Below are 230,686 nucleotides of genomic sequence, written 5' to 3'. Positions count from 1 at the left end.
CGCGCTGCTGGCGGAACCGGCGGCAAAGCTGGCGGAGGCGTTTAAAGCGGTAACGATTGTTCGCCCGCGTCGCGCCTGGCTGAGCAGCAGCAGCGGCCGCGTGCTCTGGCAGCCGGCGCAGATAGCGGATGACCTCGCGTATAATATGTCGCGCACGGTGCGCTGGCATGAGGCGATGATAGCGGCCAACGAGCGCGACGTCCGGCTGGCGATTGAGGTGCCGCCCGGCGCGGTGCTGACCGGCCTGACCCGGCAGGCCTTCAGCGAAGGCGAAGCGCTTTCCCTGGAGCAGGGCGGCTACGAGCTGGCGTTAACGCTGGCGAAGCGTTTGCAGGCCGGCGGCTGAACGATCGCGCCCGGGGCAGGATGACCAGCTCTTACCGCCCGGTAAGCAACGATAAAGGCTGCGCATCAGGATAAATGGCACTGACTACCCGGTAAACAGCGACAAAGGCTGCGCGACAGGATGAGCGGTACTGATCATCCGGCAAACAGCGGTAAAGGCTGCGCCACAGGCCCGTGCGGTCGTGTCCGCAGCGTGATAATGCCGCCGCGATATTTTTCGTTCTGCGTAACCACGTAACCAGGTGTTGCGCTCTTCTCCTCCCTCTTAATAAAAATAATTTATGACGAAACGGTCAGGGCGGACGTTGCTGCTGGCAAAAACGTTTAACAAAGCTGTAACGTCATGATTATGTTATCGCGTAGACCAAATTTTATAAATTTATCTGAACTACTAACAAAATTATTTGATGTGTTATTGCTTACATTTCAGCATTTTTAAGCTTTTCCCCGGTTAGGTTATGTTGATTTTTGTGTAGTTAAGCTTAAGTTCGCGTCCGCTATGCAGCGTGGCGCGTCTTAACCACTCGACACAAGGAAGCAGACATGAATCCTATTACTCGTCGCAGCTTTATGACCTTTGCCGCCGGCAGCACCGTTGCGTTGGCGGCTGGCTCCGTTCATGCTCACGATCGCACCGTGGCCGCGCAACCCTGGACAGGCCAGATGGGCGGCAGCGATCCCGGCCCGCACGATCCGCTGCGTCAGGGAGAAAATCCCGATATCGTCAATCCGCCCGCTACCGACAGTGGCACGCTGCCCAACCTGCGTTTTTCCTATAGCGATTCGCACGTGCGTAAAGGCAGCGGCGGCTGGACGCGACAGATCACCGAGCGCGAGCTGGGCGTTTCCAAAAGCATTGCCGGCGTTAATATGCGCCTTAACAGCGGCGGCATCCGCGAGCTGCACTGGCATAAAGAGGGCGAGTGGGCCTATATGCTGTACGGCAAGGCGCGCATCACCGCGCTGGACGTCGACGGCCACTGGTTTGTGGACGACGTCGGCGTGGGCGATCTCTGGTATTTCCCCTCCGGCGTGCCGCACTCGATACAGGGGCTTGGCCCGGACGGCTGCGAGTTCCTGCTGGCGTTTGATAACGGCGGCTTTGACGAAGACAGCACTTTTCTGCTCAGCGACTGGTTTAAGCACGTGCCGCCGGAAGTGCTGGCGAAAAACTTTGGCGTGCCGGTGGAAACCTTCAGCAAGCCTCCTTCACCGGCCGATGAGTATATCTTCGCCGCCACACCGCCGGGCGATCTGCAAAAGGACGCCATTGCGGGCGCGACCCGTTCCACCACCGCTTTCAGTCACCGGATGCTGGCGCAGCAGCCCATCACGCTAAAGGGCGGCACGGTGCGGATTACCGATTCCTCCCTTTTTAAGGTGTCAAAAACCATCGCGGCGGCGCTGGTAGAGCTGCAGCCGGGCGCGATGCGCGAGCTACACTGGCATCCCAATACCGACGAGTGGCAATACTACCTGGAAGGCGAAGGACGGATGGGCGTGTTTGCTTCTTCGGGCCAGGCACGCACCTTCGATTTTCGCGCGGGCGATGTCGGCTACGTGCCTTTTGCGATGGGCCACTATGTGGAAAACACCGGCGACAGGCCGCTGCGTTTTCTGGAGCTGTTTAAAAGCAGCTACTACGCGGATATCTCGCTGAATCAGTGGCTGGCCTCGACGCCGCCGCAGCTGGTACGCCAGCATCTGCATCTCGACGACGCTTTTATGCAGGCGCTGGATAAAAGCAAAAAGCCGGTGGTCGGCGGCTAAAGAACCCGGCAGGCCGCAGGGAGGCGGCCCGATCGCTGTGCCAATTCGTTTCAAAATATAAGTTGTCACTTTCCTGTCATCAACCTCTTCCAGCATAAAAGCCGATAAAGCTAACCGACGTAAATTAAGGAACTTTTATGCGCTTTCGTTATTCTCTGCTGGCCAGCGCGCTGCTGCTGGCGCAGGCTGCTCAGGCAAAAACCACGCCCGTTGACTTCGATAGCATCCAGAGGATTGTTGAAACCACCACGCCCGCCAGCAGCGATGCCCGGTTCGCGGCCTTTGACGCTCAAATCCAGCAAGATCTGATCGGCGCGTTGCAGGGCGATGCCGCGAAGCTGACGCGCGCGCAGCTGGAGAAAACCGCGCAGAGCGATAAGCTGGCGGATCGCGGCTGGCTGAAGGCGAGCGGCTACGACTTTGCTAAAAAAGCCAATCAGCAGGCGGGCATCGCGCTACTAAGCGCTTTCACCACGCTGCCGAAAAGCGAGCTGGACGCCAGCATGCAGCGCGTGGCGCAGGTTAACCTCGATGCGACCGACGGCCAGCGTCGCCAGGCGATTATTGATGCGGAAGGGCAAAACCATCTGTTTTTTCTGGCCGACGCGCTGGGGCCGAAGCTGGGTCAGGCCTTTCTGAACGCCTACACCAAAGGCGAGATGGGTAAGGCGGCGGCGCTGATCAAGGCCAGCGAAGTCAGCACCGGCGCGGCCAAAGCGCACTTTAACTATCCACGTCCTTTCCTGATGCCGGGCAACACTATCCATGCGGTGCCGGATACGGCAGTGGTGAAAGATAACCAGCCCTATCAGGCGAGCGAAGGATCTTTCCCCAGCGGCCACACCAATACGGCATGGACCGATGCGCTGCTGCTGGGCGAAATGGTGCCGGAACGCTTTGTACCACTGATGGATCGCGCCGCGCGCTACGGCTATTCGCGCATGGTGCTGGGCGTGCACTATCCGATCGATCTGATTGGCTCCCGTATGGTGGCGCAGCGTAACGTGGCGCACTATCTCAACGATGCAAAGTATCGCCCGCTGTTTGCTGAAGCGAAGCAGCAGCTGCGCGACGCGCTGGAGAAAGAGTGCGGCACCTCGCTCGCCGAGTGCGCCAGACCATCCGGGGCAGCCGATCCTTACGCCGCGCCGCAGATGCAGCAGTTTGCACGTTTTGCCATGACCTGGGATCTGCCGCAGGAGAAAGTGAAGCAGGAAGCGGTTGTGGTGCCGGAAGGCGCTGAGGTGCTGCTGGAAGCGGCGCTGCCGCAGCTGAGCGCGCAGCAGCGTCGGCAAAGGATGGTGGCGACCGCTATCGCCGCAGGCTATCCGCTTTCCGGCACCACGCCGGAGCAGAACTTCTGGCAGCGGCTGGATCTCTCAGCGGCGGCTGATATGCATAAAGGATAAAAAAGGGGCGGCCATCGCCCCGGTTCCTCTGTAATGCGGCGCTATTTTTGCGTACTGGCTTCTGCCGCCGTTGGCTCCTCGCTTTTAACGCCGATTTTTGGCAGCGCGCCGAAATCGAGGGTTTTCCCTTTCAGCTCTTTCGCCAGCGCTTCGCTGATATCCGCTTCCGGCGCAAAGGCCAGTGCGGCCTGCGCAGGCAGGATCGCCAGCAGCTGGTGCTGCTCGCGGTACTTTCCGGCCGCCTCCGCTATCGCTTTCAGCGCGACGCCGTTAGCCTGGCGCTGCTCATGCTGCCACTCCAGATCCAGCAGCTGCCGATCGGCCAGCAGCGCGCTGCGTCGTTTCTCCTCCGGCAGCCTGGCGCCGTTTTCCTGCGCCATCTTCAGACCCTGTCGGAGCTGTTGATCGACCGTCTGCAGCCGCGTTTTCAGCTGATCCGCCAGCCCTGAATCCTGCATAACTTTATCAGGATTGATAAATTTCACCGGCCGCGTCTCTTGCCGATCGCAGCCCGCGAGCAGCGTGATAATTGCAAGACTCAGAGCCAGCACACTGATTTTTGGCTTCATTTCCTCTCCTTGTAGCCGGTTTCGGCATTTCCCTGCATGGGTTCCTTCAGGCGCTCAGACTATAAACGATAGCGCGTCCGGCGGCCGATATTTCCACCTTGTCCGTTGATTCACATCAACTTTATGCCCGTTGTTCCATTGGGATCAGGTCGGCATTGTCGGCCATACGCCGGGACCGATAGGCAGGCCGAGCGCGTACCATGCCAGCAGCAGCAGGAGCCAGACGCAAAAAAACAGCAGCGGGTAGGGCGCAATCAGGACGTAATAGGTGCCCAGCTGCGCATCCTTGCGGTAGCGCTGCAAAAAGCCCAAAAACAGCGGCAGAAAAGGCGACATCGGCGCCAGCGGCAGCACGGCCGAATCCGCAATACGGAAAATCATCTGCGCAAAAGCGGGATGAAAGCCCAGCAGCATAAACATCGGCACGAAAATAGGCGCCAGAATCGACCAGATTGCCGAACCGCTGGCGATAAACATGCAGAGCAGCGCAGAGAGGAACATCAGGCCGATAAAGGCGGGCGCGCCGGTCATCTCTGCTTTTTCAAGCAGATCGGTCAGCCCCACGGCCATAAACTTGCCCATGTTGCTCCAGTTAAAAAAGGCTACAAACTGCGCCAGCGGAAAGACCATCACGATAAAACCGGCCATGCTTTTCATCGGCTCAATCAACAGCTGCGGGATGTCGTTGGGTCGCTGGATCTGCCTGGTCGCCACGCCGTAGGCTATCCCGGCCACAAAAAAGAACAGGATAATCAGCGGCACGATGCCCTGAATAAAAGGCGAGGGGATCACGCTGCCCGTCTGCGGATGACGCAGCGGTGCACCTTCCGGCACCACCAGCAGCGCCACCAGCGCGATAAACACCAGCGAAGCGATGCCGCTGATGCGCAGACCGCGATTTTGCAGCGGCGTCAGCTTCGCCAGTCCGTCCTGCGATTCGCCGCGCCAGGCGGGCAGGCGCGGCTCGATAAACTTGTCAGTCAGCAGACCGCCCGCCAGGGTTAAAGCCACCACCGAGCTGGCCATAAAAAACCAGTTATCCAGCACGCTGACGTGCACGGTATCGCTGACCGCCTTCGCCGCCTCGGTACTGATGCCGGAAAGCAGCACGTCGGTAGTCACGATCAGCAAATTGGCGGTAAAACCGGAACCGACGCCCGCAATAGCCGCCATCAGCCCGGCGACCGGATGACGGCCCACGGCGATAAACATCAGCGCCCCCAGCGGCGGCATCACCACCAGCGCGGCATCGGATGAGATATGGCTGAAAAAGGCGATAAACAGCACCATATAGCTGGCGTAGCGGGCGCTGACAAATGACGCCATCTTATGCATCAGCGCCTGAAGCAGCCCCACTTTTTCCGCCAGGCCCGCGCCGATCATCAGCGCCAGGATCGATCCCAGCGGTGTAAATCCGCTGAAATTTTTAATGATCCCCGGCAGGATCCATTGCAAACCCGCCACGCTCAGCAGGTTTTTAACACGAATGACCTCGCCGTTGGCGGGATTGATCACCGAAACGTCCAGCCACGACAGCACGGCGGTTGCCGCCATCAGCACGATAATCAGATAAACGAACAGTAAGAACGGGTTGGGCACCTTGTTGCCGATGCGCTCAACCCAGCTGAAGACTCTGCCGGGACTTTTTCCCGGCGCGGTTGTATCACTCATGTTTTACCCTCTGTTGTGTTGGCTTTTTTATTGTCGGGCTGGGATCGGGCCCAGCCTCGGGCAGCGTCTGCAACGCCTTGCTGCAAAAGCACGTGCAAAAACCGTGCCTTACTGCCGGTGCGGTGCTATCTCCGCACGCGGCTTGTTACGTCATTAGTGCACCTGGCGATTAAAGCGGTGCGGTGCTGTCTCCGCGCGCGGCTTGTTACGCCGTTGGTGCGCCTGGCGATGAAAGCGGTGCGGTGCTGTCGCCATACGCGGTCGTTACTCGTTGGTAAAGCTGTCGATATGAAAGGCGAGGGCGGCCAACGTTTTGACCGCCGTCGCCATCACCGCCTCGTCAAAGTCGAATTTCTCATTGTGATGACCGGTGCTTAGCTGCGTGCCGAAAATGATGTAGGAAGCCTGGCCGCCGCGCGCCTTGACCCGCTCCATCATATAGGTGGCGTCTTCAGAACCGGCGGGCTGGCCCCGACTGTCGACCAGCGAGGTCAGCTCCGGAATGCGCGCGGCCTGCTGGCGGATATAGTTCACCCAGGGCCGGGTCGGCTGGCAGCTGCGCGCCGCGCCCATCAGCTTTACCTCGTGCTGCACGTCATACATCGCCGCCGCGCCCGCCACCACTCGCAGCGCCTGCTGATAGATAAAATCATTGATGTCGTTGGTGGCGCCGCGCGTTTCCACCTTCAGCAGCGCGCGATCGGCCACGACGTTGCGCCCGGTTCCCGCCTGCAGCACGCCTACGTTAATACGCGAGCTGCCGCCGCTGTGCTGCGGCAGGTTATGCAGCGCCAGCGTGGCCTGCGCCGCCGCCAGCAGCGCGTTTTTGCCTTCTTCCGGCCGCGCGCCCGCGTGCGAGGCTACGCCGCGAAAAGCGATATCCATTTTGGTGGTCGCCAGAAAGGTATCGCTACCGCACACCAGCTCTCCGGCCGGCACGCCGGTGCCGATATGAATGGCGGTAAAAAAATCCACGTCATCCAGCACGCCCGCTTCCACCATCGATTTTGCGCCGCGCGTACCTTCTTCGGCCGGCTGGAAAATCAGTTTGACGGTGCCGCACAGCCGCGAGGAAAACTGCTTCAGCACCTGCGCCACGCCCAGCCCGATAGCGGTATGACCGTCATGGCCGCAGGCGTGCATCATGCCTTCGTTGCAGGAGGCGAAGCCTTCGGCGAAAGGTCGATGCGCCTGCGCCTGCATTTCCACCACGTCCAGCGCGTCCATATCAACGCGAAAGGCCATCACCGGGCCGGGACGCCCGGTCGCCAGCGTCGCGACGATGCCGCAAAAACCGCCGGAAAAGTGCGGCAGCCACTGCGGCAGCGCGCCCTGGGCCAATGCCCGCTGCTCCTGCTGCACCAGCACCTCCGCAGCAGGCACCCCCATGCGCGCCTCCGCTTTAATCACCTCTTTGCCCAGCTGTAGCGACCAGCCCAGGCGGTGCAGCTCTTCGGCCACCAGCGTGGCGGTGCGGAATTCAAGCCAGCCGGACTCGGCGAACTTATGCAAATCGCGACGCCAGTGTTGCAGGCGGGGAGAGATCTCTTTTACAAAATCGGTTACGGCTTGCTCCATTTCTGGTTCCTTTAATAGCAGTACAAAAAATGCTGGTTTATCGACTCTACACAGTGGTTTCGGCGCGCAGAAGATGACAATATCTTTTGACTGATAAACAACGGTTATCACCCACAAGGAGGTTTTATGCCCGCATCGATCAAGCTGCACCAGCTTCGTGCATTTGTGGAAGTGACGCGTCAGGGCAGTATCCGGGCGGCAAGCCGGGTGGCGAAGCTTTCGCAGCCCGCGCTCTCTAAATCGGTGCAGGAACTGGAAGAAGCGCTGGGTGCGCCGCTGTTTATCCGGCAGCGGCAGGGCGTTCAGCTTACGGCGACAGGCAAAGATTTTTTTCGTCACGCCAGCCTGATCCTGGAGGAGCTGCGGGTCGCGCAGGAAGAGGTCCAGCAGCGGCTGGGCCAGGCGGGCGGCTCGGTCAATATCGGCGTGGGCGGCAGCATCGCCCGCACGCTGATGCCAAAGGTGATAACTCAGTTTCATCACCTCTTTCCCGAAGTCAGCGTGCGCATCCTGGAGGGCCAGCTGGTGACCTTGCTGCCGGAGCTGCGTCAGGGCGAACTGGATTTCACCATCAATACCTGGTCTCCCGGCCATCAGGACAACGAGCTGAGCTACGAAACGCTGATGGAGCGCGACTACTGCGTGGTGGTACGCAAAGGCCATCCGCTGGCGAACGCCACCTCGCTGGAAGCGCTGCGCCACTGTAGCTGGACCATGCCTTCGCCCAACGGCAGCTACTATCAGCTGTTGCAGGATCTCTTCGCCGACAGCGGCCCGCCGCCCGCTATCACCATCACCTGCGAAACTTTTATGGCCTGCGCCAGCCTGCTGGCCCAGAGCGATTTCGTCAGCATCCTGTCGCAGGATTTTTTTACCGATCCGCTGGTCGGCCATCGGCTGGTGGCGCTAAAGCTGCGGGAAAAAATGCCCAGGGCGACCTTCTGCCTGATCCGACGTAAAGATACCGCGCTGACGCCGATGGGCGCGCAGCTGGCCAGGCTGTTTCGCCAGCAGAGCCAGGCGCTGGTGCTGGCTTAGCTCTGACGGTCAACGGGAAAGAGCAGCAACATGCTAAAGTTAAATTTTTACGCTAAGAGGTTTCTACTATGTCGCACTCGTCCTATACCAGCCGCATCATTACCGCCACGCCAGAACAAATCTGGCCGCTGATTGCCGATTTTAACGGCCTGCCGAAAATCCATCCGGCTATCTCCTCCAGCGAGCTGGAAGATGGCGCTACCGAAAGCAAGGTCGGCGTGGTCAGAAAGCTGACGCTGCCCGATGGCATAGTGCGCGAGCGCCTGGTAAAGCTGGATAAAGCCAATTGGGAGCTGCACTACGCGATTCTGGACGGCATCATGCCGGTCACGGATTACGTGGCGGTGGTGAAGCTGACGCCGAAAAACGACGGCACCACGCTGGCGGAATGGTGGGCGGATTTCAAGGTTGAGGCGGGCCATGATGAACAGGAAGTAGCGCAGAGCATCAGTGAAGGCGTCTTCGCCACCTGTCTGCAAAACGTCGCGCAACAGGCTGGCTGAGTAAGGATCTTCGCCATGACGACGCGATTTATCGTGCAGCGCTACCATCCTCGCTACCAGGCGGGGGTAAAAGATCTGATCCTGCCGATCCAGAATCACGAGTTCGGTATTGCGATTTCGGCAGAGCAGCAGCCGGATCTCAGCGATATCCCGACCTTTTATCAGCAGGGTGCGGGCGATTTCTGGCTGGCGACGGTCGACGATCGGGTTGTTGGCTGTATCGGCCTGAAGGATATCGGCGAGCAGCAGGCCGCGCTGCGGAAAATGTTCGTGGCGGAAGACTGGCGAGGCAGGGAGCACGGCGTGGCCAATAGCCTGCTGCAAACGCTGCTCGCGCACGCTCGCGAGCGGCAGCTCCGTGACGTCTGGCTGGGCACCACCGCGAAATTTCTGGCGGCGCATCGTTTTTACGAGAAGCACGGCTTTAGCGAAGTGGCGCAAGCCGCGCTACCGGCCGCTTTCCCCGTGATGAAGGTGGACACAAAGTTCTACCGGCTGGCGCTGTAGCAGAAAAGCAGCCGGTTTTTGCCGCCAGTCACCAGCTTGACTGCGCCCTGCTGACCGGGCACGGTTTTGTCAACATCCTCAGGGGCGAACGCTTCGCCCCTTTTACTCAGGCCTGCTCGCCTGAGGTGCTCATCTGCATCAGATCTTTATCAACAAAGAACAGCCCTTTACCGCTGGTGCCGACCAGTGCCAGCTTATCCAGCACGGATTTGAACAGCTTCTCTTCTTCATGCTGTTCGGCCACGTACCACTGCAGGAAGTTAAAGGTAGAGTAATCCTGCGACGTCATTGCCGCATGCGCCAGCTCGTTGATTTTTGCGGTAATCAGCTGCTCGTGCTCGTAGGCCTGTTCCAGCACGTTGTTCAGCGAGTCAAAGGTCACCGGCGGCGCGGCGATGCTGCCCAGCACCGGCATGGCGCCGGTATCGCTCAGGTAGTTGAACAGGCGCTGCATATGCTGCATCTCTTCGCGGGAGTGCTCGCGCAGAAAGGCGGCGGCCCCCTCAAACCCTTTGTCGGCGCACCAGGCGCTCATCTGCAAATAGAGGTTGGCGGAAAAGAATTCCAGGTTTAACTGATCGTTCAGGCGAGCGGTCATTTCGGCAGTCAGCATAGCGGCTCCAGATATTAACAGGCAAAATAATTATTTGCCGCATTATGCACGGGAAGCAGAGAAATAAAAACCGCAGAAAAATATATTTTATATTTATCTGCGGCGAAAAATAAGGAGTGATAATTATTATCATCCTTTCTCATGTTGGGGCATGCTGTAATGGTTTTGATAATTATTCTTGTTAGCTATTCGTTTTAAAAAAGGCGTCCTTTTAAGAGTATGCATAAGCTATACGAATTACTTGTTTACTTAATGATTTGAAAGGGTTTTCCATTGGTTAAATTCGTTTTTTTGGCGGAATAAATATTTAAAAACGCGCTTTTTAGCTGTATAACAGGGAAAGAATAAACGCCGCTTTTTGCAAAAATATAATAGTGGCGGTTGCGTGCGTTATCGCTGCTGTCTGGCGCCCTGCCGACGTGGCTGGACATCGTCAACGGCCGATAACGACGTGAAGCAGATAAATGATATGACGGGCGGCTCAGCCGCGGACAACGGTTTAACTCATAAAAGGGATGCATAATGGAGCTAAAGGACTGGCATACCGCAGACATTATCGCTGCGTTAAAAAAAAGAGGCACAAACTTATCCGCGCTTTCACGGCAGGCGGGACTGGCGTCCTCGACGCTGGCTAACGCGCTGCGCCGTCCGTGGCCGAAAGGCGAGCGGCTGATTGCTGAAGCGCTGGACATCGCTCCCGAGAAAATATGGCCGACACGCTATCAGCATCCGGTGCGGCCACATAAGTATCACAATCAGAACGGCCGGTAAGCCGTCGGCGACGCTCGCTTAAAACGTTTCCCAGTTTCCTTCACCGGCTGCCGGCTGCGTTTTTTTCAGGGCTTTTTCGGCAGGTTTTGCGGCTGGCGCGCGCGCGTGGCCGGTCTGAAACACGGCAACGGCCTGAGCCAGACGGGTCGCCTGGTCCTCCAGCGACGCGGCGGCGGCGGCCGATTGCTGTACCAGCGAAGCGTTCTGCTGCGTGACCCGATCCATCTCCGTGACCGCCTGGCCAATTTGATCGATGCCGCGACTCTGTTCGTCAGAGGCGGAAGCGATCTCTGCCATAATGGCGGTGACGCGTCCCACGGCATCGACGATATCGTGCATGGTTTCTCCGGCGGTGGTGACCTGAAGCGAACCGGCGTCGACGCGGCTGACGGATGCTTCAATCAGCGTCTTGATCTCTTTCGCCGCCTGGGCGCTGCGCTGGGCCAGATTGCGCACTTCGCCCGCGACCACGGCAAAGCCACGGCCCTGTTCGCCCGCGCGGGCAGCTTCCACGGCGGCGTTAAGCGCCAGGATATTGGTCTGGAAAGCGATGCCGTCAATCACGCTGATGATATCGGCGATTTTCTTCGAGCTGCCGGCGATATCGCTCATGGTTTGCACCACGCCGTCCACCACCTTGCCGCCTTTGATTGCGGTTTGCGACGCGCTCGACGCCAGCTGTGAGGCCTGACGCGCGTTTTCTGCGTTCAGCTTCACCGTGGCGGTCAGCTCTTCCATGCTGGCTGCGGTCTGCTCCAGCGAGGCGGCCTGCTGCTCGGTACGGGCGGAGAGATCGTTGTTGCCCATCGAAATTTCGCTCGCGCCGGTGTAGATGGCGTCAGAGCTTTCCCGCACGTGGCTGACGGTAACGGTCAGCGCCTGCTGCATGGCGGAAAGATGGGCGGCCAGCCTGGCTATTTCGCTGCGGCCTTCCACCGTCAGCGTGCGGGTCAGCTCGCCTTCGGCAATATGCTGAATATGCTCCTCAACCTGCTTCAGCGGCCGCAGCAGCACTTCCTTAATCACTTTCCAGATGACCAGCACCAGCACCAGCAGCAGCAGGATCACTGCCGCCAGCGTCCACATCATATTCGTAAAGCCCTGCTGATTGACCTCAATGCCCGTCGCCAGCAGCTTCGCGTTCTGTTCGCGCCACTGGTTATAGCTGGCTTTCAGGCCGTCCTGCGCCTGCTGCGCATCCAGATTGCCGTAAGCCTCGTAGTTATTCGCGCCGAGAAACTGGACAGACTGCTGCATGGTGTCATGCAGCTGCTGATAGCTGCTGGCCACGCTGGCCGTTATCTCGCTGCTTTGTCCGGGCTGCGCAGGCGCACGCTGATAACGTTCAAAGTGCGCCTGCGCCTCGTTAAGCAGGGCAGTGGCGTTGGTCAGCAGCTTGTCGATGGCCGCCAGCGTGGCCGGATCGGTTTGCTTTTTCAGAATACGGATAGCGGCACGGTTAATGGTGACGCGCGTTTCAAGCAGCGTCTGCCAGGTGTCGCTGAGCTGGTTCTGCTGCTGCGTCAGCACGCTGGCGTGGTTGAAATTCTCTTTGTCCTGGCTAATAGCGTTAAATGAGAGCGCGCTGGAAACCAGCAGCAGCCCGCTGAAAATAACCAACATGATAACGATGCTGGTCACAACTTTAATATTTTTTAGCATACTGCGTACTCGGAAAGGGGAGTCGATAAAGGCTTATCGGTAGTCACGCAGGGAAACTTTATGGCGCGCGGGCGTCAGACGGTGAATAAAATATAAGCTGAATCGATTAGCGTGAGCGCCTGGCAAAAAATTTGCTTTAGGCGCTGTTGCTCAGCCGCCACCAGCGGGCGCAACTGGCGGTCAGCTGTCGATAAGCCTGACGTAGCCGATCGGGCGAGGGCCGGGCAAAACTGAACGGCAGGTTAAGCTGCTGATAGAGCCAGTGAGCGGTAATGTGCTCGCGGTTTTTCGGCACGCTTTCGGGCAGGGAAGGCAGCAATGACAGCCAGCTGGCGGCAAGCGTTTCGGTGGTCTGGCTATCTACCGTTGCCGCCATATCGGCGATAAACCGATCGATATGCCCGAACAGTTCTGCCGTGCTTAAAGCAGGTGATTGCAGCGCAAACAGCAGGCCGGCCTGTCCGGCGGTCTGATGAAAACGGCAGCTGACTACGTAGCCGACGTTGGCCTCGACCCGCAGCCGTTGAAAAAAGCGCGGCTCAAACAGCGTGGCGAGCAGCTGCCAGCTGGCAAAGCAGACCGCGCTGGCCTCGGCGAGCGGGCAGAACACCAGCACCGCCGCATCACGGCTTGCCGTCGGGCAGGAATAGTGCGGCTGCGTGGGGAAAACGTGCGGCGGTGACTGCGCCGGTTCGACCGCGCCCGGCAGCCTGGTCAGCCGCCGCGCCAGGTCTGCTGCGCTGTTGGCCGCGCCGCCGTAAAGCGTGGCCTGCCAGCGTAGCGCCGACAGCGCATCCGCTGACGTGCTGTTCAGCAAATCGGGCAGGTGCGCCAGCAGACAGCGGATGGCGATATCGTCAGCCTGCTGCGCCTGATAAAAAAGCCGTTCGCCAAAAGCCTGGGTGGCGGCTGGCGGATCCGTCAGCGCCTGTATTGCCCGATCCAGCGTAGCGGCCAGTAATGCATCTTGACCGCTGAGCCGCAGCTGCCACAGACCGTGCTGGCGGGAAAAGGCCAGCTCGCCGCCGCCGTGCAGCGCATCGCCCATCGCGGGCTGAAGCGCGGCCTCGATCAGCGCGGCGCTACGTCGATCTGGCAGAAGGCCAGGCTGGACGCTAAGCAGCAGCGTTGGTTCGACCGGCGCGGCAACCAACGCCAGCGTGCTTTTCGCTACCGGTAACGCGGGCGTGACGGGCGTGGAGGCTGGCGAATAGAAATGCAGGGCGGGCGGCGTTTCCGGCTCCGGCTCCGCCTGCGGCCAGTCGATAGCCGCCAGCCGTAGCGTAAAGCCCTGCGCGCGGACGGACGGCGCGCTGACCGCAGGCGATACCCACAGCCGGCTGAGGTTTTGCGGCAGGGGTAGCGGCGTGGTCGACTGCGCAGGCGGAAAACCCAGCGCCAGATCGCGTAGCTGGTCGAGAGGAGAAAGCTGGCTGAAACGCCGCTGCGTGAGGCTGGCATAGTGCGCCCGCTGCTGCTGCGTCAGGCCAGAAAGCTGCGCCAGCCAGCGGCGGAACAGCGCTTCTATACGGGCGCACTGCGCCAGCTGAAGGCCGCTCAGCTGAAAGCGCACGCTGGCTACCGACTGCCGCGCGCTGCGGTAAGGCTCCAGCAGCGAAATATCGTCGCACAGCCCCTGTTCGCGCAGCGTCGCCAGCAAACTACCTGACGCTTTGTCGGTCAGCAGCTCGCGCAGCAGCGTCAGGCTGGCGGGCTGCGGGTCGTTGAGGAGAAAACTCAGCTGGAGATGCTGCGCTGCGGCGCTTTGCAGCGCAAAAGCCCGCTGTGGGGCCAGCTGTAACAGCGGCGGCGCAGTAGGCAAGGTTTCTGCGCGAGCAAAAGCCGCCGCAGCCTCTTCGGCCATGGCTTCCAGCTCCTGTAGCGGCTGCGGGCCGCTCAGCCAGAGTTCCAGATTGCCGGTATGGAACCAGCATTGATGCCAGTCCCGTAGCGCCTGCTGGAGCGCGACCGCGTCGTCGCCGAAATGGCGCTGGCTGCCGACGTGAAAATCGTGCAGGGGATGGGGCGCGGCGAAGGCCTGGCTCAGCGCCGCCTCGCACAGCGTCGGGCCGTGGCTTTGCAGCATCCGATACTCCGCCTCGATCGCGGCCGCTTCTGCGGTAATCGCCTCGGTAGCCAGCAGCGGGCGCGCCAGCATATCAGACAGCCTGCACAGCGCCTGCCCCAGCCGCTCGGGAGCGATCTCCACAAACCAGGCGGTGAAATGTGCCTGAGTGGTGGCGTTAAGCCGCGCGCCGTGGGCGGGCGCCCACGCCATCAGCCGCTGCTCCTGCTGATAACCGGCGCTGCCGGCGAACAGCACATGCTCCAGCAGATGCGCCAGGCCCGGCCAGCGTGCGGGTTCGTCAAGGCTACCGGCGGAAAGCCGGAGCAGCGCCGCCGCCCGCGCGGCTTCCGGCTCGTGGATCAGCGTGATCCGCAGGCCGTTTGCTACGCGGGAAGAGGAATGACCGTTCACGCTTCGGTTTTAAAGATCAGCTGTGAATTGGTGCGGTTGCGGAACTGCAGCTGGCTGATTTGAATATTGCTGCAGTTGGCCTGCTCACGCGCCTCAAGGATCTGGCCATGATGCGGCGATTTGGCGCAGACGGGATCGGCATTGTCCGCGTTTCCGGTCAGCATAAAGGCCTGGCAGCGGCAGCCGCCGAAATCCTTCTCTTTTTCAGAGCACGAGCGGCAGGGTTCCGGCATCCAGTCGAAGCCGCGATATTTGTTAAAGCCGAACGAGTCGTACCAGATTTCCTGGAGCGTATGCTCCAGCACCGACGGGAAGGCGATCGGCAGCTGGCGCGCGCTGTGGCACGGCAGCGCCATGCCTTCCGGCGTCACGCTCAGGAAAATCGCGCCCCAGCCGCCCATACAGCCTTTCGGCCGCTCTTCATAGTAGTCGGGCGTCACGAACAGCAGGTTAGCGAAGTTGCTGTTGTCCTTCATTTTTTCGCGGTAGCGCTGCACCACGGCTTCGGCGCTGGCGATCTGCTCGCGGGTAGGCAGCAGGCCCTCGCGGTTCAGCTGCGCCCAGCCGTAAAACTGGCAGGTCGCCAGCTCGACGTCGTCGGCCTCCAGCTCGATCGCCAGTTCAATAATGCGATCGATCTGGTCGATGTTATGGCGATGCAGCACAAAGTTCAGCACCATCGGGTAGCCGTGCGCCTTGACCGCTTTCGCCATCGCCAGCTTTTGCTGGAAGGCTTTTTGCGATCCCGCCAGCGCCGCGTTCAGCGTCTCGTCGCTTGCCTGGAAGCTGATCTGGATATGATCGAGACCCGCTTCGGCAAAGGCGTCGATCTTTTTCTCGGTCAGGCCAATGCCGGAGGTGATCAGGTTGGTGTAAAAACCCAGATCCCGCGCGGCACGGATCAGCTCGGGCAGATCTTTACGCACCAGCGGCTCGCCGCCGGAAAAGCCCAGCTGGACGGCGCCCATCTGGCGGGCCTGTTTAAAAACTTCTATCCATTGCGCCGTGGTCAGCTCCTGCTCCTGCCTGGCGAAATCCAGCGGGTTTGAGCAGTAGGGGCACTGCAACGGACAGCGATAGGTCAGCTCCGCCAGCAGCCAGAGCGGCGGATTAGGCTTAAGCGAGTTCACGGAAAATTATCCACTTCTGTTCGACGGCCTGCATAAAGAACGCTTTGACGTCCTCATCCACGCCGCCCGCATCGGGAAAACGAGCGTTCAGTTCGGCAATCAGCGCGGCAAGCGGGCGTTTACCGTCCACCAGCTGCAAAATCGCGGTGGCGCTCTCGTTCAGCTTCGCCATGCCTTCCGGGTACAGGATCACGTGGCAATCCTGCGTCGGCTCCCACTGCAGGCGGTAGCCACGGCGAAACGCAGGTATCTGCTGGTCGTTAAGGGTCATTACAGCAATCTCTCTTTATGCCAGACGGGCTGGTCGGTCACGGTATGGTAAGGCGGACGATGCAGCGCGTAGGCCAGGGTCATAGCGTCCAGCATACTCCACAGAATATCCAGCTTGAACTGCAAAATAGACAGCATACGCTGCTGCTGTTCGGCCGTGGTGAAGTAGTCCAGCGCCAGCGCCAGCCCGTGCTCGACGTCGCGGTTAGCCTGGCTCAGGCGGCCGCGAAAATAGCCGTAGCCTTCGGCTTCGATCCACTTATAGTGCTGTGGCCAGCTGTCCAGGCGCGACTGGTGGATTTCCGGCGCAAACAGCTCGGTCAGCGAGCTACAGGCCGCTTCCTGCCATACCGCGCGGCGGGCGAAGTTAACGTAAGCATCCACGGCGAAACGCACGCCGGGCAGCACCATCTCTTCCGACAGCAGCGTCTCGCGCTTGAGGCCGACCGCTTCGCCCAGGCGCAGCCAGGCTTCAATCCCGCCTTCGCTGCCCTGATGACCGTCGTGATCCAGAATACGCTGTACCCACTTGCGGCGCGTCTGCGGATCCGGGCAGTTCGCCATAATGGCGGCGTCCTTCAGCGGAATACTGGTCTGGTAGTAAAAACGGTTCGCCACCCAACCCTGGATCTGCTCACGCGTCGCCTGGCCGTTGTGCATGGCGATATGGTAAGGATGATGGATATGGTAATAAGCGCCTTTGGCGCGTAGCGCCTGCTCGAACGCTTCGCGCGTCATGGGAGTCTGTTGCATGATTTTCTCACAGGTCGATACGCATACCGTCCCAGCTGACTTCGATGCCGTGCTGCGTCAGCGCCTGACGTTCAGCCGACTCTTCATCCAGGATCGGGTTGGTATTGTTGATATGAATAAGGATTTTGCGCTCGGCGGGCAGCGAAGCCAGCAGCGCTATCAGGCCCTGCTCTTCGGCTAGCGCCAGATGACCCATATCCTTACCGGTATTGCGGCCCACGCCGGTTGTCGCCAGCTCGTTATCCTGCCACAGCGTGCCGTCGATCAGCAGGCAGTCGGCTTTTTGCAACCAGCCCAATAGCTCGCTGTCCGGCTCGCCCAGACCGGGCGCATACATCAGCGTTTTTCCGCTGCGGGTATCTTCAATAAACAGCGCGACATTGTGGCCGGGCAGCGGTCTGCCGCGATACTGCGAATAGGGCGGCGCGTTGCTGAGCAGCGGGATGGCGGTAAACCGCAGCGCCGGACAGACCGCCACGGAGAAAGGTTCGCCGGGCTGAATCGCGTGATGCACCAGGCCGCCGTTCCAGTGCGAAAGCATGGTAAAAATGGGGAAACCGGTGGTGAGATCGTCGTGTACTTCCGGCGTGCACCAGACCTGATGCGGACAGCCCTCGCGCAGGCTCAGCAGGCCGGTGGTGTGATCGATCTGACTGTCGGTCAGGATAATCGAGCCGATAGCGGTGCCGCGCAGGACGTCTTTCTTATTCAGCGCGGGCGTGGCGGCGATCTGATGAGCGATATCCGGCGAGGCGTTGCACAGCACAAAATCGACGCCGTCGTCGCTGATGGCGATGGAAGATTGCGTACGCGCCGAGGTTTTCAGCGTGCCGTTACGCACGCCCTGACAGTTTCGGCAGTTGCAGTTCCACTGGGGAAAACCGCCGCCGGCCGCAGAGCCAAGAACGTTAATTTGCATGTGTAGACCAGAAAAAAAGAGAGGAAATGCCCACCTGAGTGGGCATAAGGGCTTAGCGGTTGGAGATGTACAGCGTCACTTCCAGGCCTAAGCGTAAATCAACAAACGTTGGTTTAGTCCACATAGCGGAGCTCCTCATGGTGTTAAGGGAAAAATCTGCCCGTTAAGTTCGGCAGGTAAACAGCTTATTGTCAAATATCGCCCTGCGGCGGCGCAAATGTTGCACCTGTGTCACAGTGATATCAACCCTGTAAGCCGCAGGGATTAACGGGGGAGCGTTATTCTCCCCAGGTTTTCTTCAGCACGCGTAACCAGTTACGCCAGCAAATCTTATCGATCAGTTCGGGCGAATAGCCCGCCTGCTGCATTAAATCGACCAGTTTCGGCAGTCCGGCCGCATCGCCCAGTTCGTCCGGCACGCTGATGCCGTCAAAGTCAGAACCGAAGCCGACGCGATCTTCGCCCAGCTTTTCCAACAGCGCATCAAGATGCTGCACAATCTGCGCCAGCGGCGTATCGCTGTCGCGCTTGCCGTCGGCGCGCAGAAACGCATTGCCAAAGTTGACGCCGACAAAGCCGTCGCTCTGCGCAATTGCGGCCAGCTGAGCGTCGGTTAAATTACGCGGCTGCGGGCAAAGCGCATGAACGTTGGAATGGGTGGCGACCAGTGGCGCATCGCTGACCTCCGCCACCTGCCAGAAAGATTTCTCATTCATATGCGACAAATCGATCAGCAGCTTTTTCTGATTAAGCACGCGCAGCAGATTGATCCCGACAGGCGTCAGCCCGTCGCCGCTGTCCGGCGAGCCGGGAAAACCGCCGGTCACGCCGGTGCCGAAGCGATTTTGCAGATTCCACAGCGGGCCGACGCTGCGCAACCCGGCGGCAACCCAGCGGTCAAGCTGGCTGCACTCGTCATCCAGCGCCTCTGCGCCCTCGATATGCAGCACCATCGCCAGCACGCCCTGCGCGATACAGCGCTCAATATCCTCCGCGCTGCGGCAGATACGGGCCTGACCGGCGGAGCGATCGGCAATCTGATGCAGCAGGGCGATCTGCGCTTCGGTAATCGCCAGCGGATCGTAATCCTCTTCCTGCCAGCCCGTCTTGCTTTGCTTCACGTACTGCGCCGGCGGCACAAACACCGCAAACAGGCCGCCGGCAAAGCCGCCCTGGCGCATTCGCGGCATATCCAGGTGACCGTGCATCGTGCCGTGCAGGAAATCCGCCACGGCATCGCCTGTTTCCTGCATCCACAGGCGCAGCAGAAGATCGTTATGGCCGTCAAAAACGGGTTGAGCAGAGGTCGATAGCGTCATTGTTATGAATCAGAAGGTACATTGTTAAATAAATGATACCTCAAAGCGCCGTGCCGGGCCTGCTGAAAAGTGCGGTTATGGCAAGTCTGAACATTTTCTTGTCAGGGGTATTGACCTGGTAAGTTAATCTGGTTCAAATCATTAATGAATCTACTATGAAGAATTCTTGTCAGGAGAAAAAGGTGAAAAGTAAAACACTGCTTTTTCATGCAATTCAACTTAATGATTTTCGCAGTTATACGTCTGAGGGCGGCATCTTATCAAGGAAAAAGCTGGCATCGGTAAATAGCCATTATACTCGCTTCTTTACTGATGCGAAGGATTTTGAAATGGAATGCTGGGCCCGAACCTTTGGTAACTTTAAAGATTTTTCACTTTCGTTTTACCATTCGGGTAAATGGTGTCCTAATGCCTATGGCCCTATTACGTTAGTGATGAAAGGCGACGTATTGGATACCCTGCAGGATGTCCAGCTTACCCGGCGTACGATCACAAATATCTCATCTTCGAACGAGCAATTGAAATTTAGCGATTACGCCCACTTTTTTGATACCGAGGATGATAAAAGAAAACGCTACTATCCTTTACAGGAATACGGCGCAATGGAGTTCTCATGTGCTGATGAGTGTATTTCATGGGATAATGTTATTTATATTTTAGTCGATCCCATTAAGTATGCAGAAAAGTCGCTTAAGGGGATTGTCGAAAAATTGTTATCGGATAAAAATATTAGTAAGAAAGTAATTGAGAGAGAATTCAAAAAAAAAGAAGATGAAATAATCCTGTCCAGATTAATTGATTGGGCGGATCGTTTAAAGGGAAGTCTCCTTCATAGAAGTGAAGTACTGCAAAATGTCGCGCCATCAAATTTAGACAGCTGGTTTAGTTGTCTAAATGAAACAGGGCAAAGGGTGCTGGCATCGTGGCTGACTTATACCTATAACGGCACTTTACTCCATATGAGATGATTCCATATAGCCCAATAAGTGTAAAAAATACTGCGTTTTTAATATTCAGTAAGCGGCATTACAGGTTATAACTTGCTATTTTGTCTGTGGTAGATTTTAGCGCGCCCGGCGTGGTACCGGTGGTGCGCTTAAACGCCCGGCTGAAAGCGGCCAGCGAGCCGTAGCCCAGCCGCCAGGCAACGCTCTCTATCGCTTCGCCGTCGCGGCCAATCCACTGCGCCGCCAGCTGCATACGCAAATTGGTCAGATAGCGTACCGGCGTCATGCCGGTGACCGCCAGAAAGCGCTCGGCAAAGACCGAGCGCGAGCTGCCCATCTCCGCCGCCAGCTGCGCCACCGTCCAGTTTTTGCCGGGATCGCGGTGCAGCGCCACCAGCGCTTTGCCTAACTTAGGATCGCGCAGCGCCTCCAGCCAGCCGCCCGCCGCGCCACAGCCCGATTCCACCCAGCCGCGTACGATAAACGCCGCGACCACATCCGCCAGCCGCGCCAGGATGCCCGCATAGCCCGCTCTTTTGCCCAGCGATTCCCGCTCCATCGCTTCCAGCATCGGCTGCACTTCCGGATATTTATGGATCAGCGTATCCGCCAGCAGCACTTCCGGCATCGAGCCGATCAGCATCTGCATACCGCCCAGGTCGAACTCCATACAGCCGCTGAATATCAGCGTGGTTTCTTCGGTGGACGCGCAGTCTTTAATACAGCAGACGTTGCCGCAAACCGGCGTGGTATTGAAGGCGCGAATGTCCTTGCAGGCCACATCGGGCGAGGAGAGCAGCACATGATCGCTGCCGTGCGGCAGCAGCAGCGCATCGCCCGTATTCAGGGTGCGCAGCTGGCCGTTCTGCGTCCGCAGCAGCACCGGGCCGCGGCTGACGAAGTGGAACTGCGCGCGGCCCGGCGCCTTAACAAAGCCGACGCCAAACGGCGCGGCGAGTTCGATACGCCGATACTGTAGCCCCAGCAGGCGCATCCCGTAGAGCAGCTCGCTGGTGAGATCGTGGCCTTCTGTGGTCATGGCAGCGCTTCCCGGACGATTAATCAATAATGACGGATTTTACATCATAGACCATCCGACACCAGCGCTTTAATCTTGCTGCCATCGAACGATTAAAGAGATTTTCTATGACAACACCAATAAAGCCTCAGTGGGGAGCCGTGTTCTCTATGGCGCTGGGCGTATTTGGCCTGGTAACCGCCGAGTTCCTGCCCGCCAGCCTGTTAACGCCGATGGCGGCCAGCCTGGGCGTGACGGAAGGCATGACCGGCCAGGCGGTGACCGTGACGGCCATTTTCGCGTTGGTAACCAGTTTCTTCAGCGCTTCCCTGACCAGCAAGCTGGATCGCCGTGGCGTGATGTTGCTGTTTTCCGTAATGCTGATCGTTTCTAACCTGCTGGTCGCCTTCGCGCCGAACCTGACCTTTATTCTGGCGGGACGAGTGATTTTAGGTATTGCCATCGGCGGCTTCTGGACGCTGGCGGCGGCAACCGCTATGCGGCTGGTGCCGGAAGCGATGATCCCGCGCGCGCTCTCCATTGTTTTTAGCGGCGTGTCGGTTGCTACCATCGTTGCGGCGCCGATGGGCAGCTATTTCGGTCATCTGATCGGCTGGCGTAACGTGTTTGTCGCTGCGGCGGCCATCGGCGTGCTGGCGCTGGGCTGGCAGCTGGCGGCATTGCCAAAAATGCCGCCTAATCCGCTGGCTAAAAACAGCTCGATCCTGTCGTTGATTAAGCGTCCGGGCATGCAGACCGCGCTGCTGGCGATTATTCTGGTTTTCTCCGGCCATTTCGCCTTCTTTACCTATCTGCGACCTTTCCTGGAGAGCGTAACCGGCGTGGACGTCAACGGGCTTTCCGCTATTCTGCTGGGCTTTGGCGTGGCGAACTTCGCCGGTACGCTGCTGGCGGGCCTGCTGCTGGAGCGTAATCTGCATCTGACGCTGATCGGCATGCCGCTGGCGATGGGGCTGATGGGCGTGGCGCTGGTGGGATTAGGTTCCGCGCCGGTGATGGACGCGCTGCTGGTCGCGCTGTGGGGCATGGCGTTTGGCGCCGTGCCGGTTGCCTGGTCAACGTGGATCACCCGCACCATGCCGGAAGAGGCGGAAAGCGGCGGCGGTCTGCTGGTGGCGGCTATTCAGCTGGCTATCACTATCGGCGCAGCGGCCGGCGGTATGATCTTTAACGTTACCGGCGCTAAAGGCGTGTTTATGGGTAGCGCGCTGCTGTTATTGCTGGCGACCATGACCATCTTTATGGCGCTGCGCGTGAAAGCACCCGTGCAGGACAGCGTATAAAACAAGCTGGTGCGGTAGCTGATGCCGATCGGTTAATGATGCTGTAGTGGTGCAGAAATCCGGAAACGTCCTGTTTCCGGATTTTTTTACGTCGTGCTCAGGATTGTTGCCGCTAATCAGGCGGTGGTATTGATGTTGCGACCGACTGCGGGGTTGGCAGGTAACTGAGGGATGGAATCAATGATCCCGGCCGCCACAGACTGCTGATTATCCAGGGCTTTCTTTAGTACGAGCGTGCTTACTTTGTTACCGAGTTCCATGTTATCAAGGCCGGTAGCCAGTGATGCAATTTGTGATACATCCATCTTGCTCTCCTGATTAATATGACTGCCCAAAGGGTAAAAAAGGCTTTCAGAAGCCTGAAAAAGCTATCGGCATTTGAGCGCAAATCTTTAGCGATACCCTGGCGGAGCAGGCATGGCGGCGTGGTGCGGGCGCGTCTTGTTTATAGCGGCCTGAAAGCGTTGCATGGTGAGGTTTTGCTGGTTGTTAAGCCGCAGGCAGCCAGCTGGGTAAATGCCTGGTCGTGCTGTCGAAGCTGGCGTTTGAGGCGTATTGCCGTTCGGCGGCCCCAACCGCCGGGTGCTCAAATGCTGGTATCAGAGCTGAACCAATCGTCCTGGCCACGCAACGGAAAGCCTTTTTTGAAAAGCTGGTGGCGAAATGTGAGATCAAAGAAAGCTATGCTGACACACAGTTCAGAAATGTGACGCGTTAATGGTAAAAAGCCCCTGCGCCAATACACAGGGGCAATAATCAAAACTCGCGCTTGACAATAATATAACCATTAAAATTGACAGAGCACTCGTCATCATTAATTAATAGCGAAGCTAAAGTGACAATGTGTTTATTTTTGTGGTTAATATAATCATACTTTACAATTATATTTTTAGCATTACTTTCCATAAACATTTGTTTTCCTTTATCGAGCGAAAAAAAATGTGTTGATTCTGTACTATAGTTCTTTCTTGCCAGAGTTTCAGCAAGCTCAGGCGTTACATTGTTAGTACTCAGGAGTGACAACTTTGTTTTATCAACTAAAATGTCACTTTCTTTGATATCTAAATCTGCAACAAGAGCATCGGTCATACTTACCCCGACGCTTCTGTTAATATCAAGGCATGATTCAGGTGTTACGCCCGCAGATGCATTAGCACAGATAATAAAGGTAAAAAGAGCGGAGTTTTTTATCATTTCACAATTAACTCCTGATCATGACTTTCAGCAATCTTTTTCCTGTCATATAACCTGGTAACAATACAACCGTTAGATGCTGTCCCTTTACCATTATCACCATGAATAAGGAAACCATCCCGGTCACACATGCTATTCCCTGGATGAGGAGTTAAACGTATGACATGTTTCCCCGTTTTTGGATGCGTGGCTTGCATTCGCCCAATATGGTATTTTCCTCGAGGCAGAGGGCCTTTAAATTTAACGCATTCAAATGCTACATCATCTTTATACCCCCGCGCACCAGCGTACATAGCCTTAAACTGGAACTTACCATTCAGGTAAAAAGATTTAGTCATCACTTCATAAACCCATGCCATTGTTACTCTCCTTGTTTACACCAACTGTTGATTTACTCCTGCAACATGCATTTTAAACAGAATTCATTTACTGGTTTCCATAGCAGATAAAGGAAATTGAAGGATCTTATAACAATAATCAAAAGAGGGATTGATTTTGTCCGAAATTGGCATAGTATCTCTCCAAAGTAGGATTTCTGTGCATACGCCACTTATGAATTGCAAACCTCGCCACGGCGGGGTTTTTTGCTGTTAGCCCTGTGGCAAACGCGGCATACAATTATCACTGTGATGCTTCAGCCCACTTTTAATATTACTCTTTTAATTTGTGATGGTGTTCAACCTTTTTTGTTTTTTATTTAATTGCCGCTCCAAAAAGTTCTTAATTTATTTTTATTAAATATATAACTGCCTGTATATATTGTTTTTTATTGTAGTTTTAGGCAAATGGTTACATAGATTGACGAATCCCTGACAAAAGAGTAAACCTGTTTATGCCTTATCAAGAAGCAAATGGTGGGGCATATATTTAGGTTGATAATTGGAGGAATGATAGCCGGATCATTGGGCGGTTTGGCTGGTATAGCCGTAGGGCTGGCTGGTGGCGTTATCTCTGGTGGATGTTTCAAGAATAGCGGCAACGGCGGAGGCGGTGGTTCCGGTTCAAACAATTCAAATTGTTCTGGCGACTCTTGTTCCTTTTAAGGACGCTTAAAGTGAAAGAGAAATTGATTTACTGCCTCGCTATTTTTTTTGGGGTGCTTCTGGCATCATCGCTATTGAGTGGTGCAAAGGTAATGTTTACTAATTGGTATGCATTCCCTGAAGAAATATCACGCTTCAGTATAATGATGATTTGCTATATTGGTGTGGTTAAATTTATTCATTTTATTTTTTCGATCTTGATTAAGAAATAAACGTAATTTATATAAAAAATTTCACTTTAAATATTATATTATATGGCCGCCAGGTGCGGCCTTTTTAATGCTTGTTAGAATGGCTATTTTTTTATAAAAGGAAAGCTTTCCACGTATATATTGCAGGCTTACTTCGGTGGGCCTTTTTTATTTAAGGTTTTTATATGACAGAACAGTTAAGCACCGGTGCAACCTCCGGATCAGTCGCTGGCTGGGGGCTCATTACTTCCGCGCTGGCAGGTTTTATAACGTCAGTAGATTATTCAATCACATTCGGAGCACTTGCGGACGCGATCTGTTTTGTCGTCACCGGGCTAATCCTTTTTTATGGCAATTTTGCGCTGCTTTGGCTTTTCGGGCATTACAAGGTGTCGGCATGGCAGGCCACAGTCGTGAACCTAAGGAAATGGCGACGCAGTAAATATAAATACTCAATAGATTTACAGCGGCTTTTGCATATTTTGCCCATGAAAGGCCGGGCGCAAAATACGTTGGTAGCGTCAAATATGAAAAACCACACGCTTGCCTGAAAGCAGCTCTACGTCCAGGGCGGTTTTGTGATAAAAGAGGGCGCCTTTTGTAACCGCTTATACGGGGTTATGGTGACAGGCAGTAATATGAGCCGATCCCGGCTGTATTTACTGCTTCCAGGCTAGTCGGGGGAAGCTGCGCCAGGATAAGAATTGCTGTCCTGAGCGCATATTTTAGTGATGTCCGTTGGGAGCCAGAAGCGTTCCTTCGCCATGATTCCGTATATCCTGTCGAACAGCTGTCTGGTATTAACACATGCAGTGAACGTCTGTTTGCGACCACGCAGGTGCGAGCATTGAACGGCACGCTTAGAGTAAAGATGCCGCCCGTTCTGCGGCACCACCAACAATGACGCCTCCGTGCCTTTCAGCGATATGTTGAACAAGGCCCGTGCCTGGTCGAAGGACAGTCGCCCACTGAACAACCTGTTTACTTACCTGCCGACATCGACATCTGTTGGGCGGACTTCAGGTGCTGCTCAACGACCGGCGTATGCGCGTCGGCCAGGGCCTTCACATCCGCATCCTTAATCTGCATGGCGTCACTTTTCAGCTTCGCCAGCACCATCTTGTGGTCTTTAGTGCCGGCGTTTTCCATATACATCTTGTCAAATGCGTTGCCGCTCTGCTTTTCCAGTTTAGCGGCTATGGCCTTGTGGCTGGCGTCCGGCTCAGTCGGCAGCGTCACGCCTTTTTGCTGGGCGACGGCCTGTACTTTGGTCAAGGCGGCGCCGTGATCTTCGACCATCTGCTGAGCGAATGCTTTGACATCGCTGCTTTGGGCCTTGCTCAGCGCGAGCTTGGCAGCGGCGATTTCATTGATATTGGCCTGCGCCATGTCTTTCACCGCTTTTTCGTCGCCGGCACTGAGTTTGGCGCTCGATCCTGCCTGGCCCGCGGCGACATTCTGCGCGGCGCTCGTTGGCGTCTGGGCCTGCACGCCGACAGTGTTGAACATAGCGGCCGCTGCCGATACGGCCAGCAGCATTTTCAGGGTTTTACTCTTTTGCATGTTGTTCTCCTGATGGTCGTGGGTAGGGTGGGTATTTGGGAACTAACCGTGCTCAGATTCGTAGGTAAATTACACCAGCAATGGTCAGTATAGTGGATCATCGGGGCGAGTCAGGGTCTGCAACGAGAACGGCAGCAAATGATGGAGGCAAAAAAGCGGGAATGGCACCTGTGTCACGCGCCAGAAGTTGATAGGGGCGTAGGCGGCAGGCCGGAAAATTCTGTGCTGTAAACGTGTACAGAGAGAAACGTTTCTGTGGCCCTGCGCCTGTTCATCATTGTTTGACTCATTCTGTTATATAGATCACTTTTTAATAACAGCGTTCGGGCACGGCGCCGTTTTCCGGCAGCGGTAAACCCTTTGTATGCTGCTGCCGGGTACCGGCAGGGCCAGAGGCCGAGAGCATAATAAATTTTTGATAAAAATCAGGGTCGTTTTTCGGAAGAGAAGAGCTGTATCGCCCGATTTTTTGCAGAAAAGCTGTCGGCTTTTGGCCTGAATGATGCGTCCGGGACGAGGAAAAGACGATCCGCTCAATTTTCTGCCCGGGCCTGCTGCGCCCGAAAAACGCAGCTACATTTTGTTATCTGAAACCAAGCGGAGAACTGTATGAATAACAAGCACGTATTGCTGGTCGGTGCAAGCGGCGTAGTTGGCTTTGCCGCTCATGATTCCTTCCATAAAGCGGGCTGGCAAATCACGACTCTTGGGCGTTCGCCGCACAGCCCTCATTCTTCTCCTCATATCAGCGCCGACCTGACCTCTTCAGAGGATCTTAAACAACACCGCGAAGCGTTTGAAACGGTGACGCATATCTTTTACGCGGCGTTGCGCCAGGATCCTAATCCGGGCGTGGAAGCGGATATTAATGCGCTGATGTTTGAAAACCTGATCGGCGCAGTGCGCTCGTCAGGCAATGCGTTGCAGCATATTATCTTTATTCAGGGCGGCAAGGTTTATGGCGCTCATCTGGGCGTTTACCGCACCCCGGCACGGGAAGAGGACAGCCGGCATTTTCCGCCTAACCTCTATTTCCGGCATGAAGACTATGCGAAGAAGATTGGCGAGGAAGGTATCGGCTGGACTGCGCTGCGCCCGGATATTGTTATCGGCCACTCATTCGGATCGCCCATGAACCTGGGAAATCTGATCGGCGTGTACGGGACGATTTGCCGCGAAACGGGAACCGCTCTGCATTTCCCCGGCCCGGATGACGCTTATCGCAATACGCTGGTGAATATCACCGACAGCCGCATTCTGGGGCAAAGCGCTATCTGGGCTGCCGAAAACGCCAAATTCGGCGCGTTCAATATCACCAATGGCGACGTGTTTCGCTGGTGTCATGTCTGGCCAAAACTGGCTGACTGGTTCGGTGTGCCGGTCGGCGAGGCGCAGCCTGTCTCGCTTAGCGAACGTCTCAGCGGGCTTAAGCCTCTCTGGTCATCCATCGCCGATAAGGCGCAGCTGAAGGAGAAGAATATCGATAAGCTGGCGCTGGGCGGATTTGGTGATTTCATCTTCCATGTGCAGAAAGATGCCATATTTGACGTCACCAAAGCGCGCCGGGAAGGATTTGACGCCATGATCAGGCGCTCCGATGACGTGTTGATCGAGCATCTGGAAGCCATGCGCAGCAGTAAACTTATTCCCTGATATGCAAGGCAGCCCGCCATCTGGCAGGCTGCCGATCTACTCTTGCGGCTGGCTTTGCAACGGCTGAGTTAATGCCCTGATAATCGCTCAGGAAACGATGCTTACAGAAATGCTGAGGTGTCTGAAAAAGTTGTCAGGCATCGCTTTCTCCAGAATCTGCGCCCAATCCATCAACCAGATAATATCAGCCATATCGCGCCACTTTATCGTGACATCTTCCTGCGCCAGACCGCGCATAACGTTGAGCACCTGTCCGACTATCTCCGGAACAAGCGCTGTGGTCTGGTCATCAAACCGCCTTACCGGTAGCTGCATCGCCACGCATTACTGCTGTCCGGCTGATATCTGCGCCAGATAAGCGTCTAATCTCTGCCAGAAGCGGACTCCAGGGACATTTATTCTCTTACCTTCGCCAGGATTGCTCTGTACTGTTCGATAGCCCTCCAGATGTCATCCTGTGTATCTCCATCCCAATCAGGAACTGTAGCCAACTCAGCTTTGAGTTGCTTTATGAGGATATGCGCATCTGCAACTTCATCCTTTCGGCATTTTAATGCGATACGAGATATCGACTCCGGAGAAAGGCTTGAGTAGGGCGAAAAGGTGGTACGCTCAGCGGCAATTAGTCTTTGTGATTTACTCATATAATCTATGTATCCGGAACAGTTAGAGGGTAATGCATGGTAATTTTTGCTGACCACAGAAGCCAGGAAATAGCCGAATTTGAAACGTCCGCTTCTCGCTCATAGCGGAATGTGCCCCGCAAGCATGTCTGCTTTATGCCAGAAGCGGACATAGACATGATCATATTGCGCAAATCAATTCCATTAGGTTATTACTCGACAATTCAGTGCAGTAGTGCCTCCCGAAAAATAAATTCATAATTAAAAAAAATAAATAAGATAATAACTCTTGGTTATCACTTTGGGTTTTCACTTAAGCTTTTGATTTATAATCATTAATTTACTTTTATTTTGATTTAATGCCGTTTAACGGCTTTTTTTAAACCATATATCGTATAGAAAGACTTGAAAAAATCAGATGGGAATTGTAGAAGGATATACATTCGTAAAAATTTTCATTTAATGTGATGTGCAATTGGTGGTGTGAAGCAATTTTTGCCTATTCGGTATACATCTATAAATAACTTAGGATAGCAACATAATGGCAACGTTTCAGCAAGAACTCACAGTTCGTGGCGAACAAGTTGAAAGAGTTTTTATCAACTATCAAGACAAAAAATACGTTGTGAATCGACAGTATCAACGTAAGTTGATTTGGACTATTGAGGAAAAACAAAATTTTATTGACTCAATAATCAAGGGGTTCCCAATACCTATTATTTTGTTAGCAGAACCTCTTGGGCGAAAAGATGGCACTCTCGAGATTATTGATGGGATGCAACGTATGAATGCCATCATGTCTTTTATTACAAACGATTTTTCTTTTAATGGCTTTTACTTTGATTTAAATACATTCGCGACGACGAAAGACCTACTTGATCGCGGAGTCATTGTGCAGAAGATGCCGCTTCTTGATCGAAGCAAGTGCCTATCAATTGCATCTTATCCTGTCCCACTTTCAATTTATGAAGCAGCAGAGAGAGAGTCAGTCGAAGAGGTATTTCGGCGAATTAACTCAGGTGGCCGTCAGCTCTCACGACAGGAGTTACGGGCTGCAGGTGCTACGAATTTATTTGCTGAATGTGTTCGGAAAATATCCGCAAGAGTTCGCGGTGATACATCCAATACTGATCTTTTGCTTTTAAGCGAGATGAAAAAAATCAGCATCACGAACAGGGAGCTAGATTATGGTATCAGCGCCGACAGTGTCTTCTGGATTGTTAACGGAATTTTGACGAAGGAGCAACTTCGACAGAGCCGGGACGAAGAAATAGTAGCGGACATAGTTGCTTATATGGTCTCTGACAAACCTGTCGCCTCGCGCACAGAACTTCTTGATGAATATTATGGTGCTATATCCCCGGAAGCAGTGACAAGTAAGGCTAGATTCGAGGTGGTTGATCAGGCTATTAAAAAGAGAAGTGGGGAACTAGTTGATTTTGATTATCAGAGAGTTCACGACGCGATAATTCTAATTCTTACTCAGGCTCAAACTACATTTTCTGGATTGATTTTCCCTAACGGAAATGGCGGCAATCCCGTACCACGCTACTTCCAAGTGGTCTTTCTCGCCCTGCATGACTTGATGATCAAAAAGGGCATGGTGATTTCAGATAGAGCGGGCCTGATCGCGCGGCTGAAAGATTGTGGTAGAAACATTCAGGTCCAAGATGGAGGGAGATGGGGTGCTGACAACCGGAGTAGAATGGTCGATTCAATCATTGGTTGGGTCCAGGGCTTTTTCGAAAACGATAAAAATCCAGATCCGGCAAGCGTCCATTGGATTACAAAGCTTCAAAATTTACTCACAAATTCAATAACTGAGCAAGCAGCCTACGATTTTAAACAAGGTTTTTATACTCTAAACCTATCGCCCTCTTTTGATGAGCGCTCTTTCGAAAAAATCATGGAGACCTGCGCTGCCATCGCTAACATCGGCCGAGGACACAAGGGTTACGTTCTTGTCGGTGTTGCAGAAAACGCCAAGACGGCAACAAGAGTCCAAGAGATTTTTGGAAGCAAAGCTCTGTCTTATAACGGCTTTCATATAACTGGTGTTGATCACGAAGCGAACCATGCCGGAAAGAACCTTGATCAGATGTTCCAGGATATCTCTGAACGAGTCAGACGCTCAGCACTTTCAGAGCCGCTTAAGTCATACATAAGCACCCATCTTAAATGCGTTCGATATTACGATAAGACGGTCTTCGTCTTCGAGATTTTAGGTCAGGATACCCCTTCGCACTTCGCTGGTAAGTGGGTAGAGCGGCAAGGAGCACAGGTCAAAGATATCGCCCCTGAAGGAATGGTCGCACTGTTTGAGCGTTTCAGATAAGGGGGGAAAGACTTTGGTCATACTAAGCAGACCGCACAATTTTGAAGTTGTTTATATCAATTTCTAATTTACTTATTGCTATTGAATAAAACATAGCCCGCTGATGCGGGCTTATTTACGCAATATTGCGTTACCTGCAACTCGATGACTAAACCATTGCACTGCAAGGGATGTCTTACGAACTTCCGCTCCTCGCTCAAAACGGACGTTCCAGAGCGCCTGTCCGCTTAGTATCAGAAAGGGGCGTTGCTAACCGCGTAGTATAGTAATCTGTAGGAAGCTGGTGCCTGGAGGTTTAAATGCTTTATAGCTGCATGAATGATACAAAATGGAATGAAATCCGTCTGGCAATGGTGAACATGACATCGCCTCCTTTATGGAAAACAACCTCTCTCGATGACTATGGATCCGCAGTGGATGGCGAATGGTTTTACCATTTCAACGTGGGCGGCTATTCGGATATCCACTATCTTGATATTTTGACAAATTCAGTTGAGCAGCACGCGGAAGTTGGCGTTATTCTTCGCGCTATTCATCTTCCCGGTATTGAAACTTCAACCGGCTACAGGATTTTTGGATACGCGGATCCGGCCAGCTATATAGGGTATCTTTAGTTGGGCAGCATCAATAAGCGGCCAACGGGATTATTAATAACAGGATGAAATTTGCATTCGGTTCTCACCAGAAAATGTTGGAAAATCAATTAAATATAATATTTACACTAAATTTCGATGGTCAATTGATAAGAGAAAAATTTGTTTGAGAACAAAATGATGAAACATGAACTTTGGACAAATGAAGAAGGGCTGGATTTGTTTTGCCTTGCAGGCCCACAGGGGGATTCTGCTCGTCAATTACTGGAGCCAGGCTACAGATTAGTGTGGGCATGTGAGGCAGATTCTCATCTTGAAGCAATGAAAAAATATTATGCGTTTCGTCGCTGGGGAAAATATCAGGCTGATTTCCCTGAGCAGGATAGTAGGACCTATAAAGAAATGGGATGGGAATAAAAAATTATAACGGTCATAACAGAGCGACCCTGTATTTTGATTTTCCCATGACGTCCGCTCCCACAAAGCGGACGTCACTTAAACATTCAGGGAGCCCGATCACGCCATCTTTTAAATCAAATCGGTGGCGCCAATCGCGCTTTTTTTACGGTCGGCCACTTCCTTCAGCAGGGCGAAAGCAAAGATCACCATCCCCATCAGCGGCAGAACGGCGCCATAGCTGGCGGTCTGCGTCATCGGATAGCCCTGCTGCACCACCCAGGCACCCAGAAACGCACCCAGCGCGTTGGCGATATTAAAGGCGGAGTGATTCAGCGTCGCGGCGAGCGTTTGCGCTTTTCCGGCCACCTGCATCAGACGCACCTGTAGCGGCGCGCACAGCGCCAGATTGGTGCCGATCAGGAAAGCCCCCAGCAGCAGGCCGCTGACGGAAGAGACCATCAGCGGGAACAGGGTCAGCACCAGCACGCTCCAGGCCAGAATACAAAAAATAGAGAGCATGATTTTGCGGTCGGCCAGCTTGCCGCCAGCCAGATTGCCCAACACCATGCCCAGACCAAAAGCAAACAGCACCACCGGCAGCCAGAGCGTAGAGAGATGCGCGGCCAGCGTCAGGATCGGCGTGATATAGCTGATCACGGCAAACATGCCGCCAAAGCCGATGGCCGCGATGCCCAGCGTCAGCCAGATGCGGCTGTTCGCCAGCCCGCGGATCTCTTTCAGCGGCGAGCTTTGCGCTTCCTCATGCTGCTGTGGGAAAAGTTTAAAAATCAGCAGCGCATCGGCCAGTGACAGCAGTGACACGCAGGCAAAGGCCCAGCGCCAGTCCAGGTGTTCGCCCAGCAGCGTCGCCGCGGGATTCCCCAGCAATGAGGCCAGCGTCAGGCCGAGCATGACTTTGCCCACCGCCTGACCGCGCCGGTTTTCTTCCACCAGCGAAGCGGCCGCCAGCGCCGCCACGCCAAGAAAAGCGCCGTGCGGCAGGCCGCTGAGAAAACGGGAAATCACCAGCGCGTGGGCGCTGTCCGCCAGCATGCTGCTGACGTTGCCGCCTAAAAATAGCGTGATAAAAATCATCAGCTGATGTTTACGGCTCAGGCGCGCGGTGCTCAGGGAAAACAGCGGCGCGCCGATCACCACGCCCAGCGCGTAGTAGCTGATAAAACGGCTGCCTTCGGCCAGGCTGACGTGCATCGCTGCGCTGACCTGCGGCAGCAGGCCCATGATCACAAATTCGCTCAGGCCGATGGCGAAGGCGCCCAGCGCCAGGGCAAACAGCAGCGGGCCGACGGCGCGCGCCGCAGGAGAAGTTGGGTTTTCAATAGTCATAAAAAGTCTTAATAAGAGAGGCTAAAACCTGTGCACAACGCGTGACGGGGACGATGAGGGCAGGGCAGGCAAGAGTAGTTATTATTGCCGGCTGGCAGCGTGCCGCCGGAAGGCGCTGAGTTTACCGTGTAGCGGCAGGGATAAACAAGCCGGGCCGCGTGGATGGCCCGTCAAAACGTTAGCGCAGGGCGCTTTATTCCGCTGGCTATCTGTCTATATGACCCAAATCCCGCTCGGGAAAACAGTAGTTCCGCACGCGCTGCTTCAGCTCTTTCACTTCCGGAAAGCCGCCATCCACTTTGCGATCCCACAGCAGATGACCGTCAACGGCAATTTGATAGATGCCGCCCGTGCCCGGCACCAGCGTGACCGAAGCTAAATCGGTGCCAAAAGTATGCAGCAGCTCCTGCGCCATCCAGCCCGCGCGCAGCAGCCAGTTGCATTGGGAGCAGTAGTGAATAGTGATGGCAGGCGTTGTCATTAGCGTAGTCCGGCAAAAAAGGGGAGCACCATCTTCTGGTCGGTGAGAGGCGCTGTCAAGCCCGCGACTGCTTGCCTTTTCCCGGATTGTGAATTCTTTATGGAGATTGTTGATAACATAAATCAATATGATTATCATTCGCATTTATTGAGGTCAGGGATCGACTATAACCAGGCGCGGCGGGCGTCAGTACCGCTTTTGGCAGTGATGTGAGTCGATACTAATAAAGAAAAAGGCTTACCAGCATGTACAAGAATCAGTGTTCTCAGGGAATTTTCCATCGATCCGTGCTGTTTACGGCACTGGCGGCGGCCGGTTTATCATCAGGTGCGCAGGCGGCGGACGCGCGTGCCGCAAATGAGCAGCTGACCGTTGCCGACACGCACAGCGAACCACAGATGGTGGTCACCGCGCCCCGACAGGTAAAAGAGGCGGGCAGCCAGACCACCCTCACCGCAGCGGAAATGCAAAAAAAAGGGGCTAACGACTTCGGCTCGGTAATGCGTTATGAACCGTTGATCGGCGCGACCGGTGCCAGCGGTGGATCGGGCGCGGGCAAAAGCGGTTTCGATCGCGGCGGCTATACCGGCTACAACATTCGCGGCCTGGAAAGCAACCGCGTGGGGCTGGAGGTGGACGGCATTCCGCAGCCGGAAGCGGCCGGGCGCAGCTACGCCAGCCGCGCGGGTCTGAACACCTTCGGCATTGGCCGCGATTATATCGATCCTTATCTCTACGGTCTGGTAGAGATAGAATCCGGCGCGACCTCTACGGAAAAAGCCAACAACGCCATTGGCGGCGCGGTCTCCTTCCTGCCGAAATCGGCAGATGACTACCTGTCGCCCTATAAATCGACTTATTTCGGCTATCAGTCCGACTACGACTCCGCCAACCGCAGCTGGCACAACGGCATAACCGCTGCGGCAGGTGATGCCACGCTGCGCGGCGTGTTCGTTTACAGCCGTCGCGACGGCCAGCAAACGCGCAATAACAGCGATACGCTGGCGGCTTATCCGGCCAACTGGCATTCAAACGCGCTGCTGGCTTCCGGCATCTGGCAGCCCAACGACGAGCACAAGCTGACCGGCACCGTCGATTATTATGACAAAACCAACCACACCCATTACGACTCGTGGGACAGCAGCGGCAACACCATCTGGGGAACCGCGCAGCAGCAAAGCAATACCCGCCGCTGGGGCATCAGCCTGAAGGATGAGTGGACGCCGACCAGCGATTTGCTCGACAGCCTGACCTCCCGACTTTATTACCAGCAGACGCAGGCGCACGACAATACCCTGATGCCTGCCAGCGCGACGGCGATGGAGCGGGTTTATTCCGATTACAATGTGGATATCCGGGGCGTGGAAACCCGGCTGATAAAAACCCTGGGACGCCACGAGCTGAGCGGCGGCCTGAACGCGACCGTCACCGACACGCAGCGGCCGTTCCGCCAGACGCCTGCGCCCAGCCAGTACAGCGTCATCATGCAGCCGCAGGCCGACAGCCGCGGCTATCTGGCGGGCGGTTACCTTCAGGATAAAATCCACTTCGATCTGAACGGTCACGACTTCAGCGCGGTGCCGGGCGTGCGTATCGCTTACCAAAGCATCAGGCCGCAAAACCTGAGCAGCCTGGCCACCGGCAGCACGGCTATTACCGAAGCGGATCTGCAAAAGCTTTACGGGCAGAAAAATAGCGATACGCAGGTGCTGCCATCGCTGAGCCTGAACTACGATCTGACGCCGGATCTGATGACGTATGTGCTCTACAAGCGCGGCGCGCAGTTCCCCAACGCCAGCCAGCTGTACGGCTCCTGGAACCTCGGCTCCAGCTATGCGGGATCCGCGCAGTACGCGCTGATCGGCAACAGCGCGTTAAAAACGGAAACCAGCAATAACCTGGAGTGGGGGCTGAAAGGCGAGGCGGCGAAAGGCGTATCGCTGAATGCCGCCATGTTCTACAACACCTACGACAACTTTATTGCCTATACCCGCTACACGCGCGCCGGCAGTCCGGCGAAGTTCAGCCGGGTGCCGTCGAATATTTACACTATCTATCAGGCAGAAAACCGTGATAAAGCTTTTATCTGGGGCGGCCAGCTTAGCACCAGGCTTGATGTCGGCAGCTGGTTTAGCGAGGTTAACGGCCTGAGCGCCACCTTTGCGCTGGGTTACAGCGAAGGCAAATCAAAATCCAGCTACGCTGGCGACAGCTATGTCGATTTAGACAGCGTGGCGCCGGTCAAAGCGATAGTGGGCGTAGCCTGGGACGATCCGGCAAAAGTCTACGGCGCTGCGGTAACGGCGACCTTTGTTAAGGGCAAGCGGGCGACCGAAACCAATCGCGAAAGCTACAGCAACAGCGGCGCGGCGCTGGCCGGGTCGGACGAGGAATACAGCCGCGTGCCGGGTTACGGCATGGTGGATATGACCGCCTGGTGGCAGGCGGCGAAAAACGTGCGCGTCAGCGGCGGTATCTATAACCTGACCGATCGTAAATATTGGGATTACCTGAGCAGCCGCAACCTGACGGAAAGCACGCGACAGGATGCCTTTGATAAAGCGCTGGCGGTGATGCCGGGCCGCACCTTCCAGCTGGGCGTCAATGTGGATTTCTGACCGCCTTAACTTTGCCCCGCGCGCGGGGCTTAATGGAGAACAAGCGATGAACCTTTTACAACGTTACAGGCAGCTTAAAGCCGACCACCCGAAAAAATACGCCCGCGACCTGGCCGCGCTGCTGGACGTCAGCGAAGCCGAGCTGACCCATGCCCGCACCGCTTTCGACGCGGCGGCACTGCGGCCGGATTTCAGTGCGCTGCTGGCCACGCTGGAAGCGGTGGGCGAAACCAAATCGATTACCCGCAACGCCTTTGCCGTGCATGAACAAATTGGCCGCTACGAGAATTTGCATCTGGGCGGCCACGCCGGGCTGGTTCTGAACCCACGCGCGCTGGACCAGCGGATCTTTCCGCAGCGCTGGAAAAGCGCCTATGCGTTGCGTGAGGAGACGGCGCGCGGCGAACGTCACAGCATTCAGATTTTTGACGCGCACGGCGACGCGGTACTGAAAATTTACGCCACGCCCAACACCGATATGGCGGCCTGGCAGGCGCTGATCGCCGACTATCGCCTGATGGAAACGCCGGAGCTGGAGGTGATCCCGGTGACGCCTGCCAGCGTTAGTCCGCAGCCGGACAGCGCGGCTATTGAACAGCAATGGCGGGCGATGACTAACGTGCATCAGTTTTTCGGCCTGCTGAACCGGCACGGCGTTTCGCGCCAGCAGGCTTTCCGCGCCGTTCCCGACGATCTGGCGCAGCGGGTGGACAACAGCGCGCCCGGCGAGCTGCTACGGCAGGCCAGCCAGGACGGCAACGAGATCATGATTTTCGTCGGCAATCGCGGCTGCGTGCAGATCTTTACCGGCGTGGTGGAGAAGCCGGTGTGGAGGGAAAACTGGCTGAACATTTTCAATCCCACCTTTACGCTGCATCTGATGGCAGATCGCATAGCGGAAAGCTGGATCACCCGTAAGCCCACGGCTGACGGCTTTGTCACCAGCCTGGAGCTGTTTGCCGCCGACGGCACGCAGATCGCCCAGCTGTTTGGTCAGCGCACCGAGGGCCAGCCGGAACAGGCGCGCTGGCGCGAGCAGATCGCCGGGCTGACGAAGCAAGGAGCGACGGTATGAGGCTGTGGCTGATAGCGCTGCTGGCGCTGCCTTTTGCGCTGATGGCGGAAGAGCGAGTGGTAACGATCGGCGGCGACGTCACTGAGATTGTCTACGCGCTGGACGCCCAGCAAACTTTGGTAGCACGGGACTCCACCAGCCTGCGGCCCGCGCTGGCGACCAAACTGCCGGACGTGGGCTATATGCGTCAGCTGAATGCGGAAGGCATCCTGGCGATGCGGCCCACGCTGGTTATCGCCAGCGAGCTGGCTAAACCCTCGCTGGCCTTACAGCAGGTTGAGCAGGCCGGGGTCAGGGTGGTCACGGTAACGGGCGAGCCGACGCTCCAGGCGATCCATAAAAAAATCGCTACCGTTGCAGGCGCGCTGCATAAAGAAGAGGAAGGCAAAGCGCTGGACGCCAGGCTGGACAGCCAGCTGGCCGCAATGGCGAAAAAACCGCTGCCGGTCAAAGTGCTGTTTATCCTTAATCATAGCGGCATGAAGGCGATGGCGGCGGGAACGGAGACGGCGGCGGACAGCGCCATTCGCAGCGCGGGGCTGATTAACGCCATGGGGCAGGTGCCGCGCTACCAGCCGTTGACCCAGGAAGGTATCGTGGCCAGCGCGCCGCAGCTGGTGGTGATTGGCAAAGACGGCCTGAAGGCGATGGGCGATGAAGAGCGTATCTGGCAGCTGCCGGGACTGGCGCTGACGCCTGCGGGCAAGCAGCGCAACCTGCTGGTGGTGGACGATATGGCGCTGCTGGGCTTTGGTCTGCAAACGCCGGGCGCTATCGGCAAACTGCGTAAAGCGGCGGAAGCGACGCTGCCATGAGGAAAATGACGTCGCGCGGGCTGGGGATCATGCTTGCGCTGACGGTGGCGACGGCGCTTTTTGCCGCCAGCATGGGCGCGATGCGGCTGTCGCTGCCGATGGTCTGGCAGGCGTCCGCCGACAGCCTGGTCTGGCAGATCTGGTGGACTATCCGCCTGCCGCGCGTGCTGCTGGCGGTGCTGGTCGGCAGCGCCCTGGCGGTTTCCGGCGCGACCCTACAGGGGTTGTTTCGCAATCCGCTGGCCGATCCCGGCCTGTTGGGGATCAGCAGCGGCGCGTCGCTGGCGCTGGCGCTGGCCGTAGTGATGCCGCTGACGCTGCCTGCCGTGCTGGCTTTATGGTGGCCGATGCTGGCCGCCTTTGTCGGCAGCCTGGCCGTGACCCTGATGATTTTTTTGCTCAGCCGTCACGGCCGCACCACGCTCTCTCGCCTGCTGCTGGCGGGCATCGCTATCAACGCGCTCTGCTCTGCTGCGGTCGGCTTGCTCTCCTGGATCGGCAACGATCAGCAGCTGCGTCAGCTTTCGCTGTGGGGTATGGGATCGCTGGGACAGGCGCAGTGGTCAACGGTGCTGGCCAGCGCCGCGCTGATCCTGCCGGCGCTGCTGGCGACGCAGTGGCAGGCAAAGCGGCTCAATCTGCTGCAGCTGGGTGATGAAGAGGCGCACTATCTGGGCGTCGATGTGCAACGCACGCAGCGCATCGTACTGGTGCTCAGCGCGCTGATGGTGGCCGCAGCGGTGGCGGTCAGCGGCGTGATCGGTTTTATCGGCCTGGTGGTGCCGCACCTGATCCGGCTGGGCACCGGCGGCGATCATCGCTGGCTGCTGCCCGCTTCGGCGCTGCTCGGCGCCATACTGCTGCTGATAGCCGATACGCTGGCGCGCACGCTGGTGGCGCCTGCCGAAATGCCGGTTGGCCTGCTGACCAGCCTGCTGGGCGCGCCGTGGTTCTTATGGCTGATTTTGCGTCGGCGGGAGGGTGAATATGACTGATGCTTTACAGGCGATCGATCTTTCCTGCCGCTCAGGGGCACGGCTGCTGATCGATCGGGTTTCGCTGACGCTGACGCCGGGCGAAATGGTCGCTCTGATTGGCCCGAACGGGGCGGGGAAATCCACGCTGCTGCGGCTGCTGACGGGCTATCTTTCGCCGGATTCAGGTCAGTGCCTGCTGAACGGCCAGGCGCTGGATAGCTGGCCGCGCGATCGGCTGGCGCGCGTCAGGGCGGTGATGAGGCAGCAAAGCCACGTCGAGTTTCCGCTCAGCGTGCGCGAGGTGGTGGCGATGGGACGTGCGCCCTGGCCTGGCCGCGCCAGTTCGTCGATGCTGGACGAAGTGATGCAGCTGACCGGCTGCGACGAGCTGGCCACGCGCGACTATCGACGGCTTTCCGGCGGCGAACAGCAGCGTGTGCAGCTGGCGAGGGCGCTGGCGCAGCTCTGGCACGACGATGGCCCGCGCGGCTGGTTATTTTTAGACGAGCCGACCTCGGCGCTGGATCTCTACCATCAGCAGCATGCGCTGCGTTTGCTGCATCGACTCAGCCGTAAAGGGCAGCTGGCGGTTTGCTGCGTGCTGCACGATCTGAACCTGGCGGCGCTGTGGTCCGACAGCATGCTGCTGCTGCACGAGGGCAGGCGAGTCGCCAGCGGCACGCCAGCGGAAGTGATGACCGAACCGACGCTGACGCGCTGGTATCGGGCCGAGCTACAGGTTTATCATCACGGCCCCACGCCGCAGCTTATGCTGCGGCGCTAGCGGCCGGGCTATTGCGCGGTCAGGTTGCTCTGTGGATCGGCGGTAGGGGCCATCGGTTTAACATCCGGCGGCAGGAAGATGTGGTCGAGAATATTTCTTACCAGCGGCGCGGCCGTGACGCCGTTGATGCCGCCGTTTTCCAGGATCAGCGCTATCGCCACTTTGGGCTTATCGAAAGGCGCAAAGGCGGTATAGAAAATATGGTCGCGCAGGCGGATCGGGATCGTTTTGGCGTTGTAGATCTGATTCTGCTTCAGGCCGAACACCTGCGAGGTGCCGCTTTTCGCCGCAATGCCGTAAGGCGCGGTATGGAAATATTTATAGCCGGTGCCGTTTGGCGCGTTGGCCATGCCGAACATGGCGCGGCGTACGATCCCCCAGTACGGCGAGTCAGGATCGCCGACCTGCTGAGCGGGCAGCGTCGGCTGCCAAAGGCTGACGTTTTTACCCTGTTTTTCCTCATACATCAGGTGAGGCTGGATAACGCGCCCGTTATTAATAAGCGTGGCCATCGCTTTCACCATCTGGATTGGCGTGGCAATCCAGTAGCCCTGGCCGATGCCGACGGAAACGGTATCGCCCTGATACCAGCTCTTTTTATGCACCTTTTGCTTCCATTCGCGGCCTGGCAGCAGGCCGTTGTACTCCTCGTTGAGATCGATGCCGGTGGATTTACCGTAGCCGAACTGGCTGAGCATGGTATGAATGCGATCGATACCCATCATAAAAGCCACCTGATAAAAGAAGGTGTCCGCCGACTCTTCTATCGCGCGGGTTACGTCCAGCATCCCGTGTCCGGTTTTTTTCCAGTCGCGGTATTTGCGCTCGGTGCCCGGCAGCGTCCAGGTCGGCGCGCCGTAGAAGCTGGTTTGCGGCGTAATGACGTGATTCAGCAGTGCCGACATCGCCATATAAGGCTTAACGGTGGAGGCTGGCGGATAAAGCCCTTGGGTTACGCGGTTGATAAGCGGCAGATCTTTATTAGCCAACAGCGACTTGTAGGCTTTATAGCTGATGCCCTTCACAAAAGGGTTGGGATCGTAGCTGGGACTGGACACCATCGCCAGCACCTCGCCGGTTTTGGGATTTTCAATCAGGACGGCGGCCCGCTGGCCTGGCAGCTGCGTCTCCACGTACTGCTGTAAAGGAAGATCCAGCGTCAAATAAATATTTTTACCGGCAACGGGCGGCACCTCTTTCAGCACGCGGATCACCCGGCCGTGGTTATCCACTTCCACTTCCTGATAGCCGGTTTTGCCATGCAGTACCGATTCGTAATAACCTTCAATCCCCTGTTTGCCAATATTATGGTCGGCGGCGTAGTTCTCGCTAATCCCTTCTTTATCCAGCCTTTTATAATCGCTGTCGTTTATTTTAGAGACGTACCCCACCACGTGTGCCAGATCCGGGCCGTAGGGGTACTGGCGATCTTCATAACTGTTGATATCGACGCCGGTATACTTGAATTGATTAACAGAGAAACGGGCCACTTCTTCCGCCGATAGCTCGGTTTTCAACACCACCGGCTTGTAGCGGCTGGCGTTGTGCAGATTATGGGTAAACGTCTCGATATCGTCGGCGGAAAGATCGACTATTGGCGTCAGTTCAGCCAGTAACGCCTTCATATCATGCACTTTATAAGGCACAACTTCGATGTCATACCAGGTAACATTTTTTACCAGCGGCGTACCGTTACGGTCGAAAATAATCCCACGCGTGGGCGCGATGGGGATCATCTTGATATCGTTTTGATTGGAGCGCGTTTGATAGTACTGATTTTGCTCAATCTGCAGATGCCAGAGATTGATGCCAAGCGTGACAAAACCCGCCAGCACAACGCCAAAGGCCACCAGTGCCCTGCGAACAAACAGCTTTTCTTCTTCTGCAAAATCTCTGAATTTCATTCACTGCCAATCAGGTAGTCTTTTATTTACCCGCTACATGATAGAGATTACGCCACAAATCACGACCTGAAAGATGCGTCCCGGCCAGGTAAAGTGTGACATTTGTTGAAGTTGTAACAGAATGGCTGCCTTTTTTAAAAGAGTGATGATTATTACCGCTGCCGCTGCTCATAAATAATATTTATTTTTTCCGCCTTCTGGCGAAAATTTATGACCATTAAACGAGAATGCTGTTTCTGCTGATAACGCGCCGTGACTATAAAATTCAAATTATTTTTCCGCTCTGTTTATTATTTTTGGCTATCAGCCATACGGGGCTAATTCGACGTGGGCGTTTTATATTTTTTACGAACAGGCCTCTTTGGAGCAGTCTGAGTCCGTTACCCAAATTTATTGCTGATTTTGCCTGGCCTGCGGAAAGCCGCCTGCGTTAAGCGGAAAAGATCGGCCTGTGACCACGGCTGACGCTGATACCCACCCTGCGTACAGCATCAGCATTAACCGCTTAGTGAAGTTGCCAGCATTGGCGTAATAATCGACCGACATGACGTTGTCATCAGGCAACCTGTTTTACCGCCATCCATTAAGAGGTTTTTATGTCAGGGTTATTTTCCCCTTTTACCTTAAAAGACGTGACGTTACGCAACCGTATCGCCGTACCGCCAATGTGTCAGTACAGCGCTGAAGATGGGCTGAGCAACGAGTGGCACCGCGTTCATTATGCCAGCCTGGCCCGTGGCGGCGCAGGTCTGGTGATTGTCGAGGCGACGGCGGTTGCGCCGGAAGGGCGTATCACGCCCGGCTGCCTCGGTATCTGGAACGACGAGCAGGCTGAGAAACTGGCGATCATCGCCCGTGATATCAAGGCGGCAGGCGCGGTGCCGGGTATTCAGATTGCCCATGCGGGCCGCAAAGCCAGCGCTAACCGTCCGTGGGAAGGCGACGATCATATCGCGAAAACCGACCCGCGCGGCTGGGAAACGCTGTCGCCGTCCGCTACCGCTTTCGGTGCTAACCTGCCGCAGGTGCCGCACGAAATGACGCTGGAAGAGATTGCCCGCGTTCGCGATGATTTTGCCGTGGCGGCACAGCGCGCGCGTGATGCCGGCTTCGAGTGGCTGGAGCTGCATTTCGCACATGGCTATCTGGCACAGAGCTTCTTCTCCGTGCACGCTAACCAGCGTCAGGATCAATATGGCGGCGATTTCGAAGGGCGCAGCCGCTTCCTGCTGGAAACGCTGGCTGCCGTACGTACACAGTGGCCGGATAACCTGCCGCTGACGGCGCGTTTCGGCGTGATTGAATACGACGGTCGTGACGAAGAGACGCTGACAGAGGCGATTACGCTGACGAAAAAATTCCGCGAAGGCGGCCTGGATCTGCTCAGCGTCAGCATCGGCTTCTCCACGCCGGACGCTAATATTCCGTGGGGCCCCGCTTTCCTGGCGCCAGTTGCCGAGCGCGTGCGCCGTGAAGCGGATATTCCGGTGGCTTCCGCGTGGGGTATTGATGCGCCGTTAATTGCTAACGAAGCCGTTGAGAAAGGTCAGCTGGATCTGGTCATGGTTGGTAAAGCACACCTGGCCAACCCTAACTGGTCCTATCAGGCCGCGCGGGCGCTGAAAAAAGAGCAGCCTTCATGGGTGCTGCCAGCGCCTTATGCACACTGGCTGGAGCGCTATCGCGTTAGCGAGTAAAACCCTGGCAGAAGGTCTGGCGACCTTCTGCCGCTTTCTACTGTAGCCGGGAAAGCGACGATGCTGCGCGCCACGATGGCGGATCCCGCAACCCCAGATAGCTCTTGTTGAAGCCGGAATAAAGATTAAGAATTTCTTTATAGCAGACCAGTGCCATATCGTTGATTTTCATCATCCCCAGTTTGCGTACCGCATTCTGCTTATGCGAGCTAATTGTTTTAACCGAAATATTAAGTTTTCGGGAAATAAAGATAGCCGAGTGGCCGGAAGCCAGCTCTTTCAGGATCAGCGTTTCCTTTCGGGAGAGCTGATTGTAGTGTGAAGCTTCATAGTTCGGGATAGCTTTTAATAAAGGAATGTATTTTTTAAAGGTGCTTTTCTTGGAGATAAGCCAGTAAGGATGAAAGCCTTTATGCTCATCCTGTAAGGGAAGGTCGACAATAAAAACAATATTGATACCGAAATAATCAATATTTTTCGCCATGCCCAGTTTGGTATGGCAATTAGTAAAGTTGATATCAATGATCACGGTATCTTCTTTTGTTAACTTACCGGGGCGGAATTGAGTTAGCCAGCCTTCATAGCTAAATCCTTGCATCGCTATGCCATTTGCCGCCAGAAAGTATTTTAGCCCGGCCACAAAGTACATATCGTCGGAAATAACATATATGCACATAAATCCCTCTTTATCCTGTCCCTGTTACAGCTGAAAAAAAACCTCGCTTTTTTCAGTAGTAGTTAATGGTAAATGTAACGGTCGCATCTGCTCTTCCTGCACTTACGGTCGATTCGGTCTGAATGTAACGAGCGACAAGCGGCATAGACTGCGTGGTCGCCGCACTGTTTTGCATGCTGTAATCCTTGCTGCTGGCAAAATCTACCAGCAAGGGAGAAGCATCAGATTTATTGCCATAAGCCATCTGAATGCCGACGCCTGTGGCGCTGCCGCTGCCCGTTTTTATGCCAAGAATACCGTTAGCGCTGTCGATAATGGCGGTATTAGGTGACAGCGTCAGATTTAAAATGTTGTTGGTGATAGCACCCATGCCGCTGGCGCCGTTGTCGGAAGTCCAGGTATTTCTGCCGTCGTTCAGCGTCCCGTAAAAGCGAGGGCAGTTAACTAAGTTAATGGTGGCATCTTTCCATTCGGTGGTTTTCCCTGTTCCCGTAAAATACTCAGCGATGTCATATTTTCCCATCTCGACGGTGACGTCCGGCGTTTGACAGGTTTGCGAAACGATATTTATCGCCCCGGAAAAGTTCAGGCTCCCTAAATTTATCGCCGAAATACCCGGCGCCTCAAAATCATATTTCACCGTAGGCAGCTGCGATCCGATAAGCGTGCCGGGTGTGATCGTGCCGGTTTTAATCAGCACCACGTCAAATTCAAAGCCGCCTTGCGCTTGCCAAACGTTACTGTCGTATTGAGTTTCTCCCTGCCATGGCTGATAGCTGAAAGGAACGGAATAGTAGGTCAGGTTATAGGTATAAATAGCTATGCCTATACCCGCTACGCCGGTTTCATACACTTTGCCGGCGCGAAACGAGCTGTCTGACCAGTCAGACGCATTGTTAGGCAGATCGCTGTAATACCAGCTAATAGTGGGTTGATAGCTCTGTGTATTATCGCAATAAATATTTGTAGGCCGGGAGGGCTTAAAATACTGGCGATAAATAACGGTGCCGTTACTGACCCCTGGCCCGATGGTCAGATTGCTGCTTTGTAAGGGCAGCGTAAAATTCATAACGCCAGCGCCTTCCAGCAGGCGACAACTCAGGGCAAAAGCCTGCTGGCTCCAGACCGTGGCCATAGCCAGCAGAGCGAGTAACAGGGCGGACCGGCAATATTTTTGTATTAAACGACTCTTCATGTCTTCAATCCGTATTAACTGTGACTTTGACGGGATGTCGGCGGCGCCTCTGCCATGGTTCCCTCTGGCTGCGCGGTTTTTTCAATGGCTTCGCAAACGCTTTCAAAACGCGGTATTTCACGCTGGCGGTCGGTTTCCGCCTGCGGCATCAGGATATAGCTCAGGCTGCATTGCATATCCGGCGCGTCTCCCCATTTAACACGCAGCTTGTCCCGCTGCGCCTGGACGCGTGCATAGACTTCGCCGCCCTGGCCGACGGTACCGACATGGTTGCCCTTGCTGTCCAGCACCTCGGCACCGAAGGCCACAGGCTCACCCTGGAAGGTGGCCGCAATCAGCACCGCTGTGCCGCTGCGCGTGCCGTATTTCAGCTTCACTACGGCGCCTGATAACGGCGCTACTTTCAGCGAGGTGGTATCCAGCTCCACATCGCTGGCGGCCCCGCCAGGATCCAGCGTGACTTCGTTCAGCTGATAGGGATCCAGATAGGGCACGGCAGCGTAGCCGTTCCAGTCAACGTGAACGCCAGGATAGGACGAAACGCTGGCGCCCTGGGCGCCTTTGGCCTCGACCAGCGCGAAGGTATCGGAGGTGTAAGGCGTTAGCGTCACGCCGCCGGAATGGCCAATAACGGTGCCGCTCATCCCGCCAGACGCGCTGTAATAGTTGCTGCCTTTGCCGTACGAAGCGCTCAAAGAAGAAACGGCGCTGCGCCATGTACCATTAACCGTGCCGCTGCTGCCCGTGCCCTGATTGGCGTTGGCGGCGCTGACGCCGTAAGAAAACTGGCCAAGCTTACCGCCCGTGCCGGATATGGCTGCCTGTTCTGAGGTTCGCCCGTTGCTGTTATGCGCTAAATCAACACGCAGCTGGGGCGTGTAGCTGCTGCTGTTGCCCAGCGGCAGGCTGAAGTTCAGCAGATAGTTGTTCTCGGCCTCGCCGTACAGCGTCCAGGTGCGGTTAACGCTAAGACCCCATGAGAGATTTTTATAGCGATTGTTGTAGCCCAGCTGGTACTGCTTGCTGTTGCCGTCGCGGTTCCAGTAATCCTGTAGCGAGCTGCTGGCGTAAAGGGTTCCCCAGCGTTCCGGCAGCCCTTGACTGACCGTAGCGATAAAACGGTTTTTGGCGCGCCAGATTGCGCTGGTTGACAGCCCGTCGGCAACCGCTTCCCGCGTCTGCATCGCCGTCATAAATCCCATATAGCCGCTGGTGGAAAAACGGTAGGCCGCCAGCGACACTTTGCTGCTGGTAGCGCTGACGGTTTTGCTGTAGCTGAGCTGAAAGCTCTGCCCGCTCATGGATGTCGTCGTATCTTCGGCGGTCCCGCCCAGATGGGTGCGGGCCTGAGTGGCATCCAGCGCAAAAGCGCCGATTTCGGTACCAAGCGCCAGGCCCGATTGCAGCGCATAGTAGTTCTGACTCGCCTGGAAACCGCCATAGGCGGTAAGCATATTGGTCAGGCCATATTGCAGCGTAGCCTGATAAAGGGCGGGCTTTTCCGACAGCGAGCTGCTGCGCAACCTGCCGGCGGTAACGGAGTAGCGGCTGTTGCCCGGCCTGAGCAGCTGGGCGACAGAGGAGTAGGGCACTTCAAAATATTGTTCGCTGCCGTCAGACTCGCGAACGGTGACCGCTAAATTACCACCGTAGCCGGTGGGATAGAGGTCGTTAATCAAAAACTCGCCCGGCGGCACGGTGGTTTCGTAAATAACCTGGCTGCCCTGACGTACGGTCACCCTGGCGTTAGTGCGCGCCACGCCGTGGATCTCTGGCGCATAGCCGCGCAGCGAGTTCGGCAGCATTCTTTCATCACTTGCCAGCTGTACGCCGGAAAAAGGCAACGTTTCAAACAGCAAGCCTGAGGTATTCGCCTGGCCAGCCAGCAGACGGCTTTCCAGGGCGGGAATATCCCGCTGCACATAGGTATTAAGGGCGCTATATTTTTTCTGGCCGTGCTCAACCCAGTTCCAGCTGCCGTTATGGCGCAGATACCAGCTGGCGATATTTAATCCCGCCCGGATGCTGGCATAGACGGATTGATAGCGGGTTCCCCCGCTTTCGCTGGTGTAGGCGCTGGCATTATAAGCCAGTAGCGCTGCCGGAATGCCGCTGTCCCAGCGGTCCTTGCTTATCGCTCCTCGCGCGTTTCGCGCCATATAAATTTGCGGAACGATAATATCAAGCCGCTGTTCGTTACTGTCGTAATTGACGGCGATCTCGGGAATTTTTTTCTTCAGATCGTAACAGCCCCGGCCGCGCTCATCCTGCTCAAAAAAATTTGCGGGTATCCGGCCTGCATCGAAGGCGATTCTTTTTATCAGCTCTTCTTTTAAGCAGGGCAGAACGTTTTTGTTCTTATCGGCGCTGAATTCAATATCGTAATTTCCCAGCAGGTCATTATTAACGTAAACCGCCGTTCGATAGATGCCGGGCAACGCCGCCGCACCGTTAGCGAAGCGGCCGAGATCGATAGCGCTGCCGTCGCTGACGTTAAGAAATGTAGGATCGAACTCAACATTTTTGGCAACTTCCTGCGGTGCAGAAGGGGAAGGTTCGATCGCATAGGCTGAAGAAATAAAAGGAAGGAGCAACACCAGCTGCGCTTGCTTCCATCTTTTTCCTTGTGGCGAGGCGTTTTCCATAAAAATCCTTTTTATAAAAAACCTGATTAAGCGTCATTAATCTGTCCCGATGACGTAGAGTAGAATATCCATTAATTGACTTGCGCATCGACGCTGATAGAGGCGCCATAATCATTGATATAATTTACCTTTATTTTTTCCCCAGGGTTTGCTGCGGCAGTAAAGCTGGCTTCAGAAAAAGGCGCGATCGTATCTGCCTCGGTATTTTTATCGTTAATAACTATATTGGTCAGCGAGATATAATAAGGCGTAGGATTATTGGCTATCAGCTGCTGCCCGTTTTTTTTCCAGACAATTTTTTGTGCGGCATCGTTAGCGTTTCCTTTCAAACCGACGGGACGGAAAAAGAATTTAATGCGCGAGCGAAAGGCCATTTGCAGCAGGTTGCTGTCTTTAAGCAACGGGTTTTTAGCCGGAATTTCCAAAACGTTCAGCCAGTAGATGCTTTCCCGATCGGCCGGCAGCGGCTTTCCCGTATAGCTGATACGCAGCGTCTGGCCTTTCTCCGGCTCCACGCGGTTGATAGGCGGCGTCAGGACAAAAGGCACATGGATAGTGTCCGGTTTGGCTTTTACATCGCCGTCATCGATCCAGCTCTGGATTAGCACCGGCTTTTTCCCTTTATTGGCTAATTTTACGCTGACTTCTCTGGCGTCTGAGGGATAAATAACCCGGGTGCCGGTAATCACTACGCTGGCAGAAGCCGTGTAGCTAAACGCCAGCAATAAAGAAGCGTTTAAACCGGACAAAAATAAGCGAGAAAATTTATTCATACTAACCTTCTGTAAAAAGCAGAGAGACGGCGTCTCTCTGCGGGGAGGTTTTATTTATACTGAAGAGCGTAAACCACGCTGCTGCTAACCATACCTGCGCTAGCAACACCCTCTTCTTCTGCATAGTAGCGAACAGAGTAATTTAACGTTGCAGCGTTATCTTTTACGGTTTCATAAATCGCATTACTTATTTGGCTGTTACTACCGATAGTAATAACGTTGGCATTACTCTGGGTACGATCTAACAGCTCCAGCGTAACGTTTGACTTTTCCGTGGCCGTACTTTGGTTTGTCAAACGACCGTAAGGATTAACTGTAACGCCATCCTGGAAGTAAGCCGATACTGCCGTCATGCCGTCTGCAAGCGTGCAGTCCGTCAATTGCATATTGAAAGCAGTATCACCTGCGGTAGCACCCTGTGAGGGCAGAGCAGTGTTTTGAAGCACCGGCAGGTCAACATTACCGTCTGAATTACCTGAACCGTTGACATTTACCTTACAGGTGGTGGAGGTGAGTTGGCCGTTAAAGGTAATGGTGCCCGAAGAGTCTGTAGAAGTAGAAGCCGCCTGGGCAGTCACGCCGGTAAACGCGGTTGCCAGCGCAGCAGCAATCAGCAATTTTTTCATTGAACATCCTTATTTTCATCATGTTAAAATAAATCCCATCTTGTCGTTGGGATTGTTATTTTTCCCTAAGGGGAAAGTATTTGCAGTGGTTTTATCTACAAATTCTTAGTATCGAAGTAGTAAATAGGCGTGACGCGCTCTTTATTAATGCAGAATCCCCTGACGTGATCCTCTTCTGTCCGGGTGATAAAATCTTCAGCAATACCAAGCGTTGAAAGTTTGTTTCTCAGGCAGTGCATGACCTGCCAGAGCCGCTGTGATGAAGAGCTCAGGCCATACTTGTCCCACACATTGGTTAATATTTCTTCATTGCCGATAACTTTACTGTCGGCATTTTCCAGCAGGTAAATAAAAAGGCGCATCATGGTTTTTCTTAATTTTATTGCGCTGGTGCCCTTTTCGTTTGCCAGTAGTTTGATATTAATGATCCGGCTCTGGTTAATATTAACCTGGATGTCGGGCTCAATCATGTAACCGTAGACTTTTGCGCTTTCCCAATCCATTACCTTTCCTCCATGAAAACCAGACCGACTTTTACAAGGCGTGTCAAACGGGAACTCTTTCCTGAGTGCGGCTATAGTAACTGTTGAGATAAATCTATCTCAACACTTACTTTATTCTTTTATAAAGGGGGTATTATTTGTTAATTAAAGGGGGGAATGGCTACTTAAGGTTTTTTTTGTGGTTTTTTATATCAATGCATGCAGGTGTTTAAGGTTTTTATTTCGTCAAAAGGGGTAAGTCGATCATCAAACGGAAAATCTATTTTAGCCTGATATTTTAGAATAAAATATTAGATGATTTCTGCCATTGCTGCTAATGATTCACAATCATAACGTCTTTTTTTAACACTTGTCGATTCCGGTAACTAAAAAAAATTAAATTTTTCCTTAGTTATTGTCATACGTTAGTGTCAGGCTATGGTTAAAAATTAAAAATAACGTTTTTACTAATGGTTCAGGTAAGTGAAGTAATCTGGCCTGCCAGCCAGGATTATTCTCAGGCCTGAATTAATGGTTGATATTTTATAGCTCATAGTTGGTTGGTGTTTTTAATGGGAATAGTCTCATATTTTTTTATTTTTACAATAGTTGCACAGAATAATTTTCTTTCTTCAGTAAAATAGCAAAAAGGAGAAAGTTATCTCTCTCCTCTGTTATTTACAGCGCGGCGGCGATAGCGGCGCCCAGATCCGCCGTTTTCCCCGTACCGCCAATGTCCGGGGTTAACCGTATTTTATCTTCACTGCTCAGCACGCGTTCTATGGCTGCTACCACCGCTTCCGCCGACTCGCTATGGCCCAGATGCTCAAGCATCATCGCGCCGCACCAGATTTGACCTATCGGATTGGCGATGCCTTGACCAGCGATGTCCGGTGCAGAGCCATGTACGGGTTCGAATAAGCTGGGAAAGGTACGTTCAGGATTAATGTTAGCGGAAGGCGCAATGCCGATGGTTCCGGTGCAGGCCGGCCCCAAATCGGAAAGAATATCGCCGAACAGATTGCTGGCGACAACCACATCGAACCTGTCCGGATGCAGGACAAAGTGCGCCGTCAGAATATCAATATGGTATTTATCCACCGCCAGGTCGGGATAATGCTCGTGCATCGCCGCTACGCGGCTGTCCCACCACGGCATGGTGATGGCAATGCCGTTGGATTTGGTGGCGGAAGTCAGATGGCGGGCCGGACGCTTTTGCGCCAGCTCAAAGGCGAACTTTAAAATGCGGTCCACGCCGGTACGGGTCATTACCGTTTCCTGAATAACAATTTCTCTCTCCGTATTGGGAAACATCGTTCCGCCAACGCTGGAGTATTCACCTTCGGTATTCTCACGCACCACGTAGAAATCGATGTCACCAGGCTGGCGATCGGCCAGCGGGGATTTGATGCCGGCCAGCAGCCTCACCGGACGCAAATTAACGTACTGATCGAACTGGCGGCGGAACTGGAGCAGCGAGCCCCACAGCGAGACGTGATCCGGCACGATTTCGGGCCAGCCGACGGCGCCAAAGTAGATAGCGTCAAACGGCTTAAGTAAGGCAAACCAGTCGTCCGGCAGCATTTTACCGTGCTGCTGATAATAGTCCGCGCTGGCAAAATCAAACCAGACCCACTCCAGCACGATGCCGAATTTTTCTGCGGCGGCGCTGATAACCTTTACGCCTTCCGGCATCACCTCTTTGCCGATCCCGTCACCGGGGATCACGGCAATTTTGTAGTTTGCTACGGACATTGCGCTTCTCCTGGAAAGTTAGCTTTTCGCCCTGAGTCTATTGCAGCATTATGGTTAAATAATTAGCCTGGAATTCAATGCAATGTTAACTAAAGGTAAAGAGTTGGCGACAACCAGCGAGGATCTGCGCTTTTTTACCCATGTAGCCAGACTGACCAGCCTGACGGAGGTCGCCCGGGAACTGGGATTAAGCCTGCCGGCCGTCAGTAAACGACTGACGCAGTTGGAAGAGAAGCTGGGCGTACAGCTGGTCAGACGAACTACCCGACGCCTGGAGCTGACGCCGGAAGGGCTGCTTTACGCCGAAGGCGCGGAGCCGATCCTCAGCCAGCTGGCGCAGCTGGAAGAGGAGCTGGGCGGCGAAAGCGCTATGCTACACGGCACCTTACATATCAACGCTTCCTTTGGTTTTGGACGTCGTTACGTTGCGCCTCTGGTTTCAGATTTTGCCGCGCAACATCCGGCGTTAACGCTTAATTTACAGCTATCCAGCCAGCCGCTGAACTTCCTTAATGCAGGTATAGATGTGGATATCCGCGTAGGCAGCGTGCCGGATTCCCGTTTGATTGCACGCCGTATAGCGGCTAATTATCGCGTGGTATGCGCCTCGCCGGACTATCTGGCCCGTTATGGTGTACCACAGCGCGTTGAAGATCTGGCGCAGCATAATTGTATTGTGCTGCGCCAGCATGAGTCGGATGCCGCTATCTGGCGATTCAGCAAGGCGGGTAAAGAGCATCGGCAGAAAGTACAGGGAAGCCTGACCACAAATGATGGTGAGGTTGCCATGCGCCTGGCGCTGGATGGCCATGGTCTGATCCTGCGCTCGTGGTGGGATGCACGCGAAGCGATCCTGGCCGGCAAGCTGGTTCAGGTGCTCACTTCATATCAGCTGCCTTCAGCGGATATCTATGCGGTTTATGCTCATAGCCGACAGACGCCAAAAAGGATCCGCTGTTTTACCGACTATCTGCATGAGCGTTTCGAAGCGCTATTTACAGACGAGAAGAAATAAAAGGGGTTGCGCGCTCATGATGTTCCTGGCAGCAGAAGTAGCAGGCTTTTACGCGGTTGCCAAACCGGGCTTTGGCCACGGTTAATGCCTGGAGAGGGGCATAGCAGCTGCCGATAAACGCCAGCTTATTTTTCCCGGGCATTTTCTGGCAGCCTCGGCGGTGTAACAGATGAAAATCCATTTGTTCTGGTCGTTGGGTCACATAATAGTATTCAGCTTGCATTTTCCCTTTCACTCTTGGCAGGCGATAGCAGATGACTTTATGATAATTTTAATAAGATTATTTTAACGCGGAACTATCGGAAAATGTGCCGTCCCGTTGATTTACAGATAAATGCGTATAAGGCAAGTTAAGTGGCGTTAATTAATGGGCGCGGCGGGCACTTGTTTTTCTTATTAATAGCAGGTTCAGAGGTTACATGGTGTGTACAGATTTACAGAAAATCTTAATAAACGTGATTTATATTGGTAGTAAAAATATGCGCGTTTACCGAAACTGTGGGTAGCCGTTCCGCTGCAAAAAAGATGCAAATAAGAAGACACATTGCAGCGCCTTCAGATCCGTAACAAGCTGAGTCGATTGGCTGAATATGTAACAGCGCTCTGTTACCCGTTTGCCCTTGCTCCCTGAACGTAGTGAAAGATGCTGTAACAAAGATAATCCATAACCTGAGTGACTAACGGCCCGTCAGCGGCAGGCCGCCGGCCCTTTAGTCGGTTTTTTTCGGCAGCATGACGCTTAAACAGTCGTCGATGCTTTGGCGAGTTCGGTTTTTATCCTGCTCGCTGAGCTGCCGGTAACGCTGAATTGCGCCCTGTGCCGAATGCTTGTCGAAAGCTACTTTGTCCACCGCGTAGGAAGCGTTTTCGTTGGTAATCACCTCGCGCAATTTGTCAGGGAAATCTGCCGAGTCTGGCGTGTCATGCATATCCTTGATCGCCACGCAGGCGGCGGCATAATAGTGCGGATCCTGCTCCGGAGGGAGGAAGGTCAGATAAAGCCCGCCGACGATAGCCAGCAAAGCTACAATGGCGATAGTTTTGCGTTTCATACAGGTTGTTTTTACTGAAGTGGTGGCGGCGAGCTTAACGTTTCCGGCGCCTTTTCGCCAGGTTAACGCCTTTGCCGTTACAGGCGGACAAAAGAAAGAGGATTGAACGTTTTCCATCAACCCGGCGGCCTGCGAAAATAGCCGGCAGCGGCAAAACTGCTAACATGGTGGTTTAACATCATGAACGAGTTGCTATGAACAACTATCACTACTTTTCCCGCTTTGCGGCGCTGGCTGGTTTTTCCGCGTCGCCGTCTGCTGATTTCGCCACCCTTAGTGCACTACATCAGCGCTGGCCTGCTCTTATTCCCTTCGAAAACATAGAGGTTTTGCTGGGCAGGCCGGTCAGTATCGACGTAGAGAAGATTGCCGACAAGCTGCTGAGCAAACAGCGGGGAGGCTACTGCTTTGAGCATAATCTGCTGTTGCGACAAATCCTTGAAGAAATTGGCTTCAGGGTTACGCCGCACCTTGCACGCGTGCTGTGGGGACAGGATAAGCCGGACGCGACGCCGCAAACGCATATGCTGTTAACCGTGGCGCTCGACGGCGTGCGGTATCTGGCGGATGTCGGTTTTGGCGGCGTCAGCCTGACCGCGCCTTTACGGCTGGAGGCGGGCGAACAGCAGGGTTACCGTCTTGAGCGGTTCAGCCAGGAAGAGTGGCTGCTGTCGATGAAAAGCGGCGGCAGCTGGCGGTTGATGTATCGGTTTGCCGATGGCGCCTGCGAACAGGCGGATATTCTTGTCGCCAGCCACTTTGTTGCCACGTATGACGAGTCGCTGTTTCGCCATAATTTGATGATGGCGAAAATAATAAACGGGCAGCAAACCAATCTGTTCAACCGGCATCTTACCGTCTACGGAGAGGAGAAAAGGCAGCAGGAGGCCGCGTCCTTTACCGACTTTCGCGCGTTAATCCTCTCCTTTTTCACGGCGGACAACGTGTTGAGCGAGACGGAAATACGGGCAATTTACGAAAAAGTTGGCTGAAATCATATAATAGAGGCATAAAAGCATAAAGGCATAAAGGCATAAAAGCATGAAGGCAGACCGGTGGCCTGCCTTATTCAGATCCTTCACGCAAAACTACGCGGCAGACGAGCTGTCGGCTGGGGTAGTTAATCCGGTCAGGATATTCGACAGGAAGGAAAGCTTCGCATAGGTGCGAGACAATCCTATAGCCTGATGCGTCAGTTTTTTGATGCTCCAGCTATCCGTCGTGGTAGAAATAGCATCAACGGTGGTTTGCAGTTTGGTTGAGACATTTTCCATAGCCGAGTTCAGGCCGGTGATAACGTCAGTCAGACCAGCGCCACTAACCATTTGTACTTCATTATGGCTGATTTCTCTCATTACTTTCTCCTTGTATATAAGGTTAATACAGCGGAGTTAATATATTTATCTCTGCCGCTTGCGTAAAGGCGAAAATTCCTGAATAGAATATATCCGCACGAATAGCCTGGATATAAAGGGCGCATCCCTGTCAGTGCTTTCTTATTAATGAATTTAACAGGAGTTTATTGCGCACTACAGTTGGTAAATATTGGAATGATTAATAACGGGGTGAGTTTGAATGGTGAGTATTATTTATTTGTGATTTAAATTATTTATTATCTATATATTTATTCCTTTTAAATAAATTACCGAAAAATGGCCGGAAGTCATTGACCATGCGCTGCCTGTCGCTCTCTTTTACCCTGCACCGGGCGGGCGTTTTTTCAGGCGGAAAAGCTTACCGACACCGATCATTTTGCTAACAGCGGCAGCAGGGCGTGGACGACAGGCATAAAGGTTTCCGTCATTGCTTCCGCCTCTACGCAGGCGTAGCCGAGGATCAGGCCGCGTCTTTTCGCCTCGCCCCTGTAGTAAACCGAAAGCGGGCGAGTCCAGATCCCCTGTTGCTCCAGCACGTAAGCGAGGGCGACGTCGTCAATTTCCGGCGGCAGCGCAAGGATCAGATGCAGGCCGGCATGGCTGTCCTGGCCGATAAATTCCGCGCCCAGCTCCCGGCGGATCGTCCCGACCAGCGCCTCGCGTCGCTGGCCGTAAAGCTGTCGCATACGGCGTACGTGCGCCGCATAGTGGCCTTCACGAATAAATTCCGCCAGCGCCAGCTGGGTCAGGCCGTAGCCGCCCCGGTAAAGTTCGGAATGGGCCACTTTCAGGCGGGCCGTCAGCGAGTCGGGCACCACCATATAGCTGGTGCGCAGCCCCGGATAGAGCGTTTTGCTGAAGGTGCCCAGATAGATGACGTTTTCATCCTGCGCCAGCCCCTGTAGCGCCGGTACCGGGCTTTCACCAAAGCGAAACTCGCTGTCGTAATCGTCCTCGATGATAATGCTGCCCCAGGCCTGCGCCTGGCGGAGCAGCGCCTGACGACGCGCCAGGCCCATCACGGCGCCGGTCGGATATTGATGGGAAGGCGTTACGCAAATCAGCCGTGGCGGCGCGACGCCTGCGGGCAGCGTCATGCCTTCGTCGTCTACCGCAATCGGCACTGTTTCCAGGCCGTTGATTTCCAGCACGCTGCGATGGCCCCAGTAGCCCGGCTCTTCTACCCAGACCCGATCGCCGGGATTGCAGAGCATTTTCGCCAGCAGATCCAGCGACTGATGCGTCCCGGAAGCGATCAGGATCTGCTCCGGCGTGCATTTAACCGAACGCGCCACGCGCAGGTAATCCGCCAGCGCATGTTGCAGCGGCGCGTAGCCGCCATGCTGCGAGTAACTCAACGTTTCTACCGGCAGCCGCAGGTTCAGGCGGCGCGTGATTTTATGCCAGGTTTTATGCGGAAAATGCCGTACGTCCGGCACGCCGGGCATAAAGGCTCCCCACTGACGCTGGCTGGCGCCGGCGCGGTTCAGCAGCTGCTCGCCCCGGCGGGAAAGCGCGATCTGCCCTGATGGCACGTCGGCGGAAACGATCCGTTCCACCGCCGAAAGATCGCTTTCCGGCAGACTGGCGCTGACAAAGGTGCCGCTGCCCGCGCGGGTGGTGAGATAGCCTTCCGACTGTAGCTGCTCATAAGCGGCCATCACCGTATTGCGCGATACGCCTAGTTCGGCGGCCAGATCGCGCGAGGCGGGCAGGCGAGTGCCGGGCGCAAGCATCCCTTTCTGAATGGATTGCTGTAAGGCGTCGTAAAGACGCTTGCCCAGCGTGCCTGCGGCCGTCTGTCCAAGCCGGCAGGCGACCAGATCACCGACGAGTGTGCGCAAAGTGGCTCCCTAAAATAGTCAAAACTGGCTCTGGATAATAGCACCCCATCAGCGCTAAAAATCAAGGTAATTCAGGTACAACCCGGCTTCCCGTAACGAGGAGTAAAACATGAACGATTCCATCCGTCAGCGCCGTCTGGACGCCACACCGCGCGGTGTGGGCGTAATGTGCGATTTTCTGGTCGAGCAGGCTGAAAACGCCACGCTTATCGATACGCAGGGGCGCGAATACATCGACTTCGCGGCGGGGATCGCCGTGCTGAATACCGGGCACCGTCATCCGAAAGTGATCGCTGCCGTGCAGCAGCAGCTGACCCGTTTTACCCATACGGCTTTCCAGGTTATTCCTTATGAAAATTATATCTCGCTGGCGGAGCGCCTGAACGAACTGGCGCCGATAGCGGGCAAAGCGAAAACCACTTTTTTCACCACGGGCGCGGAGGCGGTGGAAAACGCGGTGAAAATCGCTCGCGCCGCGACCGGGCGTCCCGGCGTCATTACCTTTACCGGCGCGTTTCATGGCCGCACCATGATGACGATGGCGCTGACCGGCAAGGTCGCGCCCTATAAAACCGGCTTTGGCCCGTTCCCCGGCTCGGTGTTCCACGCCCGCTATCCCAACGAGCTGCACGGCGTCAGCGTGGAGGATGCGCTGCAAAGCCTGGACGATATCTTCCATTGCGATATCGCGCCGCAGGAAGTCGCCGCCATTATCTTTGAGCCGATTCAGGGCGAGGGCGGTTTCAACGTCGCGCCGCCGGAATTTGTCAGCGCGCTGCGCCGCCTGTGCGACGAGCACGGCATTCTGCTGGTGGCGGATGAGATCCAGACGGGCTTTGCGCGTACCGGTAAGGTGTTCGCCAGCGAATACTACCCGGATGCGAAACCGGATCTGCTGACAATGGCGAAAAGCCTGGGCGGCGGTTTCCCGATTTCCGGCGTGGTTGGCCGCGCCGAAGTGATGGACGCGCCGGGTCCTGGCGGGCTGGGCGGCACCTATGCCGGTAACCCGATCGCGGTTGCGGCGGCCCACGCGGTGCTGGATATCATTGAGGAAGAGCAGCTGTGCCAGCGTGCCGACAGGCTCGGCGCGGCCCTCAGCGAAGCCCTTATCGGCACCCGCCATCCCGCCATCGCTCAGGTACGCGGACGCGGCTCGATGATTGCAGTGGAATTCAATCATCCTGAAACCGGCGCGCCGGACAGCGCTTTTGCCCGCGATATTCAGCAACGAGCGCTGGCGCAGAACCTGATCCTGCTCACCTGCGGCGTGCACGGTAACGTGATCCGTTTCCTTTATCCGCTGACCATTCCGGACGAGCAGTTCAGCCGCTCGCTGACTATTCTGACCACCATCCTGAAAGCTTAAGGCATTCCCGGCTGCGTCACGCGGCCGGGCATATTTCGACAGACCTTTCATCTACTGACGCCCAAAGCGGGCTGCATCACGCGGCCATAAATGTTCTGCCTTATTTCCCGCCCGTTTCCGCTCGCAGCTTGTTAAACTGCGGCGGCGGCTGGCGAAAACGGCGGGTCAGCCAGGCCAGATAAAGCACGCCGAGCACTGCCCAAATCAGCCCCATCGTCAGCGATGTCGCCTCCAGGTTGATCCACAGTACCGCGACTGTGGCGGCGCCCACCATCGGCAACACCAGATAATGCAGCTTCTCCTTCCAGGTGCGATTGCGGCCTTCGCGGCGGTAAAAGTGGTTAAATACGGCGAGATTCACAAAGGTAAAGGCCACCAGCGCGCCGAAATTAATCAGCGCCGTCGCCGTTACCAGGTCGAAATACTGGGCGGAAAGCGCCACGATGCCGACCATAATCACGTTAAGCGCGGGCGTGCGCCATTTGGGATGCACGTAGCCGAACACCCTGGCCGGAAAGACGTTATCCCGACCCATCACGTACAGCAGACGGGAAACGCTGGCATGAGACGCCAGGCCGGAAGCCAGCGTATTGATAAAAGTGGTGCAGAGGAAAATCGACTGAAACAGCTTGCCGCCCACGTAGAGTGCGATTTCCGGCAGCGCCGCGTCGGGATTTTTAAAGCGGCTGATATCGGGGAAAAAGAGCTGCATAAAGAACGAGGCGGCAATAAAAATCAGTCCGCCGTAGAGCGCGGTCAGAAAGATGGCGCGCGGAATGGTTTTCCCGGCGTTGTGCGTCTCTTCGGAGAGCGTGGTAACGGCGTCAAAACCGAGAAACGAAAAGCAGACGATGGTCGCGCCGGTCATAATCGGCAGCAGGTGCGCGTTCTGGCTGATAAAAGGCTGTAGCGACCAGACCGTGCCGACGCCTTCACCGCGATACAGACCGTGGATCACCAGAAAAATAAATACGCTGATAATCGCGACCTGAACCAGCACAAACAGCGTATTGAAATTGGCTACCAGGCTGACGCTTTTCAGGTTGGCGGCGGTCATGATCGCCACAAAACCCACTACCCATATCCAGGGCGGCACTTCCGGAAACAGGACCGAAAGGTAAATCTTCGCCAGCAGCACGTTGATCATCGGCAGGAACAGATAGTCCAGCAGCGACGACCAGCCGACCAGAAAGCCGACGTGAGGATTGATCGCCTTCTGCGCATAGGTATAGGCGGAACCGGCTTCGGGAAACTGGCGCACCAGCTTGCCGTAGCTGACGGCGGTAAATAATACGCCGGCGAGCGCCAGCAGATAGGAAGCGGGAACGTGGCCGTTGCTGATACCGGAAACGATACCGAAGGTATCGAACACCGTCATCGGCGTCAGGTAGGCCAGCCCCATCATCACAATCTGCCAGAGCTTAAGGGATTTTCTCAGCCCCGGTTTGGCCGGGCTTTCTTCAGTGACGGCAGCCATTAGCAGCCCCCTTGCGGCGGCGCTGAGAGAACAGCCGTGGGCGGCTTAAGGGTATACGGGACGGGCAGATGCACCATTTCCGAACCTCATGATGTAGGGCGTTCCGCCGCCGCTTTTTTTCCTTCGGCGACAGGCGGTACGGGCCGGAAAACCGGCAGAGAGCGCGCTCGTTTCCAGACGGGGCGCATGGGCGAGGCTCTTCCTGAGGCCGGATGCCATCAGGCGTTTTTCAGCATCCAGTCAATTTCCGTATCTGTGATCAACCGCTCAAACTGCGTTAGCTCGTTGCTTTTGCAGGCGTGCCAGACGTGGCTGAAACGTTCGCCGAGCTGAGCACAGAGCGCCTCGTGCTGGGCGAATTCCCACAGCGCATCGCTCTGACGAATAGGGAATGGCAGCCCGTCCTGCTCCAGCCCGTTGCCCTCGACCTTCGGCGGCAGCGGCAAATCGTTATCCAGACCGTGCAGGATCCCGGCAAAAATGGCCGCCATTACCAGATAAGGGTTGGCATCCGCGCCCGCGACCCGATATTCCACGCGATGATTATCGCGATCGCCACAGGGAATGCGCAGGGCGACGGTGCGGTTATTGTGGCCCCAGGAAGCCTGCGTCGGCACATACATGCCTGCCTGAAAACGGCGATAGGAGTTGATATTAGGTGCCAGCAGCGCCATGGAGGCGGGCATCATCTCGATCATCCCGGCCAGCGAGCGTTGCAGAAGGGGGGAATCGTTGCCGTGCCGGTCGGCCAGCACGTTCTCGCCCTGGTCGTTCAGCATACTGATATGAATATGCATGCCGCTGCCGGCGTATTCCTCGTAGGGCTTGGCCATAAACGTGGCGTGCATATGATGTTTTTCCGCCACCAGCCGGATCAGGCGCTTCAGCGCCAGCGCATGATCGCACGCCTCCAGCGCGTTGCGGGTATGGTGCAGGTTAACTTCGAACTGGCCTGGCGACGCCTCCGCCAGCGCGCCGTCCGCCGGGATCTTTTGCAGCTGCGCCAGCTCGTCGATATCGTTTAACACGTCGGCAAAGTGATTGAGATTATCCACGGAGTAGACCTGGCTTTGCATATTGCGATCCTGGGTGCCGGGCGCGCAGGGCGGCTGAAGATAGCCTTCGGCGTCACGCTGCCGATCCAGTAAATAGAACTCCAGCTCTACCGCTACCACGGGATGCAGTCCACGCTGCTGTAGCTGCTGCCACAGGCGGTTAAGGACATTTCGCGGCTCAACGTCAAAGGGAGCGCCATCTTCGTCCAGCATCGTCAACAGCAGCTGGCCGATGGTCTGTGGATCGGCGGCGGAGGGCGTCAGCGTCCCGGCGATGGGCACACAGATGCGGTCGGGTTCGCCGGATGCCTGGCCCAGGCCCGCCGCCTCCACCACGTTGCCCAGAATATCCATCGCGAAAACGGAGGCGGGGAAATAGCAGCCTTTCTCCAGCTTACGCAGCGCCGCCACCGGGATGCGCTTGCCCCGGAAACAGCCGTTAAGATCGGTCAGCATCACATCGACGTAATGGGTATCCGGATAGCGGCTCAGATAGGCTTCGACCTCTCTGGCGAAGGCGCTGCTCCGTCTCTCTTCCGGCTGCTTAAAGTTTTCCACTGCTACAAGGTTAGTTTCCATGATTCACCGCTGTTGGCTTGGTAGGGGATAACAGGATCGCATTCACGTTGTTAAATATAATGCACACAAAAACAATCTGGACGGAAACAAATTGTTTGTCAAATGTTGCATTTGATTTAAAAAAGGGTTATCAAAATACCAGTCAGCGGAAATATTGCGCATTTCAGGTAATTTCAGACGCTTTTGTAAAAAATTCAGTCCGAAACAAGAGGTGAAGCATGGTCGATATATTTTACAGGCCGATTGTCGGGGTGGTGATGTGCAGCAACCCCGTCAAAGGCCAACAAAGTCATACCTTGCAAGATAAGTACCTGAATGCGGTTCTGGACGCGGGCGGTTTACCCATCGCCTTGCCGCACGCGCTGGCAGAGCCGGAATTGCTGGCAGGCGTGATGCCGCTGCTGGACGGCGTGTTGCTGCCGGGCAGCCCCAGTAATATGCAGCCGCACCATTATGGTGAAAACGGCGATGAGCCTGCCGCCGATCCCGGGCGAGATCTTCTGAGCATCGCGCTGATTGCGCAGGCGCTCGAAAGGCGCATCCCCATTTTTGCCATCTGTCGCGGTTTGCAGGAGCTGGTGGTCGCGACGGGCGGTACCCTCTACCGTCGCCTCTGCGACCATCCGCAGTTTCTTGAGCATCGTGAGGACCCGGATCTGCCAATAGATCAGCAATATGCGCCCTCGCATGAGATCAAAATCCAGCCGGACGGATTAATTTCGCAATTGATACCCGGAAGCAAAACATTCTGGGTAAACTCGTTGCACGGGCAGGGCGCAAAAACCCTTGGCCCGCGGCTTCGCGTGGAGGCGTACTCCCAGGACGGGCTGCCGGAGGCGGTCAGCGTGCTCGATCATCCCTACGCGCTGGGCGTACAGTGGCACCCGGAATGGAAAAGCAGCGAATATGCGCTGTCGCGCCTGTTGCTTGAAGGCTTTATCACGGCATGTCAGCAGCATCACGCTGAAAAGCAGCAGCTCTGACTCACATTGAAGGAAATGCGTTTATGAACAATGACGGCCTGGCACCAGGCAAGCGTTTGTCCGGGATCCGCCAGCAACTGGGTCTGTCACAGCGCCGGGTTGCCGAACTGTCTGGATTAACACACAGCGCCATCAGCACCATTGAACAGGACAAGGTCAGCCCGGCCATCAGCACGCTGCAAAAGCTGCTAAAAGTTTACGGGCTGTCGCTGTCCGAATTTTTTGCGGAGCCGGAGATCCCGGACGAGCCTCAGGTGGTGATTAATCCTGACGAGCTGATTGAGATCGGCAGTCAGGGCGTCTCCATGAAGCTTATCCATAACGGCGCGCCGAACCGCACGCTGGCGATGATGATTGAAACTTATCAGCCAGGCACCACCACAGGAGAGCGCATCAAGCATCAGGGGGAAGAGATAGGCACCTTGCTGGAAGGGGAAGTCGTGCTGAAATTCAACGGTCAGAGCTATCATCTGGTGGCGCAGCAAAGCTACGCCATTAACACCGGCATTCCGCACAGCTTCAGCAACACCTCGGCAAAAATTTGCCGCATTATCAGCGCCCATACGCCTACCACCTTCTGATGCCTGACGGCCGCTGCCGCGCGGGCCTGTGAACCACGACGGTGCATTCCCGCGCCTTTTGACGCCATACAGAGCGGCAACGGGCGCGGGTCGCGCCGCAAATACTCACCGAACCGATATCCGTCTGGATCTCTCTGGAGCCGTAAGCATGACTGAACATACGCAAAGCTACTATGCCGCCAGCGCCAACGCCTACACGCCGTTTCCGCCGCTGGAGGAGCCGATCTCCTGCGACGTTTGCATCATTGGTGCAGGCTACACCGGGCTGTCTTCGGCGCTGCATCTGGCGGAAAACGGCTACCAGGTCGTGGTGCTGGAAGCGGCGAAGGTCGGTTTCGGTGCCAGCGGGCGCAACGGCGGTCAGGTGGTCAACTCCTACAGCCGCGACGTGGACGTGATTGAAAAAAGCTACGGCAAAGATGCCGCCAGAATGCTGGGCAGCATGATGTTTGAAGGCGGCGATATTATTCGCGAGCGCATTAAACGTTACGGCATCGCCTGCGACTATCAGCAGGGCGGCCTTTTCGTGGCGCTGAACGCCCGTCAGTTCGCCACGCTGGAGGAGCAGAAGCAGAACTGGGAACGCTACGGCAACGACCAGCTGGAGCTGCTGGACGCCGGGCAGATCCGCCAGGAGATCGACAGCGATCGCTACGTCGGCGCGCTGCTGGACAAGCGCGGCGGCCATCTGCATCCGCTAAATCTGGCGATTGGTGAAGCGCAGGCGATAGTCCTGAACGGCGGCCGGATTTTCGAGCAGTCGCCGGTAGTGGAGATCCAGCATGGCAGCCCGGCCGTGGTAAAAACGGCGAAAGGGCAGGTTACGGCGCGCTATGTTATCGTCGCGGGCAACGCCTATCTCGGCAGCAAACTGGAGCCGTCGCTGTCGAAACGCAGTATGCCGTGCGGCACGCAGGTGTTGACCACGGAGCCGCTTGGCGCAGAGCTGGCCGCGTCGCTGCTCGCCTCCAACTACTGCGTGGAGGACTGCAACTACCTGCTGGACTATTTCCGGCTGACGGCCGACCATCGCCTGCTGTACGGCGGCGGCGTGGTCTATGGCGCGCGGGATCCTGAGGATATCGATCGGCTGATCGTGCCGAAGCTGCTGAAAACCTTTCCGCAGCTGAAAGGGGTAAAAATCGACTACCGCTGGACAGGCAACTTCCTGCTTACGCTCTCAAGGATGCCGCAGTTCGGCCGCCTGGAAAACAACATCTACTATATGCAGGGTGATAGCGGGCACGGCGTTACCTGTACCCATCTGGCCGGTCGGCTGATTTCGGAAGTGCTGCGCGGCGACGCCGAACGTTTCGACGCCTTTGCCCGCTTGCCGCACTATCCGTTCCCCGGCGGCCGCAATATGCGTATTCCGCTTACGGCGATGGGCGCGGCTTATTACAGCATCCGCGACAGGCTGGGCGTGTAGAGAGACAGCCATTTTGCAGCGTAATAAACAGGAACGGGCTCCTGGCGGGCATTACTGACGGACGAGGCGGCCCGTGGTCGGCTGCGCTTCAAAATCGCTTCTGAACGGATTGATATCCAGCCCGCCCCGGCGGGTGTAGCGGCCGAACACGCTTAGCTTTTCCGGGCGGCAATAGTGTTTGATATCGTTAAAGATGCGCTCAATGCACTGCTCGTGGAACTCGTTGTGCATCCTGAACGAAATCAGATAGCGCAGCAGTTTTTCCCGCTCGATCCGCTTGCCTTCATAATGGATGACCACGCTGCCCCAGTCGGGCTGATTGGTCACCAGACAGTTAGACTTAAGCAGGTTTGAGGAGAGCGTTTCGGCCACAACATCGCCGGAGGCGGCATCCTGCAGATGCTGCGGAGAAAAATCGTAGTCCTCCACGGCGATATCAAGATGGTCAATGCATTCGCCGGGCAGCGCTGCGGTAAAAGCGGCGTAGCCGTTTAAATCAGGATAGAGCTTGACCTTCACGCTGCCGTCGGCCGCCCGCGACAGATCGTTTTCCAGCGTGGTGGCGACCTCTTCCGGCGCGGCGAAGCGCGTCTGATTAAAGCTGTTCAGGTAAAGCTTAAAAGATTTTGATTCGATCAGATGCTGGCTGGTGGCCGGGATCCAGAATTCGGCGATAGCCACCACGGGTTTGCCCTTAGCGTTAAGCCAGGAAAGCTCGAAGCCCGTCCACAGGTCGAAGCCGGAAAAGGGCAGCTCCGCCGACGTCAGGCCGATTTCCTGGCGACCGCGCGACCGCGGCAGCGCCTCCAGCAGCTCCGGCGCATAATGCTGAACATAGCCGGTGCTTTTGCCCAGCAGCGTAATTTCCTCTGTTTTCATACTACTTCCTCTGCACGGTTAACCTGTTTTTCTTTATTGATATAGCGTCTGAACAGTTCACGGGTAGCGTAAATAGGGCCAACGCCCAGCAGCGCATAGCCCAGCTTGATAATGAACTGCGAAATAATCATGGTTTTAATCGTCGCCATGCTGAGCACGTTGTGAAAAGCCAGCGTACAGAAAATCACGCTATCAAGAGCCGAAGCGATAACGTTGCTGGTCAGCACGCGCACAAAAAGAAAGCGCGAATTGGTCAGCTCTTTTATTTTGCACAGGATCAGCGAGTTAATATTTTCCGACACCAGATACGCGGCCGAAGAGGCGAACAGTACGGAGACAATGCTGTTAACAAAGGTGGCGTAGGAGATATTCAGCTCCCACTCTTTCAGACCGGGTAAAAGGCTGGTCAGCCACAGGCCCGCCACAAACAGCGTATTAGAAATAAATGAAATAAATATCGTTCTTCTTGCCATTCTCAGGCCGTAAAACTCGTTGATAATATCCACCAGGATAAACGAGAGCGGATAGAAAAAAATGGCGGGCGGCACCACAAAATTCACCACGGGGATCAGCACGGGTTTCACGCCGCTCACGGTGCTGAGCGTATAAATAACCGTCAGCGCAATGCTGATGATCAGATAGGCGTACCAGGAGCGTTCATGCCTGTCGCCAATATCGTAAGAGGTCACGGTGCTGTTATCGCCATAAAGGCGACGATAAAGCGATTTCAGTTCATGCCGGTTAAAATCATCCGTGATTTCGCTGCTTTCCAGCTCGGGCAGGCCGATGCTGATATGCTTGCCGGTCGCCAGCACCATGACGTTGGCCGTAATCACATCCGAGCGGGTAAAGCCCAACAGCTTGTATTTCTTGTTTTGTTCCATGCAGAACAGTCCTTAGGGTTATTGGATTCTTTCTTCGATAATGGCGCCCAGCAGGGAAGCTTCCTCAGCGCCGGAGTAGATATCACTGACAAATAGCGCCTGAGTCGGGGAGGAAAACAGCGCCAGCTGTTTCTCCTGTGGCGGCGTATGGCGTTTGATAATAAGCACATCGCCAGGAAAAAACAGGTTGCCCAGATTTCTTTCAACCTGTAGCGCGACCGTGTTAGCGACCTCGCCAAAAAACCAGGTAACGGGATAGTGCGCCACCAGCTGGCCCACTCTTTTGTCCGCGCAGCGTAAAAATGCCGATTGAGGAATAACCGGCACGGCAGCCGGGTTTTTATCGCCGTCGGGCGACAGCGTATTTTCGATCAGTTCGATAGATTGCAGATCGTGATTTTCAATAATCTCGCACGACACGCCAAAGAAATCCGCGATTCGCGTAATGGTCGAGCGCTGTACGTTATTGACTTTGCCATCCAGGATTTTATACAGCGTCGCGCGGGTGACGCCGGTACGGTTGGCGAAAGAGACTTTTGTCTCGCCCCGGCTTTTAATAATATAATCTATATTGTTGATTATATTGTTTTTTCTCTGCAATGCCGATGTTTTCATGATAAGCGTCCGGTTGCTGTCATATGCCGCATTTTATAAGCAAATTTAATGTTATTCAATAAATGTGAAACAGGGAGTAGACAGGTCAGACCTGGTTTTGTCTGCTTTTTTGCTGTTGCATTAAGTGATAATTTAAATAAAATCAATCATTTATACTTTTATGGCTGGTTTGGTATTCATTTTAGTGGAAGTTTTGTCTCTTTTTTTGTTGACTTCATTAAGGGTGTAAGATTAAGTTATCTGTACAAAGCAGCACATAATAAAAATATCTCCAGTATTCTTGCCAACGCCAGGGAATCCAGTTCACCGTGCGAACCTGATGCTTACCCATCAGGTTCGCCAGAGTTGTTACGCTTAAAGGCGTAGATCCAGCTACACAATAACCTCTGTCTTTCGCGCCCCTTCTGTTGCGAAGCATGAACCATGCCAAAAAAATAACCAGGGTATGGTCGCTGAACGCAGATTGTCGACCGCCGCATTTTTCACAAATCCTTATCGTCCCAGGGCTTCTCATATAAAAATTTAATTTTTTCCGGTTTGGTAAAATTAAACCCCATTACGCCTGGTATTTTTCGTATTACGTTTGCTGCAAAAAGTGTGGGTATTAAACCCGCCGTTAATTAATGCGCGTTTCGCGCGGAGATCCGACACCAGAAATAGCTTGCTGGGACGGCTCTTATTTGTAATTAATAATCATTCTCATTATAGTGGCGTTTTCCGCTTGTCGGCTATCACGCAGCCGGGCCTGCATTTTTGAGGAGAAACCGACAGACGCGACTTTTCCTCATCGCATGCCTGTCCGGGTTTTTATTGAGAGCATGTAGATGAATATTAAGTTATTTTTCACCCGAAATGCGCGCGCGGCTTGCCGGCTGGGCGCGCTTTTTTTTACCTGTTTTTATACGACAGGCGCCTGGTGTCAGCCCGATATGCGGCCGTCTGGCCCGAATATTGCGGATAAGGGATCGGCTTTTTATCACTTTCGCGTCAGCACGCTTGATTCCGCCGATGGACAGCGACATTACAAAATATGGACGGGCATTCCCAATAAGAAAGCGCCGCCTGCCGGCTTTCCCGTGATGTATCTGCTCGACGGCAACGCCGTAATGGACAGGCTGTCGGAAGGGCTGCTGCAAACGCTGTCGGCGCAAAACCCGCCGGTGATTGTCGCCGTTGGCTATCAGACGACGCTGCCTTTTGACCTGGCCGCCAGAACCTATGATTACACGCCGCCGGACGGCGAAAAAAGCGCCCGGCCCGGAGGAAGAAAGGGCGGCGGCGACGCTATTTTTCGCCGTCTGCTTGAGGAAAAAATTGCGCCGCAGGCCGAAAGAGGGTTAAAGATAAACTCCGCCGGGCGTGGCCTCTGGGGCCATTCCTTAGGCGGGGTCTTTACGCTGAACGCCTGGCTCTCCTCGTCGTTCTTTCATTTTTACTATCCGACCAGCCCAACGCTGAACCGGCAGTACGACGGCGTGCTGGCTAAGTTGGCGAAGGTCGAAGCGTCGCGCTTCTGCGCGAAGTCGCTCTATGTCAGTGAAGGCGACGGCCAGCCGGGAAACAATCCGCATGCGCCGGCGGCGGAAGTGCAGGACAGGGTTCGCGCCACGCTGGCATCGCTGCGCCAGGCCGGTTTATCTGCCGCCTACTGGTCGTGGCCTGAACTTTCGCACGGTCAGACCTTTGATGCCGGTTTCCGGCAGGCCTTACGCCATCTGGCGCAGCATGGCGAAGAGCGGGGCGCGTGCCGACAGGCTGAATAGAGATAAAAGGCGTGCGCGGCGCAGGGATAAGCCATGCACGCGGGCGTCTTCCGCCAGCGAGCATGTGCTTGCCGCGCCGTAGCGCGGGTTTTACGGTTACTTTACCCCGCTAAAGACCGGTGTTTTTGTCAGCTATACCCAGGCCGGTTCTCCAGCAGAAAATCAATCAGCGCCTTTACTCTTTTCGTTTTACCCGCGCTTTTTGCGTAATAGAGATAAACCGGCGGATAGGTCTTCCAGAAAGCTTCCATCACCGGCAGAAACCTCTCTTTATCCGGCTGCAGCTGCAAAACCGGCTCGAACAGCCTGCCGATACCCAGCCCGCTGCGGATGCCGTCAGCCATCACGTCGATGTCGTTGCTGATAAGCTGGCCCGGCATATCCACGGTCAGCTGTTCGCCGTTGTGCTCCAGCATCAGCGGCAGGAGGCGGTGAGCGGTAATAAATCGGTAGCCGATAAGCTGGTGCTGCGGCAGATCGGCTGGCGTTGTCGGCGTACCGAACGCCTTCAGGTAGGCTGCCGAAGCGTACAGCCCTTCACGAAAGGGCTTCATCAACTGGCGCGCCACCACGCCGCCCTCAAGGATATCGCCAAAACGGATCCCCACATCGACCCGCTCATCAACAAGATGCACGGTGCCGTCGTACACGGACACTTCCAGCCGGATGCCCGGATAACGCTGGCAAAATGCCGCCATCACCGGTTTGAGGATCAGCAGATAAGCGAAGCGGGAAAGCGTGATCCTGACCAGCCCGGAAGGCGCCTGCTGCTGACCCCGGATATTTTCCAGCGAGTTTTCCAGCGATTCCACCGCGGATAAGGTTTGCTCTAACAGCTGCCGTCCGGCATCCGTTAACTCAATACGCCGGGTGGTGCGCACGAAAAGAGGATGGCCGATATGCTGCTCAAGCAGCTTAAGCGCCTTGCTGACCGAGGGCGGCGTGATTTCCAGTTTCCTGGCGGCGGCCGAAATAGAGCCTTCACGAGCGATGCTCTGAAAAATGCGGATCTGGTTGTATATCACGTTATTCATTACGTCGTCCTGATGCAGCCACGCCGCTGATTATTAGCCACAGGCTAATTATCCATAAGCCGATACTGTCCTAATTCTATCAGGATCGCGAGCCTATACTTTCCTTCGGCAACCTCCCGCCGGGTAAATCAGGGAAAATGAGAAAGGAGATTAACGGCTAAAAATGAATATAGTTATTATTTCTGGACACCCGGATCTGACGAAGTCAATCGGTAACGCAACCATCCTGAACGAGGTGGCTAAGGCGCTGCCAGATGCGGAAATCCGTCGTCTGGATACCTATTATCCGGGCTATCAAATTGACGTGCGGGCTGAGCAGGAGGCGTTGTTAAAAGCCGAGGCGATCGTCTGGCAGTTTCCGTTTTCCTGGTATTCGCTGCCGGGGATCATGAAAGTCTGGCTGGACGAGGTTTTTGTTCACGGGTTTGCACAGGGTTCAACGGCAAAACTCGGCGGCAAAAAACTTATCCTTTCCTTTACCACCGGTGCAGCACAGGCGCTTTATTCTGCTGAAGGTGCATTCGGGCATAGCCTTGATGATTATCTTATTCAGTTTGAAACGACGGCCAGGCTGTGCAATCTGGAGATGCAAACACCCGTGTACACCTGTGGCATAAGTTACGCGGAGCGGGATGAAAACATCGCGCAGCAGAAAATGTTGGCCAAGGATCACGCCGCACGGCTCATTGCGCAGTTAAAAGCGTTAGCGTCGAAACCGGCGCTTTAGATCCTGTTAATAAAGGAGAAAAGGTAATGGACTATACGCAACTGGGGAAAAGCGACTTAACGGTTTCCCGTCTCTGTCTGGGCTGCATGGGATTTGGCGATGCGGCGACGGGCCAGCACAGCTGGACGCTGGCTGAAGCGGAAAGCCGTGAGATCATCCGTTACGGCCTGGAGCAGGGCGTGACTTTTTTCGATACGGCGATAGCCTATCAAAACGGTTCAAGCGAGCGCTATCTCGGCCGGGCGCTGCGGGATATGGCGAGGCGCGATGAGGTGGTGGTCGCCACCAAATTTCTGCCGCGCACGCCACAACAAATAGCCAGCGGCGTTACCGGCAAACAGGCTATTGCTCGATCGCTTAACCAAAGCCTGCAAAACCTGGGCATGGAACATATCGATCTCTATATCTGTCACGCCTGGGATCACCATACGCCAATACTTGAGGTGCTTGAGACGCTGCATCAGGCCGTTCAGGCGGGCAAAATCCGTGCTATCGGCATTTCTAACTGCTTCGCGTGGCAGCTGGCTAAAGCGAATGCGCTGGCCGAGCGGGAAGGTCTGACCGGTTTTGTTTCCGTACAGAGCCATTACAACCTGATTATGCGCGAGGACGAGCGCGAATTAGTCGGCTTATGCGCTGAAGATAATATTGCGATGACCCCTTACAGCGCGCTGGCCAGCGGTCGTCTTGCCCGGCTGGATAATCCGCCAACGCGGCGTGCCGCTGAAGATGCGTATGCGAAAGGAAAATACGATAAAACGGCGGCGCAGGACCGCATTATTATTGAACGCGTAGCGGAGCTTGCCCGTCGGTATCAGGTTTCCATGACCGAAATTTCACTCGCCTGGCTGTTAACTAAAGTCACCGCGCCGGTCGTCGGCGCCACCAAAAAGCAGCATCTCGACGGCGCGGTAAAAGCCGTGAAGTTGCAGCTCAGTCAGGAAGATATTCACTTTCTGGAGGCGTGCTATCAGCCGCACGCTCTGGTGGGGATGATGGCGCAAAAAACGCCTCAGACAGAGGATCGAAAGAAGGTATGAGCGCGTTAAGCATTGTCCTGCCCTGATAGCAAAGAAAGGAGACGGTAAATCATGATGAAAAGGCTCCTCGCGGCACAAATCCTGGCGGTAACGCTTTATCTGCCGATCGACAGCCCGGCGTTTGCCACTGACGCAACAGCGGCGAATAAACCGGCTATGTGCATTGTCGAGCTGGAAGTTAAAGCGGGAAAAAGCGATCGCTACCGTGACATCATCAAAACGACCAGCCGTTTCGCTATAGAAAACGAGCCGGGAACCTTAGCGCTGTACGCTTTCAGGCATCAGGACAACCCTTATCTGACCTACAGAGTAGAAGTATATGCAGATGATGAAGCGTACAAAAAGCATTTAGCGTCCAGAGCGTATCAGGCTTTTATTCAGCAGGCGCCTGAGGTGGTCGCTAAGGAGAGAAAAACAGAACTTGTTCCGCAGTTCCTGGGCGATAAGCGCATCGTTCAGGATGAAAAAACAATCGATAACCTGGTGATTGTCGATGTGAAACCCGAGCATCAGCAGGCGTTTAAAAATATCGTGCTGCCGGAAATGGCGGAATCTTTAAAAGTTGAAGAGGGCGTCCTGGCAATGTATGCCGCGACGGATGCGCAAAATACCCGCCGCTGGTACTTCTACGAAATCTACGCCAGCGCCGCTGCGTATCAGCAACACCGGGCAACGCCGCACTTCAGAGCGTATATAGCGCAAACGGCACAAATGTCCGCCAGGAAAGAATCTGTCCCTGTCACGCCCGTCCTGCTCACAAACAAGGGCGGTATAAGGCCGGATAAAACACGTTAAGAATGCTGTCTTGCGTTTAATGGATCCTTGAGGCTAAACGATGAAAAAAGTGCTTGCCGCCGCCGCGATATCGCTGGTCCTTGCCGATGTCGCTTTTGCTGAAGAGAAAAGAGGTGAATTTATGTTGAAGGTTACTCCATCCGCCCTGTCGGTCGCGGATATCGAGTCGGTTTCTCCCGCGCTGGCCCGCTTTGGGCGTGAGGCTATAACGGACGATCTGTGGAAACGCGACGCGCTGTCGCTGCGGGATCGTAGCATCGTGACGGTGGCTATTCTTATCGCCAGAAATCAGCCTGCCGAGCTTGGCCATTACGTCGGCGTGGCGCTGGATAGCGGCGTTACGCCAGCGGAAGTATCAGAAATTATCACGCATCTCGCTTTCTATTCCGGCTGGCCAAATGCCATGGCCGCGATTGCCGCGACTAAAAGTGTGTTTCACGAGCGCGGCGTCAGCGCCGAACAGCTAGCCGAAGCCTCTCCGGCGCTGTTGCCGCTTAATCAGGAGGTGGAAAAACAGCGGGCGGAAACGGTGGAAAAAAACGTGGGGCCTGTTTCTCCCGGTCTGGTTAAGTTTACGGCCGAGCCTCTTTTTCTCGATCTGTGGCAGCGACCCGCGCTGGCGCCAAGGGATCGCAGCCTGGTCACCGTCAGCGCGCTGATTGCCTCGGGGCAGAGCGCGCAGATTGGTTATCACCTTAACCGCGCGATGGACAATGGCTTAACGGCTGAGGAGGCGGGTGAGATTGTAACCCAGGCAGCCTTCTACGCCGGCTGGCCAAATGCGTTTTCCGCCGCGCCAGTTGTAGGCGAAGTGCTGCGCGCTCGCGCGGCGAAAGAAGGCTAAACAGCCATCAGCACAACATGCCCGGCGTTTTTGCGCCGGCCCTTTATGCTTCATTCTGCCATTCTGCCATTCTGCCATTCTGCCATTCTGCCATTCTGACCGTCTGACCGCCTGACCGCCTGACCGCCTGACCATGCGCGCTTCCTTATTCACAAGAACGCGCTCTTCTTCAAAACAGTTCCTGACTGTCCTCTGTACGGCTGCACTGCCCGATGAGCTTCTGACGCGGTAGCACGCGCTAACCGGGCGTTCTTAACGTAGAGCACTTTGATGAAATTCATCATGATTAATAACTGCCGTTATGGTGATTATTGGAAATAATATTAATTAATTAACTAATTAAAAGGTTTTACTCTGAATTAGATCGAGATCAAAAAAAGAATAATTTTTAAGATGAATCCGATTCTTTTTTAGTTACCCTATTCAGTCACTTAACGCAAATTTTAATAAAATCCCTTATAAATCAGATCACAAATTATAAATCAGCATGTTGCCTGTGGCGGGCAGGCTGCTATAGTCACGCCCGTACACAAGGAAAGTGTGCGCTCTGCCTGCTTTCCATGCTTATTTTTTACAGGAATAAATATGAGCAACTCTTATCAGAACGAAATCCCCAAAGCCCGCGTTAACATCACGTTGGATCTGCATACCGGCAACGCCCAAAAGAAAATAGAGCTGCCTTTGAAGCTGCTGGTCACCGGCGACTTCAGCCACGGTCAGGAGCAGCGCGCGCTGTCCGAGCGTGAAAAAGTCAACGTGAATAAAAACAACTTCGACAGCGTTCTGGCGGCGTTCTCCCCGGCTCTCAATATTTCCGTGGAAAACACGCTGGCCAACGACGGCAGTGAGGAAAACGTCCGGCTGACTTTCCGCGAGATGAAGGACTTCAAGCCGGAGCAGGTGGCGCGTCAAATCCCACAGCTTAAGGCGATGCTGGCGATGCGCAATCTTCTGCGCGACCTGAAGGCCAACCTGCTGGATAACGTCACCTTCCGCAAGGAGCTGGAAACCATCCTGAAAAACCCTGCCCTGAGTGACGAACTGCGCACCGAACTGTCCGCCCTGGCAACGGAAAAAGCCTGATTGCTGACGCCTGGTCCCGAACACTTCAGGTTGCAGCACGGCGGCAGACGGGCAGCTCCCGGCAGGCTTAGTTAAGCCGCCAGGCGAGCAGCTGACGCATTTGCAGCAGGAAGCGTGACGGAAATATTAATGGACTAATACAAGAGAATGCTGATGTCTGTACAAAATGAAACCTCCTCTGCCGGTACCGCTACCGTGCTCGATCGCCCTGCTACGGGCGGTGTTTACGCGTCACTGTTTGAAAAAATCAATCTGAGTCCGGTAACGCATCTCAGCGACCTGAACGTCTGGCAGGACAACCAGGCGATGTCCGATGCCAGCGTCGACGAACGCGTAACCGCCGCCATGAAGGTGCTGGTTGAATGTCTGAACCAGTCCGGTTCGCAGGTGGATAAACTGGATAAAACTCTGCTGGATCACCATATCGCGCAGCTGGATGAGCAGATCAGCCGCCAGCTTGATGCGGTGATGCACCATGACGAGTTCCAGAAAGTCGAATCCCTGTGGCGCGGCCTGAAGTCGCTGGTGGATAAAACCGACTTCCGTCAGAACGTGAAGATAGAAGTGCTCGATCTGTCGAAAGAGGATCTGCGTCAGGATTTCGAGGACGCGCCGGAAATTATCCAGAGCGGCCTGTACGCGCACACCTATATTGCCGAATACGACACGCCGGGCGGCGAACCGATTGGCGCGCTGATCTCCTCCTGGGAGTTTGACGCCTCGGCACAGGACGTGACGCTGCTGCGCAACATATCTAAAGTAGCCGCTTCCGCGCATATGCCGTTTATCGGTTCGGTCGGCCCGCAGTTTTTCCTGAAGGACAGCATGGAAGAGGTGGCGGCGATTAAAGATATCGGTAACTACTTCGACCGCGCGGAATACATCAAGTGGAAGTCGTTCCGCGAAAGCGATGACTCGCGCTACATCGGCCTGACCATGCCGCGCGTGCTCGGGCGTCTGCCGTACGGCCCGGATACCGTGCCGGTACGCAGCTTTAATTATGTCGAAGAGGTAAAAGGCCCGGATCACCACAAATATCTGTGGACCAACGCCTCATTCGCTTTTGCCGCCAACATGGTAAAAAGCTTTATCAACAACGGCTGGTGCGTGCAAATCCGCGGGCCGCAGGCGGGCGGCGCGGTGACCGATCTGCCGATCCACCTGTACGATCTCGGCACCGGCAATCAGGTGAAAATCCCTTCTGAGGTGATGATCCCGGAAACCCGCGAGTTTGAGTTTGCCAACCTTGGTTTTATCCCGCTGTCGTACTATAAAAACCGCGACTATTCATGCTTCTTCTCCGCCAACTCAACGCAAAAACCGACGCTGTACGACACCGCCGACGCCACGGCCAACAGCCGGATCAACGCGCGCCTGCCGTATATCTTCCTGCTGTCGCGCATTGCGCACTACCTGAAGCTGATCCAGCGTGAAAACATCGGCACCACTAAAGATCGTCGCCTGCTGGAGCTGGAGCTGAATACCTGGGTTCGCGGCCTGGTGACGGAAATGACCGATCCGGGCGACGAGTTGCAGGCTTCCCATCCGCTGCGCGATGCCAAAGTGATGGTTGAAGATATCGAAGACAATCCGGGTTTCTTCCGCGTCAGGCTGTTCGCGGTGCCACATTTCCAGGTGGAAGGCATGGACGTCAACCTGTCTCTGGTTTCCCAGATGCCAAAAGCGAAAGCGTAAGGCGGAGACGGGATGAAAACGCAACAGCCGCTGTGGGATCGGGGCGTCATGGTCTCGCCACAGCATTTCCAGCAGCAGGCCGCGTATGCGGCCTGGTCAGCGGAATGTATCGCACAGAGGGGACTGAATCATCCCTGGGGCGTAATCCGCGCCGAATTTGAACCCGAGATCCTGAAGCTGGGGCGGCTACAGGCGCGTCATCTTCACGTGCGCTTCCAGGACGGCACGCTTATCGATACCGACAACGGCGACGATCTGCCGCCGGCGATCGTGCCGGAAGGTCAGGAGGTCGTGGTCGTGCTTGCGCTGCCCTTGCTCAGGGCGAACGGCGGCAACTGCCTGCGTCCCGATGAGGTTGCCGAACGTCCGGTGCGCTATCGTCAGCGCTGGCGCGACATTCGTAACCAGTTTGGCGACGATACGCGCCAGATTGCGGTGATCAAGCCCGAGCTGACGCTGCGTTTTGCCCATCAGGACAACAGTGATTATCTGGTCTGTCCGGTAGCGCGTCTGAAGCAGGACAGCCAGAGCGGCTGGACGCAGGACGAGACATTTCTGCCCGCGATACTTACGGTGCAGAGCAGTCCGTGGCTGCTGTCGCAGCTTGACCTGCTGATGACCCAGCTGCGCACCCGCCTTAACCGGCTGATGGCCATGCGCCGCGAAAGTAACGAACGCATGGCGGATTTTGCCGTTGCCGATGTCTCGCTGTTCTGGCTGCTCAATGCGCTGAACAGCGCCGAACCGGTGCTGAACCAGTTTCTGCGCTTCCCGCAAAGCGCGCCGGAGCGGCTTTACCCGGAGCTGGCGCGTCTGGCAGGCAGCCTGCTGACTTTTTCGCTGGAGCATCAGGTCAGCGCCATCCCGGCTTATCAGCACGCCCGGCTGAACGACGTTTTCCCGCCGCTGTTCGCGCTGTTGGGCGATTTGCTGGAGGCCAGCCTGCCGTCGCGGGTGGTGCCTGTCGCTCTGGAGCAGGATAAGCGGCTGCGTCAGTGGCTGGCGCGCCTGCACGATCCCCGACTGCGCGAGGAGGCGGATTTCTATCTTTCCGTCCGTTCGCCTTTGCCTGCGGCACAGCTGCAGGAGCAGTTCCCGCGCCAGTGCAAAGTCGGCAGCCCGGATTACGTTACCGGGCTGGTAAACGCCTCGCAGCAGGGCATTCCGCTGAAGCCGCTGCATCACGTGCCTGCGGCCATTCCGCTGCGCCTGGAAAACCAATATTTCGCGCTCGATCTGTCGCATCCGGCCGCCGCAGAGATGCTGGCAAGCGGGAACTGCATGTTCTACGTGCCGGGCATGTTGGGCGAACCTGAACTTGAACTGTTTGCGGTGCTGAGAACATGAGCCAGAAAGAAGAGTGTGATATCGACGCGCTGCTGCAAAACACCTGGCTGCAGGTCATCAGTCTGCGCCATGGCCCGGTATTTGAGGAGGGGGAAGGGCGCGTACTGTGGGAGCGCTGCGTGGCAGAAGCGGAACAGGTGCAGCTGGCGCTTAGTGAAGCCGGCTACGACGAACAAAGCCGCGAGCATATTTTGTATGCGCAATGCGCCCTGATTGACGAGGTCGTTAAGGGGCGCGGCGTGCAGGATGACGCCTGCGTGCAGTGGTATCACATGCCGCTTCAGGGGCATTTCCTCGGCACGCTGGACGCTGGCGACAGGCTCTGTAACCGCATGAGAGAAGTCCTGCACGAACCTGCGCCAAATCCTGCCGTTCTGACCTGCTTCCAGCGCGTGATGCTGCTGGGTTTCCTTGGCGGCTATCGTTCGCTGAACGACCCGGAACGGGAAAAGCTGGTGCAGGCGCTGAACGATCAGGTTGCACCATTCAGCGGGCCGCGGACGCAGAGCGTACTGGCGGAAAGTAAACCCGGTCGGGGGCTCGGCGGCTGGCTGGCCAGCTGGCCGCTGCGTATTGGCTTTTCGATCCTGTTACTGGCCGTCGTCTGGTGGGGGCTGGATCGCTGGCTGAGCAGCCTGGTGGCGTCGCTGCTGCCGGGAGTCGTGCCGTGAGTCCCGGACTGCAACGCACGCTGGCGTTCTGGGCCGCGCTGCTTGCTGCCGGGCTGTGTCTGCTTTTTCTGCCGGTTTCGCGGTCTGTTGCCGTGGTGCTGATGTTGTGCTGGTGGGCGCTGATTATCGTGGTGCTGGCCGGCCGGCCTCGTCCGGCGCAGGAAGACGCATTATGTGCCGACGATCTTCCTGATACCGCTTACCGGCAGCCGGTGGTGCTGGTCTGTGGCGACAGCGCGCAGGCGTGGCCGGATGACGCCTCGGTGTTGACCGTAGCGCACGGCTGCTGGGTGCGGGTGGCCAGGCATCAGGCGCTGGACGTGGTAGGCCGTCAGCTATTGTCCCTGCGGCCGGAGTGGGGCCGCCAGCTTTCGGTGACGATCGGTATTTCTCCTCAACAGCATCAGGACTATGAAGCCCTGACCAGCCAGCTGCTGACGCTGCGCTGGCAGCTCGAGCAGCTACGGCGCGAAACCGGCTATTCCGTGCCGCTGGTGCTGTGCGGTCAGGTAGGTAGCGCGATGATCGACGAGCCTCTCTGGCAGGCGGCGATGCCCGACGAGTCGGTACGCGTCTGGCGCGACAGCATGGCTCCTTGCACGCTGAGCAGCTGGCTGGCGGCGGGCGGATACGCGGCCTGGCAGCAGCAGGTGCTGTTCAACAGCCTGACGACATGGCTTCAGCGACACGTTGAGGCGGTATTCGCCGACGGCGCGCGGCCAGTCTGCGTCGTCCGGGGGCTGAGCGCGGCGATTGACGGCGGCGCGTCACCTTCTTCCCTCTGGATCCGCTGGATGCAGCAGCATAGCGCGCTGAACCGCGTCAACGGGTGGCTTCCGGCAGGATCTTCCTCGTTATCTTCACCGCTGCCGGAATGTGTTCTGCCGCTGTTGCCGGAGGGCGGCGGCCTGACGCCACCCCAGCGCGCCTGCCGCTACGGCCTGGGACTGTTCGTTATCGTGGCGATTGTCGCGCTATGCAGCAGCGCCTGGAACAATCGCCAGCTGGTACAGCGCATCGCGTTCGATATCAATGATTACCAGCGTATCGCCATGGACGACTACGCGCCGAAAGCGGCGGCGGTCGAGGTACTGCGTCAGGATGCCGCCGGGCTGGATAACTATGCCCGCAACGGCGTGCCGCTGCGCCTCGGGCTGGGGTTATATCAGGGCGGACGACTGCAACGGCCGCTGCTGGAAGCTATCCGCGCCTGGGTTCCGCCGCCGCCACCACCGGCGCCCGTCGCGGAGAAAGTGCCGGAAACCGTCCGCCTCGACAGCCTTTCGCTGTTCGATACCGGCAAAGCGGTGCTTAAACCCGGCTCGCTGAAGCTGTTGGTTAACGCGCTGGTGGATATCAAAGCGCGACCGGGCTGGCTGATTGTGGTGGCCGGGCACACCGACAGTACCGGCGAGGCGCAGGCCAACCAGCAGCTGTCGCTGAAGCGGGCAGAAGCGCTGCGTGACTGGATGCTGCAAACCAGCGACGTTTCGCCGACCTGTTTTGCCGTGCAGGGCTTTGGGGCCAGTCGCCCCATCGCCACCAACGCTACCCCCGCAGGGCGCGCGTTAAATCGCCGGGTTGAAATTAGTCTGGTGCCGCAGGCAAACGCCTGCCTGGCGGCAGACCATCCCCAAACGTCATCACAGGATGATGACATAACAGCAAACCCTGAATAGTTCGGGCTGTCTCGCGGCGTCCGCTGAGCGCATTTTCCCATGCTGTGGTCGGGGAAAACGGCGGCGGCCAGCCAGAAGGCGGCACAAATTAGGACGGGATAAAAAGGAGAAGTAACACATGGCAATTCCAGTCTATCTGTGGCTGAAAGACGACGGCGGCGCGGACATCAAAGGCTCCGTGGATGTGAAAGATCGTGAAGGCAGCATCGAAGTGTTGGCGCAGGAACATAACCTGTACATCCCGACCGACAACAACACCGGCAAGCTGACCGGCACCCGCGTGCATACGCCGTTTATGTTCGCCAAGGAAATCGATTCCTCCAGCCCGTACCTCTATAAAGCGGTGACCACCGGCCAGACCCTGAAATCCGCCGAGTTCAAGTGGTATCGCATCAACGATGCGGGTCAGGAAGTGGAGTATTTCAATACCAAACTGGAGAACGTCAAGCTGGTGAAAGTGGCTCCGCTGATGCACGACGTCAAGGACGCCTCGAAGGAGAAGCATAACCACCTGGAGCGTATCGAACTGCGCTACGAAAAAATCACCTGGGCCTATAAAGACGGCAACATCATTCATTCCGACTCCTGGAACGAACGGACTACTGCCTGATAAGCCCCAGCGGGCGGTTCGCCGCCCGCTGTTTTATTTGCTGAGCCACTGCTGAGCGGCGGCTCAGCAAATAATCCCACCTTCTGACCTGATGCGCTTCGGGTTCCTCACAGCAGGGAATAGCGACGGGCGGTAGCGTGTCTGAACCTGATTAATTACGGAAGAGAGAAGAACATATGGAAAACCAGTCGGCCGTTCTGCTGCGTCGTTTAAATCCGTTCTGCGCCCGCGCGCTGGAGGCCGCCGCGTCGCTGTGCCAGACCCGCGCCCACAGCGAAATCCGCATTGAGCACTGGCTGCTGAAGCTGCTGGAGCAGGGCGAAGGCGATATCACCGTGCTGGCGCGTCGCTATGAATGGGACATGGATGGTATCTGGCAGGCTCTGCTGAGCTGGCTGGATAACGTACCGCGTTCGGTGCGCACCCGCCCTGGGCTTGCCGACTCGCTGCTGGCGCTGATTAAGCAGGCGTGGCTGATCGCCTCGCTGGAAGACGATGCCGCCCATATTCGCAGCCACCACCTGCTGGCGGCGCTGACCGATAAGCCGTCGCTGGTTGGCTGCGAAGGGCTGTGGCCGCTGCTGAGCCTGAGCCGCAGCCAGCTGGATCGCCTGCGTCCGCTGCTGGACGCGCAGTCCGACGAGCGCCCGGAAGTGCAGCAGCAGGAGAGCCTTAACGTCTTATCCACGACGCTGGGCGAGACCGGGGAGCAGGCGAACGGCAGCGTATCCGGCGGTACGCTGAGTGAAGCCTTACAGGCGGCACTCGACAAGTTCACGCTCGACATCACCGCCAAAGCGCAGGCCGGGCTGATCGATCCGGTATTTGGTCGCGATACCGAAATCCGCCAGATGGTCGATATCCTGTCGCGCCGCCGCAAGAACAACCCGATCCTGGTCGGCGAGCCGGGCGTCGGCAAAACCGCGCTGGTGGAAGGGCTGGCGCTGCGCATTGCGGAAGGCAACGTGCCGGGCAGCCTGAAAACCGTCTCGCTGCGTACCCTTGACCTGGGGCTGTTGCAGGCTGGCGCGGGCGTAAAGGGCGAATTCGAGCAGCGTCTGAAGAACGTTATCGAAGCGGTACAGCAGTCGGCGACGCCGGTGCTGCTGTTTATCGACGAGGCGCACACCATTATCGGCGCGGGCAACCAGGCGGGCGGAGCCGATGCCGCCAATCTGCTGAAGCCGGCGCTGGCGCGAGGCGAGCTGCGCACTATCGCCGCCACCACCTGGAGCGAGTACAAGCAGTACTTTGAGAGGGATGCCGCGCTGGAGCGCCGCTTTCAGATGGTGAAGGTTGACGAGCCGGATGACGAGACCGCCAGCCTGATGCTGCGCGGCCTGAAATCGCGCTACGCGCAGCACCACGGCGTCCATATCTCCGACGACGCGGTAAAAGCGGCGGTCACTCTGTCGCGCCGCTATCTGACGGGGCGTCAGCTGCCTGACAAAGCGGTGGATCTGCTGGACACTGCCGCCGCGCGCGTGCGTATGAGCCTGGATACCGTGCCGGAGGCGATCACCGCTCTTAACGCGCAGATCACCGCGCTGGAGATGGAAAATCAGGGGCTCCAGGAGGATATCGCTCTCGGCGAGACCATCCGTAACGGACGGCTGACCGAAATTGAAAGTGGGATTGCCGCGCGTCGGGATGAGCTGGCGATCCTGGAGGCGCAGTACGATCGCGAAAGATCGTTAACGCAACGGCTGCTGGCGTGCCGTACCGACATCAGCCGCCAGGCCGAAACGGGCGAGCTTCAGCAGCAGCTGCTGGCCGTCCGGCAGGATAACCCGCTGCTGGCGCTTGACGTTGACGCCCGTACGGTGGCTGGCGTGATTGCCGACTGGACCGGCGTGCCGCTCTCCTCCCTGATGAAGGATGAGCAGGCGGAGCTGCTGACTCTGGAAGCGGAAATCGGCAGGCGCGTGGTCGGCCAGGATGCGTCGCTCAATGCCATCGCACAACGCCTGCGCGCGGCGAAAACCGGGCTGACCGCTGAGAACGGTCCGCAGGGCGTGTTTCTGCTGGTCGGGCCGAGCGGCACCGGCAAAACCGAGAGCGCGCTGGCGCTGGCCGACGTGCTGTACGGCGGCGAGAAGTCGCTGATTACGCTTAACCTGTCGGAATATCAGGAGCCGCATACCGTCTCGCAGCTGAAAGGCTCGCCGCCGGGCTACGTCGGCTACGGCCAGGGCGGCATCCTCACCGAGGCGGTGCGCAAGCGCCCGTACAGCGTGGTGCTGCTCGACGAGGTGGAAAAAGCGCATCGCGACGTGCTCAACCTGTTCTACCAGGTCTTCGATCGCGGCTTTATGCGCGACGGCGAGGGGCGCGAGATCGATTTTCGCAATACCGTGATCCTGATGACCTCCAACCTCGGCAGCGACGCTATCATGCAGCGGCTGGAAGAGAACCCGGACGCCACGGAAGGCGAGTTGCAGACGCTGCTGCGCCCAATGCTGCGCGACCACTTTCAGCCCGCGCTGCTGGCGCGCTTTCAGACGGTGATTTACCGCCCGCTGAATGAAACCGCGATGCGCACTATCGTGGACATGAAGCTGAACCAGGTCAGCCTGCGCCTGGCGCGCCACTACGGCCTGAAAACCACCCTGGGCGACAGCCTGCCAGCGGCGCTGACCGCCGCCTGCCTGCTGCCGGATACCGGCGCGCGCAATATCGACAGCCTGCTTAACCAGCAGATCCTGCCGGTGCTGAGCCAGCAGCTGCTACAGCAGATGGCGGCGAAGCAGAAACCGCAGCACCTCCGGCTTTACTGGGATGAGGAAGAGGGCATCGTGCTGGAGTTTGACGGCCCGCAGGCGGACGCGCTGTAACCCCTTAACCCGAGGGGGATACCTTTGTGCCCCTCACAGTCAGCATTTATCCCACCAACAGACAAGGTAATAAAAATGAAAACGCAAAATATCCCGGTTTCACCCGCTTTTATCGCAATCTCCTGGATCGCCATGCTCGGCGGCGTGCTGGTCTACCTGCTCGGCCTGTGGCGTGCCGACATGCAGCTGAATGAAAAAGGTTACTACTTTGCCGTACTGATCCTCGGGCTGTTTTCCGCCGTTTCGTTGCAGAAGACCGTGCGCGACCGCTTTGAAGACATACCGACCACGCAGCTTTACTACTTCATCTGCCTGCTCTCCTTTACGATCGCCGTGATTTTACTGGTCACGGGCTTGTGGAACGCCACGTTGATGCCCAACGAAAAGGGCTTTTACGGGGTGACGTTCTTTATGGCGCTGTTTGGTGCCGTTGCGGTGCAGAAGAACACGCGCGACAGCTTATGCAACGTTCAGTCCGCGCCGAATGAGTTACAGGATCAGCCTGCGCAAGATTAAGCCCTGACTGGACTTCTCCCGCTTTATCCACAGGGAAATAGCCACGCTGCCGCACGCGGCAGCGGCCTGATAAGGACATCATATGAGCATAAATCCGGTTTCTTTTTTCAGCCACAGCCACCACCTGCTGGCGGTGCGCGACTGCCCGGCGCAGCCAGACGTGCTGGCCTTCCGGGGCGAGGAGCGCCTGAGCGAACCGTTCAGCTGGCGCGTTGAGTTCACCAGCGCCGACCCCGGCCTCACCCGCGAGGCGATGCTGATGAAGCCGGCCTCGCTGACCCTGCGGGCGCCGGTCAGCCAGGGGATGGGGAGCCGCGTACAACGGCCGGTGCGCGTGGTGCAGGGCGTGGTGACGGGCTTTGAGCGCCTCGGCACCTCCGCCGACCAGACCCTCTACGCCGTGACGCTGCGGCCGCGCCTCGCCCTGCTGTCGCGCAGCCGCCACAACGCCATCTATCAGGACATGTCGGTGCCGCAGATTGTGGAGAAAATCCTGCGCGAGCGGCACGGGATGCGCGGGCAGGACTTCGTCTTTACGCTGGCGCACGACTATCCGCGTCGCGAGCAGGTGATGCAGTACGGCGAGGACGACCTGGCGTTTATCACCCGCCTGCTGGGCGAGGTCGGCATCTGGTTCCGCTTTACCCCGGACGCGCGCCTGCATATTGACGTGGTGGAGTTCTACGACGGCCGCCAGGGCCACGTGAAGGGGCTGACGCTGCCGGCCGTGCCGCCGTCCGGGATGCACGACGCGGGCAGCGACTCGGTGTGGAACCTTGCCAGCCGCTCGGTGGTGGTGGAGAAAAGCGTCAGCGGTCGCGACTACAACTACCGCAACGCCATGCAGGACATGAACGTCCATGCCGACGTCACCGGCGGCGACGACACCACCTGCGGCGAATCTTACAGCTGGGGAGGTAACTACCTGACGCCGGGCGAGGGGCCAGAAGCGGCGCCGGAAAGCGGCACCTTCTACGCCCGCCTGCGCCACGAGCGCTGCCTGAACGGGCAGACGCGGCTGTCGGCGGTGACCTCCTGCCCGACGCTGGCGCCCGGCAGCGAGCTGAGCGTGACCGGCGGCGAGGAGGTCGGCGGAGCGTTTCGCAGCGGGATGCTGGTCACCGCCGTGGTCAGCACCGCGCGGCGCGACCGCAGTTTTGAAACCGAGCTTGACGGCATTCCGCTGAACGACCGCTACGGCTTCCGGCCGATCCCGCTTCCGCCGCCGGTGATGGCCGGCACGCTTCCGGCGCGGGTCACCAGCACCACGGTGAACGATACCTACGGCCACATCGACCGCGACGGACGCTACCGCGTCAGCATGATGTTTGACCGGGCGACGTGGGAAACCGGCTTCGAGAGCCTGTGGGTGCGCCAGGCGCGAGCCTATGCGGGCGACACCTGCGGGCTGCACCTGCCGCTGCTGGCGGGCACGGAGGTGGCGATAGCCTTTGAGCACGGTCACCCGGACCGGCCGTACATTGCGGGGGCGCTGCACGACTCGGCGCACGGGGATCACGTCACCATCCGCAACTTCAGGCGCAACGTGCTGCGCACGCCGGCGAACAACAAGCTGCGGATGGACGACACGCGGGGGCAGGAGCACGTCAAGCTCAGCACGGAGTACGGCGGCAAGAGCCAGCTGAACCTCGGCCATCTGGTGGACGGCGAAAAGCAGAGGCGGGGAGAGGGGGCTGAACTACGCAGCGATGACTGGGTCGCTGTTCGTGGGGGCAAAGGGCTGCTGCTGACAGCCCAATTGCAGCCGAAAGCGATGGAAAAGCAACTGAATATGGATGAAATCAAGCGCCAGCTGACAGATGCATTGTCACTGGCGGAGTCCTTATCGGGCCTGATGGCGACAGCGAGGATAGACCCGATGGATAACAGTACGCAGCAGCAGTTTTTACAGCAAAATATCGACCAATTGCAGCAGCCCGCGATCGTTGCAGGTGCGCCCGGCGGAATAGCATTTTCCACTCCGCAACATATTCAGCTAAGCGCTAACCATAGCCAAATAATTACCGCTGGTGGCAACATTGAAATTAGCGCATTAAAGCGCATGGTGCTGGCGGCGCGAAAAGGCTTTGTCGCTTTTGTTCATGAAGTAGGCATGAAGCTGATTGCAGCTGCGGGCAAGGTGGAAATACAGGCTCAGTCCGATGCGATAGATATTGTTGCCCACAAATCACTCTCTATCAGTAGCACCAGCGATGAAATCATCATTTCGGCGAAGAAAAAAATAACTCTACAGTGCGGAGGCTCCTACCTGACGATTGACCCGAGCAAAATTGAGCTCGGTACCGGTGGACGTTTTTTTGTTAAAAGCGCTGATTTTGATTATGCCGGACCGGCAAAAATGGCGGCACCTTTCCCTGAATTTACCGCTTGTGAGTCCGTAGCAACTGAAGCGGCAAGTCAGGGAAATGCCACTATACCACTCAATTAAGGAGCGGTTATGGCGATTAACTATATTACCCCACACCAAACGTTAGGGTCGCATCAATACGCGGTAATCGACCGTAAGCTTGTCTCTACAATACCCAAATCATGGCCAGTCATTGAGCTGATATTGCCTGTGCTTGCACCTCAGGCACACCTTTATCCCTGGCTGGTGCCGCTGCGTGAATTGCCTGTGCAGGAATGGGATAAGTTAATGACAGCCCTTACGCGCCATAGCGGATTTCGTTCACCAGAAAAATGCAGCCTACTGTTATCCAGCGACTGTTCACCTGAACATGTCAAAAGTGCGCTGGTCAATGCTTTGTATTTTAAAGATACACAGCATAAAGGTCATATTTTGCGCTTTTATGACCCGAGAGTGTTGTTTCACCTGCACTGGATGCTCTGTCCATGGCGGCTATATAACCTGCTATCTGCGAAAGATATACCGCGCTGGACATTCTGGTTGGATGGCAGCTGGCATACCCTTGAGTTTCTGGAGAGCATAGCTGGCAAACCGACAGAAAACGCCGGCATTCCTTTACATCAATTGGCGTATTGCGGGCTGATAAACCAGGCATTACAGCAGCTACCTGGGTGCGCTGATATGAAACAACGCCAGCAAATTAGCCGTCGGCTGGAAGCATTGCTGAAACAGGCGGAGAAATGTGAGCTTCCCACAGAAGAAGATCGTTTAGCATTTGCACTACATGGCATGGTGCAGCGTGAAGGGTTCTGGAAAGCGCCAAAGATGTCTGCATTCTTACAGCAGGCGAGTCACAGCCCAAACTTATATCGTGTTGAAACCGGTGGTTGGGATGAAACCCGCTGGCGAGAGATGACCAGTCCTCAATCTTAAAAAGCAGGGAGCGGCTTCTGAAATGAGCACTAAACAAGGTTGTAAATTCTGTACCCGGTACGGGGTGCCTATTCTGCCCGTCCGCCCGGCGATAATGTCTCAGGACGATGTTTTACCTCAGCTGCATTCATCCCTGACTCCACCACTGGTAGCACAGGGAGAAACCGCATGGACGGCACGGCTGTTGCGTGAAGGGTTTCTCTATATCTGGGTGGAGTCCGGTAAATACTGGATAAACTATTTCGTCACCGCTGACGGATTCTATTATCCATTGCCCGAACAGGAGGACGTGCCGTCAGATATTGTCAACGGCAGAGTAAAACCCTGCGTTACTGAGCCGCGTGAGCTGGCGACCGCTTCGCTGGTTACGTTACCGGTAAAACCTCTCAACATGAAAAATGGACTGTTCTGGTTTGCCTGGTCAGAGGTGGAATGGACGGACTCGGTGCGCAAGCAGCATGAAAATACCGCATGGCGCAGCCGGTACATGCAGCGTTTCGATATGGATGCATGGCTCGCTGGCGGTCAGGCAGAACAGGCGCTTCCGATCGCCAGTTTAAGCAACACTATAGCGGAATACAGCAGCCGGGGCGCATATTGTGAGGTGAAGAAATGGTCTCCGGCACCGTGGAAAAACGCTAATATTATGGCGGCAAACAACCTCAGATTGGCGGCCGATTCACTGTATGCAGATAAAGGGGCTATCATCGTTCTGGCCGATCCAATGGCGGTCACGCAGGAGCTAAGCGCTCTGGTAACCTGGCGCCTGAAAACACGTTTTGCCGACGATCCGTACTACGCGCGCGGTATCGCTTTATCCTCGGCCTTATCGGGTTTGAAACTGGCAATGACGGAGCAGTTCCGTCGCGACTTGCTGAGCGAGGACAAAACCAGCGAACAAATATCACGAACGATAGGTACTCAAATAATTGCCGGAATGCCGCTGCCGCCAGATAACCCCGAACGCGCCGCTGCGGATGTCCGCCGTAGTAATGAAGAAACGTTTGACCGGCGTTTTGAACAGCGAATAAACCAGCGTTGGGCCGATTATGAAAAATATATCGACAGGGAGCAGGAACGAGCGTTTCTTAAGAAGCTTGCTACAGCAGTAAAAACGTACGATGAAAATGTGATTACCCCGATGACGCAGATGTACCTTGCCGGGTTACAGAGCGATGCGCTTATCAACAGCTTTAAACACAACTACGATACTCAGGATATTCAAAGCGGGCTTTGCTATTTGCAAAGCGTCACGGACTGCCTGGAGGGGATGCAGGATCAGGTACCGGTTTCTCAATGGTTACGCAGTCAGCTTGAGGCAGCATCCTTCAGCGCAGACAACTATATTCTACAGGCGTTGATATTTAATAATGAGAAAATGGCCGCGCTAATACAGGAAAAAGTCAGCAAGGCATCAGAAGTGAATGATGTACCCTGGGAGAATCTGATGGATGGTATTAAAGACGCCACGGAAGATTACAGCAAAGTTTTCTCACTAAAGATGGAATACTATATTAATACCATCAGCAGCGGATTTATTCGGCTGATTAGTGATGTCGCCTGGAGTAAGCCTGCGCTGGCTATTGTTGCAATGGTCGCAGGCAGCGGCTATGGATTAAAAGTCGTTACGCTAACTGGAAAACGTAAATATTTCCTTGAAGGAGCATTAAGAGTTGTTGCTCAAATGACCGATATGGATAATCGAGTGTCGCAGGATAAATTACGCCCTCGTCTGGATAAGGCATTGCGTAGAATGGAACTGGATGGCATTCCAATGGAAAATACTGTAAAGCGGCGTTTTATGGTGTTGATTGATATTAATGAAGCCACACAGCTTGCCACCTTGCCTGAGAGTGAAAGGGTTAAACAGGTTAGCAGAGTACTGCATTCAGCAGATGAGGTCACTGATGCAATCTTTCCCCGTTTTTATCGTGGCAAAATGGCCTTACTGAAAGGGACAACGGCTAACCATATTGCCAGCATGACTGCCGGAGCGGTGCCGTTCTGGGGATGTATGGCTTCTGTGATTTTCCAGGGTATCGCGCTAAAGGGGGCCGCAGAAGATAAGGAGCTACCGGGCTGGGAAAAAGGAACTCGTTTTGGATCCAACATAATAGGTGCTTTTGGTTCGACCCTGGAACTGACGGAGCGGGCGCTGAATGATTTGAAGGGGCTGAGGCTGAAGGCATTAGTGCGTGTCAGAATGGGAGCTGAATTTTTAAAAAATACGATGACTGTTCTGACATATGGTGTCAAATATTGTGCAAAGGCTGCTTTAGTCGGAGTTATTTGGGATAGTGTTAATGCAACTGATTATGCTTTTTCTGGTGACTATGGAATGGCTATTGCCGGTGCCATTTCATCTGTCAGTGGGTTATTCATGTCAGGATTAATAACCAGTTTTGTACTGGGCCCTGTTGGAATTGCCTGGGGAATTATTTTTATCTTTGGTTCAGCTATTTATATGTCTTTAAAAGGGGATAACGATCTTCAGAAGTGGTTGAAATCCTGTCTTTGGCGCAAGGTTCCTCAAGGGTTGTATAGTCTGCCTGAAGTTTACCCCACGCAGGCAATGGAAATAGCGGCTTTTAATGAGGCTATTAGGCCAGAGGAGAACTGATAATGAGTATGTATGGAATTTATCAACCCTATAAAGTGAACCGTTCATTAACCCCTGCTGAAAAAAAGCTTAAGATGAATCAGGGGAATCCCCGAAAGGTAAAATACTTTAATTGCGGAGAATCGGTTATAAGATTGAACTCTACCTGCCTGGAGACGACAGATAAATTTTATAAGCAAAAAGGGATAGATAATGGATGGTGGGTGATAGCGTCTATAATAATGTTATCATTGGTAATAATAGGCGTTGCTCGAGGGATTCAGCTTATTTCCTCTGAAGGATATATGCCGTTATTACGCGTTCTTTTACTTGATACAGTGTTTTTAGGTACATTAGTTTTTACTGGACGAATTGTTTTAAAGGAATGGTTTACATGGACTCATTACCCGATCCGGTTTAATCGTAAGAACCAGATGGTTTATATATTTCGCACCGATGGAACGGTATTGTCGGTACCCTGGAAGGAAATTTACTTTACTCAGGATAAAGAGCCGGGTCCACTGCGCGAATGGTGTATCAGGGGCCATATTATTGATAAGGATAAAGAAACCGTACTGGAAACTTTTAGTCTGGGAATTTGTGAGAACAAAGAATCCCTGCCTGAGTACTGGGAGTTTATTCGCTGCTATATGGAAGAGGACCTGGTAGCCGAACTGGCAGAACTGGTGGTTATCTGTCCGCCGATAGAAAATCGAAAAGAGGGTTATCTCTTCGGCCTGCAAAATTTGATATATATGGATTCCCGTTTCGGATGGATTTATTTTCCTTTTAAACTGCCATTGCAGCTTGAAGCATCAGTATGTCGCTATATCGCCAGCCAGACCAGCAAAATTCCCCGCTGGCCTCAGGATGTTCTGGATGCCTGCCGACCGGATGCTGATGACCCAGTAAATGTCAGCGCGGCGAACAATCCCAAAGATATGTGGCGTCTGGTTTTTGCCAACCAGTCATTAACTAAATGGCAAGAGAAATACGAGCGTATGGATGCGGCCACGAACCGGATCCATTCAGAGCTGGCAAAAAAATATGGCACGAAAACGGTCGACAGGACATGACAAGGCCTCGATTAAAAAGCAGAAAATGACCCCTGAGATGGGCATTGAAAGCTGTAAATCCTGTATTCGCCACGTACTGTCGGTTCTGACTGTCCTGTAGTCATGTCATAGCACGACGTTTGGCCTCAGTTACAATCATATCTGTCTACTTTGTTGCAGAGTGAGGGAGAATAACCAGGTTAGCAAAGTGCTGTATTCGGCAAATGACAGTACTAATGCAGTCTTTCTTCATTTTTGATGCGGAAAGTTGAACACTCGAAAAACCAAGAACTGGTTCAAAAGAAAGCTCAAGACGCTGGGTGGGTATATTCCGAAATCAATAAAAATGAAGGGAAGTTAAATCAGAGGATGTTTAAACATGACCATGTACGGGCTCTATCAGCCTTATAAAGTGAATCGAAAACTTACCCGCACGGAAAAAAATTATCGACTTCGGCAGGGAACGCCCTGTAAGGTGAAGTCTTTAAACTGTGGAGAGTCGGTTATTCGAATGAATTCTACTTACCTGGAAACGGTGGATAAATTTTATAAGGAGGCAGGAACTAATACCTGGTGGGCTGCAATGATATTTTTTGGATGTCTGGCGATTTTCCTTTTTATCACATTCAGGTTTTTTAGTGATTTACTGCCGGGTATGGGAGTGATTAAAGCTTTTTTAGGATGTATGATACCTCTTTCGTTTATGATATTTGGAGGGTGTTTTTTATTAAAGGAATGGTTTGCATGGACTCATTACCCGATCCGGTTTAATCGTAGGAACCAGGCAGTTTACATATTTCGCACCGATGGAACCGTGTTGTCGGTGCCCTGGAAGGAAATTTACTTTACTCAGGATAAAGAGCCGGGTCCACTGCGTGAATGGTGTATCAGGGGACATATTCTCAATAAAGATGGAGAAACCGTGCTGGAAACTTTTAGTCTGGGAGTTTGTGAGAATAAAGAATCTCTGCCTGAGTACTGGGAGTTTATTCGCTGCTATATGGAAGAGGACCTGGTAGCCGAACTGGCAGAACTGGTGGTTATCTGTCCGCCGATAGAAAATCGAAAAGAGGGTTATCTCTTCGGCCTGCAAAATTTGATATATATGGATTCCCGTTTCGGATGGATTTATTTTCCTTTTAAACTGCCATTGCAGCTTGAAGCATCAGTATGTCGCTATATCGCCAGCCAGACCAGCAAAATTCCCCGCTGGCCTCAGGATGTTCTGGATGCCTGCCGACCGGATGCTGATGACCCAGTCAATGTCAGTGCAGCGAACAATCCCAAAGATATGTGGCGACTGGTTTTTGCCAACCAGTCATTAACTAACTGGCAAGAGAAATACGAGCGTATGGATACGGCCACAAACCGAATTCATGCAGCGTTGGCAAAAAAATATGGAAATAAACCTGTTATAGAATGAAAACGATTATTTTATCTCGGCTGCATTTATTCTCGTTCCGCTACTGGCAGCACAGGGGGAAACCATATGGAAAGTATGTACATTTCGCGAAGAACTAACCTGTATGTGGGTATAATAAGTGATTTCATACTAAAAAATAATATTATATTTAATTATCGGTAATTAACTTTTTACTTATACCTCGTTTTTTTAAAAGTCGATTCACTCTGTTTTATTAGTATGGCTTAAAAATATCAACGCAATTTACCAGTGTAAGTACATAAAAATAACTCGATTAAAAGAAGGTTGAAATGAAAGGCATTATTCGCATTGGCGATAAAACCACAGGTGGTGGTCAAGTAGAGGCTGGCTCAGAAAAAATGAGGTTTCAAGGGATTGGTGTGGCGCGTATTAACGATCCGGTAAGTTGCCCTATTCAGGGGCATAGTCCATCGTTTATCGTACAAGGGCATTCAACGATGAAGGATAACGGTATTCCTGTTGCCTTCCATGGCGATCGGTGCAGCTGCGGATGTACATTGATTTCCTCCCTGATAAATGCAACCACGAGTAAATAATGCCAGTCGATCTTTCAGTTATCCCTTCTGTAGCTAAACGTAAGAAATGCCCCTCTCTGAAATATTGGTCATTATCGTTAATGTTTTTTATACTATGTGGAGTATTCATTACACTTAAATTATGGCCTACAGAACAGGTAGCAGGTGATGCACTTTTCTGGCAATGCCTTATTGGCATACCCATTATTCTATGGTTAGCTGTATTTAGCATTCGCTGGCTGGCATGGCTTGTTTCAGAGTGGCAGGCAGATGGTTGGGACAGAGAGAGAGAGGCGGATATTGGATCGGAAATTAAACGCGGCCAACGTTTTCTTATTCTGGAGGCAGTAAACGTACGTTTACCACATGTTATGACCTCGGAAACACTGGCTGAGCAATTTCAGTTGCCACATGCGGTTATTATACCTGTGCTGGTGGATGAGACCACACACTCAGTTACTTATCAGGCTCGTTTTAACGATGTTATGCAACCTGCGCCTGACAGGACGCTTGCTCTACTTATATCTCTCATAGAGGGAGCCAGGCTAAAGGCAGCGTTAGCACAGCATAAAGCAACACTAAAAATAATAACAATTATACAAATTGATACCGATTTTGAGTTATCTAATGAAGATATAATTTCATTAGATAATAGGATTAATAAATTATACCCATTATTGTCCCCCTTCTGTTTTTCTTCTTGTCTATCACTGGAGGATGTCGATAAATTACTGGATGAAAAACCCAATATGGATAATATATTAATTTTGTCGGTTAGATTATTACAGAGCCCAGCGGATGGTGATGCCGAAGCAGGCGTAGCATTGTTGTTACACGGTATGAAAAATGTTTCTATCCCTGGGGAAAAATATGTGCGCTTGCACAGACCAGAACGTACCAAAGAGGAAGCAGGACTAAGAAAGTCAGCTGAACAGTCGATAATATGGGGGAGAAGCCAATCTCAGGAAGTATCTCACCTTTGGCTCTCCGGACTTGGGGTTGAAAACAATACTCTGACTTTTCTGGCAAAGAACAATCTCAAATTTTCAACGGTTGATGCTGAAGGAACATTCATTGATATAGATATGAAAAGTGGAAATGTTGGCAAAGTTTCCCCCTGGCTGGCAATCGCGCTGGCAGCAGAAAATGCAGGCAGAGTGACTGCCCCTCAGTTGGTGATGAGTATGCCCGATACCGGCAGTCTGCCATGGTGGTTAATTATTCATTCTACCTGAATTTGCCGGCGGCATTAACTATACTGATCTGTTATTCATCTATTAATTATAGACCGATAGTATTAGCGGTTAAATTCAGAGAGGGAAAGGTGAAAAGGATTTTAAAGGGAATAAGTAACTCGAATTTTCAATTGTGGTTAATCCTGTTTTTTCTGCTATGTCTTGGTGTTTTGATATGTTTTATTGTTAAAAATAATCCAGTGCAGTTAGGTATTTCCCCTGATTCCACATGGCAGGAGAGGATTTTTATTGCTGCCCTGGTATGTACAGGCGGTTTACTTATTTTTATTATCATATTTTTTATTTCTACACGACTCTTTGCCGCGAAATATTATCGGGAGGTAAAGAGTTACGCCGTCAGGGAAAACGCCAGAGTTACTGACAAAAAATTAGCCGAAATAACCAGTATCACGCAGCTGAACACCCATCTCCGCGCCCGCTACGGCCTGTTCTGGCGCTTCAAAGTGCGTCTGCTGCTGGTAGTAGGCGACGAGGCTGCTCGCGAAACCCTGCTGCCCGGCCTGAAAGAGCAGCAGTGGCTGGAAGGTAACCGTACCGTGCTGATTGATGGCGGCAGCCTGGGGGGCGAAGTGGACGCCGAAAAATATCACGCGCTGCGCAAACTTCGCTGCGGCCGTCCGCTGGACGGCATTATCCGCGTGCTGGATAAAGAGCAAAACCTGACGCTGCAGCAGAGCGATAGTGATTTACGCGCGCTGGAGAGCATCGGCAGCCTGCTGCGCTATCTGCCGCCGGTATGGCTGTGGCAGCTATGCAGCAGCGACTGGTCGCAGGAGGGAAGGCCCGAACAGCCGGTCGGTGCGACGTTTCCGCTGCGCGCGCTGCCGGAGGATATCGCCTCACAGCTTAACCACCTGCTGCCGATGCTGCGCAGGCAGGGGATGGCGCAGATTGCGCAGCACCGACAGCACGACTTTCTGCTGCGCCTGGGCCAGCAGCTGGCGCGCGGCGGTATTGCGCGCTGGCAAACGCAACTGTCGCCGTGGCTACAGGGGGCGCAGCAGCGCATCATCCTGCGCGGCCTGATGTTCAGCCTGGCGGAAAGCCGTGGGCCGGCGGAGAGTGCGCAGGTAATGTCGCGCCACGCCCTGACCTTATCCGCCGCCTGGCAGGGCGTGGTGGATGACTGTACCCGGCTGCGCGGCCGTCGCGTCGGAATGCCCTGGCAGCAGACGTTGGCCTGGGCGCTGATGACGATGGCAGGCGTATGGGGCGCGGGCCTGCTCGTTTCCTTCGCGCTTAATCGCCATCATATTATCAACGTGGCGGAGAAGGCCCGCGCCGTGGTGCAAACCCAGGCGGTATCCGACCGGCAGCTGACCGATCTGTACGCGCTGCGCAACGAGGCCGGGCTGCTGAAACACTGGCATCAGGAAGGCGCCCCCTGGTATCGGCGTTTCGGCCTCGATCATCACGCATCGCTGCTGGCGGCGATGATGCCGTGGTATGGCATAGCGAATAACCGACTGATCCGCGATCCGGCGGACGTCGCGCTCCGGCAGCAGCTGAACGCGCTGGCGGACCTGCCGCCGGACAGCCCACTGCGCGCCACACGGGCAAAACCCGGCTACGACCAGCTGAAGGCCTGGCTGATGATGGCGCATCCCGAAAAGGTGGACAGCACGTTTTACGCCACGGTGATGAAAACGGTACAGCCAACCCGCAGCGGGATCTCGCCCGGCTTATGGCAGAGCCTGGCGCCGGATCTGTGGGCATTTTATATTGCCGAACTGCCGTACCAGCCACGCTGGGCCATCACCCCGGATGGCCCGATGGTCGCTCAGGTCCGTCAGGTGCTGCTCCAGCAGATTGGCCGCCGCAACGCCGAAAGCACCCTGTATGAAAACATGCTCAAATCGGTACGCCGCAACTTTGCGGACGTCACGCTGGAGGATATGACCAACGGCACGGATGCCCGACGCCTGTTCACCACCGACAGGATGGTGCCGGGCATGTTTACCCGCCAGGCCTGGGAAGGCGGCGTGCAGCAGGCTATCGACAAAGCGGCAACGTCACGGCGTGATGAGATTGACTGGGTGCTCAGCGACAGCCGCCAGGGGCTTGCCGCCGATCTGTCGCCGGAAGCGCTGAAAGCGCGCCTGACGCAGCGCTATTTCACCGATTTTGCCGGTAGCTGGCTCAACTTCCTTAACAGCCTGCGCCTTAATCCGGCCAGCAATATTGCCGACGTGACCGACCAGCTGACGCTGATGAGCGACGTCCGCCAGTCGCCGCTGATTGCGTTGATGAACACGCTGGCGTGGCAGGGGCAGACCGGCGAGCAGCGCGAGGCGCTGTCGGACTCCCTTATCAAATCGGCGAAGGAGCTGGTGGGCAGCAGCAAAAAGCCGGTAATCGACCAGAGCGCCGCCGGTCCGCAGGGCCCACTTGACGACACCTTTGGCCCGCTGCTGACGCTGATGGGCAGAAATAAAGCCGCCAACGCCCTGTCGGGCGATGACCGCCTGAGCCTGCAAACTTATCTGACGCGCATTACCCGCGTGCGCCTGCGTCTGCAACAGGTGGCGGGCAGCTCCGATCCGCAGGAGATGATGCAAACGCTGGCACAGACGGTGTTTCAGGGCAAAAGTATCGACCTGACGGATACCCGCCAGTACGGCAGCCTGATTGCCGCCAGCCTGGGCGAAGAGTGGAGCGGCTTTGGCCAGACGATGTTCGTACAGCCGTTGACGCAGGCCTGGGAGACGGTGCTGCAACCGTCGGCGGCCAGCCTCAACGACAGATGGAACCGCTCGGTGGTGGCCCTGTGGCGCAGCGCGTTTGACGGGCGCTATCCGTTTGCCGCCAGCAGCAACGATGCTTCACTACCAATGCTGGCCGAATTCCTGCGCAGGGACAGCGGCCGTATCGAGCGTTTTCTTAACGCCGAGCTGAGCGGCGTGCTGCATAAAGAGGGCAGCCAGTGGGTACCGGATCGGACCAACAGCCAGGGGCTGACCTTTAATCCGGCACTTCTCAAAGCGCTTAACCAGCTTAGTCAGCTCTCTGACGTGCTGTTCACCGACGGCAGCCAGGGCATCAGCTTTGAGCTGCAGGCGCGTCCGACGCCGGGGGTGGTGCAGACGCTGCTGACCATCGACGGTCAGCAGCAGAAATACTTTAACCAGATGGCCGAATGGCAAACCTTCCGCTGGCCGGGCGACACCTTTAAACCCGGCACCCTGCTGACCTGGAGCACCGCCAGCGCCGGGGCAAGGCTGTTTGGCGACTACGGCGGCACCTGGGGACTGATCCGCTGGCTGGAGCAGGGCAAGCGCCGCCAGCTGGACCGCAGCCAGTGGATGATGACGTTTACCGCTCCTGACGGCAGCAACCTGCAATGGGCGCTGCGCTCGCAGCTGGGCAGCGGCCCGTTACAGCTGCTGGCGCTGCGCAACTTCAGGCTACCGGCAGAAATTTTCAGCGTTGATGCTGTTCTGGCCGCCAGAGCGCTGGCGGCTGATAGCGATATGCCCGCCATGGAAGGAGAAGATGAATGACCACGCTACAGCATATCGTGACCGCCTGCCACGCAGATCAAGCCGCGCTGATGCGGCTGGCGCAGGCGCGGGCAGACAACTGGCGCGCCTGGCTGCTGCCGATCCGTGACGCACAGCCAGCGGGCGATGAACCCGGCTATGACGATGATTTTCAGCTTATCCGCGAAGAGGTGAACAAGCTTTCGGGCATTGATACCACGCTGATCTGCTCGCTCACGGAAAAGCTGTTGACCACGGTAAGCAAGGATCTGCGCGTGGCGACCTTTTACATCTGGGCACGGCTGCATCAGGATGGCGAAGCCGGTCTGGCGGAAGGGCTGGAGCTGCTGGCCGCCATGCTGCAACGCTTTGGCACGCAGCTGCACCCGCAGCGCGAGCGCAGCCGCAAATCCGCGCTGGAGTGGCTTGGCAGCGGACGCGTACTCGACAGCCTTTCGCTCTACCCGGAAGTAGATATGGCCACCATGCAGCGCATTACCGGCGCGCTGCTGCTGGTGGAACAGGCCATGCAGCTGCTGGCTGAAGAGCATCGTCCGCAGCTCGCCGGGCTTTATCTGGCGCTGGAAAACCGGCTGGCGCAAAGCGGCGGCGCGGATAGCCTGGTACCGCAGACCAGCCGGGAAGATCGCGCATCCTCCTCCGCTGCGTCGTCAGCGGCCGCACCGGTAATGACAACCGTCACTTCCGGTCGTGACCTGCTCGATCAGGCGAAAATGCTGGCGAAATATCTGCGCGATCGGCCGGGCGGCTGGCTGGGAGGACACCATCTGATGAAAAGCATTCGCTGGGATACGCTGACCGAACTGCCACCGCTTGACGCCAGCGGGCGCACCCGCCTTCTGCCGCCAAAGCCGGATCATCGCGCCCATCTCAAGCGTCTTTATCTCCAGCAGAGCTGGATGGAGCTGCTGGAGCAGACCGACGATCTTTTTGCCCAGGGCGTTAACCATTTGTGGCTCGATTTACAGTGGTACACCTGGCAGGCGCTGACGAAAGCGGACCCGGATGCGGTGCGCGCCGATATCCTCTGTCGGGACCTAAAAGGACTGCTGTCACGGCTGCCGGGGCTGGAGGCGCTGGCCTTTAACGACGGCACGCCGTTTGCCGATGAGGTCACGCTGAACTGGATCAATCAGCAGGTGATGGATGACCCTGAGAGTTGGGCCACCGATACGGTAACCGCCGTCCCGCAGGATAATGAAGCCGTGCTGAAGCTGGAGCCGGAGCTGCTGGCGCTGGCGGACAGCGAGGGGGTTGAGGCCGCGTTCGTCTGGTTACAATCCCGCCCAGGTATGGCTTCCGCCCGCGATCGCTGGCTGATGCGTCTGCTGATGGCGCGCGTGGCGGAGCAATATGCCCGTAACGATCTGGCGCTGCACCTGCTGGGCGAACTGGACAGCGGCGCGCAGACGCTGACGCTGCCGCAGTGGTGCCCTGAACTTTTATTTGAAGTTCGCGCGCGACGACTGAAGCTGCTGCGCAACAAAGCTGCACGCAGCGAAACGGAAAAAGATCGCCTTCAGCCAGAGATGGACACGCTGCTGAGCGGCCTGATCGTACTCGATCCGGCCCGTGCGGCGGTGCTGTGCTGTTAGGCTTCCTTCGATATGTCACTCATTCAGGTTTATTATGGACGACTTAACCCTACGTTATTACGACGCGGAAATGCGTTACCTGCTTGAAGCGGGTGAAGAGTTCGCTCGCGCTCACCCGGATCGCGCGGCGCTGCTGAATCTGGATAAAGCGGACGCTCGCGATCCTTATGTGGAGCGCCTGTTCGAGGGCTTCGCCTTTATGATGGGCCGCCTGCGCGAAAAGCTTGATGACGATCTGCCCGAGCTGACTGAAGGGCTGGTCACGCTGCTGTGGCCGCACTACTTACGGACTATTCCGTCAATGTCGATAGTAGAGTTCAGCCCCGACTGGCGCGAAATGAAAGAAAAAATAGCCATCGCGAAGGGGTTTGAAATCCTCTCGCGGCCCATTGGCGAGAAAGCGACCCGCTGTCGCTACACCACGACTCAGCAGATCGGCCTGCAACCGCTGGCACTGGAGGAGGCCGCGCTTTCAACCGATGCGGAAGGGCGATCGGTGGTGCGCCTGCGTTTTGCCTGTAGCAGCCTGGCCGACTGGAGCCGGGTCGATCTCAGCCTGATCCCGTTCTATTTTAACGCTGACGCGCCGCTGGCCTGTGCGATGCATGAAGCCTTTACCTTAAACACCGCCACTATTTGGCTGCGCCTGCCGGGAGAGCCGGAGCGTCGCCCGCTGGACGCGCGCTTTACCGCGCTGGGGTTTGGCGAGCAAGACGGGCTGTGGCCGAAAGGCGAAAGCAGCTTCAGCGGCTACCAGTTGCTGCTGGAGTACTTCACCTTCCGGGAAAAATTTATGTTCACCGGTCTGCGCGGTCTGGAGAGCGTGACGCTGCCTGCCGCGCTGGCATGGTTTGAAATCGAGGTAGTGCTGGCGCGGCGCTGGGAGCACGATTTCACCTTCAGCGAGAAGCACCTGCGGCTGCATTGCGCGCCGGTCATCAATCTTTTTCCGCTGGAGTCCGACCCGCTGACGCTGAACTCGCTTCAGACCGAGTATCTGCTGCGTCCTATGCGCGTGCAGGATGGCCATACCGAAATTTATTCCGTCGATTCGGTGATCTCCTCCGGGCGGCATGCCTACGTGCCGTTTTCCAGCTTCCGCCACAAGGGCGGCATGATGCGTCACGAAGCGCCGGAATATTACTACCATACCCGCGTGCGGCGCGGCGCGTCCGGGCTGCATAACACCTGGCTTATCCTCGGTGGGGAAGCCTTTGATAACCATACCGTGCCGGATGATGAAAGCCTGTCGCTGACGCTTACCGGCACCAACGGCCAGCTGCCGCGCCGCGCGTTGCAGAGCACGGTGCTGGATACCGCGATGAAGACCAGTTCGGCAAAGGTGGACGTGCGCAACCTCTGTGCGCCCACGCTGCCCTGTTATCCGCCGGATCGCGACCGTTTTCACTGGCGCGTGCTGAGCCATCTCGGCAGCAATTTCCTGTCGATGATGGACAATGCCGACGTGCTGCGCGGCACGCTGGCGCTGTACGAGTGGACCGGCAGCGAGATGAATCGCCGCCGTCTGGAAGCGATTGTCGATGTCAGCCACAGCGAAATCGAGCGCTTTGAACAAGGCCATTTGCTGCGGGGCGTGCAGATTGACGTCACGCTCGACAGCCACGGCTTTGCCGGCCACGGCGATATCTGTCTGTTTGGCGAAATGCTCAGTCACTTCTTCGCGCTGTATACCGATATCTATCTGTTTAATCGACTGGTTATCATTCTGAACCCCACCGGAGAACGCCTGCAATGGGAAGAGAAACACAACCGCCGCATTCCCGGTTAAGCCCGCGTCTGGAAGCGGAGCTGACGCGGATAAACTTTTATCGCTTCTGTCAGCTGCTGGAAAAACAGCACCCGGAACGACCACCGCTCGGCAGCTCCAGCCGTCCGCAGGATGATGCGGTGCGCTTTACCCCGTGGCCGGGGATGGGGTTTCCCGCCAGCGAGCTGAAAAGCGTTGAATACAGTGAAGACGATGCCACGGCCGCACCCAAAATACGGACCACGTTTATGGGCATGTACGGCGTGGATTCACCGCTGCCCACCAGCTATCTGGACGATATTACCCAGCGCAGGGAAGGGCATGAGGCGCTCCAGGGATTTCTCGGCATTTTCAGCCACCGCATCCTGACGCAGTTCTATCGCATCTGGCGTAAATACTCCTACCCGGCCACCTTTGAGCCAGGCGGCACGGACGCTATTTCCCAGTCGCTGCTGGGGTTAGTCGGGCTGGGCATTCCCGGCACCGCCAGCCATATCGCCACGCCGGTTTCTCGCTTCCTGGCGCTGCTGGGCGTACTGCGGCAGCCTGCAAAAACCCAGGAAGGGATCCAGGCGCTGGTTCGCCTGCTGGCCCGGGAAACCCGCGCCAGCGTCAGCCCCTACAGCCTGCGGCCGGTGGAAATCAGCCAGCCGCTTGGCTTTTACGGCGAAGACGATTTCCTGCTGGACGGTAATGCGCCGCTGGGTGACGAAGTCATGGATACCAGCAGCCAGCTGCTGATTGAGCTGATGACCGACAGCAAAAGCGAAACCCAGGGCTGGATGCCGGACGGTCAGCTGTATCAGGACTTTCTGGTGATGCTGCGCGTTTACCTGGGCTGGCGCTTTAAGGCAAAAATTCGTCTGACCGTCAGCACGGCGCTGCTGCGCGTAGCCCCTCTTGGCGAAGCGCCGTTCCGGCTGGGCATGAGCGGCGTACTGGGCGTGGAAGGGGATGAGATCCCCAGCGACGTGCCGCAAACTTTTACCATTGAATCCGGCCGCTATCAGGGGCTGTCGTCTGCCGTCTCCGTACAAGGAAATCAGCGTGTTACCTACCAATTCAATTAAATCCGCCCGCTGGCTACTGCCGTTATTGGCTGTCAGCCTGACCGGCTGCGGACTGACGCAAAGCGTCACCGACGGCACCCGCTCGGCGGTGTCCGCCATTTTTTATAAACAAATAAAGGTGCTGCATCTCGATTTTACCAGTCGGGAAGCGCTGAATACTGATACGCGCGAAAGCCACAGCGCGCCTCAGTCCGTAGTGATACGCGTCTATCAGCTTCGCGACCGTAAGGTCTTCGATAAGCTGGTCTATCAGCAGCTGGTTACTGAAGGCGATACCTTGCTGAGTAGCGACCTGCTCGCCAGCCGGGATGTGATCCTGACTCCCGGCGGCGCGGTCAACCTGGATATGCCGATGGCGCCAGAGGCGGAGTTCGTCGCGGTGGTGGGGTTATTCCGCCAGCCGGATCTGACTAAAAATAACTGGAAGCAGGTGCTGGCGCGTGAAGCGCTGGACGCGGATAACGCTCGCGTGCTGGAAGCGGGCGATAACAGTCTTTCCCTCAAGGAGAAATAATGCCGCACTCACATAACGCTCCCTCGCTGTATGAAATGCTTTACGGCAACTTCAGCGGCGGGCTGGATCTGCACGATATCAGCGAAGAGAACCAGGTCATTCTTTCCGTGCTCGATAATATGCAGCGTATTCTCAACTGCCGCGCCGGAACGCTGGCGCATCTGCCCGGTTACGGCCTGCCGGATATGAGCAAAATCCTTCAGGGAATGCCCGGCACGGCGCACCAGCTGATGACCACGCTGTCCGAGGTATTGCTCCGCTACGAGCCGCGCCTGAACAGCATTCAGGTAACGCTGCTGCCGCAGGCCATGCCCGGCGAGCTGCGCTATGGCATTGATGCCGAGCTGAAAGGGATTGGCCTGGTGCGCTACGGCACCGAATTTCTGCCGGAAGGCAAGGTGCTGATCCGCCATATGAAACAGCAGCAGTATCTCGATCGGCAATCCATCCTCTGAACCAGAGAACGGAGGCGTATACAGACCTTCCGGCTCTGCATTCGACAGGGAGCACGAATGAAACTTCACGCTGGCACAGCGCTGTTAATCTGCATGATGTTAAGCCCCTCTGTTTTAGCCCATTCGGGCCGAACAAATTCTGAAGGCTGCCATACCAATCGTAAAACAGGCGAGTATCACTGCCACAGAAGCCCGCACCGGCGGGTAGAGTATCCCGGGCAAGATCCACAAACGGCACAGGCCAAAAAAAAGAAAGCTACGCCGCAAAAACGCGCCGCCCAGCCTGCTGACGGTGCGGCCACGCAGTGCATAAACAGCAGAAACCTTAATGCCTACTGGGAACCTGTCACCCGGCGCTGCCTGGACAGGACGACAGGAAGAGAAGCCGCAGGCTGACTATCACGCCGCCCGCCTGGATCAAAATCTGTTAACCAATCACGAGCCTGTTGCTTTATCTCAAACGCCTTTATTTTTCGAAGTTGAAACCTCTTATGACTACTTTATCCGAACCCTACCTGAAAACCGGCGGCGACCCACGCACGCTGACGGATTACGCCGCCCTACGCGACGAGCTGGGCAAGCTGTCCCATCCGGCACGCCCGGACGTTAACTGGCAACACGTAGAAAAACTCAGCCTCGCGCTGTTTGAGCACAACGGCGTAGAGCTGCAAACGGCGGCCTGGTACACGCTGGCGCGCGCGCAGCTGGCCGGACTGGCCGGGCTGAACGAAGGGCTGGCTATCCTGGAGGCGCTAATCCGTCACCAGTGGGGAAATCTTTGGCCGCCACGGGTGCATGCACGGGTGGAGATCCTCAGCGCGCTTAGCCGTCGCGTGCAGCAATGGATGCGCAAGCTTCCCGCCAGTTACAGCGACCTCAGCCAGCTTTACCTTGCCGAACAGCAGCTCAAACGGCTTAACGAGGTGTTACAACGCCTTGAGCTGCGGAATCTGAGCCAGTTCGACGCGCTGGCAGCGCTGATGCACACCAGCGCGGTGCGGCTGGAAAACAGCGATGCCGCCACGGGCGATAATCCTGTTTCCGCGCCAGCCGTAGCATTACCTGCCGCCGCGCAGTCTGTTGCTGAGATGGTGCCCGGCGCGGCGCGGTGGATCTATGTGGCGCAGCCCACGTCCAACATTGAGGTGACGACGGCACCGCCGAAGACCCGCCGCTGGCAACCTTTTGTCGCCGGAATGCTTACCATGCTGGTGGCGGGATGTATGGGGCAATGGGCATGGTATAGCCTGCATCGTACGGACCCGCTGGTGGCACAGCTAAAGGCATCGCTGACGCCATTACCGCTGCCGCTTTCCACAGCGCAGATAAACAGCCTGAAGCAGGATGGTGCGCTGTCGCAAAACGTCCTGCGGGATACTCAGCAGCAGTTGGCACATATTAGCGGCCTTGCACCGGACTGGTCGCTGAATTACGGGCAGCAGCTGATAGACCTGGCGCTGGCAGCCAGCCCGGAGGAGGCACGCGGTATAGCAACGGAATGGCAGCAGCAAGTAAAAGCGGCGGCGCTGCCTGAAGAGGCGATGGGCGGCTGGCAGCAGGGAATGGAGCAGCTACAGCAGCTAACTTTAAAGCTGAATGCGCTCGACGGGCAGCGCGGTAAATATATGACGGTCAGCGAGCTGAAGTCGGTGGTGTATAACGCCACCCAGGCGTTTAACCGCTCGGTGCCAGCCGAAGAACAGCTGCGTCTTTACTCGCTCAGCCAGTCAGATATCCAGCGGCGGCAGGCGGAAAGGGCGCTGGCGCAGTTACAGGCACGCTATTTTTTGTTGAAGCAGGAGGCGGAAAAGGCCAGGGGGGATAAATAAGTGGCGTTCAGCCTGTCATGATTTTTTGTCAGATTTTGACGTCAGGACGGTACGCGCGCAGGGCGCCGATCGGAAAGGGAACGCAAACTTAGCGGGATACAGAAACGAAAAACGGACCTCTTGGGAGGTCCGTTCTTACAAATAGGGTGCCCGGACTCGGGAACATTCAATTACTTACCAATTTGATTTCAATGATAAATCTTTTTTCTATCTCCAGTTAAGACCCAGAGGTTGACCCTCATTTCTGCTTGTAAATCATAATGGTGGTTTAAAATACGTAGAAAATCGTTTGATTCGATACTCCGGTTCGATTCCTTCTGGATTTACCGTAATGACATCTGCGTTACGCATGTTGTATACTTTATATCCACAGAAACACAAGAGGACAACATCATGCCAACCGCAAACAGCATGGCGATGAAACGCGAAACCCTGAACCTGCGCATCAAGCCCGCTGAGCGCGAGCTTATCGATCGGGCTGCAAAAGCCAGAGGGAAAAACCGCACAGACTTTGTGCTGGAGGCCGCTCGCGCCGCCGCAGAAGAGGCGTTGATCGAGCAACGCATCATCATGGCCGATCCGCAGGCTTATCAGGCATTTCTGACCCGTCTGGATCAGGCTCCCGCGCCAAACGCCGCACTGCGTAAAACCATGCAGACCCCTGCGCCGTGGGAACAGGAAAAATGATCTCCGCACCTGAACCGCTTCATGCCGGGCATATTCTTACCCCGTTTTGCTGCGGTGCGGATTCTATGGATAACTGGCTGAAACAGCGGGCGATGAAAAATCAGACCACTGGCGCGTCCCGTACCTTTGTGTGTTGTGGCAGCAATTCTAACGTACTGGCGTATTACTCGCTGGCGTCCAGCGCGGTAACGACAAACACTGCCCCCGGTCGCTTTCGTCGCAATATGCCCGATCCGATCCCCGTTGTGGTACTGGGGCGTCTGGCGGTGGATAAATCACTACACGGGCAGGGCGTCGGACGGGCGCTGGTGAGGGATGCCGGGTTACGGGTGATTCAGGTGGCGGAAACTATCGGTATTCGCGGGATGCTGGTTCACGCCCTGTCGGATGAAGCGCGGGAGTTTTACCTGCGGGTGGGGTTTGAGCCGTCGCCGATAGAGCCGATGATGTTGATGGTAACGTTGGGGGATTTGGTTCATGCTTGATTGGCATTATTTGGAGCCAATAAAATGGTAGTTTTATGAGTCAAATTATCAATGATATATTGTTTTGAGGCTGCTTCTGCCTTCGTTGCTGGATCCGATCCCGGAGCACATGATGGACAGCCTGACAGTTGATATACTCCCCACCTGCCCAACGAGTTTCGTTCCTGAATGTACTGAACTTTGCCATTACTGCCTTGCTCTGACGCAGATGCTGACGGGACAGAGGCTGTTACCGTAAATCCGAAATTACCCTGGCTACCTGCTGTACGATCTGAACCACTTTTTCTCTAATAAAATCAACGATCCGCGCTGGTTGCGCATCACCGACGGCGTGAAATTTATTGACGAGGTGGCAGCATAAGGCAACCGGATTGGCATCCTGCCGACATCATCGCAGCGTTGAGAAAGCAGGGGGCTTTGCTTTCCGCCGTTTCCTGCAACTCAGGGCTGGCGTCCTCCACGTTGCCAAAGCGGTATTCGAATTGTCAGAGTTTAGAGCCGTTGAGTTTAATCAGCAGGTAAAGGTCCTGCGCGTCGCGAGTTTGTGAGGTTTATCGAGCGGTTTTGTATTGAGGATGGTGGCATCGGTGAGTGGCATGGCGGGGCTCCGAGGTTTATCAAACCAACAGGCCTTCAATTAAGCCGCAAAAATTCTGGATGTAAAAAAACCTGAAAGAGCTTTTCAGCGCCATCAGGTTTCTTTAACTTACTGATTTTATAACGTTTCAGGACTTATATGAACGCCATGAAACTAAATTAGTGGTGCCCGGACTCGGAATCGAACCAAGGACACGGGGATTTTCAATCCCCTGCTCTACCGACTGAGCTATCCGGGCAACGAGGCGCATTAAACAGGAGTCGCGGAAAACCGTCAACGGCTTTATGCACAAAAGCGAACTGTTTGCACTCTTTTCCATCAATCCGGCTGGATTTACGCCGCTTTGGCACTATTGCCCGCATTTGTCTGCTGCAAACCGTCGCGCTCGCGGGCTACCTTTTCTGGTTAGTTACATCATACTAAAGACTGATTTGCTCGCCGTTCTGCACAGCTTTGCAAGCCAGGCATTCCTGATGAGGCTTTGTCGCCAAGGAAGATGGCTAATAAACGGGGCAGGGCAGCGAAAGCACACGTCGGGCAAATGCTGTCAGTTCGTAAAGTCAAAACTACCGAAAACTGCTGAATATGTTTGCATTTTCAGTGCATAATCACCAAAAAAATCAGCGTAAAAGAGGTGTGGTAAAAAATAAATATATGAAATATATATATTTATTTCAAAAGGGCTATATAGGGGTAATGCTTTTTGCGTCTTGAACATCAAAATAAAAGATGCGATTATTACCCCGTTTTCCGCTCCGCGAGGCCGCCATCATGCAAGCTCTGCTGCACTGTCGCTATCATCTGATGTCGCGCCGCCGATCCCATTTTCTTCTGTTATCCACGCCGCTCACCATGCGGTGAGGCTCTGCCTGCTTCACGGTTAGCCATGAGTAAAACCCGCCGCGCGCGGAGTTTACTGATGTCTGTCGGTCGAAGCTGACCCTACTGACGCTTTCGTGGGGTAAAGGCCGCGCCTTTCCCCGTTGCTGTGCCTCCGGCACCCTTATCCTTACCCTGGGATTTGCGTAATGACACCACTTAAAATTGCAGCCAGCACCACCGTGGCGATCCACCTTCAGACCGGTCGCGAAGTCGTGACGCTGGAAAAAACCGACTTCACGGACGTGGCGGCAATCGTGCTCTCCGTGGCCGACTCGCGCAGCGGGATGCTGGCGCTGCTGCGCCATACCGGTTTTAACCTGCCCGTATTTATCTCGCTTGACGATTTGGCCCAGGCGGAAGATCTGCCGGAAGTCACCGGCGTGCTGACGGGCGAAGAGGACGATGCCGCCAGGCTGGAGGCCGCCGCCGCCGACTATCAGGCAAAGCTGCTGCCGCCGTTTTTCAACACGCTGACCAAATACGTGGCAATGGATAACAGCACCTTTGCCTGTCCGGGCCACCAGGGCGGCGCGTTTTTTAAAAAGCATCCGGCCGGACGTCAGTTTTATGATTTCTTCGGCGAGAACATTTTTCGCGCCGATATGTGCAATGCCGATGTGAAACTGGGCGATCTGCTTATTCACGAAGGATCGGCCAAGCACGCCCAGAAATTCGCAGCAAAAGTTTTTAACGCGGATAAGACCTACTTTGTGCTGAACGGCACCTCCAGCGCCAATAAGGTCGTAACCAACGCGCTGCTGACCAGAGGCGATCTGGTACTGTTCGATCGCAACAACCACAAATCCAACCATCATGGCGCGCTGATCCAGGCGGGCGCGACGCCGGTTTATCTGGAAACGGCGCGTAACCCGTTTGGTTTTATCGGCGGTATCGATGCGCACTGTTTTGAAGAGAAGTGGCTGCGGGAGCAAATAGCCGCCGTCGCGCCGGATCGCGCCAACCAGCCGCGTCCTTTCCGGCTGGCGATTATCCAGCTTGGCACCTATGACGGCACGGTTTATAACGCGCGTAAGGTTATCGACAGCATCGGCCACCTTTGCGACTACATCCTGTTTGATTCCGCCTGGGTAGGCTACGAGCAGTTTATTCCGGTGATGGAAGCCTGCTCGCCGCTGCTGCTGGAACTTAATGAGCACGATCCGGGCATTTTCGTCACCCAGTCGGTACACAAACAGCAGGCTGGCTTTTCGCAAACCTCCCAGATCCATAAAAAGGATAACCACCTTCGCGGCCAGCGGCGTTTTTGCAGCCACAAGCGGCTTAATAATGCTTTTATGCTGCACGCCTCAACCAGTCCTTTTTATCCGCTGTTCGCCGCGCTCGACGTTAATGCCAAAATGCACCAGGGCGAAGCCGGACGACGTTTGTGGCACGAGTGCGTCATGCTGGGGATTGAAGCGCGCAAGGCTATCCTCGCGAAGTGCGAGATGATCCGGCCTTTTATCCCTGACGAAGTGGACGGCAAGCGCTGGCAGGATGCGTCGACGGCCGCTATTGCCGCCGACAGCCGCTACTTCAGCTTTGCGCCACGTGCCGCCTGGCATGGCTTTGCCGGCTACGCAAAAGATCAGTATCTGATCGATCCCTGCAAGCTGCTGCTGACCACGCCGGGCATTGATGCCGCCAGCGGTGAATATGCTGATTTCGGCATTCCGGCGACGATCCTGGCCAACTACCTGCGTGAAAACGGCGTGGTGCCGGAAAAATGCGATCTGAACTCCATTCTTTTCCTGCTGACGCCCGCCGAAAGCATGGAGAAAATGGCGCATCTGGTGGCGAAGCTGGCGCAGTTTGAGCAGCATATCCGCGAGGACGCGCTGCTGCGCGACGTGCTGCCGACTATTTACCGCAAAAACGCCGCGCGCTACGAAGGCTATACGCTGCGCCGCCTCTGTCTGGAGATGCACCAGCTGTATGTCGGTAACGAGGTAAAAGATCTTCAGAAGGCGATGTTCCGCCAGCAGAGCCTGCCGAAGGTGGCGATGAACCCTCAGGACGCTAACATTGAATTTATACGCGGCAACGTCGAGCTGGTGCCCATTGCAGAGGCGGAAGGGCGTATCGCTGCGGAAGGCGCGCTGCCTTATCCGCCGGGCGTGCTCTGCGTGGTGCCGGGCGAGGTTTGGGGCGGGGCGGCGCAGCGTTATTTCCTTGCGCTGGAGAAAGGGCTAAACGGCTTGCCGGGTTTTTCACCGGAGCTACAGGGCGTGTATGTGGAAACGGACGAAAACGGCGTGAAGCGCCTGATGGGCTATATGCTTAGCCGCTAAGCCAGCGATCCCGCGCCGTTAAGGTCGCGGGATAAGCCCCTTCTGTCGCACGGTAGCGCCGCTCAGTTAGCCTGTAGCGCGGCGTCTTCCCGCGCCTGACGCATAATAGCCCTGGCGATCCACTTGCCGATATCCTGAAGCTGGTCGTTATCGCAGCCCCAGATATCCTTCATCACCAGAAAAATCTCCGAGCCGTAGACCAGCGACAGGGACTTAATCACCCGATCGACAATCTCCGGCGGCAGCTCGTCGTTCAGCGGCTCCAGCACGTGCTGCAACAGCGCCTTGCGGTTTCCCCTTACCAGCTTTTCTCTGTCCGGCTTGTCGCTGGACTGCGACTGTGCCCACTGGGTCAGAGAAAGGTGCAGCGCCGCGCGCAGCGTGCCTTCATGCTCCAACATGCGCGGAAAAGCGAACGTCAGCAGCTCGTCAATACGGTCGCTGGCTTCTTCACGAGTCGGGCGCCAGCTTTTTATCGGGCTGAGCGTCTCCGTAACGATGGCGGAAACCAGCGCGCTCTGCGTTGGAAAATAGCGATAGGCCGTTGCGCGAGAAAGCTGAGCTTCCTGCGCGACTTCGGTAATGGACGGGAACGCGCCGCTGTCAAAAAGCCGCATAGCGGTCTCGATCAGTAAACGACGTGTTCTTGCGCGTGTGGCGGTCAGCTTTACAACCCCAGCGGAATCCCTTTGCTCCACATTAACCTCATTTTGTTAAATCTGCCTGATATTCAAGCGATTGAAGACGGCAGCGCGTAAAGGGCATTCCCATTCGCTGGCGTCTGCAGGACAGGTTTTGTTATTAAGCATAGCCAACATCCTTGTGAGACACTTATTCCATTCAATTGATTTATCATTGACGATAGTGATACTGTTATCTCAACAAATTGAAAGTAAAAAACTCTCAATCTCTATTTACTGTTTTATTGCTTCTTTATCAAGTCTTTATTCTGTCTGATAACAGGGTGTTGTTACGACTATGACTATTAATCGTGGTTTTGTTTACGCCGTCGCAACGGCAGATACTAAAGGAAGGGAACTGTTTTATGTCAGCGACTGCCTGCGCAAGGCGGGCGTTGACGTCGTCACAGTTGACCTGTCAACTCAACCAGTTAGTACGCCTTCCACCGCTGATTTTCCGCCGGAGCTGGTCGCCGATTTTCATCCGGACGGGCGTGAAGCCGTGTTCTGCGGCGACCGCGGCAGGGCCATTAACGCGATGGCGCAGGCGTTTAAAATTTTCCTTAGCCAACGTCAGGATCTGCTTGGGGTTATCGGCCTCGGCGGCTCGGGCGGTACGGCGTTGATTACGCCAGCGATGCAGGCCTTACCGATCGGCGTGCCGAAGGTAATGGTTTCGACGATGGCTTCCGGCGACGTTTCCGGCTACGTTGGCGCCAGCGATATCAGCATGGTCTATTCGGTCACCGATGTCTCCGGTCTTAACCGTATCTCGCGTCGCGTGCTGGGCAATGCGGCCCATCAAATCGCCGGTGCGGTGCTTTTTCCCATAGAAAAAGACAGTAACGACAAGCCCGCGCTGGGCCTGACCATGTTCGGCGTCACCACGCCCTGTATTCAGACGGTCAGCGCCATGCTGGAAGAGCATTACGACTGCCTGGTGTTTCATGCCACCGGCAGCGGCGGCAAGGCGATGGAAAAGCTGACCGACAGCGGGATGCTGAGCGGCCTGCTGGATTTAACCACCACCGAAGTCTGCGACTACCTGTTTGGCGGCGTGCTGGCCTGCGATGAAACGCGTTTTGACGCCGTAGCCAACAGCCGCGTTCCCTGCGTAATTTCCTGCGGCGCGCTGGATATGGTCAACTTTGGTCATCCTTCCGGCGTGCCGGAGAAATATGCCGACCGGCTTTTCTATCACCATAACGCGCAGGTTACGCTGATGCGCACCACGCCGGAAGAGAACGCGACGATGGCGAAATGGATAGCGGATAAGCTTAATCGTTGCGAAGGCGACATCGTGTTTTTGATCCCGGAAGGCGGGTTCTCCGCGCTGGACGCGCCGGGCCAGGCTTTCTGGTCGCCGGAAGCGCGCGCCGCCTTTATCAGCACGCTGGAGGCGAACGTCAAACAGACCAGCCGCCGCGTTATTCGTCGCCTGCCGTTTAATATCAACGATCCGCAATTTGCGCTGGCGGCGGTCAGAGAGTTTCGCCAGCTGATCGAAAAGGAGTGCTGAACATGGCTTTTACCCGTCAGGAGATACTGACAAAATTTAACGCGATGATTGCGCGCGGCGAACCGATTATCGGCGGCGGAGCCGGTACCGGGCTTTCCGCGAAATGCGAAGAGGCGGGCGGCATAGACCTGATCGTTATCTATAATTCAGGGCGCTACCGTATGGCCGGGCGTGGTTCGCTGGCCGGCCTGCTGGCCTACGGCAACGCCAACGAAATCGTAGTGGATATGGCAAAAGAAGTGCTGCCGGTAGTGAAGAACACGCCGGTGCTGGCGGGCGTCAACGGCACCGATCCCTTCTGCCATTTTGATAAGTTTCTGGACGATCTCAAGGCGATGGGATTCGCCGGCGTGCAAAATTTTCCCACGGTAGGGCTGATTGATGGCAACTTCCGCGCCAACCTGGAAGAAACCGGCATGGGCTATGGGCTGGAAGTCGATATGATCCGGCTGGCGGCACAAAAAGAGATGCTGACCACGCCTTATGTTTTCAGCACGGAAAATGCTGTAGCGATGACGGAAGCGGGCGCGGATATTATCGTGGCGCATATGGGACTGACCACCGGCGGCAACATCGGCGCGGAAACCGCACTGAAGCTGGCCGACTGCGTGCCGTTAATCAACGAATGGGCGGCAGCCGCGAAGAAAGTGCGTAAAGAGGTCATTGTACTTTGTCACGGCGGGCCGATTTCCACGCCGGAAGACGCGAAGTATATCCTCAGCCAGTGCCCACAGTGCGACGGTTTTTACGGCGCCAGCTCCATGGAGCGGTTGCCGACCGAAGTTGCGCTGACGGAAACCACAAAGCAGTTTAAAAACATCAGCCGCTAAGACTGGAAGCGGACGGATCCTCGGATCTGTCCGCTTTGCTCTTTTGCAGAAGTCAGCCTGCGCGCTATTCGCTTTACCCCACCCGAAACGTCCGCGCTACCCGCAGCAATACTAATAGCGATGGTAGCTCTTCTGCGCGTTGTTCACTTTATAAAGATAGCGACGCGACTCGGCAGAAGGGTGGTTGGTGGTCAGCGTTTGATACACCTCCGCAGGCGACAGATCGTTAATCGCGCTGAAGGCCCGATTCTTATCGCTGGAGAAGACTCTCAGTACGCTGCCCGCGCCGCCGTTATAGGCTGTGATCACCGCATAGCGCCGTGACAGCGGATTCGCGATGCCGGAAAGGTAGCTGTCCTGCAGCAGCGAAAGATAGGCCGTCCCCGCATCGATATTGTTTTCCGGATCGAGCAGGTAGCTGCGGCTCGGCTTGCCCCATTTCCCTTTCATGCGGAACACGTCCGCGCCGGCGGTATGCTGCACCACCTGCATCAGGCCCAGCGCGTCAGAATGGCTGACCGCATAGGGGTTGAAGCTCGATTCAATCTGCATGATCGCCAGGATCAGCGCCTGATCCACGCCGTATTTCTCCGCCGCCTTGCGCACCATCGGCAGATATTTATGCGCACGCTTGTCCAGATGGTTGGGCACCATCGGGATAGTAACCGACCAGATGATATGCAGACCGGCGTTGCGGCGCTGCAATTTATTCTGGATCAGGTAGTCGGCGAAGCTGGCCGCGCGACCCTGCCAGCGGATCGCCTGGCCGGTATTATCCAGCACCTGACCATAGAGCAGCGGCTCCTGACCCAGCTGAATATCGTTGGCGTCGGAGTAGAGATCGACATTGCCCGGATCTTCGCCGATCAGCAGCGTGGTAATGATCGCCTGACGCAGGCTTGCCATCGGATCCGTACCGGCGATAGTCTCGATAGTGATCTTACCGGCGTCAAAGTTAATATGGCTGCGCGTATAATACTGATCGCTATATTTAACGTAGTCTTTTGGACCGGCGATCAGGACTTCATTAATACCCCAAATATTTTCGATGTTATGGGCAAACTGCCCCATCAGAATGTCGAATCCGTTGGTGTCCTTGACCCACTCTTCGTGGAAAACCGGCTTTTTATTGCTGGAGCAGGAAATCAGCAGCGGCGCGATAACCAGCAAGCCTATCAGTTTCTTCATTATGTCGTGCTACGCCCAAATTGAGGGGGCCTCTATGGCGAGGCCCAACGTTTATTCTGCTGGCGGGGTATAACCTTCGATATGGACATCGTGTCCTTCGAACAGAAATTTCACCATTTCCTGCTCAAGCTGTTTGCGATCTTCCGGGTTCATCATGCTCAGCTTTTTCTCGTTGATCAGCATGGTTTGCTTGCTCATCCACTGCGACCAGGCTTCTTTGGAAATTTCGTTATAGATACGCTTGCCCAGTTCACCCGGATAGAGCTGAAAATCCTGTCCTTCAGCATCGCGCTGCAGGAACGTACAAAAAATGGTTCTGCTCATCACTCTTCCTCTTCTGTTGGAATGCCCATCGGTTGCGGCTGACGCAGCTGCGCCAGCAAGCGCTCCACCGGGGCAGCCAGTCCCACGGACGGCGGCTGCGCTAAGTTATACCAGAGACCCGCGGCTTCATCCATGACCGCGCCTGCGGCAGGCAGTTTCAGCCACATTGGCACAATATCCAGGTGGAAATGGCTGAATGTGTGGCGAAAAGCGATAGTCTGGGTCAGCGCCGCATGATCGATACGGCGGCTGTGCAGCCACTGCCGCAGCTCGTCTTCGCTGGTGAACTGCGGAAAGCAGAACAGCCCGCCCCACAGGCCAACCGGCGGCCGCTGTTCCAGCCACACTTTGTCGTCCCGCTGCATCATCAGCAGATAGCCGGTGCGCTCCGGCAAAATCTGTTTTGGCTTCTTGCCGGGATAAGCGGTCTGGTTGCCCTGCGCACAGGCGATACAGCCCAGCTTCAGCGGACAAATTTCACATTTGGGTTTTGAGCGGGTGCAGACCATCGCGCCCAAATCCATCATCGCCTGGTTAAACTGGCTGACGCCTTCGGCAGGCGTGACCTCTTCGCTAATCTGCCAAAGACGCTTTTCCACCTCTTTTCTGCCCGGCCAGCCCTGAACGGCATAGCAGCGTGCCAGCACTCGCTTGACGTTGCCGTCCAGGATCGGGAAATGCTGACCCAGCGATAAAGAAAGGATCGCACCCGCTGTCGAGCGGCCGACGCCGGGCAGATCGGCAACCTCTGCAAAGGTCTCCGGGAATTTCCCGCCGTGTTTTTCCACTACCTGTACCGCCGCCTTATGCAGATTGCGCGCGCGGGCATAGTAGCCAAGTCCGGTCCATAAATGCAGCACCTCATCCAGCTTTGCGGCAGCCAGATCGGTCACGGTGGGAAAGCGCGCCATAAAGCGTTCAAAGTAAGGGATAACGGTCGCGACCTGCGTCTGTTGCAGCATCACTTCGGAGAGCCAAACTTTATAAGGGGTTTTTGCCAGCTGCCAGGGCAGGGTTTTGCGGCCAAAGCGCTGATACCAGTCCAGTACCTGCTGTGAGAACTGCGGCGCTTGCATCATCTTTGCGAGGTTTCCCCAGTAAATTAAAAATCAGGCTGGGATTCCAGCACAGACCCGTTATGCTGTAAACCGGAAGTTTCCAGGGCTTGCTTAACCGCTGTAACTTTGCATAATGCCCGTTTTTCAGATATTGCAGACCAGCAGGCAGAAACATGAAGAATGATGTGATTACACCGGAGTTTGACGAAAACGGCCGCCCGATGCGCCGTATTCGCAGCTTCGTTCGCCGTCAGGGCCGCCTGACCAAAGGCCAGCAGCACGCGCTGGACCATTTCTGGCCTGTTAAAGGTGTGGAGTATCAGCCGGAACCCGTTGATCTGGCATCCCTTTTTGGCCGCGAGGCGCCGGTGGTGCTGGAGATTGGCTTTGGCATGGGCGCATCGCTGGTGGCGATGGCCGCCGCGAACCCGCAGCAAAACTTTCTGGGTATTGAAGTGCATTCGCCGGGCGTCGGCGCCTGCCTGAGCGCAGCCGACGAGGCGGGCGTGGAGAATCTGCGCGTGATGTGTCACGATGCAGTCGACGTGCTGGAGAAAATGATCCCGGATAATTCGCTGCGTATGGTGCAGCTCTTTTTCCCGGATCCCTGGCATAAAGCGCGCCATAACAAGCGCCGCATCGTTCAGGTGCCTTTTGCCGAGCTGGTGATGCGCAAGCTGAAGCTGGGCGGCGTGTTTCATATGGCGACCGACTGGGAAGCCTATGCGGAACATATGCTGGAAGTAATGAGCAGCATTGCTGGCTACAAAAACCAGTCGGCAACCAACGATTATGTGCCGCGTCCCGATTCGCGGCCGTTAACAAAATTCGAACAGCGCGGCCAGCGTCTTGGCCACGGTGTATGGGATTTGATGTTTGAGAGGATTAAATAATGGCAGCTCAACGCAGTCGTCGCTTGCGTAAAAAAATGCATATCGATGAGTTTCAGGAATTAGGCTTTTCCGTCGCTTTCTCCTTCCCGGAAGATACCAGCGGCGACACCATCGACACCACCCTGGACGCCTTCATTAATGAAGTTATCGATCCCAACGGCCTGGCGTTTGACGGCAGCGGCTTCCTGCAGTGGGAAGGGCTGGTCTGCCTGCAGCAAACCGGCAAGTGCACCGATGAGCACCGCGAGCTGGTGCGTAAATGGCTGGAAGATCGCCAGCTGAATAATATCCAGGTAACCGAACTTTTCGACGTCTGGTGGGACTAATTATCTGCCTGCCGTAGCATAAGCAGGCAAACCGTCCGTTGAGGCCACGCATGCGTGGCCTTTTGTTTCTCAGGAGAAGAGTCAATGCGTAAAGCGATCGTAGCGGCCGCGCTGTTGCTGGCGGCAGGCCAGGCACAGGCCGACTATCAATGTAGCGTCAATCCTCAGGACGATATCGTTATCTCTCCGCAGAACGTCAAGGTAGTGGGCGCCAGCGGCAATCTGATCATCACACCGACCGGCGAGGTACAGCGCAACGGGCAGTCCGCTTCGGTCGATAACGCCACGCGCCAGACCGCCATCGACTATCAGGCCGCGCTGCGCCGCGATTTGCCCTGGATCGATCAGGGAGCGCGTCAGCGTCTGGAAAAAAGCCGCGTGGCGCTGGATAACGTGATCGTCAACAAACTGGGCACGGACAGCAGAGTCCGTAGCCGCCTGACAAAGCTGGACGAGCAGCTGAAGCAGCAGATGAACCGCATTATTGAGCATCGCAACGACGGGCTGACGTTCCATCATCAGGCTATCGAGCAGGTGCGGCAGGACGGCGAAAAGCTGGTGCAGAGCGCGATGGGCGGCGTGATCCAGGACAGCCTTAACGAAATGGGCAGCAAGGTGAACGGCGATAATCCGCTTCAGGCAGTGATGGGTAACCTGGGCGGATTGCAGCAGGCCGTGCAGGCGGAATGGAGCAATCAGGAGGCGGACTTCCAGAACTTCGGACACGAAGTCTGCAACCGCGTGACCGCGCTGGAAGCGCAGCGTAAGACGCTGATTGGCGGATTGAAATAATCCGGCCAGAGCTGCTCTTCTGGTGTCTGTACGGGCTGGCTGTAAGCGGCAAAGACTACCGGCACCAGGACGTTATCGCCTTTCTCTTTGTCTAAAGACGTCCATGGGATTTATAGCTGGCAGCGTTGCCATAACGGCAGACTGTATTAACGGCTTGCGATTAGGCTGGTATTCCGCGCGCCGCGCGTAAAGAGGGGATAGCCGTTTGAAAACACGCCCCGCTTTTTCCGGCGGGACGTGGGTAAAGCGGGGCGGCTATTCAGCCAGGAACAGCTCCAGCAGCGAGTTCAGGAACAGCTTGCCTTTCTCCGTCACCTGCCAGCTTTGCGCCGTTTCCGTCAGGTAACCTTTCGCCAGCGCCTCATCAAGCTGAGGACGAATAGCTTCCTCACTAAGGCCGGTAAAGCGCGCAAACTCTTCGCGCGGCGCCGCTTCCAGCAGCCGGAAACGGTTCATAAAGAACTCAAACGGCTTTTCTGTTTCCGCGACCTCGTGCTGACGATCCAGGTAATTGCCGTTCATAAAGCCGCGTGGGTGGCGGATTTTGGCGGTGCGGATAATTCGCCCGTCTGCCTGCGTCAGCTTGCCGTGCGCGCCGCAGCCGATCCCCAGATAGTCGCCGAAGCGCCAGTAGTTGAGGTTATGCTCGCAGCGGTAGCCCGGTTTGGCATAGGCGGAAGTCTCGTACTGCTCGTAACCCGCCGCCGTTAACAGCTGGTGGCCCTGCTCAAAGATATCCCATAACGCGTCATCGTCCGGCAGCACGGGCGGCCTGGAGGCAAACAGCGTGTTGGGTTCGATGGTCAGCTGATACCAGGAAAGATGCGGCGGATCCAGCTCGATAGCCTGGCGCAGGTCGTCCAGCGCCTCCGCCAGCGACTGATCGGGCAGGCCATGCATCAAATCAAGGTTAAAGCTGCGCAGGCCCAGCCCCTGAGCCAGCTTCGCCGCGCGCTTCGCTTCTTCCGGGCCGTGAATGCGGCCAAGACGCGTCAGCTTCTGCTGGCTGAAGCTTTGCACGCCAATCGAGATGCGGTTGATACCGGCGCGCTGATAGCCGCTGAAGCGATCGGCCTCGACGGTGCCCGGGTTCGCCTCCATGGTGATTTCCGCCGTTGGCGAGAGCGGCAGCCTTGCCCGCACGCCGTCCATCAGCATCTGCATCGCCTCGCTGCTCAGCAGGCTGGGCGTGCCGCCGCCGATAAAGATTGTGCCAACCTCGCGGCCAGCCGCCAGCGGCAGATCGGCATCCAGGTCGGCCAGTAAATGCCGGACATACTCCTCGTGCGGCACTTCGCCCTTCAGCGCATGCGAGTTGAAATCGCAGTAGGGACATTTCTGTACGCACCACGGAATATGAATATAGAGGCTGAGCGGCGGCAGATTATGCATTGCGCATCGCTTCCAGCAGCAGGGCCAGCGCTTTGCCACGATGGGAAACCGCGCGTTTCTCTTCTTTGCTCAGCTCTGCGGCGGTTTTGCCCAGCGCCGGTACAAAGAACACGGGATCGTAGCCGAAGCCGCCTTCGCCGCTGACGGCACGGGCGATTTCTCCCTGCCAGCAGCCGTGAAACACCAGCGGCGTGGGGTCTTCAGCATGGCGCAGATAAACCAGCACGCAGTGGAACTGCGCCTGGCGCTGGCCGTCCGCCACGTTTTCCATCGCTTCCAGCAGCTTGTCGATATTCTGCCGATCGCTGGCCTCCGCGCCGGCGTAGCGCGCGGAATAGATGCCAGGCGCGCCGCCCAGCGCGTCCACCGCCAGCCCGGAGTCGTCGGCAATCGCCGGCAAACCGGTGATAGCCGCAGCGTGACGCGCTTTCAGCAGGGCATTCTCGATAAAGGTCAGGCCGGTCTCTTCGGCCGACTCCACGCCACACTCGGTCTGCGCCACGATATCCAGGCCAAAGGCGGCCAGCTTATCGGCCAGTTCACGAACTTTTCCGGCATTGCCGGTGGCGAGCACTACTTTTTGCATATCAGGTCCAGAAGTTAACTACCGTACAAATTAAAGCTGCGCCCAGCCGGGAACAAAGTCCATTCCCAGATAGTTCAGCATATAGAGGATCAGGATCACCGCCATCGCCGAGAAGTCGATGCCGCCCATCGCCGGAATAAGGCGACGCACGGGTGCCATCAGCGGCTCAGTCAGCTGGATCAGCACGTAATCCACCGGGTTGCGGCCCTGGCTTATCCAGCTCATCAGCGAGCGAATGATAATCACCCAGAATACCAGCACGCCGGCGGCTTTCACCAGCGACACCAGGCCGAAATAGAGGAAGACCGGATCGAAAATAAATACGCTGCTCTGAAGCGTGAACATCACGGTAAACAGCAGCACGCTCAGCACATAGGCCAGTAGTAAAGACGCGGTATCCAGCGGCCCGATAGAGGGAATGACCCGGCGCATCGGGCGGATCACCGGCTGGGTGATCTTAACGATAAACTGCGAGAACGGATTATAAAAATCGCATCTTGCCCACTGCATCCAGATACGCAGCAGCAGCACTTTCACGTAAAGATTAATTATCGTTGAGACCAGAAAAGTCAACGTCAGCATGGAGTCCCTCAAAAGTTAGTTAGTGGCGCCGTAATCGCGCGCGCCAAATATGGCGGTGCCAATGCGCACCATGGTCGTACCTGCCTCAATAGCCGCATCCATATCGTCGCTCATCCCCAGAGAGAGCGTGTCGACGGAGGCATAACTCTTTTTCAGTTCGCTAAAGGCTGCCGCCATCCGGCGACAAACGGCCAGCTGGTGCTGATAATCCGCCTCCGGCGCGGGGATCGCCATCAGGCCGCGCAGCGTTAAACGCGGCAGCTGAGCAATCTCCCGAGCCAGATCCGGCAGCGCAGCCAGCATGATGCCAGATTTACTCTGCTCGTCGCTGATATTTATCTGGATCAGCACATTCAACGGCGGTAAATCGGCCGGACGCTGTTCGTTCAGCCTTGCGGCGATCTTCAGCCGATCCACCGTATGGCACCAGGCAAAGTTTTCCGCTACCAGCCGACTTTTGTTGGATTGCAGCGGCCCGATAAAGTGCCACGCCAGCGCGGAATTGTTAAGCGCCTGGATTTTATCGACGCCTTCCTGCACGTAGTTTTCGCCAAAGGCAAGCTGGCCCGCCGCCGCCGCTTCTTCGACCGCGCTCGCAGGTTTTGTTTTGCTCACTGCAAGCAGCGTAATTTCTGCTGGATCGCGGCCGCATCGTGCGGCTGCCGCTGAGATCCGCTCGCGTATCTGCTGTAAGTTGTGCTGAATCGGGGTCATAGTCAGGGAGTTAATATGGATATTGAGGAATTAGTGGCGCTTAGTGTAAAGCATAACGCCGGGGATCTGCACCTCTGTAGTGGTCATTATCCGTTCTGGCGGCTGGCCGGCAGGCTGGAGGCGATACCGGGCGGTCTTCCTGCCAGCGACGAGCTGCTGCTAAAAATTAGTCAGGCGTGGCTGGATGCCGATCAGCAACGCGAATTCGCTCGCGCAGGCCAGCTGGATTTCGCGCTGACGCTGGCCGACGGCACGCGGCTGCGGGCGAATCTGTTCCGACAGCGGCGGGGTATTTCGCTGGCGCTGCGCTTTATCACCAGCCGCTGTCCCGAGCTGGCGGAGCTGGATCTACCGCCGATAGTAAAGGAGCTGCTCCGGCTGCAGGACGGGCTGGTATTGGTGACGGGCGCGACGGGCAGCGGCAAATCAACCACGCTGGCTGCGCTTATCGGCGCGATTAACCAGCAGCAGCACCGCCATATCCTGACGCTGGAAGATCCGGTGGAGTTTATTCACCGCAGCGAGCGATCGCTGATCCAGCAGCGGGAGATAGGCCGGCACTGCGTCTCTTTCAGCACCGGGCTGCGGGCGGCGCTGCGCCAGGATCCGGACGTCATCCTGCTGGGCGAGCTGCGCGATAGCGACACCATCCAGCTGGCTTTGACGGCGGCAGAAACCGGGCATCTGGTGCTGGCGACGCTGCACACGCGCGGCGCGGCGCAGGCGGTGGACAGGCTGGTGGACGTTTTTCCCGGCGCGGAGAAAAACCTGATCCGCAGCCAGCTGGCCGGCAGCCTGAAAGCGGTGATAGCGCAAAAGCTGGTGCCGGGCGTGACCAAAGGTCGGGTGGCGCTGTTTGAGGTGCTGATTAATACCCCAGCCACAAGCAGCTTGATTCGCGAGGGCAAAACGTATCAGCTGCCGGGCGTGCTGCAAACCGGCGCGCAGCTGGGTATGCAGACGTTTGAGCAAAGTTTGCAGGCGCGGCGGCAGGCCGGGCTGGTGGCGTGATTTCAGGTGAAGACGGAGGTGTAACGGAAAGCGGGGCTGATAGCGTAATGGCAGGCGTTACTGGCAAGTGGAGCTGGAGAAGTAATGGCAATCGAGACTGGCAGCCGCTGGTGCTGGGGCGTGGCGGCAATCGAAACGGGCGGGTGGCGGTGCTGGTGGCGTAACGTTAAGCGGTGCTGCTGGCGTAACGTTAAGCGGGGCTGGTGCACGAGCCGGGCGACGTTACGCGGCCCGGCGGTAAAAGTGAAGCGATAAACGAGCCGACTAGCTCCACGCGTTCTCAAACCAGCTTTCGAGGATGATCACGGCCGAAAGGGAATCGACGCTGCCCTTGTTCAGCGCCCGAAAGCCGCCGCGTGAAAAGAGGTCAGCCCTGGCTTCCACGGTGCTGAGGCGCTCATCGTGCAGCTCTACCTTGACGCCAAAGCGGCCGTGCAGCCGGTTGGCAAATTTGCGCGCTCTGGCGGTTAGCGGCTGTTCGGTGCCGTCCATATTTAACGGCAGACCGACCACAACATGATCCGGCTGCCACTCTTTCAGCAACGCCTCGATTTTGCTCCAGTCGGGCGTGCCATCCTGCGCTTTTAACGCGGGAAGCGGGCGGGCGGTGCCGGTAAGCTGTTGGCCTATCGCCACGCCGATGCTTTTGGTGCCGAAATCGAAGGCCAGCAGAGTAAGGTGGCTCATCAGGCGTGTCCAACATCGCTGGTGATATTGTGAATATCCACGCCGATGCTTTTCGCCGCTTCGCGCCAGCGTTCGGCCACGGGCGTTTTAAACAGAATATTGCTGTTGGCCGGAATGGTCAGCCAGGCGTTTTCCAGCAGCTCGTTTTCCAGCTGGTCTTTCTCCCAGGCGCAGTAGCCCAGCGCGACCAGTACGCTTTCCGGCTGCTCCGGCGTGCCCAGCGTTTCCAGCACGTCGCGGGAGGTGGTGATCACCGTATTATCGGAAACGCGAATGCTGGACGCGTAGGTATGCTGAGCCGAGTGCAAAATAAAACCGCGATCTTCTGCCAGCGGGCCGCCGGCAAAAACCGGCTTGTCGAGTTTGACTTCGGGTTCGCGCGGGGTTGGCATAATTTTTAACTTCTTAAGAATGCCGTCGACGGTAAGATTTTCCATCGGTTTATTAACGATAATACCCATGGCGCCTTCGTCATTGTGTTCGCAGATATAAACAACCGAACGTTTGAACAAAGGATCCAGCAGCGTGGGCATGGCAATCAAAAAATGATGCTGTAAATTCATATCAGGATTCTGTAGTCGGGTTGCCCGCCTGTGGTAAAGGCCGCAGGCGAACAACAGGGTTAGCACGAAGGCCCGTCAATCCTTTTCTTATCAGGCCAGTCGTTTTTCAATCGCATCCATAAGCATACCAGTAATTGAAATCGGGAATGCGGCCTCGATCTCACGTATGCAGGTCGGGCTGGTCACGTTAATTTCCGTCAGCTTGTCGCCGATGATATCCAGGCCGACAAAAATCAGGCCCTTTTGCTTCAGCATTGGGCCGACGCGGCGGGCAATTTCCCAGTCGCTTTCGGACAGCGGACGCGCTTCGCCACGGCCGCCGGCCGCCAGGTTGCCACGCGTTTCGCCCGATTTGGGAATGCGAGCCAGGCAGTAAGGCACGGGTTCACCATCCACCACCAGCACGCGCTTGTCGCCTTCTTTAATCGCTGGCAGATAGTTCTGCGCCATGCAGTAGAAGCTGCCGTGCTCGGTCAGCGTTTCAATAATCACCGACAGGTTTGGATCTTCCTGCTTCACGCGGAAAATAGAGGCGCCGCCCATGCCGTCCAGCGGTTTCAGGATAATGTCGCCGTGCTCCTGCCAGAAATCGCGGATCTGCTGCGCGCTGCGGGTCACCAGCGTGTCCGGCGTCAGCTCAGCAAACCAGGCGGTATAGAGCTTCTCGTTGCAGTCGCGCAGGCTCTGCGGCTTATTCACGATCAGCGTGCCTTTTTCTTCCGCGCGCTCAAGGATGTAGGTCGCGTAGATAAATTCGGTGTCGAAAGGCGGATCTTTACGCATCAGCACTACGTTCAGGTCGGCCAGCGCAATATCCTGCTCGCTGCCGAACTCGTACCATTTGTCGTAGTTTTGCTCAACGCTCAACAGACGCGTTGCGGCGCGCGCTTCACCGCCGCGCAGATAGAGATCTTTCATCTCCATATAGTGAATTTCATAACCGCGGCGCTGTGCTTCCAGCAGCATCGCGAAGCTGCTGTCTTTTTTAATATTGATGGCGCTAATCGGGTCCATCACAATGCCAAGCTTAATCATTAGTCTCTCCAGTTGAGCTTTCTTGCCTGCCGTTTTTCTCGTCAGTGCCTGTTATCAGCCTAAATCGCCAAACCGCACCTGAAGGGCGGTAATGGCGGTTAGCGCGGTGGTCTCCGTGCGCAGCACGCGAGGCCCTAAAAGGATATCGGTAAAGCCGTAGCGCGCCGTCATCGCGATCTCATCCGCCGTCAGGCCGCCTTCCGGGCCAATCAGCAAACGGACGCGTTCCACGGGCTGCGGCAGGGTATTGATGCTTTGGCTCGCTCTCGGGTGCAGATTGAGCTTCAGGCTGCTGTCCTCTTCGGCGCTCCAGGCCTCCAGCGTCATTGCTTCACGCACCTCCGGCACGCGATTTCTGCCGCACTGCTCGCAGGCGGCAATCACAATTTTTTGCCACTGCTGGATTTTTTTCGCCAGCCTTTGGGCATCAAGCTTTACGCCACAGCGCTCAGAAAACAAGGGGGTGATGCTGTTTACGCCCAGTTCCACCGCTTTTTGAATGGTGAACTCCATCTTCTCGCCGCGCGACATCACCTGGCCTAAATGCAGGTGAAGCGGGGATTCACGGCACTCTTCGCGACTTTCCTGCACGGCGACGCGCACATTTTTCTTATCCGCCTGCACGATTTCGGCGCTAAATGTCAGATTAGTACCATCGAACAATTCCAGGCGCTGACCGGCGTTCATCCGCAGTACGCGTCCTACGTGATTTGCCGCTTCTTCGTTGAGGAAAACTTCACTGCCGACGACCAGCGGTTCGGCATGATAAATGCGGGGTATACGCATGGGGATCCTGATAAAAGTAACTGGCCGCGGCGGGCGCGGCCAAGACATGCTGTCCAGTTTAGGCCACAGATTTTACCGCTGGCAAGCACGCTGTACATAGGGGTTGTGGTTGCCCTGGACTTTTGCGATGCGGTTATCGCGCTCGCATTCCCAGGCGGTAACCGGATACTGCTTGTCCCAGACCGTCATCAGCTGAGTCTGCTGTTTCGACATCGCAATCTGGTACTGGTCGCGCATATAGAACCAGGTGCGGGCGATGGCGCCGCGCGCGCGCGCTGGCGGTTCAGCCTGCTTGTTCTTGAAGTCGATCTTCATTTCGCACTGGCCGTACTGATGCTCGCTGCCGTTCCACTGGCTGTACATAAAGTTGCCGCGATCGCCGTTAACCTCGCCGATGGCGGGCTGCAGGTTATGCAGATCGGACTCTATACGGCGATAGCCCGCGTCTTTGGCGCACTGTTTTCTGCCGCCATCCTGCCAGCACTGGCGCTGGTGGCCGAAAGTCCAGGCGGGCACCACGTGCTCCCACTCAATGCGGTTAGCGCGGTTGGCGTTTTTGCGCACCTGATAGCCGCAGGAGGCGAGGTCCGGCACGCCTTTTTTCCCCTGCCAGTTAATTTTACAGCCGCAGTAAAAAGAGCCTGGCGCATCGGCATTGATTTGCGCGGCATAGGCTTTTGCCTGGCTGAAATTATTCTGATGGTAGTTGTTGGGGCTTAACCCGTGGGCAAAGAAGGCGGTCAGCAGCGAAAAGCAGCCAATAATTTTGCGTAACATAGTCCGGTTTTCTGTCAGTCAATAAAGCGGCGAGAGTAGCAGAAGCGCCGGATAACAGGAAATCGTCGCGTGCTTTATCAGCGCTTTTTTTGACGCCAGGCCGATTTTTATGCGGGCGTAAACGTGCCGGGCAGCAATTTTTCGCCGCAGTGAACGCAGCGGTATTCGCTTTCGCCGCGCGTGACCCGGTTATGGCGACGCACGGTCAGCTGATGCTGCTGACAGCGGCAGCGATAGGGGAAAGCGCGGCTGCGCACCGATTCGATAGCAAACTGGTGGGTGCGTCGTGCAGGCACGCCCAGCACGCTTTCCATCATCCACTTCCACTCTTTGCCATGCGGCGCCACGCGGCCAAACTGTTTCCATACCAGCAGATGCGCCAGCTCGTGCGGCACCACTTCATTGATAAAAGCTTCCTGATTTTCCAGCAGCAGCACCGGATTCAGGCGGATCTCCCAGGCTTCCAGCCAGGCGGTGCCCGCAGCCGTACCGCGCTGCTGATAAACCAGCTTTGGTTCAGGATAGTGACGTTCAAGGCGCTGATTAGCCTGCTGCAGCTTGTCGCGCAGCGAACGCATCACGGCCTGTTGTAGGGCTATTGGAAGTCGAGGGGATTTCATGGTGCAGAGGATACGACGTGAGGCAGGGGAATTCAATGAAGCTGGCCGGGTTGCCCCGGCCAGTGAAGCTTAGTCGCGCTGACCGATGTCTCGCAGCTTTTTGCCGCTTAACAGGTTGCGTTCGATATGCTCAAGAGAAACGTTTTTGGTTTCCGGGATCAGCATAATCGTCAGAATAATAAAGAGGATATTCAGACCTGCGTAGACCCAGAAGGTATTGGCGTTGCCCAGCGTGTTCAGCATGGTCAGGAAGGTCGCCCCGACGATCATGTTGGCAATCCAGTTGGTCGCCGTAGAAACGGTGATACCAAAATCGCGGCCTTTCAGCGGCTGAATTTCAGAACACAGTACCCAGATCAGCGGGCCGGCGCTCATGGCGAAGCCGATGATAAACATCAGCAGCATAGCGATAGCAAAGTACTGTGCACCGGCAGAGTGAATGCCGATATGCAGCATGGTACCCAGCACGCCCATACCGATCGCCATGACCAGGAAGCCCAACTTCAGGGTCGGCTTACGGCCCCAGCGATCCACCAGACCGATAGCGATAAAGGTCGCCAGCACGTTGATCAGACCAACGATAACGGTGCCCCACATCTGCTCGGTGGTATTGGTAAAGCCGGCAATTTCAAAAATTTTCGGCGCGTAGTACATGATGACGTTCATACCGGTGAACTGCTGCATAACCTGTAGCAGAATACCCAGCCAGACCGCACGGCGGAAATTACCGTTGTTTTTGAACAGATTCCAGCCGGACTGTTTGATCTTCAGGCTTTCACGAATTTCATCCAGCTCGCGTTTTGCCTGCTCGCTGGTGTCGCGCAGGCGATCCAGCACGCGCTGCGCATCGCGGAAGTTGCCTTTCGCCGCCAGCCAGCGCGGGCTGTTAGGCAGGAAGCAGACGCCGACCAGCAGCAGGGCCGCCGGGATAGTGATGATGCCCAGCATCCAGCGCCATTCGCCGGTGTAGCTGAACGCGGTATCGGAGAGATAGGCACCCAGAATACCGATGGTGATCATCAGCTGGTACAGCGAGATCATGCTGCCGCGAATTTTTTCCGGTGCGATTTCAGAAAGGTAAAGCGGAGCGGTAAAGGAAGCCACGCCGACGGCCAGGCCCAGCAGCACGCGCGCCACAATCAGCATATCCGCGTTTCCCGCCATGGCTGACCACAGCGAGCCGATAACGAACAGCACGGCGCCAATCATCAGGCTCTTTTTACGACCGAGGTAAGAGGACATCCAGCCGCTGCCGACGGCGCCGACGGCGGCACCGAACATCATCGAGCTGACAATCCATTCCTGCTGGTGGGCAGTGACGTTGAAATCTTTCGCAATGAAAGGTAAAGCGCCGGCAATCACGCCGATATCCAGCCCGAAAAGCAGGCCGGCGAGTGCGGCGAGTAAACATACGAACAAGGTCATCGCCTTGTTGGATGTTCTGCTCTGTTTCTTATTATCAGGCATGAAGCCTCCATATTAGTGGTACTGTATATTGTTTTTATAAATGTTAAAAAAACCCGGCGCGAAAGACTGTGCGGGCGATCACACGGTGTAATCGGTTACACACCAGATCTTTCTGAAAACAGTGGTTTTCATACGCGCTTACGCTTTATAACCGTTCAGGCATAGCACTAAATAGCTTCTCCTGGTTCCCTGCTGGCCCTCTATCGGACAGCGCTGAAAATAGCGCATTCCCGCTACTCTTGTTAAGGCTGGAAATTCTTAATTATCAGATGCTGCCTGATGTTTCTGGATGTAACCGTTAACATGCGGGGCGACGAAGGCCTGCAAAAGTGTATACGGAGTTTACCAATCTGGCAGCCAGCGGGCAGCAAAAAGGGCACCCTTTAGGTGCCCTTGATGCGATAGGTAAAACCTTACTTCAGGCCAGCCGCTTCGCGCAGCTGTGCGGCCTTGTCGGTTTTTTCCCATGGGAAGTGCTCGCGGCCAAAGTGACCGTAAGCCGCAGTTTCGCGGTAGATTGGGTGCAGCAGATCCAGCATCTGGATCAGGCCGTAAGGACGCAGGTCGAAGAACTCGCGTACCAGCAGCGTCAGCTGTTCGGTAGAGATTTTTTCTGTACCAAAGGTTTCTACCATGATGGAAGTCGGTTCCGCAACGCCGATGGCGTAAGAAACCTGGATTTCACAGCGATCGGCCAGGCCGGCAGCCACGATGTTCTTGGCCACGTAGCGTGCCGCGTAGGCTGCGGAACGGTCAACTTTTGACGGATCCTTACCGGAGAACGCGCCGCCGCCGTGACGAGCCATGCCGCCGTAGGTGTCCACGATGATTTTACGACCGGTCAGGCCGCAATCGCCCATCGGGCCGCCGATAACGAAACGGCCGGTCGGGTTGATATGGTATTTGGTACCGGCGTTGATCCATTCAGCTGGCAGAACCGGCTTGATGATCTCTTCCATCACCGCTTCCTGCAGCGCTTTCTGATCGATATCTTCTGAATGCTGCGTAGAAAGCACTACCGCGTCGATACCAACGATTTTGCCCGCATCGTACTGGAAAGTGATCTGGCTTTTCGCATCCGGACGCAGCCACGGCAGGGTGCCGTTTTTACGCACTTCGGACTGACGCTGCACCAGACGGTGCGCGTAGGTCACCGGCGCAGGCATCAGCACGTCGGTTTCGTTGGTGGCATAGCCGAACATCAGGCCCTGATCGCCCGCGCCCTGTTCCAGCGGATCGGCGCGATCCACGCCCTGGTTGATATCCGGTGACTGTTTGCCGATAGCATTCAGCACCGCGCAGGAGTTGGCATCAAAGCCCATGTCGGAATGAACATAGCCGATTTCACGCACGGTATTACGGGTGATCTCTTCGATATCTACCCACGCGCTGGTGGTGATTTCGCCACCGACCAGCACCATGCCGGTTTTTACGTAGGTTTCACAGGCGACGCGGGCTTTCGGATCCTGCTCAAGGATGGCATCCAGCACGGCATCAGAGATCTGGTCGGCGATTTTATCGGGATGGCCTTCTGAGACGGACTCGGAAGTAAAAAGGTGTTTAGCCATTTATTCTTTACCTTACTGAAACGGGTTGGGATCGACTGCATAGCGCTAAAAAGAAACGGTTTTCTCTCTCTGCGCCCCCTCAGGCAAAGCCATGAGCAGTACAATAATTTAATTTAAGACGCTTAGAAGTTAACCAGTATAGATGGATTCACATCTGGACGGCTATTTTAGGTTACTCGTTAAACAGATTGCCAGCATTTTTTATCGGAAACAACCGGGGAATTTTGTAAAAATTACCGTGTCCCTTGTTGTTCCTTACATTTAAATTTTGCATTCCTGTCGTGCTGATTGTATAAAGCGCCGCCGATGTAGCGCCGATCGCAATGCCGAAATTTATTGTCGAAAATCTCCTCTTTTTCGTTTCCTCAGCGTAGCTGGGTGCCGGAGTCCGCGACGTGTTTAATGTTATACTTCTGATATCGCCTGGTGCGGTTCCTCAGCGTTTTATGCTGGGATGCCCGGTAGTCGATGGGTTGTTGTCGTGGGTTTTCCCTGCGATAGTAGTTAACTGTTCCGCATCATTGAAATTCGAGGCTCGCGATGTCTGACGACAGCAAGATGATTAAGGGTTCGTCAGCAGGCGAACAGGGTGTACTCCGCTCAATGCAGGAGGTGGCCATGAGCGATCAAGATGCCAGCAAAATGCTGCGCACCTACAATATTGCCTGGTGGGGCAATAATTATTACGACGTCAATGAGCTGGGGCATATCAGCGTCTGTCCCGATCCCGACGTGCCGGAAGCGCGCGTCGATCTGGCCCGGCTGGTTAAAGAGCGCGAGGCCGAAGGGCAACGCCTGCCCGCGCTGTTCTGTTTCCCTCAAATTTTACAGCATCGCCTGCGCTCCATTAACGCAGCGTTTAAGCGCGCGCGGGAATCCTACGGCTATCGCGGCGACTATTTCCTGGTCTATCCGATCAAGGTTAACCAGCATAAGCGCGTGATCGAATCGCTGATCAACTCCGGCGAGCCGCTGGGGCTGGAAGCGGGCTCCAAAGCGGAGCTGATGGCGGTGCTGGCGCACGCGGGCATGACCCGTTCAGTGATCGTCTGTAACGGCTACAAAGACCGTGAATATATTCGTCTGGCGCTGATCGGCGAAAAGATGGGCCACAAAGTCTATCTGGTGCTGGAAAAGATGACCGAAGTGAAGCTGGTGCTGGAAGAAGCGGAACGCCTGAACGTGGTGCCGCGTCTTGGCATCCGCGCGCGCCTGGCCTCGCAGGGTTCCGGCAAATGGCAGTCCAGCGGCGGCGAAAAGTCCAAGTTTGGCCTGTCCGCTACGCAGGTGCTGAAGCTGGTTGAGATCATGCGCGAAGCCGGCAGAATGGAAAGCCTGCAGCTGCTGCACTTCCACCTCGGCTCGCAGATGGCGAATATCCGCGATATCGCCACCGGCGTACGCGAATCGGCACGTTTCTATGTCGAACTGGCGAAGCTGGGCGTCAACATCCAGTGCTTCGACGTGGGCGGCGGCCTGGGCGTGGACTATGAGGGAACGCGTTCCCAGTCCGACTGTTCGGTCAACTACGGCCTGAACGAATACGCCAACAACGTGATCTGGGCTATCGGCGATGCGTGTGAAGAGCACAATCTGCCGCATCCGACGGTCATCACCGAATCAGGTCGTGCGGTTACCGCGCACCATACCGTGCTGGTTTCCAACATCATCGGCGTGGAGCGCAACGAGTTTATTACGCCGGAGTCGCCGCCAGCGGATGCGCCTCGCCCGATTATCAGCCTGTGGGATACGTGGCAGGAGATGCACGAGCTGAACAATCGTCGCTCGCTGCGTGAATGGCTGCACGACAGCCAGATGGATCTGTTTGATATCCATACGGGCTACTCTCAGGGCATTTACAATCTGGAGCAGCGCGCCTGGGCCGAGCAGCTTTACCTGAGCGTTTGTAACTACATTCAGCAGCATCTGGATCCGGGTAACCGCGCGCACCGTCCGATTATCGACGAGCTGCAGGAGCGTATGGCGGATAAGATTTACGTCAACTTCTCGCTGTTCCAGTCCATGCCGGACGCGTGGGGCATCGATCAGCTGTTCCCGGTGCTGCCGCTGGAAGGGCTGGATAAGAAGCCGGAGCGCCGCGCCGTGCTGCTGGATATTACCTGTGATTCAGACGGCACCATCGACCACTATGTGGACGGCGACGGTATCGCTACCACCATGCCGATGCCGCAGTACGACGTGGATAATCCGCCGATGCTGGGCTTCTTTATGGTCGGCGCGTATCAGGAAATCCTGGGCAATATGCACAACCTGTTCGGCGATACCGAAGCGGTTGACGTTTATGCTTACGCGGATGGGCGTGTTGATGTGCAGCTGTCGGACGAAGGCGATACCGTAGCGGACATGCTGGAATACGTGCAGCTGGATCCGAACGAGCTGCTGACGCATTTCCGCAAGCAGATTGCCGAATCCGATCTGGACGATGAGCTGCGCGCGCAGTTTATCGAAGAGTTTGAAGCGGGCCTCTACGGCTACACTTATCTGGAAGATGAGTAAGCCTTAGCCGCGCGGTCGGGCGGCGCTTTTTCCGCCTGACAACCTGAACCCAATCCCTTTCTCGTCGGGCCTAACGACGCGACAGGGATTTTTTTTAGCTATAACAGCAAGGCCAGCCTGGCCGACAGCAAGAGAGGGGCTTATGTATAATACTCTGGGCAACCAGTACGATAACTCTTTGGTTTCCAATGCTTTTGGTTTTATGCGTTTTCCGGTTAACTTCCAGCCGTACGACAGCGACGCCGAATGGGTGATCACCGGCGTACCGTTTGACGCGGCCACGTCCGGCCGTCCCGGCAGCCGCTTAGGGCCGGGCGCCATCCGTCAGATCTCCACTAACCTGGCCTGGGAAGGCTGCCGCTGGCCGTGGAATTTCGATCTGCGTCAGCGTCTGAACGTCGTTGACTGCGGCGACCTGGTTTACGCTTTTGGCGATTCGCAGGATATGAGCGACAAATTGCAGGCCCATGCGGAGAAGCTGCTGGCTAACGGCAAACGCATGATGACCTTTGGCGGCGACCACTACGTCACGCTGCCGCTGCTGCGCGCGCACGCGAAACACTTCGGCAAAATGGCGCTGGTGCATTTTGATGCGCATACCGATACCTATTCCAACGGCCCGAAGTTCGACCACGGCACCATGTTCTACACCGCGCCGCAGGAAGGGCTGATCGATCCGACGCGCTCCGTGCAGATTGGTATTCGCACCGAGTTCGATGCATCGCTGGGCTTCAATGTGCTGGATGCGGCGCAGATTAACGATCGCAGCGTCGACGATATCATCGCACAGGTGAAAGAGATCGTGGGCGATATGCCTGTTTATCTGACTTTTGATATCGACTGTCTGGATCCGGCTCACGCGCCGGGCACGGGCACGCCTGTTGTCGGCGGTCTGACCTCGGACAAAGCAACTAAGCTGGTGCGCGGTCTGCAAGGGCTGAACATTGTGGGCATGGATCTGGTGGAAGTCGCGCCGGGCTATGACCAGTCCGATATCACTGCGCTGGCCGCCGCCACGCTGGCGCTGGATATGCTGCACGTTCAGGCTGTGAATAAAGGCGAGTAATCGTCGAAAGGGGCCAGCCGCAGGGCTGGCCTTGTTCAGGCTTATTTTCCGGCTTCGATGCGCGCTTTAATATGCGCCGCGCGGGATTCGGAAGAAGGGTGAGAATCGAACATGGTGCTCGCGCTGCCGCCTTCCAGCTTCGCCAGTTTCTCAAAGCTGGTTTCCAGACCCAGCGGGCTGATACCGCGTTTTTTCAGCAGATCGAACGAGTAGTCGTCAGCCTGTGACTCCTGTTTTTGTGAGAACTGCGCGTTAACCAGCTTTTCGCCCAGATCGCCCAGCTGCGACTGCGACAGCGTAGCGGCAATACCGCCAACGGATGCGGCCGCGGTACGCGCTGCGGTGGTGCCGTAAGCGACCTGCATCGCGCGGCGGGTATGGCCCAGCGCCACGTGGCCCATTTCATGGCCCAGCACGCCTTCCACTTCGTTGTCCGTCATCATATCCATCAGGCCGCTGTAAACGCGGATACAGCCGTTGGCCATCGCCCAGGCGTTGACGTCTTTGGTCAGGTAAACCTTATAGTTAGCAGGCGTGCCGTTGATGTTATCGCCAAGCGCGGCGGCGATTTTATTCAGGCGCTGGGTGTAAACGCTGTCGGCGGGTGCAATCTGCGCTTCGCTGTCCATTTGCTCGCACGATTTTACGCTCAGCTCTTTTACCTGCGCGTCGCTAAGCGAAGCGGCCTGATAAGCCTGCGCGCCAGACTGCAACAGCGCGTTGCTGTCAAAATTCTGACAGCCGGTCAGTGCGGTAGCGACGGCCAGCGCCATCAGAGAAGCGGGTATTTTCATATTTCCATCCATTAGATAACAAGGTAATAAAAACAAACACCTGCCGTTAAAGGCAGGGAATAAGACTGGCACTATGTTAACTTCCTGCGCGCTAATGCATAGTTCCAACGTCTGAAAAACGCAAGTATGGCCCTGTTTTTTTGCACTTTTCGCCATGTACATTCGGCTGCTCTTTCATGTACATTGAGGGTCGTCTTTTGCAGCTTTGCCTGATAACTCATTGATTAAAATAGGTTAAGGACGGCGAAGCCTTTAATCCGACCTGGAGTAGAACATGTCTTCTCGTAAAGAGCTTGCGAACGCCATTCGCGCATTAAGTATGGATGCTGTACAGAAAGCGAAATCCGGCCACCCTGGCGCGCCCATGGGCATGGCGGATATTGCCGAAGTGTTATGGCGTGATTTCCTGAACCATAACCCAACCAACCCGCTGTGGGCCGACCGTGACCGCTTCGTGCTGTCCAACGGCCACGGCTCAATGCTGATTTACAGCCTGCTGCACCTCTCTGGCTACGATCTGCCGATTGCCGAGCTGGCGAACTTCCGTCAGCTGCATTCCAAAACTCCAGGTCACCCGGAATACGGCTACACCGCCGGCGTTGAAACCACCACCGGCCCGCTGGGGCAGGGCATCGCCAACGCCGTGGGTATGGCTATCGCCGAGCGCACGCTGGCCGCGCAGTTCAACCGTCCAGGCCATAACGTTGTCGATCATAATACCTACGTGTTTATGGGCGACGGCTGCATGATGGAAGGGATCTCGCACGAAGTTTGCTCGCTGGCCGGTACGCTGAAGCTGGGCAAGCTGGTGGCTTTCTATGATGATAACGGCATCTCGATTGATGGTCACATCGACGGCTGGTTCACGGACGATACCGCACAGCGTTTTGAAGCCTACGGCTGGCACGTGGTGCGCGGCGTGGACGGCCACGACGCGGAAGCGATCCGCAAAGCGGTTGAAGAAGCAAAAGCGGTCAGCGACAAGCCTTCACTGCTGATGTGCAAAACCGTAATTGGTTTCGGCTCGCCGAACAAAGCTGGCACGCACGATTCCCACGGCGCGCCGCTGGGCGACGAAGAAATCGCGCTGACCCGTAAACAGCTGGGCTGGCACCACGCGCCGTTTGAAATCCCTCAGGATATCTACGCGCAGTGGGATGCTAAAGAAGCGGGCAAGGCGAAAGAAGCGGCCTGGAACGAGAAGTTCGCGGCCTATGCCAAAGCTTATCCCGAGCTGGCTCTGGAGTTCCAGCGCCGCACCAAAAACGAGCTGCCGGAAAACTGGCAGGCCGAGTCGCAGAAATTCATTGAGCAGCTGCAGGCCAATCCGGCCAAAATCGCCAGCCGTAAAGCCTCACAAAACGCGCTGGAAGCTTTCGGCAAGCTGCTGCCGGAATATCTGGGCGGCTCCGCCGACCTGGCGCCAAGCAACCTGACCATGTGGTCTGGTTCTAAGCCGATCAACGAAGACGCGGCGGGCAACTATATTCACTACGGCGTGCGTGAGTTCGGCATGACCGCTATCGCCAACGGCATTACGCTGCACGGCGGTTTCCTGCCGTATACCGCCACCTTCCTGATGTTTGTGGAATATGCGCGTAACGCTGCCCGTATGGCCGCGCTGATGAAAATCCGTCAGGTGATGGTCTATACCCACGACTCTATCGGTCTGGGTGAAGATGGCCCGACGCACCAGCCGGTTGAGCAGCTGGCCAGCCTGCGCGTCACGCCGAACATGAGCGTATGGCGTCCGTGCGACCAGGTTGAGTCTGCGGTAGCCTGGAAATATGCGATTGAGCGTCACGACGGCCCAACCGCGCTGATCTTCTCCCGCCAGAACCTCGCGCAGCAGGATCGCAGCGCCGAGCAGCTGGCTAACGTGGCTCGCGGCGCCTATATCCTGAAAGATTGCGACGGCACGCCGGAAGTGATCCTGATTGCGACCGGTTCTGAAGTGGAGCTGGCGGTTGGTGCTTACGAGAAGCTGAGCGCGGAAGGGCGTAAGGCGCGCGTGGTGTCCATGCCGTCTACCGATGCTTTCGACAAGCAGGATGCGGCCTACCGTGAAGCCGTACTGCCGAAAGCGGTTGGCGCGCGCGTGGCGATTGAAGCCGGTATCGCCGATTACTGGTTCAAATACACCGGCCTGCATGGCGCGGTGGTTGGCATGACCACCTTTGGCGAGTCGGCACCGGCCGAGAAGCTGTTTGAAATCTTCGGCTTCACCGTAGACAACGTGGTCGCTAAAGCGAAAGAGCTGCTGTAATAAACCGGGTTCGCCTGTGCAAGCAGGTGAACCTTCCTGGCAATCGCTTAAGCCGTAATCAATCCGGTTCGCCTGTGCAAACAGGCGAACCTTTTTACCTACTGCGCGGTGTCCCGCAAATGGAAATCCTGGCTGGGCGGTATCACCGGCTCCGCAAAGCTTTTCACCACGTTGCTTTCCGGCTCTCTTTCCGTCTTATAAGGCTTGGACTGGCCATAAAATTTACCCTGCTGGTTGATCGAAAGCGATTCGCACTCGATGGTGCCATCCATAAATCCGTTGGCGTTAATGGCCACCTCCCGACTACAGCATAATCCTTTCAGCTCGCCGCTGATTTCGGTGCGTTGCGCCCAGATTTCCCCTTCGACCCGCCCATCTTTCTGCACAAAAACGGTTTTTTCTGAATTCACCTTACCGTTAACGCTGCCGGTGATATGAATATCGCCTGCGGCGCTGATTTCACCTACGATGGTGCAGGTATCCGGGATGGTGGTGGTGCCTGTGGCAGGCGCACCGGCGACGCTGACGACGGTTGCGGCAGAGACGCTTTCTTCAAATTCGCTGTCCATTAGCGAAGCGGAAGCGGGCGGCACGGGCGAAGTGTAATTCAGCGGAGCGCTGGGTTGACGGGGATTCTCTTTACGTTTGAACATCGCTATTTCCTTATTTAACGTGAATTTCCTGAAGGCAAGCCAGGTAAAAATGGCGGAGGCTGCGGCCATTAACAGTCCCCGATGCTGGCGGATCAGCAACAGCGTTGTCGCCCAGCTTAGGGAATAGACGAGCAGCGCTGAAGCCCAGATAATCCAGAGATACCAAAGCAAGTTGTAATTCATATTCCGGCACGGTTAGTGACCAGAGAGTGGACGCCAGATCTTTCCCGATCTCGCTACAGCCAGCCGCGCTTTTACCGGCGCTCTGCTGTGGGCGTCTCCTTCCTGGAAACGGTTGTCAGAGAGAAAATTCTGATATTTACCTGCAAAAGTAAGAAAATTCCGTTGATCGTGTCGCTAACTGGTTACTTGAAAGTAAATATCAGTAAAAGTTACTTTACTACTTTGTTGAGCGTTGTTGGCCTGTTTTTTATACAGAACCTTATCTAAATGTGATGCAGGTCAGATTTTTAAACTGTGGATTGATCTGGCGCATTCCAATTATTCCGCATTGTCTTTATTGTAGCTGAACCGTTTCAACAAGCATTGGCACTGACCTCTTTCCGTGGGAAAAACGGCCCGGTAACGCAAAAATTCCCTGTACAAACGGGAACGCCTGGCTCAGGCTAACGCTCCGGTTTTGCACAGAATTTGGATGCAGGAGTGATATGACGGTTCGTATTGCCATCAACGGTTTTGGACGCATTGGGCGCAACGTGCTGCGCGCGCTTTATGAAACCGGACGCCGCGCGGAGATTACCGTCGTGGCGGTTAATGAGCTGGCGGAAGCCGCCGGCATGGCGCATCTGCTGAAATATGACACCAGTCATGGCCGTTTTGCGTGGGACGTTCGTCAGGAGCGGGATCTGCTGTGGATAGGCGAAGATCCTGTGCGCATTCTGCATCGGGCCGCTATCGCCGATCTCCCCTGGAAGGAGCTGAACGTGGATGTGGTGCTGGACTGCACCGGCGTCTGGGGCAGCCGCGAAGACGGCGAAGCGCACCTTGCCGCCGGGGCGAAAAAAGTCCTGTTTTCCCATCCGGGCGGCAACGATCTTGACGCTACCGTGGTTTACGGCGTCAATGAAAAAGCGCTAAAGGCCAGCGATCTGATCGTCTCTAACGCCTCCTGCACCACTAACTGTATTATTCCTGTGATTAAGTTACTGGATGATGCTTTCGGCATTGAGTCGGGAACGGTCACCACCATCCATTCCGCCATGCACGATCAGCAGGTTATTGACGCTTACCATACTGATTTGCGCCGCACTCGCGCAGCCAGCCAGTCGATAATTCCGGTCGATACTCGCCTTGCTGCGGGTATCGCGCGTATTTTTCCGAAATTCAATGACCGTTTCGAAGCGATCGCCGTGCGTGTACCGACAATCAACGTGACCGCCATTGATTTAAGCGTCAGCGTCCGCACGCCGGTAAAGGCCTGCGAGGTGAATGCGCTGCTGCGAAACGCATCAGAAAAAGCATTTAGTGGTATAGTTGACTATACGGAACTACCGTTAGTCTCCATTGATTTTAACCACGATCCGCACAGTGCCATTGTGGACGGCACGCAAACGCGGGTCAGCGGACAGCACCTGATCAAAACGCTGGTCTGGTGCGACAACGAATGGGGCTTTGCTAACCGAATGCTCGACACGACGTTAGCCATGGCCGCCAGCGGTTTCAGCCAGGGCGCGGACTGCGCCTTTAAAATTTAGAGAATCAACGAGAGGACTCACCATGTCAGTAATTAAAATGACCGATTTGGATCTTGCCGGGAAACGCGTACTGATTCGTTCTGATTTAAACGTGCCGGTTAAAGAGGGCAAAGTCACCTCTGACGCACGTATCCGTGCTTCACTGCCAACCATTGAAGCCGCGCTGAAACAGGGTGCGAAAGTGATGGTCACTTCTCACCTGGGCCGCCCGACCGAAGGCGAGTACAACGAAGAGTTCTCCCTGCTGCCAGTGGTTAACTACCTGAAAGAAAAACTTTCTTCTCCGGTTCGTCTGGAAAAAGACTACCTGGAAGGCGTTGATATCGCCGAGGGCGAGCTGGTAGTGCTGGAAAACGTTCGTTTTAACAAAGGCGAAAAGAAAGACGACGAGGCGCTGGCGAAAAAATATGCCGCGCTGTGCGACGTCTACGTGATGGACGCCTTCGGCACCGCGCACCGCGCCCAGGCTTCCACGCATGGCGTGGGGAAATTTGCGCCGGTAGCCTGCGCTGGCCCGCTGCTGGCCGATGAGCTGGAAGCGCTGGGTAAAGCGCTGAAAGAGCCTGCTCGTCCAATGGTGGCGGTGGTTGGCGGTTCTAAAGTTTCCACCAAATTCGACGTGCTGAACTCGCTGGTGAAAATCGCCGATACGGTGATCGTAGGCGGCGGCATCGCCAACACCTTCGTGGCTATCGACAACAAGGTAGGTAAATCCCTGTACGAGCCGGATTTCGTGGAAGCTGCGAAAAAACTGCGCGACGAATATAAAATTCCTGTGCCAACCGACTCCCGCGTCGGCACGGAATTCTCTGAAACTGCGCCTTCAACCGTGAAGAAAGTCTCCGAAGTTAAAGATGATGAAGAGATCATGGACTTTGGCGACGAAACCGCAGAAGCCATGGCTAAGTTGTTGAAAGAAGCCAAAACTATTCTGTGGAATGGCCCGGTGGGCGTGTTTGAATTCCCGAACTTCCGCAAAGGCACCGAAATCGTGGCGAAAGCCATTGCCGACAGCGACGCATTCTCTATCGCAGGCGGCGGTGATACGCTGGCTGCCATCGACCTCTTCGGCATTGAAGATAAGATTTCTTATATCTCTACCGGCGGCGGCGCTTTCCTTGAGTTCGTGGAAGGTAAAAAACTGCCTGCGGTAGCTATGCTGGAAGAACGCGCGAAACAGTAACCTCTGGGGCGGAGGGCTGCCTCCGCCAGAATGATTTGCCCCTTAAGGCGCAACATCTTTTCCTACTGCCGACGAAACAGGACAAAAGACATGTCTAAAATTTTTGATTTCGTAAAACCAGGCGTTGTCACCGGTGACGACGTACAGAAAATCTTCAAAGTCGCAAAAGAGAACAAATTCGCACTGCCAGCGGTTAACTGTGTCGGCACCGATTCCATCAACGCCGTGCTGGAAACCGCCGCGAAAGTTAAAGCGCCGGTTATCATCCAGTTCTCCAACGGTGGCGCGGCGTTCATCGCCGGTAAAGGCCTGAAGTCCGATAAGCCGCAGGCTGCAGCCATCCTGGGCGCAATCTCCGGTGCGCATCACGTGCATCAGATGGCGGAACACTACGGCGTGCCGGTTATCCTGCATACCGACCACTGCGCGAAAAAACTGCTGCCGTGGATCGACGGTCTGCTGGACGCGGGCGAAGCTCACTTTGAAAAAACCGGTAAGCCGCTGTTCTCTTCTCACATGATCGACCTGTCTGAAGAGTCGCTGGAAGAAAACATCGAAATCTGCAGCAAGTATCTGGCGCGTATGTCAAAAATCAACATGACGCTGGAAATCGAACTGGGCTGCACCGGCGGTGAAGAAGACGGCGTTGATAACAGCCATATGGATGCTTCCGCACTGTACACCCAGCCGGAAGACGTGAACTACGCTTACGAAAAACTGAACGCAATCAGCCCGCGTTTCACTATCGCGGCCTCTTTCGGTAACGTTCACGGCGTGTATAAGCCAGGCAACGTTAAGCTGACGCCAACCATCCTGCGTGATTCTCAGGAATATGTGACCAAAAAACATAACCTGGCGCACAACGCGCTGGACTTCGTTTTCCACGGCGGTTCCGGTTCTTCCGCTGCTGAAATCGAAGAGTCTATCAGCTACGGCGTGATCAAGATGAACATCGATACCGATACCCAATGGGCGACCTGGGACGGCATCCTGCAGTACTACAAAAAGAACGAAGGTTATCTGCAGGCGCAGCTGGGCAACCCGGAAGGCGCTGATAAACCAAACAAGAAATACTACGATCCGCGCGTATGGCTGCGCTCTGCTCAGACTTCCATGATTACTCGTCTGGAGCAGGCGTTTAAAGAACTGAACGCGGTAGACGTACTGTAATTTTCTCGTTCTGAACAGAAGGCTCCCTCGCGGAGCCTTTTTTTTGGGCAAATTTTAGAACGTCAGCGAAGTTTGCCTTCTGCATTTCTGTAAATATTGGCGCGGCTATCGGCTTTTCGCTTATTAAAAACCCTGCAAAAAAAGCGCCTTTGCGGTAACAAATTATTAATTTGCCTCGTTATTTGGCACCAGACAGCATTTTTAGTTACGCTTGAGGTTTGGGATGCCAGCCTGGACTGGCAGTCTGCTTACTTCCCGGCGGGGAACAACAACAGGATAAGCAAATGGAAGATTTGAACGTAGTCGACGGCGTTAACCGCGCTGGCAGCTGGCTGGTACACAATCAGGCGCTGCTGCTGAGCTATGCGGTAAATATTGTAGCGGCCATTATCATCCTGATTATCGGGACTATCGTAGCGCGTATCATTTCAAAAACGCTGAACAAGGTGCTGCGCGCTCGTCATATCGACGCCACCGTAGCCGATTTCCTTTCGGCGCTGGTGCGCTATGCCGTGATTGCGTTTACGCTGATTGCGGCGCTTGGGCGCGTAGGCGTACAGACGGCGTCGGTTATCGCCGTGCTGGGTGCCGCAGGTCTGGCCGTCGGTCTGGCTTTGCAGGGCTCGCTCTCCAACCTGGCAGCTGGCGTGCTGCTGGTGACTTTTCGTCCGTTCCGCACCGGTGACTTTATCGATATCGGCATTATGGGCACCGTACAACAGGTACAGATTTTCTCTACCACGCTGAAAACCGCGGACGGCAAAACTGTTGTGGTGCCAAACGGTAAAATTATCGCCGGCAACATCGTAAACTTCTCTCGCGAGCCGGTTCGCCGTAATGAATTTATCATTGGCGTCTCCTACGATGCCGACGCGGACCAGGTTCTCAAACTGCTGCGCGAAGTGGTGGATGCCGATCCTCGCGTGCTGCAGGATATGGGCGTACAGATTGGCCTGAACGAGCTGGCGGCTTCGTCGGTTAACTACGTGGTGCGCTGCTGGAGCAACGCGGGCGATCTGCAAAACGTATACTGGGATCTGATGAAGAACTTCAAGCGCACGCTGGATGCCAACAATATCGGTATCCCTTATCCGCAGATGGATGTGCACCTGCATCAGACGGCCGAGACAAAAAGCGACGCTGCTCAGACTGCTGCGCCAGTACAGGCAAAGGCAGAGTAGTGTTAGCCGGTTGAGCCTGACGGCTTGCTCATCATGCAAAAGAAAAGGCGGACTGCGGTTCGCCTTTTTACCGATCGTTATCATTAGCTAAGTTTATGGAGTATTAGAATCTTCAATTTCCTCTAATGATGCTGTCGCTATACACTCGCCGCCAGCTGAAACCGTTTGAGGAAGACTCTATGTTTGCCGTTTTTCTGCAGGGCATGGCGCTGGGCGCCGCGCTGATCCTGCCGCTGGGGCCGCAGAATGCTTTTGTGATGAATCAGGGCGTGCGCCGCCACTACCATTTAATGACCGCCGCGCTTTGTACGCTGAGCGATATCCTGCTGATTTGCGGTGGCGTGTTCGGTGGCAGCGCGCTGCTGACCCATTCCACCCTGTTGCTGAACCTGGTAACCTGGGGCGGCATACTGTTTCTTTTGTGGTACGGCTGGGGGGCGCTGCGTACCGCCTTCAGCGGAGATGTGGCGCTGGCGTCATCGGAAGCGATGAAGCAAAGCCGTTGGCGCATTATCGCCACCATGCTGGCCGTAACCTGGCTGAATCCGCACGTCTATCTCGATACCTTTGTGGTGCTGGGTAGCCTGGGCGGCCAGCTTCCGGCAGAAGCGCGCAAATGGTTTGCACTGGGATCGGCCTGTGCCTCGCTAATCTGGTTTTTCGGCCTGGCTATCCTTGCCGCCTGGCTGGCACCGCGTCTCAATACCACCAGGGCGCAGCGTATTATTAATCTGCTGGTGGGGCTGGTGATGTGGCTGATCGCCCTGAAGCTGGCGCTGCAGGCGCTGAATATCTGGTAAACACGGCCGAACTCATTCCAGGAATTAAGGTCATAGTCTGGCAGGTACAATCGCACTAAGATGCGAACTGATGGATAAATTGTGGAAGCCGGTACGCTGTAGTCAGGCCGGCTTCTTCTGCTATGACTGAAGTCCCATGGAGGATCTCCTTTGAAGCTGACCAAACTGGCGCTGGCCGCCCTTATTTTTACCTCGCCTTTTGCCGCCGTGGCGGATGAACTGCCTAACGGCCCGCATGTTGTCACGTCCGGGCAGGCAAGCGTCGACGCAACGCCTGATATTGCCACGCTGGCGATAGAGGTTGGCGTCTCGTCGAAAGATGCCTCTGAAGCGAAAAAACAGGCCGACAGCCGTGTCGCCCAGTATTTTGATTTTCTCCAGAAAAACGGCATTGATAAAAAAGATATCAACGCGGCCAACCTGCGTACGCAGCCGGAATACGATTATCTGAAAGACGGCAAATCGGAGCTGAAAGGCTATCGCGCGGTGCGTCAGGTGCAGGTTACGCTGCGCCAGCTTGATAAGTTGAACGAGCTGCTGGACGGCGCGCTGAAATCGGGCCTGAACGAAATCCGCTCCGTTGAGCTGGGCGTGGCTAATCCCGATAGCTATCGCGATAAAGCCCGCCAGGCCGCTATCGAAAACGCGACGCATCAGGCTGGCGAGCTGGCGAAAGGCTTTAACGCTCAGCTGGGGCCGGTTTACAGCATTCGCTATCACGTAGCCAACTATCAGCCGATGCCAATGGCGAGAATGTTTAAAACCGCCGACGCCGCGCCGATGAGCTCGGCCGCGCAAACCTACGAGCAGCAGAGCATTCACTTTGACGATCAGGTGGATGTGGTGTTTGAGCTACAGCGCAAGCAGTAATCTCAGCTTGCTGAAAGCCGCGTCCGGTAAGCATTCCGGACGCTTTTCTTTGCCAGGGATGCCAGGCAAAAATCCGCTTCAACCTGAGCGCTATTCCCCCTGGCGCAGCACGCGATGGCCGTGGGCAATCAGCGCGTCGGTCACTTTGCGCATCAGGCGGCTTTCCGGCGCAAAACGATGCCAGTACAGCATCCGGCGCTGAAACAGCCCCGGCGTCAGATCGATCAGTTCGCCTTCCGCCAGCTCGCGCTCAATCTGTAAGTGCGGGATCATACAGCAGGTCGTGCCCTGACGCGCCAGCTGCACAAAAGCCTCCGACGAGTTAACGATATGGCACGGCACGCTGCCGGGCGACAGATCGAAATTCTGCTGTAAAAACGCCTGATGCATATCGTCAAGATGATCGAAAGCCACCGCCGGCGCCTTCAGCAGTGCTGAGCGGGTCACGCCGTTCGGAAAGTAGCGCGCGGCAAACGCTTTCGAGCCGACAAACAGATAATCCAGCGCGCCGAGCTGATCCACCAGGCAGCTTGGCAGCGGCTGCGGCTGGATACTTACCGCGCCGACTACTTCGCCGCGCCGCAGGCGCTCCTGGGTACGGGTTTCGTCTTCCACCTGAAGATTCAGGCGCACCGGCGAATCGCTCAGCACCGTTTTCAGCGCGGGCAGCAGCCAGGTCGCCAGACTGTCGGCGTTCACTGCCAGCGACAGCAGCAGCGGCGTGGTGCCGCTGTTTTCATCGCCCAGCCACTCTTCTTCCAGCAGCTCTACCTGATGCAGCAACGCCAGCAGCTTTTGCCCCTGTTCGGTAGGGCGAGGCGGCACGGTGCGCACCAGCAGCGGCTGACCAAACATATTTTCCAGCTGCTTGATGCGCTGGGAAACGGCTGACTGGGTAATACAAAGTTTTTGCGCCGCGCGTTCAAAGCCGCGCTCGCGAATGACTGCATCCAGCGCCTGAAGCGTTCGATAGTCCGGGCGTTTCATTGTTGTTTTAGCTCTCTTTCAGGTGTGGAATCTGCACTATGCCATATTTTTGCCATTTTGCCCTGCGCTTAAAGCTGGCGTCCCGGTTTTGCGGCCTCTCTTCCAGAGTGACAACAAATGGCGCCGCAGGGCGGTTTTTTCAACGAGGGTTGCTTTATACTATCGCCACACAGTAGCAGCACGGATTCTAAACTTACCATGACGCAGGATGAACTGAAAAAAGCCGTTGGCTGGGCCGCGTTAAACTATGTTGAACGCGGCACTATCGTTGGCGTGGGCACCGGATCGACCGCCGCCCACTTTATTGATGCGCTGGGCTCGATTAAAAATGAGATTGAAGGCGCGGTTTCCAGCTCGGAGGCTTCCACGCTCCGGCTGAAAAGCTTAGGTATTCCGGTTTTCGATTTGAACGAGGTGGATTCCCTGTCGGTTTACGTTGACGGCGCCGACGAGATCAACAGCGCGATGCAGATGATTAAAGGCGGGGGCGCGGCGCTGACCCGTGAAAAAATCATTGCCGCCGTGGCGAAGAAGTTCGTCTGCATCGCCGACGAATCCAAGCAGGTCGACGTGCTGGGCAAATTTCCGCTGCCGGTCGAGGTCATTCCTATGGCTCGCAGCTTTGTGGCGCGCGAGCTGGTGAAGCTGGGCGGCCTGCCGGAATATCGTCAGCAGGTGGTCACCGATAACGGTAACGTCATCCTGGACGTGCATAATCTGAAAATCCTGGATGCCGTCGCGCTGGAAAAAGCCATCAACGCGCTGCCGGGCGTAGTCACGGTGGGGCTTTTCGCCACGCGTGGCGCGGACGTGGCGCTGATCGGCACGGCAAACGGTGTAAAAACGCTGGGCGATTAGCTGATTAGCGTGGCCGTTTTACCAGCCGGGAATGGCCGGTAGCGCATCAAGGTCGTGGCCGTCAGCCGCGACCTTAAACGCCAGGCTCTAAGTCATAGCTGTAGCCATAGCTATAAGCGCCAGGTCATAGCCGTAGCCGTAAGCTCTGAATGCTAAGAGCTAAGAGCTAAGAGCTAAGAGCTAAGTGCTAAGTGCTAAGTGCTAAGTGCTAAGTGCTAAGTGCCAGGTGCTAAGTGCCAGGTGCTAAATGCCAGGTACTAAATGCCAGGCCACAATCGATAAGCTCTAAGCTCTAAGCTCTAAGCTCTAAGCTCTAAGCCATAAAAAAACGATCTTACCGGCGCGGCTATCGCCTCGGTTAATTTTTATAAAAAAACATCTTTTCTTTTGCCCCACAAATTTGGTGACTTATGTCACGGAATTTACCCCCGCCTCGCGATCCTGCTGACGATGCTTCACGTGTCATGATTATCTGCCGATTTATGCTGATGCTTTCGGCTGCCGTGCTGGCCGCAAGGCAATCGTTTGTATTGCCGCGCGCGTAAATTTTGATATTTTGACAGAAGGCTGACTTATTCCTCACGGAGTCAGTCACTTCTGAAGTCTGCTGAATAGGGTCGGGAAATGGCAAAAGTATCACTGGAGAAAGACAAGATTAAGTTCCTGCTGGTCGAAGGCGTGCACCAGAGCGCGATTGAGAATCTTCGGGCGTCAGGCTACACCAACATCGAATTTCACAAGGGCGCGCTGGACAGCGAAACGCTGAAAGAAGCGATCCGCGATGCGCACTTTATTGGTATCCGCTCGCGTACCAACCTGACCGAAGAGATTTTCGCCGCGGCAGAAAAACTCGTCGCGGTAGGCTGCTTCTGCATCGGCACTAACCAGGTCGATTTGCAGGCCGCAGAAAAACGCGGTATTCCGGTGTTCAATGCGCCTTTCTCCAATACCCGATCCGTAGCAGAACTGGTCATCGGCGAGCTGCTGCTGATGCTGCGCGGCGTACCGGCCGCCAATGCTAAAGCGCACCGCGGCATCTGGAACAAGCTGGCGGTCGGCTCCTATGAGGCGCGCGGCAAAAAGCTGGGCATTATCGGCTATGGCCATATCGGTATGCAGCTGGGCGTGCTGGCCGAAAGCTTAGGGATGCACGTCTACTTTTATGATATCGAAAGCAAGCTGCCGCTCGGCAACGCCACGCAGGTTCGCTACCTCTCCGAACTGCTGAATATGAGCGATGTGGTCAGCCTGCACGTGCCGGAAACGGCCTCCACCCAGAATATGATGGGTGCGGAAGAGCTGGCGATGATGAAACCCGGCTCGCTGCTGATCAACGCTTCACGCGGCACGGTAGTGGATATTCCGGCGCTGTGCAAAGTGCTGGCGGACAAACATCTGGCCGGCGCGGCCATCGACGTCTTCCCGGAAGAGCCGGCAACTAACGCCGATCCGTTTAATTCGCCGCTGTGCGAGTTCGACAACGTGATCCTGACGCCGCATATCGGCGGTTCAACGCAGGAAGCGCAGGAAAATATCGGGATTGAAGTAGCGGGTAAACTGGCGAAATACTCAGATAACGGCTCGACGCTGTCAGCGGTTAACTTCCCGGAAGTGTCGCTGCCGATGCATGGCCAGCAGAGCCGCCTGCTGCATATTCACGAGAACCGTCCCGGCGTGCTGACCGCCATCAACAATATCTTTGCCGGTCAGGGCATCAACATTGCCGCGCAGTATCTGCAAACCACGCCGCAGATGGGCTATGTGGTGATCGATATCGATGCGACGAAGGAAGTGGCCGACAACGCGCTTCAGCAGATGAAAGCGATTCCGGGCACCATTCGCGCTCGTCTGCTTTACTGATGACGCAAAGCGTCCCCGCTCGTGGGACGCTTTTCCTGCCATTGCCAGAGCCGCGAAGGCGTAATTATCGCCGGCAAAGGCACATCCCATTCCGCCACGGGCAATGTTTCTACCTGCTGACAGTCATGCGCCAGGCCAATCGGCAACAGGCCGTGCTGCGGCCAATTTTGCAGAGTGCGGTCATAAAAGCCGCCGCCCATACCCAGACGCTGTCCGGCCCGATCGAACGCCACCAGCGGCACCATTATCACATCCAGCTCGTCCAGCGTGGCCAGGTTGCGGATATCCAGCGGCGGTTCCGGGATACGCAGACGGTTAGGCTGCAACAGCGTTTCCGTGTCATAGCGCAGAAAAAGCAGCTGACCGCGTGAAAAAGGGTGCAGTACGGGCAGATAAACTTCCTGATGACGCTGCCAAAGTTTGGCAATCAGCGGACGGGTATCCAGTTCGCCGTCGAAGGACAGGAACAGCGCGATTTTGCGGGCCTGCTGAACGGGTTTGAAGCTTAGCGCATGTTCGGCGACCGTTACGGCGGCCAGGCGCTGCTGTTCTGGTGTCAGGTCACGACGCAAATGGCGAATGTGAGTACGAATATCCTGACGATCGAGAAGGCTGAGGTTCATCAGTTTCACCGTGTCGGAAGCGGGATAAAGCAGGGAACCCGAAAGCGCCGGGAAAAACATGGCTTTGCAGGTGGTAAAGAAGGGAATCTCCGAGATGCCGCCGCAGGCTGTAACCCTTGAACCCTTGGTTCAAGGTGAGTGTACCGTCATAACCATCAGGCTTCTCGGACGGACCGAGCATGCACACAGGTTACAGAGCGCCACACTCTGTTTGGTATGAAATATCGGCTCAGGGGACTGGCCCGCTTGCAAACACCTCAGAGAATTTTTTACATCACCGTTACTGTAACACAGATAACGTTAACGTGTTATTCGAATTGCGTTCCAGTTCTTTCCGTAATGCGACCTTGTTCAAGCAATGCCTGCTCGATAGTCTGCTGTAACATTCGGATACGCTGTTCCATATTACTGGCATAATCGCGGGTTTTCATCTTTTCCTGCGCTAACTCATGGCAGATGTTCAACGCGGCGATAAAAACCAATTGTTCAGTATTGGTGACTCTAGTGCGAACTTTAAGATCTTGCAACCGTTGATTAAGGTCTTCGGCGGCCAGATTCAGCGCATCTTGCTGTTCAGGCGGACAATTCACTCTTAAGGAACGGCCAAAAATTTGAATATCTACGGGCTGTGCAGACATAAAACCATCCTGACTGATTACTTCGCCGGTAATCTCCCTTGCCGCTCAATGGCTTGGGAGGGGCGCAACTATATCTACCCCTGGCAGAAGAAACAACCCCTTTCTGGAATCAAAGAGGCACCTGGTGGTAGCATAACACGAACTTATCCAGCCAACGATGACCAAAACCTATGTCACTAACAAACACAATGCCGGGCTACGACGCGCTGGCTTCAGCACTGACGCAGCAGGGCGTGGGAATGACCCCGGCTGAAATGCACGGCCTGATCAGCGGAATTCTCTGCGGCGGTAACAAGGACAGCAGCTGGCAGACGCTGGTACACGACTTAACGAACGAAGGCATGGCCTTCTCGCAGACGCTGGCTCAGCCTTTACAGCAGCTGCACCAGGGCATCGGCGATACGCTGGAAGACGAAGGTTTCCTGTTTCAACTCTATTTGCCGGAAGATGACGATATCACCGTCTTCGATCGGGCGGATGCGCTGGCGGGCTGGGTTAACCACTTTCTGCTGGGCCTGGGCGTGTCGCAGCCGAAGCTCGATAAGGTCAAGGGCGAAACGGGCGAGGCGATTGACGATCTGCGTACTATCGCCCAGCTCGGCTATGATGAAGATGAAGACCAGGAAGAGCTGGAACAGTCGTTGGAAGAGGTGATTGAGTATGTGCGCGTGGCGGCGCTGCTTTGCCACGACACCTTTACCCATATCGCGCCAACGGCGGTGGAAGTGAAAAAACCAACGCTGCACTAATTTCTGCCACGCCAGGGGCGGCGACAGAAAAAAAGCGCGCTGTATGCGGGCGCTAAGATGGATTGCATTCAGGAGAAGCGGATGACACAGCAAGAGTTCGTGCGCCGTCGCCAGGCGCTGCTGGCAAAAATGGCACCGGCCAGCGCGGCGGTGATCTTTGCCGCGCCGGAGGCGACGCGCAGCAATGACAGCGAGTACCCTTATCGGCAGAACAGCGATTTCTGGTATTTTACCGGCTTTAACGAGCCTGAAGCGGCGCTGGTGCTGATCAAAAGCGCGGAAAACCATAACCACAGCGTGCTGTTTAATCGCGTTCGCGATCTGACCGCTGAAATCTGGTTTGGCCGTCGTCTGGGTCAGGATGCCGCGCCGGAAAAACTCGCTGTCGATCGCGCGCTGCCCTGGGATGCCATCAGCGACCAGCTGCCGCAGCTGCTGAACGGCCTGGACGTGGTTTATCACGCGCAGGGACTTTACGAACAGGCCGACATGCTGCTGTTTGGCGCGTTGGAGAAGCTGCGGCGCGGCGCTCGTCAGAACCTGACCGCGCCGTCGACGCTGACCGACTGGCGGCCCTGGGTGCACGAGATGCGCCTGTTTAAATCGCCGGAAGAGCTGGCCGTGCTGCGTGAAGCCGGTCGTATCAGCGCGCTGGCGCATACGCGGGCGATGCGGCAGTGTCGGCCCGGAATGTTTGAGTATCAGCTCGAAGGCGAAATCCAGCACGAATTCAACCGTCACGGCGCGCGCTTTCCCTCTTACAACACCATAGTTGGCGCCGGTGAAAACGGCTGCATCCTGCACTACACCGAAAACGAGTCCAGGATGCGCGACGGCGATCTGGTGCTGATTGATGCGGGCTGCGAGCTGAAAGGCTACGCGGGCGACATTACGCGCACTTTCCCGGTTAACGGCAAATTCAGCAAGCCTCAGCGCGCCGTCTACGATATCGTGCTGGCATCGCTTAATCGGGCGCTGGAACTGTTTCGTCCCGGCACCAGCATCCGCGAAGTTAATGCGGAAGTCGTGCGCATTATGGTGACGGGGCTGGTCGGGCTGGGCGTAATGCAGGGTGATGTTGAGACGCTGATTGCGGAACAGGCGCATCGCCGGTTCTTTATGCACGGCCTGAGCCACTGGCTGGGGCTGGACGTGCACGATGTCGGCGGCTACGGTCACGAACGCGATCGCGTGCTGGAGCCGGGCATGGTGTTGACGGTCGAGCCCGGTCTGTATATCGCGCCGGATGCGGATGTGCCTGTGGAATATCGCGGCATCGGTATCCGGGTGGAAGATGACATTCTGATCACCGAGGATGGCAACGAAAACCTGACCGACAGCGTGGTGAAAGATCCGGATGAGATTGAAGCATTAATGGCGGCGGCTAAAACATTATGAGCATGATCATCGCAGGCGGCGGGATGACGGGCGCGACGCTGGCGCTGGCTGTTTCCTGGCTGACCCAGGGCAGGCTGCCGGTGACGCTGGTCGAAGCGCAGGATCCGGCTTCAAGAACGCACCCCGGCTATGACGGACGGGCGATAGCGCTGGCGGAAGGCACCTGCCAGCAGCTGGCGGCGATCAACCTTTGGCCCGCGCTGAAAGCGTGCGCCACGCCGATCACCCACGTTCACGTCAGCGATCGCGGGCATGCCAGCTTTGTGTCGCTGGCTGCGGAAGATTATGACATTCCCGCGCTGGGGCAGGTGGTTGAGCTGCACGATATCGGCCAGCGGCTGTTTAAGCTGCTGCAAAAAGCGCCGGGCGTACGCGTGGTCTGCCCGGCGAAGGTGGCGAAGGTCGAGCGGACGCAGCAGCAGGTCAGCGTGCTGCTGGATAATGACGAAACGCTGACGGGGCAGCTGCTGGTGGCCGCAGACGGTTCCCGCTCCGCCGTGGCCGCCTCCTGCGGCGTGCAGGTGGCTTCTGAGGATTATCAGCAGGTTGCTGTTATTGCCAACGTTTCCACCGCACAGCCGCATCAGGGAAGGGCGTTTGAACGCTTTACCGAAAATGGCCCGCTGGCGCTGCTGCCGATGTCCTCTGGTCGCAGTTCGCTGGTGTGGTGCCACCCGCTGGCGCAAAAAGCGCAGGTTGATAGCTGGGACGATCGGCAATTTTTAGACGAGCTGCAAAAAGCCTTTGGCTGGCGGCTGGGACGCTTTACCCAGGTTGGGCAGCGCTACAGCTATCCGTTGGCGCTGCTGTCCGCTTCGCAGCACGTTTCCCATCGGCTGGCGCTGGTCGGCAACGCGGCGCAAACGCTGCATCCGATTGCGGGCCAGGGATTTAATTTAGGTATCCGGGACGTAATGTCGCTGGCGGAATCCGTGGCCGCCGCCTGGCGGGCGCAGCAGGATATCGGCAGCTACGGCGTGCTACAACAGTTTCAGCAGCGTCGCCAGCCGGATGCCGTTGCTACTATCGGGATAACCGACAGTCTGGTCAGGCTGTTTGCTAACCGCTACACGCCGCTGGTGCTGGGGCGAAATCTGGGCCTGTTGGTGATGGATTCGCTGCCGCTGGCGCGTAATTTGCTGGCCGAGCGCACGTTAGGCTGGGTCGAGCGTTAAGGAGAAAGCAGTGATGCAAACTTATGATGTTATTGTCGCCGGTGGCGGAATGGTCGGCCTGGCCGTCGCCTGTGGCTTACAGGGCAGCGGCATGAAAATCGCCGTGCTGGAACGCGAAGCGCCGCAGACGACGAACGACAGTGCGCCGGCGCTGCGCGTCTCCGCCATTAATGCCGCCAGCGAGCGCCTGCTGCAGCACCTTGATGTCTGGAGCGCCATTCAGGCCAACCGCGCCAGCGCCTATCACGGGATGGAAGTCTGGGATCGCGACAGCTTCGGCCGGATTGAATTCGATGACGCTCAGCAGGGCCTGGCGCATCTGGGCCACATTATTGAAAATCCGGTTATTCACCGGGCGCTGTGGCAAAAAGCCAGCGAATCACGGGATATTACGCTGATTACGCCAGCGGAGCTGCAGCAGGTGGCGTTTGGCGATAACGAAGCCTTCGTCACGCTCAGCGACGGCACCATGATGACGGCGCGCCTGCTGGTGGCCGCCGACGGCGCCAACTCCTGGCTGCGTAACAAGGCGGATATTCCGCTGGCGTTCTGGGATTACGATCACCATGCGCTGGTGGCCAATATTCGTACCGAACAGCCGCACGACGCCGTTGCACGCCAGGTGTTTCACGGCGAAGGCATTCTGGCATTTCTGCCGCTCAGCGACCCGCACCTCAGCTCAATTGTCTGGTCGCTGCCGCCGCAGGAAGCCACGCGTTTACAGTCAATGCCGGAAGAGGTCTTTAACCAGCAGCTGTCGGTCGCCTTCGATATGCGTCTGGGGCTGTGCAAGCTGGAAAGCGAGCGCAAGGCTTTCCCGCTGATGGGCCGCTATGCGCGTAATTTCGCGGCGCATCGTCTGGCACTGGTTGGCGACGCGGCGCATACCATTCATCCCCTGGCGGGGCAGGGCGTTAACCTGGGCTTTATGGATGCCGCCGAGCTAATCGGCGAGATCAAACGCCTGCATCAGCAGGGCAAAGATATTGGCCAGCATCTTTACCTGCGACGCTACGAGCGCAGCCGCAAACACAGCGCGGCCGTGATGCTGGCAAGTATGCAGGGCTTTCGCGAGCTGTTTAAAGGCAATAATCCCGCGAAGAAGCTGCTGCGTGATATCGGCCTGAGCCTGGCAGATAATTTGCCTGGCGTGAAGCCGCGTCTGTTAAAGCAGGCGATGGGCCTGCACGATCTGCCGGAGTGGCTGCGGTAATAAATTGCAGCGTTCAGGCCCGACCTGAACGCTGGTTATTTTATCCCACATCTGTCATTGTTTACCTCATATTTCCTTATCTTCCTTGCTTCAGTCTGAGAAATAATGCGGTAGGCACTTACCCGTCTGCAACCTGGTGCTTCTGCCACAATACGAAAAGAAAACACATCGGGGAGCGGTGCATGACCCGTAAGTGTCATACGCAGAGAATTCCTGGTTTGCGCAGATAATACGACCGGCCCGGACAAAATCAATCCCTTTTTTGATGATGGTCATAAGACTGCCTGATTTTGCTTTGCCGCTCTGGAAGTGTTTAAAGGAATTGTGTTAAGTCACTACGCAACAGGAGTAAAACGATAGTCGATGTAAACAAGGAGAGTAACTCATGGCATGGAATTACAATGTAATGCTCAGGACCTTCAAACATAACGGTATATATAAGTTCAGTGCGCGTTACGCTGGCGCGCCGGGCTATAAGGATAATCCGTCTGCGTGATAAAGGTCCATTACCGAGAGGGAAGTACAGGATTGTGGGCATACCGTTCACGCATAAAAAAGCAGGTGTGTTTACGCTAAGGCTGGAACCAGACAGGGGCAACAGCATGTGCAATCGCGAGGGTTTTTTAATTCATGGTGACAGCAAAAAGGCGCCCGGTACGGCATCAAATGGCTGCATTATACTGGCTCCCTGGTATCGTCAACAAATATGGGACAGCATGGACAAGGAGCTGATTGTTGAATGAAGTATCTACTGTTATTTCTGTGCCTGACCGCATTCAGCTCTGTAGCTGTTATTGATAATAATTGCAAAGACCTGCACTCCGGAACTGCAATAGCCATGACGGATACAATGTCTGCTACTTTGAATATAGATAAAAATACGATAGCAAAGGAGGAAACTAAAACAGAGCTTATTTTTAACGAGCCTGTAAGTGACATTCTTTCAGAACAATATGCTCTTGAAGTTTTAAAGAACGCCCAGAGTGAAAAAATACCCAAAGTAAAGGAGATCTTTTCCCAATACAATGCCAGGAACCTGATAATTAAGTTCACATTCAAAGATATCAACAATAAAGAAGATATCTTTCTGGTTTCGGCTATTGCTAATGATTACGAATGCGACGTGAATTTTAATGGTTTTATTACTGTTAAGCGTGAATTTTGATTTTTGCTCCTTTGCTCCTTTGCCCCTTTGCCCCTTTGCCCCTTTGCCCCTTTGCCCCGGTGTAGGGGCTTCTTAATTTCCGCGCGTTACTTTCCGGACTGCGCACCAGCATGATTTTTTTCGACCCTCGCATTCGTCACCAGTATCAAAAAAGGCACGGTAAGCCTGGCGGGCATAGGTTTAAATCCGAGGCCAGCGCAGCGCGTCTCCGCCATTAACGCTTCCCTGTCTAACGTAGAGTTGGAAGCAAAAAGGCCAGAGCGACATTCATTCTTTGTAGATAGCACATGCAAAAAACGCCAGGTTGTAAGTAATACAGTAACTTTATGCACTAGCACACCTTTCATGCCTAATACTGAGTCTTTATGTTTTTAAATCACAGGTGAAGTACATCCTGAGCGCGCCATTCTTAAGATGTAAACAAGGAAATTTCATCCGGTGCATCTTGATTGTGCAGCCTGCCCCAAACGGGCGCGTCGTTTGAGAAATTCTAATTTAGCGTGCTTCTTCGCATTACTTTTACTAATCATCAGGTTTGAGCCATAAAGCAGGTTTTTATCTTCAACGGGCTGATACCTTACTTTTATCCTGAGATTCTGGCTGCTTAATAACATATTTGCGTATTAACTGCGCAAAAAGCGGTGATTTTATCTGGCTGATTTTGCTGCCTGAGAACGCCGTCAAAAAAATCATACCCGTTTTAACTTATGGTTAACGCTGGATTTCGGTGGTAAGTTCGGAGCAAGGATATCGTTTGCGCCGGGCTGCCTGCCGACGCCGAACACTTTGCCTGAGGAAGAAGATGAAACAGACCCCTTTGTTCGAACAGCATCAGGCCTGCGGCGCGCGCATGGTGGATTTTCATGGCTGGATGATGCCGCTGCACTACGGTTCGCAGCTGGATGAGCATCATACGGTTCGTAGCGATGCCGGCATGTTCGACGTGTCGCATATGACTATTGTCGATCTGCACGGCGTCCGCACCCGTGAATTTTTACGCTACCTGCTGGCCAACGACGTCGCCAAACTGACCCAGCCCGGCAAAGCGCTTTATACCGCTATGCTCAACGCCTCCGCTGGCGTAATCGACGATCTGATTGTTTACTTTATGACCGAAGAGTTTTTCCGGCTGGTGGTGAACTCCGCCACGCGGGAAAAAGATCTCGCCTGGATTACCCAACATGCGGAAGGCTATGGCGTGACGCTGACCGAGCGCGACGACCTGGCGCTGATCGCGGTGCAGGGGCCGCAGGCGCAGGCAAAAGCCCGTTCGCTGTTCGATGAGGCGCAGCGAGAGGCCGTAGCGGACATGAAGCCCTTCTTTGGCGTGCAGGCTGGCGAGTTGTTTATTGCTACCACAGGCTACACCGGCGAAGCCGGGTATGAAATCGCCCTGCCCAACGAGCAGGCGGCGGATTTCTGGCAAAAGCTGCTGGCGGCGGGCGTGAAGCCTGCCGGTCTGGGCGCGCGCGATACCCTGCGCCTGGAGGCCGGCATGAATTTATACGGGCAGGAAATGGACGAGGGCGTTTCGCCGCTGGCGGCCAATATGGGCTGGACAATCGGCTGGCAGCCTCAAGAGCGCGATTTTATCGGCCGCGAGGCGCTGGCGTCGCAGCGTGAAAAAGGCACCGAGCAGCTGGTCGGTCTGGTGATGACCGAGAAAGGCGTACTGCGCAACGGCTTACCGGTGCGCTTTACCGACGCGACCGGCAACCTGCAGGAAGGCATTATCACCAGCGGCTCTTTCTCGCCAACTTTAGGCTACAGCATTGCGCTGGCTCGCGTTCCCGCAGGCATTGGCGAGCAGGCGATTGTGCAAATCCGCAACCGTGAAATGCCGGTTCGCGTGACCAAACCCGTTTTTGTACGCGCCGGTAAAGCGGTAGCGTAAAAGGCGCTTTCCGCGCTTCAGCTGCGGAAAACGACCCGGAATTATTTTAAGGAGATCAGGCGATGAGCAATGTTCCAAACGAACTAAAATACCGTGAAAGCCATGAGTGGGTGCGTAAAGAAGAAGATGGTACCTATACCGTAGGCATCACCGCCCACGCGCAGGAGCTGCTGGGCGATATGGTGTTTGTCGATCTGCCCGAAGTGGGCAACACCTACAGCCAGGGCGAAGACTGCGCCGTAGCCGAGTCGGTAAAGGCCGCATCCGATATTTATGCGCCGGTCAGCGGCGAAATTGTCGAAGTCAACGGCGCGCTGGAAAGCGAACCGGAGCTGGTCAACAGCGATCCCTACAGCGATGGCTGGCTGTTCCGCATTAAGGCCAGCGACGAGTCCGAACTGGAATCGCTGATGGACGCGGACGCCTACAAAACCAGCATTGACGAATAGACGGCGGCAGCGCGGGCCGTGCTTCTGCGGCCCGGATTTATTTCGTCAGCAATTTATTAGCCCTCTCCGGAGCTCCGTCTCCTTAATGCCTTTGCCCGATGCAGGATTTACCGCTAATGACTACTCTCAGCCAGCTTGAACATACCGGCGCTTTTATCGAACGCCATATCGGCCCTTCGCCAGCCCAGCAGGAAGCGATGCTGAACGCGGTAGGCGCCGCCTCTCTCAGCGAGTTGATTACCGCTATCGTCCCGGCTGATATTCAGCTGCCCGGCGCGCCTGCCGTCGGCGATCCCCTGACCGAACATCAGGCGCTGGCCGAGCTGAAAGCGATCGCCAGCCGCAACCTGCGTTATAAATCCTGTATCGGGATGGGCTACACGCCGGTGCTGACGCCGCCGGTTATTCTGCGCAACATGCTGGAAAATCCCGGCTGGTACACTGCCTACACGCCTTATCAGCCCGAGGTTTCTCAGGGCCGACTGGAAGCGCTGCTGAACTTCCAGCAGGTCACGCTGGATTTGACCGGCCTGGATATCGCCTCTGCTTCGCTGTTGGATGAAGCGACCGCCGCCGCCGAGGCGATGGCGATGGCGAAGCGTGTCAGCAAGCTCAAAAACGCCAACCGCTTCTTTGTGGCCGAAGATATTCATCCGCAAACGCTGGACGTGGTGCGGACGCGGGCGGAAACCTTTGGCTTTGAGGTGGTGGTCGATAAGGCGGCGCGCGTGCTGGATCATCAGGACGTGTTCGGCGTGCTGCTACAGCAGGTCGGCACCACTGGCGAGGTACATGACTACACCTCGCTGATCCATGAGCTGAAGGCGCGGAAAGTGATAGTTAGCGTCGCTGCGGATTTTATGTCGCTGGTGCTGCTGACCGCACCGGGAAAACAGGGCGTGGATATCGTGTTTGGCTCTGCGCAGCGTTTTGGCGTTCCGATGGGCTACGGCGGCCCTCACGCAGCCTTCTTTGCCGCCCGTGACGAATACAAACGCTCAATGCCAGGGCGCATTATCGGCGTCTCGCGCGATGCGGCGGGCAACACGGCGCTGCGGATGGCAATGCAGACTCGCGAGCAGCATATCCGTCGTGAAAAGGCCAACTCCAATATTTGTACGTCACAGGTGCTGTTGGCCAATATCGCCAGCCTGTACGCGGTCTTCCACGGCCCGCACGGCCTGAAACGCATCGCCTCGCGCATTCATCGCCTGACGGATATCCTGGCGGCCGGGCTGCAAAAGGGCGGCATGACGCTGCGCCATCAGAGCTGGTTCGATACGCTGACCGTTGAAGTCACGGATAAAGCCGCGGTGCTGGATCGCGCGCTGAGTTTCGGCATCAATCTGCGCACCGATATCCACAACGCGGTGGGCATCACCCTGGATGAAACCACGCTGCGGGAAGATGTGGCGGCGCTGTTCTCCGTGCTGCTGGGCGAAAATCACGGTCTGGATATCGACGAGCTGGACAGCGCCGTGGCCGACAGCGCGTCCGTTCCGCCAGCGATGCTGCGCAAAGAGCCCATCCTGACGCATCCGGTCTTTAACCGTTACCACAGCGAAACCGAGATGATGCGCTATATGCACAGCCTGGAGCGCAAGGATCTGGCGCTGAATCAGGCGATGATCCCGCTCGGCTCCTGCACCATGAAGCTGAACGCCGCCGCTGAGATGATCCCGATTACCTGGCCGGAATTCGCGGAGCTGCACCCGTTCTGTCCTGCCGATCAGGCCGCCGGCTATCTGCAAATGATCGGCCAGCTGTCGCAGTGGCTGGTGCAGCTGACCGGCTATGACGCGCTCTGTATGCAGCCTAACTCCGGCGCGCAGGGCGAGTATGCGGGCCTGCTGGCGATCCGCCGCTATCACGAAAGCCGTGGTGAAGCCGGACGTAATATCTGTCTGATCCCCAGCTCGGCGCACGGCACCAATCCGGCCTCGGCACAGATGGCGGGCATGGCGGTAGTCGTGGTGGCCTGTGACAAACAGGGTAATATCGATCTGCACGATCTGCGGCAGAAAGCGGAACAGGCGGGCGAAGCGCTCTCCTGCATTATGGTGACCTATCCTTCCACGCACGGCGTCTATGAAGAAACCATCCGCGAGGTTTGCCAGATCGTTCATCAGTATGGCGGCCAGGTTTATCTGGACGGTGCCAACATGAACGCCCAGGTCGGCATCACCACGCCTGGCTATATCGGCGCGGACGTCTCGCACCTTAACCTGCATAAAACCTTCTGTATTCCGCACGGCGGCGGCGGGCCAGGCATGGGGCCGATTGGCGTAAAAGCCCATCTGGCGCCATTTGTGCCGGGCCACAGCGTGGTGCAGATTGACGACATGCTGACGCAGCAGGGCGCGGTGTCCGCCGCGCCGTTCGGCAGCGCTTCTATTCTGCCTATCAGCTGGATGTATATCCGCATGATGGGCGCGGAAGGGCTGAAGCAGGCCAGTTCGGTAGCGATCCTGAACGCCAACTATATTGCTGCGCGCCTGAAATCGGCCTATCCGATCCTGTATGCCGGACGGGATGGGCGGGTAGCGCATGAATGCATCCTGGATATTCGTCCGCTGAAAGAGCAAACCGGCATCAGCGAACTGGATATTGCCAAACGCCTGATCGACTATGGCTTCCACGCGCCGACCATGTCCTTCCCGGTGGCGGGCACGCTGATGGTGGAGCCGACGGAATCGGAAAGCAAAGTGGAGTTGGATCGCTTTATCGACGCCATGCTGGCTATCCGCATGGAGATCGACCGCGTGGCGGAAGGTGAGTGGCCAGCGGAAGATAACCCGTTAGTTAATGCGCCCCATACGCAAATGGAGCTGGTCGGCGAGTGGTCGCATCCCTACACGCGCGAGCTGGCGGTCTTCCCGGCGGGCAGCGCGAATAAATACTGGCCGACCGTCAAGCGTCTTGACGATGTTTATGGCGATCGAAATCTGTTCTGCTCCTGTTTGCCGATGAGCGAATATGAATAAAGCAGCATAGCGATACAGACTGAAGGGCACCCTGGTGCCCTTTATTTTTATCGGGAGGCAAAAATGAAAACGGCTTTGGTAACCGGCGGCAGCCGGGGAATTGGGCGAGCCACCGCGCTGCTGCTGGCGCAGCACGGCTATCAGGTTGCGGTTAACTATCGTCAGCGTGAGGAAGCGGCGGCGGAAGTAGTGTCGCTTATTCAGCAACAAGGCGGAAAAGCGTTCAGCGTGCAGGCCGATATTTCTGATGAACAACAGGTAGTAGCGATGTTTCGCAGCCTTGATCAACAGGGCGCCGTGCTAAGCGCGTTGGTCAATAATGCCGGGATCCTGCTTCAGCAGACCAGCGTGGCGCAGCTAAACGCCGAACGCATCAATCGCGTTTTCGCTACCAATGTCACCGGAACCTTTCTCTGCTGTCGCGAAGCGGTAAAGCGCATGAGTTTTCAGTACGGTGGGCAGGGCGGTGCAATCGTAAACGTCTCTTCCGCCGCAGCCCGTAGCGGTGCGCCACACGAATATGTCGATTATGCCGCCTCGAAAGGGGCTGTAGATACGCTAACCAGAGGGCTGGCGCTGGAAGTGGCGGCGCAGGGCATCCGGGTTAACGCGGTACGGCCGGGATTAATCTATACCGATATGCACGCCGACGGCGGCGAGGCGGATCGCGTCAACCGTATTGCGCCGACTCTTCCCATGCAGCGCGGCGGCGAGCCGGATGAAATTGCCAACGCCATTCTCTGGCTGCTTAGCGAAGCGGCTTCTTATGTTACCGGCACTTTTATCGATGCCGCTGGCGGACGATAACGGGATAAAGGCTGCCGAATAACGGCACCCGCGCCATTTTGTGGCTGCTTAGCGAAGCGGCTTCTTATGTCACCAGCACTTTTATTGCTGCCGCAGCCGGGCGTTACAGGGTGAAGGTCGCCGAATAACGGCCTGTTTTTCCTGGTTAAACAGCTGTTACAGCCGTTCACAGTTTATTTAAGCTTACAGTTGTACTCTGAAATCACTCTCGTCTAAGCTGAACGTGCGCAACTTTCGGACGGGCGGCTGAAAACGAGCCTGGATGCGATCCCCTTTGGCCGCCCCTCCGCTTCAGATTGGAAGAGGACAATGCATGACCAATAAAAAAGTGTTAACGGAGGGCTACTCCGTTGCAGAGGAGATAGCTAATAGCATCAGCCACGGCATCGGCTTTATCTTTGGTATTGTAGGGCTGGTGCTGCTGCTGTCGCAGGCGCTCGACAGCCAGGCCAACGCCGTCGCCATCACCAGTTACAGCCTCTATGGCGGCAGCATGATCCTGCTGTTTCTGGCCTCGACGCTTTATCACGCCATCCCTCATCCGCGCGCCAAAAGCTGGCTGAAAAAGCTGGACCATTGCGCTATTTACCTGCTGATTGCCGGCACCTATACGCCTTTTCTGCTGGTGGGACTTAAGTCGCCGCTGGCGCATGGCCTGATGGTGGTGATCTGGAGCCTGGCGCTGGTGGGCGTGCTGTTTAAACTGTTTTTTGTGCACCGCTTCGAGGCCTTATCGGTCATAACCTATCTGCTGATGGGCTGGCTGTCGCTGGTTGTGATTTATCAGCTGGCGATGAAACTGTCGGCGGGCGGCGTCTGGCTGCTGGCGGCGGGCGGCATTATCTATTCGCTGGGGGTGATTTTTTACGTCTCAAAGCGCATTCCCTATAACCACGCCATCTGGCACGGCTTTGTGCTTGGCGGCAGCATCTGCCATTTTCTGGCGATTTACTTTTATATTTCATAAAAAAAGGGGCCGTCCGGCCCCTTATTATTACGAAATCTCGTAGGGCAGCGGCTGGATAGCCAGACTGCCGCCTTCGTCGCCCTGTACCCGCAGCGCCGTTTCCGGCTCCAGATCGTTATTCAGCACCGCCTGCACCCAGACATCGCCATTATCCAGCTGACAGGCGGCCAGAATGGTGCCGGTGCGGCGCCAGTTGTCGCCCAGCTTCATTTCCAGCGCATCCGCAGCGGCCGGAACGCGGGCGGCCTTGCCGGCCAGCCAGTAAAGCGCACGCTTGTTGGCGCCGCGGAATTTAGCGCGCGCCACCATCTCCTGGCCCGTATAGCAGCCTTTTTTAAAGCTGATAGCGTCCAGCGCCTGCAGGTTTGTCGCCTGAGGAATAAACTGCGCGCTGTTCGCCGCGTCGATAACGGGCAGGCCAGCTTCGATATTCAGCGCCAGCCACTGCGAGCTGTCGGTTAGCTGTGCCTGACCGTCCAGAGCCGCGCGCAGCGCTAGTGCTCTGTCGCGATTCAGGATTAGCAGAAAGCGTTCCGCCGGTGCGGAAAACCACAGCAGCGTCGCATCATCCTGCTGCACGACTGGGTTTTCAGCGTCCGGCAGCGTGTCAAACAGCCCGGCCAGCGCGGTGCGCGCCTGAAAACCGGCTACACCCAGCAGCACCGCTTCGTCATCCGCTTCGATAGCGACTTTGGCGAAAACGGCATACTTTTTCAGCTCGCTGATTTGCGTATCGCGCAGGCTGCGGCGTTCCAGATAGGCAAAGCCTTCGCCACGGTGAAACAGACGCAGATTGCTCCACATTTTCCCTTTTGCATCACAGTGGGCGGCGGGAAGATGCGCATTGGCATCCAGCGCAGCGACGTCCAGCGTCAGCTGACCCTGCAAATAGCTGACGCGGTCCGCGCCGGTCACGTTGACCAGCGCCCACTCTTCCAGCGAGATCAGCGTAAGCGGCAGACGGGCAGAGGCCGCAGGTTGACGAGGCGGGAAAGATAAAGTCGGCATAGCGGATTCCTGAAGTCAAATAAGCCTGCATTCATGTTAAAAGAGCCGCCCGGCTTTGCAACCAGTTTTCTGAAGGCGACGCACAAAAGGCGCGCTTGCGCGGCAACAAATGCTTTTATCGTGCGGCGCATTACGCAAAGCCAAATTGCGCCATCAACATCGGCTTAAAAAAGCGCTACACTAGCGGCCATCTTTCACCGACTGACGATGGAAAGCATGGATATTGAAAATAGAGCGCGCGTGCAGTGGGCCTGCCGGCGCGGTATGCGGGAACTGGATATCTCCATCATGCCGTTCTTTGAATATGAATATGACACGCTGAGCGATGGCGATAAAAAGATCTTTATTCGCCTGCTGGAAAGCGACGATCCCGATCTGTTCAACTGGATGATGAATCATGGCGAACCTGCCGATCCGGAACTGAAACGCATGGTTCACCTGATCCAGCAGCGAAACCAGCAGCGTGGCCCTGTGGCGTTCTGATCTGCGGGTCTCCTGGCAGGCGCAGTGGATGTCGCTCTCGCTGCACGGCGTGGTAGTGATAGCGCTGCTGCTGGCGCCGTGGCCGGCCAGCTTAACGGTAGTGTGGATGCTGCTGCTGACGCTGGTGGTGCTGGAGTGCGTGCGTAGCCAGCGACGCATTCGCAGCCGGGAAGGCGATATCGCGCTGCTGGCGGAGCATCAGCTGCAATGGCGGCAGAAGCACTGGCGCATCTGCGGTCGGCCGTGGATGACGCGGCGGGCGATCCTGCTGGCGCTGCGCTCCGCTAAAGGCGAGCGCGAGAAGCTCTGGCTGCTGCGCGACAGCATGAACGAAAGCGAGTGGCGGCAGCTCCGTCAGCAGCTGCTCGCTATTCACTAAACGGCAGGCTTACAGCGTGGCGGCCATTTCCGTCAGGATTTGTTCGCACCACTGCGCGATACGCTCGTCCGTCAGCTCAAACTGGTTAACGTCGTCCAGCGCCAGGCCGACAAACTGCTGGCCGTCGGCGGTTAGCGGTTTGCGGCTGATAAACTCGTAGCCTTCGGTAGGCCAGTAGCCGACAAAAACGACGCCCAGCGGCTGCAGCACCTCATGCAGCATGCCAAGCGCGTCCAGAAACCACTCGCTGTACTCGGCCTGATCGCCCATACCGTACAGCGCCACGGTTTTGCCGCGCAGGTTTAGCGTAGCGAGGTCGGTCCAAACCGCCTCCCAGTCCTCCTGGATTTCGCCGAAATCCCAGGTGGGAATGCCCAGGATCAGCATGTCGTACTGCTCCATCAGCTGCGGCGAGTCCTCTTTCAGATTGTGCAGCGTAACAAGATCCTCGCCGATAAAATCGCGGATTTTCTCCGCCGCCATCTCGGTGTAACAGGTGCTGGAACCGTAAAAAAGCCCGATATTCATACGCGGTTTACTCAATTCTCCTGGTTCAATGGCGCGAATTATATCAGAATTGAGCTTTGACGGCGTGCCGTCGGGTAAGTGGAAAAGGAGTCAACGTGCAGGACAGCGATCTGACAGAGCAGTTTCTTGATGCCTTATGGATTGAGCGAAATCTTGCGCAAAACACGGTGGCTTCCTATCGGCTTGATCTGATGTCGCTGGTGAACTGGCTGGCGCATCACCAGCTGGATCTGCTGCATGTAGACAGCGCCGGGCTACAGAACTTTCTGGCCGAGCGCGTGGAAGGCGGCTATAAGGCCAGCAGTTCCGCTCGCCTGCTCAGCGCCATGCGGCGCCTGTTCCAGTATCTTTACCGGGAAAAGCTGCGTGAAGACGATCCCAGCGCGCTGCTGGCCTCGCCTAAACTGCCGCAGCGGCTGCCGAAAGATCTCAGCGAAGCGCAGATAGAGCGGCTGCTGCAGGCGCCCTCTACGGATATCCCGATAGAGCTGCGCGACAAAGCCATGCTGGAGCTGCTTTATGCCACCGGGCTGCGCGTCACGGAGCTGGTCAGCCTGACGCTCAACAACGTCAGCCTGCGCCAGGGCGTGGTGCGCGTGGTGGGCAAAGGCGATAAAGAGCGGCTGGTACCGCTGGGTGAAGAGGCGCTGCACTGGCTGGAGCATTACATTGAATATGGTCGTCCGTGGCTGCTGAACGGACAGACGCTGGACGTGCTTTTCCCCAGCAACCGCGCGCAGCAAATGACCCGACAAACGTTCTGGCACCGCATCAAGCATTATGCGACGCTGGCGGGCATCGACAGTGAAAAGCTCTCCCCCCACGTGCTGCGACACGCTTTCGCCACGCATCTGTTGAACCACGGCGCCGATCTGCGGGTCGTACAGATGCTGTTAGGGCATAGCGACCTGTCCACCACGCAAATTTATACCCATGTCGCCACCGAGCGGCTACGGCAGTTACATCAACAGCATCATCCCCGCGCCTGACGCGGTGATCAAACGGCCAAACTATAAGGCCATGAGGATAATCAATGAAAAAGCGTTACTTTCTCCTTTCTCTGCTGGTAGCAGCTGGCCTGGCGCATGCCGACGATGCGGCCATCAAGCAATCCCTGGCGAAGCTGGGACTGCAGCAGATGGAGATCCAGCCGTCGCCTTTGCCAGGGATGAAAACCGTGCTGACCGAAAGCGGCGTGCTTTACGTCAGCGAAGACGGCAAGCAGTTTATTCAGGGGCCGCTGTACGACATCAGCGGCGCGCAGCCGATCAACGTCACCAACAAACTGTTGGAGAAAAAAGTCGACGCGCTGAGCAGCGAAATGATCGTGTATAAAGCGCCGAAAGAGCAGCATGTCATCACCGTCTTTACCGACATCACCTGCGGCTACTGCCATAAGCTGCATTCGCAGATGGCGGACTACAACGCGCTGGGGATCACCGTGCGCTATCTGGCCTTCCCACGCGAAGGCATGAACGGACAGGTCGCCAAAGAGATGAAATCAATCTGGTGCGTGGCCGATCGCAAAAAAGCGTTCGACGCGGCGATGAAAGGCGAAACCCCTGCGGCGGCCGACTGCAAAATCGACCTGGCTAAGCATTACCAGCTGGGCATTCTCTACGGTATTCAGGGCACGCCAGCCATCCTGCTGCAAAACGGTATGATGATCCCTGGCTATCAGGGGCCGCAGGAGATGAAAAAGCTGCTGGATAGCCAGAAGACAGGCGGCTAAGCCCAGTGAGAGGAAAAACCGAATTACGCCGCCGCGTGGCGGCGCAGGCGTGCGAGCTGCCGGAGGATCTCCATCCTCTGCTGCGTCGCCTCTATGCGCATCGGGGCGTTAAGCAGGCCGTGGAGCTGGAGCGCGGTGCCAAAAATCTTCACGCGTTTCACTCGCTCAGCGGCATTGAGCGGGCGGCAGAGATCCTGCAAAAGGCCATTGCCGATAACCTGTGCATTATGATCGTTGGCGATTTCGACGCCGACGGCGCCACCAGCACTGCGCTGACCGTGCTGGCTTTACGCAGCATGGGCGGCCGCAATATCAAATATCTGGTGCCAAACCGGTTTGACGATGGCTACGGCCTGAGTCCGGAAGTGGTGGAGCAGGCGGCGGCGCGCGGTGCGCAGCTGATTATGACCGTGGATAACGGCATTTCTTCCCATGCTGGCGTCGCGCTGGCGCACGAAAAAGGCATCGCCGTAGTGATCACCGATCACCACCTCCCCGGCGATACGCTGCCGGATGCGGAAGCGATTGTTAATCCTAACCTGGCGGACAGCGAGTTTCCTTCACGCACGCTGGCGGGCGTGGGCGTCGCGTTTTATCTGATGCTGGCGCTGCGCGCGCGGCTGCGCGACAGCGGCGTCGCCACGCTGCCAAACCTGGCCGAGCTGCTGGATCTGGTGGCGCTGGGCACGGTGGCGGACGTGGTGCCGCTGGACGCCAACAACCGCATCCTGGTCTGGCAAGGGCTGAGCCGTATTCGCGCCGGCAAATGCCGCGTCGGCATCCGGGCGCTGCTGGAAATCGCCAATCGCGACGCGCGCCAGCTTGCCGCCAGCGACCTGGGTTTTGCGCTGGGGCCGCGTCTCAACGCTGCCGGACGGCTGGACGATATGTCGGTCGGCGTCGCGCTGTTGCTTAGCGAAGACATCGCCCAGGCGCGCATGCTGGCCAGCGAGCTGGATGCGCTGAACCAGACGCGCAAAGAGATAGAGCAGGGGATGCAGACGGAAGCGCTGGCGTTGTGCGATGCGCTGGAGCGCAGCAGCGAAGCGCTGCCGCTTGGTATCGCCATGTACCATCCGGAATGGCACCAGGGCGTGGTCGGCATCCTGGCTTCGCGGCTGAAAGAGCGCTTTCACCGTCCGGTTATCGCCTTTGCGCCCGCCGGTGACGGCACGCTGAAAGGGTCGGGACGCTCCATCAGCGGGCTGCATATGCGTGACGCGCTTGAGCGGCTGGATACGCTCTATCCCGGCCTGATTATCAAGTTTGGCGGCCACGCGATGGCGGCGGGCCTGTCGCTGGAGGCGGAAAAGTTCGATGAATTCCGCCAGCGCTTTGGCGAGCTAATCGGCGAATGGCTCAGCGAAGAGTCTTTGCAGGGCGTGGTCTGGTCAGACGGCCAGCTGATGGCGCAGGAGCTGACGTTGCCCACCGCAGAGCTGCTGCGTGAAGCCGGGCCATGGGGGCAGGCGTTTCCCGAACCGCAGTTTGACGGCAAATTTAAGCTGATCCAGCAGCGGCTGGTGGGCGAGCGTCATCTGAAGGTCATGCTGGAGCCGCTGGGCGGCGGGCCGCTGCTGGACGGTATCGCTTTCAATATTGATACCGCGCTCTGGCCCGATCCCAGCGTGAAGCAGGTAGAGCTGGCCTACAAGCTGGATATCAACGAGTTTCGCGGCAACCGCAGCGTGCAGCTGATTATCGAGCATCTCTGGCCGCTGTAAGCGGCATTGAAAGGAAGGTATACGCTGCTAAGCCGTTCAGGGATGAATATGCGAGTTTATATCGATACCGAACTGGATAAAAAATTACGTAAGCACAATGTTAGCGATCGGTGTCTCTTCTCTCTGGCGGAAGAGATTGCCAGCGGTTTAAACGATGGCGAACTGCTCGCTAATTTGCTCTATAAAAAACGTATTCCTGTTGGAGGACGTGGTCGTCGCGACGGGCTCCGAGGGATCGTAGCCTATATGCAAGGTTCAACTCTTTTCTACCTTGACCTATATGCTAAGAATGAAGTGCCAAAGGGACAAAAAGAGATTCCTGATAGCTTATTAATGGCGTACAAAATAGCAGCAAGTGATATAATGAGATGGACCGACACGCAGATTGTTTCGGCTGTGAAAGCAGGAGAATATCGAGAGGTTAAATGCAATGTCTGATGAACGTTTGTTAAGAATGCAGCGCAAAGCTGCCAGGCTTGGCCAACTGGGCTTAATGAGTGATTTTTCCGTTAAAGAAATCGACAAGCTTGTCATCCATCAGCAGGCCGGGCAGGAAAAAAAACAGCCTGGGCACCCTCAGAAAACAGGCGGAGCGTTTACAGGGACAGGACTGCGAGCCATGAGGCAGAGGGTTAATCTCAGCCAGACTAATTTTGCCCGTAGTATTGGTATGTCTGTTAATGCGGTTCGCAAAATTGAAGCAGGCAGGAAAGCGCTGACGTCGATGGATGTCAAAAGCATAAAAAAAATGCTCGATTGAGTCGGGCATCTTCTTGAAAAAGAAAATTATTTATAGAAAATTATACTCATAAAGGCCGCTTGTAGCCTTTTATCACTGCGAAAAATAGCTCTTTCTTCAGCGCTACAAACTCCCCGCAAATTCGTTTAAACTGCGTAGTTACATTGCAGACTTTTGAAGATCTAAATCATGTTTGAAATTAATCCGGTAAAGAACCGAATTCAGGATCTCACTGAGCGCAGCAGCGTTCTCAGGGGGTATCTTTGACTACGATGCCAAGAAAGAGCGCTTAGAAGAAGTTAACGCCGAGCTGGAACAGCCGGACGTCTGGAACGAGCCTGAACGCGCGCAGGCGCTGGGCAAAGAGCGTTCCGCGCTGGAAGCGGTAGTAGAAACGCTGGATCAGCTGAGCCAGGGGCTGGAAGATGTTGCCGGCCTGCTGGAGCTGGCGGTAGAAGCGGACGACGAAGAAACCTTCAACGAAGCGGTTGCCGAGCTGGACGGGCTGGATAAAAAGCTCGCCGATCTGGAGTTCCGCCGCATGTTCTCCGGCGAATACGACGGCGCGGACTGCTATATCGATATTCAGGCCGGCTCCGGCGGTACGGAAGCGCAGGACTGGGCCAGTATGCTGGTGCGTATGTACCTGCGCTGGGCCGAAGCGAAAGGCTTTAAAACGGAAGTGATCGAAGAGTCCGAAGGCGAAGTAGCCGGTACTAAATCCGCCACGCTGCGCATCAGCGGCGATTACGCTTTCGGCTGGCTGCGTACCGAAACCGGCGTGCATCGTCTGGTGCGTAAAAGCCCGTTCGACTCCGGCGGTCGTCGTCATACCTCTTTCAGCTCCGCGTTTGTCTACCCGGAAGTGGATGACGATATCGATATCGAGATCAACCCGGCCGACCTGCGTATTGACGTTTACCGCGCTTCCGGCGCCGGTGGTCAGCACGTTAACCGTACGGAATCGGCGGTGCGTATCACCCATATTCCAACCGGTACGGTGACCCAGTGCCAGAACGACCGTTCTCAGCATAAGAACAAAGACCAGGCGATGAAGCAGATGAAGGCGAAGCTGTACGAGCTGGAAATGCAGAAGAAAAACGCTGAGAAACAGTCGCTGGAAGATAACAAATCCGATATCGGCTGGGGCAGCCAGATCCGCTCCTACGTGCTGGACGATTCACGCATCAAGGATCTGCGCACCGGCGTGGAAACCCGTAATACTCAGGCGGTGCTGGACGGCGATCTGGACCGATTTATTGAAGCAAGTTTGAAAGCAGGGCTATAAGGAACTGACATGTCAGAACAACAACCGCAGGGCGCCGACGCCGCACTTGAGCTGAATAATGAACTGAAAGCGCGTCGCGAAAAGCTGAGCGCGCTGCGTGAGAACGGCGTGGCATTTCCCAACGATTTCCGTCGCGACAGCCTTTCCGACAAGCTGCACGCAGAATATGACGCGAAAGAGAATGAAGAGCTGGAAGCGCTGGGCGTAGAAGTCAGCGTGGCGGGACGAATGATGACGCGCCGTATTATGGGCAAGGCATCCTTTGTTACGCTGCAGGACGTAGGTGGCCGCATCCAGCTGTATGTTTCTCGCGACGATCTGGCGGAAGGCATTTACAACGAACAGTTTAAAAAGTGGGATCTCGGCGATATCGTCGGCGCTCGCGGCAAGCTGTTTAAAACCAAAACCGGCGAGCTCTCTATCCACTGTAGCGAACTGCGTCTGCTGACCAAAGCGCTGCGCCCGCTGCCGGATAAGTTCCACGGCCTGGCCGATCAGGAAACCCGCTATCGCCAGCGCTATCTGGATCTGATCTCCAACGACGACTCGCGCAAAACCTTTAAAATTCGTTCGCAGATCATGGCGGGCATCCGTAGCTTTATGGTCGGCCGCGACTTTATGGAAGTGGAAACGCCAATGATGCAGGTGATCCCCGGCGGCGCGTCTGCCCGTCCGTTTATCACCCATCATAACGCGCTGGATATTGACATGTATCTGCGCATCGCGCCCGAGCTTTACCTGAAGCGTCTGGTGGTCGGCGGCTTCGATCGCGTCTTCGAGATCAACCGTAACTTCCGTAACGAAGGGATCTCGCCGCGCCATAACCCAGAGTTCACCATGATGGAACTCTATATGGCCTATGCGGACTACAAGGATCTGATCGAACTGACCGAAAGCCTGTTCCGTACGCTGGCGCAGGACGTGCTGGGCACCACGGTAGTGCCTTACGGCGATCAGGAGTTCGACTTCGGCAAGCCGTTCGACAAACTGACGATGAAAGAAGCCATTCAGAAATACCGTCCGGAAACCGATCTGGCCGACCTGGATGATTTTGACAAAGCCTGCGCTATCGCGCAGTCGCTGGGCATCAAGGTTGAGAAGAGCTGGGGTCTGGGCCGCGTGGTAACGGAAATCTTCGAAGAGACGGCGGAAAGCCATCTGATCCAGCCGACCTTTATCACTGAATATCCGGCAGAAGTGTCGCCGCTGGCTCGCCGCAACGACGTTAACCCGGAAATCACCGACCGCTTCGAGTTCTTTATCGGCGGCCGTGAAATCGGTAACGGCTTCTCCGAGCTGAACGACGCGCAGGATCAGGCTGAACGCTTCCTGCAGCAGGTTAACGCCAAGGATGCGGGCGACGACGAAGCGATGTTCTACGACGAAGACTACGTAACGGCGCTGGAGCACGGCCTGCCGCCAACCGCAGGCCTGGGCATTGGTATCGACCGTATGGTGATGCTGTTTACCAACAGCCACACCATTCGCGACGTGATCCTGTTCCCGGCGCTGCGTCCGTCAGGAAAATAAGCAACGGCTGTGAGATTAAGGGGCGACTTGTCGCCCCTTTTTTATGGCTGATTTCAGGCGAGAGCTGGCGATGGCCTGAACGGTTCCGGGAAGTCCCCATCAAAATGACGGATTTTGCTCTTCGCTGGGCTAAAGCCTGCGCTGGAATAAAGTACGTAATGTTTGCCTGCGCAAAACCGGTTTGTTACCGGAACCAGCAGCGCGTCCGGTGCCGCTCTTTGACCACCATCGCCCTTCATGTCGAAATAGCGATAAGCTCCTGCTGCCAGCGGAGTAAGCCGCCATGCCGTTACGATTTTATCGCCTCGTCGAGCCAATCCTTAAAGCGCGCGTAGGGCACGTACAGCGATACGTTTTTATACAGCGTTTTACCGGTTTTAATATCGTTAATGCGGTTGGAATAGCCGACGATAACGCCTGCCACAGAGTCATCGGACGCGTTATAGACTGCGCCGCCGGACATGCCCTGCACCACGCCCGCGTCGGAAGCCACCACAACGCAGCTCAGCTTGTTCCAGTCGTTCTTCAGGCCGGTATTCACCAGATTGGTGCCGGTTGAGGCCACCGGCATGGCAGAGATAAAGCTGTAGCCATACAGATTGATTTTGTCGCCCATAAAGCCGTTACGGAAGCGCGGCGCGGGAACGTTGCCGTTTTTATGGTAAACCACCGCCAGGTCGCATTCAGGATGGCGCGACTTAACGCGATAAAGCGAATATTTCGCCACGTGCGCCGCCGTCAGGCTGTAATCGGCGGTCAGCGGAATAGTGGTGCCCAGCGTGCCCACGCCCAGAATGGTCGGAATGCCGGTAACGGTCATATCCACACGCTTCTCTGCTTCGCTGCTGTACTCATATTTTCCTACTGAGCACCCGGTGATACTCAGCGTCAGCAGGCAAATAGCCAGTCGCATCTTTGCTCCTCGGTAATGAATCGATCAAGCACAGCTCAATAAACGCCCGTTGCATCCATCATCGAGGTATCGGCCAACACTCGGAAAACTTTACCTATTTAACCTCACTCCGCGTCAAATGATTATCAGATAATTGATAATTTTCCGTAATGAGTACCGTCTCAATGCGCGCAAAACACGACCATTATTTACTAAAGTAGCGGCGTATTTTCCTCAAGTATAGACAAACCGCGAGGCCCAAAAACGCGCCGGAAAGGCTAAAATCGGTGGATCTGACGGTCAGTCGGCGGTGATTATTGCCTTTCAGGCAAGAGATTGTTGCCTGAGAAGGGGTATAAGTCCCTGATGAGCTGTGCTTTAATCTCTGATGTGATGCAGATCAAAATTCACATTATGTAATACTTTCCCCGCCCTTTTTTTGCCTGTCGACCGCTGTCGGCGGAAAGATAATTTTTTCTGGAGAAGATGAGATGCCCGTTTCTTTACTGGCGCTGGCGCTGAGCGCCTTTGCTATAGGCACCACGGAATTCGTTATTATGGGCCTGCTGCCGGAAGTGGCAGGCGATCTCGGCGTAACGATCCCTTCGGCGGGCTGGTTAATCAGCGGCTATGCGCTGGGCGTGGCGATCGGCGCACCGATTATGGCGCTGCTCACGGCTAAGCTGCCGCGTAAAAAGACGCTGATTTTACTGATGTCGATCTTTATTGTCGGCAACGTGCTTTGCGCGCTGGCTTACAGCTACAACCTGTTGATGATGGCACGGGTGATCACCGCGCTTTGTCACGGCGCATTTTTCGGCATTGGCGCCGTGGTAGCCGCCAGCCTGGTCGCGCCCGACAAACAGGCGTCCGCCGTGGCGCTGATGTTTACCGGCTTAACGCTGGCTAACGTGCTGGGCGTGCCGTTGGGTACCTGGTTCGGCCAGCTGTTTGGCTGGCGCGCCACCTTCTGGGGCGTGGCGGTGATTGGCGTGCTGGCCTTTATTGCGCTGATCGTCAGCCTGCCCACCAACCGCAACGAAAAGCCGGTACATCTGGCCAGCGAGGTCAGCGCGCTGGCTAACGGCAAGCTGTGGCTGTCGCTGCTGATGACGGTGTTTTTCGCCGCCGCCATGTTCGCGCTGTTCAGCTATATTGCGCCACTGCTGCTCCAGGTTACCGGCATCAGCAACAAAGGCGTCAGCTGGACGCTGTTTTTAATCGGCGGCGGCCTGACCGTCGGCAATATCCTGGGCGGCAGGCTGGCCGACTGGAAAGTCTCTTTTAGCCTGATCCTCAGCTTCTCGCTGATCGCGCTGTTTTCGCTCGCCTTTAGCTGGACCAGCCATGCGCTGTGGCTGGCGGAAATCACCCTGTTTTTATGGGCGATGGCAACGTTCTCTACCGTGCCGGGACTGCAAATCAACGTGGTTCGCCACGGCAAAGAGGCGCCGAACCTTGTGTCTACGCTGAATATCTCTGCGTTTAACGTCGGCAACGCGTTTGGCGCATGGGCGGGCGGTGCAGTGATTGACGGCGGTTACGGGCTGACTTCCGTGCCGGTTGCGGCGGCCGTACTGGCCGTTATGGGCCTGCTGATTTGCCTGCTGACCTTCCGCCGCACGCGCGGCCAGCAGCAGGCGGCGCGCGCTTAAGCCAGTAATGCCGCGAGGCGCTGGTTGAACAGGCTGCTATGCTCGCGCAGATGCAGACTGAACGCGTCAACCAGCGCCGAGCCGGGACGGTGCTGCGGCCGGATCAGGCTGACGGTAAAAGGCACCGCAATGCTGAAGCGGCGGATTGCCACGCCGCTGCCCGCATAATCCAGCGCCGTGAGCGGATTGACTATCGAAACGCCCACGCCCGCTCTTACCATCGCACAAACCGAGGCCGCGCTGTGCGTCTCCATCACCATTCTGCGCTGAACGCCCTGCTCGCTGAATAGCTGATCCAGTAACTGACGATAGCTGTCCGTTTGCGACAGGCTGATAAAGTTTCTTCCGGCGAAATCCTGTGGCGTCAGGCAGCTTTTTCCCGCCAGCGCGTCGTCCTGCGGCAGCACGCAAACCTCATTACCGGTAAAGATTACGCTGCGTTCCGTGCCAGCCGGCGTCTGGCCGGTTTCCGTTAAGCCTAAATCGTAACGCTGCGCCGACAGCCACTCTTCCAGCAGCGGCGACTCCTGCGGAATGATATTCAAACTGACGTCGGGATAACGCTGCAAAAAGGGCTGGCAGAGCAGGGGAAGCAGCGACTGGGAAAACACGGGCAGACAGGCCACAGACAGCTCGCCCTGGCGAAACTGACGCAGGCTTTCGGCCGCGTTGATAATCCTGTCCAGACCGTACCAGGACCGCTGCACTTCCTCAAACAGCTTCAGTCCCTGAACGGTAGGGTGCAGACGGCCCCGGATGCGATCGAACAGCTTCAGGCCGGTCAGCTTTTCCAGCCTGGCCAGCTCGCGGCTGACCGTGGGCTGCGAGGTATGCAGCATGGCCGCCGCTTCGGTCAGATTGCCGGTGGTAACAACCGCATGAAAAATTTCGATATGCCGCAGCGTGATGCCAGCCATAAATATCCTCGCAAAAAGACTAATTCATATCATGAATGAATAGACTTCGCTAAAACAGATATTTTTCATCCCGCTGTCGCTATGGCGTAATAACGCTATTACTGACAGGAGAAAGCCCGATGCCACGCCCGCTGAACACCACTGAAACCGCTCTGAACCGTGACAATTTGCTCCAGCTGGCGCGCCAGTATGGCGGCCCCGTCTGGGCTTATGATGCCGATGTCATTGCCGACCGTATCGCGCAGCTGCAACAGTTTGACGTAGTGCGTTTTGCGCAAAAAGCCTGCTCTAACGTTCATATCCTTAAGCTGATGCGCGCAGCGGGCGTTCGCGTTGATTCGGTTTCGCTGGGAGAAGTGGAGCGCGCGCTGGCGGCAGGCTTTCAGCCCGGCGGGGAAGAGATCGTCTTTACGGCCGATCTGCTGGATGCGCCTACGCTTGCCCGTCTGGCAGAGCTTGCGATCCCGGTGAATGCCGGTTCGGTTGATATGCTGCATCAGCTGGGCGAAGTGTCGCCGGGCCATAAGGTTTGGCTGCGCGTTAATCCGGGGTTTGGTCACGGCCACAGCCAGAAAACCAATACCGGCGGTGAAAACAGCAAGCACGGGATCTGGCACGGCGATCTTGAGCTGGCGCTGGCCGCTATCCGGCAGCATCGTCTGCAGCTGGTCGGCATCCATATGCATATTGGGTCGGGCGTGGATTATGGTCATCTGGAGCAGGTTTGCGACGCAATGGTCAGGCTGGTTATCGACTTCGGACAGGATGTGGAGGCGATCTCAGCCGGCGGCGGGCTTTCCATTCCCTACCGTTTTGGCGAAGAAGCGATCGATACCGCTCACTACTTTGGGCTGTGGGATGCGGCGCGCCAGCGAGTGGCGCAGCATTTAGGCCATGCGGTGAAGCTGGAAATTGAACCGGGACGCTTTCTGGTGGCGGAATCTGGCGTGCTGGTGTCTGAAGTGCGCGCCGTTAAACAGATGGGCAGCCGCCACTTCGTGCTGGTGGACGCCGGTTTTAACGATCTGATGCGCCCGGCGATGTATGGCAGCTATCATCATATCTCCGCCATTGCCGGAGACGGACGCGATCTGCAAGAGAGCCGGACGATTGACACCGTGGTGGCGGGGCCGCTGTGCGAATCCGGCGACGTTTTCACCCAGCAGGAAGGCGGCAAAGTCGAAACCCGCGCGCTGCCGCACGTCAGGCCGGGCGACTATCTGATATTTCATGATACCGGCGCTTACGGCGCGTCGATGTCCTCTAACTACAACAGCCGCCCGCTGCTGCCGGAAGTGCTGTTTGAAAACGGCCAGCCGCGCCAGATCCGCCGCGCGCAGACCGTTCAGGAGCTGCTGGCGCTGGAGGCGTAAGCATCAGTCCGGCGAGCCGACCGAATGGCGGCGCACCAGCGTCGGACTGAACAGATTGGTCACCTCCGGCAGCGGCTGGTTATTAGCCAGCGCTAACGCCAGCTCCGCTGCCTGCTGCGCCATGGTGACGATAGGGTAGCGCACCGTGGTCAGCCTCGGGCGGACATAGCGCGATACCAGTACATCATCAAAACCAATCAGCGACATCTCTTCCGGCACCCGCACGCCGTTATCGCTGAGTACCGCCAGCGCGCCCGCCGCCATTGAATCGTTATAGCAGGCTACGGCGCTAAAGGCTTTGCCGCGCCCCAGCAGCTCCGTCATCGCCTGTTCGCCGCCGATCTCATCCGGTTCGCCAAACGCGACCAGGCGATCGCTGCCCGGCAGATTGTGCTCCTTCAGCGCGTCGTAATAGCCCTGCAGCCGCTCGTCCGCATCGGAAATAGGGTGGTTTGAGCAGATAAAAGCGATGTTCTGATGGCCCTGTTGGATTAGATGGCGCGTTGCCAGCCACGAGCCGTAGCGATCGTCCAGCGCAATGCAGCGCTTTTCAAAACCCGGCAGCGCACGGTTAATCAATACCATGCCGGGGATCTGCTTCATCAGAGGGATCAGGTCGGCGTCCGGGATTTTTTTGGTATGCACCACCAGCGCGCCGCAGCGATGCCGGATCAGCTGTTCAATCGCCTGGCGCTCTTTTTGCTCATTGTGATAACCGTTGCCAATCAGCAAAAAGTTGCCGGTGCCGTAGGCGACCTGCTCGACCGCCTTGACCAGCGCGCCGAAAAAGGGATCGGAAACGTCGCCGACGACCAGCCCCATGGTTTCCGTTGACTGCTGCGCCAGCGCGCGCGCGTTAGCGTTGGGATGATACTGCAACTCTTCCATTGCGCTGTTAACGGCCTGGCGAGAAGCGTCGCTGGCTTTAGGCGAATTATTAATTACGCGAGAGACCGTAGCGACGGACACACCCGCCAGCCTGGCGACATCCTTAATGGTAGCCATAGTGACAAAGCCTTCCAGGGTAAACGTTTACATGGCTCCAGTGTTGCGGAAATTGCCAGCTACTTCAAGCAGGCAGAATGCTGCGAATGTCGCAAAGCCGATGAAAAAGGCGAGGTATTATCGGCGGATCCTTTTACCGGGCCGTCTTTCCCTTAACGCTTTGCCGCTTCCCGCGCACAAGTACGCCAGCCCAGGCATTTGCAAAGAGCAGCTTCAGTAATGTGCTTTTAGCGCATCAGGCACCGGGTCAGCGGGCTTTTACCACCACATATCGGCCGCACAGAAGTTTGCTGAAACGCACCGGAAAAATGGTAGCCTGTAGGCTGACACGAACACCAGCCGGACTGCCTGCCATGACTCTAAAAAAAGTGCCGCATCTCGCCCACTGGGGCGCCTTTACCGCCGTTGTCGAAAACGGCAAACTGCAGCGCTGCGAACCCTTTTTCGCCGATCGCGATCCGTCGCCAATGCTTAACACTATTCCCGAGCTGGTCTATTCCGACCGGCGCATTCGTCAGCCGATGGTGCGCCGCTCCTGGCTTAAATCGCGCGAGAAAAGCGACCGTACGCTGCGGGGACGGGAAGATTTTGTGGCGGTGGACTGGGAAACAGCGCTGGATTTAGTGGCGGAAGAAAACCGTCGGGTGCGCGATCGCTACGGCGCCGCCGGTATTTTTAACGGTTCTTACGGCTGGTCTTCGGCGGGGCGCGTTAACCATGCCCGCACGCTGATCCGTCGCTTCTACTTTACCGGCGGCGGCGGCGTCGATCAGCTGGGCAACTACAGCTGGGGTGCCGCGCAGTTTTTCCTGCCCTATATCATCGGCACCTATATGCCGTTGACCGGTCGCGTTACCGACTGGCCGAGCGTGGTAGAACATTGCGAAATTTTTGTCGCCTTTGGCGGACTGGCGCTGAAAAATGGCCAGGTTGCCTCCGGCGGCGCAGGGCAGCACAGCCTGAAACCGGCGCTGCTTGAACTGACGGCCAAAGGCACGCCGGTGATCAACATCAGCCCGATGCGGGATGACTGCCCGGAATTTGTTAACGCCGAATGGATCCCGATCCGACCTAATACCGACGTGGCGCTGATGCTGGCGCTGGGGTACGAAGTGGAGCGGCTGGGCGCGGCGGATCGCACTTTTCTGGCTTCGCACTGCGTTGGCTATCCGCAGCTGCGTGGCTATCTGCTGGGCGACAGCGACGGGGTGGCAAAAACCCCGCGCTGGGCCAGCGAGATCACCGGTATTCCGGCCGCGCGCATTGAACTGTTGGCCAGACAGCTGATCGGCAAACGCAGTTTTATGACCAGTTCTTATTCCGTGCAGCGTGCCCATCGCGGCGAACAGCCTTACTGGATGATGATCGCGCTCTCGTCGATGCTGGGCCAGCCGGGCCTGCCGGGCGCCGGGTTCTCTTTTGGACATGGTTCCATGAACAGCGTGGGCAACCCGCGCATTGACGGGCCGGCACCGATGATGTCAACCGGCGTCAATCCCATTGCCGACCAGGCGATCCCGGTAGCGCGCATCAGCGATATGCTGCTGCATCCGGGCGAGCCATACGCTTTCCAGGGCCAAACCCATACTTATCCCGATATTCAGCTGATCCACTGGGCGGGCGGCAATCCGTTTCATCATCATCAGCAGCTTAACCGGCTGGTCGAGGGCTGGCAGAAGCCGGAAACGGTTATCGTGCAGGATATCGTCTGGACGCCTGCGGCGCAGATGGCGGATATCGTGCTGCCGGTGACCACCTCGCTGGAGCGCAACGATATCGGCGGCTCGTCCCGCGACCGCTTTGTGCTGGCTATGCATCAGGCGATCGAACCGCAGCATCAGGCGCGTAACGACTTTGATATTTTTGCCGATCTGGCGGAGCGCCTGGGCTATCGCGACGCTTTTACCGAAAACCGGAACGAAGCGCAGTGGATTGAGCACCTTTACCAGCAGTGCGGGGTGGCGCACCAGCGTCGGGGCGTCGACTGGCCGGATTTCCAGACTTTCTGGGAACGGGGCTACGTGGAGGTGCCAGAAGGCGACAAGCCGTTTATTTTTATGGAGGATTTTCGCCGGGATCCGCAGCAAAACCCGATCCAGACCGCCAGCGGCAAAATTGAGCTGTTCAGCGAAACCATTGCGGGCTTTGGCCTGGTGGATTTTGCGCCGCATCCGGAATGGCAGCCGCCGCAGGAGTGGCTGGGAGCGGAAATCCGCCAGCGCTTCCCGCTGCATATGATCTCCATGCAGCCTGGCGATCGACTGCACAGCCAGATGGATGCGACGCCGACGGTGCAGGCTAACAAAACGGCCGGAAGGGAAACGCTGTGGATGCATCCGGAAGATGCCGAAACGCGCGGGATTGCCGATGGCGACACCATTGAGGTCAGCAACGATCGCGGGCGGATGCTGGCTGGCGTCAGGCTTACGGACGGCGTCAGCCGCAGCGTGGTGCTGATCGCCACCGGCGCCTGGTTCGACCCGGGTTTTGGCAAAGCCTGGCTGCCGTATGACCAGGCGGGCAATCCCAACGTGCTGACGCTGGATATCGGCACCTCTTCGCTGACGCAGGGGCCAAACGCCATGAGCTGCCTGGTAGAAATCTGCAAGGCGACGGAAGTCTGATGCCAGCAACAAAACGGGCACCACTCTGATAGTGCCAATAATTGTTGATAATGGAGTGAAAAAGATTAAAAATTAGCCTGCTGACAGACCGGGCAATACAGATAAAAACCGTAAAGATCGTTTCTGCTGTCCTGGAGTGGATGGCAGTTTTGAAAGCTTTCAAGGGATTATCATCTGGTTGCCCGCCGTCTGGCTAAAAAATAGCCATGATATAGCTATCAGGGGGGGATAAATTATGTATGGAACTGAAAGGGATGCGGTGCCGTTTCCCGGCTATTGGGAAAAAAGCGGCGGCAGAGGGGGAAATATGCGAAATCTTGTAAGGAAGCTGGAAGAAGACGTAGCGGGCATTCGGATTGATATTGCCGTCATCAAGTCGAACTATATGACAAAGCAGGATCCCGGCGTTTTCAGAGACGAACTGAAAGGGGATAACAGCACCCCTTTAGAAGAGGTTCGCAAGTTGAACGTGGCAATTAGCGATGCAAAAAACGCAATTATTTTTTGGTGCGTCAGCGCCGTGATTTTTGCCCAGATCATACCCACTCTGCCAGCTATCCTGAAAATTCTCTTTCCTTCCTGAGTCCGGCAGTCATCCCGCTAAGGCGGGATGTAGCTTTCAGCAACCCACTAACGTTGCAAAAACACATAGAAATCACATGGCTGGTTACATTTTGCGGGTAACTGTTGCGAATGTGGGCTGGCGAGCAGGCTGGCCCGGTTGCTACAGTTTATGTCCCAGAGGTATTGATGGGTGAACATCAAAATAACTTTGTTTCACCGACCTGCGCAGATGCGCAGGTTTTTTTTATCTGACGCTTTTGCTAAACCGCACGGCAATAATCACGATCTGAAACACAGTTTTCCTGTTATCACCCCTGCATTTTTTGTATAACTCCCGGTCAGTTATCCGCTATTCGCCGACAGAAGAGCCATGCCCCGCTTAAAGAAATCACTGGCTAAAGACCAGGAGCCGTTTCATCCCGTTCGCTTTCGCCTGATTTGTCTTGGCGTGTTCGTTTCCATGCTGCTGCTGTTGCTCTGGGTAGGGGATTTGCAGCTGATTAATCATCCTATGCTGGAAAAACAGGCGGACGAGCGCTCGCTGCGCACGGTCACTATTCCGACTAATCGCGGCACGCTGTTGGATCGTAACGGCGAAGCGCTGGCGCTGAGCGTGCCCTCGCGCGATATCATTGCCGATCCGCAGCGCGTGCTGGAAGCCAATCCCGATTTTACCAGCGCGAAATGGGAATATCTGGCTAACGCTTTGGATCAGCGACCTGAAGAGATCGCCCGGCAGATCAAAGCCAATCCCAACCGTCGCTTTCTTTACCTGGGCCATAAAATCGAGCTGGGTATCGCTAAAGATATCGCTAAACTGCATCTTTCCGGCATTTCCACCGTCTATGACGACAGCCGCTTCTATCCGATGAGCGAGGCGACTGCGCCGCTGCTCGGCATTGTCGGCGCGGACAATAGCGGCCTGAACGGGCTGGAAAAAGGTTTTGATAAGGTGTTGCAGGGCACGGCAGGCGTAGAGAAATATCGTCAGGATGCCCACGGCAATATTATCGCCATGATTAACTATGAGCCGCCTCGCCAGCCGCCGACGGTGCAGCTCAGCATCGATAAATTCGATCAGTACACCCTGTACACTAAGCTGCGCGATGGCGTACTGCTGAACAAAGCCGATTCCGGCGCGGCGGTGCTGGTTAAAGTCGATACCGGCGAAATTCTGGGGATGGCGTCTTATCCTTCCTATAATCCCAATAATTTCAGCAACGTTTCGCCTGACCAGATGCGTAATGCGGCCATTAACGACAGCTATGAACCCGGCTCAACGGTAAAACCGCTGGTGGTGATGGAAGGGCTGGCGCGCAAGCTGGTGCGCCCGGATTCCGTGCTGGATACCACGCCTTATCGCGTTAACGGCCACCTGATCCGCGACGTGGGCCACTGGCCGCGACTGACCATGACCGGCATCCTGCAAAAATCGAGCGATATCGGCGTATCGCATATTGCGCTGGCGATGCCCGCTGAAGTGCTGGTCAACACCTTCCACTCTTTTGGCCTGGGGAAACCCACCGGCCTGGGGCTGACCGGCGAAAGCGTAGGCTACTTCCCGCTGCACCGTGAACGCTGGGCCGATATCGAACGGGCCACTTTCTCCTTTGGCTATGGTCTGCGCGTCACGCCGCTGCAAATAGCGCGTGAATACGCCACGCTGGGATCTTTCGGCGTTTATCGTCCGCTTTCGATTACCAAAGTGACGCCGCCCGTGATCGGCACGCGGGTAGCAGACGAAGATATCGTGCGCTCGGTGGTCCATATGATGGAAAGCGACGCGCTGCCCGGCGGCAGCGGCGTGCGCGCGGCGGTACCGGGCTATCGACTGGCAATTAAAACGGGAACGGCCGAAAAAATGGGCTCGAGCGGTAAATATGACGGCGGCTATATCAACTATACCGCGGGCGTAGCGCCAGCCAGTAATCCTCAGGTCGCGCTGGTGATTATGATCAACCACCCGACGGCAGGGGATCACTTTGGCGGCTCGGTCGCCGCGCCGGTCTTCGGCAATATTATCGGCCCCGTGCTCAAGCATATGAACGTGGCACCGGACGCGCTCTACTCCACGCACAGCGGCACCTGATACTGTCCAATACCTGAGGCCGCCGTCAACAAGAAGCCCACGCCAGCGCGTGGGCTTTTTTTATCTTAGCCTCCCGTCATCCGCTCCGGCTTTAACGCACAAATACCTCTGTTAAACATCAGCTATTCTGACAATTGGAAATTGTGTGATCTATTAAAATATCAATATCTGTTATATCTCCAGATAAGATCTAAACTGTTTATATCAAAGCATGGATGGCTCTACTTTCATACGATCCAAGAGGACATTCGTGCACATTATCAGATCGACTCCTGACTTTCCGGCACCTTCTCAGCTATCGGTGCTGGCCGTTTTAATCAGTACGTTATTACTTGTCGGATGTGGTGGTGGCGGCGGCGGTGGTGGTGGTGGCGAAACGCTGAACATGGCGCCGGCGCCTGTAAACAATCCCGCGCCAACGCCGACGCCGACGCCAACGCCGACAACCGAACCCGTAGCCGAGACGACGCCGACTACCGATTCGGCGCCAACCCCAGAGCCGATGCCGGTTTCGCCAGTCGTTACCTACGGCAAGGTTAAAGTCGGTATTGTCGATTCGGGCCTGGCGGCCGGTCGTTCTGACATCAACTACGACAATGTCCATTTCGCCTCTTATCTTTCCGGCGGCAGCCAGACCCTGAACGATAATAACGGTCAGGCAGGGCACGGCACGTTGGTGGCGCTGACGGCGGCCGGCCTGGCCAGCGGGGCGTTTGCCGGCGGCGTGGCGCCGGACAGCGATTTATGGATAGCGCAGGCTTCCAGTAATAACCTTTTTTATTACCAGGATACGCAAAAGGCTATCAGCGGGCTGCTCAATAACGGCGTAAAAATAATTAACATGTCTTATGCTTCCGGCGAGCGGCTGGCTACCACGGCACAGCAGCAAAGCGCCAGAACCAGCGGGCGTTACGATCTGCTGCGTGACAGCCTGAGCAGCATCGTCAGCGCTAACGCGTTGGGCGTAGTGGTGACCGGCAACAACGGGACGTCCACGCCTTCGCCGAACGCGCAGATCCCTTTAATCTACAATGACCCCAGCCTGCAAAAAGGGCTGATCGCCGTGACCGGCTATGTGCCTGGCTATACCGTGGCGCAGGGCAGCCGTCCGCCGGAGCTGTTTGTGTTTGACGCCTGTGGCGATGTCGCCGCCTGGTGTCTGGCCGCGCCCGGCTATGCGGATTACCTGCAGGACAACGGCACGCTGGGTCGCAAATACGGCACTTCTTTCGCCGCACCTCGCGTGACCGGCGCGGCATCCCGTGTGTCGGCGCAGTTTCCGTGGATGACCGGCTACAACCTTCAGCAAACTTTGCTGACGACGGCGGATTACCACAGCGATGCCGTGGCGGGCGTCAGCCAGGACACCGCCAACGGGCGGCCCTATAACAACACCTTCGGCTGGGGAAATGTGAATGTCGATAAGGCGTTACGAGGCCCGGGGATGTTTTATGGCGATGACTTTACCGCCGCGCTGACCTACGGCAGCTACGTGTTTGCCAACGATATCAGCGGCAGCGGCGGCCTGATTGTCAGCGGCGCCAGCAACGCGGGCGGCAGCCTGACGCTGAGCGGCAATAACACCTACACCGGCGCAACACGGGTGGAAAGCAACAGTCTGTTTATCGACGGCAGCGTCGCCAGCGACGTGCGCGTAACGGGCAGCGGGCTGCTGGCAGGCTCGGGCCGGATCAACGGTAATCTGAGCAACCAGGGCACGGTGGTAACCACCGCCGCTGGCGGGCTGCGCGTGGTCGGCAGCTATCAGCAAAGCGCCGACGGCACGCTGCGGATAACGCTCTCTCAGCCGCTGACGGTTGCAGGCCCGGCGACGCTCAACGGCGCGCTTCAGGTTACCTTGCCTTCCGATACCTATATTGTGCAGACCAACGAATCGCTGCTGGAAAGCGGACAGGGCATCAGCGGACAGTTCACCAGCGTGGATACCGGCGTCTTCCTGAAAGGCACGGTGGCCTACAGCGCCAACAGCGTTACCGGACATTTTCAGCGAGTGAATACCGTTCAGGCGGCCCAGGCGGCGGGACTGACCGGCAAAGCAACGCTGCAAAGCGCCGCCAACGTCGAGCGGGCGTTGCAGGCGGCCGACAGGCTGTCGACGCAGTCGGGCCTTTCCGCGCAGCAAACCGAACTGTTGCAGGATGCGGCGGCTTTCCAGCGTATCGGCAGCGGCGCGGCGGCTGAAGCGGTGCTGGATTCGCTTTCCGGCCAGGCACACGCCAGCGGCAATGCTATTCTCTTCAACAGCCTGGATTACCAGAACCAGCTGCTGAATAACCGCCTCGATCCGGCGCGGCAAAAGCCTTACGGCATGTGGGCGGAAACGGGCACGCTGCACGGCGATTTGCAGCAGGATGGTTATCTGGGCAGCCACTACCGCACCAACACTACTGCGATTGGCGTGGACAGCAGTTTCGACGTGCCGGGACTGCGGGTAGGCGCGGCCGTCACCGATAGCGAAATCCGGGCCAGCTACGAAGGCAGCGGCGGCAACAGCACCAACAGTTTGCAGGGCGTTATGCTTTATGGACAGTATGCCGTAACGCCGGAATGGTTCTGGCAGGGCAACCTGAGCTATCAGCATGGCGAGACCGATCTCGATCGCGTGCTGCTGCTGAACGGCGTGCGTTCATCTTCATCAGAAACGCGCAACGACAGCTGGCAGGCGCTGGTCAAAACCGGCTACCGCTGGTCGCTGGACGACAGGCTGACGCTGCAACCTTATGTCGGCATGAAGCTGAGCCAGCTCTATACCGGCGGCTTTAACGATGAGGCCGGCGCGCTGGGACTGCAAGGCGACAGTGCCCGTTACAGCCGCACCGTTGGCCTCACCGGCCTTAACCTGAGCGCGCCTCTGCTTGAGGTCGATCAATGGTGGTCGCTGCTTTCCGTCTACGGCGAGCACCAGCACGCCTTTACCAATCCGTCGCTGGATGTGAACGCCCGCTGGACAGGCACCGGTTCTGAAGGCGACAGCTTCGCCATTCCGGGCATGACGCTGGACAGGGATTCTCAGTGGTACGGGATGCGGCTGGACGTAGGCAAAGCGAAAGATGCGCGCCTGTTCCTGCGAGTGGACAAGCACGTGGCGGAGAAAGGCGACGAGTCGGTCTTCCGCGGCGGCGTGGATATCGCCTTTTAATCGCGGCGCGACAATGACAGAAGCTGGCCTTGCTGCCAGCTTCAGACTGCAGGCAAACTTAAATAGCGGATGCAGTCTGGTGTTTTTTACAGCGACCCAGCTGTTTCACGGCGGCAGAGGCTGAGCGGATAAGCGGACCGTTTTGGCGCATGGACGCGCCAAACGAGCCTACAGGGACGTATCTACGGCGTGTCCGTGTTCCGATCTGCCTCTGCTGTTTTTCACCGGCCCGAACGCAATTTGATGACAGAATATGAGTTTGTCAACAACCTCAAGCTGGCCTTGCTGCCAGCTTTTTTTTCGCCCGTGCTTAAAATGCCTACGCCCTGACGGCAGATGGCAATAACGCGGCGGCCTGAATTCGACGGCTGAGACTTGTAAACCACCCTTAACAGAAACCTTACGTTCTGAGCATGGAATTTAATCAGCCTGCTCAATCATAATACCGCCGGGTCAGATGACCTGCTTTTTTCTGGCGGTGACGAGATGCTGCCGCTTCTTTGTTTTATTTGATCCGACTGAGCCTCATGACCTCTACAACAGCAAAACCCTTCCGTCGCAAACTTATCCTTGCCGCTCTTATTATTCTGGCCATTTTGCTGGTCTGGCGTTTCTGGCCGCACGGCAGCGGCGCGGCCAGGCCAGGCGGCCCCGGCATGATGATGGCCGGCCCGGTAGCGGTTCACGCCGGGCTGGTTACCACCGCCGACGTACCGGTTTACCTGACCGCGCTCGGCACGGTGATCCCTAATGCTACCGTTACTGTTACCAGCCGCGTGGACGGGCAGCTGATGAAGGTTTACTTTACGGAAGGGCAGCAGGTCGAAGCCGGCCAGCTGCTGGCGCAGATCGATCCGCGCAGCTATGAGGCCACGCTGGCGCAGTACCAGGGCGATCTCAGCCAGAACCAGGCGCTGCTGCAAAGCGCGGAGCTGACGCTGGCGCGCTACCGCAAACTCTATGCGCAGGACTCTTTAGCCCGCCAGGATTTGGATACGCAGGCCGCCACGGTGGGGCAGTATCGCGGGGCGGTAAAAGCCGACCAGGCGCAAATCGCCTCGGCAAAGCTGAATATTGAATTTGCACGCATCACCGCGCCGGTTTCCGGGCGCGTTGGCCTGCGCCTGGTTGACGAAGGCAATATGGTACAGAGCAGCGACACCACCGGCCTGGTGACCATTACCCAGATGCAGCCCGCCGCCGTGACCTTCAGCGTTCCGCAAAGCAACATTCCCACGCTGATTAAGGCGCTGCATAACGGGCAGACGCTGCCAGCAACCGCGTTCGATCAGGATGGCGATAAGGCGCTGGCTTCCGGCAGCGTGCGGTTTATCAGCAACCAGATCGACACCGCTACCGGCACGGTCGAGCTGAAAGCGCTGTTCGACAATCAGGACGAGGCGCTCTATCCCAACCAGTTTGTGGATCTGCGGCTGCAAACCGGCACCCTGAAGCAGGCGACCGTGATCCCGGCGCAGGCGTTGCAGCTCAGCAGCGACGGCAGCTTCGTCTACGTGATCGGCAGCGATAAAACGGTTACGCGCCGCGCGGTGAAAACCGGGCCGACGCTGGGCGACACGCAGCAGGCGATTACCGAAGGCGTGAAGGCGGGCGAGCAGGTCGTTACCGTAGGCATCGATCGGCTAAGCAACGGCAGCAAAGTCACTGTGGTTACGGCTGATGAAACTCCGGCCGCCAGCGACAAAGCGAAAGCGCAATGAATCCGTCCCGCATTTTTATCGCGCGTCCGGTCGCCACTATCCTGCTGATGATCGGCGTGCTGATCTCCGGCGTTTTCGCCTATAAGTTTCTTTCTACCTCCGCGCTGCCGCAGGTGGATTATCCGACCATTCAGGTCACCACGCTCTATCCGGGCGCGAGTCCGGACGTGATGGCATCGGGCGTTACCGCGCCGCTGGAAAGGCAGCTCGGGCAGATGGCGGGCCTGAGCCAGATGGCCTCCAGCAGCTCGGGCGGCTCGTCGGTGATCACGCTGAAGTTCTCGCTGGATCTGTCGCTGGACGTGGCGGAGCAGGAAGTGCAGGCGGCGATCAACGCCGCCAACAGCCTGCTGCCCTCCGACTTGCCTAATCCGCCAACCTATAAAAAGGTGAACCCGGCGGATACGGCGGTGATCACGCTGGCGGCCAGCTCGGATACGCTGCCGCTGATTAAAGTCCAGGACCTGGTCAACACCCGCGTCGCGCTGAAGCTGTCGCAAATCTCCGGCGTCGGCATGGTGACGCTGGCGGGCGGCCATCAGCCCGCTATCCGCGTGCAGATGGATCCCAAAGCGCTGGCGGCGCACGGGCTGACGCTGGAAGACGTCAATACGCTGATTAGCAACAGCAACGTCAACGGCTCGAAAGGCGGTTTCGACGGCAAATACCATTCGATAACCATCGACGCCAACGACCAGCTGCGCACCGCAGAGGAATACGGCAACCTGATCCTTACATATCAGAACGGCGCGGCGCTGCGGCTGAAGGATATCGCCCATATCGAAGAGGCGGCGGAAAACAGCTATCAGTCGGCCTGGGCCAACAACAGCCCGGCGATTGTGATTAGCGTCCAGCGCCAGCCCGGCGCCAACGTGATTGCGGTGGTGGACAACATTAAAAAGCAGCTGCCGACGCTTCAGGCCGCGCTGCCGGACGGGGTAAAAGTGCAGATCCTCTCCGACCGCACCCAGACCATTCGCGCCTCCATCAGCGACGTGCAGTTTGAGCTGATGCTGTCGATCGCGCTGGTGGTGATGGTGACCTTTCTGTTTCTGCGCAACGTGGCGGCGACGCTGATCCCGAGCGTGGCGGTGCCGCTGTCGCTGGTCGGCACCTTTGGCGTGATGTATCTGGCGGGCTTCAGCCTGAATAACCTGTCGCTGATGGCGCTGACTATCGCCACCGGTTTCGTTATTGATGACGCTATCGTAGTGGTGGAAAATATCTCAAGGCGGCTGGAGCAGGGCGAAACGCCGATGGAGGCGGCGCTGAAAGGCTCGGCGCAGATTGGCTTCACCATTATCTCGCTGACCTTTTCGCTGATTGCGGTGCTGATCCCGCTGCTGTTTATGGGCGACGTGGTCGGACGGCTGTTTCGCGAGTTCGCCATTACGCTGGCGGTGTCGATTCTGGTTTCCATGCTGGTTTCGCTGACGCTTACGCCGATGCTTTGCGCCTGTCTGCTGCGCCATATCCCGGAAGAGAAGCAGAGCCGCTTTTACCGCAAGGGCGGTCAGTTCTTCGATAAGCTGGTGGCCGGTTACGATCGCCTGCTGACGATAGTGCTTAACCATCAGCGCCTGACGTTGCTGGTAGCGCTGGCGACGCTGGCGCTGACCGCGCTGCTCTATCTGGTTATTCCCAAAGGCTTTTTCCCTGCGCAGGATACCGGGCTGATCCAGGGCGTGACCGTCGCTTCTCAGGACGTTTCCTTCGGTGAAATGGCGAAGCGGCAGCAGCAGCTGGTGGCTATCGTGCTGAAGAACCCGGCGGTAGAAAGTCTTTCTTCCACTATCGGCATCGACGGCAATAATACCAGCCTGAACAGCGGGCGGCTGCAAATCAACCTGAAGTCGTTTGACCAGCGCGACGAGCGGGCCGACCAGGTGATTGCCGAACTGCAACAGGCGACCCGCAGCGTGCCGGGCATTCAGCTTTATATGCAGGCCGCGCAGGATCTGACGGTCAACGATCGGGTCACGCCGGATCGCTATCAGTTCTCGCTGGACGACGCCGACAGCGAAAACCTGGTCGCCTGGACGCCGAAGCTGGTGGCCGCGCTGGAAAAACGGCCGGAGTTCAGCTCGGTGGTCAGCGATTTGCAGGATCAGGGGCAGGTCGCCTGGGTCGAACTGAACCGCGATGCGGCGGCGCGTTACGGCATTACCGCCGCCGACGTGGATACCGCGCTGTATAACGCTTTCGGCCAGCGGCTGGTCTCCACCATTTTTACCCAGTCGAATCAGTACCGGGTGGTGCTGGAGGTCGCGCCGCAGTATCAGCAGTCTCCGGCCTCGTTTAACGACATCTGGCTGGCGGCTGCCGCTTCGTCCTCGACCACCTCCACGAGCAGCGGCACCTCAAGCGATACCGACAGCAGCTCGTCTGACAGCGCTTCTTCAACCAGCAGCGGCGGCATGGTGCGGCTGACCTCAGTCGCCACCATTCATCAGCGCATCGGCTCGCTGGTGCATATGCGGCTGAACCAGTTCCCGGCGGTGACCGTCTCGTTCAATCTCAACGACGGCTACTCGCTGGAAGAGGCGCAAAAGGCGATAGCGGAGACGCAGCAAAGCCTGAAGGTGCCGTCCAGCATGACGCTGCGCTATCAGGGCGAAACCGAAGCTTTCCAGAACGCTACCGGCAACACGCTGTGGCTGATCCTGGCCGCGCTGCTGACCATGTACGTGGTGCTGGGCATTCTTTATGAAAGCTTTATTCATCCGGTGACCATTCTCTCCACGCTGCCGTCGGCGGCGGTCGGCGCGCTGCTGACGCTGCTGCTGGCGGGCACGGAATTCAGCCTGATTGCGCTGATTGGGGTGATATTGCTGATCGGCATTGTGAAAAAGAACGCGATTATGATGATCGACTTTGCGCTGGATGCGGAGAAAAAGCAGCACCTCAGCCCGCGGGAAGCGATCCATCAGGCCTGTCTGCTGCGCTTCCGCCCGATCCTGATGACCACCATGGCGGCGCTGCTTGGCGCGCTGCCGCTGATGCTGGCCTCCGGCTCGGGCGCTGAACTGCGCCAGCCGCTGGGGCTGGTGATTGTCGGCGGCCTGATCTTCAGCCAGGTGCTGACGCTGTTCTCCACGCCGGTGATCTATCTGTGGTTCGATCGCCTGGCCGGGCGGGCACGCCGCAGAATGCGGGCGGCTAAATGATTACGCGCTTTTTTATCTTCCGGCCCGTTACCACGCTGCTGTTAACGCTGGCGCTGCTGCTGCTGGGCGCGCTGGGCTATCGTTTGCTGCCCGTCGCGCCGCTGCCGCAGGTCGATTTCCCGACCATTATGGTTTCCGCCAGCCTGCCGGGCGCCAGCCCGGAGACGATGGCGGCCACGGTCGCCACGCCGCTGGAGCGCGCGCTGGGGCAAATCGCGGGCATTACCGAGATGACCTCCAGCAGCTCGCAGGGCTCCAGCAATATCATTTTGCAGTTTGAGCTGACCCGCGACATCAACGGCGCGGCGCGGGATGTACAGGCGGCGATCAACGCCTCGCGCAGCCTGCTGCCGAGCAGCATGCCGTCGCTGCCGACCTATCGTAAAGCCAACCCGTCCGACGCGCCAATTGTGATGCTGGCGCTGACGTCCACTACGCGTTCCAAAGGCGAGCTGTACGATATCGCCGAGAGCAAAATCGACCAGAAAATCGCGCAGGTGCAGGGCGTTGGCGACGTCTCGCTGATGGGCAGTGCGCTGCCGGCGGTCAGGATAGATTTACAGCCGCAAATGCTGGCCCATGCCGGGATCTCGCTGGATACGGTGCGCGCCGCTATTGCCAACAGCACCAGCAATCTGCCGAAAGGGATGTTGCAGGGCGCTAACCAGAGCTGGGTGATTGACGGCAACAGCCAGCTGGACGGCGCAAAGCAGTACCGCGATTTAGTGGTCAGCTACCAGAACGGCCGCGCTATCCGCCTCAGCGACATCGCCACCGTTTACGATTCGGTAGAGGACCAGTACAACGTCGGTTACTTCAACGGTTCGCCGTCGGTGATGATCGGCGTCACGCGCCAGGCGGGCGCCAATATGCTGCAAACCATTGATGCCATCAAAGCGCAGCTGCCGGCGCTGGAGGAAAACCTGCCGGCCGACGTCTCGCTGAAAATCGTGGTTGACCGCTCTCCCAACGTGCGCGCGTCCCTTTATGACACCGAAGAAACGTTGCTGATCGCCATCGCGCTGGTGATTGGCGTGGTCTTTATTTTCTTACGCAATTTGCAGGCGGTGGCCATTCCCGCGCTGGCGCTGCCCGTTTCGCTGGTGGGCACCTGTGCGGTGATGTATTTGCTCGGCTACAGCCTGGATAACCTGTCGCTGATGGCGCTGATCATCGCCACCGGCTTTGTGGTGGACGACGCCATCGTGGTGCTGGAAAACATCACGCGCTATATAGAAGAGGGGCTAAGCCCGGTGCGCGCCGCGCTGAAAGGCGCGAACGAGGTGAGCTTTACCGTGCTGTCGATGACGCTGTCGCTGGTGGCGGTGTTTATCCCGATCCTGCTGATGGGCAGCATCGTTGGCCGCCTGTTTCGCGAGTTTGCGGTGACGCTGACCGTTTCGCTGATTATCTCTATGCTGGTGTCGCTCAGCCTCACGCCGATGCTCTGTTCGCGGCTGCTGAAGCGTAAACCCGGCGTCACCGCGCGGCCGCATCCGCTTTATCAGTGGATCGAAAACGGCCTTAATCGTCTGCTGGCCGCCTACGCCCGCGGGCTGAACTGGGTGATGCGCCATCAGCGGCTGACGCTGTTTAGCTTGATGCTGACGGTGATCCTCAATCTGTTTCTCTATTCGGTGGTGCAGAAAGGCTTTTTCCCCAATCAGGATACCGGTCTGCTGATGGGGATGCTGCGCGCCGATCAAAACGTCTCTTTCCAGGCGATGAAGCCGAAAATGGAGGCGTTCGCCAGACTGATCCAGCAGGATCCGGCGGTGGACGGCGTGATGTCGTCAATGGGCAGCGGCGCGTTCGGTTCGCGCAACACCGCCAACTTTTTCGTGCATCTGAAAGACTTCGACCAACGTGACGCGACGGCGACGGAAGTCGCCAACCGGCTGAGCGGCAAAACGCGCAACGTGCCGGGCGTGGAGCTGTTTCTGATGGCGGCGCAGGATATTCATATCGGCGGCCGCAGCGCCAACGCCAGCTATCAGTACAGCCTTCAGGCTGACAATCTGGAGACGCTGCGTGTCTGGACGCCGAAGGTCAAGGCCGCGCTGGAGGCGATCCCACAGCTGACCAGCGTCGATTCCGACTCACAAACCGGCGGCCAGGAGGTAATGGTCACGATCGATCGCGATCGCGCCAAACGGCTGGGGGTCAACGTGGAGATGGTCGATACGCTGCTGAATAATTCGTTTGCGCAGCGCCAGGTCGCCACGCTGTACAAGACGCTGAATCAGTACCATGTGGTGATGTCGTTGCAGGATAGCTGGACGCGCGACCCGGAGACGCTCAACAAACTGTATGTGATTAACGATGCCGGCGACCAGGTGCCGCTTTCGGCTTTCGCCCGCTTCAGCGGCGCCAACGCGCCGCTGTCGGTGGCGCATCAGGGCCAGTCGGCCACCAGCACGATTGCCTTTAACCTGGCGGACGGCGTTTCGCTGGAGCAGGCTTCGGTACTGATTAAAGCCGCGATGGCGAAAATTGCGCTGCCGGGCGATATTCAGGCCGGTTTCCAGGGCACAGCGAAAGCCTTTGGCGATCTCACCGCGTCCATGCCGTGGCTGATCCTTGCCGCGCTGGCGGCCGTCTATATCGTGCTGGGGATGCTCTATGAAAGCTATATTCATCCGCTGACCATCCTTTCCACGCTGCCGTCCGCAGGCGTTGGCGCGCTGTTGCTGCTGCTGATGACCGGCACGCAGCTGACGGTGATCGCCTTGATAGGCATTCTGCTGCTGATCGGCATCGTAAAAAAGAATGCCATTATGATGATCGACTTCGCGCTGGCGGCGGAACGCAAGCAGGGCATGACGCCGCAGCAGGCGATTGTACAGGCCTGCCTGATGCGCTTCCGGCCCATTATGATGACCACGCTGGCCGCCTTTTTCGGCGCGCTGCCGCTGGCGCTGGGCAGCGGCGGCGACGCCGATCTGCGCAGTCCGTTGGGCCTGGCCATCGCTGGCGGCCTGGCGCTGAGCCAGCTGTTAACACTGTTTACCACGCCGGTGGTTTACCTCTATCTCGATCGTGCCAGCCGCGCCGCTAAACGTCAGTGGGCGCGCCTCAGAGCTTAAATAATGACAATGAAAAAATTACCGTTTCTGTCCGGGCAAAGGACAAGTTCCAGGCTCGCGCCTGTTTTCCTGGCGCTGCTGCTGAGCGGCTGCGCCGTCGGCCCCGATTACCATCGTCCGGCGGTGAGCGTGCCCGCGCACTATAAAGAAGCGCAGGGCTGGCGCGAGGCCGCACCGCAGGATGCACAAAACAAAGGCGACTGGTGGTCGGTCTATCATGACAATACGCTGAGCGGTCTGCTGCGGCAGGTTGCCGTTTCAAACCAGAACGTGGCGCAGTATGAAGCGCAGTATCGCCAGGCCAGGGCGCTGGTAGGTGAAGCACGCTCTGACCTTCTGCCCGGTGCGACCTACAGCGGTTCCTCAACGCGCAGCGGCAGCGCTTCCACGGGCACGGGCCAGCGCACCGCCAGCGACAGCCATTCGCTACAGGCCAGCGCCAGCTGGGAAGTGGATATCTGGGGCAAGCTGCGGCGCACGCTGGAAGAGAACAAAGCCAGCGCGCAGGCCAGCGAGGCGGAGCTGGCGAATATCACCCTCAGCGCCCAGTCCGAGCTGGCGCAGGATTATTTTCAGCTGCGCATTATGGACCAGCAGATCGCGCTGTATCAGCAAAGCGTTGAGGCTTACCAGCGCTACCTGACTATTATTGAGAATAAATATCAGGCTGGCAGCGAGTCTCGCGCCACGCTCGCGCAGGCGCAAATGCAGCTGGAAACCTCGCGGGCTTCGGCGCTCGACCTCAGCTGGCAGCGGGCGCAAACCGAACACGCTATCGCTATCCTGCTCGGTAAAACGCCGGCGGAATTCAGCCTGCCGGTAACGAAAGCGATGACCGCCACGCTGCCCGCCATCCCGCAGGCCGTGCCCTCGACGCTGCTTGAGCGCCGCCCGGATATCGCTTACGCAGAACGCACTGTGGCAGCGGCCAATGCCGCCGTTGGCGTGGCGATCGCAGGCTACTATCCCGACCTCACGCTGAGCGCCACCGGCGGCTTTACCAGCTCGGCGCTGCATAATTTGCTGTCGCTGCCGAATCGCGTCTGGTCGCTCGGGCCGTCGCTCAGCGGCACGCTGCTGGACTTTGGCGCCGCCTCGGCGAAAGTGGAGCAGGCGAGAGCGGCCTATGACGCCGACGTGGCCAGCTATCGCCAGGCGGTGTTGACCGGCTTTGAGGAGGTGGAAAACTACCTGGTGGAGCTGCATACGCTGCAAAACGAAATCGTGGCGCAGCAAAACGCCACCTCGGCGGCGCAGGAGTCGGCCCGCGTCACGCGTAACCAGTATGAAGCGGGGATGATTGACTATCTGGATGTCGCCACCACTGAAAACAGCAGCCTGAGCCAGCAGCAGAGCCTGCTGGCGCTGCAAAGCACGCAGTGGGTCGCCAGCGTGCAGCTGATCGCCGCGCTGGGCGGCGGCTGGCGGGAGGCATCGCGCTAACATATGGGCGTTATCGCCCCGGCGGAAACCGGTCTGAAAAGCAATTGGAATATCAGCATGGCGGGCAGTATCATCGTTAAGACTGCCCGCATTACGAATACAAATTCCAGCGCCCACAAATATCGCCACTTTGGCCGTAAAATATCTCTGGCAGCCTTAACTACATTATTTCCCGGCCGGTTGGGCCGCCAACGCCGGGTCGTAACCTATATTATTTCCCGGCCAGTTGTGCCGCCAGAGCCGGGTCGTAACGACCATCAAGCTGAACGAACAGGATACGGCAGGACTCCTGCGATCGGTTGGACCACGCATGATTAGTGCCCCGCTGTACAACTACGCTGCCGGGCCTGAGCAGCACCTCTGAGTCATCAAGCACGAGATAAACTTCGCCGTGTACGATCACGCAATAATCGACCGCCTCGCTGCGGTGCATCATGGGGTGGGGCGAATCGGCTTTTACCGTCAGCCCGTCGGTATAGTTAACCTGTTCAAAAAGATCTTTAATGCGGTTATCTTCCTGATCCAGATAAGAGGCATCGGGCGGCAGATCGACGAAGCGAATACGCGTGCCGTTGGTTGGCGCGTTGTGCATTACCGGTCCGCTAGTGGGATCCGGATCGTTATTAACCGGCGCGGGCGATGCCGACGTTTCCCAGACCTCGTGAAAAATCAGCCCCGGGATCGCTTCCGTCTCAATGACCGAAGGCAGCGAACCCTCGCTATAAATCGTTGATTTTCCTTTGGCGTCGTGTCCGGTAACAATGCGGTGGATGGCGGGTAACGGCATAGCGTACTTCTCCTCTGCGGCGAAAAATATAAATGCTCAGGCAATCCGAACATCCCTTTATTTCAGCCAGTATGTTTAAACATCTGTGTGACAGCGTTATGGCTGATGCAGCATAAATTGGGACGCGCCCATATAGCACGTCCGAAAAGTTTTAATCGCGCGTTATTAATGCTGCCCGGATGGCTCGGTGAAGTAGCGCAGCGTCCTGCTGTCATTCAGCATATGATCGCGCATGTAGTCCATATCAGCGGTGCTGAAATCCTTTTTTGTCTCCTGGCTGGTTTTTATTTCATTGGCTGCCAGATCGACGGAAAGCGCAGAGTGCGCGGTAGAAACATGGACGTTATCGTCGTCCAGATCCAGATAATCATATTGCGACCTGAGATTTTGCTGAAGCGCTGCTAAACGGGTTTGCTGCTGGTCGGCAACGGCCGGATCTTTGTCGAGAACGGTAGCCAGCGTGAGATTAATTTCAGATTCAAAATGATCGTCGAACGCCTGGCGGACGTTGGCAGCAAAATCTTTGATATCCGCTTCCGGTTGCAGATGAGCAAGCAACCCGCTTGTTTCCCCGTCACGAGAACGATAAGTGATGCCTACGCCAATACAGGGGCCGCATCCACCTGTCTCCATCTGCTGATTATCTCCTTTAAGCAAGGCGACCTGTCCCATCCCCAACAATCCTTGCCGAAGGTTGTCAGGGGCAACGCTTCCTTTAATGCCAGCCGCGCCATGATGCAAGCCGTTTAGCGGCCCTTGTAAATGGCGGGTTGCAGAGGCTGCCTGTTTATTCTGCTCTGTAGCCAGAGCGGGCGCCGATATGCCTGAACGATTAACCTGCACGCGTCTTCCTCAATAAAAGTGATGTGATATGAGGGGGCTTTAGTGTCCTTAACGCGTCAACGGTTCCCGTAAAATAATGGAATGGCCAGCAACCCGGGCGGAGCAATCGTTGTAAGGAACCATAAGTTTCACGTCGCCACTAAAGCGCTTTAGAAAATAAGGTGAACTTATGAAATTCGTTTCCGGCCAGCTAAGGCCATACCAAAACCCGAGCCAGGGAAACAGGTTACGTGAGGAAAGCACTACGCCGTTGCGCAGCGGAGAGGCTCACCAGGCCGGGCGGCCTGGCGGGCGTCGTCACAGTATGGATAGCGGGTCGGCGAATTTACATCTGCAACAACAGGTTACTGAGCTTGAAGAGCAGGTTAATAAGATCCGGGCAAAGGACGATCTCGAAGCCGCGCCCGGCACGTTCAGCGCTGATTTGCATCAGCATATGCTGGGCCAGCGTCGCTATGAAAAAGCGGCCACGGCTGATTTTTTGGGAACGCAAACCTGGAAGCGTATGCGGTGCGCGCAATTGAACGCTACTCCGGGCGGGCAGGTGGCCGCCGCGCAGTATGGGCTGGGATTTGCGCATGATGAAACAAGCGGTAAAGTCCCGTTCGGCAAGCTGGAGATCGGGCATGAAATGAATGGCTACTATCAGCGTATGGCGCCTTCGGGAAAAACCCTCAATCTGTGCCACCAGCTCTACCAGCTGCGTTATCCGCAGGCGAAGCAGCAGCAGCGTCTGTTTATCAACAGCGAATTTATGACGGATAAAATTGTTAAACGTTTCCAGGCCCAGCATCCCGGGCACGGGCCGTTAAAACAGGAAGCCGTCGCGCCGGGTATTATTGCCATCAGCTGCGACAGTGTGGATAACTGGCAAGCGCTGGATTTACTCGCTGATAAATTCGGCGCCCGTCCTTCGGCTTATCAGGTGGCCCGGAACGCCGTCGGCGCACAGCAGCAGCCTTTCATCAACGACCCGCGAGTACAGAATCACCTGACTGTTGCGGCGCTTCGCTCTCCTCATGCCCAGGGGCCGGTTACGCAGCTGAGAAAGATACCTGACTCGCTCAGCACCAGCGTGCTGGCCCGGGCGGATGCGGATATGATCGACGAACTTACCCGCATACTCAGCTACCCGCAGCTGGCCCAGCGTCATCAGCAAAATCCTTTGGTTGCGCAGGGATTGCAGGGCATCCGCTTTATTGCCGAAGCCATGCCCGCGCTGGCTACGGACAGCACCCGATTCGGCAACGCTCACCGGGCGCTGATGGAGGAAATGCAGGTGTTGCTGGGCGCCATAAGCCCGTACAAGGCCAACGCCTTTAAGGCGTACGCTTCGCAGCGCATCCGCGAAGCGCTGCCGCCGCAGCAGGCGATGCAGCTCAATCCGATCGAACCTTTCTTGTTATCCTCAGGAATGCAGGCGCTTACGGAAGCCCTTGAGGCCGCCCTGATCGCCAGCCGCAGCGGATTAGCGCCCCTGAAGAACGGGGAAAAGTGCACGCAATTCTATTACGAGGCCGAGGAGTATGCGGACAGCTTCGGCAAGCTGGCCGATCCGCAAAAGCAGTCGCCTGCGTTTTACACCTCTTTCTGCGACAGCTTTGTCGCCCACAACAGTCAACCCGAACACAGTTGGTCTTTGCAGGATATGATTGAGGGCATCGGGCAGGAGATGAAAAACCGCAAAAATAAAGCGGAGCCGCTTAACGTGGTTATCGACACCACCATTGAAAAAGAAGGAGAAATGAAGGCGCTAATGGGGACCTTTAGCGAAGCGTTAGCCAATAATGAACTCCGCTTATTCCTGTGCAAAAGCCATCAAAAGTTCGGCAATCTGGGCGCAACCAAAGTGCTGGGAGGGAGCCTGACGCTGGTGGGCGCGAAAACAGAGGGAAACGAAGCCCTACAAAAGCGGTTTCGCCATTACGAGGCCAGCCAGAACTGGTTTCATCATGGTGAAGGCCAGCTCCTTACGCACATTACTCATGCAGCCATCAGGCATGAGCCAAAAATGCTACAGCAGTCCATTGATAACGGTAACTTTATTGCTCAACACTGTTTTAACGGCGAAAACGGGCACGGCCGTTTTGCTGGTCACGATACCGATAAGCCTTTTTCCATGCTGAACACCTATAGCCTCGAACCGGAAGCGCGCTATCCCAGCTTTAAATTGAACGCAAATTCAGGGAAGGCGCAGCGTTGGTCGTACAGTCCTGCTGAGGTTGTAGAGAGTGATTTGATTCGCGCCCGAGGCTCCTTTGGCTTTACCGAAAGTACGATTAGCTCGATAGGTAATCTGCCGGGTTATGACGACAGAATGCTGCGTCTCAGTCACGGCAGCGAAACGAAACCTGAAAGCATTGAAAGAAACTGGATGCTGAGCAGGGAAATGCAGCTGGATCGTCCTTCTCTCACTATTGGGTCAGCTCTGCATCTGGCAAAACAGCTGGTTAACGATTCCCTGACGCCGGAGCAGCGCCGTTCGCTGCATGACAGGCCCTTCAGCGAAAAGCTGCGCCAGGCGGGAAAAAATGCCGCTCCGGTAATCAGTAATCAACAAAGAAATGAAGCCAGCGTCGCGGAGCTGCGCGCTACGGCGGCCCTTCCTGAAAACTTCACGCTGAATAAAGTGGCTTCGATTGTGGGGTATCTTAACCACCTGATAAGCAGTGAGGATCTGACGGAGGAAGTGGCCTACTCGGACGATCGTCAGGCGCTGGATGAACTGCTGGGGGGATTTATCGATTCCGGCATGCCCGGCGTTTCCCGTACGGGTCGTGAACAGGCGGTCAGATTACGCTGTGAGCTGAGCCTTGAAGATATGTGGAGCGACGATCCCGAAACGCGGCGGCGCGGCACCGATCATCTGCTGGCGGCTTCCGACAGCCATATCAGCCGCGGCATGGGCGTGCTTAAAGAGGCGGTGCCGGATAAAGCCTGGCAAGAAATGCCGCAAAAAGTGCGGGACCGGTTGGTCAGCGTTCTTTTCGACAGGCTGGATGTTAACAGTCAGCTCGAATTTCTGCACCATAACAGCCAGTTATCCGGACGCGGGCAGTTTACCCAGGAGTGCGCAATGCGGCTGGCCGGCAGTCTGAACGCCAGTTCGCCGGAAGCAACAAGCCAGCACTGGCAGGCCACAATAATGCAGGCCATGCTGCGTCGGGGCATTATTATGCCGGGCAATAGCTGAGAAAGGAACGGGCCGCAGGGAAATCAGCTTGCTGAGCCGGGCTGCCATCGCCTGATTTTTTATGCTGCCGTGTAGCGCAGGTGCTAAAAAAAGCGTGAGCGCTACTGGTTTTGGTTGTTCGCCAGCAGGAGCCTGTTTCTTCGGCCAGCGCCGCAAATCTTTTTGCAACGCTGCGGTATCCACACATAAATTGATTCAGCACATCCTGATTTTTATGTTCCGCCATTGTCATGCGCAGCCATATCCTGCATCGTTACAGGCAAATTTATCTGCTAAGGAGCTGGCATGCTGCTTTCCTTTTTTCGTTTGCTTGTTGGGTTTCTCTATCGCACTCGTCTGGAGGGCGATCTTTCTCCGCTGCATCAGCAAAAAGTATTGATCGTGCCCAACCATATGTCGTTTCTGGACGGCATGCTGCTGGCGCTGTTTTTGCCGGTTAAGCCGGTATTTGCCGTCTACTCCTCCATCAGCGAAAAATGGTATATGCGCTGGGTGCGCCCGCTGGTCGATTTTGTGCCGCTGGATCCGGCGAAACCGCTGTCGGTCAAGCGTCTGGTGAAAACGATCGCGCAGGGCCGTCCGGTGGTGATTTTTCCCGAAGGGCGAATTACCGTCACCGGATCGCTGATGAAAATTTACGACGGCGCCGGGTTTGTCGCGGCGAAGTCGCAGGCTACCGTCGTGCCGCTGCGGATAGAGGGCGCGGAGTTTTCGCCGTTTGGCCGCCTGGCCGGCGTGTTTAAGCGCCGCCTTTTCCCCCGCATTAACATGACCGTGCTGCCCGCTACCACTATCCCTATGCCGGAGGCCAAAACCGCGCGGGAGCGCCGCAGGCTGGCAGGCGAGCATCTACACCATATTATGATGGAGGCGCGGATGGCGGTGCGCCCGCGCGAGACGATTTATCAGGCGTTTCTGGCTGCCCGCACGCGCTATGGCTATTTCAAACCCTGTATCGAAGACGTCAATTTACAGCCCGACAGCTACACGGGACTGCTGAAAAAATCGCTGGGCGTCGGCCGGATCCTGGAGCGTTATACGTCGCCAGGTGAATACATTGGCCTGTTGCTGCCGAATACGACGGTGACCGCCGCCGCGATCCTGGGCGCGTCGATGCGTGGCCGCGTTCCGGCGATGCTTAACTACACCGCAGGCGTTAAAGGCGTGGGCAGCGCGCTGAAAGCGGCAGAGGTAAAAACGGTTTTCACCTCCCGTCAGTTTCTGGACAAGGGCAAGCTCTGGCATCTGCCCGAGCAGCTTACCGGGGTAAAATGGATCTTTCTGGAAGATCTGAAAGGAACGGTTACCACGCAGGATAAACTCTGGATCCTCGGCCATCTTCTTCTGCCACGCCATGCTGAAGTGCAGCAGCAGCCGGAAGACGCGGCGATGGTGCTGTTTACCTCCGGCTCGGAAGGCCATCCTAAAGGCGTGGTGCATTCGCATAAAAGCCTGCTGGCGAATGTGGAACAAATCCGCACGGTGGCCGACTTTACGCCGCGCGATCGCTTTATGTCCGCGCTGCCGCTGTTTCACGCTTTCGGCCTGACCGTTGGGCTGTTTACGCCGCTAATGACCGGGGCAGAAGTGTTCCTTTATCCCAGCCCGCTGCACTATCGTATTATTCCGGAGCTGGTGTATGACCGAAACTGCACCGTACTGTTCGGCACCTCCACCTTTTTGAGCAACTACGCGCGCTTTGCTAATCCGTATGATTTCGCGCGCCTGCGCTACGTGGTGGCCGGCGCAGAAAAATTGCAGGAGGGCACGCGTCAGGTCTGGATGGAGAAATTCGGCATCCGCATTCTGGAAGGCTACGGCGTGACGGAGTGCGCGCCGGTGGTGGCCATCAACGTGCCGATGGCGGCGAAAAACCATACCGTCGGGCGTATTCTGCCGGGCATGGATTCTCGTCTGATTTCCGTGCCGGGGATTGAGCAGGGCGGGCTTCTGCAGCTGCGCGGGCCGAATATTATGAAAGGCTACCTCCGGGTAGAAAAACCAGGCGTGCTGGAAGCGCCGCAGGCGGATAACGGCGAAGGACAGATGGAAGCAGGCTGGTACGATACCGGTGATATCGTCAGCTTTGACGAGCATGGTTTTTGTCAGATCCAGGGGCGCGCAAAGCGGTTTGCTAAGCTGGCGGGCGAAATGGTGTCGCTGGAAATTGTCGAGCAGATTGCGCTGAAGGCATCGGCAGAAAAACAGCACGCCGCGTCGATAAAGCCCGACGGCAACCGTGGCGAAGCGCTGGTGCTGTTTACCACCGACGGCGAATTAACCCGCGACAGGCTGCAGAAGGCGGCTCGCGAGCTGGGCGCGCCGGAGCTGGCGGTGCCGCGCGATATTCGCGTGTTGCCGCAGCTGCCGCTGTTGGGCAGCGGGAAACCCGACTTCGTTACGCTGAAAGGCATGGCGGAACAGCCGGAAAAAGAGGCGGAAAATGCATAACTCATCCGGCAGCGAAAAGCTGCTTTCGCGCGGCATGATGGCGGTTATCGCCGCGCAGTTTTTGTCGGCTTTTGGCGATAATGCCCTGCTGTTCGCCACGCTGGCGGTGCTTAAAAACCAGGTCTATCCGGACTGGAGCCAGCCGGTGCTGCAAATGGTTTTTGTCGCCACCTATATCATCCTGGCACCTTTCGTCGGCCAGGTTGCGGACAGCTTCGCCAAAGGTCGGGTGATGATGGTCGCCAACGGCCTCAAGCTACTGGGCGCGCTGACTATCTGTTTCGGCTTTAATCCTTTTATCGGCTATGCGCTGGTTGGCGTTGGCGCGGCGGCCTATTCACCAGCCAAGTACGGCATTTTGGGCGAAATCACCGGCGGCGAAACGCTGGTCAAGGCAAACGGCCTGATGGAATCCTCAACCATTGCGGCTATTTTGCTGGGATCGATCGCGGGCGGCGTGCTGGCGGACTGGAATCTGACCGGCGCGCTTATCGCCTGCGTGCTGGCCTACGGGCTTGCCGTAGCGGCGAACGTGCTGATCCCAAAACTGGCGGCGGCGAGGGCGGGGCAAAGCTGGCATCCGCTGCGCATGTCGCTCAGCTTTTTCCACGCCTGTCGCGAGCTGTGGCGCAATGGCGAAACGCGTTTTTCGCTGGTGGGCACCAGCCTCTTCTGGGGCGCGGGCGTCACCCTGCGTTTTCTGCTGGTGTTGTGGGTGCCGGTCGCGTTGGGTATTACCGATAACAAAACGCCCACGCTGCTGAATGCTATGGTCGCCATCGGCATTGTGTTCGGCGCAGGCGCGGCCGCGAAGCTGGTGACGCTGAAAACGGTCGGCAGATGTATGCCGGCGGGCGTGCTGATTGGCGTGGCGGTGGTCTTTTTCGCCTTGCAGCACACGGCGGCAGGCGCTTACGGATTACTGATAGTTATCGGCATGCTTGGCGGCTTCTTTGTGGTGCCGCTGAACGCGCTGTTGCAGATGCGCGGCAAGGAGAGCGTCGGCGCAGGCAACGCTATTGCGGTACAAAACCTGGGTGAGAACGGCGCGATGTTGATCATGCTGGGGCTTTACTCGCTGGCCGTGAAGCTGGGCGCGCCGCCGGTAGCCACCGGCGTGGGCTTCGGTGCGCTGTTTGCGCTGGCGATTGCCGTGCTGTGGGGCTGGCAGCTGGCGCAGCATCGCCACACCAGAGTGGGGAAATAAACGGATTTTCAGAGCAAAAAAGGGGCGGAAATATTCCGCCCCTTTTTACTGGCTACCGTTAACCGTTTTCGTCAAAAAACGAGTTAAGGCGACGGGAAGGTGTAGCGGCGATGGATAGCTTCCAGCCCCTGCATCACTTCCTCATCCAGCGTCAGATTATAGCTGTCGATATTCAGCTGCAGCTGTTCCAGGGTAGTCGCGCCCAGCAGCGTACTGGCGACGAAAGGCTGCTGACGGACAAAAGCCAGCGCCATCTGGGACGGGTCAAGATTATACTTTTTCGCCAGCGCCACATACTCGGCAATAGCCAGCTCGGCCTGTTCGCCGCTGTAGCGGGTAAAGCGGCTGAACAGCGTGTTGCGCGCGCCGGCAGGCTTAGCGCCGTTCAGGTATTTGCCGCTCAGCGTGCCAAAGGCCAGGCAGGAATAGGCCAGCAGCTCGACGCCTTCGTGCTGGCTGATTTCCGCCAGACCCACTTCAAAGCTGCGGTTCAGCAGGCTGTAGGGGTTCTGAATAGAGACAATGCGCGGCAGCTCGTGCTTTTCCGCCAGCTGTAAATAGCGCATCACGCCCCACGGCGTTTCGTTCGAGACGCCGATATAGCGTATTTTACCGGCACGAACCTGCTCGTTCAGCGCTTCCAGCGTCTCCAGCAGCGTGACCGTGGCGGTATCTTCCGCATATTCGTAGTTCAGCCGTCCGAAGTAGTTGGTCTGTCGCTGCGGCCAGTGCAGCTGGTAAAGATCCAGATAGTCGGTGTTCAGCCGCTTCAGGCTGGCGTCCAGCGCCTGACGGATGTTCTTGCGATCCAGCGCCTGGCCCGGTCGGATTGAAGCATCCGCACCGCGTACCGGCCCGGCGACTTTAGAGGCCAGCACCACTTTTTCGCGATTGCCGCGCGCCTTCAGCCAGCTGCCAATATAGGTTTCGGTTAACCCCTGCGTTTCCGGGCGCGGCGGCACCGGATACATCTCAGCGGTATCGATCAGGTTAATGCCGGAACGGAGCGCCAGATCAAGCTGCGCATGGGCATCGGCTTCACTGTTTTGCTCGCCAAACGTCATGGTGCCTAATCCCAGGCTGCTGATTTCCAGCGTACTGTGGGGGATGCGATGATAATGCATGTGCCGGCTTCCTTTTTTCATTATTAAAAGACCAGCCTGGCGTGCGGGGTAAAACTGTTGAAGCAAACGCCAGATCCGGCTTTTGACTATAACCGTCGGGCGCTACAGGGGGAAGAGCGGATTTATCGGGAAGTGCGGTGGGGGCCACCTGTCGGAAAGCGTCAGGTGGCGGGATTGGGCTTAGCGTTCAACAATCGATGAAACCTCATCGCCGTTGATTTGCAGCTCATGGCCGGAGCGATCGGTGTACTTCACCAGACCGGTATCCTGATCGATCTCCGGTTTACCCTGGGTCATAATCATCTTGCCTTCTTTTGTCGCCATCACGTAATCACTGCTGCAACCGCCGAGCAGCGTGGCCAGCATCAGAACGGCCGCGCCAGACATCAACTTCATACTTCGCTCCCTTAGCCTTCAATTTGCCTGCATCAGTAATAGCGCATTTTACAGAAAGCGTTAACCGCAGAACTCCTAAAAAGGCGTCACAGCACGACGAACTATTAACTTTGATCGTAAAAACAACAGGAAGAAGCCGACCGGCAGCGCCGGTCGGCCTGGTATCAGGCGTGGTTTTTTTTGCCGCGTAGCAGGTTAAGACACTCTACCGACATGGAGAAGAACATCGCGAAATAGATATAACCTTTTGGCACGTGAATATTGAAGCTTTCCAGGATCAGGGTGAAACCTACCAGGATCAGGAAAGTCAGCGCCAGCATTTTTACTGAAGGATGGCGGTCAACAAATTCACCGATAGCGCGGGCGGCAAACATCATCACGCCCACTGCAATTACCACGGCCGCCATCATAATAATCAGATGATCGGACAGGCCAACGGCAGTAATTACCGAATCAAGACTGAAGATAATATCCAGCAGCATAATCTGCACAATCGCGCCGGCGAAGGAATGAACATTGCTTTTATGTTCTTCTTCACCGCCTTCTATTGTTTCGTGGATCTCCATACTGGACTTCCACAGCAGAAAAAGCCCCCCGAACAGCAGGATTAAATCGCGCGCGGAAAAAGAGTGGTCCATCAGCGTAAACAGCGGCGTGGTCAGGCGAATGACCCAGGCAATCGAGGCCAACAGACCCAGACGCATCAGCATGGCGCCCGCCAGGCCGATACGGCGCGCGGCGTTCTGCTGCTGTTTGGGAAGTTTAGCCACCACCAGAGAAAGAAAAATAATATTATCAATACCCAGAACGATTTCCAGAATCGTCAGTGTACCCAGCGCCAGCCAGGCGTTGGGATCGGCAATCCAGTCAAACATACAACGTTGCATCCTAAACGAAAGTTAAACGAAGAGTATACTCATCCGGATGCCGCTCAGCTAAAGCTTTACAGTAAAAAATGACGTGCCAGTAAGGGCGCGGTGAAAGCCTTTTTCAGGTAGAAGCCCCTGGGCAGCGTCATTACCGGCTGGCCGTTTTCGCCAATGCCTTCCGTCAGGGCTTTGCTGTTGGCGGCTTTGGGCCGGATTTGCAGCACTTCGCCGTGGCGGGCGGTAATACGCTCTACCTGTCCCAGCACGATCATATCCATCAGCTCTTCCCAGTCGCGCCGCAGCAGCAGCTCTTCTTCTTCACTGGGACTCCACAGCAGCGGGGCGCCGACGCGACGTTCGGCCAGCGGAATTGCCCGATCGCCTTCTACCGGGATCCATAATACTCTCGCCAGCTTATGTCGCACATGGCTGGTTTCCCAGACCAGACCGCTGTTGCCGGTCAACGGCGCCACGCAAACAAAGGTGGTTTCCAACGGGCGGCCCTGCGCGTCGACAGGAATAGTTTTCAGCTCCACGCCGATGTCGGCAAAATCCTGTTCTGGTTTGCTGCCTGCGCTGGCGCCCAGATAGCGTTCCAGTAGCATACCCACCCAGCCCTTATCGCGACGCAGGTCGCGCGGTATCGTAAGGCCCGCTCTCAACGCCAGTTCGCCCAGCGTAAAGCCAGCCAGCTGGCGCGCGCGTTCCAGTAACGCGGCTTCGTTTTCCGGCGGTAAAACCGGAGAAAAATAGTCTGGCATCGCCTGCTCTTGGTTGTTGGTTAAAAAATGAACAGTAGTTTTCCATATTAAAAGGGATGCGTTCATCCCTGAGGAAAAGCGCAATAATAGCATGATTAATCGCGGCTTTTTTTTGTCACTTTGCGGCCGCGATCGGGAAGTTGAAAAGGTTATGCCTGTCTGCGCACCGACAATGAACAGGATCTTACACGTAGTTATCCACAGAAAAATGGGATAAGTCGATTTTTAAAATAATACTGTTTCGATTTACAGGCTTGACGCGGCGGTTTTACCCGGGTTACCGCATTTTTTGCTTAGGATAGCAACATATCCTGTGGATAAAAAAGTCGGTGTTCGATCTTTCGCCACCTGCCTGGTGCCGTCATTGATCGGGGGCCCTGAAACAGCAGAAGGACGCGGTAGAATTGGATAAATCCCAATATTTATAATGCGTTAACCAAAGTATTAACCTTGGGCTAAAAGGCGCCACTCTGAGTTTTCCCCAGCGGCCAGGAGAGTTCTGCACAAAGATATCCACAGAAAAGGTGAATAAGATCGCGCAAAAGTGGCGATTTCTGTTTATAACTCTACGAATGTTCGCAAGTTATCCCGCGAATGCCGTCAGTAACGCCCCAAAAGCAGTGGTTTACCGTCTGTAAGGAGTATGAAACAATCAGGCTATCCGAGTATTAGTTTTGAGGTAGTCCAGTGATCGATGATGATGGCTACCGCCCGAATGTTGGTATCGTAATTTGTAACAGGCAGGGACAAGTGTTGTGGGCCAGAAGGTATGGCCAGCACTCCTGGCAGTTTCCTCAGGGAGGCATCAACCCTGGCGAAACGGCAGAACAGGCGATGTATCGAGAACTCTTTGAGGAAGTCGGTTTGCACCGCAAAGATGTGCGCATCCTTGCCTCTACCCGGAACTGGTTACGCTATAAGTTGCCGAAACGTTTGGTGCGTTGGGACACAAAGCCGGTTTGTATCGGCCAGAAACAGAAGTGGTTTCTTCTGCAACTCTTGTGCAATGACGCGGATATCAACATGCAAACCAGCAGCACGCCGGAGTTCGACGGCTGGCGCTGGGTGAGCTTCTGGTATCCTGTACGTCAGGTTGTCTCTTTTAAACGCGACGTTTATCGCCGGGTGATGAAGGAGTTCGCCAGCGTGGTGATGCCCCTGCAGGAGAATGCCGTACCGCGAAATACGCCTTATCGACGGAAGAGAGGGTAAGCCGCTCAGATATGCTTATACAGCTGCGCGAGATAGTGGAGAAAGTGGCAGGAGCGCCCCGGCTGACCGAGGCGCTCGACATTCTGGTCAGCGAAATCTGCCTGGCAATGGATACCGAAGTCTGTTCGGTCTACCTGGCCGATCACGACCGTCGCTGCTATTACCTGATGGCGACGCGCGGCCTGAAAAAGCCGCGCGGCCGCACCGTCGCGCTGGCTTTCGACGAAGGGATCGTCGGGCTGGTAGGGCGTCTGGCTGAACCTATCAACCTTGCCGATGCGCAAAGTCATCCCAGCTTCAAATATATTCCTTCCGTAAAAGAAGAGCGCTTCCGTTCTTTTCTCGGCGTGCCGGTTATCAGCCGCCGCCAGCTGCTGGGCGTACTGGTCGTTCAGCAGCGCGAGCACCGCCAGTTTGACGAGAGCGAAGAATCGTTTCTGGTGACGCTGGCTACGCAAATGGCCACTATTCTCTCTCAATCGCAGCTTAATACGCTGTTCGGACAGTACCGGCAAACCCGCGTGCGCGCCCTGGCCGCCGCGCCGGGCGTGGCGGTGGCCGCAGGCTGGGTAGAAAGTAACCAGCCGTCGCTGGATACCGTTTCGGCGGCCTCCACGCTGGATGCGGTGCGCGAGCGCGAAAGGCTGTCGCTGGCGATGGACGAGGCTTCCGGCGAGTTTCGCCGCTACAGCAAACGTTTCACCTCCAGCGTGCATAAAGAAAGCGCCGCCATTTTCGATCTCTATTCGCACCTGCTCAGCGACAACAGGCTGAAAAAAGATCTCTTTGCGGAGATCGACAACGGCTTCGTGGCGGAATGGGCGGTAAAGAAGGTCATTGAGAAGTTTGCCGCCCAGTTTGCCAGCCTGCAGGACAGCTATCTGCGTGAAAGGGCGGGCGATCTGCGCGCGCTGGGGCAGCGTTTGCTGTTTCACCTCGACGACACCATGCAGGGCACCAATACCTGGCCCGAACGCTTCGTGCTGGTGGCCGACGAGCTGACCGCCACGACGCTGGCCGAGCTGCCGCACGATCGCCTGGCAGGCGTGGTGGTCAGGGATGGCGCGGCCAACTCGCACGCGGCGATTATGGTGCGCGCGATGGGCATTCCGACCGTGATGGGCGCGGATATTCAGCCCGAGGCGCTCAACGGCAGGCTGCTGATCGTGGACGGCTATCGCGGCGAGCTGCTGGTGGATCCGGAACCGGTGCTGGTGCAGGAATATCAGCGGCTGATCAGCGAAGAAAACGAGCTGAGCAAGCTGGCGGAAGACGTGGTGGAGCGGCCTGCGACGCTGAAGTCGGGCGAGCCGGTAAAAGTGATGCTCAACGCGGGCCTGAGCGCGGAGCATGAGCAGGCGCAGGGCGGCCGCGTGGATGGCGTCGGGCTTTACCGTACGGAAATCCCCTTTATGCTGCAAAACGGTTTCCCTTCCGAAGAGGAGCAGGTCGCGCAGTATCAGGGGATGCTGCAACTCTTCCTGGAAAAGCCGGTTACGCTGCGCACGCTGGATATCGGCGCTGACAAACAGCTGCCCTACATGCCGATAAGCGAGGAGAACCCTTGCCTGGGCTGGCGCGGTATCCGACTAACGCTGGATCAGCCGGAGATTTTTCTGGTCCAGGTACGCGCCATGCTGCGCGCTAACGTCGCCAGCGACAACCTCAGCATTCTGCTGCCGATGATCACCAGCATTGATGAAATCGACGAGGCGCTCAGGCTAATCGAACGAGCCGGAAAGGAAGTGGAAGAGATGCTGGGCTACCCGATTCCCAGGCCGCGCGTCGGCGTGATGATTGAGGTACCCTCGATGATCTTTATGATCGGCCACCTGGCAAAGCGGGTCGATTTTATCTCCGTCGGCACTAACGATCTGACGCAGTACCTGCTGGCCGTCGATCGCAACAATACGCGCGTCGCCAGCCTTTACGACAGCCTGCATCCGGCGATGCTGCGCGCGCTGAAAACCATTGCGGAAGAGGCGAAGCGGGCCAATATCGAACTCTGTCTGTGCGGCGAAATGGCGGGCGATTCCAGCTGCGTCGCCCTGCTGGTGGGGCTGGGCTATCACCATCTGAGCATGAACGGACGCAACGTCGCCAGGGTGAAATATCTTCTGCATCATATTGATTACGAAGAGGCGCAGAAGCTGGCGGAAGCGGGCCTGCAGGCGGAACAGGCAAATGAGGTGCGCCACCTGGTCGCCGCCTTTATGGAACGGCGCGGGCTGGGCGGTCTGATCCGCGGTGGTCGATAGTTCTCTTATTGAAGTTTACAAAGTTCCATCGGGCCGCCTTCGTGCGGCCTGTGCTATGATGCGCGCCTCTGCGCGGCGCCGCACGCGCGCTTTATTCATTCCGTCACCTGAAATCAGGGACTATTAATAATGGTGAAAGATGACTAACGGCTATCTGGCTTTCCCCCAATTTGATCCGGTAATTTTCTCCGTCGGGCCGATCGCCCTGCACTGGTATGGCCTGATGTATCTGGTCGGCTTTATCTTTGCCATGTGGCTGGCCGTACGCCGCGCCAACAAGCCGGGCAGCGGCTGGAAAAAAGAAGAGGTTGAGAATCTGCTCTATGCGGGTTTCCTCGGCGTCTTCCTGGGCGGCCGTATCGGCTATGTGCTGTTTTATAATATGCCGCTGTTTCTGGATAATCCGCTCTATCTGTTCAAGGTCTGGGATGGCGGCATGTCGTTCCACGGCGGCCTGCTGGGCGTTATCTGCGTGATGCTGTGGTTCGCCCACCGTACCAAACGCAACTTTTTCCAGGTGGCGGATTTTATCGCGCCGCTGATCCCTTTCGGGCTGGGCGCCGGCCGTCTGGGCAACTTTATCAATGGTGAACTCTGGGGACGCGTAGCGCCCGATCTGCCATGGGCGATGCTGTTTCCCGGCTCGCGCGGCGAAGACGTAGCGCTGGCCGCCACCCATCCTGAATGGCAGTCGCTGCTGGCTACTTACGGCGTGCTGCCGCGCCATCCTTCTCAGCTCTATGAACTGCTGCTGGAAGGCGTGGTGCTGTTTATCATTTTGAACGTTTTTATCCGTAAAAATCGTCCGATGGGCGCGGTATCAGGCTTGTTCCTGATCGGCTACGGCGTATTCCGCTTTATCGTGGAGTATTTCCGTCAGCCAGACGCCCAGCTGGGCCTGTTCGACAATTTTATCAGCATGGGGCAAATCCTTTCGACGCCGATGATTATCGCCGGCGCGATTATGATGATTTGGGCGTATCGCCGCCGTACCGTGCAACACGTTCGTGAGGAAAAATGAAACAGTATCTGGAATTAATGCAGAAAGTGCTCAACGAGGGCACGCCGAAAAATGACCGTACCGGTACCGGCACGCTGTCGATTTTTGGTCATCAGATGCGTTTCAACCTGCAGGAAGGCTTTCCGCTGGTGACCACCAAGAAGTGCCATTTGCGTTCGATTATCCATGAGCTGCTGTGGTTTCTGAAGGGCGACACCAATATCGCCTATCTGAAAGAAAATAAAGTGACCATCTGGGACGAGTGGGCCGATAAAAACGGCGACCTTGGCCCGGTATACGGCAAGCAATGGCGCAGCTGGGGCGCGCCGGACGGCCGCCAGATTGATCAGCTGGCAAAAGTGATGGAGCAGCTGAAAAACGATCCGGACTCGCGCCGCATCATCGTCTCCGCGTGGAACGTGGGCGAGCTTGACGAGATGGCGCTGGCGCCGTGCCATGCCTTCTTCCAGTTCTACGTGGCGGACGGCAAGCTTTCCTGCCAGCTCTATCAGCGCTCTTGCGATGTGTTCCTTGGCCTGCCGTTTAATATCGCCAGCTATGCGCTGCTGGTGCATATGGTGGCGCAGCAGTGCGATCTGGAACCGGGCGACTTTGTCTGGACGGGCGGCGACACGCACCTCTACAGCAACCATCTGGAGCAGGCGAATCTGCAGCTGACCCGCGAGCCGCGTGAGATGCCGAAGCTGGTGATCAAACGTAAACCCGCTTCGCTGTTTGATTATCGTTTTGAAGATTTCGATATCGAAGGTTACGATCCGCATCCTGCCATTAAGGCGCCGGTCGCCATCTGACCGACTAAGGGAGCGAGCTTTCGCTCCCTTTTTTACGACCCGACAAAGCTGCTGCCGTTCTCTCTGCTGTACTAAATTTAAGTATCCCCGTGTTGCCACCGTTATTTCTGCCTTTTTCTTTCCTGCCCAGAGCTTAAGCGCCGCTCTCTTGCCGCTGCCGTTCTCTTACCGCTTTCTTTTCTGCCCGGAGCTTAAGCGCCCACCTGTCTGAACTTTATTTTTGCCGACAGGATGGCGCGGTAAAACCGCAGCGGAAAAGGTTGTTTTTCCAATACAGGCCGCAAAAAAACAGGTAATGAAACATCCAAAGCGTAAACGGCCGGAAAGCCGCTCGCATGATGGCTTTTTGTGGCTGGCAACTTTGCTCGCCAACGGCACAATAGAGCACATGAACAGAGCAGGCTTTACCTTACCGGAATTGCTGATCGTCATGACTATCGCCAGCATGCTGATGGCCGGCGCGGTCGGTGGCTGGCAGCAGTGGCAGCAGACGCAGCGGCTAAACGCGAGCGCGCGGCAAATCCAGCATTTTTTACTGCGGCTGCGCAGCGAGACAAACTGGCATAACCGGCAGGCGCTGCTGTGGAAAACGGATGGCGCTTCGTGGTGCCTGGGCAGCGGCCCGGTGCAGGCGTCCTGCCATGGCCGCCAGCGCCGAACGTTAACTGCGCCCTGGCCTGCGATAAAAATAGTCTCGCTCACGGAGGGGATGGGATTTTATGGCCGCCGCAACGTGGCCAAACCGGGCCGGATCGTGATCGTCGGCGCGGCGGGCGAACGTCATATTATCCTGTCGTCGAGGGCAAGGGTGCGCATTTGTCAGGATGCCTGTCCGTGAAGCGCGGTGGTTTTACCCTGCCGGAAATGTTAGTGGCGTTGGCGATTAGCGGCGTACTGATGCTGGGCGCGGCAAAATTTCTGCCGCTGTTGCAGATCGGCAATCTGCGGATCCTGCTGACCTTTCAGCTTCACGAAGAGCTACAGCTGATGATGAGCACGCTGGAAAAAAGCGTGCGGCGCGCGGGCTACTGTCACGGCAAATGCCAGGGCGAAGGGCTGCAGACGATCGGCGAAAAAAACGCATGCCTGCTGGTGCGCTGGGACGAGAACAGCAACGGCCGCTGGGAAGGGCCGGGCAATGACAACAGCGACTACTATGGCTTCCGGCTGCGCGACGGCAATCTGGAGGCGCAGCGCGGCGTACAGAGCTGCGACAGCGGCGGATGGGAAAAAATGAACGACCCGGACAGCATAGTAATCAGCGATTTTCGCGTGCTTAAGCACGCGAGACAGATCCGACTGCTGCTTGGCGGCTATGCCAGACGTTTTCCGCAGCTGCCGCTAACCGTCGAGCGCTGGATCACGGCGGAAAACTTGTGAATACGCAGCAGGGAAGCGGTGCGCTGCTGATGGCGATCCTGCTGTTGCTGATGTCGACGGCGCTGCTCAACGCCACCCGACAGCAGCTGGATGCATCGTTAAGCCTTGTGGCGGACGAGCGGCTTTATCTGCGGCAGGCCAGCCTGGCCGCTTCGGCGCTGGAGGCGGGGAAAAGGGAAAAATGGGCGTCGACGGTGGTTTGGCGCTGCCTTACGGCACGGCAGCAGCCTGACTGGCGGGCCTGTTTTAAAGTGACAACGAAAGGCGAAGCCTTATTACGTGGTGACGGCGGCAAAGACACTATCGCCTTTTATCAATGGGTAACCCACGATGAACAAAATGGCCGCGTACATCCACAGCCGCACGGCTGGCTTGATTTTTGTCCGTTGGCGCAGGAAGAAGACTGCCTGCCGGACAGGGAAACCGCAGGGCTTTAGCCTGCCGGAAACGCTGGTGGCGCTGCTGCTGTTTAGCCTGAGCTCGCTGGCGCTGGTTCAGTATCAGCTGGCGCTGGGAAGAAGCTTTCAGCTGCAGCTACAGCAGCGGGAAGCGGTCAGGCTGGCCCGGCAGCGGTTCGGAGGCTATCAGGCGCCCGGCTGGCAGACGATGCTGGAACAGCAAACGCTGACCGAAGGCTGCATGCTGTTAACGGCGCGGGTTATCAGTCCTGCCGGGGCTAAAGCTGCATTATCGCAGCTGAGCTGTAAAAGCGAAGACCAACAGGAAAGTGCAGAGCTGCACAGGTAGTTTATGCTGTCGTCGTTTTGAAAAAGCCTGAAAGCAGCCAGCGGCCGATTATCTCTTTATGAGAGATAACAGCCGGAAATCTTTTTTCTGCTGCCACAGAAAAAAACAAGCTGGCAAAATAGCGAAGGTTCGGGACGTAACTATCCATTACTTTCCCTGTCATAATATTTTTGTTTTTATCAAGTAACTTTGCTTTTCAGGCGGTTTTGAAAGTTTTTATAAAAATATCTTTTCCCGTGTCAGTATTAACACAGAACGGCAGCGGCTTTTTGTATTAAGGAGGTATACCAGGACGGTTAACTATCCCGACTGAATCTGCCTGGCAATTAATGCAGTCAGTAACAGGCTCTTTTAATAAACCTTCACGGATGAAACAAGATGAAAATAGCAACGAAACTTTTACTCTCCCTCTCTTTATCCGCGGTATTTCTTCCCCCGGCGGGCGCAGATGCCGTCAAAGATGTGACCGTGGATTATCGACACGGCTACCGCCTGCGCGACCGCACCCACTACGATAAGCTGGCGCTGGGTGCCAGCCTGCCTGATAATTACGTTTTTAGCGTCGAAACCAAATTTAAAACCGGCGGCCCGGACCCGAAAGATAAATATTATAACGACATAGTTTTGAACGTAGTCGAAATGACGCTGATGAAAAACTTTTTTTATGGCGACTGGACTTTTACCCCTTTTATTCAGCCAGAGTTCAGTTCGGTGAGAACGGAATGGAAATTTGGCGTCGTGCCCTGGTATAAAATTAATGACAGCTGGTCTGTTGGCGGCATGTATCGCCTGGAGCTAAGCGACTATGCGCATGACGGCCAGTGCGGTGAAGCCGGTCACGACTATTGCAGCCTGGACAAGCACCGTACCGTTAACCGCTTTGATGCCTATTTCCGCTACCGCTGGAAAGATTTAACCACCACCTATAAATACATTTATATGCACGGTGACGATTTACTGTTCGCCAATAAGAAAAATAACTACGAGCAGGAGCTACAGTTTGATTATGTAGTTGGCGCGAACAGAGAGTGGCGGCCTTATGTCACCTTCGCCGATATCGGCCGCAGCGCTTATTCCAGCGAGCGCCAGCTCCGCTTAAGACTGGGGGTCGCTTACACCTTTAAATAACTTTCGGCTACATAAACGGTAAACGGCCTGACAGCCGCATTTGCAACAGCCTCCGGACGGGGTAGAGTGTGCACGCAGAGCGCAACACCGTACCAGGAGCAGGCATGTTTACCGTTTATCACTCGAATCAGCTGGATCTTTTAAAAACGCTGGCGGCTTTTCATATTGAAAACCAGCCGCTGCGCGATCCTTTCCAGTCCGAAGTGGTGCTGGTGCAGAGTCCCGGTATGGCGCAGTGGCTGCAAATGTCGTTGGCCGAGCAGTTCGGCATTGCGGCTAATATTGCCTTTCCGCTGCCCGCGTCCTTTATCTGGGATATGTTTGTCCGCGTTCTGCCGGGCATTCCTAAAGAGAGCGCCTTCAGCAAAGCCAGCATGAGCTGGAAGCTGATGACTATCCTGCCGAAGCTGCTGTCGCGGCCGGAATTCGTTATGCTGAGCCACTATCTTTCTGACGACGAGGACAAGCGTAAGCTGTTTCAGCTCGCATCGCGGGTAGCCGATCTTTACGACCAGTATCTGGTTTACCGCTCGGAGTGGCTTAACAGCTGGGAAAAAGGGCAGCAGATCGAAGGGCTGGGCGAAGCGCAGCAGTGGCAGGCGCCGCTGTGGGCGGAGCTGGTTGCCTGGAACCGCGAGCTGGGCCATCCGGAATGGCACCGCGCCAATCTTTACGCGCGGTTTATCGCCACGCTGGAACAAAGCAGTACCCGGCCGCCAAACCTGCCGGATCGCGTATTTATCTGCGGCATCTCCGCGCTGCCGCCGGTGTACCTCCAGGCGCTTCAGGCGCTCGGCAAGCATATCGATATCCACCTGCTGTTTACCAACCCGTGCCGCCATTATTGGGGTGACATTCAGGATTACGCTTTTCTGGCTAAGCTGCAAAGCCGCCGCCGCGAGCACTACAAACAGCAGCGGGAAAGCGCGCTGTTTCGTGAAGAAGACGCCGCCAGCCTGTTTAACGAGGCGGGCGAGCAGCAGCTGAGCAATCCGCTGCTGGCTTCCTGGGGTAAGCTGGGGCGCGACAACCTGTTTTTGCTGGCGCAGATGGAGTGTCGGGAAATCGACGCCTTTGTCGATATCGAACCGACCACGCTGCTGCAAACGCTACAGCACGATCTGCTGGAGCTGGAAGACAATGCCGTGATCGGCCTGAAGCGGGAAGAGTGGGAATCCAGCCTGGGCAAGCGGGTGCTGGATCCCGACGACCAGTCGGTGACTTTTCACCTCTGCCACAGCCCGCAGCGCGAAGTGGAAGTGTTGCAGGACAGGCTATTGGCGATTATGGCGGAAGATCCGCAGCTTTCGCCGCGCGACATTATCGTGATGGTGGCGGATATCGACGCCTACACGCCGTTTATCCAGGCGGTTTTCGGCAATGCGCCTGCGGAACGCTGGCTGCCTTTTTCCATCTCCGACCGTCGCGCCAGCCAGGCGCATCCTGCTTTGCAGGCCTTTATTGCGCTGCTGAGCCTGCCGGACAGCCGCTTTACCTCCGAAAGCGTACTGGCACTGTTGGAAGTGCCGGCGGTTGCCAGCCGTTTCTCTGTTGATGAAGAAGGGCTGCGGCGGCTGCGGCACTGGGTCGGCGAGTGCGGCATTCGTTGGGGGCTGGATGACGACACGGTGCGCGAGCTGGATCTGCCGCCAACCGGACAGCATACCTGGCAGTTCGGCCTGACGAGAATGCTATTGGGCTACGCCATGCACAGCGATATCGGCCACTGGCAGGGCGTGCTGCCCTATGATGAATCCAGCGGCCTGATTGCCGAGCTGGTGGGGCACCTGGCCGAACTGTTAATGCAGCTGCGTCGCTGGCGCGAGCGGCTGAGCGAGCCAAGAGCGCTGGAGGCGTGGCTACCGCTCTGTCGCGAGCTGCTTGGCGATTTCTTTGAAGGCGATGCCGAGGCGGAAGCGGCGCTGGCGCTGATTGAAGAGCAGTGGCAGCAGGCCATCAGCTACGGTATTCAGGCCGAATATCAGCAGGCTATCCCGCTGTCGCTGCTGCGCGACGAACTGCGCGCCAGGCTGGATCAGGAGCGGATCAGCCAGCGCTTTCTTGCTGGCCCGGTTAACTTCTGTACGCTGATGCCGATGCGATCCATTCCCTTTAAGGTGGTTTGCCTGCTGGGCATGAACGACGGCGTCTACCCGCGCACGCTGCCGCCGCCGGGTTTCGATCTGATGAGCCAGCAGCCGAAAAAAGGCGACCGTAGCCGTCGCGACGACGACCGCTATCTGTTTCTGGAAGCCATTAACTCCGCTCAGCATCAGCTCTATATCAGCTATATCGGCCGCACCATACAGGACAATTCGGAACGATTCCCTTCGGTGCTGGTCAGCGAGCTGGTGGATTATATCGGGCAAAGCTTCTGTCTGCCGGAAGACCGTCAGAGCGATGTGGATACCAGCGCGGCGCGGGTTATCGCGCATCTGCATCACCTACACAGCAGGATGCCGTTTGCGGCGGAAAATTTTCTGCCGCAGGCGCGTTATCAGAGCTATGCGGCGGAGTGGCTACCGGCAGCGAAGGCGAGCGGCGTGCCGCATCCGCCATTTATGCAGCCGCTGCCGGAGGAAAATATTGCCGAGCTTAACTTCGACCAGCTGCTGCGTTTCTGGCGTCATCCGGTACGCGCCTTTTTCAGCCTGCGGTTGGGCGTCAGCTTCAGCGCGGAAGACATGGAACTGCCGGATGCGGAACCTTTTATTCTGGATAACCTCAGCCGTTACCAGCTCAATACCCAGCTGCTGAATACCCTGATTGAAGGCCAGCCGGGCGAACCGCTGTTCGATCGTCATCGCGCGGCGGGCAATCTGCCGTATGGCGCCTGGGGCGAACTGTTCTGGCAGGATCAGCTGGCGGATATGGCCGAACTGGCCGGCGTGGTGCGCGAGCAGCGCAAGGATGCCGTCAGCCAGGAAATCAATCTTCAGGTTGGCGGGCTTCAGCTGAGCGGCTGGCTGCCTGCCGTACAGGACGATGGCCTGCTGCGCTGGCGGCCAGGCCACCTTAACTTTACCGACGGGCTGGCGCTGTGGCTGGAACATCTGGTCTACTGCGTGCTGGGCGGCAGCGGCGCCAGCCGCATGTACGGACGTAAAGAGAGCCGCTGGTGGTTCCCGCCGCTCTCCGACATTGAGGCCAGCGGCTGGCTTGAACGCTATATCGAAGGCTATAAAGCAGGCATGTGCGCGCCGCTGCTGCTGCTGCCCAAAACCGGCGGTGCCTGGCTGGAGGCCTGCTATGACGAAAAGGCGGCGGCGGTCTCTTACGATGAGGCGACGCAGGCAAAAGCGCGCAATAAGCTGCTGCAGGCCTGGCAGGGCAATATGCAAATGGAAGGCGAGGGCAGCGATCCCTATCTGGCCCGGCTGTTCCGCACGCTGGATGAAGCAACGCTACAGCAAATCACGCACAACGCCGAAGTCTGGCTGCTGCCGCTGCTGCGGATGAATGACATTAACTGAGACATCCTGTAGTGTTACTTTATAACCCCATTTCGCTTTTTTTTCTGTCCGCTCTTAGCCAGCGGAGTCTTTAGGGTCGTCGTTTAGCTGTCGCCGCTTCGGGGGCGCAGAAAGCACGTTAGATTGTCGAGGAGTTTGAATGCGTCGTTATGCAGTCTGGTTCACCACGCTGTTTCTGCTTTTTACCTTCTGGAGTCCGCTGAGCCAGGCACAGTCAGGCTGGCAGCCGATCCCTGAAGCTATCCGCAAAAGTGAAAAAGATCCGCGCCAGTATCAGGCGATCAAACTCGACAACGGCATGACGGTACTGCTGGTTTCCGATCCGCAGGCGACAAAATCCCTGTCGGCGCTGACGCTGCCCATCGGCTCGCTGGACAACCCGCGTAACCAGCAGGGTCTGGCGCACTATCTTGAGCATATGCTGCTGATGGGGTCAAAACGCTATCCGCAGCCGGATAATCTGGCGGAGTTCCTGAAAAAGCACGGCGGCAGCCACAATGCCAGCACGGCGTCCTACCGCACGGCTTTCTACCTGGAAGTGGAAAACGATGCGTTGGCCCCGGCGGTGGATCGGCTGGCGGATGCCATCGCCGAACCGCTGCTGGATCCGGTTAATGCCGATCGCGAGCGCCATGCGGTGAATGCGGAGCTGACGATGGCGCGCTCGCGCGACGGCTTGCGCATGGCGCAGGTCGGCGCGGAAACGCTGAATCCTGACCATCCCAGCTCGCTTTTTTCCGGCGGCAACCTGGACACGCTGAAAGACAAACCGGACAGCAAGCTGCACGATGCGCTGAAGGATTTTTATCAGCGCTACTATTCGGCCAACCTGATGAAAGCGGTGATTTACAGCAATAAGCCGCTGGCGGAACTGCAAAAAATCGCGGCCACTACCTTTGGCAGAGTGGCGAACCACAATGCCGCAGTGCCTGCGATTACCGTGCCGGTGGTGACGGATCAGCAGAAAGGCATTGTGATCCACTACGTGCCGGCCCAGCCGCGCAAGCAGGTCAGGATCGAGTTTCGCATCGACAATAACAGCGACCAGTTTCGCAGCAAGACCGATACGCTAATCGCCTATCTGATCGGCAATCGCAGCAAAAATACGCTTTCCGACTGGCTGCAAAGCCAGGGCCTGGCCGATTCTATTGATGCCGGCGCCGATCCGGTTATCGATCGCAACGGCGGCGTCTTTTCCATCTCTATTTCGCTGACCGATCGGGGGCAGGCAAACCGCGATCGGGTGGTGGCCGCCGTGTTCAGCTATCTGAACAAGCTGCGTAACGAAGGCATCGACAAACGCTATTTTGATGAAATGGCGCACGTGTTGGATCTGGACTTCCGCTATCCGTCGATCACGCGTGACATGGACTATATCGAATGGCTGGTGGATACCATGCTGCGCGTGCCGGTTACCGACACGCTGGTCGCGTCCTATATCGCCGATCGCTACGATCCGCAGGCGATTAAAGCGCGTCTGGACGGCATGACGCCGCAGAACGCCCGGATCTGGTTTATCAGCCCGAACGAGCCGCACAATAAGACCGCCTATTTCGTTAATGCGCCTTATCAGGTCGATCGCATCACGCCGGAGCGTTTTGCCGCCTGGCAGAAGGAAAGCGCGGCTATTTCGCTGGATTTGCCCGTGCTGAATCCCTATATCCCGTCTGATTTCACGCTGATTAAACCGGCGCAGCAGGTTGACCGTCCGCAGACGCTGGTTAACCAGCCGGGCCTGCGCGTGTTTTATATGCCAAGCCGCTTTTACGCGGACGATCCCAAAGCCAACATCACGCTGGCGCTGCGGAATAAAGAGGCGATGAGTACCGCCAAAAATCAGGTACTGTTCGGCATGAATGACTACCTGGCAGGCCAGGCGCTGGACGAGCTGAACTCGCAGGCTTCGGTTGGCGGCATCAGCTTCTCCACCAGCGAAAACGACGGCGTAACCTTTAACGCCAGCGGCTTTACTCAGCACCTGCCGGAGCTGATGCAGACGCTGCTGAAACAGTACGCCAGCTATCAGCCAACGCAGCAGCAGCTGGATCAGGCGAAGTCCTGGTATCTGGAGCGTCTGGACGCCGCCGAAAAAGGGAAGGCCTTCGAGCTGGCTATTCAGCCCGCGCAAATGCTGTCGCAGCTGCCCTATACCCAACGCAGCGAGCGCCGTAAGCTGGTGGCCGGTATTACGCTGGCCGATCTGAAGAATTACCGCAGTATGCTGTTGGAAAAAGCGACGCCGGAGCTGATGGTGGTCGGCAATATGACGCCGGAAAGCGTCAAGGCGCTGGCGACCACGCTGAAAGCGCAGCTTAACTGCGAAGGGCAGAGCAGCTGGCACAGCGATTATCTGACGGTGGATAAAACGGCAAACGCCAATTTACAACAGGCCGGCAGCAGCACCGATTCCGCGCTGGCCGCGCTGTACGTGCCGCTCGGCTATGAAGAGTTCGACAGCATCGCCAGCAGCGCCATGCTCAGCCAGATTGTGCAGCCGTGGTTCTATAACCAGCTGCGTACTGAGGAGCAGCTTGGCTATGCGGTATTCGCCTTCCAGATGCCGGTTGGTCGCCAGTGGGGCATCGGCTTCCTGCTGCAAAGCAACGTTAAGCAGCCCGCTTATCTGCTGCAGCGCTTTGAGGCGTTCTATCCGACGGCGGAAAAGCGCCTGCGCGAGATGAGCAAAGAGGATTTCGCCCAGTATCAGGCGGCAATGATCAACGAGCTGAAGCAGCGTCCGCAAACGCTGGATGAAGAAGCGGGCCGCTACAGTAAAGATTTCAACCGGCAGAACTACCGCTTCGACACACGTGAAAAAGTGGTTGCCCGTATTCAGGCGCTGACGCCAGAGAAGCTGGCGGCCTTTTTCCACGATGCGGTCAGCAAACCGCAGGGCCTGACGCTGCTGTCGCAGATCTCCGGCAGCCAGCACGACAAGGCCGACTATGCGAAGCCGGCGGGCTTTACCACCTGGCAGGAAGTGTCGAAGCTACAGCAATCTTTTCCGGTGCAAAGCGATAAATGAAGGTCCAGCGTCTCGATCCCCTGACGCTGCCGCTGAAAGGCGAAAGGCTGATAGAAGCCTCGGCGGGCACGGGGAAAACCTTTACCATCGGCCTGCTCTACCTGCGTCTGCTGCTGGGGCTGGGCGGCGAAGCGTCGTTCGGGCGGCCGCTGTCGGTTGAAGAGATCCTGGTGGTGACCTTTACCGAAGCGGCCACCGCAGAGCTGCGCGGCCGCATCCGTGAAAACATCCACCGGCTGCGTATCGCCTGCGTGCGCGGATATACGGCTGACGGCGTGCTGGCCCAGCTGCTGACGGAAATCGACGACCTGCCGCAGGCGGCCGCGCAGCTGCTGGCCGCAGAACGGCAGATGGACGACGCCGGGATTTTTACCATCCACGGCTTCTGCCAGCGCATGCTGAACCTGAACGCCTTTGAGTCAGGCATGCTGTTTGAGCAGCAGCTGATTGAGGATGAGTTTCCGCTGCGCCGTCAGGCCGCCGCCGACTTCTGGCGCCGCTACTGCTATCCGCTGCCGCTGCCGATAGCGCGGGTAATGACCCAGATGTGGCAGGGGCCGGAGCAGCTGCTGACCACGCTGCTGCCCTGGCTGAACGGTGAAGCGCCGGTTCTGAAATATCCGCTTGATTTGCAGGAAACCTTTAGCGAACGTCACGACAAAATTATCGCGCAGATCGACGGCCTGAAAGCGGCCTGGCTGGCGGCCGGTAATTTGCACGATCTGATCGCGCAATCGGGCGTGGATAAGCGAAGCTACAGCAGTAAGCACTTACCTAACTGGCTGGACAAGCTGAACCAGTGGGCGATGGCGGAGACGCTGGACTATCTGTTTCCCAAAGAGCTGGAACGCTTTGGCCAGCGCGTGCTGCATGAAAAAACCAAAAAGGGCGAGCCGCCGCAGCATCCGCTGTTCGAAGAGATCGACCGTTTTCTGGCCGAGCCGCTGTCACTGCGCGATTTAGTGATCGCCACCGCGCTGGAGGAAATCCGCCAGGCAACCCAGAAAGAGAAGCGCCAGAACGCGCTGCTGGGGTTTGATGATTTGCTACAGCGCCTCGACAGCGCGCTGCGGCAGCCGGGCGGCGAGGCGCTGGCGCAGGCGATCAGAACCCGCTATCCGGTCGCGCTGATTGATGAATTTCAGGATACCGACCCGCAGCAGTACCGTATTTTCCGCGGTATCTACGGCCAGCAGCCCGACAACGCGCTGCTGCTGATTGGCGATCCCAAACAGGCGATTTACGCTTTTCGCGGCGCGGATATTTTTACCTATATGAAAGCGCGTGGGGAAGTCAGCGCTCACTACACGCTGGAAACTAACTGGCGCTCGTCGCCGATGATGGTTAACAGCGTTAACCAGCTCTTTTCCCGCATGCAGGATCCCTTTCTGTTCAGCGAAATTCCCTTTATTCGCGTTGAGCCAGCCGCGCCCAACGCCGCGCTGAGCTTTACCGTTGAGGGCAAGGAGCAGCCCGCGCTGCGCTTCTGGCTACAGCCGGGCGACGGCGTGGGCGTGACGGAATATCAGCAGTTTATGGCGCGCCAGTGCGCGGTGGATATCTGCCGCTGGCTGAGCGCGGGACAGCAAGGCACGGCGCAGATCGGCAAGGGCAACGAGCTGCGGCCGGTGCAGGCTTCGGACGTCACCGTGCTGGTGCGCAGCCGCAGCGAAGCCGCGCTGGTACGGGAAGCGCTCAACGCCCTGAATATTCCCTCGGTCTACCTTTCCAACCGCGACAGCGTGTTCGCCACCCAGGAAGCGCGTGAAATGCTGTGGCTGCTTCAGGCGGTGCTGGCGCCGGAGCAGGAACGTATTCTGCGCAGCGCGCTCGCTACCAGCATCTTCGGGCTGGATGCGCCGACCTTGCAGGATCTGAGCGAGGACGAGCGCAAATGGGATGCGCTGGTGGATGAGTTCGACCACTATCGTCAGCGCTGGCTGAAGCGGGGCGTGCTGCCGATGCTGCGCGAGCTGATGGTCAACCGGCAGATTGCGGAAAACCTGCTGGCTTCGGAAAGCGGCGAGCGCCGCCTGACCGATCTGCTGCATCTGGGCGAGCTGTTGCAGGAAGCTTCCGCGTCGCTCGACAGCGAGCACGCATTGGTGCGCTGGCTGGCGCAGGAAGTGGCGCAGCCCAACGGGCAGTCGGCCAGTCAGCAGCTGCGGCTGGAGAGCGATCGCCACCTGGTGCAGATCGTCACTATCCATAAATCGAAAGGTCTGCAATATCCGCTGGTGTGGCTGCCGTTTGTTGCCAACTATCGCGAAGCGGCCACGGGCATCTATCACGATCGACAGAATTATCAGGCGCTGCTGGATCTGCGCGAGGACGAGGAAAGCCTTGAGCTGGCCGAACAGGAGCGGCTGGCCGAGGATCTGCGCCTGCTCTATGTGGCGCTGACGCGCTCCGTTCATCACTGTAGCGTGGGCGTTGCGCCGCTGATCAAAGGCAACCGTAAAAAAGAAGGCAACAGCGATCTGCACCGCAGCGCGCTGGGCTGGCTGTTGCAGCAGGGCGAACCGGCTGACGCCACCGCGCTACGCGAGCAGCTGCTTACAATGCAAAACGAGGCGGTAGAAACCGTGCTGGCGGAGACGCCGGAAAGCGCTCCCTGGCAGCCGCAGCGGCACGCCTTACACGCGCTCAGCAGCAAAGCGATGGCGCGCAAGCTGCGCGACGAGTGGCGGGTGACCAGCTATTCCGGGCTACAGCAGCACGGCCATTCCGTCACGCTGGATCTGCTGCCGCGCCTGGACGTTGACGCGGCGGGCGAGGCGCAAAGCCAGCAGGCTGCGCAATTGACGCCGCATACTTTTCCTCGCGGCGCGGCGCCGGGCACTTTTCTGCACGGCCTGTTTGAAAACCTCGACTTTACCCAGCCGGTGGATGAAGCCTGGCTGAGCGAACAGCTTGCCGGACAGGGGCACGACCTTGCCTGGCTGCCGGTGATGAAACAGTGGCTGGAAAACGTGCTGACCACGCCGCTGAATGAAACCGGCGTCAGCCTGAGCCAGCTACCGGCGGAAAGCCGTCAGGTGGAGCTGCAATTTTATCTGCCCATCAAACAAATGCTGATGGCGGAAAAGCTGGATCGGCTGGTGCGCCATTACGATCCGCTGTCGGCCGGCTGCCCGCCGCTTAACTTTCAGCAGGTGCAGGGAATGCTGAAAGGTTTTATCGATCTGGTGTTTTGCTGGCAGGGAAAATATTATCTGCTGGATTATAAATCCAACTGGCTGGGCGAGTCGGGCGAGCACTACACGCCGGAAGCGATGGCGGAAGCGATGCGCGCGCACCGTTACGATCTGCAATATCAGCTTTATACGCTGGCGCTGCATCGCTATTTGCGTCATCGTCTGGCTGACTACGATTATCAGCGCCACTTCGGCGGCGTTATCTATCTTTTCCTGCGCGGCGTGGACGGCACGGCGCGTGAAAACGGCATCTTCCGCACCTGCCCGGAAGCGGCTTTTGTGCAGTCGCTCGACGCGCTGTTTGCCGGGGAATTTCAGGAGGAACTATGGCCATAGCGCAACTGCTGCTCTCCGCCTGTGAGGCGCGACTGCTGCGTCCGTTGGACGTGCAGTTCGCCCGCATGGTGGCGGGCGACGATCATCCCGCGCTGATGCTGGCTGCGGCCTGCGTCAGCGCCGAAGCGGGCGAGGGGCACGTGTGCCTGCCGCTGACGCATCTCAGCGAAGCGCTGCTGTTCGGCGGACGCCATCCTGAGCTGGCCGGTCAGCTGTGGCAGGCCGTTGGCGAGCCGGACTGGCATCACCTGCTGTCATCGGCGCAGGCCGTGGGCGACGGCACGACGGCAACGCCGCTGGTACTGCATCAGCAGCGGCTCTATCTGCATCGCATGTGGCAGTCGGAAGGGCAGGTGGCGCAGTTTATCGTGCGTGAAGCCCATACGCCCTTTGACGAACAGCGGCTGCGCAGCGCGCTCGACAGGCATTTTGGCGAGCAGCCGGATAACTGGCAGAAAATCGCCGCAGCGGTGGCGATCACGCGGCAAATTGCGGTGATCTCCGGCGGGCCGGGAACGGGCAAAACCACCACGGTAGCCAAACTGCTGGCGACGCTGCTGGAGCTTTCTTCCGGCTCGCTGCGTATTCGCCTGGCCGCCCCGACGGGTAAAGCGGCGGCGCGGCTGACCGAATCCCTGGGCAAAGCGTTGCAGCGGCTTGAAGTCAGCGAAGCGGAAAAACAGCGTTTTCCTGCCGAGGCCACCACGCTGCATCGCCTGCTTGGCGCGGTGCCCGGCAGCCAGCGGATGCGCTATCACGCGGGCAATCCGCTGCATCTGGATCTGTTAGTGGTGGATGAAGCTTCTATGGTGGATTTGCCGATGATGGCGAGCCTGATCGCCGCGCTGCCGCCGCACGCCAGGGTGATCTTTCTGGGCGATCGCGACCAGCTTGCCTCGGTGGAAGCGGGCGCGGTGCTCGGCGATATCTGCCGCTGCGCGGAGTCCGGCTACAGCAGCCAGCGCGCGGAAATGCTGATGCGCCTGACCGGCTGCGAGATTGCAGGCCAGGAGGACAAGCTGGCGCCAGCGGTGCGCGACAGCATTTGCCTGCTGCGTAAAAGCTACCGTTTCGACGCCTCATCGGGCATCGGGCAGCTGGCGCTGGCGGTCAACGCGGGCGATATCCGTCAGGTTGAAAAAGTATTTAACGCGGATTTTGCTGATATTACCCGCTTTACGCTGAGCAGCAGCGCAGAGTATCAGCATCTGCTGGACGCCAGCGTGGCAGGCTATCGCGACTATCTTGAGCAGATTGCCGACCAGGCGGAACCTCGCCGGGTGATTGAGGCGTTTGGCCGCTTTCAGCTGCTGTGTGCGCTGAGGGAGGGGCCGTTTGGCGTGTTCGGACTTAATGAGCGTATTGAGGCCGCCTTGCAGAAAAAACGGCTGATCCAGCGCCAGCCGGGCAGCAAATGGTATATCGGCAGGCCGGTAATGATCGCCCGCAACGACAGCGCGCTGGGGCTGTTTAACGGTGATATCGGCATTGCGATGAACGATGCGGAAGGCGCGCTGAAGGTGTTCTTCCCGCTGCCCGACGGCAGCATTCGGGCCGTGCAGCCCAGCCGCCTGCCGCCGCATGAAACTGCCTATGCGATGACCGTGCATAAATCACAGGGCTCGGAGTTTGATCATACGCTGCTGGTGCTGCCGAATCAGTTTGCGCCGGTACTGACGCGCGAGCTGGTTTACACCGCCATCACCCGCGCCAGAGAACGCCTGACGCTGTATGCGGATAATCAGGTGCTGAACAGCGCGGTGAAGATGCGCACGCGCCGCCGCAGCGGCCTGGTGGAACGGCTGGCGGGGTAAAGTGAGAAAATAGCTGACTTGCTTAATCTGACATTACAACGTTATGCCTGTCAGACATCTTCTTTCTGCAACTAAACAGCTCGGTAATGCTAACCTGATGTTCGGCTAACTTTTTGTAATCGTTCAAACAAAGCCCGGGTTTCACGGGCTTTTTTGCAGAGTTCACGATCGATAAATCTGTCGTCAAGCTCATAATCTTTTCTGTTCGCACTAAGAAATATATAAAGCTGTTCGAGAATTTTATAGAGAGGGATATTCTGACGTGTCTGGATACGTCGCCAGGCACTGTGCTGCGTAAGTTGGATGAAACTGTCTAAAAAGCGTCTGGCGTGACGAAAGTGCTCAAACTCGAACTTATCCAGTAAAAAATAGAATACGGGAAGCATCAGGCTCTTAATCCGAAGGCTTTCAGTTTCTGTATCGGGCTTGATTTTTTCGGCAATATTAGCGAAACGCGATCTCATACAGGCAACAGGATTAAGCACTCTGACCAGATCATGGCTTTCCGGCACGCCGGATTTTATATGACGCGTTATAAATGGTTCTGTGTTTAACAGCAGCTTTTCACCGGTGAACTCGTCATGCTGAAAGCCGGAAGGCCTGTCTATAATATCGATAATATTTTCACGATATTGAATATCAGCATTAGAAAACAGGCGTCCGCCAAACTCTTTTATCTTTGCCGTGTCTCGATCAATCAGTGAAAAAATTGCGATAGACGGAGGGGTAAAAGGTTCCTGAAATTTCGGTTCGATATTAAGCGCTTTACCTATACCGATCACATTTCTTTTTCTGGAAACATAATCGATATCCACAGAGCGAAGTGCGCGTTCGTCTGGTTGCTCGGTTGCGGGGTAAAGTTCCTGATAATAAGATGCCCAATAAAAAACAGCCTGACCGCCGACCGTAATTACCGGATCCTGTAGTTCATTCGCATGTGCTATCAGCTCATGATTCAGTAGGTAAACCTGCTCAGAAGTGGGAATGTGTAGTTCTGCCATAGCGTTAACCAACAAAAATTAAAAAAGATGTCGATAGCGGATGGGCTCAGTAAAATAAAGTCAGTGAGGCAAATCAGGCAGTTGAGTTAATCATTATTAATACAAAAATAACCATCCCGAGGAGGGTTTATTTTCACTATGCAAAGCTAACGTTAGCCCGACGAGAAGACTTACGACTGGCGCTATAGCAGGGCTTTTCACTCAAAGGTTGAGGAGCAAGCTGGCCTTTGTTAAGCGCTTTCATACGCTCTGCATAGACCTGATGTTGTTTTTCTTTAAGCTCACGCGGCGACATAGCTAAATCCTGCTCTGGAATAATGACGGGGTCGTCAATGCATAACTGGTTAAATATTACGCCACACCTGCGATGAGTTCAACTGCCTCCACGGCTGATTTAATCGTCCCCTGGAGGCAGGTACATAGCTTTTTCGCTACGCCATCCGCGCATGGCTCAGATCGGCCATCAGCACCTTTGAGCGGCGCTGGTAGTTATACATCTGCTTTTTGCTTTCCGGCAGCTCTTCGATATCGACCGGCGTAAAGCCGCGCTCCTGGAACCAGTGAATGCTGCGCGTGGTCAGCACAAACAGCTTTTTCAGCCCCATCTGCCGCGCCTGCAGCGCCACTCTTTCCAGCAGCGCTTCGCCGCGCGACGAGCTGCGGTAGTCCGGGTGTACCGCGACGCAGGCCATCTCGCCGATTTTCTCTTCCGGGAAAGGGTAGAGCGCCGCGCAGCCGATGGTGAGGTTATCCCGCTCGATAATCGTAAATTTGTCGATTTCGATCTCTAACTGCTCGCGCGAGCGACGCACCAGAATGCCCTGCTGCTCCAGCGGGCGGATCAGCTCAAGGATGCCGCCGATGTCGTTGATGGTGGCGCGGCGGATCTGCTCGGCGCTTTCCATCACAATCTGCGTACCGATACCGTCACGCGAGAACAGTTCCTGCAACAGCGTGCCGTCCTCCTGATAGCTAATCAGGTGGCTGCGGCGCACGCCGCTGCGGCAGGCCTTCACCGCGCCGCGTAAAAAGCGCACGGTCGCAGACAGATAGTCATGGCCTTCTTCCAGCTCGATAATGCGCTGCTGCGCTTCGTTCGGGAACAGCTCGGAGATAATTGCGCCTTCGCTGTCGGTCACGCCCTGTTCCGCGCAGAAGCCGATCATTTTTTCCGCCTTCAGCTTGATCGCCAGCTGGGTGGCGACTTCTTCCGAGGTCAGGTTAAAGCTCTCGCCGGTCACGGAAACGGCAACCGGCCCCAGCAGCACGATAGCGCCGCTGTCGAGCTGACGGTGAATAGCCTCTTCATCGATGCGGCGGATACGGCCGCTGTGGCAGTAATCCACGCCGTCATCCACGCCCAGCGGCTGCGCGATAATAAAGTTGCCGCTGACGACGTTGATATGCGCGCCCTGGAGCGGCGTGTTGTTGAGGCTCATCGACAGGCGCGCGGTGATATCCAGCTGTAAACGGCCTGCCGCCTGCTTGACCAGCTCCAGCGACTGCGCGTCGGTGACGCGGGTATGCTTGTGATAAACCGGCTCCAGCTGATGCTCCGCCAGATTGGCGTCAATCTGCGGCCTGGCACCGTATACCACCACCAGGCGAATGCCGAGGCTGTGCAGAAGGCCAATATCATTAACGATGCTTGAGAAGTTATCATGCTCGATGGCTTCGCCGCCCAGCATAATGACAAACGTCTTACCACGATGGGCATTGATATAGGGCACGGTATGGCGAAACCCCTGAACCAGCTCGGTACTCCGTTCCTTCACGGCAAACCCTCTATGAATTATTATTCGATAAAAATGTATTTTTATTCTTTTATCGCGTGGGCGCAAGTGCCAATTTTCAACCTTCTCTTTAACGTAGCTTAACGCTGCGGCCCGTGAAGGGCTTTTGGGGGTGACACCGGCAGCAGGATTCGCTACAGTTTTGCGCCTGGTGGTTTTTTGGTTTTATTTTTCTTTACAAAACAGCAATTTCTTACTGGAGTGGCATGTCTGATTTACCTTCGCCCGGCCGACGTCGCTGGCTACAGGGCGCTGGCGCAGCGCTGCTGCTGAGCGTCAGCAAAGCGGGACTGGCGGCAAGCAGCCATATTGTGGCCGTGCGCATCTGGCCGTCTTCAACCTATTCCCGCGTCACGCTGGAATCCAATACTCCGCTGAAATATAAACAGTTTGCGTTAAGTCATCCTGAACGCATAGTGGTGGATATCTCCGGCGTGCACCTGAATCAGACCCTGCATCAGGTCGGGCATCTGGTGCGCAGCGACGATCCCTATATTAAAAGCGCGCGCGTCGGCCAGTTCGATCGCCATACGGTGCGGCTGGTGCTGGAGCTGAAGCAGAGCGTGACGCCAAAAGTCTTTACGCTCGATCCGGTCGCCGGCATCAAAAACCGCCTGGTGCTGGATCTCTATCCGGCCAGAAACCGCAGCCATAACCATGAAGACGATCCGCTGCTGGCGCTGTTGCAGGATTACAATAAAGGCGAGCTGGAAAGCGGCCAGCCCGCTTCCGCGCCGTTGCCCGGCAAAGCGGGGCGGGATCGTCCGATTATTATCATGATCGATCCCGGTCACGGCGGCGAAGATACCGGTGCTATCGGCAAGCATAAAACCAAAGAAAAGGACGTGGTGCTGAAAATCGCCCGTCGGTTGAAAGCGCTAATCGATAAGCAGCCCAATATGCGCGCGCATATGACACGCAGCGACGACGTATTTATTCCGTTGAAGGTGCGGGTGGCAAAAGCGCGCAGATTACGCGCCGATCTGTTTGTTTCTATTCATGCCGATGCCTTTACCAGCCGGGCGGCGCGAGGCTCTTCCGTGTTCGCGCTGTCGACTAAAGGCGCAACCAGCACCGCCGCGCGCTATCTGGCGCAAACGCAGAACGAATCGGATCTGATCGGCGGCGTCAGCATGAGCGGCGATCGCTACCTTGATCACACTATGTTCGATATGGTACAGAGCCTGACCGTTAACGACAGCCTGAAGTTCGGCAAGGAAGTGCTGGGACATATGGGCAAAATTAATCATCTGCACAAGAAGAAGGTGGAGCAGGCGGCTTTTGCGGTGTTGAAAGCGCCGGATATTCCTTCCATTCTGGTGGAAACGGCTTTTATCAGTAATCTGGAGGAGGAGCGCAAACTGCGTACGGCAGCGTTCCAGCGTCAGGTGGCGGAGTCGATTCTGGCAGGGATTAAAGGCTATTTTGCCCACGGCGCACCGTTAGCACCAAGATAGGAAAGCGGGCGGCGACAGGTCGTCCGATAAAATAAGAAAGTTGCAACGCCAGAAACAAAAAAACACCCGAAAGGGTGTTTAGTTGGTTGCGGGAGCCGGATTCGAACCGACGACCTTCGGGTTATGAGCCCGACGAGCTACCAGGCTGCTCCATCCCGCGTCCGATGCTGACGCTTCCATCACGGCAGACTTTTTTACTACTACATTTTCCTGAGAAAATGGTTGCGGGAGCCGGATTTGAACCGACGACCTTCGGGTTATGAGCCCGACGAGCTACCAGGCTGCTCCATCCCGCG

The 230,686-nt window shown here is 56.5% G+C and carries 198 protein-coding genes, 3 tRNA genes, 1 other RNA gene and 1 pseudogene (1 of these 203 cut by a window edge); 125 read left to right on the top strand and 78 right to left on the bottom strand.

Features of this window, described 5'->3' with window-relative positions:
- From mdcH to ACMGEE_RS09370, 3 genes are all read left to right on the top strand, one after another.
- Positions 1–346, top strand: partial view of a malonate decarboxylase subunit epsilon gene (gene mdcH, locus ACMGEE_RS09380; RefSeq protein WP_301250621.1) — the 3' end only. Its footprint begins 560 nt before the window's first position; 346 of the gene's 906 nt are visible here — the last part of the coding sequence; the start codon falls outside the window, past its left edge; its stop codon occupies positions 344–346.
- A gap of 542 nt (positions 347–888) precedes the next feature.
- On the top strand, positions 889–2,115 hold the full coding sequence (locus ACMGEE_RS09375; RefSeq protein WP_436829952.1) for a cupin domain-containing protein: 1,227 nt from the start codon (positions 889–891) through the stop codon (positions 2,113–2,115).
- 137 nt (positions 2,116–2,252) lie between these two features.
- Entirely contained in the window at positions 2,253–3,524 is a 1,272-nt protein-coding gene (locus ACMGEE_RS09370; protein ID WP_436829951.1) for an acid phosphatase, read from the top strand.
- 41 nt (positions 3,525–3,565) lie between these two features.
- Here the strand turns inward: ACMGEE_RS09370 and ACMGEE_RS09365 are convergent, their stop codons facing one another.
- The 3 genes from ACMGEE_RS09365 to ACMGEE_RS09355 form a co-directional block, all read right to left on the bottom strand.
- Positions 3,566–4,093 (bottom strand): OmpH/Skp family outer membrane protein, encoded by a 528-nt coding sequence (locus tag ACMGEE_RS09365; protein WP_436829950.1) that lies wholly within the window; start codon positions 4,091–4,093, stop codon positions 3,566–3,568.
- 144 nt (positions 4,094–4,237) lie between these two features.
- Positions 4,238–5,764: a p-aminobenzoyl-glutamate transporter gene (gene abgT / locus ACMGEE_RS09360; RefSeq protein ID WP_369896252.1), complete on the bottom strand. Its 1,527-nt coding sequence runs from the start codon at positions 5,762–5,764 to the stop codon at positions 4,238–4,240.
- A gap of 264 nt (positions 5,765–6,028) precedes the next feature.
- On the bottom strand, positions 6,029–7,342 hold the full coding sequence (locus tag ACMGEE_RS09355; RefSeq protein WP_436829949.1) for a M20 family metallo-hydrolase: 1,314 nt from the start codon (positions 7,340–7,342) through the stop codon (positions 6,029–6,031).
- A gap of 126 nt (positions 7,343–7,468) precedes the next feature.
- Here ACMGEE_RS09355 and ACMGEE_RS09350 point away from each other — a divergent pair, with 126 nt between their 5' ends.
- The 3 genes from ACMGEE_RS09350 to ACMGEE_RS09340 all read left to right on the top strand — a co-directional run bounded on the left by ACMGEE_RS09350 (position 7,469) and on the right by ACMGEE_RS09340 (position 9,390).
- Positions 7,469–8,380 (top strand): LysR family transcriptional regulator, encoded by a 912-nt coding sequence (locus ACMGEE_RS09350; protein WP_301730015.1) that lies wholly within the window; start codon positions 7,469–7,471, stop codon positions 8,378–8,380.
- Positions 8,381–8,448: 68 nt separating this feature from the next.
- Positions 8,449–8,883 carry an SRPBCC family protein gene (locus ACMGEE_RS09345; RefSeq protein WP_253458333.1) on the top strand — a complete coding sequence of 145 codons (435 nt, stop codon included), beginning with the start codon at positions 8,449–8,451 and terminating at the stop codon, positions 8,881–8,883.
- Between the two features lie 15 nt (positions 8,884–8,898).
- Positions 8,899–9,390 (top strand): GNAT family N-acetyltransferase, encoded by a 492-nt coding sequence (locus ACMGEE_RS09340; RefSeq protein WP_253458336.1) that lies wholly within the window; start codon positions 8,899–8,901, stop codon positions 9,388–9,390.
- Between the two features lie 106 nt (positions 9,391–9,496).
- Here the strand turns inward: ACMGEE_RS09340 and ftnA are convergent, their stop codons facing one another.
- Entirely contained in the window at positions 9,497–10,003 is a 507-nt protein-coding gene (ftnA, locus tag ACMGEE_RS09335; RefSeq protein WP_253458339.1) for a non-heme ferritin, read from the bottom strand.
- 522 nt (positions 10,004–10,525) lie between these two features.
- Here ftnA and ACMGEE_RS09330 point away from each other — a divergent pair.
- The gene (locus ACMGEE_RS09330; RefSeq protein ID WP_253458341.1) at positions 10,526–10,774 is read left to right on the top strand and encodes a helix-turn-helix domain-containing protein; all 249 of its coding nucleotides are present in this window, start codon (positions 10,526–10,528) and stop codon (positions 10,772–10,774) included.
- Positions 10,775–10,792: 18 nt separating this feature from the next.
- Here the strand turns inward: ACMGEE_RS09330 and ACMGEE_RS09325 are convergent, their stop codons facing one another.
- The 8 genes from ACMGEE_RS09325 to ACMGEE_RS09290 form a co-directional block, all read right to left on the bottom strand.
- The gene (locus ACMGEE_RS09325; protein WP_436829948.1) at positions 10,793–12,436 is read right to left on the bottom strand and encodes a methyl-accepting chemotaxis protein; all 1,644 of its coding nucleotides are present in this window, start codon (positions 12,434–12,436) and stop codon (positions 10,793–10,795) included.
- A gap of 136 nt (positions 12,437–12,572) precedes the next feature.
- Positions 12,573–14,915 carry a pyrroloquinoline quinone biosynthesis protein PqqF gene (gene pqqF, locus ACMGEE_RS09320; RefSeq protein WP_436829947.1) on the bottom strand — a complete coding sequence of 781 codons (2,343 nt, stop codon included), beginning with the start codon at positions 14,913–14,915 and terminating at the stop codon, positions 12,573–12,575.
- Positions 14,912–16,045, bottom strand: coding sequence for a pyrroloquinoline quinone biosynthesis protein PqqE (pqqE, locus tag ACMGEE_RS09315; RefSeq protein ID WP_253458351.1), 1,134 nt, complete (start codon positions 16,043–16,045; stop codon positions 14,912–14,914). Before pqqE ends, pqqF begins: the two co-directional genes overlap by 4 nt.
- Positions 16,032–16,316, bottom strand: a complete 285-nt coding sequence (gene pqqD / locus ACMGEE_RS09310; RefSeq protein WP_125287256.1) for a pyrroloquinoline quinone biosynthesis peptide chaperone PqqD — start codon at positions 16,314–16,316, stop codon at positions 16,032–16,034. Before pqqD ends, pqqE begins: the two co-directional genes overlap by 14 nt.
- A complete protein-coding gene (gene pqqC, locus ACMGEE_RS09305) occupies positions 16,316–17,068 on the bottom strand; it encodes a pyrroloquinoline-quinone synthase PqqC (protein ID WP_253458354.1) in 753 nt (250 codons plus the stop codon). Before pqqC ends, pqqD begins: the two co-directional genes overlap by 1 nt.
- A gap of 7 nt (positions 17,069–17,075) precedes the next feature.
- Complete coding sequence (gene pqqB, locus ACMGEE_RS09300) at positions 17,076–17,987, bottom strand: pyrroloquinoline quinone biosynthesis protein PqqB (protein ID WP_301250614.1); 912 nt, start codon at positions 17,985–17,987, stop codon at positions 17,076–17,078.
- 52 nt (positions 17,988–18,039) lie between these two features.
- Positions 18,040–18,111 (bottom strand): pyrroloquinoline quinone precursor peptide PqqA, encoded by a 72-nt coding sequence (gene pqqA, locus ACMGEE_RS09295; protein WP_071789594.1) that lies wholly within the window; start codon positions 18,109–18,111, stop codon positions 18,040–18,042.
- A gap of 154 nt (positions 18,112–18,265) precedes the next feature.
- Positions 18,266–19,306 (bottom strand): dipeptidase, encoded by a 1,041-nt coding sequence (locus ACMGEE_RS09290; RefSeq protein ID WP_436829946.1) that lies wholly within the window; start codon positions 19,304–19,306, stop codon positions 18,266–18,268.
- 182 nt (positions 19,307–19,488) lie between these two features.
- Between ACMGEE_RS09290 and ACMGEE_RS09285 the strand changes: the two genes are divergently transcribed.
- A complete protein-coding gene (locus ACMGEE_RS09285; RefSeq protein WP_436829945.1) occupies positions 19,489–20,274 on the top strand; it encodes a hypothetical protein in 786 nt (261 codons plus the stop codon).
- 58 nt (positions 20,275–20,332) lie between these two features.
- Here the strand turns inward: ACMGEE_RS09285 and ACMGEE_RS09280 are convergent, their stop codons facing one another.
- Positions 20,333–21,292: an AraC family transcriptional regulator gene (locus tag ACMGEE_RS09280; RefSeq protein WP_436829944.1), complete on the bottom strand. Its 960-nt coding sequence runs from the start codon at positions 21,290–21,292 to the stop codon at positions 20,333–20,335.
- Positions 21,293–21,399: 107 nt separating this feature from the next.
- On the opposite strand from ACMGEE_RS09280, the gene ACMGEE_RS09275 reads away from it, so the two are divergent.
- Complete coding sequence (locus ACMGEE_RS09275) at positions 21,400–22,575, top strand: MFS transporter (RefSeq protein WP_125287261.1); 1,176 nt, start codon at positions 21,400–21,402, stop codon at positions 22,573–22,575.
- A gap of 116 nt (positions 22,576–22,691) precedes the next feature.
- Here ACMGEE_RS09275 and ACMGEE_RS09270 read toward each other — a convergent pair whose 3' ends face one another.
- From ACMGEE_RS09270 to ACMGEE_RS09260, 3 genes are all read right to left on the bottom strand, one after another.
- A complete protein-coding gene (locus ACMGEE_RS09270; protein ID WP_253458365.1) occupies positions 22,692–22,880 on the bottom strand; it encodes a YjfB family protein in 189 nt (62 codons plus the stop codon).
- A 451-nt stretch (positions 22,881–23,331) separates the two neighbouring features.
- Positions 23,332–23,769 carry a Shiga toxin A subunit gene (locus ACMGEE_RS09265; RefSeq protein WP_253458367.1) on the bottom strand — a complete coding sequence of 146 codons (438 nt, stop codon included), beginning with the start codon at positions 23,767–23,769 and terminating at the stop codon, positions 23,332–23,334.
- Positions 23,766–24,128 (bottom strand): tlde1 domain-containing protein, encoded by a 363-nt coding sequence (locus tag ACMGEE_RS09260; protein ID WP_436829943.1) that lies wholly within the window; start codon positions 24,126–24,128, stop codon positions 23,766–23,768. Before ACMGEE_RS09260 ends, ACMGEE_RS09265 begins: the two co-directional genes overlap by 4 nt.
- A gap of 1,060 nt (positions 24,129–25,188) precedes the next feature.
- On the opposite strand from ACMGEE_RS09260, the gene ACMGEE_RS09255 reads away from it, so the two are divergent.
- The gene (locus ACMGEE_RS09255; protein WP_369896246.1) at positions 25,189–25,554 is read left to right on the top strand and encodes a phage holin family protein; all 366 of its coding nucleotides are present in this window, start codon (positions 25,189–25,191) and stop codon (positions 25,552–25,554) included.
- 430 nt (positions 25,555–25,984) lie between these two features.
- Here ACMGEE_RS09255 and ACMGEE_RS09250 read toward each other — a convergent pair whose 3' ends face one another.
- On the bottom strand, positions 25,985–26,566 hold the full coding sequence (locus ACMGEE_RS09250) for a DUF4142 domain-containing protein (RefSeq protein WP_253458373.1): 582 nt from the start codon (positions 26,564–26,566) through the stop codon (positions 25,985–25,987).
- Positions 26,567–27,175: 609 nt separating this feature from the next.
- Between ACMGEE_RS09250 and ACMGEE_RS09245 the strand changes: the two genes are divergently transcribed.
- Positions 27,176–28,219: an NAD-dependent epimerase/dehydratase family protein gene (locus tag ACMGEE_RS09245; protein WP_253458375.1), complete on the top strand. Its 1,044-nt coding sequence runs from the start codon at positions 27,176–27,178 to the stop codon at positions 28,217–28,219.
- An 87-nt stretch (positions 28,220–28,306) separates the two neighbouring features.
- Here ACMGEE_RS09245 and ACMGEE_RS09240 read toward each other — a convergent pair whose 3' ends face one another.
- Positions 28,307–28,540 (bottom strand): ATP-binding cassette domain-containing protein, encoded by a 234-nt coding sequence (locus ACMGEE_RS09240; RefSeq protein ID WP_436829942.1) that lies wholly within the window; start codon positions 28,538–28,540, stop codon positions 28,307–28,309.
- A 74-nt stretch (positions 28,541–28,614) separates the two neighbouring features.
- Complete coding sequence (locus tag ACMGEE_RS09235) at positions 28,615–28,863, bottom strand: hypothetical protein (RefSeq protein WP_436829941.1); 249 nt, start codon at positions 28,861–28,863, stop codon at positions 28,615–28,617.
- 520 nt (positions 28,864–29,383) lie between these two features.
- On the opposite strand from ACMGEE_RS09235, the gene ACMGEE_RS09230 reads away from it, so the two are divergent.
- From ACMGEE_RS09230 to ACMGEE_RS09220, 3 genes are all read left to right on the top strand, one after another.
- Positions 29,384–31,177: a GmrSD restriction endonuclease domain-containing protein gene (locus ACMGEE_RS09230; RefSeq protein WP_436829940.1), complete on the top strand. Its 1,794-nt coding sequence runs from the start codon at positions 29,384–29,386 to the stop codon at positions 31,175–31,177.
- Positions 31,178–31,476: 299 nt separating this feature from the next.
- Positions 31,477–31,791 carry a DUF6678 family protein gene (locus tag ACMGEE_RS09225; RefSeq protein ID WP_436829939.1) on the top strand — a complete coding sequence of 105 codons (315 nt, stop codon included), beginning with the start codon at positions 31,477–31,479 and terminating at the stop codon, positions 31,789–31,791.
- 156 nt (positions 31,792–31,947) lie between these two features.
- Positions 31,948–32,187 carry a hypothetical protein gene (locus ACMGEE_RS09220; protein WP_436829938.1) on the top strand — a complete coding sequence of 80 codons (240 nt, stop codon included), beginning with the start codon at positions 31,948–31,950 and terminating at the stop codon, positions 32,185–32,187.
- Positions 32,188–32,298: 111 nt separating this feature from the next.
- Here the strand turns inward: ACMGEE_RS09220 and ACMGEE_RS09215 are convergent, their stop codons facing one another.
- Both ACMGEE_RS09215 and ACMGEE_RS09210 read right to left on the bottom strand, forming a co-directional pair.
- Positions 32,299–33,516, bottom strand: a complete 1,218-nt coding sequence (locus ACMGEE_RS09215) for an MFS transporter (protein WP_253458388.1) — start codon at positions 33,514–33,516, stop codon at positions 32,299–32,301.
- Between the two features lie 205 nt (positions 33,517–33,721).
- The gene (locus tag ACMGEE_RS09210) at positions 33,722–33,997 is read right to left on the bottom strand and encodes an Rdx family protein (protein ID WP_253458390.1); all 276 of its coding nucleotides are present in this window, start codon (positions 33,995–33,997) and stop codon (positions 33,722–33,724) included.
- A gap of 245 nt (positions 33,998–34,242) precedes the next feature.
- Here ACMGEE_RS09210 and ACMGEE_RS09205 point away from each other — a divergent pair, with 245 nt between their 5' ends.
- Genes ACMGEE_RS09205 through ACMGEE_RS09185 form a run of 5 tightly spaced genes read left to right on the top strand, consistent with a single transcriptional unit; the run spans position 34,243 to position 40,266 of the window.
- The gene (locus ACMGEE_RS09205) at positions 34,243–36,615 is read left to right on the top strand and encodes a TonB-dependent receptor domain-containing protein (protein WP_436829937.1); all 2,373 of its coding nucleotides are present in this window, start codon (positions 34,243–34,245) and stop codon (positions 36,613–36,615) included.
- Between the two features lie 46 nt (positions 36,616–36,661).
- Positions 36,662–37,690 (top strand): hemin-degrading factor, encoded by a 1,029-nt coding sequence (locus ACMGEE_RS09200; protein WP_436829936.1) that lies wholly within the window; start codon positions 36,662–36,664, stop codon positions 37,688–37,690.
- Positions 37,687–38,505, top strand: a complete 819-nt coding sequence (locus tag ACMGEE_RS09195) for a heme/hemin ABC transporter substrate-binding protein (protein ID WP_253458396.1) — start codon at positions 37,687–37,689, stop codon at positions 38,503–38,505. Before ACMGEE_RS09200 ends, ACMGEE_RS09195 begins: the two co-directional genes overlap by 4 nt.
- Positions 38,502–39,500: a FecCD family ABC transporter permease gene (locus ACMGEE_RS09190; RefSeq protein ID WP_370734636.1), complete on the top strand. Its 999-nt coding sequence runs from the start codon at positions 38,502–38,504 to the stop codon at positions 39,498–39,500. The genes ACMGEE_RS09195 and ACMGEE_RS09190 overlap by 4 nt, the downstream gene beginning before the upstream one ends.
- A complete protein-coding gene (locus ACMGEE_RS09185) occupies positions 39,493–40,266 on the top strand; it encodes a heme ABC transporter ATP-binding protein (protein ID WP_253458400.1) in 774 nt (257 codons plus the stop codon). Before ACMGEE_RS09190 ends, ACMGEE_RS09185 begins: the two co-directional genes overlap by 8 nt.
- 8 nt (positions 40,267–40,274) lie before the next feature.
- Here the strand turns inward: ACMGEE_RS09185 and mrdA are convergent, their stop codons facing one another.
- Positions 40,275–42,170 (bottom strand): penicillin-binding protein 2, encoded by a 1,896-nt coding sequence (gene mrdA / locus ACMGEE_RS09180; protein ID WP_253458402.1) that lies wholly within the window; start codon positions 42,168–42,170, stop codon positions 40,275–40,277.
- Between the two features lie 596 nt (positions 42,171–42,766).
- On the opposite strand from mrdA, the gene ACMGEE_RS09175 reads away from it, so the two are divergent.
- On the top strand, positions 42,767–43,867 hold the full coding sequence (locus ACMGEE_RS09175) for an NADH:flavin oxidoreductase/NADH oxidase (RefSeq protein WP_253458406.1): 1,101 nt from the start codon (positions 42,767–42,769) through the stop codon (positions 43,865–43,867).
- Positions 43,868–43,904: 37 nt separating this feature from the next.
- Here ACMGEE_RS09175 and ACMGEE_RS09170 read toward each other — a convergent pair whose 3' ends face one another.
- The 7 genes from ACMGEE_RS09170 to ACMGEE_RS09140 all read right to left on the bottom strand — a co-directional run bounded on the left by ACMGEE_RS09170 (position 43,905) and on the right by ACMGEE_RS09140 (position 52,019).
- Positions 43,905–44,543: a helix-turn-helix domain-containing protein gene (locus tag ACMGEE_RS09170; protein WP_253458409.1), complete on the bottom strand. Its 639-nt coding sequence runs from the start codon at positions 44,541–44,543 to the stop codon at positions 43,905–43,907.
- Positions 44,544–44,595: 52 nt separating this feature from the next.
- Complete coding sequence (locus ACMGEE_RS09165; protein ID WP_436829935.1) at positions 44,596–45,738, bottom strand: fimbrial protein; 1,143 nt, start codon at positions 45,736–45,738, stop codon at positions 44,596–44,598.
- Between the two features lie 14 nt (positions 45,739–45,752).
- Positions 45,753–48,383, bottom strand: a complete 2,631-nt coding sequence (locus tag ACMGEE_RS09160) for a fimbria/pilus outer membrane usher protein (RefSeq protein ID WP_436829934.1) — start codon at positions 48,381–48,383, stop codon at positions 45,753–45,755.
- Positions 48,384–48,454: 71 nt separating this feature from the next.
- Positions 48,455–49,156: a fimbrial biogenesis chaperone gene (locus ACMGEE_RS09155; RefSeq protein ID WP_301730033.1), complete on the bottom strand. Its 702-nt coding sequence runs from the start codon at positions 49,154–49,156 to the stop codon at positions 48,455–48,457.
- Between the two features lie 50 nt (positions 49,157–49,206).
- Positions 49,207–49,782, bottom strand: a complete 576-nt coding sequence (locus ACMGEE_RS09150; RefSeq protein WP_394148312.1) for a fimbrial protein — start codon at positions 49,780–49,782, stop codon at positions 49,207–49,209.
- Between the two features lie 95 nt (positions 49,783–49,877).
- On the bottom strand, positions 49,878–50,285 hold the full coding sequence (locus ACMGEE_RS09145) for a winged helix-turn-helix domain-containing protein (protein ID WP_253458423.1): 408 nt from the start codon (positions 50,283–50,285) through the stop codon (positions 49,878–49,880).
- Positions 50,286–50,942: 657 nt separating this feature from the next.
- Positions 50,943–52,019 (bottom strand): tartrate dehydrogenase, encoded by a 1,077-nt coding sequence (locus ACMGEE_RS09140; protein WP_436829933.1) that lies wholly within the window; start codon positions 52,017–52,019, stop codon positions 50,943–50,945.
- 82 nt (positions 52,020–52,101) lie between these two features.
- On the opposite strand from ACMGEE_RS09140, the gene ACMGEE_RS09135 reads away from it, so the two are divergent.
- Complete coding sequence (locus tag ACMGEE_RS09135) at positions 52,102–53,034, top strand: LysR family transcriptional regulator (protein ID WP_301250598.1); 933 nt, start codon at positions 52,102–52,104, stop codon at positions 53,032–53,034.
- A 710-nt stretch (positions 53,035–53,744) separates the two neighbouring features.
- Here the strand turns inward: ACMGEE_RS09135 and ACMGEE_RS09130 are convergent.
- The gene (locus tag ACMGEE_RS09130; protein ID WP_253458434.1) at positions 53,745–54,086 is read right to left on the bottom strand and encodes a hypothetical protein; all 342 of its coding nucleotides are present in this window, start codon (positions 54,084–54,086) and stop codon (positions 53,745–53,747) included.
- Positions 54,087–54,280: 194 nt separating this feature from the next.
- Between ACMGEE_RS09130 and ACMGEE_RS09125 the strand changes: the two genes are divergently transcribed.
- Positions 54,281–55,078 carry an arylamine N-acetyltransferase family protein gene (locus tag ACMGEE_RS09125; protein WP_253458438.1) on the top strand — a complete coding sequence of 266 codons (798 nt, stop codon included), beginning with the start codon at positions 54,281–54,283 and terminating at the stop codon, positions 55,076–55,078.
- Between the two features lie 96 nt (positions 55,079–55,174).
- On the opposite strand, the gene ACMGEE_RS09120 is transcribed toward ACMGEE_RS09125, so the two are convergent.
- Both ACMGEE_RS09120 and pdxR read right to left on the bottom strand, forming a co-directional pair.
- The gene (locus ACMGEE_RS09120; RefSeq protein ID WP_253458441.1) at positions 55,175–55,441 is read right to left on the bottom strand and encodes a hypothetical protein; all 267 of its coding nucleotides are present in this window, start codon (positions 55,439–55,441) and stop codon (positions 55,175–55,177) included.
- A gap of 392 nt (positions 55,442–55,833) precedes the next feature.
- Positions 55,834–57,306: a MocR-like pyridoxine biosynthesis transcription factor PdxR gene (gene pdxR, locus ACMGEE_RS09115; RefSeq protein ID WP_301250596.1), complete on the bottom strand. Its 1,473-nt coding sequence runs from the start codon at positions 57,304–57,306 to the stop codon at positions 55,834–55,836.
- A 109-nt stretch (positions 57,307–57,415) separates the two neighbouring features.
- Here pdxR and ACMGEE_RS09110 point away from each other — a divergent pair, with 109 nt between their 5' ends.
- A complete protein-coding gene (locus ACMGEE_RS09110; protein ID WP_436829932.1) occupies positions 57,416–58,675 on the top strand; it encodes a 4-aminobutyrate--2-oxoglutarate transaminase in 1,260 nt (419 codons plus the stop codon).
- Between the two features lie 100 nt (positions 58,676–58,775).
- Here ACMGEE_RS09110 and ACMGEE_RS09105 read toward each other — a convergent pair whose 3' ends face one another.
- Positions 58,776–60,152: an APC family permease gene (locus ACMGEE_RS09105; protein WP_370734644.1), complete on the bottom strand. Its 1,377-nt coding sequence runs from the start codon at positions 60,150–60,152 to the stop codon at positions 58,776–58,778.
- Between the two features lie 218 nt (positions 60,153–60,370).
- The gene (locus tag ACMGEE_RS09100; RefSeq protein ID WP_253458453.1) at positions 60,371–61,786 is read right to left on the bottom strand and encodes a glutamine synthetase family protein; all 1,416 of its coding nucleotides are present in this window, start codon (positions 61,784–61,786) and stop codon (positions 60,371–60,373) included.
- Positions 61,787–62,004: 218 nt separating this feature from the next.
- Between ACMGEE_RS09100 and puuD the strand changes: the two genes are divergently transcribed.
- The 3 genes from puuD to ACMGEE_RS09085 all read left to right on the top strand — a co-directional run bounded on the left by puuD (position 62,005) and on the right by ACMGEE_RS09085 (position 64,779).
- Positions 62,005–62,769 carry a gamma-glutamyl-gamma-aminobutyrate hydrolase gene (gene puuD / locus ACMGEE_RS09095; RefSeq protein WP_301250593.1) on the top strand — a complete coding sequence of 255 codons (765 nt, stop codon included), beginning with the start codon at positions 62,005–62,007 and terminating at the stop codon, positions 62,767–62,769.
- Between the two features lie 23 nt (positions 62,770–62,792).
- Positions 62,793–63,350, top strand: a complete 558-nt coding sequence (puuR, locus tag ACMGEE_RS09090) for an HTH-type transcriptional regulator PuuR (protein WP_253458460.1) — start codon at positions 62,793–62,795, stop codon at positions 63,348–63,350.
- A 148-nt stretch (positions 63,351–63,498) separates the two neighbouring features.
- A complete protein-coding gene (locus ACMGEE_RS09085) occupies positions 63,499–64,779 on the top strand; it encodes an NAD(P)/FAD-dependent oxidoreductase (protein ID WP_253458463.1) in 1,281 nt (426 codons plus the stop codon).
- Between the two features lie 51 nt (positions 64,780–64,830).
- Here ACMGEE_RS09085 and queF read toward each other — a convergent pair whose 3' ends face one another.
- From queF to ACMGEE_RS09070, 3 genes are read right to left on the bottom strand one after another with little or no spacing between them, the layout of a single operon-like run.
- On the bottom strand, positions 64,831–65,658 hold the full coding sequence (queF, locus tag ACMGEE_RS09080; RefSeq protein WP_253458467.1) for an NADPH-dependent 7-cyano-7-deazaguanine reductase QueF: 828 nt from the start codon (positions 65,656–65,658) through the stop codon (positions 64,831–64,833).
- On the bottom strand, positions 65,655–66,542 hold the full coding sequence (locus tag ACMGEE_RS09075; protein WP_253458470.1) for a queuosine precursor transporter: 888 nt from the start codon (positions 66,540–66,542) through the stop codon (positions 65,655–65,657). The genes queF and ACMGEE_RS09075 overlap by 4 nt, the downstream gene beginning before the upstream one ends.
- Positions 66,543–66,560: 18 nt before the next feature.
- Complete coding sequence (locus ACMGEE_RS09070; protein ID WP_301730044.1) at positions 66,561–67,157, bottom strand: helix-turn-helix domain-containing protein; 597 nt, start codon at positions 67,155–67,157, stop codon at positions 66,561–66,563.
- Between the two features lie 48 nt (positions 67,158–67,205).
- Here ACMGEE_RS09070 and ACMGEE_RS09065 point away from each other — a divergent pair, with 48 nt between their 5' ends.
- Complete coding sequence (locus tag ACMGEE_RS09065) at positions 67,206–67,523, top strand: hypothetical protein (protein WP_436829931.1); 318 nt, start codon at positions 67,206–67,208, stop codon at positions 67,521–67,523.
- Between the two features lie 458 nt (positions 67,524–67,981).
- Positions 67,982–68,920 (top strand): alpha/beta hydrolase, encoded by a 939-nt coding sequence (locus ACMGEE_RS09060; RefSeq protein WP_369896230.1) that lies wholly within the window; start codon positions 67,982–67,984, stop codon positions 68,918–68,920.
- A 128-nt stretch (positions 68,921–69,048) separates the two neighbouring features.
- On the opposite strand, the gene ACMGEE_RS09055 is transcribed toward ACMGEE_RS09060, so the two are convergent.
- The gene (locus tag ACMGEE_RS09055; RefSeq protein WP_253458482.1) at positions 69,049–69,954 is read right to left on the bottom strand and encodes a LysR family transcriptional regulator; all 906 of its coding nucleotides are present in this window, start codon (positions 69,952–69,954) and stop codon (positions 69,049–69,051) included.
- Between the two features lie 163 nt (positions 69,955–70,117).
- Here ACMGEE_RS09055 and ACMGEE_RS09050 point away from each other — a divergent pair, with 163 nt between their 5' ends.
- From ACMGEE_RS09050 to ACMGEE_RS08905, 30 genes and pseudogenes are all read left to right on the top strand, one after another.
- Positions 70,118–70,681, top strand: coding sequence for an NAD(P)H-dependent oxidoreductase (locus ACMGEE_RS09050; protein ID WP_436829930.1), 564 nt, complete (start codon positions 70,118–70,120; stop codon positions 70,679–70,681).
- 26 nt (positions 70,682–70,707) lie between these two features.
- Positions 70,708–71,721 carry an aldo/keto reductase gene (locus tag ACMGEE_RS09045; protein WP_253458495.1) on the top strand — a complete coding sequence of 338 codons (1,014 nt, stop codon included), beginning with the start codon at positions 70,708–70,710 and terminating at the stop codon, positions 71,719–71,721.
- A gap of 51 nt (positions 71,722–71,772) precedes the next feature.
- A complete protein-coding gene (locus tag ACMGEE_RS09040) occupies positions 71,773–72,516 on the top strand; it encodes a putative quinol monooxygenase (protein ID WP_436829929.1) in 744 nt (247 codons plus the stop codon).
- 40 nt (positions 72,517–72,556) lie between these two features.
- Positions 72,557–73,360: a carboxymuconolactone decarboxylase family protein gene (locus ACMGEE_RS09035; RefSeq protein ID WP_253458499.1), complete on the top strand. Its 804-nt coding sequence runs from the start codon at positions 72,557–72,559 to the stop codon at positions 73,358–73,360.
- A 585-nt stretch (positions 73,361–73,945) separates the two neighbouring features.
- Entirely contained in the window at positions 73,946–74,443 is a 498-nt protein-coding gene (gene tssB / locus ACMGEE_RS09030) for a type VI secretion system contractile sheath small subunit (RefSeq protein WP_436829928.1), read from the top strand.
- Between the two features lie 147 nt (positions 74,444–74,590).
- Positions 74,591–76,138, top strand: coding sequence for a type VI secretion system contractile sheath large subunit (gene tssC, locus ACMGEE_RS09025; RefSeq protein ID WP_301250584.1), 1,548 nt, complete (start codon positions 74,591–74,593; stop codon positions 76,136–76,138).
- A 12-nt stretch (positions 76,139–76,150) separates the two neighbouring features.
- Entirely contained in the window at positions 76,151–77,485 is a 1,335-nt protein-coding gene (gene tssK / locus ACMGEE_RS09020) for a type VI secretion system baseplate subunit TssK (protein WP_436829927.1), read from the top strand.
- A complete protein-coding gene (tssL, locus tag ACMGEE_RS09015) occupies positions 77,482–78,156 on the top strand; it encodes a type VI secretion system protein TssL, short form (protein ID WP_369896222.1) in 675 nt (224 codons plus the stop codon). The genes tssK and tssL overlap by 4 nt, the downstream gene beginning before the upstream one ends.
- Complete coding sequence (locus ACMGEE_RS09010) at positions 78,153–79,835, top strand: OmpA family protein (RefSeq protein ID WP_436829926.1); 1,683 nt, start codon at positions 78,153–78,155, stop codon at positions 79,833–79,835. Before tssL ends, ACMGEE_RS09010 begins: the two co-directional genes overlap by 4 nt.
- A gap of 118 nt (positions 79,836–79,953) precedes the next feature.
- Complete coding sequence (locus tag ACMGEE_RS09005) at positions 79,954–80,445, top strand: Hcp family type VI secretion system effector (RefSeq protein WP_436829925.1); 492 nt, start codon at positions 79,954–79,956, stop codon at positions 80,443–80,445.
- A 176-nt stretch (positions 80,446–80,621) separates the two neighbouring features.
- Positions 80,622–83,279: a type VI secretion system ATPase TssH gene (gene tssH / locus ACMGEE_RS09000; protein WP_436829924.1), complete on the top strand. Its 2,658-nt coding sequence runs from the start codon at positions 80,622–80,624 to the stop codon at positions 83,277–83,279.
- Between the two features lie 75 nt (positions 83,280–83,354).
- Complete coding sequence (gene yiaA / locus ACMGEE_RS08995; RefSeq protein WP_436829923.1) at positions 83,355–83,795, top strand: inner membrane protein YiaA; 441 nt, start codon at positions 83,355–83,357, stop codon at positions 83,793–83,795.
- Positions 83,796–83,877: 82 nt separating this feature from the next.
- Positions 83,878–86,244 (top strand): type VI secretion system Vgr family protein, encoded by a 2,367-nt coding sequence (locus ACMGEE_RS08990; protein ID WP_436829922.1) that lies wholly within the window; start codon positions 83,878–83,880, stop codon positions 86,242–86,244.
- Positions 86,245–86,253: 9 nt separating this feature from the next.
- Positions 86,254–87,096 carry a DUF4123 domain-containing protein gene (locus ACMGEE_RS08985; RefSeq protein ID WP_436829921.1) on the top strand — a complete coding sequence of 281 codons (843 nt, stop codon included), beginning with the start codon at positions 86,254–86,256 and terminating at the stop codon, positions 87,094–87,096.
- Positions 87,097–87,118: 22 nt separating this feature from the next.
- Positions 87,119–89,716 (top strand): T6SS effector BTH_I2691 family protein, encoded by a 2,598-nt coding sequence (locus tag ACMGEE_RS08980; protein ID WP_436829920.1) that lies wholly within the window; start codon positions 87,119–87,121, stop codon positions 89,714–89,716.
- A gap of 2 nt (positions 89,717–89,718) precedes the next feature.
- Positions 89,719–90,771: a DUF6708 domain-containing protein gene (locus ACMGEE_RS08975; RefSeq protein ID WP_436829919.1), complete on the top strand. Its 1,053-nt coding sequence runs from the start codon at positions 89,719–89,721 to the stop codon at positions 90,769–90,771.
- 358 nt (positions 90,772–91,129) lie between these two features.
- Positions 91,130–92,173 (top strand): DUF6708 domain-containing protein, encoded by a 1,044-nt coding sequence (locus ACMGEE_RS08970; protein ID WP_436829918.1) that lies wholly within the window; start codon positions 91,130–91,132, stop codon positions 92,171–92,173.
- Positions 92,174–92,463: 290 nt separating this feature from the next.
- The gene (locus ACMGEE_RS08965; protein WP_436829917.1) at positions 92,464–92,730 is read left to right on the top strand and encodes a PAAR domain-containing protein; all 267 of its coding nucleotides are present in this window, start codon (positions 92,464–92,466) and stop codon (positions 92,728–92,730) included.
- Complete coding sequence (locus ACMGEE_RS08960; RefSeq protein WP_436829916.1) at positions 92,730–93,944, top strand: KPHS_23130 family T6SS system protein; 1,215 nt, start codon at positions 92,730–92,732, stop codon at positions 93,942–93,944. The genes ACMGEE_RS08965 and ACMGEE_RS08960 overlap by 1 nt, the downstream gene beginning before the upstream one ends.
- A gap of 89 nt (positions 93,945–94,033) precedes the next feature.
- The gene (locus ACMGEE_RS08955; RefSeq protein WP_436829915.1) at positions 94,034–97,465 is read left to right on the top strand and encodes an ImcF-related family protein; all 3,432 of its coding nucleotides are present in this window, start codon (positions 94,034–94,036) and stop codon (positions 97,463–97,465) included.
- Positions 97,462–99,060, top strand: a complete 1,599-nt coding sequence (gene tssA / locus ACMGEE_RS08950; protein WP_436829914.1) for a type VI secretion system protein TssA — start codon at positions 97,462–97,464, stop codon at positions 99,058–99,060. The genes ACMGEE_RS08955 and tssA overlap by 4 nt, the downstream gene beginning before the upstream one ends.
- A 34-nt stretch (positions 99,061–99,094) precedes the next feature.
- The gene (gene tssF, locus ACMGEE_RS08945) at positions 99,095–100,849 is read left to right on the top strand and encodes a type VI secretion system baseplate subunit TssF (RefSeq protein ID WP_436829913.1); all 1,755 of its coding nucleotides are present in this window, start codon (positions 99,095–99,097) and stop codon (positions 100,847–100,849) included.
- Positions 100,813–101,898, top strand: a complete 1,086-nt coding sequence (tssG, locus tag ACMGEE_RS08940) for a type VI secretion system baseplate subunit TssG (protein ID WP_436829912.1) — start codon at positions 100,813–100,815, stop codon at positions 101,896–101,898. Before tssF ends, tssG begins: the two co-directional genes overlap by 37 nt.
- Complete coding sequence (gene tssJ / locus ACMGEE_RS08935) at positions 101,876–102,412, top strand: type VI secretion system lipoprotein TssJ (protein ID WP_253458560.1); 537 nt, start codon at positions 101,876–101,878, stop codon at positions 102,410–102,412. Before tssG ends, tssJ begins: the two co-directional genes overlap by 23 nt.
- Positions 102,412–102,867: a type VI secretion system baseplate subunit TssE gene (gene tssE / locus ACMGEE_RS08930; protein WP_253458563.1), complete on the top strand. Its 456-nt coding sequence runs from the start codon at positions 102,412–102,414 to the stop codon at positions 102,865–102,867. Before tssJ ends, tssE begins: the two co-directional genes overlap by 1 nt.
- Positions 102,868–102,924: 57 nt before the next feature.
- Positions 102,925–103,263, top strand: a complete 339-nt coding sequence (locus tag ACMGEE_RS08925) for a DUF1283 domain-containing protein (protein WP_369895982.1) — start codon at positions 102,925–102,927, stop codon at positions 103,261–103,263.
- Between the two features lie 95 nt (positions 103,264–103,358).
- The gene (locus tag ACMGEE_RS08920; RefSeq protein ID WP_436829911.1) at positions 103,359–104,696 is read left to right on the top strand and encodes a VasL domain-containing protein; all 1,338 of its coding nucleotides are present in this window, start codon (positions 103,359–103,361) and stop codon (positions 104,694–104,696) included.
- 393 nt (positions 104,697–105,089) lie between these two features.
- Complete coding sequence (locus ACMGEE_RS08915; RefSeq protein ID WP_394148264.1) at positions 105,090–105,383, top strand: type II toxin-antitoxin system TacA family antitoxin; 294 nt, start codon at positions 105,090–105,092, stop codon at positions 105,381–105,383.
- Positions 105,380–105,868, top strand: coding sequence for a GNAT family N-acetyltransferase (locus ACMGEE_RS08910; RefSeq protein WP_436829910.1), 489 nt, complete (start codon positions 105,380–105,382; stop codon positions 105,866–105,868). The genes ACMGEE_RS08915 and ACMGEE_RS08910 overlap by 4 nt, the downstream gene beginning before the upstream one ends.
- 357 nt (positions 105,869–106,225) lie before the next feature.
- Positions 106,226–106,333, top strand: a pseudogene (locus ACMGEE_RS08905) (helix-turn-helix domain-containing protein); the annotation flags it as partial.
- A gap of 295 nt (positions 106,334–106,628) precedes the next feature.
- Here the strand turns inward: ACMGEE_RS08905 and ACMGEE_RS08900 are convergent.
- Positions 106,629–106,704: transfer RNA gene (locus tag ACMGEE_RS08900), tRNA-Phe, on the bottom strand.
- A 790-nt stretch (positions 106,705–107,494) separates the two neighbouring features.
- Between ACMGEE_RS08900 and ACMGEE_RS08895 the strand changes: the two genes are divergently transcribed.
- Complete coding sequence (locus tag ACMGEE_RS08895; protein ID WP_436829909.1) at positions 107,495–109,639, top strand: ornithine decarboxylase; 2,145 nt, start codon at positions 107,495–107,497, stop codon at positions 109,637–109,639.
- Positions 109,640–109,701: 62 nt separating this feature from the next.
- Here ACMGEE_RS08895 and ACMGEE_RS08890 read toward each other — a convergent pair whose 3' ends face one another.
- Positions 109,702–110,337, bottom strand: a complete 636-nt coding sequence (locus ACMGEE_RS08890; RefSeq protein ID WP_253458572.1) for a TetR/AcrR family transcriptional regulator — start codon at positions 110,335–110,337, stop codon at positions 109,702–109,704.
- Between the two features lie 280 nt (positions 110,338–110,617).
- On the opposite strand from ACMGEE_RS08890, the gene ACMGEE_RS08885 reads away from it, so the two are divergent.
- Both ACMGEE_RS08885 and ACMGEE_RS08880 read left to right on the top strand, forming a co-directional pair.
- The gene (locus tag ACMGEE_RS08885; RefSeq protein ID WP_253458575.1) at positions 110,618–111,838 is read left to right on the top strand and encodes a Tm-1-like ATP-binding domain-containing protein; all 1,221 of its coding nucleotides are present in this window, start codon (positions 110,618–110,620) and stop codon (positions 111,836–111,838) included.
- A 2-nt stretch (positions 111,839–111,840) separates the two neighbouring features.
- Positions 111,841–112,668 (top strand): phosphoenolpyruvate hydrolase family protein, encoded by an 828-nt coding sequence (locus tag ACMGEE_RS08880; protein WP_253458578.1) that lies wholly within the window; start codon positions 111,841–111,843, stop codon positions 112,666–112,668.
- Between the two features lie 111 nt (positions 112,669–112,779).
- On the opposite strand, the gene mltC is transcribed toward ACMGEE_RS08880, so the two are convergent.
- Genes mltC through mutY form a run of 3 tightly spaced genes read right to left on the bottom strand, consistent with a single transcriptional unit; the run spans position 112,780 to position 115,256 of the window.
- Positions 112,780–113,856: a membrane-bound lytic murein transglycosylase MltC gene (gene mltC / locus ACMGEE_RS08875; protein WP_199746323.1), complete on the bottom strand. Its 1,077-nt coding sequence runs from the start codon at positions 113,854–113,856 to the stop codon at positions 112,780–112,782.
- 51 nt (positions 113,857–113,907) lie between these two features.
- Positions 113,908–114,180, bottom strand: coding sequence for an oxidative damage protection protein (locus tag ACMGEE_RS08870; RefSeq protein ID WP_125287307.1), 273 nt, complete (start codon positions 114,178–114,180; stop codon positions 113,908–113,910).
- Positions 114,180–115,256, bottom strand: coding sequence for an A/G-specific adenine glycosylase (gene mutY, locus ACMGEE_RS08865; protein WP_436830005.1), 1,077 nt, complete (start codon positions 115,254–115,256; stop codon positions 114,180–114,182). The genes ACMGEE_RS08870 and mutY overlap by 1 nt, the downstream gene beginning before the upstream one ends.
- A 155-nt stretch (positions 115,257–115,411) precedes the next feature.
- Here mutY and trmB point away from each other — a divergent pair, with 155 nt between their 5' ends.
- The 3 genes from trmB to ACMGEE_RS08850 all read left to right on the top strand — a co-directional run bounded on the left by trmB (position 115,412) and on the right by ACMGEE_RS08850 (position 117,249).
- Positions 115,412–116,131, top strand: coding sequence for a tRNA (guanosine(46)-N7)-methyltransferase TrmB (gene trmB / locus ACMGEE_RS08860; RefSeq protein ID WP_253458581.1), 720 nt, complete (start codon positions 115,412–115,414; stop codon positions 116,129–116,131).
- A complete protein-coding gene (locus tag ACMGEE_RS08855) occupies positions 116,131–116,457 on the top strand; it encodes a YggL family protein (RefSeq protein WP_253458583.1) in 327 nt (108 codons plus the stop codon). The genes trmB and ACMGEE_RS08855 overlap by 1 nt, the downstream gene beginning before the upstream one ends.
- An 84-nt stretch (positions 116,458–116,541) precedes the next feature.
- A complete protein-coding gene (locus ACMGEE_RS08850; RefSeq protein ID WP_253458585.1) occupies positions 116,542–117,249 on the top strand; it encodes a YggN family protein in 708 nt (235 codons plus the stop codon).
- A 255-nt stretch (positions 117,250–117,504) separates the two neighbouring features.
- On the opposite strand, the gene hemW is transcribed toward ACMGEE_RS08850, so the two are convergent.
- Genes hemW through ACMGEE_RS08830 form a run of 4 tightly spaced genes read right to left on the bottom strand, consistent with a single transcriptional unit; the run spans position 117,505 to position 120,523 of the window.
- A complete protein-coding gene (hemW, locus tag ACMGEE_RS08845) occupies positions 117,505–118,641 on the bottom strand; it encodes a radical SAM family heme chaperone HemW (protein ID WP_370734667.1) in 1,137 nt (378 codons plus the stop codon).
- A complete protein-coding gene (gene rdgB, locus ACMGEE_RS08840; RefSeq protein WP_253458589.1) occupies positions 118,634–119,227 on the bottom strand; it encodes an RdgB/HAM1 family non-canonical purine NTP pyrophosphatase in 594 nt (197 codons plus the stop codon). The genes hemW and rdgB overlap by 8 nt, the downstream gene beginning before the upstream one ends.
- 30 nt (positions 119,228–119,257) lie before the next feature.
- Entirely contained in the window at positions 119,258–119,809 is a 552-nt protein-coding gene (locus tag ACMGEE_RS08835; RefSeq protein WP_253458591.1) for a YggT family protein, read from the bottom strand.
- Positions 119,810–119,824: 15 nt separating this feature from the next.
- Complete coding sequence (locus ACMGEE_RS08830; protein WP_253458593.1) at positions 119,825–120,523, bottom strand: YggS family pyridoxal phosphate-dependent enzyme; 699 nt, start codon at positions 120,521–120,523, stop codon at positions 119,825–119,827.
- Positions 120,524–120,538: 15 nt separating this feature from the next.
- Between ACMGEE_RS08830 and ACMGEE_RS08825 the strand changes: the two genes are divergently transcribed.
- Both ACMGEE_RS08825 and ACMGEE_RS08820 read left to right on the top strand, forming a co-directional pair.
- Positions 120,539–121,534, top strand: coding sequence for a type IV pilus twitching motility protein PilT (locus ACMGEE_RS08825; RefSeq protein WP_436829908.1), 996 nt, complete (start codon positions 120,539–120,541; stop codon positions 121,532–121,534).
- 84 nt (positions 121,535–121,618) lie between these two features.
- Positions 121,619–121,789, top strand: a complete 171-nt coding sequence (locus ACMGEE_RS08820) for a hypothetical protein (protein WP_436829907.1) — start codon at positions 121,619–121,621, stop codon at positions 121,787–121,789.
- A 9-nt stretch (positions 121,790–121,798) separates the two neighbouring features.
- Here ACMGEE_RS08820 and ruvX read toward each other — a convergent pair whose 3' ends face one another.
- The 8 genes from ruvX to metK all read right to left on the bottom strand — a co-directional run bounded on the left by ruvX (position 121,799) and on the right by metK (position 129,037).
- A complete protein-coding gene (gene ruvX / locus ACMGEE_RS08815; RefSeq protein ID WP_125287317.1) occupies positions 121,799–122,221 on the bottom strand; it encodes a Holliday junction resolvase RuvX in 423 nt (140 codons plus the stop codon).
- Entirely contained in the window at positions 122,221–122,784 is a 564-nt protein-coding gene (locus tag ACMGEE_RS08810; protein WP_125287318.1) for a YqgE/AlgH family protein, read from the bottom strand. The genes ruvX and ACMGEE_RS08810 overlap by 1 nt, the downstream gene beginning before the upstream one ends.
- 90 nt (positions 122,785–122,874) lie before the next feature.
- Positions 122,875–123,819, bottom strand: a complete 945-nt coding sequence (gene gshB / locus ACMGEE_RS08805; RefSeq protein ID WP_125287319.1) for a glutathione synthase — start codon at positions 123,817–123,819, stop codon at positions 122,875–122,877.
- Positions 123,820–123,873: 54 nt separating this feature from the next.
- Complete coding sequence (rsmE, locus tag ACMGEE_RS08800; RefSeq protein WP_253458602.1) at positions 123,874–124,605, bottom strand: 16S rRNA (uracil(1498)-N(3))-methyltransferase; 732 nt, start codon at positions 124,603–124,605, stop codon at positions 123,874–123,876.
- A gap of 72 nt (positions 124,606–124,677) precedes the next feature.
- Positions 124,678–125,382, bottom strand: a complete 705-nt coding sequence (gene endA, locus ACMGEE_RS08795; protein ID WP_253458605.1) for a deoxyribonuclease I — start codon at positions 125,380–125,382, stop codon at positions 124,678–124,680.
- Between the two features lie 107 nt (positions 125,383–125,489).
- Positions 125,490–126,002: a SprT family zinc-dependent metalloprotease gene (locus tag ACMGEE_RS08790; protein ID WP_253458608.1), complete on the bottom strand. Its 513-nt coding sequence runs from the start codon at positions 126,000–126,002 to the stop codon at positions 125,490–125,492.
- 69 nt (positions 126,003–126,071) lie between these two features.
- Positions 126,072–127,469 (bottom strand): sugar porter family MFS transporter, encoded by a 1,398-nt coding sequence (locus tag ACMGEE_RS08785; protein WP_253458610.1) that lies wholly within the window; start codon positions 127,467–127,469, stop codon positions 126,072–126,074.
- Between the two features lie 413 nt (positions 127,470–127,882).
- Complete coding sequence (gene metK, locus ACMGEE_RS08780) at positions 127,883–129,037, bottom strand: methionine adenosyltransferase (RefSeq protein ID WP_253458613.1); 1,155 nt, start codon at positions 129,035–129,037, stop codon at positions 127,883–127,885.
- Positions 129,038–129,483: 446 nt separating this feature from the next.
- On the opposite strand from metK, the gene ACMGEE_RS08775 reads away from it, so the two are divergent.
- From ACMGEE_RS08775 to speB, 3 genes are all read left to right on the top strand, one after another.
- Complete coding sequence (locus ACMGEE_RS08775; protein ID WP_367317868.1) at positions 129,484–129,585, top strand: hypothetical protein; 102 nt, start codon at positions 129,484–129,486, stop codon at positions 129,583–129,585.
- Positions 129,578–131,554, top strand: a complete 1,977-nt coding sequence (gene speA / locus ACMGEE_RS08770; RefSeq protein ID WP_125287325.1) for a biosynthetic arginine decarboxylase — start codon at positions 129,578–129,580, stop codon at positions 131,552–131,554. Before ACMGEE_RS08775 ends, speA begins: the two co-directional genes overlap by 8 nt.
- Before the next feature lie 142 nt (positions 131,555–131,696).
- Positions 131,697–132,620 carry an agmatinase gene (speB, locus tag ACMGEE_RS08765; protein ID WP_125287326.1) on the top strand — a complete coding sequence of 308 codons (924 nt, stop codon included), beginning with the start codon at positions 131,697–131,699 and terminating at the stop codon, positions 132,618–132,620.
- Between the two features lie 41 nt (positions 132,621–132,661).
- On the opposite strand, the gene loiP is transcribed toward speB, so the two are convergent.
- On the bottom strand, positions 132,662–133,414 hold the full coding sequence (gene loiP, locus ACMGEE_RS08760) for a metalloprotease LoiP (RefSeq protein ID WP_125287327.1): 753 nt from the start codon (positions 133,412–133,414) through the stop codon (positions 132,662–132,664).
- A gap of 274 nt (positions 133,415–133,688) precedes the next feature.
- Here loiP and tkt point away from each other — a divergent pair, with 274 nt between their 5' ends.
- Positions 133,689–135,680 carry a transketolase gene (gene tkt / locus ACMGEE_RS08755; RefSeq protein ID WP_253458618.1) on the top strand — a complete coding sequence of 664 codons (1,992 nt, stop codon included), beginning with the start codon at positions 133,689–133,691 and terminating at the stop codon, positions 135,678–135,680.
- Positions 135,681–135,778: 98 nt separating this feature from the next.
- On the opposite strand, the gene ACMGEE_RS08750 is transcribed toward tkt, so the two are convergent.
- Entirely contained in the window at positions 135,779–136,333 is a 555-nt protein-coding gene (locus ACMGEE_RS08750) for a bactofilin family protein (RefSeq protein WP_436829906.1), read from the bottom strand.
- Positions 136,334–137,001: 668 nt separating this feature from the next.
- On the opposite strand from ACMGEE_RS08750, the gene epd reads away from it, so the two are divergent.
- The 6 genes from epd to ACMGEE_RS08720 all read left to right on the top strand — a co-directional run bounded on the left by epd (position 137,002) and on the right by ACMGEE_RS08720 (position 143,252).
- On the top strand, positions 137,002–138,048 hold the full coding sequence (epd, locus tag ACMGEE_RS08745) for an erythrose-4-phosphate dehydrogenase (RefSeq protein WP_253458624.1): 1,047 nt from the start codon (positions 137,002–137,004) through the stop codon (positions 138,046–138,048).
- Between the two features lie 22 nt (positions 138,049–138,070).
- Positions 138,071–139,231, top strand: a complete 1,161-nt coding sequence (pgk, locus tag ACMGEE_RS08740) for a phosphoglycerate kinase (protein WP_253458627.1) — start codon at positions 138,071–138,073, stop codon at positions 139,229–139,231.
- Positions 139,232–139,321: 90 nt separating this feature from the next.
- Positions 139,322–140,401 carry a class II fructose-bisphosphate aldolase gene (gene fbaA, locus ACMGEE_RS08735; protein ID WP_125287332.1) on the top strand — a complete coding sequence of 360 codons (1,080 nt, stop codon included), beginning with the start codon at positions 139,322–139,324 and terminating at the stop codon, positions 140,399–140,401.
- A 284-nt stretch (positions 140,402–140,685) separates the two neighbouring features.
- The gene (gene mscS / locus ACMGEE_RS08730) at positions 140,686–141,582 is read left to right on the top strand and encodes a small-conductance mechanosensitive channel MscS (protein WP_301253209.1); all 897 of its coding nucleotides are present in this window, start codon (positions 140,686–140,688) and stop codon (positions 141,580–141,582) included.
- Between the two features lie 179 nt (positions 141,583–141,761).
- Positions 141,762–142,382: an arginine exporter ArgO gene (argO, locus tag ACMGEE_RS08725; protein WP_436829905.1), complete on the top strand. Its 621-nt coding sequence runs from the start codon at positions 141,762–141,764 to the stop codon at positions 142,380–142,382.
- 150 nt (positions 142,383–142,532) lie between these two features.
- Positions 142,533–143,252 (top strand): oxidative stress defense protein, encoded by a 720-nt coding sequence (locus tag ACMGEE_RS08720; protein ID WP_253458639.1) that lies wholly within the window; start codon positions 142,533–142,535, stop codon positions 143,250–143,252.
- 90 nt (positions 143,253–143,342) lie between these two features.
- Here ACMGEE_RS08720 and ACMGEE_RS08715 read toward each other — a convergent pair whose 3' ends face one another.
- A complete protein-coding gene (locus ACMGEE_RS08715) occupies positions 143,343–144,239 on the bottom strand; it encodes a LysR family transcriptional regulator ArgP (RefSeq protein ID WP_436829904.1) in 897 nt (298 codons plus the stop codon).
- Positions 144,240–144,437: 198 nt separating this feature from the next.
- Between ACMGEE_RS08715 and rpiA the strand changes: the two genes are divergently transcribed.
- On the top strand, positions 144,438–145,097 hold the full coding sequence (rpiA, locus tag ACMGEE_RS08710; protein WP_253458641.1) for a ribose-5-phosphate isomerase RpiA: 660 nt from the start codon (positions 144,438–144,440) through the stop codon (positions 145,095–145,097).
- Between the two features lie 624 nt (positions 145,098–145,721).
- Positions 145,722–146,957, top strand: a complete 1,236-nt coding sequence (serA, locus tag ACMGEE_RS08705) for a phosphoglycerate dehydrogenase (protein ID WP_253458643.1) — start codon at positions 145,722–145,724, stop codon at positions 146,955–146,957.
- On the opposite strand, the gene ACMGEE_RS08700 is transcribed toward serA, so the two are convergent.
- The 3 genes from ACMGEE_RS08700 to zapA form a co-directional block, all read right to left on the bottom strand.
- The gene (locus ACMGEE_RS08700; RefSeq protein WP_253458645.1) at positions 146,951–147,580 is read right to left on the bottom strand and encodes a 5-formyltetrahydrofolate cyclo-ligase; all 630 of its coding nucleotides are present in this window, start codon (positions 147,578–147,580) and stop codon (positions 146,951–146,953) included. The two genes, serA and ACMGEE_RS08700, sit on opposite strands and share 7 nt — an antisense overlap.
- An 82-nt stretch (positions 147,581–147,662) precedes the next feature.
- Positions 147,663–147,847, bottom strand: a non-coding RNA gene (ssrS, locus tag ACMGEE_RS08695) — 6S RNA.
- 41 nt (positions 147,848–147,888) lie between these two features.
- On the bottom strand, positions 147,889–148,218 hold the full coding sequence (gene zapA / locus ACMGEE_RS08690; RefSeq protein ID WP_125287340.1) for a cell division protein ZapA: 330 nt from the start codon (positions 148,216–148,218) through the stop codon (positions 147,889–147,891).
- A 170-nt stretch (positions 148,219–148,388) separates the two neighbouring features.
- Here zapA and ACMGEE_RS08685 point away from each other — a divergent pair, with 170 nt between their 5' ends.
- The 11 genes from ACMGEE_RS08685 to trhA all read left to right on the top strand — a co-directional run bounded on the left by ACMGEE_RS08685 (position 148,389) and on the right by trhA (position 161,019).
- The gene (locus ACMGEE_RS08685; protein ID WP_125287341.1) at positions 148,389–148,967 is read left to right on the top strand and encodes a YecA/YgfB family protein; all 579 of its coding nucleotides are present in this window, start codon (positions 148,389–148,391) and stop codon (positions 148,965–148,967) included.
- An 81-nt stretch (positions 148,968–149,048) separates the two neighbouring features.
- On the top strand, positions 149,049–150,365 hold the full coding sequence (gene pepP, locus ACMGEE_RS08680; protein ID WP_301730070.1) for a Xaa-Pro aminopeptidase: 1,317 nt from the start codon (positions 149,049–149,051) through the stop codon (positions 150,363–150,365).
- On the top strand, positions 150,362–151,540 hold the full coding sequence (ubiH, locus tag ACMGEE_RS08675; protein WP_436829903.1) for a 2-octaprenyl-6-methoxyphenyl hydroxylase: 1,179 nt from the start codon (positions 150,362–150,364) through the stop codon (positions 151,538–151,540). The genes pepP and ubiH overlap by 4 nt, the downstream gene beginning before the upstream one ends.
- A gap of 13 nt (positions 151,541–151,553) precedes the next feature.
- Positions 151,554–152,753, top strand: a complete 1,200-nt coding sequence (gene ubiI, locus ACMGEE_RS08670; RefSeq protein WP_436830004.1) for an FAD-dependent 2-octaprenylphenol hydroxylase — start codon at positions 151,554–151,556, stop codon at positions 152,751–152,753.
- A 446-nt stretch (positions 152,754–153,199) separates the two neighbouring features.
- Entirely contained in the window at positions 153,200–153,496 is a 297-nt protein-coding gene (locus ACMGEE_RS08665; RefSeq protein WP_436829902.1) for a tlde1 domain-containing protein, read from the top strand.
- Positions 153,493–153,918, top strand: coding sequence for a hypothetical protein (locus tag ACMGEE_RS08660; protein ID WP_125287345.1), 426 nt, complete (start codon positions 153,493–153,495; stop codon positions 153,916–153,918). Before ACMGEE_RS08665 ends, ACMGEE_RS08660 begins: the two co-directional genes overlap by 4 nt.
- An 802-nt stretch (positions 153,919–154,720) precedes the next feature.
- The gene (gene gcvT, locus ACMGEE_RS08655; RefSeq protein WP_253458653.1) at positions 154,721–155,812 is read left to right on the top strand and encodes a glycine cleavage system aminomethyltransferase GcvT; all 1,092 of its coding nucleotides are present in this window, start codon (positions 154,721–154,723) and stop codon (positions 155,810–155,812) included.
- 62 nt (positions 155,813–155,874) lie between these two features.
- Positions 155,875–156,261 (top strand): glycine cleavage system protein GcvH, encoded by a 387-nt coding sequence (gene gcvH / locus ACMGEE_RS08650; RefSeq protein ID WP_125287347.1) that lies wholly within the window; start codon positions 155,875–155,877, stop codon positions 156,259–156,261.
- A gap of 116 nt (positions 156,262–156,377) precedes the next feature.
- Positions 156,378–159,245 carry an aminomethyl-transferring glycine dehydrogenase gene (gene gcvP, locus ACMGEE_RS08645; RefSeq protein ID WP_394148241.1) on the top strand — a complete coding sequence of 956 codons (2,868 nt, stop codon included), beginning with the start codon at positions 156,378–156,380 and terminating at the stop codon, positions 159,243–159,245.
- 63 nt (positions 159,246–159,308) lie between these two features.
- The gene (locus tag ACMGEE_RS08640; RefSeq protein ID WP_436829901.1) at positions 159,309–160,052 is read left to right on the top strand and encodes an SDR family oxidoreductase; all 744 of its coding nucleotides are present in this window, start codon (positions 159,309–159,311) and stop codon (positions 160,050–160,052) included.
- A gap of 313 nt (positions 160,053–160,365) precedes the next feature.
- On the top strand, positions 160,366–161,019 hold the full coding sequence (gene trhA, locus ACMGEE_RS08635) for a PAQR family membrane homeostasis protein TrhA (RefSeq protein ID WP_253458664.1): 654 nt from the start codon (positions 160,366–160,368) through the stop codon (positions 161,017–161,019).
- A 27-nt stretch (positions 161,020–161,046) separates the two neighbouring features.
- Here the strand turns inward: trhA and ygfZ are convergent, their stop codons facing one another.
- Entirely contained in the window at positions 161,047–162,027 is a 981-nt protein-coding gene (gene ygfZ, locus ACMGEE_RS08630; protein WP_253458667.1) for a tRNA-modifying protein YgfZ, read from the bottom strand.
- Positions 162,028–162,243: 216 nt separating this feature from the next.
- On the opposite strand from ygfZ, the gene sdhE reads away from it, so the two are divergent.
- Together sdhE and ACMGEE_RS08620 are read left to right on the top strand one after the other, a co-directional pair.
- Positions 162,244–162,510 carry an FAD assembly factor SdhE gene (gene sdhE, locus ACMGEE_RS08625; protein ID WP_125287352.1) on the top strand — a complete coding sequence of 89 codons (267 nt, stop codon included), beginning with the start codon at positions 162,244–162,246 and terminating at the stop codon, positions 162,508–162,510.
- On the top strand, positions 162,491–162,889 hold the full coding sequence (locus tag ACMGEE_RS08620) for a protein YgfX (RefSeq protein WP_436829900.1): 399 nt from the start codon (positions 162,491–162,493) through the stop codon (positions 162,887–162,889). The genes sdhE and ACMGEE_RS08620 overlap by 20 nt, the downstream gene beginning before the upstream one ends.
- A gap of 9 nt (positions 162,890–162,898) precedes the next feature.
- Here the strand turns inward: ACMGEE_RS08620 and fldB are convergent, their stop codons facing one another.
- Complete coding sequence (gene fldB, locus ACMGEE_RS08615; protein WP_253461228.1) at positions 162,899–163,417, bottom strand: flavodoxin FldB; 519 nt, start codon at positions 163,415–163,417, stop codon at positions 162,899–162,901.
- Between the two features lie 95 nt (positions 163,418–163,512).
- Between fldB and xerD the strand changes: the two genes are divergently transcribed.
- The 7 genes from xerD to lysS all read left to right on the top strand — a co-directional run bounded on the left by xerD (position 163,513) and on the right by lysS (position 170,430).
- Positions 163,513–164,406, top strand: coding sequence for a site-specific tyrosine recombinase XerD (gene xerD / locus ACMGEE_RS08610; protein WP_253458672.1), 894 nt, complete (start codon positions 163,513–163,515; stop codon positions 164,404–164,406).
- A 44-nt stretch (positions 164,407–164,450) separates the two neighbouring features.
- Entirely contained in the window at positions 164,451–165,149 is a 699-nt protein-coding gene (gene dsbC / locus ACMGEE_RS08605; protein ID WP_253458674.1) for a bifunctional protein-disulfide isomerase/oxidoreductase DsbC, read from the top strand.
- A 5-nt stretch (positions 165,150–165,154) separates the two neighbouring features.
- Complete coding sequence (gene recJ / locus ACMGEE_RS08600) at positions 165,155–166,873, top strand: single-stranded-DNA-specific exonuclease RecJ (RefSeq protein WP_301730076.1); 1,719 nt, start codon at positions 165,155–165,157, stop codon at positions 166,871–166,873.
- 48 nt (positions 166,874–166,921) lie between these two features.
- Positions 166,922–167,311: a type II toxin-antitoxin system RelE/ParE family toxin gene (locus ACMGEE_RS08595; protein ID WP_436829899.1), complete on the top strand. Its 390-nt coding sequence runs from the start codon at positions 166,922–166,924 to the stop codon at positions 167,309–167,311.
- Positions 167,304–167,633, top strand: a complete 330-nt coding sequence (locus tag ACMGEE_RS08590; protein WP_436829898.1) for a helix-turn-helix domain-containing protein — start codon at positions 167,304–167,306, stop codon at positions 167,631–167,633. Before ACMGEE_RS08595 ends, ACMGEE_RS08590 begins: the two co-directional genes overlap by 8 nt.
- A 168-nt stretch (positions 167,634–167,801) precedes the next feature.
- Positions 167,802–168,900 (top strand): peptide chain release factor 2 gene (prfB, locus tag ACMGEE_RS08585; RefSeq protein ID WP_125287358.1). Its coding sequence is split into 2 segments (ribosomal slippage): positions 167,802–167,876 and positions 167,878–168,900, totalling 1,098 coding nucleotides; the frame shifts between segments, so codons are not numbered across the junction.
- A gap of 9 nt (positions 168,901–168,909) precedes the next feature.
- Positions 168,910–170,430: a lysine--tRNA ligase gene (gene lysS, locus ACMGEE_RS08580; RefSeq protein WP_253458682.1), complete on the top strand. Its 1,521-nt coding sequence runs from the start codon at positions 168,910–168,912 to the stop codon at positions 170,428–170,430.
- Positions 170,431–170,719: 289 nt separating this feature from the next.
- On the opposite strand, the gene ACMGEE_RS08575 is transcribed toward lysS, so the two are convergent.
- Complete coding sequence (locus ACMGEE_RS08575) at positions 170,720–171,343, bottom strand: serine protease (protein WP_253458685.1); 624 nt, start codon at positions 171,341–171,343, stop codon at positions 170,720–170,722.
- Between the two features lie 470 nt (positions 171,344–171,813).
- Here ACMGEE_RS08575 and ACMGEE_RS08570 point away from each other — a divergent pair, with 470 nt between their 5' ends.
- Positions 171,814–172,977, top strand: a complete 1,164-nt coding sequence (locus ACMGEE_RS08570) for an MFS transporter (RefSeq protein ID WP_436829897.1) — start codon at positions 171,814–171,816, stop codon at positions 172,975–172,977.
- On the opposite strand, the gene ACMGEE_RS08565 is transcribed toward ACMGEE_RS08570, so the two are convergent.
- A complete protein-coding gene (locus ACMGEE_RS08565; protein WP_436829896.1) occupies positions 172,974–173,894 on the bottom strand; it encodes a LysR family transcriptional regulator in 921 nt (306 codons plus the stop codon). The two genes, ACMGEE_RS08570 and ACMGEE_RS08565, sit on opposite strands and share 4 nt — an antisense overlap.
- A gap of 119 nt (positions 173,895–174,013) precedes the next feature.
- On the opposite strand from ACMGEE_RS08565, the gene lysA reads away from it, so the two are divergent.
- Positions 174,014–175,267 carry a diaminopimelate decarboxylase gene (gene lysA / locus ACMGEE_RS08560; RefSeq protein WP_436829895.1) on the top strand — a complete coding sequence of 418 codons (1,254 nt, stop codon included), beginning with the start codon at positions 174,014–174,016 and terminating at the stop codon, positions 175,265–175,267.
- Positions 175,268–175,270: 3 nt separating this feature from the next.
- On the opposite strand, the gene galR is transcribed toward lysA, so the two are convergent.
- Complete coding sequence (galR, locus tag ACMGEE_RS08555; RefSeq protein ID WP_125287364.1) at positions 175,271–176,272, bottom strand: HTH-type transcriptional regulator GalR; 1,002 nt, start codon at positions 176,270–176,272, stop codon at positions 175,271–175,273.
- A 353-nt stretch (positions 176,273–176,625) separates the two neighbouring features.
- Here galR and ACMGEE_RS08550 point away from each other — a divergent pair, with 353 nt between their 5' ends.
- The 8 genes from ACMGEE_RS08550 to ACMGEE_RS08515 all read left to right on the top strand — a co-directional run bounded on the left by ACMGEE_RS08550 (position 176,626) and on the right by ACMGEE_RS08515 (position 194,126).
- Positions 176,626–178,896, top strand: coding sequence for a molybdopterin guanine dinucleotide-containing S/N-oxide reductase (locus ACMGEE_RS08550; protein ID WP_369895953.1), 2,271 nt, complete (start codon positions 176,626–176,628; stop codon positions 178,894–178,896).
- Between the two features lie 235 nt (positions 178,897–179,131).
- The gene (locus ACMGEE_RS08545) at positions 179,132–179,479 is read left to right on the top strand and encodes a hypothetical protein (RefSeq protein WP_301252526.1); all 348 of its coding nucleotides are present in this window, start codon (positions 179,132–179,134) and stop codon (positions 179,477–179,479) included.
- Between the two features lie 351 nt (positions 179,480–179,830).
- Complete coding sequence (locus ACMGEE_RS08540) at positions 179,831–181,549, top strand: penicillin-binding transpeptidase domain-containing protein (RefSeq protein WP_301730080.1); 1,719 nt, start codon at positions 179,831–179,833, stop codon at positions 181,547–181,549.
- 250 nt (positions 181,550–181,799) lie between these two features.
- Positions 181,800–184,709, top strand: coding sequence for a S8 family serine peptidase (locus ACMGEE_RS08535; protein ID WP_436829894.1), 2,910 nt, complete (start codon positions 181,800–181,802; stop codon positions 184,707–184,709).
- A 527-nt stretch (positions 184,710–185,236) separates the two neighbouring features.
- On the top strand, positions 185,237–186,430 hold the full coding sequence (locus ACMGEE_RS08530) for an MdtA/MuxA family multidrug efflux RND transporter periplasmic adaptor subunit (RefSeq protein ID WP_436829893.1): 1,194 nt from the start codon (positions 185,237–185,239) through the stop codon (positions 186,428–186,430).
- The gene (locus ACMGEE_RS08525; protein WP_436829892.1) at positions 186,427–189,597 is read left to right on the top strand and encodes an efflux RND transporter permease subunit; all 3,171 of its coding nucleotides are present in this window, start codon (positions 186,427–186,429) and stop codon (positions 189,595–189,597) included. The genes ACMGEE_RS08530 and ACMGEE_RS08525 overlap by 4 nt, the downstream gene beginning before the upstream one ends.
- Complete coding sequence (locus tag ACMGEE_RS08520; protein WP_436829891.1) at positions 189,594–192,683, top strand: multidrug efflux RND transporter permease subunit; 3,090 nt, start codon at positions 189,594–189,596, stop codon at positions 192,681–192,683. Before ACMGEE_RS08525 ends, ACMGEE_RS08520 begins: the two co-directional genes overlap by 4 nt.
- A 9-nt stretch (positions 192,684–192,692) precedes the next feature.
- Positions 192,693–194,126 (top strand): efflux transporter outer membrane subunit, encoded by a 1,434-nt coding sequence (locus ACMGEE_RS08515; protein WP_436829890.1) that lies wholly within the window; start codon positions 192,693–192,695, stop codon positions 194,124–194,126.
- A 211-nt stretch (positions 194,127–194,337) separates the two neighbouring features.
- Here the strand turns inward: ACMGEE_RS08515 and ACMGEE_RS08510 are convergent, their stop codons facing one another.
- Together ACMGEE_RS08510 and ACMGEE_RS08505 are read right to left on the bottom strand one after the other, a co-directional pair.
- Positions 194,338–194,913: a cupin domain-containing protein gene (locus ACMGEE_RS08510; protein WP_253458721.1), complete on the bottom strand. Its 576-nt coding sequence runs from the start codon at positions 194,911–194,913 to the stop codon at positions 194,338–194,340.
- A 165-nt stretch (positions 194,914–195,078) separates the two neighbouring features.
- A complete protein-coding gene (locus ACMGEE_RS08505; protein WP_436829889.1) occupies positions 195,079–195,756 on the bottom strand; it encodes a hypothetical protein in 678 nt (225 codons plus the stop codon).
- 169 nt (positions 195,757–195,925) lie between these two features.
- Between ACMGEE_RS08505 and ACMGEE_RS08500 the strand changes: the two genes are divergently transcribed.
- Positions 195,926–198,949 carry a hypothetical protein gene (locus ACMGEE_RS08500; RefSeq protein WP_436829888.1) on the top strand — a complete coding sequence of 1,008 codons (3,024 nt, stop codon included), beginning with the start codon at positions 195,926–195,928 and terminating at the stop codon, positions 198,947–198,949.
- Here the strand turns inward: ACMGEE_RS08500 and ACMGEE_RS08495 are convergent.
- On the bottom strand, positions 198,930–199,181 hold the full coding sequence (locus ACMGEE_RS08495) for a hypothetical protein (protein WP_370734693.1): 252 nt from the start codon (positions 199,179–199,181) through the stop codon (positions 198,930–198,932). The two genes, ACMGEE_RS08500 and ACMGEE_RS08495, sit on opposite strands and share 20 nt — an antisense overlap.
- A gap of 53 nt (positions 199,182–199,234) precedes the next feature.
- On the opposite strand from ACMGEE_RS08495, the gene aas reads away from it, so the two are divergent.
- Together aas and lplT are read left to right on the top strand one after the other, a co-directional pair.
- A complete protein-coding gene (gene aas / locus ACMGEE_RS08490; protein WP_436829887.1) occupies positions 199,235–201,400 on the top strand; it encodes a bifunctional acyl-ACP--phospholipid O-acyltransferase/long-chain-fatty-acid--ACP ligase in 2,166 nt (721 codons plus the stop codon).
- Positions 201,393–202,607: a lysophospholipid transporter LplT gene (gene lplT / locus ACMGEE_RS08485; RefSeq protein WP_253458737.1), complete on the top strand. Its 1,215-nt coding sequence runs from the start codon at positions 201,393–201,395 to the stop codon at positions 202,605–202,607. The genes aas and lplT overlap by 8 nt, the downstream gene beginning before the upstream one ends.
- 83 nt (positions 202,608–202,690) lie before the next feature.
- Here lplT and ACMGEE_RS08480 read toward each other — a convergent pair whose 3' ends face one another.
- The 4 genes from ACMGEE_RS08480 to mutH form a co-directional block, all read right to left on the bottom strand.
- Positions 202,691–203,731: an NADP(H)-dependent aldo-keto reductase gene (locus tag ACMGEE_RS08480; RefSeq protein ID WP_253458739.1), complete on the bottom strand. Its 1,041-nt coding sequence runs from the start codon at positions 203,729–203,731 to the stop codon at positions 202,691–202,693.
- Between the two features lie 180 nt (positions 203,732–203,911).
- Positions 203,912–204,127, bottom strand: a complete 216-nt coding sequence (locus ACMGEE_RS08475) for a YgdI/YgdR family lipoprotein (RefSeq protein WP_125287384.1) — start codon at positions 204,125–204,127, stop codon at positions 203,912–203,914.
- A 164-nt stretch (positions 204,128–204,291) separates the two neighbouring features.
- On the bottom strand, positions 204,292–205,002 hold the full coding sequence (locus ACMGEE_RS08470) for a TerC family protein (RefSeq protein ID WP_253458743.1): 711 nt from the start codon (positions 205,000–205,002) through the stop codon (positions 204,292–204,294).
- Between the two features lie 68 nt (positions 205,003–205,070).
- Positions 205,071–205,757, bottom strand: a complete 687-nt coding sequence (gene mutH / locus ACMGEE_RS08465; RefSeq protein ID WP_253458745.1) for a DNA mismatch repair endonuclease MutH — start codon at positions 205,755–205,757, stop codon at positions 205,071–205,073.
- A 687-nt stretch (positions 205,758–206,444) separates the two neighbouring features.
- Between mutH and rppH the strand changes: the two genes are divergently transcribed.
- The 8 genes from rppH (at position 206,445) to ACMGEE_RS08425 (ending at position 213,166) form a co-directional block, all read left to right on the top strand.
- Entirely contained in the window at positions 206,445–206,969 is a 525-nt protein-coding gene (gene rppH, locus ACMGEE_RS08460; RefSeq protein ID WP_125287387.1) for an RNA pyrophosphohydrolase, read from the top strand.
- Positions 206,970–206,980: 11 nt separating this feature from the next.
- On the top strand, positions 206,981–209,227 hold the full coding sequence (ptsP, locus tag ACMGEE_RS08455; RefSeq protein WP_253458747.1) for a phosphoenolpyruvate--protein phosphotransferase: 2,247 nt from the start codon (positions 206,981–206,983) through the stop codon (positions 209,225–209,227).
- 139 nt (positions 209,228–209,366) lie between these two features.
- Positions 209,367–210,248, top strand: a complete 882-nt coding sequence (gene lgt / locus ACMGEE_RS08450; protein WP_253458750.1) for a prolipoprotein diacylglyceryl transferase — start codon at positions 209,367–209,369, stop codon at positions 210,246–210,248.
- Positions 210,245–211,039, top strand: a complete 795-nt coding sequence (gene thyA, locus ACMGEE_RS08445) for a thymidylate synthase (protein ID WP_253458753.1) — start codon at positions 210,245–210,247, stop codon at positions 211,037–211,039. Before lgt ends, thyA begins: the two co-directional genes overlap by 4 nt.
- Positions 211,040–211,334: 295 nt before the next feature.
- Positions 211,335–211,877: a prepilin-type N-terminal cleavage/methylation domain-containing protein gene (locus tag ACMGEE_RS08440; protein WP_436829886.1), complete on the top strand. Its 543-nt coding sequence runs from the start codon at positions 211,335–211,337 to the stop codon at positions 211,875–211,877.
- Positions 211,868–212,419, top strand: coding sequence for a prepilin peptidase-dependent protein (locus tag ACMGEE_RS08435; protein WP_301730163.1), 552 nt, complete (start codon positions 211,868–211,870; stop codon positions 212,417–212,419). Before ACMGEE_RS08440 ends, ACMGEE_RS08435 begins: the two co-directional genes overlap by 10 nt.
- Positions 212,416–212,856 carry a DUF2509 family protein gene (locus ACMGEE_RS08430; protein WP_253458756.1) on the top strand — a complete coding sequence of 147 codons (441 nt, stop codon included), beginning with the start codon at positions 212,416–212,418 and terminating at the stop codon, positions 212,854–212,856. Before ACMGEE_RS08435 ends, ACMGEE_RS08430 begins: the two co-directional genes overlap by 4 nt.
- A gap of 16 nt (positions 212,857–212,872) precedes the next feature.
- The gene (locus ACMGEE_RS08425; protein WP_436829885.1) at positions 212,873–213,166 is read left to right on the top strand and encodes a prepilin-type N-terminal cleavage/methylation domain-containing protein; all 294 of its coding nucleotides are present in this window, start codon (positions 212,873–212,875) and stop codon (positions 213,164–213,166) included.
- Position 213,167: 1 nt separating this feature from the next.
- On the opposite strand, the gene ACMGEE_RS08420 is transcribed toward ACMGEE_RS08425, so the two are convergent.
- The gene (locus ACMGEE_RS08420; protein ID WP_253458761.1) at positions 213,168–213,314 is read right to left on the bottom strand and encodes a hypothetical protein; all 147 of its coding nucleotides are present in this window, start codon (positions 213,312–213,314) and stop codon (positions 213,168–213,170) included.
- A 230-nt stretch (positions 213,315–213,544) separates the two neighbouring features.
- On the opposite strand from ACMGEE_RS08420, the gene ACMGEE_RS08415 reads away from it, so the two are divergent.
- The 5 genes from ACMGEE_RS08415 to recD all read left to right on the top strand — a co-directional run bounded on the left by ACMGEE_RS08415 (position 213,545) and on the right by recD (position 226,139).
- Positions 213,545–214,294, top strand: coding sequence for an oligogalacturonate-specific porin KdgM family protein (locus ACMGEE_RS08415; RefSeq protein WP_253458764.1), 750 nt, complete (start codon positions 213,545–213,547; stop codon positions 214,292–214,294).
- Between the two features lie 104 nt (positions 214,295–214,398).
- On the top strand, positions 214,399–217,767 hold the full coding sequence (gene recC / locus ACMGEE_RS08410) for an exodeoxyribonuclease V subunit gamma (RefSeq protein WP_436829884.1): 3,369 nt from the start codon (positions 214,399–214,401) through the stop codon (positions 217,765–217,767).
- Between the two features lie 139 nt (positions 217,768–217,906).
- Positions 217,907–220,792, top strand: a complete 2,886-nt coding sequence (gene ptrA, locus ACMGEE_RS08405; protein WP_253458770.1) for a pitrilysin — start codon at positions 217,907–217,909, stop codon at positions 220,790–220,792.
- Positions 220,789–224,325 (top strand): exodeoxyribonuclease V subunit beta, encoded by a 3,537-nt coding sequence (gene recB / locus ACMGEE_RS08400; RefSeq protein ID WP_436829883.1) that lies wholly within the window; start codon positions 220,789–220,791, stop codon positions 224,323–224,325. The genes ptrA and recB overlap by 4 nt, the downstream gene beginning before the upstream one ends.
- Positions 224,316–226,139 (top strand): exodeoxyribonuclease V subunit alpha, encoded by a 1,824-nt coding sequence (recD, locus tag ACMGEE_RS08395; RefSeq protein WP_369895930.1) that lies wholly within the window; start codon positions 224,316–224,318, stop codon positions 226,137–226,139. Before recB ends, recD begins: the two co-directional genes overlap by 10 nt.
- Positions 226,140–226,228: 89 nt before the next feature.
- Here recD and ACMGEE_RS08390 read toward each other — a convergent pair whose 3' ends face one another.
- Both ACMGEE_RS08390 and argA read right to left on the bottom strand, forming a co-directional pair.
- The gene (locus ACMGEE_RS08390) at positions 226,229–227,140 is read right to left on the bottom strand and encodes a hypothetical protein (RefSeq protein ID WP_436829882.1); all 912 of its coding nucleotides are present in this window, start codon (positions 227,138–227,140) and stop codon (positions 226,229–226,231) included.
- Between the two features lie 431 nt (positions 227,141–227,571).
- The gene (argA, locus tag ACMGEE_RS08385) at positions 227,572–228,915 is read right to left on the bottom strand and encodes an amino-acid N-acetyltransferase (RefSeq protein ID WP_253458786.1); all 1,344 of its coding nucleotides are present in this window, start codon (positions 228,913–228,915) and stop codon (positions 227,572–227,574) included.
- A 224-nt stretch (positions 228,916–229,139) separates the two neighbouring features.
- Here argA and amiC point away from each other — a divergent pair, with 224 nt between their 5' ends.
- Entirely contained in the window at positions 229,140–230,390 is a 1,251-nt protein-coding gene (gene amiC, locus ACMGEE_RS08380; protein WP_253458789.1) for an N-acetylmuramoyl-L-alanine amidase AmiC, read from the top strand.
- A gap of 83 nt (positions 230,391–230,473) precedes the next feature.
- Here the strand turns inward: amiC and ACMGEE_RS08375 are convergent.
- Together ACMGEE_RS08375 and ACMGEE_RS08370 are read right to left on the bottom strand one after the other, a co-directional pair.
- A tRNA-Met gene (locus ACMGEE_RS08375) sits at positions 230,474–230,550 on the bottom strand.
- Positions 230,551–230,609: 59 nt separating this feature from the next.
- A tRNA-Met gene (locus ACMGEE_RS08370) sits at positions 230,610–230,686 on the bottom strand.

Source organism: Erwinia artemisiae, from assembly GCF_051400835.1.
Classification (GTDB): Bacteria; Pseudomonadota; Gammaproteobacteria; order Enterobacterales; family Enterobacteriaceae; genus Erwinia; species Erwinia aeris.
This window is presented reverse-complemented; position numbering and strand designations above follow the sequence as displayed.

Excerpts from the sequence above, each read along its gene's own strand:
- ACMGEE_RS09375 (WP_436829952.1), top strand. The coding sequence starts at position 889 with ATGAATCCTATTACTCGTCGCAGCTTTATGACCTTTGCCGCCGGCAGC.
- ACMGEE_RS09370 (WP_436829951.1), top strand. The coding sequence starts at position 2,253 with ATGCGCTTTCGTTATTCTCTGCTGGCCAGCGCGCTGCTGCTGGCGCAG.
- ACMGEE_RS09365 (WP_436829950.1), bottom strand. The coding sequence starts at position 4,093 with ATGAAGCCAAAAATCAGTGTGCTGGCTCTGAGTCTTGCAATTATCACG.
- abgT (WP_369896252.1), bottom strand. The coding sequence starts at position 5,764 with ATGAGTGATACAACCGCGCCGGGAAAAAGTCCCGGCAGAGTCTTCAGC.
- ACMGEE_RS09355 (WP_436829949.1), bottom strand. The coding sequence starts at position 7,342 with ATGGAGCAAGCCGTAACCGATTTTGTAAAAGAGATCTCTCCCCGCCTG.
- ACMGEE_RS09350 (WP_301730015.1), top strand. The coding sequence starts at position 7,469 with ATGCCCGCATCGATCAAGCTGCACCAGCTTCGTGCATTTGTGGAAGTG.
- ACMGEE_RS09345 (WP_253458333.1), top strand. The coding sequence starts at position 8,449 with ATGTCGCACTCGTCCTATACCAGCCGCATCATTACCGCCACGCCAGAA.
- ACMGEE_RS09340 (WP_253458336.1), top strand. The coding sequence starts at position 8,899 with ATGACGACGCGATTTATCGTGCAGCGCTACCATCCTCGCTACCAGGCG.
- ftnA (WP_253458339.1), bottom strand. The coding sequence starts at position 10,003 with ATGCTGACTGCCGAAATGACCGCTCGCCTGAACGATCAGTTAAACCTG.
- ACMGEE_RS09330 (WP_253458341.1), top strand. The coding sequence starts at position 10,526 with ATGGAGCTAAAGGACTGGCATACCGCAGACATTATCGCTGCGTTAAAA.
- ACMGEE_RS09325 (WP_436829948.1), bottom strand. The coding sequence starts at position 12,436 with ATGCTAAAAAATATTAAAGTTGTGACCAGCATCGTTATCATGTTGGTT.
- pqqD (WP_125287256.1), bottom strand. The coding sequence starts at position 16,316 with ATGACCCTTAACGACCAGCAGATACCTGCGTTTCGCCGTGGCTACCGC.
- pqqC (WP_253458354.1), bottom strand. The coding sequence starts at position 17,068 with ATGCAACAGACTCCCATGACGCGCGAAGCGTTCGAGCAGGCGCTACGC.
- pqqB (WP_301250614.1), bottom strand. The coding sequence starts at position 17,987 with ATGCAAATTAACGTTCTTGGCTCTGCGGCCGGCGGCGGTTTTCCCCAG.
- ACMGEE_RS09290 (WP_436829946.1), bottom strand. The coding sequence starts at position 19,306 with ATGACGCTATCGACCTCTGCTCAACCCGTTTTTGACGGCCATAACGAT.
- ACMGEE_RS09280 (WP_436829944.1), bottom strand. The coding sequence starts at position 21,292 with ATGACCACAGAAGGCCACGATCTCACCAGCGAGCTGCTCTACGGGATG.
- ACMGEE_RS09275 (WP_125287261.1), top strand. The coding sequence starts at position 21,400 with ATGACAACACCAATAAAGCCTCAGTGGGGAGCCGTGTTCTCTATGGCG.
- ACMGEE_RS09270 (WP_253458365.1), bottom strand. The coding sequence starts at position 22,880 with ATGGATGTATCACAAATTGCATCACTGGCTACCGGCCTTGATAACATG.
- ACMGEE_RS09265 (WP_253458367.1), bottom strand. The coding sequence starts at position 23,769 with ATGATAAAAAACTCCGCTCTTTTTACCTTTATTATCTGTGCTAATGCA.
- ACMGEE_RS09260 (WP_436829943.1), bottom strand. The coding sequence starts at position 24,128 with ATGGCATGGGTTTATGAAGTGATGACTAAATCTTTTTACCTGAATGGT.
- ACMGEE_RS09255 (WP_369896246.1), top strand. The coding sequence starts at position 25,189 with ATGACAGAACAGTTAAGCACCGGTGCAACCTCCGGATCAGTCGCTGGC.
- ACMGEE_RS09250 (WP_253458373.1), bottom strand. The coding sequence starts at position 26,566 with ATGCAAAAGAGTAAAACCCTGAAAATGCTGCTGGCCGTATCGGCAGCG.
- ACMGEE_RS09245 (WP_253458375.1), top strand. The coding sequence starts at position 27,176 with ATGAATAACAAGCACGTATTGCTGGTCGGTGCAAGCGGCGTAGTTGGC.
- ACMGEE_RS09235 (WP_436829941.1), bottom strand. The coding sequence starts at position 28,863 with ATGAGTAAATCACAAAGACTAATTGCCGCTGAGCGTACCACCTTTTCG.
- ACMGEE_RS09230 (WP_436829940.1), top strand. The coding sequence starts at position 29,384 with ATGGCAACGTTTCAGCAAGAACTCACAGTTCGTGGCGAACAAGTTGAA.
- ACMGEE_RS09225 (WP_436829939.1), top strand. The coding sequence starts at position 31,477 with ATGCTTTATAGCTGCATGAATGATACAAAATGGAATGAAATCCGTCTG.
- ACMGEE_RS09220 (WP_436829938.1), top strand. The coding sequence starts at position 31,948 with ATGATGAAACATGAACTTTGGACAAATGAAGAAGGGCTGGATTTGTTT.
- ACMGEE_RS09215 (WP_253458388.1), bottom strand. The coding sequence starts at position 33,516 with ATGACTATTGAAAACCCAACTTCTCCTGCGGCGCGCGCCGTCGGCCCG.
- ACMGEE_RS09210 (WP_253458390.1), bottom strand. The coding sequence starts at position 33,997 with ATGACAACGCCTGCCATCACTATTCACTACTGCTCCCAATGCAACTGG.
- ACMGEE_RS09205 (WP_436829937.1), top strand. The coding sequence starts at position 34,243 with ATGTACAAGAATCAGTGTTCTCAGGGAATTTTCCATCGATCCGTGCTG.
- ACMGEE_RS09200 (WP_436829936.1), top strand. The coding sequence starts at position 36,662 with ATGAACCTTTTACAACGTTACAGGCAGCTTAAAGCCGACCACCCGAAA.
- ACMGEE_RS09195 (WP_253458396.1), top strand. The coding sequence starts at position 37,687 with ATGAGGCTGTGGCTGATAGCGCTGCTGGCGCTGCCTTTTGCGCTGATG.
- ACMGEE_RS09190 (WP_370734636.1), top strand. The coding sequence starts at position 38,502 with ATGAGGAAAATGACGTCGCGCGGGCTGGGGATCATGCTTGCGCTGACG.
- ACMGEE_RS09185 (WP_253458400.1), top strand. The coding sequence starts at position 39,493 with ATGACTGATGCTTTACAGGCGATCGATCTTTCCTGCCGCTCAGGGGCA.
- mrdA (WP_253458402.1), bottom strand. The coding sequence starts at position 42,170 with ATGAAATTCAGAGATTTTGCAGAAGAAGAAAAGCTGTTTGTTCGCAGG.
- ACMGEE_RS09175 (WP_253458406.1), top strand. The coding sequence starts at position 42,767 with ATGTCAGGGTTATTTTCCCCTTTTACCTTAAAAGACGTGACGTTACGC.
- ACMGEE_RS09170 (WP_253458409.1), bottom strand. The coding sequence starts at position 44,543 with ATGTGCATATATGTTATTTCCGACGATATGTACTTTGTGGCCGGGCTA.
- ACMGEE_RS09165 (WP_436829935.1), bottom strand. The coding sequence starts at position 45,738 with ATGAAGAGTCGTTTAATACAAAAATATTGCCGGTCCGCCCTGTTACTC.
- ACMGEE_RS09160 (WP_436829934.1), bottom strand. The coding sequence starts at position 48,383 with ATGGAAAACGCCTCGCCACAAGGAAAAAGATGGAAGCAAGCGCAGCTG.
- ACMGEE_RS09155 (WP_301730033.1), bottom strand. The coding sequence starts at position 49,156 with ATGAATAAATTTTCTCGCTTATTTTTGTCCGGTTTAAACGCTTCTTTA.
- ACMGEE_RS09150 (WP_394148312.1), bottom strand. The coding sequence starts at position 49,782 with ATGAAAAAATTGCTGATTGCTGCTGCGCTGGCAACCGCGTTTACCGGC.
- ACMGEE_RS09145 (WP_253458423.1), bottom strand. The coding sequence starts at position 50,285 with ATGGATTGGGAAAGCGCAAAAGTCTACGGTTACATGATTGAGCCCGAC.
- ACMGEE_RS09140 (WP_436829933.1), bottom strand. The coding sequence starts at position 52,019 with ATGTCCGTAGCAAACTACAAAATTGCCGTGATCCCCGGTGACGGGATC.
- ACMGEE_RS09135 (WP_301250598.1), top strand. The coding sequence starts at position 52,102 with ATGTTAACTAAAGGTAAAGAGTTGGCGACAACCAGCGAGGATCTGCGC.
- ACMGEE_RS09130 (WP_253458434.1), bottom strand. The coding sequence starts at position 54,086 with ATGAAACGCAAAACTATCGCCATTGTAGCTTTGCTGGCTATCGTCGGC.
- ACMGEE_RS09125 (WP_253458438.1), top strand. The coding sequence starts at position 54,281 with ATGAACAACTATCACTACTTTTCCCGCTTTGCGGCGCTGGCTGGTTTT.
- ACMGEE_RS09120 (WP_253458441.1), bottom strand. The coding sequence starts at position 55,441 with ATGAGAGAAATCAGCCATAATGAAGTACAAATGGTTAGTGGCGCTGGT.
- ACMGEE_RS09110 (WP_436829932.1), top strand. The coding sequence starts at position 57,416 with ATGAACGATTCCATCCGTCAGCGCCGTCTGGACGCCACACCGCGCGGT.
- ACMGEE_RS09105 (WP_370734644.1), bottom strand. The coding sequence starts at position 60,152 with ATGGCTGCCGTCACTGAAGAAAGCCCGGCCAAACCGGGGCTGAGAAAA.
- ACMGEE_RS09100 (WP_253458453.1), bottom strand. The coding sequence starts at position 61,786 with ATGGAAACTAACCTTGTAGCAGTGGAAAACTTTAAGCAGCCGGAAGAG.
- puuD (WP_301250593.1), top strand. The coding sequence starts at position 62,005 with ATGGTCGATATATTTTACAGGCCGATTGTCGGGGTGGTGATGTGCAGC.
- puuR (WP_253458460.1), top strand. The coding sequence starts at position 62,793 with ATGAACAATGACGGCCTGGCACCAGGCAAGCGTTTGTCCGGGATCCGC.
- ACMGEE_RS09085 (WP_253458463.1), top strand. The coding sequence starts at position 63,499 with ATGACTGAACATACGCAAAGCTACTATGCCGCCAGCGCCAACGCCTAC.
- queF (WP_253458467.1), bottom strand. The coding sequence starts at position 65,658 with ATGAAAACAGAGGAAATTACGCTGCTGGGCAAAAGCACCGGCTATGTT.
- ACMGEE_RS09075 (WP_253458470.1), bottom strand. The coding sequence starts at position 66,542 with ATGGAACAAAACAAGAAATACAAGCTGTTGGGCTTTACCCGCTCGGAT.
- ACMGEE_RS09070 (WP_301730044.1), bottom strand. The coding sequence starts at position 67,157 with ATGAAAACATCGGCATTGCAGAGAAAAAACAATATAATCAACAATATA.
- ACMGEE_RS09065 (WP_436829931.1), top strand. The coding sequence starts at position 67,206 with ATGTTATTCAATAAATGTGAAACAGGGAGTAGACAGGTCAGACCTGGT.
- ACMGEE_RS09060 (WP_369896230.1), top strand. The coding sequence starts at position 67,982 with ATGAATATTAAGTTATTTTTCACCCGAAATGCGCGCGCGGCTTGCCGG.
- ACMGEE_RS09055 (WP_253458482.1), bottom strand. The coding sequence starts at position 69,954 with ATGAATAACGTGATATACAACCAGATCCGCATTTTTCAGAGCATCGCT.
- ACMGEE_RS09050 (WP_436829930.1), top strand. The coding sequence starts at position 70,118 with ATGAATATAGTTATTATTTCTGGACACCCGGATCTGACGAAGTCAATC.
- ACMGEE_RS09045 (WP_253458495.1), top strand. The coding sequence starts at position 70,708 with ATGGACTATACGCAACTGGGGAAAAGCGACTTAACGGTTTCCCGTCTC.
- ACMGEE_RS09040 (WP_436829929.1), top strand. The coding sequence starts at position 71,773 with ATGATGAAAAGGCTCCTCGCGGCACAAATCCTGGCGGTAACGCTTTAT.
- ACMGEE_RS09035 (WP_253458499.1), top strand. The coding sequence starts at position 72,557 with ATGAAAAAAGTGCTTGCCGCCGCCGCGATATCGCTGGTCCTTGCCGAT.
- tssB (WP_436829928.1), top strand. The coding sequence starts at position 73,946 with ATGAGCAACTCTTATCAGAACGAAATCCCCAAAGCCCGCGTTAACATC.
- tssC (WP_301250584.1), top strand. The coding sequence starts at position 74,591 with ATGCTGATGTCTGTACAAAATGAAACCTCCTCTGCCGGTACCGCTACC.
- tssK (WP_436829927.1), top strand. The coding sequence starts at position 76,151 with ATGAAAACGCAACAGCCGCTGTGGGATCGGGGCGTCATGGTCTCGCCA.
- tssL (WP_369896222.1), top strand. The coding sequence starts at position 77,482 with ATGAGCCAGAAAGAAGAGTGTGATATCGACGCGCTGCTGCAAAACACC.
- ACMGEE_RS09005 (WP_436829925.1), top strand. The coding sequence starts at position 79,954 with ATGGCAATTCCAGTCTATCTGTGGCTGAAAGACGACGGCGGCGCGGAC.
- tssH (WP_436829924.1), top strand. The coding sequence starts at position 80,622 with ATGGAAAACCAGTCGGCCGTTCTGCTGCGTCGTTTAAATCCGTTCTGC.
- yiaA (WP_436829923.1), top strand. The coding sequence starts at position 83,355 with ATGAAAACGCAAAATATCCCGGTTTCACCCGCTTTTATCGCAATCTCC.
- ACMGEE_RS08990 (WP_436829922.1), top strand. The coding sequence starts at position 83,878 with ATGAGCATAAATCCGGTTTCTTTTTTCAGCCACAGCCACCACCTGCTG.
- ACMGEE_RS08985 (WP_436829921.1), top strand. The coding sequence starts at position 86,254 with ATGGCGATTAACTATATTACCCCACACCAAACGTTAGGGTCGCATCAA.
- ACMGEE_RS08980 (WP_436829920.1), top strand. The coding sequence starts at position 87,119 with ATGAGCACTAAACAAGGTTGTAAATTCTGTACCCGGTACGGGGTGCCT.
- ACMGEE_RS08975 (WP_436829919.1), top strand. The coding sequence starts at position 89,719 with ATGAGTATGTATGGAATTTATCAACCCTATAAAGTGAACCGTTCATTA.
- ACMGEE_RS08970 (WP_436829918.1), top strand. The coding sequence starts at position 91,130 with ATGACCATGTACGGGCTCTATCAGCCTTATAAAGTGAATCGAAAACTT.
- ACMGEE_RS08965 (WP_436829917.1), top strand. The coding sequence starts at position 92,464 with ATGAAAGGCATTATTCGCATTGGCGATAAAACCACAGGTGGTGGTCAA.
- ACMGEE_RS08960 (WP_436829916.1), top strand. The coding sequence starts at position 92,730 with ATGCCAGTCGATCTTTCAGTTATCCCTTCTGTAGCTAAACGTAAGAAA.
- tssA (WP_436829914.1), top strand. The coding sequence starts at position 97,462 with ATGACCACGCTACAGCATATCGTGACCGCCTGCCACGCAGATCAAGCC.
- tssF (WP_436829913.1), top strand. The coding sequence starts at position 99,095 with ATGGACGACTTAACCCTACGTTATTACGACGCGGAAATGCGTTACCTG.
- tssG (WP_436829912.1), top strand. The coding sequence starts at position 100,813 with ATGGGAAGAGAAACACAACCGCCGCATTCCCGGTTAAGCCCGCGTCTG.
- tssE (WP_253458563.1), top strand. The coding sequence starts at position 102,412 with ATGCCGCACTCACATAACGCTCCCTCGCTGTATGAAATGCTTTACGGC.
- ACMGEE_RS08925 (WP_369895982.1), top strand. The coding sequence starts at position 102,925 with ATGAAACTTCACGCTGGCACAGCGCTGTTAATCTGCATGATGTTAAGC.
- ACMGEE_RS08920 (WP_436829911.1), top strand. The coding sequence starts at position 103,359 with ATGACTACTTTATCCGAACCCTACCTGAAAACCGGCGGCGACCCACGC.
- ACMGEE_RS08915 (WP_394148264.1), top strand. The coding sequence starts at position 105,090 with ATGCCAACCGCAAACAGCATGGCGATGAAACGCGAAACCCTGAACCTG.
- ACMGEE_RS08910 (WP_436829910.1), top strand. The coding sequence starts at position 105,380 with ATGATCTCCGCACCTGAACCGCTTCATGCCGGGCATATTCTTACCCCG.
- ACMGEE_RS08895 (WP_436829909.1), top strand. The coding sequence starts at position 107,495 with ATGACACCACTTAAAATTGCAGCCAGCACCACCGTGGCGATCCACCTT.
- ACMGEE_RS08885 (WP_253458575.1), top strand. The coding sequence starts at position 110,618 with ATGACTATTAATCGTGGTTTTGTTTACGCCGTCGCAACGGCAGATACT.
- ACMGEE_RS08880 (WP_253458578.1), top strand. The coding sequence starts at position 111,841 with ATGGCTTTTACCCGTCAGGAGATACTGACAAAATTTAACGCGATGATT.
- mltC (WP_199746323.1), bottom strand. The coding sequence starts at position 113,856 with ATGAAGAAACTGATAGGCTTGCTGGTTATCGCGCCGCTGCTGATTTCC.
- ACMGEE_RS08870 (WP_125287307.1), bottom strand. The coding sequence starts at position 114,180 with ATGAGCAGAACCATTTTTTGTACGTTCCTGCAGCGCGATGCTGAAGGA.
- mutY (WP_436830005.1), bottom strand. The coding sequence starts at position 115,256 with ATGCAAGCGCCGCAGTTCTCACAGCAGGTACTGGACTGGTATCAGCGC.
- trmB (WP_253458581.1), top strand. The coding sequence starts at position 115,412 with ATGAAGAATGATGTGATTACACCGGAGTTTGACGAAAACGGCCGCCCG.
- ACMGEE_RS08855 (WP_253458583.1), top strand. The coding sequence starts at position 116,131 with ATGGCAGCTCAACGCAGTCGTCGCTTGCGTAAAAAAATGCATATCGAT.
- ACMGEE_RS08850 (WP_253458585.1), top strand. The coding sequence starts at position 116,542 with ATGCGTAAAGCGATCGTAGCGGCCGCGCTGTTGCTGGCGGCAGGCCAG.
- hemW (WP_370734667.1), bottom strand. The coding sequence starts at position 118,641 with ATGCATAATCTGCCGCCGCTCAGCCTCTATATTCATATTCCGTGGTGC.
- rdgB (WP_253458589.1), bottom strand. The coding sequence starts at position 119,227 with ATGCAAAAAGTAGTGCTCGCCACCGGCAATGCCGGAAAAGTTCGTGAA.
- ACMGEE_RS08835 (WP_253458591.1), bottom strand. The coding sequence starts at position 119,809 with ATGCTGACGTTGACTTTTCTGGTCTCAACGATAATTAATCTTTACGTG.
- ACMGEE_RS08830 (WP_253458593.1), bottom strand. The coding sequence starts at position 120,523 with ATGACCCCGATTCAGCACAACTTACAGCAGATACGCGAGCGGATCTCA.
- ACMGEE_RS08825 (WP_436829908.1), top strand. The coding sequence starts at position 120,539 with ATGGATATTGAGGAATTAGTGGCGCTTAGTGTAAAGCATAACGCCGGG.
- ACMGEE_RS08820 (WP_436829907.1), top strand. The coding sequence starts at position 121,619 with ATGGCAATCGAGACTGGCAGCCGCTGGTGCTGGGGCGTGGCGGCAATC.
- ruvX (WP_125287317.1), bottom strand. The coding sequence starts at position 122,221 with ATGAGCCACCTTACTCTGCTGGCCTTCGATTTCGGCACCAAAAGCATC.
- ACMGEE_RS08810 (WP_125287318.1), bottom strand. The coding sequence starts at position 122,784 with ATGAATTTACAGCATCATTTTTTGATTGCCATGCCCACGCTGCTGGAT.
- gshB (WP_125287319.1), bottom strand. The coding sequence starts at position 123,819 with ATGATTAAGCTTGGCATTGTGATGGACCCGATTAGCGCCATCAATATT.
- rsmE (WP_253458602.1), bottom strand. The coding sequence starts at position 124,605 with ATGCGTATACCCCGCATTTATCATGCCGAACCGCTGGTCGTCGGCAGT.
- endA (WP_253458605.1), bottom strand. The coding sequence starts at position 125,382 with ATGTTACGCAAAATTATTGGCTGCTTTTCGCTGCTGACCGCCTTCTTT.
- ACMGEE_RS08790 (WP_253458608.1), bottom strand. The coding sequence starts at position 126,002 with ATGAAATCCCCTCGACTTCCAATAGCCCTACAACAGGCCGTGATGCGT.
- ACMGEE_RS08785 (WP_253458610.1), bottom strand. The coding sequence starts at position 127,469 with ATGCCTGATAATAAGAAACAGAGCAGAACATCCAACAAGGCGATGACC.
- metK (WP_253458613.1), bottom strand. The coding sequence starts at position 129,037 with ATGGCTAAACACCTTTTTACTTCCGAGTCCGTCTCAGAAGGCCATCCC.
- ACMGEE_RS08775 (WP_367317868.1), top strand. The coding sequence starts at position 129,484 with ATGCTGGGATGCCCGGTAGTCGATGGGTTGTTGTCGTGGGTTTTCCCT.
- speA (WP_125287325.1), top strand. The coding sequence starts at position 129,578 with ATGTCTGACGACAGCAAGATGATTAAGGGTTCGTCAGCAGGCGAACAG.
- speB (WP_125287326.1), top strand. The coding sequence starts at position 131,697 with ATGTATAATACTCTGGGCAACCAGTACGATAACTCTTTGGTTTCCAAT.
- loiP (WP_125287327.1), bottom strand. The coding sequence starts at position 133,414 with ATGAAAATACCCGCTTCTCTGATGGCGCTGGCCGTCGCTACCGCACTG.
- tkt (WP_253458618.1), top strand. The coding sequence starts at position 133,689 with ATGTCTTCTCGTAAAGAGCTTGCGAACGCCATTCGCGCATTAAGTATG.
- ACMGEE_RS08750 (WP_436829906.1), bottom strand. The coding sequence starts at position 136,333 with ATGTTCAAACGTAAAGAGAATCCCCGTCAACCCAGCGCTCCGCTGAAT.
- epd (WP_253458624.1), top strand. The coding sequence starts at position 137,002 with ATGACGGTTCGTATTGCCATCAACGGTTTTGGACGCATTGGGCGCAAC.
- pgk (WP_253458627.1), top strand. The coding sequence starts at position 138,071 with ATGTCAGTAATTAAAATGACCGATTTGGATCTTGCCGGGAAACGCGTA.
- fbaA (WP_125287332.1), top strand. The coding sequence starts at position 139,322 with ATGTCTAAAATTTTTGATTTCGTAAAACCAGGCGTTGTCACCGGTGAC.
- mscS (WP_301253209.1), top strand. The coding sequence starts at position 140,686 with ATGGAAGATTTGAACGTAGTCGACGGCGTTAACCGCGCTGGCAGCTGG.
- argO (WP_436829905.1), top strand. The coding sequence starts at position 141,762 with ATGTTTGCCGTTTTTCTGCAGGGCATGGCGCTGGGCGCCGCGCTGATC.
- ACMGEE_RS08715 (WP_436829904.1), bottom strand. The coding sequence starts at position 144,239 with ATGAAACGCCCGGACTATCGAACGCTTCAGGCGCTGGATGCAGTCATT.
- rpiA (WP_253458641.1), top strand. The coding sequence starts at position 144,438 with ATGACGCAGGATGAACTGAAAAAAGCCGTTGGCTGGGCCGCGTTAAAC.
- serA (WP_253458643.1), top strand. The coding sequence starts at position 145,722 with ATGGCAAAAGTATCACTGGAGAAAGACAAGATTAAGTTCCTGCTGGTC.
- ACMGEE_RS08700 (WP_253458645.1), bottom strand. The coding sequence starts at position 147,580 with ATGAACCTCAGCCTTCTCGATCGTCAGGATATTCGTACTCACATTCGC.
- zapA (WP_125287340.1), bottom strand. The coding sequence starts at position 148,218 with ATGTCTGCACAGCCCGTAGATATTCAAATTTTTGGCCGTTCCTTAAGA.
- ACMGEE_RS08685 (WP_125287341.1), top strand. The coding sequence starts at position 148,389 with ATGTCACTAACAAACACAATGCCGGGCTACGACGCGCTGGCTTCAGCA.
- pepP (WP_301730070.1), top strand. The coding sequence starts at position 149,049 with ATGACACAGCAAGAGTTCGTGCGCCGTCGCCAGGCGCTGCTGGCAAAA.
- ubiH (WP_436829903.1), top strand. The coding sequence starts at position 150,362 with ATGAGCATGATCATCGCAGGCGGCGGGATGACGGGCGCGACGCTGGCG.
- ubiI (WP_436830004.1), top strand. The coding sequence starts at position 151,554 with ATGCAAACTTATGATGTTATTGTCGCCGGTGGCGGAATGGTCGGCCTG.
- ACMGEE_RS08660 (WP_125287345.1), top strand. The coding sequence starts at position 153,493 with ATGAAGTATCTACTGTTATTTCTGTGCCTGACCGCATTCAGCTCTGTA.
- gcvT (WP_253458653.1), top strand. The coding sequence starts at position 154,721 with ATGAAACAGACCCCTTTGTTCGAACAGCATCAGGCCTGCGGCGCGCGC.
- gcvH (WP_125287347.1), top strand. The coding sequence starts at position 155,875 with ATGAGCAATGTTCCAAACGAACTAAAATACCGTGAAAGCCATGAGTGG.
- gcvP (WP_394148241.1), top strand. The coding sequence starts at position 156,378 with ATGACTACTCTCAGCCAGCTTGAACATACCGGCGCTTTTATCGAACGC.
- ACMGEE_RS08640 (WP_436829901.1), top strand. The coding sequence starts at position 159,309 with ATGAAAACGGCTTTGGTAACCGGCGGCAGCCGGGGAATTGGGCGAGCC.
- trhA (WP_253458664.1), top strand. The coding sequence starts at position 160,366 with ATGACCAATAAAAAAGTGTTAACGGAGGGCTACTCCGTTGCAGAGGAG.
- ygfZ (WP_253458667.1), bottom strand. The coding sequence starts at position 162,027 with ATGCCGACTTTATCTTTCCCGCCTCGTCAACCTGCGGCCTCTGCCCGT.
- sdhE (WP_125287352.1), top strand. The coding sequence starts at position 162,244 with ATGGATATTGAAAATAGAGCGCGCGTGCAGTGGGCCTGCCGGCGCGGT.
- fldB (WP_253461228.1), bottom strand. The coding sequence starts at position 163,417 with ATGAATATCGGGCTTTTTTACGGTTCCAGCACCTGTTACACCGAGATG.
- dsbC (WP_253458674.1), top strand. The coding sequence starts at position 164,451 with ATGAAAAAGCGTTACTTTCTCCTTTCTCTGCTGGTAGCAGCTGGCCTG.
- ACMGEE_RS08595 (WP_436829899.1), top strand. The coding sequence starts at position 166,922 with ATGCGAGTTTATATCGATACCGAACTGGATAAAAAATTACGTAAGCAC.
- ACMGEE_RS08590 (WP_436829898.1), top strand. The coding sequence starts at position 167,304 with ATGTCTGATGAACGTTTGTTAAGAATGCAGCGCAAAGCTGCCAGGCTT.
- lysS (WP_253458682.1), top strand. The coding sequence starts at position 168,910 with ATGTCAGAACAACAACCGCAGGGCGCCGACGCCGCACTTGAGCTGAAT.
- ACMGEE_RS08575 (WP_253458685.1), bottom strand. The coding sequence starts at position 171,343 with ATGCGACTGGCTATTTGCCTGCTGACGCTGAGTATCACCGGGTGCTCA.
- ACMGEE_RS08570 (WP_436829897.1), top strand. The coding sequence starts at position 171,814 with ATGCCCGTTTCTTTACTGGCGCTGGCGCTGAGCGCCTTTGCTATAGGC.
- ACMGEE_RS08565 (WP_436829896.1), bottom strand. The coding sequence starts at position 173,894 with ATGGCTGGCATCACGCTGCGGCATATCGAAATTTTTCATGCGGTTGTT.
- lysA (WP_436829895.1), top strand. The coding sequence starts at position 174,014 with ATGCCACGCCCGCTGAACACCACTGAAACCGCTCTGAACCGTGACAAT.
- galR (WP_125287364.1), bottom strand. The coding sequence starts at position 176,272 with ATGGCTACCATTAAGGATGTCGCCAGGCTGGCGGGTGTGTCCGTCGCT.
- ACMGEE_RS08550 (WP_369895953.1), top strand. The coding sequence starts at position 176,626 with ATGACTCTAAAAAAAGTGCCGCATCTCGCCCACTGGGGCGCCTTTACC.
- ACMGEE_RS08545 (WP_301252526.1), top strand. The coding sequence starts at position 179,132 with ATGTATGGAACTGAAAGGGATGCGGTGCCGTTTCCCGGCTATTGGGAA.
- ACMGEE_RS08540 (WP_301730080.1), top strand. The coding sequence starts at position 179,831 with ATGCCCCGCTTAAAGAAATCACTGGCTAAAGACCAGGAGCCGTTTCAT.
- ACMGEE_RS08530 (WP_436829893.1), top strand. The coding sequence starts at position 185,237 with ATGACCTCTACAACAGCAAAACCCTTCCGTCGCAAACTTATCCTTGCC.
- ACMGEE_RS08525 (WP_436829892.1), top strand. The coding sequence starts at position 186,427 with ATGAATCCGTCCCGCATTTTTATCGCGCGTCCGGTCGCCACTATCCTG.
- ACMGEE_RS08520 (WP_436829891.1), top strand. The coding sequence starts at position 189,594 with ATGATTACGCGCTTTTTTATCTTCCGGCCCGTTACCACGCTGCTGTTA.
- ACMGEE_RS08515 (WP_436829890.1), top strand. The coding sequence starts at position 192,693 with ATGAAAAAATTACCGTTTCTGTCCGGGCAAAGGACAAGTTCCAGGCTC.
- ACMGEE_RS08510 (WP_253458721.1), bottom strand. The coding sequence starts at position 194,913 with ATGCCGTTACCCGCCATCCACCGCATTGTTACCGGACACGACGCCAAA.
- ACMGEE_RS08500 (WP_436829888.1), top strand. The coding sequence starts at position 195,926 with ATGAAATTCGTTTCCGGCCAGCTAAGGCCATACCAAAACCCGAGCCAG.
- ACMGEE_RS08495 (WP_370734693.1), bottom strand. The coding sequence starts at position 199,181 with ATGACAATGGCGGAACATAAAAATCAGGATGTGCTGAATCAATTTATG.
- aas (WP_436829887.1), top strand. The coding sequence starts at position 199,235 with ATGCTGCTTTCCTTTTTTCGTTTGCTTGTTGGGTTTCTCTATCGCACT.
- lplT (WP_253458737.1), top strand. The coding sequence starts at position 201,393 with ATGCATAACTCATCCGGCAGCGAAAAGCTGCTTTCGCGCGGCATGATG.
- ACMGEE_RS08480 (WP_253458739.1), bottom strand. The coding sequence starts at position 203,731 with ATGCATTATCATCGCATCCCCCACAGTACGCTGGAAATCAGCAGCCTG.
- ACMGEE_RS08475 (WP_125287384.1), bottom strand. The coding sequence starts at position 204,127 with ATGAAGTTGATGTCTGGCGCGGCCGTTCTGATGCTGGCCACGCTGCTC.
- ACMGEE_RS08470 (WP_253458743.1), bottom strand. The coding sequence starts at position 205,002 with ATGTTTGACTGGATTGCCGATCCCAACGCCTGGCTGGCGCTGGGTACA.
- mutH (WP_253458745.1), bottom strand. The coding sequence starts at position 205,757 with ATGCCAGACTATTTTTCTCCGGTTTTACCGCCGGAAAACGAAGCCGCG.
- ptsP (WP_253458747.1), top strand. The coding sequence starts at position 206,981 with ATGCTTATACAGCTGCGCGAGATAGTGGAGAAAGTGGCAGGAGCGCCC.
- lgt (WP_253458750.1), top strand. The coding sequence starts at position 209,367 with ATGACTAACGGCTATCTGGCTTTCCCCCAATTTGATCCGGTAATTTTC.
- thyA (WP_253458753.1), top strand. The coding sequence starts at position 210,245 with ATGAAACAGTATCTGGAATTAATGCAGAAAGTGCTCAACGAGGGCACG.
- ACMGEE_RS08440 (WP_436829886.1), top strand. The coding sequence starts at position 211,335 with ATGAAACATCCAAAGCGTAAACGGCCGGAAAGCCGCTCGCATGATGGC.
- ACMGEE_RS08420 (WP_253458761.1), bottom strand. The coding sequence starts at position 213,314 with ATGGATAGTTACGTCCCGAACCTTCGCTATTTTGCCAGCTTGTTTTTT.
- ACMGEE_RS08415 (WP_253458764.1), top strand. The coding sequence starts at position 213,545 with ATGAAAATAGCAACGAAACTTTTACTCTCCCTCTCTTTATCCGCGGTA.
- recC (WP_436829884.1), top strand. The coding sequence starts at position 214,399 with ATGTTTACCGTTTATCACTCGAATCAGCTGGATCTTTTAAAAACGCTG.
- ptrA (WP_253458770.1), top strand. The coding sequence starts at position 217,907 with ATGCGTCGTTATGCAGTCTGGTTCACCACGCTGTTTCTGCTTTTTACC.
- recB (WP_436829883.1), top strand. The coding sequence starts at position 220,789 with ATGAAGGTCCAGCGTCTCGATCCCCTGACGCTGCCGCTGAAAGGCGAA.
- recD (WP_369895930.1), top strand. The coding sequence starts at position 224,316 with ATGGCCATAGCGCAACTGCTGCTCTCCGCCTGTGAGGCGCGACTGCTG.
- ACMGEE_RS08390 (WP_436829882.1), bottom strand. The coding sequence starts at position 227,140 with ATGGCAGAACTACACATTCCCACTTCTGAGCAGGTTTACCTACTGAAT.
- amiC (WP_253458789.1), top strand. The coding sequence starts at position 229,140 with ATGTCTGATTTACCTTCGCCCGGCCGACGTCGCTGGCTACAGGGCGCT.